Annotated in this window: 163 protein-coding genes, 3 tRNA genes, 2 rRNA genes, 1 other RNA gene and 4 pseudogenes; 105 read left to right on the top strand and 68 right to left on the bottom strand. The window is 55.7% G+C overall.

The window, feature by feature from the left end; translation table 11 throughout:
• The 4 genes from FFS28_RS08260 to dkgB all read left to right on the top strand — a co-directional run.
• Positions 1 to 101, top strand: a 23S ribosomal RNA gene (locus FFS28_RS08260); the annotation flags it as partial.
• A 71-nt stretch (positions 102 to 172) separates the two neighbouring features.
• Positions 173 to 288 (top strand): 5S ribosomal RNA (gene rrf, locus FFS28_RS08255).
• 55 nt (positions 289 to 343) lie between these two features.
• Positions 344 to 420: transfer RNA gene (locus FFS28_RS08250), tRNA-Asp, on the top strand.
• Positions 421 to 582: 162 nt separating this feature from the next.
• The gene (gene dkgB, locus FFS28_RS08245) at positions 583 to 1,386 is read left to right on the top strand and encodes a 2,5-didehydrogluconate reductase DkgB (protein WP_137849257.1); all 804 of its coding nucleotides are present in this window, start codon (positions 583 to 585) and stop codon (positions 1,384 to 1,386) included.
• Between the two features lie 30 nt (positions 1,387 to 1,416).
• On the opposite strand, the gene yafC is transcribed toward dkgB, so the two are convergent.
• Positions 1,417 to 2,322: a DNA-binding transcriptional regulator YafC gene (gene yafC / locus FFS28_RS08240; protein WP_058609363.1), complete on the bottom strand. Its 906-nt coding sequence runs from the start codon at positions 2,320 to 2,322 to the stop codon at positions 1,417 to 1,419.
• Between the two features lie 104 nt (positions 2,323 to 2,426).
• Here yafC and FFS28_RS08235 point away from each other — a divergent pair, with 104 nt between their 5' ends.
• The 3 genes from FFS28_RS08235 to FFS28_RS08225 all read left to right on the top strand — a co-directional run bounded on the left by FFS28_RS08235 (position 2,427) and on the right by FFS28_RS08225 (position 5,391).
• Positions 2,427 to 3,602 carry an MFS transporter gene (locus FFS28_RS08235; protein ID WP_058609362.1) on the top strand — a complete coding sequence of 392 codons (1,176 nt, stop codon included), beginning with the start codon at positions 2,427 to 2,429 and terminating at the stop codon, positions 3,600 to 3,602.
• Positions 3,603 to 3,739: 137 nt separating this feature from the next.
• Positions 3,740 to 4,540 carry an endonuclease/exonuclease/phosphatase family protein gene (locus tag FFS28_RS08230; protein ID WP_042320745.1) on the top strand — a complete coding sequence of 267 codons (801 nt, stop codon included), beginning with the start codon at positions 3,740 to 3,742 and terminating at the stop codon, positions 4,538 to 4,540.
• 77 nt (positions 4,541 to 4,617) lie between these two features.
• Positions 4,618 to 5,391, top strand: a complete 774-nt coding sequence (locus tag FFS28_RS08225; protein WP_137849256.1) for a class I SAM-dependent methyltransferase — start codon at positions 4,618 to 4,620, stop codon at positions 5,389 to 5,391.
• Between the two features lie 52 nt (positions 5,392 to 5,443).
• Here FFS28_RS08225 and mltD read toward each other — a convergent pair whose 3' ends face one another.
• Both mltD and gloB read right to left on the bottom strand, forming a co-directional pair.
• Complete coding sequence (mltD, locus tag FFS28_RS08220; protein ID WP_137849255.1) at positions 5,444 to 6,808, bottom strand: murein transglycosylase D; 1,365 nt, start codon at positions 6,806 to 6,808, stop codon at positions 5,444 to 5,446.
• A gap of 68 nt (positions 6,809 to 6,876) precedes the next feature.
• Positions 6,877 to 7,635 (bottom strand): hydroxyacylglutathione hydrolase, encoded by a 759-nt coding sequence (gloB, locus tag FFS28_RS08215; protein WP_137849254.1) that lies wholly within the window; start codon positions 7,633 to 7,635, stop codon positions 6,877 to 6,879.
• Between the two features lie 32 nt (positions 7,636 to 7,667).
• Here gloB and FFS28_RS08210 point away from each other — a divergent pair, with 32 nt between their 5' ends.
• The gene (locus FFS28_RS08210; RefSeq protein ID WP_102891392.1) at positions 7,668 to 8,384 is read left to right on the top strand and encodes a class I SAM-dependent methyltransferase; all 717 of its coding nucleotides are present in this window, start codon (positions 7,668 to 7,670) and stop codon (positions 8,382 to 8,384) included.
• On the opposite strand, the gene rnhA is transcribed toward FFS28_RS08210, so the two are convergent.
• Entirely contained in the window at positions 8,385 to 8,852 is a 468-nt protein-coding gene (gene rnhA / locus FFS28_RS08205) for a ribonuclease HI (protein ID WP_101738193.1), read from the bottom strand.
• A gap of 64 nt (positions 8,853 to 8,916) precedes the next feature.
• Here rnhA and dnaQ point away from each other — a divergent pair, with 64 nt between their 5' ends.
• The 9 genes from dnaQ to FFS28_RS08160 all read left to right on the top strand — a co-directional run bounded on the left by dnaQ (position 8,917) and on the right by FFS28_RS08160 (position 18,023).
• Positions 8,917 to 9,648 carry a DNA polymerase III subunit epsilon gene (dnaQ, locus tag FFS28_RS08200; protein WP_072208784.1) on the top strand — a complete coding sequence of 244 codons (732 nt, stop codon included), beginning with the start codon at positions 8,917 to 8,919 and terminating at the stop codon, positions 9,646 to 9,648.
• Positions 9,649 to 9,777: 129 nt separating this feature from the next.
• A tRNA-Asp gene (locus tag FFS28_RS08195) sits at positions 9,778 to 9,854 on the top strand.
• Positions 9,855 to 10,248: 394 nt separating this feature from the next.
• The gene (locus FFS28_RS08190) at positions 10,249 to 10,968 is read left to right on the top strand and encodes a FadR/GntR family transcriptional regulator (protein WP_088207889.1); all 720 of its coding nucleotides are present in this window, start codon (positions 10,249 to 10,251) and stop codon (positions 10,966 to 10,968) included.
• Entirely contained in the window at positions 10,965 to 11,978 is a 1,014-nt protein-coding gene (locus FFS28_RS08185; protein WP_102891391.1) for an ABC transporter ATP-binding protein, read from the top strand. Before FFS28_RS08190 ends, FFS28_RS08185 begins: the two co-directional genes overlap by 4 nt.
• On the top strand, positions 11,975 to 13,057 hold the full coding sequence (locus tag FFS28_RS08180; RefSeq protein WP_137849253.1) for an ABC transporter ATP-binding protein: 1,083 nt from the start codon (positions 11,975 to 11,977) through the stop codon (positions 13,055 to 13,057). Before FFS28_RS08185 ends, FFS28_RS08180 begins: the two co-directional genes overlap by 4 nt.
• Before the next feature lie 2 nt (positions 13,058 to 13,059).
• On the top strand, positions 13,060 to 14,574 hold the full coding sequence (locus tag FFS28_RS08175) for an ABC transporter substrate-binding protein (protein WP_171007394.1): 1,515 nt from the start codon (positions 13,060 to 13,062) through the stop codon (positions 14,572 to 14,574).
• An 18-nt stretch (positions 14,575 to 14,592) separates the two neighbouring features.
• Positions 14,593 to 15,534 carry an ABC transporter permease gene (locus tag FFS28_RS08170; protein WP_137849252.1) on the top strand — a complete coding sequence of 314 codons (942 nt, stop codon included), beginning with the start codon at positions 14,593 to 14,595 and terminating at the stop codon, positions 15,532 to 15,534.
• Positions 15,535 to 15,536: 2 nt separating this feature from the next.
• The gene (locus FFS28_RS08165) at positions 15,537 to 16,412 is read left to right on the top strand and encodes an ABC transporter permease (RefSeq protein WP_137849251.1); all 876 of its coding nucleotides are present in this window, start codon (positions 15,537 to 15,539) and stop codon (positions 16,410 to 16,412) included.
• A gap of 9 nt (positions 16,413 to 16,421) precedes the next feature.
• The gene (locus tag FFS28_RS08160) at positions 16,422 to 18,023 is read left to right on the top strand and encodes a gamma-glutamyltransferase family protein (RefSeq protein ID WP_137849250.1); all 1,602 of its coding nucleotides are present in this window, start codon (positions 16,422 to 16,424) and stop codon (positions 18,021 to 18,023) included.
• Positions 18,024 to 18,078: 55 nt separating this feature from the next.
• Here FFS28_RS08160 and FFS28_RS08155 read toward each other — a convergent pair whose 3' ends face one another.
• Together FFS28_RS08155 and fadE are read right to left on the bottom strand one after the other, a co-directional pair.
• Positions 18,079 to 18,849 carry an amidohydrolase gene (locus tag FFS28_RS08155; RefSeq protein ID WP_042320757.1) on the bottom strand — a complete coding sequence of 257 codons (771 nt, stop codon included), beginning with the start codon at positions 18,847 to 18,849 and terminating at the stop codon, positions 18,079 to 18,081.
• A 108-nt stretch (positions 18,850 to 18,957) separates the two neighbouring features.
• Positions 18,958 to 21,402, bottom strand: a complete 2,445-nt coding sequence (gene fadE / locus FFS28_RS08150; protein WP_137271641.1) for an acyl-CoA dehydrogenase FadE — start codon at positions 21,400 to 21,402, stop codon at positions 18,958 to 18,960.
• Positions 21,403 to 21,641: 239 nt separating this feature from the next.
• On the opposite strand from fadE, the gene lpcA reads away from it, so the two are divergent.
• A complete protein-coding gene (lpcA, locus tag FFS28_RS08145; RefSeq protein WP_003863232.1) occupies positions 21,642 to 22,220 on the top strand; it encodes a D-sedoheptulose 7-phosphate isomerase in 579 nt (192 codons plus the stop codon).
• A 57-nt stretch (positions 22,221 to 22,277) separates the two neighbouring features.
• Positions 22,278 to 23,045 (top strand): class II glutamine amidotransferase, encoded by a 768-nt coding sequence (locus FFS28_RS08140; protein WP_006176791.1) that lies wholly within the window; start codon positions 22,278 to 22,280, stop codon positions 23,043 to 23,045.
• On the opposite strand, the gene dpaA is transcribed toward FFS28_RS08140, so the two are convergent.
• Entirely contained in the window at positions 23,016 to 23,756 is a 741-nt protein-coding gene (gene dpaA / locus FFS28_RS08135) for a peptidoglycan meso-diaminopimelic acid protein amidase (RefSeq protein WP_006176792.1), read from the bottom strand. The two genes, FFS28_RS08140 and dpaA, sit on opposite strands and share 30 nt — an antisense overlap.
• A 241-nt stretch (positions 23,757 to 23,997) precedes the next feature.
• Here dpaA and dinB point away from each other — a divergent pair, with 241 nt between their 5' ends.
• On the top strand, positions 23,998 to 25,056 hold the full coding sequence (gene dinB / locus FFS28_RS08130; RefSeq protein ID WP_006176793.1) for a DNA polymerase IV: 1,059 nt from the start codon (positions 23,998 to 24,000) through the stop codon (positions 25,054 to 25,056).
• Positions 25,057 to 25,111: 55 nt separating this feature from the next.
• On the opposite strand, the gene pepD is transcribed toward dinB, so the two are convergent.
• Positions 25,112 to 26,569, bottom strand: coding sequence for a cytosol nonspecific dipeptidase (gene pepD, locus FFS28_RS08125; protein ID WP_042320762.1), 1,458 nt, complete (start codon positions 26,567 to 26,569; stop codon positions 25,112 to 25,114).
• 260 nt (positions 26,570 to 26,829) lie between these two features.
• Here pepD and gpt point away from each other — a divergent pair, with 260 nt between their 5' ends.
• The 3 genes from gpt to crl all read left to right on the top strand — a co-directional run bounded on the left by gpt (position 26,830) and on the right by crl (position 29,096).
• The gene (gpt, locus tag FFS28_RS08120; RefSeq protein ID WP_137849249.1) at positions 26,830 to 27,288 is read left to right on the top strand and encodes a xanthine phosphoribosyltransferase; all 459 of its coding nucleotides are present in this window, start codon (positions 26,830 to 26,832) and stop codon (positions 27,286 to 27,288) included.
• A gap of 104 nt (positions 27,289 to 27,392) precedes the next feature.
• Positions 27,393 to 28,637: an esterase FrsA gene (gene frsA, locus FFS28_RS08115; protein ID WP_137849248.1), complete on the top strand. Its 1,245-nt coding sequence runs from the start codon at positions 27,393 to 27,395 to the stop codon at positions 28,635 to 28,637.
• Positions 28,638 to 28,694: 57 nt separating this feature from the next.
• Complete coding sequence (gene crl / locus FFS28_RS08110) at positions 28,695 to 29,096, top strand: sigma factor-binding protein Crl (RefSeq protein ID WP_006176796.1); 402 nt, start codon at positions 28,695 to 28,697, stop codon at positions 29,094 to 29,096.
• A gap of 83 nt (positions 29,097 to 29,179) precedes the next feature.
• Here crl and phoE read toward each other — a convergent pair whose 3' ends face one another.
• Positions 29,180 to 30,232, bottom strand: coding sequence for a phosphoporin PhoE (gene phoE, locus FFS28_RS08105; protein ID WP_006176797.1), 1,053 nt, complete (start codon positions 30,230 to 30,232; stop codon positions 29,180 to 29,182).
• A 304-nt stretch (positions 30,233 to 30,536) separates the two neighbouring features.
• Here phoE and proB point away from each other — a divergent pair, with 304 nt between their 5' ends.
• Together proB and proA are read left to right on the top strand one after the other, a co-directional pair.
• A complete protein-coding gene (gene proB, locus FFS28_RS08100; protein WP_006176799.1) occupies positions 30,537 to 31,640 on the top strand; it encodes a glutamate 5-kinase in 1,104 nt (367 codons plus the stop codon).
• Between the two features lie 11 nt (positions 31,641 to 31,651).
• Positions 31,652 to 32,905 (top strand): glutamate-5-semialdehyde dehydrogenase, encoded by a 1,254-nt coding sequence (gene proA, locus FFS28_RS08095; RefSeq protein WP_137849247.1) that lies wholly within the window; start codon positions 31,652 to 31,654, stop codon positions 32,903 to 32,905.
• A gap of 236 nt (positions 32,906 to 33,141) precedes the next feature.
• Here proA and FFS28_RS08090 read toward each other — a convergent pair whose 3' ends face one another.
• Positions 33,142 to 34,101, bottom strand: coding sequence for a hypothetical protein (locus FFS28_RS08090; RefSeq protein ID WP_137849246.1), 960 nt, complete (start codon positions 34,099 to 34,101; stop codon positions 33,142 to 33,144).
• A gap of 722 nt (positions 34,102 to 34,823) precedes the next feature.
• Between FFS28_RS08090 and FFS28_RS08085 the strand changes: the two genes are divergently transcribed.
• The 4 genes and pseudogenes from FFS28_RS08085 to FFS28_RS21955 form a co-directional block, all read left to right on the top strand.
• Positions 34,824 to 34,899: transfer RNA gene (locus FFS28_RS08085), tRNA-Thr, on the top strand.
• A gap of 162 nt (positions 34,900 to 35,061) precedes the next feature.
• Positions 35,062 to 36,112, top strand: a pseudogene (locus FFS28_RS08080) (tyrosine-type recombinase/integrase).
• Entirely contained in the window at positions 36,109 to 38,835 is a 2,727-nt protein-coding gene (locus FFS28_RS08075) for an SIR2 family protein (protein ID WP_171007393.1), read from the top strand. The pseudogene FFS28_RS08080 and the gene FFS28_RS08075 overlap by 4 nt, the downstream one beginning before the upstream one ends.
• Before the next feature lie 86 nt (positions 38,836 to 38,921).
• Positions 38,922 to 39,053 (top strand): annotated as a pseudogene (locus tag FFS28_RS21955) (acetyl xylan esterase); the annotation flags it as partial.
• Positions 39,054 to 39,063: 10 nt separating this feature from the next.
• On the opposite strand, the pseudogene FFS28_RS08065 reads toward FFS28_RS21955, so the two are convergent.
• Both FFS28_RS08065 and FFS28_RS08060 read right to left on the bottom strand, forming a co-directional pair.
• Positions 39,064 to 39,627 (bottom strand): annotated as a pseudogene (locus FFS28_RS08065) (phage polarity suppression protein).
• A 28-nt stretch (positions 39,628 to 39,655) separates the two neighbouring features.
• Positions 39,656 to 39,853 (bottom strand): ogr/Delta-like zinc finger family protein, encoded by a 198-nt coding sequence (locus tag FFS28_RS08060; protein WP_137849244.1) that lies wholly within the window; start codon positions 39,851 to 39,853, stop codon positions 39,656 to 39,658.
• Between the two features lie 436 nt (positions 39,854 to 40,289).
• Here FFS28_RS08060 and FFS28_RS08055 point away from each other — a divergent pair, with 436 nt between their 5' ends.
• On the top strand, positions 40,290 to 40,586 hold the full coding sequence (locus tag FFS28_RS08055; protein WP_137849243.1) for a hypothetical protein: 297 nt from the start codon (positions 40,290 to 40,292) through the stop codon (positions 40,584 to 40,586).
• On the opposite strand, the gene FFS28_RS08050 is transcribed toward FFS28_RS08055, so the two are convergent.
• From FFS28_RS08050 to FFS28_RS08035, 4 genes are all read right to left on the bottom strand, one after another.
• Positions 40,583 to 42,367 carry a sensor domain-containing diguanylate cyclase gene (locus FFS28_RS08050; RefSeq protein WP_137849242.1) on the bottom strand — a complete coding sequence of 595 codons (1,785 nt, stop codon included), beginning with the start codon at positions 42,365 to 42,367 and terminating at the stop codon, positions 40,583 to 40,585. The genes FFS28_RS08055 and FFS28_RS08050 overlap by 4 nt on opposite strands.
• Before the next feature lie 112 nt (positions 42,368 to 42,479).
• Entirely contained in the window at positions 42,480 to 43,589 is a 1,110-nt protein-coding gene (locus FFS28_RS08045; protein WP_006176809.1) for an AI-2E family transporter, read from the bottom strand.
• 140 nt (positions 43,590 to 43,729) lie between these two features.
• Positions 43,730 to 44,911, bottom strand: a complete 1,182-nt coding sequence (locus tag FFS28_RS08040) for an amidohydrolase (RefSeq protein WP_137849241.1) — start codon at positions 44,909 to 44,911, stop codon at positions 43,730 to 43,732.
• 11 nt (positions 44,912 to 44,922) lie between these two features.
• Positions 44,923 to 46,110: an MFS transporter gene (locus tag FFS28_RS08035; RefSeq protein WP_137849240.1), complete on the bottom strand. Its 1,188-nt coding sequence runs from the start codon at positions 46,108 to 46,110 to the stop codon at positions 44,923 to 44,925.
• Between the two features lie 127 nt (positions 46,111 to 46,237).
• On the opposite strand from FFS28_RS08035, the gene FFS28_RS08030 reads away from it, so the two are divergent.
• The 7 genes from FFS28_RS08030 (at position 46,238) to tauD (ending at position 53,286) form a co-directional block, all read left to right on the top strand.
• Positions 46,238 to 47,146 carry a LysR substrate-binding domain-containing protein gene (locus FFS28_RS08030; RefSeq protein WP_137849239.1) on the top strand — a complete coding sequence of 303 codons (909 nt, stop codon included), beginning with the start codon at positions 46,238 to 46,240 and terminating at the stop codon, positions 47,144 to 47,146.
• Positions 47,147 to 47,383: 237 nt separating this feature from the next.
• The gene (gene mmuP / locus FFS28_RS08025; RefSeq protein WP_006176816.1) at positions 47,384 to 48,781 is read left to right on the top strand and encodes an S-methylmethionine permease; all 1,398 of its coding nucleotides are present in this window, start codon (positions 47,384 to 47,386) and stop codon (positions 48,779 to 48,781) included.
• Entirely contained in the window at positions 48,768 to 49,700 is a 933-nt protein-coding gene (gene mmuM, locus FFS28_RS08020; RefSeq protein WP_137849238.1) for a homocysteine S-methyltransferase, read from the top strand. The genes mmuP and mmuM overlap by 14 nt, the downstream gene beginning before the upstream one ends.
• A 176-nt stretch (positions 49,701 to 49,876) precedes the next feature.
• Positions 49,877 to 50,839 carry a taurine ABC transporter substrate-binding protein gene (tauA, locus tag FFS28_RS08015; protein WP_058609327.1) on the top strand — a complete coding sequence of 321 codons (963 nt, stop codon included), beginning with the start codon at positions 49,877 to 49,879 and terminating at the stop codon, positions 50,837 to 50,839.
• Between the two features lie 10 nt (positions 50,840 to 50,849).
• Positions 50,850 to 51,617, top strand: a complete 768-nt coding sequence (gene tauB / locus FFS28_RS08010) for a taurine ABC transporter ATP-binding subunit (protein ID WP_137849237.1) — start codon at positions 50,850 to 50,852, stop codon at positions 51,615 to 51,617.
• The gene (tauC, locus tag FFS28_RS08005; protein WP_137849236.1) at positions 51,614 to 52,441 is read left to right on the top strand and encodes a taurine ABC transporter permease TauC; all 828 of its coding nucleotides are present in this window, start codon (positions 51,614 to 51,616) and stop codon (positions 52,439 to 52,441) included. Before tauB ends, tauC begins: the two co-directional genes overlap by 4 nt.
• Positions 52,438 to 53,286: a taurine dioxygenase gene (tauD, locus tag FFS28_RS08000; protein ID WP_137849235.1), complete on the top strand. Its 849-nt coding sequence runs from the start codon at positions 52,438 to 52,440 to the stop codon at positions 53,284 to 53,286. Before tauC ends, tauD begins: the two co-directional genes overlap by 4 nt.
• 101 nt (positions 53,287 to 53,387) lie before the next feature.
• Here the strand turns inward: tauD and olsF are convergent, their stop codons facing one another.
• Positions 53,388 to 55,088, bottom strand: coding sequence for a bifunctional ornithine lipid synthase OlsF (olsF, locus tag FFS28_RS07995; RefSeq protein ID WP_137849234.1), 1,701 nt, complete (start codon positions 55,086 to 55,088; stop codon positions 53,388 to 53,390).
• A 115-nt stretch (positions 55,089 to 55,203) separates the two neighbouring features.
• Positions 55,204 to 56,178 (bottom strand): porphobilinogen synthase, encoded by a 975-nt coding sequence (gene hemB / locus FFS28_RS07990; RefSeq protein WP_042320773.1) that lies wholly within the window; start codon positions 56,176 to 56,178, stop codon positions 55,204 to 55,206.
• A gap of 431 nt (positions 56,179 to 56,609) precedes the next feature.
• Here hemB and FFS28_RS07985 point away from each other — a divergent pair, with 431 nt between their 5' ends.
• Positions 56,610 to 59,384, top strand: a complete 2,775-nt coding sequence (locus FFS28_RS07985; protein ID WP_137849233.1) for an autotransporter YaiT-related protein — start codon at positions 56,610 to 56,612, stop codon at positions 59,382 to 59,384.
• Positions 59,385 to 59,468: 84 nt separating this feature from the next.
• Entirely contained in the window at positions 59,469 to 60,095 is a 627-nt protein-coding gene (locus FFS28_RS07980; protein ID WP_006176829.1) for a helix-turn-helix domain-containing protein, read from the top strand.
• A gap of 1 nt (position 60,096) precedes the next feature.
• On the opposite strand, the gene ampH is transcribed toward FFS28_RS07980, so the two are convergent.
• Positions 60,097 to 61,263 (bottom strand): D-alanyl-D-alanine-carboxypeptidase/endopeptidase AmpH, encoded by a 1,167-nt coding sequence (gene ampH / locus FFS28_RS07975; RefSeq protein WP_137849232.1) that lies wholly within the window; start codon positions 61,261 to 61,263, stop codon positions 60,097 to 60,099.
• A gap of 353 nt (positions 61,264 to 61,616) precedes the next feature.
• Between ampH and sbmA the strand changes: the two genes are divergently transcribed.
• Complete coding sequence (gene sbmA, locus FFS28_RS07970) at positions 61,617 to 62,837, top strand: peptide antibiotic transporter SbmA (RefSeq protein ID WP_137849231.1); 1,221 nt, start codon at positions 61,617 to 61,619, stop codon at positions 62,835 to 62,837.
• Between the two features lie 14 nt (positions 62,838 to 62,851).
• On the top strand, positions 62,852 to 63,949 hold the full coding sequence (locus FFS28_RS07965; protein ID WP_137849230.1) for a DUF1615 domain-containing protein: 1,098 nt from the start codon (positions 62,852 to 62,854) through the stop codon (positions 63,947 to 63,949).
• Here FFS28_RS07965 and FFS28_RS07960 read toward each other — a convergent pair whose 3' ends face one another.
• Positions 63,950 to 64,252, bottom strand: a complete 303-nt coding sequence (locus FFS28_RS07960; protein WP_006176833.1) for a YaiY family protein — start codon at positions 64,250 to 64,252, stop codon at positions 63,950 to 63,952.
• Between the two features lie 248 nt (positions 64,253 to 64,500).
• Between FFS28_RS07960 and FFS28_RS07955 the strand changes: the two genes are divergently transcribed.
• Entirely contained in the window at positions 64,501 to 64,737 is a 237-nt protein-coding gene (locus tag FFS28_RS07955; RefSeq protein ID WP_006176835.1) for a DUF2754 family protein, read from the top strand.
• Here FFS28_RS07955 and ddlA read toward each other — a convergent pair.
• Positions 64,734 to 65,834, bottom strand: coding sequence for a D-alanine--D-alanine ligase (gene ddlA, locus FFS28_RS07950; protein ID WP_137849229.1), 1,101 nt, complete (start codon positions 65,832 to 65,834; stop codon positions 64,734 to 64,736). The genes FFS28_RS07955 and ddlA overlap by 4 nt on opposite strands.
• Positions 65,835 to 65,966: 132 nt before the next feature.
• Here ddlA and FFS28_RS07945 point away from each other — a divergent pair, with 132 nt between their 5' ends.
• From FFS28_RS07945 to adrA, 6 genes are all read left to right on the top strand, one after another.
• Positions 65,967 to 66,620, top strand: coding sequence for an extensin-like domain-containing protein (locus FFS28_RS07945; RefSeq protein WP_137849272.1), 654 nt, complete (start codon positions 65,967 to 65,969; stop codon positions 66,618 to 66,620).
• Positions 66,621 to 66,789: 169 nt separating this feature from the next.
• The gene (locus FFS28_RS07940; RefSeq protein ID WP_042320776.1) at positions 66,790 to 68,016 is read left to right on the top strand and encodes a multidrug efflux MFS transporter; all 1,227 of its coding nucleotides are present in this window, start codon (positions 66,790 to 66,792) and stop codon (positions 68,014 to 68,016) included.
• 199 nt (positions 68,017 to 68,215) lie between these two features.
• A complete protein-coding gene (gene iraP, locus FFS28_RS07935) occupies positions 68,216 to 68,476 on the top strand; it encodes an anti-adapter protein IraP (protein WP_006176840.1) in 261 nt (86 codons plus the stop codon).
• A 99-nt stretch (positions 68,477 to 68,575) separates the two neighbouring features.
• On the top strand, positions 68,576 to 69,991 hold the full coding sequence (gene phoA / locus FFS28_RS07930) for an alkaline phosphatase (RefSeq protein ID WP_137849228.1): 1,416 nt from the start codon (positions 68,576 to 68,578) through the stop codon (positions 69,989 to 69,991).
• A 91-nt stretch (positions 69,992 to 70,082) separates the two neighbouring features.
• On the top strand, positions 70,083 to 70,403 hold the full coding sequence (gene psiF, locus FFS28_RS07925; protein WP_006176842.1) for a phosphate starvation-inducible protein PsiF: 321 nt from the start codon (positions 70,083 to 70,085) through the stop codon (positions 70,401 to 70,403).
• A gap of 102 nt (positions 70,404 to 70,505) precedes the next feature.
• Entirely contained in the window at positions 70,506 to 71,609 is a 1,104-nt protein-coding gene (adrA, locus tag FFS28_RS07920; protein WP_137849227.1) for a diguanylate cyclase AdrA, read from the top strand.
• A 16-nt stretch (positions 71,610 to 71,625) separates the two neighbouring features.
• Here adrA and proC read toward each other — a convergent pair whose 3' ends face one another.
• Entirely contained in the window at positions 71,626 to 72,435 is an 810-nt protein-coding gene (gene proC, locus FFS28_RS07915) for a pyrroline-5-carboxylate reductase (RefSeq protein WP_088207864.1), read from the bottom strand.
• A 95-nt stretch (positions 72,436 to 72,530) separates the two neighbouring features.
• Here proC and FFS28_RS07910 point away from each other — a divergent pair, with 95 nt between their 5' ends.
• The 5 genes from FFS28_RS07910 to ppnP all read left to right on the top strand — a co-directional run bounded on the left by FFS28_RS07910 (position 72,531) and on the right by ppnP (position 75,167).
• Positions 72,531 to 72,992 (top strand): YaiI/YqxD family protein, encoded by a 462-nt coding sequence (locus FFS28_RS07910; protein ID WP_058609316.1) that lies wholly within the window; start codon positions 72,531 to 72,533, stop codon positions 72,990 to 72,992.
• A gap of 141 nt (positions 72,993 to 73,133) precedes the next feature.
• Entirely contained in the window at positions 73,134 to 73,658 is a 525-nt protein-coding gene (aroL, locus tag FFS28_RS07905; RefSeq protein WP_088207863.1) for a shikimate kinase AroL, read from the top strand.
• A 44-nt stretch (positions 73,659 to 73,702) separates the two neighbouring features.
• Complete coding sequence (yaiA, locus tag FFS28_RS07900) at positions 73,703 to 73,894, top strand: protein YaiA (RefSeq protein WP_137849226.1); 192 nt, start codon at positions 73,703 to 73,705, stop codon at positions 73,892 to 73,894.
• 236 nt (positions 73,895 to 74,130) lie between these two features.
• The gene (locus FFS28_RS07895) at positions 74,131 to 74,808 is read left to right on the top strand and encodes an AroM family protein (protein WP_042320780.1); all 678 of its coding nucleotides are present in this window, start codon (positions 74,131 to 74,133) and stop codon (positions 74,806 to 74,808) included.
• A 71-nt stretch (positions 74,809 to 74,879) separates the two neighbouring features.
• Entirely contained in the window at positions 74,880 to 75,167 is a 288-nt protein-coding gene (gene ppnP, locus FFS28_RS07890; RefSeq protein ID WP_006176849.1) for a pyrimidine/purine nucleoside phosphorylase, read from the top strand.
• A gap of 45 nt (positions 75,168 to 75,212) precedes the next feature.
• Here the strand turns inward: ppnP and rdgC are convergent, their stop codons facing one another.
• Complete coding sequence (gene rdgC, locus FFS28_RS07885) at positions 75,213 to 76,127, bottom strand: recombination-associated protein RdgC (protein ID WP_006176850.1); 915 nt, start codon at positions 76,125 to 76,127, stop codon at positions 75,213 to 75,215.
• Between the two features lie 123 nt (positions 76,128 to 76,250).
• On the opposite strand from rdgC, the gene mak reads away from it, so the two are divergent.
• Positions 76,251 to 77,156: a fructokinase gene (mak, locus tag FFS28_RS07880; protein ID WP_137849225.1), complete on the top strand. Its 906-nt coding sequence runs from the start codon at positions 76,251 to 76,253 to the stop codon at positions 77,154 to 77,156.
• A 72-nt stretch (positions 77,157 to 77,228) separates the two neighbouring features.
• Here the strand turns inward: mak and sbcC are convergent, their stop codons facing one another.
• Together sbcC and sbcD are read right to left on the bottom strand one after the other, a co-directional pair.
• Positions 77,229 to 80,360, bottom strand: a complete 3,132-nt coding sequence (sbcC, locus tag FFS28_RS07875; RefSeq protein ID WP_137849224.1) for an exonuclease subunit SbcC — start codon at positions 80,358 to 80,360, stop codon at positions 77,229 to 77,231.
• A complete protein-coding gene (sbcD, locus tag FFS28_RS07870; RefSeq protein ID WP_137849223.1) occupies positions 80,357 to 81,562 on the bottom strand; it encodes an exonuclease subunit SbcD in 1,206 nt (401 codons plus the stop codon). The genes sbcC and sbcD overlap by 4 nt, the downstream gene beginning before the upstream one ends.
• A 186-nt stretch (positions 81,563 to 81,748) precedes the next feature.
• Between sbcD and phoB the strand changes: the two genes are divergently transcribed.
• The 8 genes from phoB to FFS28_RS07830 all read left to right on the top strand — a co-directional run bounded on the left by phoB (position 81,749) and on the right by FFS28_RS07830 (position 92,220).
• Complete coding sequence (gene phoB, locus FFS28_RS07865) at positions 81,749 to 82,438, top strand: phosphate response regulator transcription factor PhoB (RefSeq protein ID WP_006176854.1); 690 nt, start codon at positions 81,749 to 81,751, stop codon at positions 82,436 to 82,438.
• A 21-nt stretch (positions 82,439 to 82,459) separates the two neighbouring features.
• Positions 82,460 to 83,755: a phosphate regulon sensor histidine kinase PhoR gene (phoR, locus tag FFS28_RS07860; protein WP_058609312.1), complete on the top strand. Its 1,296-nt coding sequence runs from the start codon at positions 82,460 to 82,462 to the stop codon at positions 83,753 to 83,755.
• A gap of 409 nt (positions 83,756 to 84,164) precedes the next feature.
• Positions 84,165 to 85,484, top strand: coding sequence for a branched-chain amino acid transporter carrier protein BrnQ (gene brnQ, locus FFS28_RS07855; RefSeq protein ID WP_006176856.1), 1,320 nt, complete (start codon positions 84,165 to 84,167; stop codon positions 85,482 to 85,484).
• An 80-nt stretch (positions 85,485 to 85,564) separates the two neighbouring features.
• The gene (gene proY / locus FFS28_RS07850; RefSeq protein ID WP_137849222.1) at positions 85,565 to 86,938 is read left to right on the top strand and encodes a proline-specific permease ProY; all 1,374 of its coding nucleotides are present in this window, start codon (positions 85,565 to 85,567) and stop codon (positions 86,936 to 86,938) included.
• Between the two features lie 139 nt (positions 86,939 to 87,077).
• On the top strand, positions 87,078 to 88,895 hold the full coding sequence (gene malZ, locus FFS28_RS07845) for a maltodextrin glucosidase (protein ID WP_137849221.1): 1,818 nt from the start codon (positions 87,078 to 87,080) through the stop codon (positions 88,893 to 88,895).
• Positions 88,896 to 89,095: 200 nt separating this feature from the next.
• Positions 89,096 to 89,737 (top strand): hydrolase, encoded by a 642-nt coding sequence (locus FFS28_RS07840; protein ID WP_006176859.1) that lies wholly within the window; start codon positions 89,096 to 89,098, stop codon positions 89,735 to 89,737.
• Positions 89,738 to 89,784: 47 nt separating this feature from the next.
• Positions 89,785 to 90,330: an antibiotic biosynthesis monooxygenase gene (locus FFS28_RS07835; protein ID WP_006176860.1), complete on the top strand. Its 546-nt coding sequence runs from the start codon at positions 89,785 to 89,787 to the stop codon at positions 90,328 to 90,330.
• A 21-nt stretch (positions 90,331 to 90,351) separates the two neighbouring features.
• On the top strand, positions 90,352 to 92,220 hold the full coding sequence (locus tag FFS28_RS07830; RefSeq protein WP_137849220.1) for an amidohydrolase: 1,869 nt from the start codon (positions 90,352 to 90,354) through the stop codon (positions 92,218 to 92,220).
• Between the two features lie 65 nt (positions 92,221 to 92,285).
• On the opposite strand, the gene FFS28_RS07825 is transcribed toward FFS28_RS07830, so the two are convergent.
• On the bottom strand, positions 92,286 to 92,888 hold the full coding sequence (locus tag FFS28_RS07825) for a peroxiredoxin (protein ID WP_006176862.1): 603 nt from the start codon (positions 92,886 to 92,888) through the stop codon (positions 92,286 to 92,288).
• Between the two features lie 127 nt (positions 92,889 to 93,015).
• Entirely contained in the window at positions 93,016 to 93,597 is a 582-nt protein-coding gene (acpH, locus tag FFS28_RS07820) for an ACP phosphodiesterase (protein ID WP_137849219.1), read from the bottom strand.
• 92 nt (positions 93,598 to 93,689) lie between these two features.
• On the opposite strand from acpH, the gene queA reads away from it, so the two are divergent.
• From queA to secF, 5 genes are read left to right on the top strand one after another with little or no spacing between them, the layout of a single operon-like run.
• Positions 93,690 to 94,760 (top strand): tRNA preQ1(34) S-adenosylmethionine ribosyltransferase-isomerase QueA, encoded by a 1,071-nt coding sequence (queA, locus tag FFS28_RS07815; protein WP_101738171.1) that lies wholly within the window; start codon positions 93,690 to 93,692, stop codon positions 94,758 to 94,760.
• Between the two features lie 53 nt (positions 94,761 to 94,813).
• Complete coding sequence (tgt, locus tag FFS28_RS07810; protein ID WP_006176865.1) at positions 94,814 to 95,941, top strand: tRNA guanosine(34) transglycosylase Tgt; 1,128 nt, start codon at positions 94,814 to 94,816, stop codon at positions 95,939 to 95,941.
• A 22-nt stretch (positions 95,942 to 95,963) separates the two neighbouring features.
• On the top strand, positions 95,964 to 96,296 hold the full coding sequence (yajC, locus tag FFS28_RS07805; protein WP_137849218.1) for a preprotein translocase subunit YajC: 333 nt from the start codon (positions 95,964 to 95,966) through the stop codon (positions 96,294 to 96,296).
• A gap of 27 nt (positions 96,297 to 96,323) precedes the next feature.
• Positions 96,324 to 98,171, top strand: coding sequence for a protein translocase subunit SecD (gene secD / locus FFS28_RS07800; protein WP_042320791.1), 1,848 nt, complete (start codon positions 96,324 to 96,326; stop codon positions 98,169 to 98,171).
• 10 nt (positions 98,172 to 98,181) lie between these two features.
• The gene (gene secF / locus FFS28_RS07795) at positions 98,182 to 99,153 is read left to right on the top strand and encodes a protein translocase subunit SecF (RefSeq protein ID WP_006176868.1); all 972 of its coding nucleotides are present in this window, start codon (positions 98,182 to 98,184) and stop codon (positions 99,151 to 99,153) included.
• A 161-nt stretch (positions 99,154 to 99,314) separates the two neighbouring features.
• Here secF and FFS28_RS07790 read toward each other — a convergent pair whose 3' ends face one another.
• Together FFS28_RS07790 and FFS28_RS07785 are read right to left on the bottom strand one after the other, a co-directional pair.
• A complete protein-coding gene (locus FFS28_RS07790; protein WP_042321399.1) occupies positions 99,315 to 100,199 on the bottom strand; it encodes a nucleoside-specific channel-forming protein Tsx in 885 nt (294 codons plus the stop codon).
• 268 nt (positions 100,200 to 100,467) lie between these two features.
• Complete coding sequence (locus tag FFS28_RS07785; RefSeq protein ID WP_006176871.1) at positions 100,468 to 101,007, bottom strand: SadB/YajI family lipoprotein; 540 nt, start codon at positions 101,005 to 101,007, stop codon at positions 100,468 to 100,470.
• 153 nt (positions 101,008 to 101,160) lie between these two features.
• Here FFS28_RS07785 and nrdR point away from each other — a divergent pair, with 153 nt between their 5' ends.
• From nrdR to thiL, 5 genes are all read left to right on the top strand, one after another.
• Positions 101,161 to 101,610 (top strand): transcriptional regulator NrdR, encoded by a 450-nt coding sequence (gene nrdR, locus FFS28_RS07780; RefSeq protein ID WP_006176872.1) that lies wholly within the window; start codon positions 101,161 to 101,163, stop codon positions 101,608 to 101,610.
• Between the two features lie 4 nt (positions 101,611 to 101,614).
• A complete protein-coding gene (ribD, locus tag FFS28_RS07775; protein WP_006176873.1) occupies positions 101,615 to 102,718 on the top strand; it encodes a bifunctional diaminohydroxyphosphoribosylaminopyrimidine deaminase/5-amino-6-(5-phosphoribosylamino)uracil reductase RibD in 1,104 nt (367 codons plus the stop codon).
• Positions 102,719 to 102,805: 87 nt separating this feature from the next.
• Positions 102,806 to 103,276 carry a 6,7-dimethyl-8-ribityllumazine synthase gene (ribH, locus tag FFS28_RS07770; protein ID WP_006176874.1) on the top strand — a complete coding sequence of 157 codons (471 nt, stop codon included), beginning with the start codon at positions 102,806 to 102,808 and terminating at the stop codon, positions 103,274 to 103,276.
• Between the two features lie 21 nt (positions 103,277 to 103,297).
• Positions 103,298 to 103,717, top strand: a complete 420-nt coding sequence (nusB, locus tag FFS28_RS07765; RefSeq protein ID WP_014882759.1) for a transcription antitermination factor NusB — start codon at positions 103,298 to 103,300, stop codon at positions 103,715 to 103,717.
• A gap of 77 nt (positions 103,718 to 103,794) precedes the next feature.
• Positions 103,795 to 104,766 (top strand): thiamine-phosphate kinase, encoded by a 972-nt coding sequence (gene thiL / locus FFS28_RS07760; protein WP_006176876.1) that lies wholly within the window; start codon positions 103,795 to 103,797, stop codon positions 104,764 to 104,766.
• Positions 104,767 to 104,870: 104 nt separating this feature from the next.
• Here the strand turns inward: thiL and FFS28_RS07755 are convergent, their stop codons facing one another.
• The 4 genes from FFS28_RS07755 to xseB all read right to left on the bottom strand — a co-directional run bounded on the left by FFS28_RS07755 (position 104,871) and on the right by xseB (position 108,939).
• Entirely contained in the window at positions 104,871 to 105,845 is a 975-nt protein-coding gene (locus FFS28_RS07755) for an aldo/keto reductase (protein ID WP_042320800.1), read from the bottom strand.
• A gap of 64 nt (positions 105,846 to 105,909) precedes the next feature.
• A complete protein-coding gene (dxs, locus tag FFS28_RS07750) occupies positions 105,910 to 107,772 on the bottom strand; it encodes a 1-deoxy-D-xylulose-5-phosphate synthase (RefSeq protein WP_137849217.1) in 1,863 nt (620 codons plus the stop codon).
• Positions 107,773 to 107,796: 24 nt separating this feature from the next.
• A complete protein-coding gene (gene ispA, locus FFS28_RS07745) occupies positions 107,797 to 108,696 on the bottom strand; it encodes a (2E,6E)-farnesyl diphosphate synthase (RefSeq protein WP_137849216.1) in 900 nt (299 codons plus the stop codon).
• Positions 108,697 to 108,939 (bottom strand): exodeoxyribonuclease VII small subunit, encoded by a 243-nt coding sequence (gene xseB, locus FFS28_RS07740; protein WP_137849215.1) that lies wholly within the window; start codon positions 108,937 to 108,939, stop codon positions 108,697 to 108,699. It abuts the gene before it with no gap.
• 190 nt (positions 108,940 to 109,129) lie between these two features.
• On the opposite strand from xseB, the gene thiI reads away from it, so the two are divergent.
• Complete coding sequence (gene thiI, locus FFS28_RS07735; protein ID WP_137849214.1) at positions 109,130 to 110,578, top strand: tRNA uracil 4-sulfurtransferase ThiI; 1,449 nt, start codon at positions 109,130 to 109,132, stop codon at positions 110,576 to 110,578.
• Positions 110,579 to 110,648: 70 nt separating this feature from the next.
• Positions 110,649 to 111,383 carry a GntR family transcriptional regulator gene (locus FFS28_RS07730; protein ID WP_101738166.1) on the top strand — a complete coding sequence of 245 codons (735 nt, stop codon included), beginning with the start codon at positions 110,649 to 110,651 and terminating at the stop codon, positions 111,381 to 111,383.
• Positions 111,384 to 111,409: 26 nt separating this feature from the next.
• On the opposite strand, the gene FFS28_RS07725 is transcribed toward FFS28_RS07730, so the two are convergent.
• From FFS28_RS07725 to panE, 5 genes are all read right to left on the bottom strand, one after another.
• The gene (locus FFS28_RS07725) at positions 111,410 to 112,132 is read right to left on the bottom strand and encodes a glucosamine-6-phosphate deaminase (RefSeq protein WP_137849213.1); all 723 of its coding nucleotides are present in this window, start codon (positions 112,130 to 112,132) and stop codon (positions 111,410 to 111,412) included.
• A complete protein-coding gene (locus FFS28_RS07720) occupies positions 112,129 to 113,454 on the bottom strand; it encodes a 6-phospho-beta-glucosidase (RefSeq protein ID WP_101738164.1) in 1,326 nt (441 codons plus the stop codon). The genes FFS28_RS07725 and FFS28_RS07720 overlap by 4 nt, the downstream gene beginning before the upstream one ends.
• 12 nt (positions 113,455 to 113,466) lie before the next feature.
• Positions 113,467 to 114,735, bottom strand: coding sequence for a PTS sugar transporter subunit IIC (locus FFS28_RS07715; RefSeq protein ID WP_137849212.1), 1,269 nt, complete (start codon positions 114,733 to 114,735; stop codon positions 113,467 to 113,469).
• Between the two features lie 300 nt (positions 114,736 to 115,035).
• Entirely contained in the window at positions 115,036 to 115,629 is a 594-nt protein-coding gene (gene yajL / locus FFS28_RS07710) for a protein deglycase YajL (protein ID WP_101738162.1), read from the bottom strand.
• Positions 115,592 to 116,503 (bottom strand): 2-dehydropantoate 2-reductase, encoded by a 912-nt coding sequence (panE, locus tag FFS28_RS07705; RefSeq protein WP_006176883.1) that lies wholly within the window; start codon positions 116,501 to 116,503, stop codon positions 115,592 to 115,594. The genes yajL and panE overlap by 38 nt, the downstream gene beginning before the upstream one ends.
• Positions 116,504 to 116,627: 124 nt before the next feature.
• Here panE and FFS28_RS07700 point away from each other — a divergent pair, with 124 nt between their 5' ends.
• Complete coding sequence (locus tag FFS28_RS07700; RefSeq protein ID WP_042320808.1) at positions 116,628 to 117,119, top strand: YajQ family cyclic di-GMP-binding protein; 492 nt, start codon at positions 116,628 to 116,630, stop codon at positions 117,117 to 117,119.
• A 32-nt stretch (positions 117,120 to 117,151) separates the two neighbouring features.
• Here the strand turns inward: FFS28_RS07700 and FFS28_RS07695 are convergent, their stop codons facing one another.
• The 7 genes from FFS28_RS07695 to FFS28_RS07665 form a co-directional block, all read right to left on the bottom strand.
• Positions 117,152 to 118,513: an MFS transporter gene (locus FFS28_RS07695; protein WP_042320811.1), complete on the bottom strand. Its 1,362-nt coding sequence runs from the start codon at positions 118,511 to 118,513 to the stop codon at positions 117,152 to 117,154.
• Positions 118,514 to 118,628: 115 nt separating this feature from the next.
• On the bottom strand, positions 118,629 to 119,276 hold the full coding sequence (gene fucA, locus FFS28_RS07690) for an L-fuculose-phosphate aldolase (RefSeq protein ID WP_006176888.1): 648 nt from the start codon (positions 119,274 to 119,276) through the stop codon (positions 118,629 to 118,631).
• 27 nt (positions 119,277 to 119,303) lie between these two features.
• Positions 119,304 to 120,299, bottom strand: a complete 996-nt coding sequence (locus FFS28_RS07685; protein ID WP_137849211.1) for a LacI family DNA-binding transcriptional regulator — start codon at positions 120,297 to 120,299, stop codon at positions 119,304 to 119,306.
• A gap of 61 nt (positions 120,300 to 120,360) precedes the next feature.
• A complete protein-coding gene (locus FFS28_RS07680) occupies positions 120,361 to 121,950 on the bottom strand; it encodes an FGGY-family carbohydrate kinase (RefSeq protein ID WP_137849210.1) in 1,590 nt (529 codons plus the stop codon).
• 11 nt (positions 121,951 to 121,961) lie between these two features.
• Positions 121,962 to 122,912: an ABC transporter substrate-binding protein gene (locus tag FFS28_RS07675; protein ID WP_137849209.1), complete on the bottom strand. Its 951-nt coding sequence runs from the start codon at positions 122,910 to 122,912 to the stop codon at positions 121,962 to 121,964.
• 47 nt (positions 122,913 to 122,959) lie between these two features.
• The gene (locus FFS28_RS07670; protein ID WP_137849208.1) at positions 122,960 to 123,943 is read right to left on the bottom strand and encodes an ABC transporter permease; all 984 of its coding nucleotides are present in this window, start codon (positions 123,941 to 123,943) and stop codon (positions 122,960 to 122,962) included.
• Between the two features lie 2 nt (positions 123,944 to 123,945).
• The gene (locus tag FFS28_RS07665) at positions 123,946 to 125,445 is read right to left on the bottom strand and encodes a sugar ABC transporter ATP-binding protein (RefSeq protein WP_137849207.1); all 1,500 of its coding nucleotides are present in this window, start codon (positions 125,443 to 125,445) and stop codon (positions 123,946 to 123,948) included.
• A gap of 408 nt (positions 125,446 to 125,853) precedes the next feature.
• Between FFS28_RS07665 and FFS28_RS07660 the strand changes: the two genes are divergently transcribed.
• Genes FFS28_RS07660 through fucU form a run of 3 tightly spaced genes read left to right on the top strand, consistent with a single transcriptional unit; the run spans position 125,854 to position 129,502 of the window.
• Complete coding sequence (locus FFS28_RS07660) at positions 125,854 to 127,632, top strand: L-fucose isomerase (RefSeq protein WP_102891347.1); 1,779 nt, start codon at positions 125,854 to 125,856, stop codon at positions 127,630 to 127,632.
• A 42-nt stretch (positions 127,633 to 127,674) separates the two neighbouring features.
• Entirely contained in the window at positions 127,675 to 129,081 is a 1,407-nt protein-coding gene (gene fucK / locus FFS28_RS07655; RefSeq protein ID WP_474210113.1) for an L-fuculokinase, read from the top strand.
• On the top strand, positions 129,074 to 129,502 hold the full coding sequence (gene fucU / locus FFS28_RS07650; protein WP_137849205.1) for an L-fucose mutarotase: 429 nt from the start codon (positions 129,074 to 129,076) through the stop codon (positions 129,500 to 129,502). The genes fucK and fucU overlap by 8 nt, the downstream gene beginning before the upstream one ends.
• Before the next feature lie 40 nt (positions 129,503 to 129,542).
• Here the strand turns inward: fucU and cyoE are convergent, their stop codons facing one another.
• The 7 genes from cyoE to FFS28_RS07615 all read right to left on the bottom strand — a co-directional run bounded on the left by cyoE (position 129,543) and on the right by FFS28_RS07615 (position 136,907).
• Positions 129,543 to 130,430: a heme o synthase gene (gene cyoE, locus FFS28_RS07645; RefSeq protein WP_006176898.1), complete on the bottom strand. Its 888-nt coding sequence runs from the start codon at positions 130,428 to 130,430 to the stop codon at positions 129,543 to 129,545.
• 11 nt (positions 130,431 to 130,441) lie between these two features.
• Positions 130,442 to 130,768 (bottom strand): cytochrome o ubiquinol oxidase subunit IV, encoded by a 327-nt coding sequence (locus FFS28_RS07640; RefSeq protein ID WP_006176899.1) that lies wholly within the window; start codon positions 130,766 to 130,768, stop codon positions 130,442 to 130,444.
• Entirely contained in the window at positions 130,768 to 131,382 is a 615-nt protein-coding gene (locus tag FFS28_RS07635; protein ID WP_006176900.1) for a cytochrome o ubiquinol oxidase subunit III, read from the bottom strand. The genes FFS28_RS07640 and FFS28_RS07635 overlap by 1 nt, the downstream gene beginning before the upstream one ends.
• A complete protein-coding gene (cyoB, locus tag FFS28_RS07630) occupies positions 131,372 to 133,363 on the bottom strand; it encodes a cytochrome o ubiquinol oxidase subunit I (protein ID WP_137849204.1) in 1,992 nt (663 codons plus the stop codon). Before cyoB ends, FFS28_RS07635 begins: the two co-directional genes overlap by 11 nt.
• A 16-nt stretch (positions 133,364 to 133,379) precedes the next feature.
• Positions 133,380 to 134,327, bottom strand: a complete 948-nt coding sequence (cyoA, locus tag FFS28_RS07625) for a cytochrome o ubiquinol oxidase subunit II (RefSeq protein WP_006176902.1) — start codon at positions 134,325 to 134,327, stop codon at positions 133,380 to 133,382.
• A 479-nt stretch (positions 134,328 to 134,806) separates the two neighbouring features.
• On the bottom strand, positions 134,807 to 136,282 hold the full coding sequence (ampG, locus tag FFS28_RS07620; protein WP_137849203.1) for a muropeptide MFS transporter AmpG: 1,476 nt from the start codon (positions 136,280 to 136,282) through the stop codon (positions 134,807 to 134,809).
• Positions 136,283 to 136,328: 46 nt separating this feature from the next.
• Positions 136,329 to 136,907 (bottom strand): lipoprotein, encoded by a 579-nt coding sequence (locus tag FFS28_RS07615; protein ID WP_137849202.1) that lies wholly within the window; start codon positions 136,905 to 136,907, stop codon positions 136,329 to 136,331.
• 305 nt (positions 136,908 to 137,212) lie between these two features.
• Between FFS28_RS07615 and bolA the strand changes: the two genes are divergently transcribed.
• From bolA to FFS28_RS07570, 9 genes are all read left to right on the top strand, one after another.
• On the top strand, positions 137,213 to 137,530 hold the full coding sequence (gene bolA, locus FFS28_RS07610) for a transcriptional regulator BolA (RefSeq protein ID WP_047051135.1): 318 nt from the start codon (positions 137,213 to 137,215) through the stop codon (positions 137,528 to 137,530).
• Between the two features lie 332 nt (positions 137,531 to 137,862).
• Positions 137,863 to 139,161 carry a trigger factor gene (gene tig / locus FFS28_RS07605; protein ID WP_006176906.1) on the top strand — a complete coding sequence of 433 codons (1,299 nt, stop codon included), beginning with the start codon at positions 137,863 to 137,865 and terminating at the stop codon, positions 139,159 to 139,161.
• Positions 139,162 to 139,420: 259 nt separating this feature from the next.
• Positions 139,421 to 140,044 carry an ATP-dependent Clp endopeptidase proteolytic subunit ClpP gene (gene clpP, locus FFS28_RS07600; protein ID WP_014069126.1) on the top strand — a complete coding sequence of 208 codons (624 nt, stop codon included), beginning with the start codon at positions 139,421 to 139,423 and terminating at the stop codon, positions 140,042 to 140,044.
• A 126-nt stretch (positions 140,045 to 140,170) separates the two neighbouring features.
• Positions 140,171 to 141,445, top strand: coding sequence for an ATP-dependent protease ATP-binding subunit ClpX (gene clpX, locus FFS28_RS07595; protein WP_006176908.1), 1,275 nt, complete (start codon positions 140,171 to 140,173; stop codon positions 141,443 to 141,445).
• A gap of 184 nt (positions 141,446 to 141,629) precedes the next feature.
• Positions 141,630 to 143,984 (top strand): endopeptidase La, encoded by a 2,355-nt coding sequence (lon, locus tag FFS28_RS07590; protein ID WP_006176909.1) that lies wholly within the window; start codon positions 141,630 to 141,632, stop codon positions 143,982 to 143,984.
• A 210-nt stretch (positions 143,985 to 144,194) separates the two neighbouring features.
• Complete coding sequence (gene hupB, locus FFS28_RS07585; RefSeq protein ID WP_002444653.1) at positions 144,195 to 144,467, top strand: nucleoid-associated protein HU-beta; 273 nt, start codon at positions 144,195 to 144,197, stop codon at positions 144,465 to 144,467.
• Positions 144,468 to 144,679: 212 nt separating this feature from the next.
• Entirely contained in the window at positions 144,680 to 146,554 is a 1,875-nt protein-coding gene (gene ppiD, locus FFS28_RS07580) for a peptidylprolyl isomerase (RefSeq protein ID WP_137849201.1), read from the top strand.
• A 148-nt stretch (positions 146,555 to 146,702) separates the two neighbouring features.
• Complete coding sequence (locus tag FFS28_RS07575; RefSeq protein ID WP_137849200.1) at positions 146,703 to 147,083, top strand: helix-hairpin-helix domain-containing protein; 381 nt, start codon at positions 146,703 to 146,705, stop codon at positions 147,081 to 147,083.
• Between the two features lie 99 nt (positions 147,084 to 147,182).
• A complete protein-coding gene (locus tag FFS28_RS07570; protein ID WP_006176913.1) occupies positions 147,183 to 147,581 on the top strand; it encodes a YbgC/FadM family acyl-CoA thioesterase in 399 nt (132 codons plus the stop codon).
• Between the two features lie 62 nt (positions 147,582 to 147,643).
• Here FFS28_RS07570 and queC read toward each other — a convergent pair whose 3' ends face one another.
• Together queC and FFS28_RS07560 are read right to left on the bottom strand one after the other, a co-directional pair.
• On the bottom strand, positions 147,644 to 148,339 hold the full coding sequence (gene queC, locus FFS28_RS07565; RefSeq protein ID WP_058609290.1) for a 7-cyano-7-deazaguanine synthase QueC: 696 nt from the start codon (positions 148,337 to 148,339) through the stop codon (positions 147,644 to 147,646).
• 66 nt (positions 148,340 to 148,405) lie between these two features.
• Complete coding sequence (locus FFS28_RS07560; RefSeq protein ID WP_137849199.1) at positions 148,406 to 150,106, bottom strand: SgrR family transcriptional regulator; 1,701 nt, start codon at positions 150,104 to 150,106, stop codon at positions 148,406 to 148,408.
• A gap of 101 nt (positions 150,107 to 150,207) precedes the next feature.
• On the opposite strand from FFS28_RS07560, the gene cof reads away from it, so the two are divergent.
• Complete coding sequence (gene cof, locus FFS28_RS07555; protein WP_137849198.1) at positions 150,208 to 151,026, top strand: HMP-PP phosphatase; 819 nt, start codon at positions 150,208 to 150,210, stop codon at positions 151,024 to 151,026.
• Positions 151,027 to 151,067: 41 nt separating this feature from the next.
• Here the strand turns inward: cof and FFS28_RS07550 are convergent, their stop codons facing one another.
• Entirely contained in the window at positions 151,068 to 152,114 is a 1,047-nt protein-coding gene (locus FFS28_RS07550; RefSeq protein ID WP_137849197.1) for a PLP-dependent cysteine synthase family protein, read from the bottom strand.
• Positions 152,115 to 152,229: 115 nt separating this feature from the next.
• Here FFS28_RS07550 and FFS28_RS07545 point away from each other — a divergent pair, with 115 nt between their 5' ends.
• The 5 genes from FFS28_RS07545 to amtB all read left to right on the top strand — a co-directional run bounded on the left by FFS28_RS07545 (position 152,230) and on the right by amtB (position 158,146).
• On the top strand, positions 152,230 to 152,688 hold the full coding sequence (locus FFS28_RS07545; RefSeq protein WP_006176918.1) for an Lrp/AsnC family transcriptional regulator: 459 nt from the start codon (positions 152,230 to 152,232) through the stop codon (positions 152,686 to 152,688).
• 30 nt (positions 152,689 to 152,718) lie between these two features.
• Complete coding sequence (locus FFS28_RS07540) at positions 152,719 to 154,491, top strand: SmdA family multidrug ABC transporter permease/ATP-binding protein (protein WP_137849196.1); 1,773 nt, start codon at positions 152,719 to 152,721, stop codon at positions 154,489 to 154,491.
• A complete protein-coding gene (locus tag FFS28_RS07535) occupies positions 154,484 to 156,265 on the top strand; it encodes a SmdB family multidrug efflux ABC transporter permease/ATP-binding protein (protein WP_137849195.1) in 1,782 nt (593 codons plus the stop codon). The genes FFS28_RS07540 and FFS28_RS07535 overlap by 8 nt, the downstream gene beginning before the upstream one ends.
• 221 nt (positions 156,266 to 156,486) lie before the next feature.
• Positions 156,487 to 156,825 (top strand): P-II family nitrogen regulator, encoded by a 339-nt coding sequence (glnK, locus tag FFS28_RS07530; RefSeq protein ID WP_006176921.1) that lies wholly within the window; start codon positions 156,487 to 156,489, stop codon positions 156,823 to 156,825.
• A gap of 34 nt (positions 156,826 to 156,859) precedes the next feature.
• Entirely contained in the window at positions 156,860 to 158,146 is a 1,287-nt protein-coding gene (amtB, locus tag FFS28_RS07525) for an ammonium transporter AmtB (protein WP_058609285.1), read from the top strand.
• A 95-nt stretch (positions 158,147 to 158,241) separates the two neighbouring features.
• Here amtB and tesB read toward each other — a convergent pair whose 3' ends face one another.
• Positions 158,242 to 159,102 carry an acyl-CoA thioesterase II gene (tesB, locus tag FFS28_RS07520; protein WP_006176923.1) on the bottom strand — a complete coding sequence of 287 codons (861 nt, stop codon included), beginning with the start codon at positions 159,100 to 159,102 and terminating at the stop codon, positions 158,242 to 158,244.
• Positions 159,103 to 159,307: 205 nt separating this feature from the next.
• On the opposite strand from tesB, the gene FFS28_RS07515 reads away from it, so the two are divergent.
• Positions 159,308 to 159,838 carry a YbaY family lipoprotein gene (locus FFS28_RS07515; RefSeq protein WP_137849194.1) on the top strand — a complete coding sequence of 177 codons (531 nt, stop codon included), beginning with the start codon at positions 159,308 to 159,310 and terminating at the stop codon, positions 159,836 to 159,838.
• 33 nt (positions 159,839 to 159,871) lie between these two features.
• On the opposite strand, the gene FFS28_RS07510 is transcribed toward FFS28_RS07515, so the two are convergent.
• Complete coding sequence (locus tag FFS28_RS07510) at positions 159,872 to 160,183, bottom strand: MGMT family protein (protein WP_137849193.1); 312 nt, start codon at positions 160,181 to 160,183, stop codon at positions 159,872 to 159,874.
• A 179-nt stretch (positions 160,184 to 160,362) separates the two neighbouring features.
• On the opposite strand from FFS28_RS07510, the gene ffs reads away from it, so the two are divergent.
• The 3 genes from ffs to FFS28_RS07495 all read left to right on the top strand — a co-directional run bounded on the left by ffs (position 160,363) and on the right by FFS28_RS07495 (position 161,200).
• Positions 160,363 to 160,459: signal recognition particle sRNA small type (gene ffs / locus FFS28_RS07505), an RNA gene on the top strand.
• Positions 160,460 to 160,736: 277 nt separating this feature from the next.
• Positions 160,737 to 160,988 (top strand): hypothetical protein, encoded by a 252-nt coding sequence (locus FFS28_RS07500; protein WP_006176926.1) that lies wholly within the window; start codon positions 160,737 to 160,739, stop codon positions 160,986 to 160,988.
• Entirely contained in the window at positions 160,985 to 161,200 is a 216-nt protein-coding gene (locus FFS28_RS07495; RefSeq protein ID WP_006176927.1) for a hypothetical protein, read from the top strand. The genes FFS28_RS07500 and FFS28_RS07495 overlap by 4 nt, the downstream gene beginning before the upstream one ends.
• Positions 161,201 to 161,272: 72 nt before the next feature.
• Here FFS28_RS07495 and yczR read toward each other — a convergent pair whose 3' ends face one another.
• Positions 161,273 to 162,694 (bottom strand): MocR-like transcription factor YczR, encoded by a 1,422-nt coding sequence (gene yczR, locus FFS28_RS07490; RefSeq protein ID WP_102892085.1) that lies wholly within the window; start codon positions 162,692 to 162,694, stop codon positions 161,273 to 161,275.
• Between the two features lie 87 nt (positions 162,695 to 162,781).
• On the opposite strand from yczR, the gene yczE reads away from it, so the two are divergent.
• From yczE to FFS28_RS07475, 3 genes are all read left to right on the top strand, one after another.
• A complete protein-coding gene (gene yczE / locus FFS28_RS07485) occupies positions 162,782 to 163,384 on the top strand; it encodes a membrane protein YczE (RefSeq protein ID WP_137849192.1) in 603 nt (200 codons plus the stop codon).
• Positions 163,385 to 163,461: 77 nt separating this feature from the next.
• Positions 163,462 to 164,532 carry a LacI family DNA-binding transcriptional regulator gene (locus tag FFS28_RS07480; protein ID WP_137849191.1) on the top strand — a complete coding sequence of 357 codons (1,071 nt, stop codon included), beginning with the start codon at positions 163,462 to 163,464 and terminating at the stop codon, positions 164,530 to 164,532.
• A 103-nt stretch (positions 164,533 to 164,635) separates the two neighbouring features.
• Positions 164,636 to 167,728 (top strand): beta-galactosidase, encoded by a 3,093-nt coding sequence (locus FFS28_RS07475; protein WP_137849190.1) that lies wholly within the window; start codon positions 164,636 to 164,638, stop codon positions 167,726 to 167,728.
• A gap of 33 nt (positions 167,729 to 167,761) precedes the next feature.
• Here FFS28_RS07475 and pdeB read toward each other — a convergent pair whose 3' ends face one another.
• Complete coding sequence (gene pdeB, locus FFS28_RS07470; RefSeq protein ID WP_137849189.1) at positions 167,762 to 169,330, bottom strand: cyclic di-3',5'-guanosine monophosphate phosphodiesterase PdeB; 1,569 nt, start codon at positions 169,328 to 169,330, stop codon at positions 167,762 to 167,764.
• 231 nt (positions 169,331 to 169,561) lie between these two features.
• Here pdeB and FFS28_RS07465 point away from each other — a divergent pair, with 231 nt between their 5' ends.
• Positions 169,562 to 169,822, top strand: a complete 261-nt coding sequence (locus tag FFS28_RS07465; RefSeq protein WP_006176933.1) for a type B 50S ribosomal protein L31 — start codon at positions 169,562 to 169,564, stop codon at positions 169,820 to 169,822.
• A gap of 2 nt (positions 169,823 to 169,824) precedes the next feature.
• Entirely contained in the window at positions 169,825 to 169,965 is a 141-nt protein-coding gene (gene ykgO, locus FFS28_RS07460; protein WP_003859006.1) for a type B 50S ribosomal protein L36, read from the top strand.
• On the opposite strand, the gene FFS28_RS07455 is transcribed toward ykgO, so the two are convergent.
• Positions 169,962 to 170,672, bottom strand: a complete 711-nt coding sequence (locus tag FFS28_RS07455) for a GNAT family N-acetyltransferase (RefSeq protein ID WP_058609365.1) — start codon at positions 170,670 to 170,672, stop codon at positions 169,962 to 169,964. The genes ykgO and FFS28_RS07455 overlap by 4 nt on opposite strands.
• Before the next feature lie 101 nt (positions 170,673 to 170,773).
• Between FFS28_RS07455 and pdxR the strand changes: the two genes are divergently transcribed.
• Complete coding sequence (gene pdxR / locus FFS28_RS07450; protein WP_137849188.1) at positions 170,774 to 172,234, top strand: MocR-like pyridoxine biosynthesis transcription factor PdxR; 1,461 nt, start codon at positions 170,774 to 170,776, stop codon at positions 172,232 to 172,234.
• Here the strand turns inward: pdxR and FFS28_RS07445 are convergent.
• The 6 genes from FFS28_RS07445 to acrA all read right to left on the bottom strand — a co-directional run bounded on the left by FFS28_RS07445 (position 172,185) and on the right by acrA (position 179,040).
• Positions 172,185 to 172,673 carry a YlaC family protein gene (locus FFS28_RS07445; RefSeq protein WP_042320836.1) on the bottom strand — a complete coding sequence of 163 codons (489 nt, stop codon included), beginning with the start codon at positions 172,671 to 172,673 and terminating at the stop codon, positions 172,185 to 172,187. The two genes, pdxR and FFS28_RS07445, sit on opposite strands and share 50 nt — an antisense overlap.
• 116 nt (positions 172,674 to 172,789) lie before the next feature.
• On the bottom strand, positions 172,790 to 173,341 hold the full coding sequence (gene maa / locus FFS28_RS07440; protein WP_102891332.1) for a maltose O-acetyltransferase: 552 nt from the start codon (positions 173,339 to 173,341) through the stop codon (positions 172,790 to 172,792).
• 205 nt (positions 173,342 to 173,546) lie between these two features.
• Complete coding sequence (gene hha / locus FFS28_RS07435) at positions 173,547 to 173,765, bottom strand: hemolysin expression-modulating protein Hha (RefSeq protein ID WP_006176938.1); 219 nt, start codon at positions 173,763 to 173,765, stop codon at positions 173,547 to 173,549.
• A 27-nt stretch (positions 173,766 to 173,792) separates the two neighbouring features.
• The gene (gene tomB / locus FFS28_RS07430; protein ID WP_006176939.1) at positions 173,793 to 174,167 is read right to left on the bottom strand and encodes an Hha toxicity modulator TomB; all 375 of its coding nucleotides are present in this window, start codon (positions 174,165 to 174,167) and stop codon (positions 173,793 to 173,795) included.
• A gap of 510 nt (positions 174,168 to 174,677) precedes the next feature.
• Entirely contained in the window at positions 174,678 to 177,824 is a 3,147-nt protein-coding gene (acrB, locus tag FFS28_RS07425; RefSeq protein ID WP_137849187.1) for a multidrug efflux RND transporter permease subunit AcrB, read from the bottom strand.
• Positions 177,825 to 177,846: 22 nt separating this feature from the next.
• Positions 177,847 to 179,040, bottom strand: coding sequence for a multidrug efflux RND transporter periplasmic adaptor subunit AcrA (acrA, locus tag FFS28_RS07420; RefSeq protein WP_006176941.1), 1,194 nt, complete (start codon positions 179,038 to 179,040; stop codon positions 177,847 to 177,849).
• A 141-nt stretch (positions 179,041 to 179,181) separates the two neighbouring features.
• On the opposite strand from acrA, the gene acrR reads away from it, so the two are divergent.
• Positions 179,182 to 179,835, top strand: a complete 654-nt coding sequence (gene acrR, locus FFS28_RS07415) for a multidrug efflux transporter transcriptional repressor AcrR (protein ID WP_006176942.1) — start codon at positions 179,182 to 179,184, stop codon at positions 179,833 to 179,835.
• Positions 179,836 to 179,953: 118 nt separating this feature from the next.
• Complete coding sequence (mscK, locus tag FFS28_RS07410) at positions 179,954 to 183,301, top strand: mechanosensitive channel MscK (protein ID WP_137849271.1); 3,348 nt, start codon at positions 179,954 to 179,956, stop codon at positions 183,299 to 183,301.
• On the opposite strand, the pseudogene rsmS reads toward mscK, so the two are convergent.
• Both rsmS and priC read right to left on the bottom strand, forming a co-directional pair.
• Positions 183,298 to 183,487, bottom strand: a pseudogene (rsmS, locus tag FFS28_RS07405) (pleiotropic regulatory protein RsmS). The gene mscK and the pseudogene rsmS overlap by 4 nt on opposite strands.
• Positions 183,488 to 183,499: 12 nt before the next feature.
• Complete coding sequence (gene priC, locus FFS28_RS07400; protein WP_006176945.1) at positions 183,500 to 184,027, bottom strand: primosomal replication protein N''; 528 nt, start codon at positions 184,025 to 184,027, stop codon at positions 183,500 to 183,502.
• Positions 184,028 to 184,034 lie beyond the last annotated feature (7 nt).

The raw sequence follows: 184,034 nt of genomic DNA, 5'->3' as shown, positions 1-184,034 counted from the left end.
TCCTGAAGGAACGTTGAAGACTACGACGTTGATAGGTCGGGTGTGTAAGCGCAGCGATGCGTTGAGCTAACCGATACTAATGAACCGTGAGGCTTAACCTTACAACGCCGAAGCTGTTTCGGCGAAGAGACAGACAATCAAATTTCAGCCTGATACAGATTAACAGAATTTGCCTGGCGGCTTTAGCGCGGTGGTCCCACCTGACCCCATGCCGAACTCAGAAGTGAAACGCCGTAGCGCCGATGGTAGTGTGGGGTCTCCCCATGTGAGAGTAGGGAACTGCCAGGCATCAAATTAAGTAGTAAGCCGGTGCATAAATCCGGTGGTTACAGAAGTCTTCGGTGGAGCGGTAGTTCAGTCGGTTAGAATACCTGCCTGTCACGCAGGGGGTCGCGGGTTCGAGTCCCGTCCGTTCCGCCACTTATTAAAAGCCCTGAGCATTTGCTCAGGGCTTTTTTCTTGTCCGCGTTATAATTATTGCTTAAACAGCAAAAATCCTCTGCGTTTCACGATCTTTTTCTGCATAACGGCAACAGCGATAATCTTCCTCACTTAATAACATAATGATTTTTGAGGAATGACATGACTATCCCTGCACTTGGTCTCGGCACTTTCCGCCTGAAAGACGACGTTGTTATCGCATCGGTAAAAACTGCACTTGAACTGGGCTATCGCACCATTGATACGGCACAGATTTATGAAAATGAAGCAGCAGTTGGTCAGGCCATTGAAGAGAGCGGCGTACCGCGTGACGCACTTTTCATCACTACCAAAATCTGGATCGAGAATCTCAGCAAAGATAAGCTCATCCCAAGCCTCAAAGAGAGCCTGAAAAAACTGCGTACGGAATATATTGATCTGACGTTGATCCACTGGCCGTCACCGAACGATGCTGTTTCTGTAGAAGAGTTCATGCAGGCACTGCTGGAAGCGAAAGAGCAGGGCTTAACCCGGGAGATCGGTATTTCTAACTTCACGATCCCGCTGATGGAAAAAGCTATTGCGGCGGTAGGTGCCGCGAACATCGCCACCAACCAGATTGAACTCTCTCCCTACCTGCAAAACCGTAAAGTCGTGGCATGGGCGAAACAGCACGGGATCCATATCACCTCTTACATGACGCTGGCTTACGGTAAGGCGCTGAAAGACGAAACGATCGGACGTATCGCGCAGAAGCATAACGCCACTGCCGCGCAGGTGATTCTGGCATGGGCGACAGGCGAAGGTTATGCCGTGATCCCGTCATCAACCAAACGTGAAAACCTGGCCAGCAACCTTTTGGCGTTGGATCTCAAGCTGGATGAGGACGATAAAAAAGCGATCGCCGCCCTGGATTGCAACGATCGCCTGGTCAGCCCGGAAGGGTTAGCCCCGGACTGGGACTGAGATTAACCCCTCACCCGATGCCTTAAACCCTCACACAGCTCCTCCTGGAGCTGTTTTTACATGCTCACTCAGGAAGTCAATAAAGGCGCGTATACGCGTACTTACCGCCCTGTCGCTGTAATATACCGCACTGAAAGGCATCTCAACGGGCAAACGCTTATCTGCCATCAGTTCTACGAGTTCGCCGCGCGCAATTTCCTTATCAATCATATAGTCAGACAAACAGGCGATGCCGTTTCCCTCCAGACAAAGCTGTTTCAGCGTCTCACCGCTATTAGACGATAAACCGCAGCTGACTTCGTAAAGTTGCCCGTCATGACAGGCTACAGGCCAGGTATTGAGCGATAAAGGTTCTGTAAATCCCAGGCAGGTATGCTGCTTTAAGTCTTCGACCGTCTCAGGCTTGCCAAACTGCGCGATATACTGTGGCGAAGCGATAATTTTACGATAGCTGGTAAACAGGGGACGGGCGCGCAGACTCGAGTCCGTTAAGTTTCCCGCTCGGATCGCCACGTCGACCTTACGTTCAATCAGGTTGATAAACGTCTCTGACGACACCAGTGAAAGCGTCATCTCCGGATAACGCTCGCGGAAGGGTTTAATCAGCGGCATAAGGAAATGCAGGACGACAGGGGTCGCGGCATCAATACGCAACAGTCCGCGCGGCGTATTACGTGATTCAATGATTTCCGTCTCTGCCGCCGCCATCTCCTGTAAAACAGACTGGACGCGACGGAAGTAGCGTTCACCTTCTTCCGTCAGGCTGAGCTGCCGCGTCGTTCGGTTGAGCAGGCTCACCCCGAGCTTCATCTCTAACTTCTTCACCGAGCGGCTGATGGCCGAGTTAGCCTGACCCAGTTGTTCCGCAGCACGGCTAAAGCTGCCGCTCTCTACCACGGCGACAAAGATTGTAAGCTCTTCCGACGTTGCTTTCATTGTTGCACCATCCGCAAAATTCAATTGATATTTTGACCATTTTTGTTATTTAAACACTGGCGCATACTTCGTGTCATCTTAATCCTGAAGAGACGGAGTATTTTATGCCACTGGCGCTACTTGCCCTGACGATCAGTGCTTTTGCAATTGGCACGACCGAATTCGTGATTGTTGGACTGGTTCCAACGATTGCTGACCAACTTTCTATTTCGCTGCCCTCAGCTGGGCTGCTGGTTTCTATATACGCTCTCGGTGTTGCCATCGGTGCACCCGTGCTGACGGCGCTCACCGGACGGTTTCCACGTAAGCAGCTGCTTATGGCCCTGATGGTGCTGTTCACTGCCGGAAATATCCTGGCCTGGCAGGCACCTGATTACACCACGCTGGTGATAGCCCGCCTGCTGACCGGCCTTGCGCATGGGGTGTTTTTCTCCATCGGCTCGACCATCGCAACCAGCCTGGTCCCGAAAGAGAAAGCCGCATCCGCCATTGCGATTATGTTTGGCGGCCTGACCGTCGCGCTGGTAACCGGCGTGCCGTTAGGGACCTTTATCGGCCAGCATTTCGGCTGGCGCGAAACGTTCCTTGCGGTATCCCTGCTGGGCGTCATTGCCCTGGTGGCTAGCCTGTTATTAGTCCCGTCGACGATCCCCGGTCGTGCCAGCGCCAGCCTGAGCGAGCAGCTCAAGGTGCTCACTCACCCACGATTACTGCTCATCTATGCGGTAACGGCTCTGGGTTATGGCGGCGTCTTCACCGCTTTCACCTTCCTTGCGCCAATGATGCAGGATCTCGCGGGCTTTACACCGGGTGCAGTGAGCTGGATCCTGCTGGGGTACGGTATCTCCGTGGCGATTGGCAATATCTGGGGTGGCAAACTGGCCGATAAGCACGGCGCGGTCCCGGCACTGAAGTTCATCTTTGCTGCGCTGGTCGTTCTGCTGCTGGTTTTCCAGTTCACCGCATCGATGCAGTACGCCGCGCTGGTCACGGTTCTGGTGATGGGGATCTTTGCTTTCGGTAATGTGCCGGGCTTGCAGGTATACGTGGTTCAGAAGGCTGAGCTTTATACCCCTAACGCGGTGGACGTGGCATCCGGCCTGAACATTGCGGCGTTTAATATCGGCATCGCGCTCGGCTCGATTATTGGCGGGCAGACCGTGGAGCATTTTGGCCTGGCGCAAACGCCGTGGATTGGTGCGGCGATTGTACTCGTGGCATTCCTGCTGATTGGCCTGAGCGGACGCTTGGATAAACCCGCGCGCGTGGTGATGGGTTGAACCTGTGTAAGTGCTTGCTTACAAAACTGGAAAGCGGTTTCTCAGAAATTGCGTTGAAAGTGTAACCTAAAGTCCCTATAACAGTAGAACCAGTCCGTTTTCCGGGCTGGTTCACGTTACAGAGGTCGTTTCCAAAAGTGCGAAAAAATACCTATGCCATGCGTTATGTTGCCGGAATGCCCGCGGAGAGAATCTTACCTCCGGGGTCGTTTGCGAGCCTTAGCCAGGCATTGCCCGCTGGCACCCCGTTAAGCAGCGATGAAAAAATCCGGGTACTGGTGTGGAATATTTTTAAGCAGCAGCGCGCGGAGTGGTTATCCGTGCTCAAAAATTTCGGAAAGGACGCGCATCTGGTTCTGCTGCAGGAGGCGCAAACCACGCCTGAGCTGGTGAGGTTTGCTACCACTAACTATCTCGCCGCCGATCAGGTGCCTGCGTTTGTCCTGCCGCAACATCCCTCGGGCGTCATGACTCTGTCGGCCGCGCATCCGGTGTACTGCTGCCCGTTACGCGAACGCGAGCCCATCCTGCGCCTGGCAAAATCAGCGCTGGTAACGGTCTATCCGCTGCCGGACACCCGCTTGCTGATGGTGGTGAATATCCATGCAGTCAACTTCAGCCTGGGCGTGGATGTCTATAGTAAGCAGTTACTTCCAATCGGCGATCAGATTGCTCACCACAGTGGACCGATCATCATGGCCGGTGATTTCAACGCCTGGAGTCGCCCGCGCATGAACGCGCTGTACCGCTTCGCGCGTGAAATGTCGCTCCGGGAAGTTCGTTTCAGCGATGACCAGCGCAAAAAAGCGTTTGGTCGTCCACTCGATTTTGTCTTCTATCGTGGTTTAAGCGTGCATGACGCCTCTGTTCTGGTGACGCGCGCCTCCGATCATAATCCTCTACTCGTTGAATTCAGTCCCGGCAAACCTGATAAATAATGGTGTGTCAGGTCTGCCATGGGGCAGGCCTGTACGGGTACTGCCCTTTATTTTGTAACCAACCAAAGGACAGTAAGATGACAACAACGCAATCCCATCATGACAACGTAGAAAAACAGTTTGGTTCACAGGCGAGCGCTTATCTGAGTAGCGCCGTACACGCTTCCGGGCGGGATTTGGTCCGGCTGGGGGAACGTCTGGCTGCTTTCCCACAGGCTCACGTGCTTGATTTAGGCTGTGGAGCAGGGCACGCCAGCTTTACCGCCGCGCAGAAGGTGGCACAGGTGGTGGCGTACGATTTATCCAGCCAGATGCTGGAGGTGGTCGCGGAAGCCGCAAAGGCGAAAGGGCTGAACAACGTTGCTACGCGCCAGGGGTATGCCGAATCCTTACCCTTCGAGGATGAAACATTTGATGTTGTCATCAGCCGTTACTCAGCTCACCACTGGCATGATGTCGGCCAGGCATTACGGGAAGTCAAGCGCGTCCTGAAACCCGGCGGCGTTTTCATCATCATGGATGTGATGTCGCCCGGCCATCCTGTGCGCAATATCTGGCTGCAAACGGTCGAGGCGCTGCGCGATACGTCGCATGTACAGAACTACTCCAGCGGCGAGTGGTTATCGTTAATCACCGACGCCGGCTTAATTTCACGCTCGTTGATAACCGATCGGTTACCGCTGGAGTTCAGCTCCTGGATCGCACGCATGCGCACGCCGGACGCGTTAAGCCAGGCTATTCGTTTATATCAGGAGAGTGCGTCCGCTGATGTGAAGAGGTACTTTGAACTGCAGGAAGATGGCTCGTTTACCAGCGACACCATTATGGCTGAAGCGCAAAAAGCGGGATAAAACAAAAAAGGCACCGGGGGAATCGGTGCCTTTTTTACGTTTCGTCGTGTAATCAGGAGTCTGGTGTGGCGCTGTTTTTCACAAACAACGTCAGCTGGTCACCTGGCTGCAGATTGTCAGTATCATTATTCCAGCGCATCACATCTTTGATGTTCACGCCGTGACGTTTTGCGATACTAGACAGCGAATCACCCTTACGCACGCGATAGGTAATGCTATCGCTGTTTCTGGCAAGACGCTGTGCGCTGCTACCCGCACCAACCGTCAGAGTCTGACCCACTTTCAGGCCTGAACTGCGCAGGTTATTCCACTGCTGCAGATCTTTCGTATTCACGCCAAGACGTGATGCAATGCCTGAAAGCGTATCGCCTGAACGAACCTTATAGCTACGGCTGCTTACCGGCGAGGTATCCGCAATCAGCGTTGACTGAACGGCTGCAATCTCACCCGAAGCTAAAGACTCGCGAAGTTGTTCAGCATGCTTCTGCGGAACCATCACATACTGCGGGCCACTTGCCCCCAGCGTTGAGCCTTTAACGCCTGCATTAAAGGTTTTCAATTTACTTACCGACATGCCCGTCATATCGGCAACCTGTTGAATATCAACCGGGCTGCTGAGACGGACACGCGCCAGTGCACGACTTTCGTCTGGTGTTGGCAGTGATACACCGTAACGCTTGCTGTTCTTGAGAATATCGCTCAGAGCCAGCATTTTCGGTACGTAAATCTTCGTTTCCTGAGGCAGTGAAAGCGACCAGAAGTCAGTGGCTTTACCACGCGCTCTGTTCGATTTCATCGCCTTAAGTACACGACCTTCGCCGCTATTATACGCTGCGACCGTTAATAACCAGTCGCCGTCAAACATCTTGTTCAGACGTTGCATCATGTCGAGAGCGGCTGTCGTGGAAGCGACAACATCGCGACGCGCATCGTAGTTGCGGGTCTGTTTCAAACCATAATTGCGCCCGGTGCTCGGAATGATCTGCCAAATACCTGCGGCATTGGCGCCAGACGTTGCGTGTGGGTCAAAAGCGCTCTCCACTATGGGTAGGAGTACCAGCTCCATAGGCATGTTACGTTTCTTAACCTGCCCGGCTATCCAGTACATATACGGCTCTGCCCGTAACGTTACATCGTGGAGATAGCTCTTATTTCTCAAATACTTCTGTTTCTGTTCGCGAATCCGGCTGTTTTCCGGAATTCCCATCTTTAGCTCGTCGCCAATAGAGGCCCACAAGTTCTGTTCCTGCGCAAATGATGTCCCATCGTCCATCCAACGCGCCGAACTTGTAAACTTCCCTGCTTCCCCTTGACCAGCTGCAGAAAGGCTCTGTGCGTGCTGTTGTACGTTATTGCCAGTCTGCGACTGGCAACCGACAAGCAGGACAGAGGCGAGTAATATCGCTTTTGCCTTCATGTGTGTGTCAATAGTTGCTTAAAAGACGAGCGATGATAACGGCGAAATTTTGAAAAGGCAACCCGCATTTATCTGAAGTTATCTTTCTTTGACCTTAACCATGCAAATCGCGCTTCTGGGTGTTGCAAATTTGTTTCTTTAGAAATTTCATCAATTAAATCAACATCATTTGTGCGTAAAAATAAATTTATTTCTCGCTCTTTTTTCAGAATTACGGGTAGTGTTTTTTGGTTTTTTGCACGTAACTCCTTCACTTTCTGGTAATAATCCTGAATAGCACGATCGTACGGTAGAATGCTGGCCGCAAACTTCATATTCCCTAATGTATACTCATGTGCACAACATATTACGGTGTCGTCCGGGAGGGCGTTAATCTTCTGTAAGGACTGGTACATCTGCGCTGGCGTTCCTTCGAACAACCTTCCACAGCCGCCGGAAAACAGCGTATCCCCGCAAAACAGATAAGGGGCGCTGTAGAAACAAATATGTCCTGAAGTGTGACCTGGCGTAGCAAATACGGAAAACTTCAACCCGAGTATGATCACCTTTTCGCCCTCATCGACTACCTGCGTGACGCCTTTATCGCGCGTCTCCGCCGGGCCGTACACCGCCAGGTGCGGGTACTGCGCCAGCAGAGCCGGTACGCCGCCCACATGGTCGTTATGGTGATGGGTAAGCAGTATGGCTTCTGGCTGCCAGTTATTGTCGTTGATGGCCTGCAAAATCGGCGTAGCCTCACCCGGATCGACAATGATGCACCGACGAGCGTCGTCAACGATTACCCAGATGTAATTGTCCTGAAAGGCGGGAATACTGATAAGATTCATACATTACCTCTTACGGCGTGGCGGATGTGTTGATGAAACAGGCAAGGATACCTCGAACTGTCGCAGCACCTGAACGTTGGGCGGAATTGCCCTGGGGTGACTATTATCGCGAGGCGTTAGAACGCCAGCTTAAGCCCTGGCTCGCGAAAATGTACGGTTTTCACCTGCTTAAGATTGGCAATCTCAGTGCTGAAATCAATACCGAAAGTTGCGCTATCTCTCATCAGGTGAATGTTTCTCTTAACGGCTCTCCCGTGCAGGTGAAGGCAGACCCGCTGCATTTACCGTTTGCTGAAAAGTCCGTTGATGCCTGTATGCTGGCACACACGTTGCCCTGGTGCAGTGACCCGCACCGTCTGCTGCGTGAAGCGGATCGCGTGCTTATAGATGACGGCTGGCTGGTCATCAGTGGCTTTAACCCGCTTAGCCTGATGGGGCTGCGTAAGCTGGTTCCCGTACTGCGCCGCACGCCGCCGTATAACAGCCGCATGTTCACAATGACGCGCCAGTTGGACTGGCTTTCACTGCTGAATTTTGAAGTGCTCTGCTATGGCGGTTTTCAGGTACTGCCCTGGACGCGCAAAGGGGGCGTGGTGTTAAGTACCCATCTGCCAGCGTTAGGCTGTATGCAGTTTATCGTGGCGCGTAAGCGGACCATCCCCCTTACGCTTAACCCGATGAAGCAGAGTAAATCGAAAGCCCGGATCCGCCAGACCGTCGGCGCAACACGACAGTACAAAAAGCCCTGATCAGGCTTCGGCCTGATAGCCAACATCCTCATGCGCGGGGTTGGATGCGGCCGCGCGGGCGAGCTCGTCGCAGCGTTCGTTTTCGGGATGCCCGGCATGCCCTTTGACCCACTCCCACTTAATGACGTGCTGCCCCAGGGCGGCATCAAGACGCTTCCAGAGATCCACGTTTTTGACTGGCTTCTTCTCTGCGGTTTTCCAGCCGCGTTTTTTCCAGTTATGGATCCACTGGGTAATGCCCTGACGCACGTACTGGCTGTCGGTGCTCAGCGTCACGTCGCAATGCTCCTTCAGCGCTTCCAGCGCCACGATGGCAGCCATCAACTCCATGCGGTTGTTGGTTGTCAGAAAATAGCCTTCGCTAAAAGTTTTTTCATGTTCGCGATAGCGCATAATGGCGCCATAGCCACCTGGCCCTGGGTTGCCCAGACACGATCCATCGGTGAAAATTTCTACCTGTTTACGCATCTCTGGTAGACTTCCTGTATTTGAAACGTTCAGTTAAACGATAAGTCTGACATAAATGACCGCTATGAGCACTGCAATTACTCGCCAGATTGTCCTCGATACCGAAACCACCGGTATGAACCAGATTGGTGCCCACTACGAAGGGCACAAAATCATCGAGATCGGTGCCGTTGAGGTGGTAAACCGTCGCCTCACGGGGAACAACTTCCACGTCTATCTTAAGCCCGACAGGCTGGTCGATCCCGAAGCGTTTGGCGTTCACGGCATTGCCGATGAGTTCTTGCTGGATAAGCCAACCTTTGCGGACGTGGCGGACGAGTTCCTGGAATACATCAAAGGCGCTGAGCTGGTCATCCATAACGCGTCGTTTGATATCGGCTTTATGGATTATGAATTCAGCAAGCTGAACCGCGATATACCGAAAACCAACACGTTCTGTAAAGTCACCGACAGCCTGGCGCTGGCAAGGAGAATGTTTCCGGGCAAGCGTAACAGCCTCGATGCGCTCTGCTCACGCTACGAGATAGACAACACCAAGCGAACGCTGCACGGCGCACTGCTCGATGCCCAGATCCTGGCCGACGTTTATCTGACCATGACCGGCGGGCAGACGTCGATGAAATTCAGTATGGAAAACGAATCCCAGCAGTCGCAGGGCGAGGCGGGAATTCAGCGCCTTGTTCGCCAGGCCAGCCGGTTGCGGGTTGTCCACGCCAGCGATGAAGAGCTGCTTAACCATGAATCCCGCCTGGACCTGGTCCAGAAGAAGGGCGGAAGCTGTATGTGGCGGGGTTAATCACCAATAAATGCGCGTAAAATCGCCGCCCGGGTGATTTTTGCAGCAAACGATTCAAAACGTGAGAAAAAGCGTTGACGAGTTCAGAGGCAAACCGTAATATGCGCCTCGTTCCCCAACGGGAACAGTGGAGCGGTAGTTCAGTCGGTTAGAATACCTGCCTGTCACGCAGGGGGTCGCGGGTTCGAGTCCCGTCCGTTCCGCCACTATTCAGAAGGCCTGAATCAGAAATGATTCAGGCCTTCGTCGTTTTTATCTTCCCTCACGCTATTTACGTCTTACTCCCCCCTCCTGGCTTGGTTAACAAAAAGTTAATATATGCAGTGCAATTTATTAACAATTGCACGATTTTAGTGCATTAATTGCACTTTTATTGTGCGATATCCTCTCATCCGTTCGTAAGTCATACTTTCGAATGTAATAATTATGTAAAAATAATTCATAAGAAATCATTCGGTTACCTTTTGTTTTCCAAAAACTTCCTGAACCAATGCGCTATTGGTTCGCTAATTGCTTAATCATTAGCACAATAAGTAGCACGTCATATCAATAACTTATCGTTAATAAAAACAGAGCAATGATGACAGCGAGCGAACCAATATGGAAAAAGCGTCACGGTTTCTGGCAAATTCCAGCACCGCGCTTGAGCAGTTGCGCGGGCTAATCCACCAGCATGAGTCAACACCAGGCATTCCGCTGCCCACCGAACGTGAGCTGTCGGACACTCTCGGCGTAGGACGGCGTGAAGTCCGTCGTGCGCTGGACGTGCTGGAAGAAGAAGGGCGGATCTGGCGTAAACAGGGGAAAGGCACCTTTATCGGTCCGGCTGCCCCCGTTGAACCCCTGGCCCTTCAGGGATTGGTTCAGCAAACCAACCTACTGGAAGTCATGGAAGCTCGTCTGCAGCTCGAACCCGGCTTAGCCCGTCTTGCGGCACTGCGTGCCACCAGGGAAAACCTCGCGCTGATGCAGCGCATGCTGGAGCGCATCGATAAGGTCAGCCCGGATGACCGCGATCTGAATGAGCTGTGGGACAGCGCATTTCACCGTGCGATTGCAGAGGCTGCCGGCAACCGCCTGATGCTCGGCCTGTTCGATGCGATTGATGCCGTCCGGCGCGAACCCGGCTGGCAGCATCTGCGCGAGCTTGCCCGCACCCCTGAACGTGTCGATAGCTACAACGACCACCATCATAGAATCATGTCAGCGATTATCCATCGCCAGCCGAACGAGGCTGCCGGCGCGATGCGCGAACATCTGCTCAGCCTGCAAACCGCGCTGATTCAGGCCATTCACAATGAGGACGACGCCACGCTATGACGACAATCCCTTTTAAGGAAACCGCCCCCGTACTGCGGCTGGAAAACCTCAACGTCAGGTTTGCTGGCTCTCCGGTTAGCGTGCTGGACGGCATCTCGCTCTGTGTGAAGGCGGGTGAAACGCTGGCGCTGGTGGGGGAATCCGGCTGCGGAAAAAGCATCACCTCGCTGGCGTTGATGGGGCTGTTGCCCGCCAGCGCGCAAATCGTCAGCGGTGAGATGCACTTCCGCCGCCACGATCTGCGTAAGCTCTCACCGCGGGAATATGCTGACCTGCGCGGCAGCGAGCTGGCGATGATTTTCCAGGAACCCATGACCTCACTAAACCCGGCCTTTACCCTGGGCGACCAGCTCAGCGAGGCGGTCATGCGCCATCAGAATGTCTCACGCGCAGAGGCGATGAACGTGGCGCTGCGCATCCTCGAAAAAGTCCAGATACCGGCCGCTGAGATGCGTCTGAAAGCCTATCCCCACCAGCTCTCTGGCGGGATGCGCCAGCGCGTGATGATCGCCATGGCGCTGATTAACCATCCCCGTTTACTGATTGCCGATGAACCCACCACCGCGCTGGACGTCACCATTCAGGCGCAAATTCTTACGCTGCTCAACACCCTAAAAGAAGAAACGGGCACGGCGGTTCTGATGATTACCCACGATCTGGGCGTGGTGGCCGAGGTGGCTCAGCAGGTCGCGGTGATGTATGCCGGGCAGGTGGTAGAGCAGGGGAGCGTGGAGGCTATCTTTGCCGACCCGCAGCACCCATACACCATCGGTCTGATGGGGTCGATTCCCTCTCTTGGCGCACGCAAAGGCCAGCTCTCCACTATCCCGGGGTCTGTCCCTCTGCCGGGAGCCATGCCGAAAGGCTGCCGTTTTGCCACCCGTTGCCCGTTTGCGCAGACACGCTGCCACGATGAAAAACCGCCGCTCAGCGCACTCGGCGCGGGCCACGAGGTTGCCTGTTTCCGCGTACCGCTGGAACATCACATTGCGCTGGGAGAAATTGCATGACTACACCCATTCTGGAAGCGCGTGACCTGAGCAAGCGCTTTCCCGGTCCTAAAAAACTGTTCGCCCCGGCACGGTTCGTTACGGCGGTCGATCGCGTCTCCCTCGCGGTGATGCCCGGTGAAACGCTGGCGATTGTTGGCGAATCCGGTTCCGGTAAATCTACCCTTGGTCGCCTGCTTCTGCGGTTACTGGGTGCCAGCGAAGGACGCGTGTTTTATCAGGGAGAGGAGATCACCGATGCATCCGGTGCCCGTCTGAACCAGCTCCGTCGGGAACTGCAAATCATCTTTCAGGATCCCTTCGCCTCGCTGAACCCGCGCATGACCGTCGAGCAAATCGTCGGCGAGCCGCTGTGGCTGCACCAGAAGATGAACAAAAACGATCGCCAGTACCGTGTGGCTGAGTTGCTCAACACCGTGGGGCTGCCCGCCGCCTGGGCCGGGCGTTATCCGCATGAGTTTTCCGGCGGACAGCGTCAGCGTATCGGCATTGCGCGCGCCCTGGCGTCCGGTCCAAAACTGTTGCTGGGCGATGAGCCGGTTTCGGCGCTGGACGTGTCCGTCCAGGCACAGGTGGTGAATTTGCTGGAAAGCCTGAAGCATCAGTTGGGCCTGACGATGGTGATTGTCGCCCACGGTCTGGCGGTCATTCGCCATATGAGCGACCGCGTGGCGGTGATGTATCTCGGGCAAATTGTCGAGCTTGCCACGGTAGATGAAATCTTTGACGCACCGCTGCACCCCTATACCCAGGCGTTAATGGCGTCTGCGCCGCAATTGCAGCCGGGCGTTGAGCGAGACGCTCCGCTGCTGCAGGGGGATTTACCGAACCCGGCCAACCCGCCGTCCGGCTGTCGGTTCCACACCCGCTGCCCGTACGTTACCGACGAATGCCGCCAGGTCGAGCCGATCAATCAGCTACTCGACGGCGGCCGTCAGGTGGCCTGTCACCGCTGGCAGGACATTAATCGCGATCGCAGCGTTATCCAGATAGCACCGCCATCCGCAGCCTTTCTGCGCCGCCGCGCGCTGTTTGAACACGCGGCCACTCACTCCTCCCTTTCTTCAAGGAACTCATGATAATGACAATGCGTAACTCTTTTTTGACCGTACTGGGAAGTGTCATGTTGTTAGGCGCGGCGTTGCCCGCCCAGTCTGAAAGCGTGCTGCGAATTGGTCTGGGTGCCGATCCGGACATGCTCGATCCGCATCTGGCGCGCACCTATTACGGTCGTTTTGTTTTTGCCTCCCTGTGCGACAGGCTGGTGGACGTCGATGAGCATCTGAAAGTGGTACCGGGGCTGGCGAAAGACTGGGCCTGGAGCGATGACGGTAAAACCTTGACCCTGAATCTGCGTGAAGGGGTGACTTTCCACGACGGGGAAAAATTCGACGCGGCAGCCGCTAAATACAACCTCGACCGCGCCCTGACGTTAAAAGGCTCGCTGCGTAAAAGTGAAATCTCCTCCGTGGAGTCGGTTGAGGTGACGGGTCCAATGCAGATTGCCCTGCACCTGAAAACCCCTGATGCCGCTTTGCTGATGCAGTTGACCGATCGCGCCGGAGCGATGATGGCGCCAGACGCGGCGAAAAAACCGGATTTTGCCGCGCATCCCGTCTGCTCGGGGCCGTATAAATTCGACAGCCGCGTGTCCCAGGATCGTATTGTTCTGACGCGTTTCGACAACTACTGGAATAAAGACGCCTACCACTTCGACAAAATCATCTATTTGCCGATCCCGGATGCCTCCGTGCGCCTGGCCAACCTGCGCGCGGGCGATCTTGACCTGACCGAAGGGATTGCCGCAAGCGACGTTAAAACCGTTGAGGCCGACAGCAAGCTGGCGCTGGCGAAGGTGACCGGTCTGGGTTATCAGGGCATTACCTTCAACATTAACAATGGCAAGGTGCCGGCCAACGATCCGTTCAAGGATGCGCGCGTGCGCGAAGCCTTCTCTCAGGCCATTGACCGCGATGCGTTAAACCAGGTGGTCTTTGAAGGTCTTTACACCCCGTCCAACCAGGCGTTTTCGCCGGTAAGCCCGTATCACGTCAACCTGCCGGTGCCGCCGCGCGACGTCGATAAAGCCAAAGCGTTACTGAAAGCCGCAGGCGTTACCACGCCGCTGACCGTCAATCTGCTGGTGCCAAATAACCCGATTTCCCAGCAGGTCGGCCAGGTTTTACAGGCGATGGTGGCGGAGGCGGGCTTTACCCTCAATTTGCAAATGACCGAGTTCGCCACGCTGCTCGACCGTCAGCAGAGCGGTGATTATCAACTGAGCTTCTCCGGCTGGTCGGGACGTCCGGATCCGGATGGCAGCATCTACGGCTTTGTTCACAGCAAAGGCACGCTTAACGACGGGCGTTACAGCAATGCACAAGTGGATGAATGGCTGACCCAGGCGCGCCAGAGCACCGATCAGGCAGCGCGCCAGCCGCTGTACAACAACGTGGTCAAGCAGCTTCAGACCGACATGCCGATCGCTTACCTCTACTTCGAACCGCGCATTTTTGGTCTGAACAAGCGCGTGCAGGGCTTTAAACCTTACCCGGACGGCATCGTGCGTCTGGCCGGTTTGACGCTGGCAAAATAAACGCCCTGAGGAGAACCCATGCTGGAACTGATTTGCAAACGTCTGCTGCTGGCCATCCCCACTCTGCTGCTGGTGAGCATGATGGTGTTCGGGCTGCAAAAGCTGCTGCCCGGCGACCCGCTGATCGCCATGGCCGGGGAGGAGCGCGACCCGGCGGTGATCGCCCAGCTGCGCGCCGAGCTTAACCTGGATGCGCCGATCCCCGTGCAGTACTTCAACTGGCTGACGCGTGCGCTGCAGGGCGACCTTGGCGTCTCCCTGCGCACCCACGAGCCGGTGACGCAGCTGATCGCCAGCAAGCTGCCTGTGACGCTGGAGCTGTCGCTGCTGGCGATGATCATCGCGCTGGTGTTTGGCATCAGCATGGGGATCCTCGCGGCGGTAAACAAAAACAGCTGGGTCGATCACGGGGCGAATTTCGTGGCGATCTCGGGGATCTCGATCCCGCACTTCTGGCTGGGGATCCTGCTGATTCTGGTTTTCTCGGTCAACCTGCAGTGGCTGCCTGCGTCCGGCTATGTACCGTTCAGTGAAGATCCGATCCAGAACCTGCGCACGTTGCTGCTGCCTGCCTCCGTGCTCGGTACGGGGCTGGCCGCCACGCTGATGCGTCATTCCCGCGCCTCCATGATCGCGGTATTAAAAGCGGATTATATCCGCACCGCACGGGCAAAGGGGCTATTGCCAAACGCCGTGATCTTAAAGCATGCCTTTCGCAATGCGCTGGTGCCGGTGATCACCCTGACCACGCTACTGTTTGGTGAATTGCTGGGCGGTGCGGTGTTGACCGAGCAGGTCTTCACCATTCCGGGCTTTGGCAAGATGATCGTCGACTCGGTATTCAACCGCGACTATGCGGTGGTGCAGGGCGTGGTGCTGATCGTGGCGATCGGCTTCTTGATGCTCAATCTTCTGGCCGACGTGCTCTACGTGCTTATCAACCCGAAAATGCGAGGTTAACGATGGCGGAACTGACAACTCAAACCGTTGCGCCTGCGCTGCCACGCGCGAAGAGCAGGGTGTTAACAAAATTCCTTGCCAATAAAAGCGCGGTGATCGGCGCGGTCGTGGTGGGCTTCTTCGTGCTGGTGGCGCTGCTGGCGCCGTGGATCGCCCCGTTCGACCCGGTGAAAGCCAACTTCCTGGCGGTGCGCAAAGCGCCGTCGGCGATGTACTGGTTTGGCACCGACGAGCTGGGGCGCGACATCTTATCGCGCATTATCTGGGGAGCGCAAACCTCGCTGATGGCCGGCTGTATGTCGGTGGTCATCGCTGTGGTTATCGGCGTGCCGCTGGGGCTGGTGGCAGGCTACTTCCAGAAGATGTGGGATGGCGTGATCTCACGCTTTATTGAAGCGCTGCTGGCCTGTCCGTTCCTGATCATGGCGATCGCGCTCGGGGCATTTTTAGGCCCGAGCCTGACCAACGCGATGATCGCTATTGGCCTCTCGGCGATGCCGATCTTCGCCCGCCTGACGCGCGGCCAGGTGATCGCCATTCGCAACGAAGAGTACATCGACGGTGCACGGGCGATTGGTCTGCCGGATCGCTGGATCATCATCAAATACGTACTGCCCAACGTCATGTCGCCGATTCTGGTGCAGGCCACGCTGGCGATTGCCTCGGCGATCATCGCCGAAGCCAGCCTGTCGTTTCTGGGGCTGGGACAGCAGCCGCCGAACCCGTCCTGGGGCTCGATGCTCAACACCGCCAAAGGTTTCCTTGAGCAAGCGCCGTGGATGTCTATTTTCCCCGGCGTGGCGATTTTCCTTGCCGTGCAGGGCTTTAATTTACTCGGCGACGGACTGCGCGATGCGCTCGATCCGCGCCACGACTAAGGAGTCATAATGACCAAAGCGCTTGATTTTACGTCCGGTTACGCTTCACGCCGCCCGCCGATGCTGGGCCACAACGCCGTTGCAACCTCGCAGCCGCTGGCGGCGCAGGCGGGTATGCGTATGCTCCAGCTGGGCGGTAACGCCGTGGATGCAGCGGTGGCAATGGCCATGGCGTTAACCGTTGTCGAGCCAACCGGCAACGGCATCGGCAGCGATGCGTTTGCCATCGTCTGGGACGGAGAAAAGCTTCACGGTTTGAATGCGTCGGGCCGCTCGCCTGCCAGCTGGCATGCCGATCTGTTTGCCGGGAAAACTGCCGTGCCGGAAATTGGCTGGGACGCCGTTACGGTGCCGGGCGCGGTATCGGGCTGGGTTGCCCTGGCGGAACGTTTTGGTACATTGCCGCTCACCACGCTGGCGCAGCCGGCAATTGAGTATGCACGCAACGGTTTTCCCGTCTCCCCGCTGATTGGTCATCTCTGGCAGCGTGGCTACAACAAGCTGAAAGACCAGCCGGGCTTTAGCGCCTGTTTTGCGCCGCAAGGCCGCGCGCCGCGCGTGGGGGAAATCTTCCGTAATCCGGCCCAGGCGAACTCGCTGGAACTGATTGCTAAAACCAACGGCGAAGCGTTTTACCATGGCGAACTGGCACAAAAAATCGCCGCTTTCGCCAAAGAACACGGCGCACACCTGACAACCGAAGATCTGGCAAACCATCGCGTGGACTGGGTGGACCTGCTGTCGCGCGATTTTGCCGGCGGCTCGGTACAGGAGCTGCCGCCGAACGGCCAGGGGATCGCCACGCTGATTGCGCTCGGCATTCTGGAGCAGTGCGGTATTGAGCAGCATCACCCGGATTCTGTGCAGGGGCTGCACCTCGCCATTGAGGCGATGAAGCTGGCGCTGGCGGATCTCGATCGCTACGTTGCCGATGAAGACCATATGGAGTTCGCGGCGAAAGAGCTGCTGAGCGACCATTATCTCAAGGCGCGCGCGGCGCTTATCGATCAGGATAAGGCCTCTGATTTTGTCTACGGTTCACCGACCCAGAGCGGCACGGTGTACCTGAGTACGGCTGATGCCAGCGGCATGATGGTCTCATTTATTCAGTCAAACTTTATGGGCTTTGGCTCGGGGATCGTCGTGCCGGACACGGGGATCAGCCTGCAAAACCGGGGCTGTGGGTTTGTACTGGATCCAAAACATCCCAATGCGCTGGCCGGCAGCAAGCGTCCGTTCCATACCATCATTCCCGGTTTTGCGATGGACGGAAACGGCAAGCCGCTGATGTCATTCGGCGTCATGGGTGGGCCGATGCAGGCGCAGGGACACATGCAGATGGCGCTGCGCATCATGCTGCACGGCCAAAACCCGCAGGCGGCAATTGATGCCCCGCGCTGGCGCGTGGTGCAGGGCAGGGAAGTGATCGTCGAGTCGACGTTCGACCGCAATACCATTGCCGCCCTGCGCGAGCGGGGGCATCAGATTGTGGTGGAAGATCCGCTGCAGGATTATAACTTTGGCGGTGCGCAGGTGATTTACCGGTTGCCGGAGGGGCACTACGTGGCGGCAACGGAGAGCCGTAAAGACGGACAGGCGTTGGTGAGTTAAACGCGCGAGCAACATTTGTAGGCCGGGTAAGGCGTAGCCGCCACCCGGCTTTTTTTTACCCAATACTAAACGGATCCGCATCCTGCCACGCAGGAAACTTCTCCCGATACTCCTTCAGCGCCGTCAGCGACAACTCCGCATCAATGCGCGTCGCCTGATGCGGCTCGGCGGTCGCAATAATCTCACCCTGCGGATTAACCACCCGGCTGTCGCCGCGATAGTGATGCCCGTTGCCATCGGTACCCACACGGTTACAGCCCGCCACATAGGCCTGGTTCTCAATGGCGCGCGCCGTCAGCAGCGCCTGCCAGTGCAGTGAACGCGGGGCAGGCCAGTTAGCGACGTACAGCGCCAGATCGTAATCGTCGCGGTTGCGCGACCAGACCGGGAAGCGCAGGTCGTAGCAGACCAGCGGCAGGATGCGCCACCCGCGCCACTCGAACACCACGCGCTCGTTACCCGCCTCGTAATGATGGTGCTCATCCGCCATACGGAACAGATGACGCTTATCGTAGAAATGCACGTTCCCCTCTGGCTCAACCAGCAGGAAGCGGTTAACCGCCCCACGCTCGGTTTGCAGTGCGGCGCTACCGGCAATCAGGGCGTTGGTCTGACGGGCTTTGGCGTGCATCCAGGCCACGACGTCATCCTGCGGCATCGACTGTTTCGCCGCTTCCATCGCAAAGCCTGTGGTGAACATCTCTGGCAGGACAATCACATCGCGTCCGGTAATCTCTTCCAGTTGACGATCGAAGTGGCGCAGGTTGGCAGGGCCATCCATCCACACTAAAGGTTGCTGCAAAATAGAAAGCTTTAAACCCGGCACGATTCAGACTCCTCACAAGACCGCTTTTTGACACTGTAGCACGTCATTACGGGAAAATGTGGCAATAAAAAACCCCGCGCGAGGCGGGGTTTAGGGAAGCGAAACGCGTTAAGCGGCTTCAGGTTTGCGGACCTTCTCCGGCAGCTTTACCGGCTGCGTCGCCAGCTCGTCCGGCTCGAAATCATCCACGTTGATGCTGCGCAGACGGCTCTCTTCGGCTTTCACCAGCAGGGCGGCTTCATTGTTATCAATAATGCCGCCGGCCAGGGCCTGTTTCGCCAGCTCATCCAGACGCGTGAACGGCAGATTTTTGCCCAGCTGTTTGCAGATCTTCTGGTGAATCGGGTCGGCGGCCATCACGTCGAGCAGCGCTTCTTCAAGCAGACCGACCGGGTTATGCGGCGTGGGTGCCAGATACTGACCGCGCCCAATACGGGAGCGGGTCGCGCTCGGTATTTGCAGGATCTTCGCCACTTTGTGGTCCAGCAGGTCGGATGGCGCAAGATGATGGCGACCAGTCGGGAAGATAGCCACCCGCAGCGCGCCCGCCACGAAGCGGTTCGGGAAGTTTGCCAGCAGATCGTCAATCGCCTGTTCAGCCTGATAAAGCGCATCCTGTACACCCCAGTGTACCAGCGGCAGATCCGCTTCATGACGACCTTCATCGTCGTAACGTTTCAGGACCGCAGAGGCCAGGAATACCTGACTCAGCACATCACCCAGACGGGCAGAAATGCGCTCGCGACGTTTCAGGCTACCGCCCAGCACCGCCATCGACACATCCGACAGCAGGGCGAGGTTCGCGCTCAGGCGGTTCAGATGCTGATAGTAGCGTTTTGTTGCGTCACCGGTTGGCGTGGCGCTGGTGAGGCCGCGCGTCAGGCCCAGCCAGAAGCTGCGAACCTCGTTACTGCCCACATGGCCGATATGTTTGAACAGCAGCTTATCGAAGGCATCCACGTCGTTATTCTGCGCAGCAGCCATCTCTTCCAGCACGTAAGGATGGCAGCGGATCGCCCCCTGACCGAAGATCATCATGCTGCGGGTCAGGATGTTTGCCCCTTCCACGGTAATCGCAATCGGTGAGCCCTGATAGCCGCGCGCCAGGAAGTTGCCTTCGCCGAGCATAATGCCTTTACCGCCCGCAATATCCATCGCGTCGATGATTGACTGCTGCGCGCGGTGGGTACAGTGGTACTTCACAATCGCCGATAGCACGGCCGGTTTTTCGCCGAGCATAATGCCGTAGGTAATCAACGATGCGGCGGCGTCCATCACGTAGGCATTGCCTGCGATACGCGCCAGCGGCTCTTCGATACCTTCCATCTTGCCGATGGAAATTTTGAACTGACGGCGGATATGCGCGTAAGCACCAATCCCCATCGCCACGGATTTCAGGCCACCGGTTGAGTTTGACGGCAGGGTAATACCGCGACCGACGGACAGACACTCCACCAGCATACGCCAGCCCTGACCGGCCATTTTCGGGCCACCGATGATGTAATCAATCGGCACAAAGATATCCTGTCCACGGGTTGGACCGTTCTGGAACGGTACGTTCAACGGGAAGTGGCGACGGCCAATTTCAACGCCCGGGGTAGAGGTCGGGATCAGCGCGCAGGTAATGCCCAGATCTTCCTCGCCGCCCAGCAGTTTTTCCGGGTCGGAGAGCTTAAACGCCAGGCCCAGCACGGTAGCGATAGGGGCCAGGGTGATGTAACGCTTGTTCCAGGTGAGGCGCATGCCCAGCACCTGCTCGCCCTGCCACTCGCCCATACACACCACGCCGGTATCCGGGATCGCACCGGCGTCGGAACCCGCTTCCGGGCTGGTCAGGGCGAAGCACGGGATCTCCTGACCGCGTGCCAGACGCGGCAGATAGTGATCTTTCTGTTCTTCAGTACCGTAATGCTGCAGCAGTTCGCCCGGGCCGAGAGAGTTTGGTACACCCACGGTGATCGCCAGGATCCCGGAGACGCCCGCCAGCTTCTGCAGCACGCGCGCCTGAGCGTAAGCGGAGAATTCCAGACCGCCGTACTCTTTCTTGATGATCATCGCGAAGAAGCGATGCTCTTTCAGGTAAGCCCACAGTTCAGGAGGCAGGTCGGCCATCTCATGGGTGATAGCGAAGTCGTTCGCCATACGGCACGCTTCTTCCACCGGGCCATCGATAAAGGCCTGCTCCTCTGCGGTCAGGCGCGGCTGCGGATAGTTGTGCAGCTTTTTCCAGTCTGGATTGCCCTGGAACAGATCGCCTTCCCACCAGGTGGTGCCCGCGTCGATCGCCTCTTTCTCTGTACGCGACATCGGTGGCATCACCTTGCGGAAGCCTTTGAATACCGGCGCGGAGATCATCGACTTACGCATCGGCACCAGGTTAAGCGGCAGAAGGATGAGGGCCAGCGGAACTAAAAGCCAGATATTCCAAAGCCCTGCTACGGCAAGCGCTGCCGTCCAGGCCAGCAGGATCAGGCTGCTGAGGAAGAGACTGACGCGGTGATAGAACAACACACCGAGCAGAACAACGGTTGCGATAATGCTCAAAATCATCATAACGAAAAGCTCCCTTGCTTGTAGGAGGTCTGACCACTTGTGATGATATGGTTGTAGTTGATGTGAATTCCTTTATCAATGTGTTTACAAAATAATTACAACCTGGTTCACATTGTTCGCTGTTAAGCCGGCACGAAAAAGCAAAACGCCGGACGTTTCGCAAGGCTTTAGCTTCTCGCTTTTAGTGGTATCCGGTACACTCCATCCTGTTATCTCATCAATACTGAAGGATTATCCTCATGTACCAGGATCTTATTCGTAACGAACTGAACGAAGCGGCGGAAACGCTGGCTAATTTTCTGAAAGATGATGCCAATATTCACGCGATTCAGCGCGCTGCGGTCCTGCTGGCCGACAGCTTCAAAGCCGGTGGTAAAGTGCTCTCCTGCGGTAACGGTGGTTCCCACTGTGATGCCATGCACTTCGCAGAAGAGCTGACCGGGCGCTATCGTGAAAACCGTCCGGGTTACCCGGCGATTGCGATTTCCGACGTGAGCCACATCTCCTGCGTAGGCAATGACTTCGGTTACGACCACATCTTTTCCCGCTACGTGGAAGCGGTAGGCCGTGAAGGCGACGTGCTGCTGGGGATTTCGACCTCCGGTAACTCCGCAAACGTGATCAAAGCGATCGCCGCCGCGCGTGAAAAAGGGATGAAAGTCATCACCCTGACCGGTAAAGATGGCGGTAAGATGGACGGTACGGCCGATATCGAAATTCGTGTTCCGCACTTCGGCTATGCAGATCGCGTTCAGGAAATTCACATCAAAGTGATCCACATCCTGATCCAGCTGATTGAAAAAGAGATGGTTAAGTAAGACTTCGCGGGGGGCATATCCATTGGGGCGTTGCCCCCGCTGTTGTGGAGGTGATGTATGTGCGAACTGCTCGGGATGAGCGCCAATGTGCCAACCGATATCTGCTTTAGCTTCACCGGGCTGGTACAGCGCGGTGGGGGAACCGGGCCGCATAAAGACGGCTGGGGCATTACCTTCTACGAAGGCAAAGGCTGTCGCACGTTTAAAGATCCACAACCCAGCTTCAACTCGCCCATTGCCAAACTGGTGCAGGATTACCCGATAAAATCCCACTCGGTTATCGCCCACATTCGTCAGGCAAATCGCGGCGAAGTGGCGCTGGAAAACACGCATCCCTTTACCCGCGAGCTGTGGGGCCGCAACTGGACCTACGCGCACAACGGCCAACTGACGGGCTATAAATCGCTTGAAACGGGCAATTTCCGCCCGGTCGGAGAAACCGACAGCGAAAAAGCGTTTTGCTGGCTGCTGCACAAGCTGACGGAACGCTATCCCCGCACGCCGGGCAACATGGCCGCGGTGTTCAAATACATTGCGTTACTGGCGACAGAATTGCGCGAGAAAGGGGTATTCAACATGCTGTTGTCTGACGGGCGCTACGTGATGGCGTACTGTTCGACGAACCTGTTCTGGATCACCCGCCGTGCGCCGTTTGGTGTGGCCACGCTGCTCGATCAGGATGTGGAGATAGATTTTCAGAAGGAGACCACGCCGAACGATGTGGTCACCGTGATCGCGACGCAGCCGCTGACGGGCAACGAAGCCTGGCAAAAGATTATGCCAGGCGAGTGGGCGTTATTTTGCCTCGGGGACCGTGTAGTTTGACGCCAGTTGTGGGTGGACGACTTCGTGGCTCAGCGGTTTGCTGACCAGATAACGCCCATCCACAACCGAAACAACCGGCGGCTTATGGGTCTGTTCAAAGTAGTCGTAACCCGGCTTAAGCTGTTTCCAGAAATCCGCGTAGTAAGAGTATTTGTGACGCGCCATGTTGGCATCGGTCATGCGGAACGGATAAATGCTCACCTGCACGTTCGGCTGACCAAAGACCAGTGCGCCGGTCACGAACTGGAAAATCTCATCAATGCCCGTATCGGTCATCGCGTAACAGCCGACAGACACGCAGGCACCGTGGATCATCAGGTATTTACCCTCATAACCGTGGGCACGGTCGAAGGCATTCGGGAAACCGATGTTAATCGCTTTATAGAAACGGCTGTCAGGTTTTAGCTGGCTACGCTGAACGTTGTAAAACCCTTCCGGACTCTTGAAGTCGCCCTGACGTTGTTTTGGACCAAGGCCGCCTGAATAGTTACAAATCTTATAACTATCAAGCAGCTGATACGTCTCGCCCATTTTGACATACAGGTCGAGAGTGCGCTCTTCCTTGAAGATTTGAATATAAACCGGGGATCCCATTAACTGCTGTTTATATTCTTTGCTGATGGGTGTGGTTGAACTGTTGCTGCTGAGCAGCCCGGCAAACGACACACACGGAATCAGAAGCATCGCAATGAATAATGCGATTTTACGCATACTACTTGTTCCTTGATAAAACCATGACCAACTTGCCAGGACGGCAAAAGAGACCCGAAATCAGATTATTCTGGACAGGAGCGCTCACATTATCATCGCTATAGATTTTCGCAATAGCGAAGCTGTTAGTTTACACATTAGTTTTCCTTTATAAAGTGTGCAGACGCCGCTCGCGTCATGGACGCTTCTCAATTTGCTTATGTTTACTGTATACTTATCCAGTGATGAGTGAGGGTTTACTATGCGCAAAATAATCCATGTCGATATGGACTGCTTTTTCGCTGCGGTAGAGATGCGTGATAATCCGGCGCTACGGGATATCCCTATCGCGATAGGCGGAAGCCGCGTCCAGCGTGGCGTCATCAGTACCGCCAACTATCCTGCGCGCAAATTTGGCGTACGCAGCGCAATGCCTACGGCAATGGCGCTGAAGCTGTGCCCTCATCTCACCCTTTTACCGGGGCGTTTCGACGCCTATAAAGAAGCCTCCGCCCACATACGGGAAATTTTCTCCCGCTATACCTCGCTGATTGAGCCGCTTTCGCTGGACGAAGCCTATCTTGATGTCACTGACAGCCTGCATTGCCACGGCTCAGCCACGCTGATGGCGCAGGAGATCCGCCAGACCATCTCAGACGAGCTAAACCTGACCGCATCGGCAGGCATCGCGCCGGTGAAGTTCCTGGCGAAAATCGCGTCCGATCTCAATAAGCCTAACGGTCAGTACGTCATCACCCCTGAAGAGGTCCCCGCGTTTTTGAAAACCCTGCCGCTCGGTAAAATTCCCGGCGTGGGGAAAGTCTCCGCCGCCAAGCTTGAAAGCATGGGATTACGGACCTGTGAAGACGTGCAGCGCAGCGATCTGGCGATGCTGCTCAAGCGTTTTGGCAAATTTGGCCGCGTGCTGTGGGAGCGCAGCCAGGGGATTGACGATCGCGACGTGAACAGTGAGCGGCTGCGTAAATCCGTCGGGGTCGAGCGCACGCTGATAGAAGATATTCACGACTGGTCAGATTGCGAAGCCATTATTACCGATCAGCTCTATCCCGAGCTGGAACGACGTCTGGCGAAGGTGAAACCGGACCTGCTGATTGCCCGTCAGGGCATCAAGCTCAAGTTCAACGATTTCCAGCAGACCACCCAGGAACACGTCTGGCCCCGGCTGAATAAAGACGATCTTATCGCTACGGCGAAAAAAGCGTGGGAAGAGCGGCGGGCAGGGCGAGGGGTTCGGCTGGTGGGGGTGCACGTTACGCTGCTGGATCCGCAGCTGGAGCGGCAGTTGGTATTAGGGTTGTAGCGTGTATCAATCGTAGGCCCGGCAAGCGAAGCGCCACCGGGCATCAAACGGCTAATTACTTCGCAGGGATCGCCTTCAGCAGTTCCGTCAGCAGCGTCCAGTAGTGGCCCACGCTTTCGATATGAACCTGCTCATCCGGGGAGTGTGGCCCGGTGATGGTTGGCCCAATGGAAACCATGTCCATGTTCGGGTACGGTTTTTTGAACAGACCGCACTCCAGACCCGCGTGGATCACCTGGATATTCGGCGTGCTGTTGAACAGACGCTGATAGGTTTCACGTACCAGCGCCATCACCGGAGAGGTAGCGTCCGGCTGCCAGCCCGGGTAGCTGCCTTTCGCGGAGGTGTTCGCGCCCGCCAGTTTACCCAGAGATTCCAGCATGCTCACCACATATTCTTTACCGCTGTCGATCAGTGAGCGGATCAGGCAGATGATCTCTGCGCTCTCGTCGCTCATGGTGACCACGCCCACGTTCAGAGAGGTTTCTACCACGCCTTTCGCGACGTCGGAGTTGCGGATCACGCCGTTTGGCGTGGCGTTCAGCAGTTGAACGAAGCTGTCGCGTGACTGTGCGGTCAGCGCGGCTTTATCTGTAGAGACAGATTCCAGCACCACGTTCAGGTTTTTCTCTTTCTCAGACAGTTCGTTTTTCAGGATATCCAGATAAACGCTGGCGAGCTTTTTCAGCTCGTCTGCTTTTGCCGCAGGCACGGCCACGGTGGCGAAGGCTTCACGCGGGATAGCGTTACGCAGCGTACCGCCGTTGAAATCCACCAGACGCAGATCCAGGTCAGCCGCATGGCCTGCCAGGAAGCGCGCCAGCAGTTTGTTGGCGTTGCCGAGACCTAAATGAATATCGCCGCCGGAGTGGCCGCCTTTGAGCCCCTTCAGCGTCAGCTTGAAGGTCTCGAAGCCCGCAGGAACGGCTTCGCGGGAGAGCGGCAGGGTAGAGATGAAATCAATCCCGCCCGCACAGCCCATGTAGATCTCACCTTCTTCTTCTGAGTCGGTGTTGATCAGAATGTCAGCCTGCAGCCAGTTCGCCTGTAAGCCAAACGCACCGTCCATGCCCGCTTCTTCGGTCATGGTCAGCAGCACTTCCAGCGGGCCGTGTTCAACGCTGTCGTCTGCCAGCACGGCCAGCGCAGAGGCCATGCCAATACCGTTGTCCGCGCCAAGAGTGGTGCCGCGCGCTTTCACCCAGTCGCCATCGATGTACGGCTGAATAGGATCTTTGGTGAAGTCGTGAACGGTGTCGTTGTTTTTCTGTGGAACCATATCCAGGTGCGCCTGCAGCACAACCGGTTTACGGTTTTCCATCCCTGCGGTTGCAGGTTTACGGATCAGGATGTTGCCCACCTGGTCACGCTCGGCGTGCAGGCCTTTTTCCTTCGCCCAGCCCATAATGTGTTCGGCTAATTGTTCTTCATGATAGGACGGGTGCGGAATGGAGCAGATTTTGGCAAAAATATCCCACAGCGGCTGTGGCGATAATTGAGACAGTTCAGACACGATAAGTCTCCTTGTCGGTGCGCTGCAAACAATGATGCAGGACACAGGGTTAGCAGGTTAATAGTTACCACAAGTCGGGCTTGCGAGATGAAACTGAGAATACCACTTTCTCTGGTTGCTGGTAGCATTAAGCATGTAAAAACTCAGGCTCAGGGCGCTAAACACTGGTTTTTAGTGCGTCAGATCTCTATAATCTCGCGCAACCTATTTCCCCCTTGAACACTTTTTAAGCCGTAGATAAACAGGCTGGGACACTTCACATGAGCGAAAAATACGTCGTCACCTGGGACATGTTGCAGATTCACGCACGCAAGCTGGCTGCGCGTCTGATGCCTTCCGAACAGTGGAAAGGCATTATTGCCGTCAGCCGTGGCGGTCTGGTACCGGGGGCGCTGCTGGCACGTGAGCTGGGTATTCGTCATGTCGATACCGTTTGCATCTCCAGCTATGACCACGACAACCAGCGCGAGCTGAAAGTGCTGAAACGCGCAGAAGGCGACGGTGAAGGCTTCATCGTTATTGATGACCTGGTGGATACCGGTGGTACCGCGGTAGCTATCCGCGAAATGTATCCGAAAGCTCACTTCGTGACCATCTTCGCGAAGCCGGCTGGTCGCCCGCTGGTGAATGACTACGTGATTGATATCCCGCAGGATACCTGGATTGAACAGCCATGGGATATGGGTGTGGTCTTTGTACCGCCTATTTCAGGCCGCTAATTCCAGTACGTAACTTTACACGCCCGGCCATGCCGGGCGTTGTTCTTTTTAGCCTCTGCCGCGTTACAATGGTCTCTTAATGACGTATCCATGGAGGCAACGCAATGACGCAGGCGAATCTCACTGAGACTCTTTTCAAACCCCGTTTCAAACATCCTGAGACGTCGACGCTGGTGCGCCGGTTTAACCCTGGCACCATGCCTTCAGTGCAGTCTGCGTTAGACGGCAAAAATGTCCCCCACTGGTATCGCATGATCAACCGCCTGATGTGGATTTGGCGCGGTATCGATCCCCGTGAAATCCTCGAAGTGCAGGCGCGCATCGTGATGAGCGAGGCCGAACGCACCGACAGCGAACTGTACGATACGGTCGTTGGCTATCGCGGCGGCAACTGGATCTATGAGTGGTCTAAACAGGCGATGCTCTGGCAGCAAAAAGCCAGCCAGGAAGAGGATACCACGCTCAGCGGCCAGCATTGGCTGCACGCCTCAAACCTCTACAGCATTGCCGCCTATCCCCATCTTAAGGGGGATGAGCTGGCCGAGCAGGCTCAGGCACTAGCCAATCGCGCCTACGAAGAAGCGGCTCAGCGGCTGTCGTGCCGCATGCGCGAGCTTGAATTTACCATCCCCGGCGGAGCGTCCGTAACCGGCTTCCTGCATATGCCGGAAGGCGAGGGACCATTCCCGACGGTGCTGATGTGCGGCGGCCTCGATTCGCTTCAGATTGATTACTTCAGCCTGTTTGAGCGCTACTTTGCACCAAAAGGGATCGCCATGCTGACGCTGGATATGCCCTCAATTGGCTTCTCAACCAAGTGGAAACTGACGCAGGACTCGAGCCTGCTGCACCAGCATGCGCTGAAAGCGCTGGAAAATATTCCATGGGTTGATCATACCCGCGTGGCAGCCTTTGGTTTCCGCTTCGGGGCCAACGTCGCGGTGCGTCTGGCCTACCTTGAATCCTCCCGCCTGAAAGCGGTCGCCTGTCTTGGCCCGGTCGTTCATGCTCTGCTCAGCGATCCCGTGCGGCAGGGCAGCGTGCCTGAAATGTATCTGGACGTGCTGGCGAGCCGTCTTGGCATGCATGATGCATCAGACGAAGCGTTGCGCGTGGAGCTTAATCGTTACTCCCTTAAAACGCAGGGCTTACTGGGGCGGCGGTGTCCTACGCCGATGCTTTCCGGATTCTGGAAAAACGATCCGTTCAGCCCGGAGGAAGAGTCGCGTTTAATCACCTCGTCATCTTCCGATGGCAAACTGCTTGAGGTGCCATTCAGCCCGGTGTATCAGAATTTTGACAAAGCGTTGAAAGAGATCACGCGCTGGATCGCTCAGAGAGTGTGTTAATAGATTGCTAAATTTTGACGGTTTGGTAAAACAGTGGCTTCACAAAAGGAGATCGTAATGACGTTACCGAGTGGACACCCGAAAAGTAGACTGATTAAGAAGTTCATGGCTCTTGGCCCGTACATTCGAGAAGAGCAGTGTGAAGAGAATCGCTTTTTTTTCGACTGCCTGGCCGTATGCGTCAACGTGAAGCCTGCACCTGAAAGCCGTGAATTCTGGGGCTGGTGGATGGAAATGGAAGCAGAGGAAAAACGTTTCACCTACAGCTACCAGTTTGGTCTGTTTAATAAAGAAGGGAACTGGCAGCCTGCGCCTATCAAAGATCAGGAAGTGATCGATCGTCTGGAGCACACGCTGAAAGAGTACCTTGCCAAAGCAACGGCGCTGCTGGCAACGCTGGACCTGAAGCTGGAACCCGCCGATGATTTCTCAAGCGAAGCGGTTAAGCTGACGGCATAAGGTCAGGTTGGTCATCCGGATAAGGCGAAGCCGCCACCGGACAAAAAAAACCGGCATTACGCCGGTTTTTTATTACTGCAAAATCAGAACTGGTACGTCATCCCCAGGGCAACGATATCATCGCTGCTCACGCCCAGTTTATTATCGTCGTCAATCTGGTTGATTTTATAATCAACGAAGGCGGACATATTTTTGTTGAAATAATAGGTCGCGCCCACGTCGATATATTTTACGATATCTTCGTCACCGATCCCTTCGATATCTTTGCCTTTAGACTGAACATAACCAATGGATGGACGCAGACCAAAATCAAACTGGTATTGCGCCACGGCTTCGAAGTTTTGCGCTTTATTGGCAAAGCCGCCTGAAATCGGGGCCATATTACGCGTTTCAGAATAGATGGTCGCCAGGTAAATATCGTTACCGTCGTACTTCAGGCCTGTTGCCCAGCCTTCCGCTTTTTTACCTTCGCCGCGCGCCTGCAGGTTTTGCTCGTTGGTACGATCAGAGCTAGCGTAAGCGCCGATGATGGAGAAATCGCTGCCGCCGAAGTCATAGCCCAGAGAGGTGCCGAAGCCGTCGCCGTTCTGTTTTTTCACGTCGCGGTTTTCGTTTTTACCCTGGTACTGCAGGGTCATATCAAGACCATCGACCAGACCGAAAAAGTCGGTATTACGGTATGTTGCCAGGCCGCTGGAGCGTTTAGTCATGAAGTTATCAGTCTGCGCCAGGCCGTCACCGCCGAACTCCGGGAACATATCGGTCAGGGCTGCGACGTCGTACAGCGCGCCCAGGTTACGACCGTAGTCGAAAGAACCGAAGTCTTTAATTTTAATCCCCGCGAAAGCAAGACGGGTTTTCTGAGAAGAATCGCTTTCTGCTTTGTTGCCAGCAAATTCTGCTTCCCAGCGGCCATAGCCGGTCAGCTGGTCGTTAATCTGCGTTTCGCCTTTAAAACCGAAACGGACGTAGGTCTGGTCGCCGTCTTTTGCATCATCATCGCTGAGGTAATGCATTGCTTTTACTTTGCCGTACACATCCAGTTTATTTCCGTTCTTATTATAAACTTCTGCTGCGTGAACCGATGCGGAAGCAACAACGCCCATTACCACTAATGCCAGAGTACTCTTGTTCATTTTCAATCCTGAGTGTTATATACGCGCTAAAATTCGCTGGACGATAAGCGCTTGCTTAAGTCCCGTGAAAAAACAGGAAGGGTTTTATCGTTCTCGAATGAACGTTTTATGACAAAGTAAGAATATGTTTAAAAAAGTCAGTTTTATTTTTTCTGTCATATAAGCGTCAAAATCTGCCGTTAGGCTTCCTGATCCCGCGCAACAAAGTGTTCTGCTTTATGCTAAGGCGGTTGGCAACGGCCCTGAGTCCTGTTAAAACGTTCGTTTGACTCCATTTCCCCTTATTGTTGAACGGCAGATAATCATGAGTGACAGCCAGACGCTGGTGGTAAAACTCGGTACCAGTGTTTTAACAGGCGGATCGCGCCGCCTTAATCGCGCCCACATTGTTGAGCTTGTACGTCAGTGCGCTCAGCTGCATGCCGCAGGGCATCGTATTGTTATTGTGACTTCCGGGGCGATTGCCGCCGGGCGTGAACACCTGGGCTACCCCGAACTCCCCGCGACGATCGCCTCTAAACAGCTGCTGGCCGCCGTGGGACAAAGCCGACTCATTCAACTCTGGGAACAGCTGTTCTCCATCTACGGTATTCACGTCGGGCAGATGCTGCTGACGCGTGCCGACATGGAAGACAGAGAACGCTTTCTGAACGCGCGCGACACGCTGCGCGCGCTGCTGGACAACAATATTGTTCCGGTTATTAACGAAAACGACGCCGTGGCGACGGCTGAAATCAAAGTGGGCGATAACGATAACCTTTCCGCGCTGGCCGCAATCCTGGCGGGTGCCGATAAGCTCCTGCTTCTGACTGACCAGCAGGGCCTGTTTACTGCCGATCCGCGTTCCAACCCGGAAGCGGAGCTGATTAAAGACGTTCACGGCATCGACGATGCTTTACGCGCCATCGCCGGTGATAGCGTTTCCGGCCTCGGAACCGGCGGAATGGGCACCAAACTTCAGGCGGCTGACGTTGCCTGTCGCGCGGGTATCGACACTATCATCGCTGCGGGCAGCCGCCCGGGCGTTATTGGCGACGTCATGGAAGGGATCTCCGTTGGGACGCGCTTCCATGCGCAGGCGTCACCGCTGGAAAACCGTAAACGCTGGATTTTCGGCGCGCCGCCAGCAGGTGAGCTGACCGTTGATGAAGGGGCCACTGCCGCTATTCTGGAAAGGGGGAGTTCATTACTTCCAAAAGGAATTAAAAGCGTGACAGGCAACTTCTCGCGTGGTGAAGTGATCCGCATCCGTAACCTCGAGGGTCGCGACATCGCCCACGGCGTAAGCCGCTACAACAGCGACGCATTGCGCCGTATTGCGGGCCACCATTCGCAGCAGATCGACGCTATTCTGGGCTATGAATATGGCCCGGTAGCCGTGCATCGCGATGACATGATCATTCGTTAAGGAGCCAGAACATGTTGGAACAAATGGGTGCCGCCGCGAAGGCCGCCTCTTATAAACTGGCGCTCCTTTCCAGCCGTGAGAAAAACCGCGTGCTGGAAAAAATCGCTGATTATCTGGAATCCCAGGCATCCGAGATCCTGCTCGCTAACGAACAGGATTTGCTGGAAGCGCGTCGCAATGGCCTGAGCGAGGCGATGCTCGACCGCCTGGCGCTCAATCCTGCGCGCCTGAAAAGCATTGCCGACGATGTTCGTCAGGTCTGTAATCTGGCCGATCCGGTCGGGCAGGTGATTGACGGCGGGCTGCTCGACAGCGGTTTGCGTCTTGAACGCCGCCGCGTGCCGCTCGGCGTTATCGGCGTGATTTACGAAGCCCGTCCGAACGTCACCGTTGACGTGGCTTCTTTGTGTCTTAAAACCGGTAACGCCGCCATTCTGCGCGGCGGGAAAGAGACCTGGCGCACCAACGCGGCAACGGTGAAGGTCATCCAGCAGGCGCTGGAGGAGTGCGGCTTACCGGCGGGGGCCGTGCAGGCCATTGAAAGCCCGGACCGCGCGCTGGTGAACGAGATGCTGCGCATGGATAAATACATCGACATGCTGATCCCGCGTGGTGGCGCAGGGCTGCACAAGCTGTGCCGCGAGCAGTCAACCATCCCGGTGATCACCGGCGGTATCGGCGTGTGTCATATTCTGGTGGATGACACCGCAGAAATTGACCCTGCGCTGAAAATTATCGTTAATGCTAAAACTCAGCGTCCGAGCACCTGCAATACCGTAGAGACGCTGCTGGTGCACCAGAGCATTGCACGCACCTTCCTGCCTGCGCTGAGCCAGCAGATGGCGCAAAGCGGTGTGACGCTGCACGCCGATGCCAGTGCGCTGGCGCTGCTGAGGGACGGCCCGGCGAACGTGGTTCCCGTGAAAGCAGAGCAGTACGATGATGAGTTTCTGTCGCTGGATCTGAACGTGAAGGTGGTCGCCGATCTCGACGACGCCATTGCGCACATCCGTGAACACGGGACGCAACACTCGGATGCGATCCTGACCCGCACGCTGCGCAACGCGAATCGCTTTGTGAACGAAGTGGATTCTTCAGCCGTGTATGTGAACGCCTCTACGCGTTTCACCGACGGCGGCCAGTTTGGTCTGGGCGCGGAAGTGGCCGTGAGCACTCAGAAACTGCATGCGCGCGGTCCGATGGGGCTGGAAGCACTGACCACGTATAAGTGGATTGGCTTCGGCGATGATACCATCCGTGCGTAAATAACGGGCGGGTGATGCAAGTAGCCAATGGATTCCAAAGGCCTTAATGCATCACCCGCGCCATCTCCTTTCCTTCTCGTCGCGGCTACGCCTGCAAACGATCCTTCACTCTTTTTTATCCCGTCAAAAGCCGGGTATCAGTGCATGAACAAGGCAATCAGAATAATGATTGGAATAGGAACGCCTAAAAAGAACAGCAATATCGAACGCATGTGAACCTCCCAAATTATCAATAATTATAAGTCACGCTGACGACCACCGAAGGTCGCACACAGGCTGGCGACGAAAGCACCAATCAGCAGTGAGATGAATGTCCAGAGAGTAATGTAGCTGGTGGTTTTCCGCGCTTCGTCAGCGGCCTGCTGGGCCTTGGTTTTGGCCTCTTTCAGCGCGTTCTGCGCTTTTTCGTAAGTAGCAGTTACTCGCTGTTCAGCTTCACTCTGGCTAATACCCGTTTTCTGAGAAATCAGCTGGGCAACATATTGCTGGTCTTCTTTTGGCAGAGAACCTGTCGTAATACTGTGGGCAAAAATACCGGTGACTTCACCTAACTCCGAAGGGGACACTTCTTGTTGCGGTGCCGGTCCAGGTGTCTGGGTATTTGTCGATACTGCCGACGTATTCGCGGTGTCAGTATTCATTGTTCTGAATAAAGACTGGATAAAATATTGCGTAGAAGGATCCGAGCCAGAGGTCGCATTTGCAACGCCACCCATCGTGGCCGTGGCTGCGCCACCTGCTACCGCACCAATTGCTTTGGCACTCCCGCCGATAATAGAGCCAGCGGTGGTCGTTAATAATATTGCCGAGATAAGTGAAGCCACGGCCCACGTCAAAAAGCCATGTGCTGTATCGCGGAAATAAACTTCGTTTGAGTGAGTCGCCACCCATTTAGTGCGTAAACGCCCGGCAAGATAGCCACCCATTCCCGATGCTGCTATTTGGGTGAAGGCAAGCCACACGATGGCAGCGATACCTACCGTAGAGGCATCCAGACCATCATTTTCCCAGGGAGAAATAGACGTCAGGCCTAATCCTGCGCCCAGCATAAGTAGAATCATGGAAAGCGAGGCCGCAGCGGCTGCACCTGCAAATATGGCCCCCCATGATACCGCGCTGTTGCTGGCGGCGGGCAGGGATGAATATGTCTCGGGATCCCGACGGAGGGTTGTGGGTTGGTCGTAAATTTGAGTCATATCTGTTGTCCTTTAAATTAACGCTAATCCTGACGCTTCGCGCTGAGAGGGGGAATTAATTGAGCGAAAACAAACGCCTTTGCACCATGAATTAACATAGCGTGATAATAATGGCCAAACCTGATAAATATAAAACCGTGGAGTAAACGTCCATATCCAGTAAAAGATATAATTCCTACTGTCTATATGATACTAGTCGTAATTTGCCAGTTAGCTATAAATGCGCATAAAAAATATCACATAGAATTGTAAATATTTGTAATCAATCATCCTGAGCGAAAAGATATACTCAGCAATAAAATAGAAACACCAATAAAATCAGAAACAACGCATTTGCATAATCCGCGACCCCAGCTATTATTGATATTTGGATCTAAGAAAACGCAACATAGGGATTAATATTATTTATTCTCTCTCACCCTCGGCTGGATATTCACCTTGTAGATAAGAGGCATCTGCAAAAGGGTAACCAGCAATTGATCCCTTTTTACGTACGCGTCCCAAAACATACTTATGTTGGCTGTGGTCTGGTGAAGTTGTTCCTGATCCTGACGCACAGATGTGCCACCGGGTAGGTGAAGCCGAAGGCAAATGTACTTTTTGTGCGTAACGAAAACCCGTGTGATGCAAAAATAGACGTTCGATTCAAAAGGGCATTGACGCATCCCCCGGTTAGATCTACTCTCTTGCCCCGTGGTTACGCTCGTAACCGGCCTCTCAGGGCCGATATAGCTCAGTTGGTAGAGCAGCGCATTCGTAATGCGAAGGTCGTAGGTTCGACTCCTATTATCGGCACCATTCAATTTCACTACACGTCCGTACTCGTCTATAAATACTTTGATTTATAAAAATTTTATTGCCTTTTAGTCCGTAGCTTTCCGTAACCATCCAGTAGAATCCGATACGAAATGTCTATAGGATTGTGTATATATTCCTGTTCGGTCTTGGATTTCTATACACATGCCCTTAAACGATATGCAGATTCGCCGCGCTAAGCCTGGAGATAGAGCCTCTACAATTGGAGATGGGCAAGGGCTGTCATTGCTTATAGAACCCAATGGAAGCAAGAGCTGGCGGTTCCGTTAGCGTTTTAGCGGTAAACCCAAAATGATTACGGTTGGCGTTTATCCGATGATAACACTTGCCGATGCTCACTCAAGTCGTGACGATGCCCGAAAACTAGTCGCTGAAGGAAAGAACCCGAGTGAGGTTCGAAAAGAGCTGAAAATTGCTTTGCAAACGGAATCCGAGAGCGCGTTAGAAAAGATAGCTCCAGAATGGCATCAGATGAAGTCCGCAAAATGGTCGGCAGGCTATGCATAAGACATCATGGAAGCGGCAGCGTTGCTCCGAAGTATTCCGCTACGCAATTGCTACCTACAGGAAGGGCAGAGTACAGCCCTGCGGCTGATATCTCCAGCGCTCTCGTAGTACATCAATCCAATCATTTCCCGTTCCTAAAAGCAGATGAGATACCCGATTTTCTGCGTGTCTTAGACCGTTACACAGGAAGTCGGCTTGTTCAGATTGCTACGAATTACTCATGAGTACGGGTGTCAGAACCATCGAACTACGTGCTGCATTATGTTTGGAATTTGATCTAGATAACGCTATTTGGGAAATTCCTGCTGAAAGAATGGAAATGCGTAAGGCACACCTTGTACCTTTGTCGACTCAAGCGTTAGATTTACTCAGTGAAATCAAGATTATTTCAGAGAACTATCGTTATGTTTTTCCGGGACGGAACTATCCGAACAAACTTATGAGTGAAGCAAGCATTAACCAAACTATCAATCGCTTAGGATATGATGGAAAGCTAACAGGACATGGATTTAGACATATGATGTCCACGTTGGTACATGAAAATGGTTTTGATTCAATATGGATTGAAACCCAACTTGCGCACATTGATAAGAATAGTAAACGTGGAACATACAACCACGCTTTATATATTAAGAGGCGTGCAAATATGTTGCAATGGTACTCCGATTATTTATGGAATGTAAAATGAGTATAAATAATAAACACATTGATACTATCTTAAATGCTGTTGATGAAGATTCACTTGCAATATTTGTTGGTGCTGGCGTTTCTAAATCGTCTGAAAATGAAACAATTAAGTTACCTAGCTGGAGCGATCTAATCGAAGAATTAAAAACAGAGTTAAATATTGATTACGAAGTTGACTACTTAAAAGTTGCGCAGTTATATTTTTTAGAGTTCGGGGAGCACTTATATTATAAAAAAATAAAATCATTTTTCCCTTCGGATATACCTCCTTCAAAAATACATAAGCTGATTTTTGAAGTTAACCCTCATGTCGTCATAACCACAAATTGGGATTGTATACTTGAAAGTGTTACTCGTGATAATGCCTATATTTATGGTTTGGTCGCAAGCGATAAAGATTTAATGAAATCTAGTTTAGATAAAAAATTAATTAAAATGCACGGAGACTTCTCTAATCACAACATTGTGTTCAAAGAAGATGACTATATAAACTATGAGTTCAACTTCCCATTAGTTTCAAATTATATTAAGAGCATTTTATCAACACACACCGTTTTGTTTCTTGGGTACTCTTATAATGATTTTGATATTAAGCAAATTATTAAATGGACTCAGAATCATTCAAATATTAGGCCGCCAATGTTCTTAGTGGTTTTCAAAGCAGATCCTGCGCAATCTAAATATTTGCTAAGTCATGGAATCACAACCATTGTACTAGATGATAAATCTACGATAGATCACTTCAATAACTACTATACTAGCCAGTTATATAATTTTTTGCTTTTGATTAAAAATAAAAATATCTCCAATGTTTCGCCTAACAATATAATCAAACAAGTTCATAATAGATTGTTGCCTCTAAATACTCTTGACGGAATACTTGCAGAGCAGGTGATTAAAAGTTTGACTAATTGTGGTTTGATTTATACCAACACGGATGGTAAACCTCGCGCATTTTTGTATTTTTATAATAAAGAAGTAACGATTGATTTTAATGAAAGCTTGAGAAGTATTTACTCACAATTTGTAATGGTTGTAAAAAACAATGACGAAAAAGAAAATAAATCCATTACTAATAAGTTAGAACCTATTTTTAATATATTAAAAAAGGCTGATATAAGTGGTATAATTATAGATGAAAAGAAAGAAAATGCTGTAGTTTTTAGTGAGAGCAATGATAGTGTATTGAATGATATCCATTTTGATTTTAATTATGAAAAGGAATTTGATTATACTAGAAAAGGCAGGTCATCAATTAACCTCACGTATGACCGCATTGATCCATATGTTTTTTATCAAAATGGACATAATGAATTAGCATATATGGCATCAGAAGATCTTATATCTTATGATCTAAAACTTAAAAATTATGCATCACTTTTGCTCACTCTGTTTAATCAAAATGTTATCCTGCATCAGTTGAAGTTTGGTTTTTCTACGAATGACAAATATAATGAAATAGAGTCTAATAATATTCTTGAGATTTTTGAAGGGTTTCCTAGAAAAATAAGGCGTTCAGTATCGATGGTTTTAGAGTTAGTTAATTTCAACTATCTCTTCAATTTTAATTATACTATTGATTCACTTCTGGTAAAAGCTAAGGACAGGAAAAATAGCAATAGCTTGTTCTCTTGGGATTTGGAGGAATTTAAACCGGAATTTTTGCATATGAATTTAGTAAATTTTGTAATGAAGAATGGATTCTTGATTGATGTATATAAAGAGTTTCGATATGCCATTAATAAATTCATTCAGATAATTATCACTAAGCAAAAGAAAGAAGATAGTATAACTTTGAAAAAGGAAGAGTTATTTTCTTGCATAAAGTACATTGAAATAAAAAAACTCCGTGAATACTTTAAAAATATCAGAAGTAAGACCTATTTGTCATTAGATGTATGTGATGAAGATGCTCGATGGTTAGTAGACCGTGTATTTATGAATTTAACAGAGTCATATATTACTGACAATAAATTTTACAGTAAAAGTGATGATTATATTGTTAAGTTGTTGTTTTTGATTTCTAATTCGAAAGAGATTGAAAACCATAAAAGCATTGTTTACGACATGGTGATTAAACTGCTAAGCCACAATGCTAACTCTATCCAGCTAATTGAGGCTATAGACGATTTCATTACTTTAGGATTTAATAGACTTCTATTAGATTATAATAAGGATTTCGTAGAGAAAGCAGTTGTCTTGATAGTTAATAAATTAGCTGAGGGGAGAATAAATGGCTCTGAAAGAATAGCGTTTATAACAAAAGGCGTTCAAAATATTTTCTTGGTTGCTAAAGAATTAAAAATAACTTATAAAGATAATGATATGGCAAAAGCATTAGTGATGCAATTATCAAACATGAAAGATGATGATAAAGCTCGTTCTGTAGAAACTATTATATATGAGTTACATTTGATTGCTAATACCCCAGTAAAAAACATACTTGTTGAATATGTTAAATCAATTCCATTATCAAAACTGAATCCTAATAAAAAATTACGGCTTGGGTTGTTTTTAATGGCATCTGGGATCACACCGACTGATTCATCACTTTCTAAAGATGCTGAAAATGCAATGGGACAATTTAGTAAGTTTAAATATTCAACGGAAGCTCTTGCATATGAGGATGTTTTGAGATTCTTGGTCGAGAAAAAAGGCATGGAAGATTATTTACCTGCTCTTAGTAAAATAGAGAGTATTACAAAGAAATTTGAGATCTCATAACAACCATTAAAAAGAGAAAATTAAATTCTTTGTTAGTGCTAGCTCGCAATGCTCTCCCCGCCTGCCCGCTCGTGAGAGCGCTTTTAATGCAGATGCATGATCGGTCTCAGGGCGCGCCAGTGCTGGCGCTGGCGGGGGATTCAGTGTCGGCAAAACGCATGCAAAACCATGCACCTTATGCATGCATGGCTTTTTTTTTCAAGAAAAATGGCAGAATTTTGGAGCGGTCTACTGTGCGGCAAGTTCTGCACGACGGCGGGTGTAATTCAGGTTCTGTGCGGGCGTCAATTTTTCACGATTATCATCGCGCGAAGCCGCGTCAGGCCTGAATCCGATGGCCTTTAAAATGTCATTATCCTGCGCCGAATAATTTATTTTTTCACCGGCGGCCAGCCAGAGCTGTAGCGCCTCGCTCAGATAGTTGATTGAGTGCTGCATGGCACAGCGCTGAACGGCGGGATGTTGCCCGGAATAATTCATCAGCTTAGGGGCAAGGGCGGCGGCCAGCTCCGCGCCGTGCGCCTGCATAAAATCATTTAATCGGTCGCGGATACTGATGCGCTGCACCTCCTCATGCGAGCGGATGTAGCGACCGGCAGCCTGATTAATTTCCCATTTTTTTACGTCAATAATCTCGAGCAGTGTTTGCAGGTTCCGGCCGCTGTGACCGCTACCGGCAAGCTGTTCGTGGTATGCCTGTTCGGCCTGCGTCAGTTCATTCCCGCGTTGTAGTCAGGCGGATTTGTTTGCCTGACAGGCCTCAAAGGCTTCCTGTAGCGTCAGTGTAGTCACGTATGTTTCTCTTGATGACTGGCCGTGATTACGCACCGGCATGGTTAAGGGTGGGCGTCTGTGCGGATAGGGGTGAATGAATAACCTCGTCGATGGATTCAAGCGTGCGGAACGTGGCCGAGCATTCGATGTTCATGCACTGGTGATAGCGCTGTTTGACGTTATCGGACAGATACCGACTGGTGCGGGAATGCGCGCTGGTTTTGCCGAACGGGCAGTGAAACATACTTATACCTCCGACTTGGAGCCGCGGGTATTATGGAGAGCATAATTATTTTCGCCGAACGGTGTAACGGTTGCGTATCTACACTGGTAATTTGCGGCTGAGGCATTCTGATAACGGATAACACCGGCCCCTACTCTCTGGCACACTCAACGAAAAACTTATGACGTAAATCTCCAGTTAAAAAAGTTGACTGACTATTTATCCTTATTTTAAAAGAGACATAAATGGATTAACACGCGAGTATATTTCCCTCTCCATCCCCAAATAACCCCAAAACCATATTCCAAGTGAATAATACCAACTGATAGTTTTCACACCACGAATACCCCGCCAACTTCCCATGCCCCTCCCATAATAACCTTGTTCTATATCAGTACATTCCGCGTTTTCAATACTTATTCTGGACCTCTCCCTTCTGTTAAAACGAGTCATTAAAATGAACGGTAAATCATCATGGATGGTGCTTTTGGCTGCGTGCGGCCTTTTTCTGGCGGGGAACGCCACGGCAAAAGGCCATTCAGTATCCGATGAGCAGGTAAAAGAGAACGTTATTGCCGAATCGATCGCCTCGTATCCGAGCGTTTGCGCCTGTCCTTTTAACCGTGCGAGAAACGGCAGTGCCTGTGGAAGACGCAGTGCCTGGAGCAAAGCGGGCGGCTATGCCCCCATTTGCTATAAAAACGAAGTCACCGACGAGATGGTCAAGGAGTGGCGCGCGCAAAATAATGGTTAGCCCGCCTCCAGCATTCCGAAGCTCACAATCCGCGAGCGGCCCAGTTCTTTTGCCCGGTACAGGGCGACATCCGCGGCGCGCAGCAGGTTATCGCTCTGGGCGTGCTGCGGATAGCTGGCGATCCCGATAGAGACATCAACCGGACCAATTTCTGTCAGCCCGTAATGGGGGGAGAGGGCCTGCACGCCGTCGTAAATCTTCGTTGCGCAGGCATGCGCTGCCTCTTCGTCCGCACCGGTGAGAAGCGCCAGGAACTCTTCACCGCCGTAGCGGAAGGCCAGGCCGGTATCGTGTACCGCGCGCTGAATAATGGTTGCCACGCTTTTGATCACCTGGTCACCGGCTTCATGACCAAAGCGATCGTTAATGCTTTTGAAGTGATCGATATCGATCATCAGGCAGCTTATCGGCTCCTTATTGCGCATGGCCTGGGTCATCTGCGTGCGTAAGGTATCTTCCAGATGATGGCGATTGCGTAATCCGGTGAGGGGATCAAACAACGCTTTTTCCAGCAGAGCATCGCGCAACCGCTGGTTGGCCAGCGCCAGCCCGAGCGCCTCCGCCATCAGTTCCAGATACGCGCGGGAGGGCGCAGTGTCCGGGGTGATGTTCTGGAAAGAGAGCAGGCCGATGGCTTCGCCCTGCGCAATAAGCGGCACGCACAACGACTGATGCATTTGCGAGGCTGGCAGATGCGAGCAGGCGACATCTGGCTCGCCGTTTACCGGTGGATGGCTCTGCCCGCGCCGAATGGCCCAGCACGCATCCGGGTGGAACGGTTTTTTCTCTCCTTCAGGCGACAGCCATTCGGCCGCGCAGCGCATCTCCCACGACGCGCGATCAACGATATACAAGCGTCCCGACACCCCGGGCGCAATATTGGGGGCGAACAGCTCCGCCACGTTAATCACGTCCGCAAAGCTCTCGCAGCCTTGAAATCGTTGGGTCATGCGCGCCAGCAGCTCGCGGATCGCCCAGTCGGCGTCGCGCTCTTTCTCCAGCCGCTGCCGCGCCAGGCCATTTTCCCGGAAAATACGGATAGCCTGCGCCATATCGCCAATCTCATCGATTTGGGTGAAGTTCGGCGTCTCGACCGCATAGTCCTGCGACGCCAGGCGGTGTACCACGTCGCTCAGCCGCACGACCGGGTGCAGGACGCGGCGTTTGAGAATAAAGCCCATCACGAACAAAAAGAGCAGGGCAGTCAGCCCAACCATCACCTCGGAGGCGGTACGCAGCGTTTTCGATGTTTTTGTGGCCGCCTGCACGTCGGCAATGATGCGTTTATCCAGAAGCTGGCGAAAATGGTCAATCTGGCTCTGCGCGCGCTCCAGCTCCTGCTCATAGGTATTGCCATACAGCAGCGCAACGGCCTGCTGCTCGTTACCTTGCGCCATGCTGGCGAGCGCCACCTGCTGTTCATCCTGCAGCTCGTCGATGATTTTCAGCCCTTCCTGCAGCAGCGCCAGCTCTTCGACCGAGGCTCCCGTGTCTTTTAACGCTTCGAGCCGATGCTCAATACCCTTCAGGCTACCTTCTTTCATCCGATACTCGTTGAGGATGGCCGGCTCTTTTTTGATGACGAACAGGCGCGCCAGGTCGGAGAGCATCCAGGCATCGGTCTCCACATTTTCGGTCAGCTGATCGAACTGCTGCCGCTGCTTAACGGCCTCGCGCTCAACGCTGTCGGCATGGGACGCCATCAGCATGACGACGCCGGAGGCGAGGGTCAGACACACCGTGGCGCCGTAGGCCCAGTTTGTGATTGTGGCGATTCGCACCTGTTAATCCTTCTGCGACAAGAGTGGGATGGCGTTCTTTCAAATTATAGAAAACGTTTGATTTATGGCGAAAAAAAAGGCGGCACGGGGCCGCCTCGTTTTAACGATAGGGTTATAAATCCGGCGGGTTTCGCCCTTCTTCGATAAACTCGGCATCCAGCTCTTCGGCGTTGCCTTCATGGTCGCGACCGGAGAACAGGTTCCAGCAGGCGATAAACAGCGCGGCAATCAACGGGCCAATGACGAAGCCGTTAATGCCGTAAAGCTCCATGCCGCCCAGCGTGGAGATCAGGATCAGGTAGTCCGGCATTTTGGTGTCTTTGCCCACCAGCAGCGGGCGCAGGATGTTGTCCACCAGGCCGACAATGATGACAAAGAAACCGACGATGAACAGCCCTTGCCAGATTTGATGGGTGGCGAACAGGTAAATTGCCGCCGGAACCCAGACAATCGCCGAGCCGACGGCGGGCACCAGTGACAGGAACGCCATCAGCGCGCCCCAAAGGATACTGCCGTCGATGCCCACAATCGCAAACGCGATCCCGCCGAGCGTACCCTGAACCACGGCCACAACGGCCGTCCCTTTTACCGTCGCGCGGGAGACCCCAACGAACTTGGCAAACAGGTGCTGTTTGGCAAAATCAGACAGCGGCAGAGAGTCGAGGATCTGGCGCACCAGATACGGCCCATCTTTCAGCAGGAAGAACAGCAGATAGAGCATGATGCCGAAGCTGATGGCGAACCCGAACGTTCCCTTACCGATCAGGAACGCGCTGCCTGCGAGGTATTGCCCGCCTTTAAGCGCCGCGTCCGAGAGTTTTTTCTGGATCTCGGCGGCGTTGGTCAGGTCGTGATCCGCCAGGAATCCGCTTGCCCAGTCCGGCAGACGGTTAAAGACCCCGGCAACCACCTCCGGGAACTGGGTATTGTTTTGCTGCAGCTTGGTGTAAACCACGTTCAGCTCAATGGCGAGCGAGGAGAGGATCACCGTTAACGGAATAAAGACGATCAGGCAGATAATGCACAGGGTCAGGAACGACGCCAGCCCGTTGCGTTCACCAAGCGCAGTGCGCAGCTTGTTTTTTACCGGGTTGAAGATGATGGTCAGGATCGCGGCCCACAGTATCGCGGAGAAGTAGGGCGAGAGCACATCGAAAAAAGCCCAGGTAACGAGGGCGAGAATGAGAATGAAGAAACCTTTGGTCAGTCCATTAAAGCGCATAGTAAGTCCTGGTAACGAAGAAACTGTGTCGACTATAGAACTGATTTAAGGATTTACCAATAATTGTGCGGCGGCGGCCTGCCAGTTGCGTGTCACCGGCAGGCCGCATGCGTTATCGCTCCCTCAGTGTAAAGAGAGCCTCACATCTCCTCAAACAGCGCGCTCACTAACGCAATATGCGTCTTCACGCCCACGGCCAGCGCGGCTTCGTCGATGCGGAAGTGCGGGTTATGGACGTTCCATACCGCGCCTTTTTCCTCGTTACCGCAGCCAATGAACAGGAAAGTGCCGGGGATTTTCTCCTGATAGGAGGAGAAGTCTTCGCTGCCGAACAGCGCGCGATCGGCCAACTGTAGCGTTCCTTCAGCAAAGTGTTCGGCGATGGCGGCTTTGGCGATGGCGTTGGTATCGGCATGGTTGTTCCCGACGGCATAACCCTGCTGCCAGCGGATCTCACAGCGCGCACCGTGGGCGCTGACAACTCCCTCGACAATCCGCTGCATCAGCTGCGGCACCTGCTCACGTACCTGCTGATTATGCGTGCGTACCGTGCCTGCCAGACGTGCGCTGTCCGGAATGACGTTATAGCTGTCGCCTGCCTGGAAGGTGGCGATGGTCAGCACTGGGGCGTTAATCGGGTCGAGATTCCGCGCCACCACGTTTTGCAGGGCGGTAACCACTTCCGCGCCAATCACGACCGGATCGATACAGAACTGCGGCATAGAGCCGTGACCGCCCTGGCCGTAAAGGGTGATGTCGAAGTTGTCGCTGGAGGCGACGTACACTCCCTCTTTCAGGGTGATTTTGCCGGTCGGGCTGGTGGGGAAAACGTGCAGACCGAAGATCTTCTCGACGTCGTCAACCACCCCTTTTTCCACCAGTTCACGCGCGCCGCCCGGCGGCACCTCCTCTGCCGGCTGAAAGATAAACTTAATGCTGCCATGCAGTTGATGGCGCAGGCGGCAGAGCACTTTGGCGGCACCCATCAGCATCGCGGTGTGGGCATCGTGTCCGCAGGCGTGCATTACCCCGGCTTTGGTGGAGCTGAACGTTTCACCGCTCTCTTCCTGTAGCGGTAGGGCGTCAATGTCCGCACGCAGCGCCCACATCGGGCCGGGCTTCTCGCCCTGTAATATCGCGATGACGCTGTTCTCTACCGGGCGGCTCAGTACCAGCTCGGGCAGGGCTGCCAGTTCCCGCGCGATAAAATCAGCGGTCGGCTTCTCCTGAAACGACAGGTCCGGGTTGGCGTGAATATGCCTGCGCCAGCGGATCACATCGTCGTGTACGTCGCGGATAAGGTTTTCAAGGGTACTTTTCATGACACTCTCCTTCAGTCAGTGACCGGCAACGGTGCAGCAGGTTTTTTTATCAGTGGCGCAATCGCCACGCCTGCGCACACCATTGCCAGTGACAGGAAAATAAATGCGCTCTCATAGCTGTGGCTTTGCCCAACCAGATAACCAATGACAACAGGCGAAACGAAGCCGCCCAGGGTCCCGCCGGTGTTAATCAGTCCGATGGCCGAGCCCATGATGTTTTCCGGCAGGCGCTTCATCGGCAGGGTAAAGGCGGTGACAAAGGTCGCCATCAGGAAGATCTCCCCGACGAACAGCAGGGCGCTGGCGGTCAGCGCCGTGGACGTGTGGAAGATGCCAAAAATGGCGGCGGCACTCACCAGCGCGCAGGTCAGGATCACCTGCGGCTCGCGGTTATGAAAATATTTCCCGACCAGCCAGCCGGTCCCTAATGAGGATAGCCAAATCCCCGCGCCACCGGCCGCCACGATATAACCGGAAATCTCCAGCGGCATGCCCATGCTCTGGACGAAAAATTTTGGCAGCCACGCCAGCAGGCCGTAGCTGGGAATATTGACGCAGAAAACGGAGATAAACAGCAGCACGACCGTTGGGTTGCGCCACAATGCGCCGCTCTGGCCCTGCGCGTACTGGCGGGCGGCGGGTTTCTGGTACGGCACGCGCACGGCGATCAGCACTGCAATCGCGCAGGCAACGATCCCCAGCGAGACAAACGACGCGTGCCAGCCGAGGTGTTCCAGCGCCCAGACGGCGACAATCGGCCCTACGGTCATCGCCAGTCCGGCGGAAGAGAGCAGAACGGATTGGGCAAAGGTACGCTTTTCCAGCGCGAAGTTACTGACCACCGCTTTGGCGCAGGAGCAGGGATAGCCCGAATGCCCCACGCCGGAGAGAAAGCGAAACACCAGCAGCAGGCCAAAGCTCATGCCCAGCGCGCCAAAGCAGAGGGCGAAGATCCCCAGCGCGCACAGGGAGAGGATCAGCATGGTTTTGTAGCCGATTTTATCGTTCAGCCAGCCCGCCGGTATCTGAAACAGGGAGTAGGCCAGGAAGAAGATCCCGGTGATATACCCCAACTGCGCGGTGCTCAATCCAAACTCTTTTTCGATGGGCAGCAGCGCAAAGCCCATCACGGTTTTATCGATATAGACCACGACATACCCGATAAAGAGCAAAAAAATCATCTGTGACTGGCTTTTCATATTTTTTTCCGCCTGGCGTCAGAGTGCGATGAAAGGTGTTGTGTGCATCCTGAATCTAGGGGTTTACCGGAGGGGCGGGAAGATATAATTTTTCTATAGGTGATGCTTTTTTGTTATAGGGTGAGGGATGAACTATCTGCCAAAACTCGGCCATCTTCTGGCCTTTCGTCAGGTCGCGCGCAGTGGCAGTATTCGTTCGGCGGCGCGGGGGCTGGGCGTCTCTCAGCCCGGATTGAGCCGAACATTGCGTGAGCTTGAGCAAACTTTAGGCACACAACTTTTATTGCGCAGCAAAGAGGGCATCACGCTTACCGAGGCGGGAATGGCGTTTTCCCGGCGTGCGGAGTGGGTGCTGGAAGAGTTGCGCCGCGCGGCCGATGAGGTGGAACAGATTAACCATTTCACACACGGGCGGCTGACCGTGGGATTCTCGTCACTCATTGCTCTGACGGTGTTTCCGGGCGTGGCCGATGCTTTTAAGGAGACGCTGCCCCAGGTGTTACTGACGGCCAAAGAGGGGCAGCTGTCCTCGCTGCTGCCCGGCGTGCGCAGCGGTGAAATTGATATCGCTATTGGCTCAGTCGATCCGATGGCACCGCCGGAAGGCGTAATGATCGAGCCGCTGTTTACCTCACCGTTTTGCATCGTCGCGCGCAAGGGTCATCCGCTGGCGGAGGCTCGCGAGTTGATGGCGCTACGTCAGGCCAAATGGCTGCTGCCGGAGTCGACCATGGGCTACTATCAGCAGCTACAAAATGAACTTAGCTATTTTTATCGTCAGGTCGATGTTACCCCGCTGCGCACGGATTCCGTCATCACCGGGTTAAATATGGTCATCAACGCAGACTATCTGACGGTCGTGGCCCGGGCGATGTGTCAGCCGCTGCAGCTTGAAGATAAGCTGGTGGCGCTGCCGATCACCCAGCTGCCGTCGGCGCAGTATTGCGCGGTGTGGTCGCAGAAATCGGCGATGACCACCAACGCCCGACAGTTTTTGATCCGCTTGCGCGAGGCGTGCAGGGGGTTTAGCTGGTAAAGACGCTCTCGCACTTTCGTCTGACCGCAGCTGCCAGCCAGCCGCGCCATACTGTCAGTAACTGCCTGCGGAGGTGCTTATGGCCTGGCGTCCCATCCTTTACGTGATCCTCACCACCCATCCCCGACTCAGCGCCCGACGCGCCCGGTTGCGGCGTGTCGTCTAGCTTTTTGTTAACAATCGCGGTATAACACACCTTCTTTGGATGTTTAGATGTCCATACGTTTAGAAGGTAATATGCAAACAGAACAAAACGGACAGCTTAAGCGCACCATGAAAACGCGCCACCTGATTATGCTCTCGCTGGGTGGCGTGATTGGTACAGGGTTATTTTTCAATACGGGCTACATCATTTCTACAACCGGGGCAGCGGGCACGCTGCTGGCGTACCTGATCGGCGCGCTGGTGGTCTGGCTGGTGATGCAGTGCCTCGGCGAACTCTCGGTGGCGATGCCGGAAACCGGCGCGTTTCACGTCTATGCCGCCCGCTATCTTGGCCCGGCGACGGGGTATACCGTGGCGTGGCTCTACTGGCTCACCTGGACGGTGGCGCTCGGATCGAGCTTTACCGCCGCCGGATTCTGCATGCAGTACTGGTTCCCGCAGGTTCCCGTCTGGGCGTGGTGCGTGGTGTTCTGCGCGGTGATTTTCGGCCTCAACGTTATTTCGACGCGCTTCTTTGCCGAAGGGGAGTTCTGGTTCTCACTGGTTAAAGTCATCACCATCATCGCCTTTATTATCCTCGGCGGCGCAGCCATCTTCGGGTTTATTCCGATGCAGGACGGCTCACCCGCGCCGGGCCTGAGCAACATCACCGCTGAAGGCTGGTTCCCGCACGGTGGTCTGCCGATCCTGATGACCATGGTGGCGGTGAATTTCGCCTTCTCAGGAACGGAGCTGATCGGCATTGCGGCAGGGGAGACCGAGGATCCGCACCGGGTCATTCCGGTGGCGATCCGTACCACCATCGCCCGGCTGATCATTTTCTTTATCGGCACCGTATTTGTACTGGCAGCGCTGATCCCAATGCAGCAGGCCGGCGTGGAAAAAAGCCCGTTTGTGCTGGTGTTTGAAAAAGTCGGTATCCCGTATGCTGCGGATATCTTTAACTTTGTGATCCTGACGGCGATCCTCTCGGCGGCCAACTCGGGGCTGTATGCATCCGGGCGCATGCTGTGGTCGCTGTCCAACGAGAAAACCCTGCCGCGCTGCTTTGCCCGCGTTAATAAAAACGGCGTGCCGCTGACGGCGCTCTCCGTGTCGATGCTCGGCGGCGTGCTGGCGCTCTTTTCAAGCGTGGTGGCCCCGGACACGGTGTTTGTCGCACTCTCGGCGATTTCCGGGTTTGCGGTGGTGGCGGTGTGGATCAGCATCTGCGCCTCGCACTTCGTCTTTCGTCGTCGTCACCTGCAGTCCGGCCAGCCGCTCTCGGCGTTGCAGTACCGCGCGCCGTGGTATCCGCTGGTGCCGGTGCTGGGCTTTATTCTGTGCGTGGTGGCCTGTATCGGCCTGGCGTTTGACGCGAGCCAGAGAATTGCCCTTTACTGCGGGCTGCCGTTCGTCGCCCTGTGTTATGGTGCGTACTATCTGACCCAAAAAACGACGACGCAGGAGCCTGAACATGTCGCAGAATAATCCGCTCACCGCCCTCCTTGAAACGCAGCCTTACGTGGTGCTCGATGGCGCGATGGCAACGGAGCTGGAAGCGCGCGGTTGTAACCTGGCTGACAGCCTCTGGTCTGCCAAAGTCCTGGTGGAAAACCCGGAGCTTATCCGTGAGGTGCATCTGGATTACTACCGTGCCGGTGCCCAGGTGGCGATCACCGCCAGCTACCAGGCCACGCCAGCGGGCTTTGCCGCGCGCGGGCTGGACGAGGCGCAATCGCGGGCGCTGATCGGCAAAAGCGTGGAGCTGGCGCGTAAGGCGCGGGAAGCGTATCTCGCCGAAAATGCAAACGCGGGCACGCTGCTGGTGGCGGGGTCCGTGGGGCCGTACGGCGCATATCTCGCGGATGGTTCTGAGTATCGCGGTGACTACGTGCGTAGCGCTGAGGAATTTACCCGGTTCCACCGTCCGCGCGTGGAAGCCTTGCTGGATGCGGGTGCCGATTTGCTGGCCTGCGAAACGCTGCCATCCTTTGCTGAGGTTAAAGCGCTGGCATCACTGTTGGCAGAGTATCCCCGCGCCCGGGCGTGGTTCTCGTTTACGCTGCGTGACAGCGAGCATCTGAGCGACGGCACGGCGCTACGCGAAGTGGTCTCTGCACTGAGTCATTACCCGCAGATTGTGGCGCTGGGGATTAACTGTATCGCCCTGGAAAACACCACGGCGGCCCTGAAGCACCTGAACAGCCTGACGGCGCTGCCGCTGGTGGTCTACCCGAACTCGGGGGAGCATTATGATGCGGTGACGAAAACCTGGCATCACCACGGTGAAGCCTGCGAGACGCTGGCGGGGTATTTGCCGCAGTGGCTGGAAGCTGGCGCGAAGCTGATTGGCGGCTGCTGCCGCACCACGCCGAAAGACATTGCTGAGCTGAACGCGCAGCGCTGAGTGCTTTGCCGGGTAAGGCGTAGCCGCCACCCGGCACAAAACAACCGCACAAAACCAACTATCCTTTCCCGCTTTTTATCTAAAAACGAATCGTCATTAGCGATTCTTTTTTATTCCTTTATCAAAATTCCCGCGCCGGAAATACTGCCTCCATAACAACAAGGGGAGCAGGCACTATGGCAATTTCATCGCGGATCACACTACTCGGCGCGCTGGCGCTGTGGGCATTTCAGGCGCAGGCGGTGGAGGTCACCGTTGCGTATCAAACCTCTGCCGAGCCGGCGAAAGTCGCGCAGGCCGATAACACCTTTGCCAAAGAGAGCGGGGCGAAAGTCGACTGGCGTAAGTTCGACAGCGGAGCGGCCATCGTCCGGGCGTTAGCCTCCGGCGACGTGCAGATTGGCAATCTCGGCTCCAGCCCGCTGGCCGTGGCCGCCAGCCAGCAGGTGCCGATTGAGGTCTTCCTGCTGGCGTCACAGCTCGGGAACTCCGAAGCGCTGGTGGTGAAGAAAACCATCACCAAACCCGAGGATCTGATTGGCAAGCGCATCGCCGTGCCGTTTATCTCCACCACCCACTACAGCCTGCTGGCGGCGCTAAAACACTGGGGCATTAAGCCGGGCCAGGTGCAAATTCTCAACCTTCAGCCGCCGGCCATTATTGCAGCCTGGCAGCGCGGTGATATTGACGGAGCCTACGTCTGGGCGCCCGCCGTGAACGAGCTGGAAAAAGACGGCACCGTTCTGACGGACTCCGCAAAAGTCGGTGAGTGGGGCGCGCCCACGCTCGACGTGTGGGTGGTGCGTAAGGATTTCGCCGAAAAACACCCGGAGGTGGTGAAAGCCTTTGCTAAAAGCGCCCTCGACGCGCAGCAGCCCTATATCAGTAATCCCGATGCGTGGCTGAGCCAGCCTGCTAACCTGGAAAAACTGTCGCGCCTGAGCGGCGTGCCGGAGGCTGACGTGCCGGGGCTGGTGAAGGGCAATACTTATCTCACGCCCGCCCAGCAGGTACAGCAGTTAACCGGGCCGGTGAACAAAGCCATCGTCGACACGGCAACGTTCCTGAAAGAGCAGGGCAAAGTGCCTGCGGTGGCCGCGGATTACAGCCAGTACGTGACCGATCGCTTTGTGAAATAAGGGGGCTGCCATGCTGACGATAACGAACCTGTCTGCGGATTACGGCGGCAAACCGGCGCTGGAAGAGATTAACCTGACGCTGGATGGCGGTGAGCTGCTGGTGGTACTCGGCCCCTCCGGCTGCGGGAAAACCACGCTGCTCAACCTGATCGCCGGATTTGTCCCTTATCAGCGCGGCAGCATTCACCTGGAAGGGAAAAAGGTTGACGGGCCGGGCGCCGAGCGCGGCGTGGTCTTTCAGAATGAAGGCCTGCTTCCCTGGCGCAACGTTCAGGAAAACGTGGCGTTCGGTTTACAGCTGGCGGGAGTCGGGCGCGAACAGCGCCTTGCCACCGCGCGGGAGATGCTGAAAAAAGTCGGGCTTGAGGGCGCTGAAAAACGCTTTATCTGGCAGCTGTCTGGCGGTCAGCGTCAGCGCGTCGGCATTGCCAGAGCCTTAGCCGCCAGCCCACAACTGCTCCTGCTCGACGAGCCGTTCGGGGCGCTAGATGCCTTTACCCGCGAGCAGATGCAGACCCTGCTTTTACGCCTGTGGCATGAAACCGGTAAGCAGGTCCTGCTGATCACCCACGATATCGAAGAAGCAGTATTTATGGCGACCCACCTCGTGCTGCTGTCGCCGGAGCCGGGGCGAGTGGTGGAGCGCCTGTCGCTCGACTTTGCCCGCCGCTTCGTGGCGGGGGAGTCGGTGCGCAGCATCAAGTCCGATCCGCGGTTTATCGAAAAACGTGAATACGTGCTGAGCCGCGTGTTTGAACAGCGGGAGGCGTTCTCATGAGCATCGTTTTCAGTGAAAAAGCGCGCCGCACGCGCCTCGCGTTGCGCTGGCCGTTTTCACGTCAGCTCACCCTGAGCGTCGGCACGCTGCTGGTGCTGCTGGCGGCGTGGTGGGCCGTGGCGGCGCAGCAGTGGATCAGCCCGCTGTTCCTGCCGCCGCCGGGACAGGTGCTGGAAAAACTGATCACCATCGCCGGGCCGCAGGGGTTTATGGATGCGACGCTCTGGCAACACTTAGGGGCCAGCCTGGCACGCATTCTGGTCGCGCTGCTGGCGGCGGTGCTGATCGGCGTGCCGGTGGGTATCGCCATGGGGCTAAGCCCGACGGTGCGCGGCATTCTCGACCCGCTGATTGAGCTTTATCGCCCGGTTCCGCCCCTGGCCTATTTGCCGCTGATGGTGATTTGGTTTGGCATTGGTGAAACGTCCAAAATCCTGCTGATTTATCTCGCCATCTTCGCGCCGGTTGCCCTGTCGGCGCTGGCGGGGGTGAAGAGTGCCCAGCAGGTGCGGATCCGCGCGGCGCAATCGCTCGGGGCCAGCCGCGTCCAGGTGCTGCTGTTCGTGATTTTACCCGGCGCGCTGCCGGAGATATTAACCGGGCTACGCATTGGTCTTGGCGTTGGCTGGTCCACGCTGGTGGCGGCAGAGCTTATCGCGGCCACGCGCGGGCTTGGGTTTATGGTGCAGTCAGCGGGTGAGTTTCTGGCGACTGACGTCGTACTGGCGGGGATTGCGGTCATCGCCGCGATCGCCTTTGGATTAGAACTGGGGCTGCGTGCGTTACAGCGCCGCCTGACGCCCTGGCATGGAGAAATACAATGAGTGAACGTTTGATCATTACCCCGCTGGGGCCGAACATCGGCGCGCAGGTCGCTGGCCTGGACGTGACCCGTCCGCTGAGCGATAACCAGTTTGAACAGCTCTACCACGCGGTGCTGCGCCATCAGGTGGTGTTCCTGCGCGAGCAGGCGATCTCGCCCCAGCAGCAGCGGGCGCTGGCTCAGCGCTTCGGCGATCTGCATATCCACCCGGTTTACCCGCATGCGGAAGGCGTCGAGGAAATTATTGTCCTGGACACCCACAACGATAATCCGCCGGATAATGATAACTGGCATACCGACGTCACCTTTATTGAGACGCCGCCCGCCGGGGCGATTCTGGCGGCGAAGCAGCTGCCCGAAACGGGGGGCGATACGCTGTGGGCCAGCGGGATTGCCGCCTTTGAAGCGCTTTCAGCACCGTTCAGGGCGCTACTGAGCGGGCTGCGGGCGGAACATGACTTTAAAAAATCCTTCCAGGAGTACAAGTACCGGAACAGCGACGAGGAGCATCAGCGCTGGCAGGAGGCGGTGGCGAAGCATCCGCCGCTGCTGCATCCGGTGGTGCGCACGCATCCGGTAACGGGCAAACAGGCGCTGTTCGTGAACGAAGGGTTTACCACCCGCATCGTTGACGTGAGCGAAAAGGAGAGTGAGGCGCTGCTGGGCTTCCTGTTCGCGCACATCACCAAACCGGAGTTTCAGGTGCGCTGGCGCTGGCAGGAGAACGACCTCGCTATCTGGGATAACCGCGTCACCCAGCACTATGCGAATGCGGATTATCTGCCACAGCGGCGGATTATGCACCGGGCGACGATTCTGGGGGATAAGCCGTTTTATCGTCCTTGACCCCGCCGCTTGTACACCGTTCTTGCCGGGGGGCGGCGTTGCCTTACCCGGTCTGGGTTACCTTACAGGCCCGGTATGCGTAGCGCTACCGGGCAACGGGGCTAAAGGTGCACCGCGATATAGCGCTGGTAACGGTTCGCCTTCAGATAGCACAAATCCACCAGCACCAGCCCGTCAACGCAGTGACTGAACGCCGGATCGCTGCCGAAATCGATAAACTGCACGCCGCCTGGCTCGCACAGCTCTGAATACTGTTTGTAGAGCGGGGGAATGCCGCACCCGAGGTTACCCAGCAGGGATTTCAGCCTGGTCAGATCCTCGGCGTAATCCACGCCGCCAAACTGGGCGAGCACGTCCGGGAGCGATGCCGGATAAGGCTGGCGCGAGGCGGCGAGCGGGTGGCTTGCCGGAAACCAGAGCCGGTAAAACGCCACCAGCAGATCCCGCGCGTCGGGCGGCAGCCCGCCAGAAATAGAGACCGGCCCGAAAAGATAGCGGTAGTGCGGATAACGTGCCAGATAGGCACCAATGCCCGACCACAGGTAATCCAGGCCACGCCGTCCCCAGTAGCGCGGCTGGATAAAGCTGCGCCCCAGTTCGATGCCGTGCTCCAGCACCTCTTCCATCTGCTGGTCATAGTGGAACAGGCTGTGGCTGTAGAGTCCCTCCACGCCGCGCTGAGCGATTTGCATCGCCGTGGGCATAAAGCGGTACGCCCCGACAATCTCAAGATCGTCGTCATCCCAGAGGATTAGGTGCAGATAGTCATCGTCGTAGCGGTCAGTGTCGCGGCGTTTACCGCTGCCTTCGTCGACCGCGCGAAACGCAATCTCCCGCAAACGACCCAGCTCACGCAATACTGGCGCCTCCTCCTGGCCGTTGCGCTGCCACAGGTAGACGGTTTTGCCATCGCTGGTTTTCCCCAGACATTCGGCCTGCGCCAGCGCGCGCTTCAGGGTGGCCCGGTCTTCCGCTCGGGCGATGGCGCACTGGGTTTTGAAGATGCCCGGCACTCCCTTGCCAAGACGCATCACGTGCTGACGGCATCGTTCGGCCATCTCACGCGATGAAAGACCGGCGCTAAACCACTGGCTCCAGGCAATCTGCTGACCGATTGTGATCGGCAGCGTGCTGTGGCGGCGGCGGAACATCTGCTGCATCAGCAAAAGCATCGACAGAGTGGGCGAGACCAGCGTGCTGGCATAGAAGAAAAGGCCGTTGCGCGCCTGAATATGCATCGGCAACAGCGGGGCGCGCAACTTACCGGCCAGTTTGATGAAGCCCGAATGCCATTTTTTATCGCGGATGCCTTTGCGCGTTGGCCGCGACACTTCGCCTGCCGGGAAGAAAATCAGTACGCCGCCGTTGTGCAGATGCTGCTCCATCTGCATCAGCGAGGACTTTGACGTTCTGCCGTTGATGTTATCGACCGGGATGAACAGTGAGCCGAGCGGCTCAAGGTGGGTAAGCAGCCGGTTGGTTACCACTTTCACATCACGGCGCACACGGGAGACGGCGTACATGAGCGCCAGCCCGTCGAGGGTGCCTGTAGGGTGATTTGCAATAATGACGAGCGGACCGTGGTCGGGGATCTGTTCGAGGTCGCGGGCAGAAACGGTGCAGTGGATATCGAGATGCTCCAGAACCTGCTCCACCATATCCAGCCCTTTCAGGTGGTGGTGGGCGGCGGCAAATTGCTGGAATTCTTCTTCGTAGAGCAGCTTTTTTAAGAGATTTTTTTGCCAGGGTGTGGGCCTCGCCTGAGGCCAAAGGTCATCGAGAACGCTATCGAGACTAAACATGGTCACTCCTCCTGCCGTCTTGCGAAGACAGTAGAAGGGGAAGATGTCGGTGGTATTGCAGTTTGGTGACGTTATGACGAGCATCCCCTCCCCCCGAAGGGAGAGGGGATGAGGATTAACGCAGAATGTTCTTCTCGGCCAGATCCAGCGCGAAGTAGCTGAAGATCAGATCCGCGCCCGCGCGTTTGATCGCGCCGAGGCTTTCCAGGATCACTTTTTCTTCATCTATGGCACCCGCCTGAGCAGCAAACTTGATCATCGCGTATTCGCCGCTGACCTGGTAGGCACCCAGCGGCAGCTCGGTGCGCTCGCGGATATCGCGCAGGATATCGAGGTACGCGCCAGCAGGCTTGACCATCAGGCAGTCCGCGCCCTGCGCTTCGTCGAGCAGCGATTCACGGATCGCTTCGCGGCGGTTGAGCGGGTTCATCTGGTAGGTTTTACGATCGCCTTTCAGGGCGGTACCGGCTGCTTCACGGAACGGGCCATAGAAAGACGAGGCAAATTTAGTGGAGTAGGACATGATGGCGGTGTCGGTGAAGCCCGCGGCATCAAGCGCCTGGCGGATAGCCTGCACCTGGCCGTCCATCGCAGCGGAAGGCGCGATGAAGTCTGCACCCGCAGCAGCAGCCACAACCGCCTGTTTACCGAGGTTCAACAGGGTTGCATCGTTATCCACGCCGTGGTCGCACAGCACGCCGCAGTGGCCGTGAGAGGTGTATTCGCAGAAACAGGTGTCGGACATGACGATCATCTCCGGCACGGCGTCCTTACAGATGCGGGACATACGGGCAACCAGGCCATCTTCTTTCCAGGCATCGCTGCCGGTGGCATCGGTGTGGTGGGAGATCCCAAAGGTCATTACCGAGCGGATCCCCGCCCGGGCAATGCGTTCGATCTCGCGTGCCAGATGTTTTTCGGGAATGCGCATCACGCCCGGCATTGCGTCGATGGCTTTATAGTCATCGATCTCTTCTTCAACAAAAATCGGCAACACCAGATCGTTTAAGGTCAGTGTTGTCTCTTCAAACATAGCGCGCAGTGCAGGTGACTTGCGCAGGCGACGGGGACGAGCAATTAAATCGGTCATGATATGCCTGACGTTTGTGGAACAAAGAGGGTAAGTTTACCTGAAAGTGAGAAGGGGCGTTTTACTAAAGTGGGCTTTTTGTTTTTAGCGCCCGGCTGCGCGATAGGTAACATGGGCAGGGGATAAAAGAAACTCTGAATAATTTGTATTATATCTATATTAGATAAATTATATAATTAATAATGATCTATTTTAATTTTTTATATTTTCAATGTTTATGGGATTAATCTCTAACGCGCTGTTTTCATAATATTTATCTAGAATATCTGGCCTCTCAAGGTTACTCTCTTCGTTATTTGTCTGTATACGGACTTAATGGAATCATTCATTGAACCTTTTCGAAGTGCAATTGCATAATTCCCTCCGCAATAAAATATTGCCAAATGATTTGATGGAAAAACTTGCTTACGTCCCTGAGGAGGGATGACCCAATGCAAACATGGAAAAAGAAACTGGTTGTATCTCAACTGGCATTAGCCTGCACCGTGGCGATCGCTTCTCAGGCAAATGCGAAAGATATTTCCGGCACAACGTTTAATACGTTTGGATATGATAATACGGCCACGACGCCATGGTATTATGGCTATGCCGACTGGGATTACTCCGGGGCGGCACACGATGGCGACATCTATCCTGTTATCAAAAAATCGACGGTCAACGGCGTTATTTCAACCTATTATCTGGATGATGGCGCAAATGGCCGTGCGAATGCGCTGAGCATTTCTAACAGTACCATTAATGGTATGGTCACCTCGAAGTGCATGACCTCCACCTGCGCTGACGGTGTGGATACAGACGGCACGGCGCATGCGCAATATGACCGTTTCAGCCTGACCGTCGATAATTCCACGATCAATGATACCTTCGAACACTACGCTTATGATGTGGTGAACGGGGAGACCAGCGAAACGCATTATCAGGATACTTACGATCTGGGTAATGCAATTACCCTTGACGTCGAATCAGATATTGTTATCCAGAATAATTCTCACGTTGCAGGTATTACCCTGACGCAGGGTTACCAAAACCTGGATAATACGCCTTACGACGATGCAACGGGCGTGGCGAACAACAGCAATGTGTTCACCGATACGCTGGTGGTGAAAGACTCTGTTCTGACCTCCGGCGCCTACAGCGACCTGGGCACCAGCGGCTTCTACGGTCAGACTGCGAAGCCGAGCGATTACGGCGAAACTAACGCGACCGGTGCTGATGATGCAGCGCTGATTGTGGCCGCTGGCGCGTCTGACAACGCCATGCAGACCACGGCGACGTTCGATCGCTCCACCATTACTGGCGATATCCTCTTCTCCAGTACCTTTGATAACAACTTCTATGACAACGGCGATCCGGCAACCGATACCACCGAAGACGGTGTGTATAACCCAACCACCAACGGCTGGGATGGTACCGATAAACTGGACGTCACGCTGACGAACGGCAGCAAGTGGGTAGGTGCAGCGCAATCCAGCGTTGAGGCTATCGGCACGTCTGAGATGTACGGTCAGGGTTATAACAACGTTGACTGGAAAGCGCTTTCCCCGAACAGTATCTGGCCTGACTCTACCTTCGACAGCAACGGCCACGTTGCGGGTGAAGAGGTGTATCAGAGCGGTCTGTTCAACGTGACGCTGGACAACGGTTCCGAGTGGGATACCCGCAAGGTCTCTAACATCGACAAGCTGGCGGTGAATAATCACTCTCAGGTTAACGTTGAAAACTCCGGCCTGCTGGCCGACTCCATCACCCTGACTAACGCGTCTACCCTGAACGTGGGCGATAGCGGTGCGGTGGCAACCGATAGCCTGTATCTGGACAGCGATAGCCGTGCAGCGCTGACGGAAGAAACGGCAGAACTCTACGCCAACACCATCACCGTGGATAACGGCGCTGAGCTGGCGCTGGGTCTGGGCCAGGTTGATACCCATAATATGGTGCTGACCGATGGCGGTGTGCTGAACGTGGCCAGCCGTGATTACGTGCTGAATTCCGATCTGAACAACGCTCGCTATATCACTAACGATAAGAGCAAAGCGGAATACGACCACGGCGTCGTGGCGATGAACTCTGACGGCCACTTAGCCGTGAACGGAGATGTCGCGGGTAACTACAGCGTGCGTATCGACGATGCGACCGGTGCAGGTTCTGTTGCGGACTACAAAAACAAAGAAATTATTCGCGTTTACGACAATAACGCGGGGACAAGCGCAAGCTTCACGGCGGCAAACAAAGCCGATCTGGGTGCTTATACTTACCAGGCACAGCAGAAAGGCGACACCGTGGTTCTGCAGCAGAAAGAGCTGACCGACTCCGCTAACATGGCGCTGAGCATTCCTTCTGCGAACACCAATATCTGGAACCTGCAGCAGGACACCGTAGGCACGCGTCTGACCAACAGCCGTCATGGCCTGGCCGATAACGGCGGTGCCTGGGTGAGCTACTTCGGCGGGAACTTTGACGGGGATAATGGCGACATCAGCTACGATCAGGACGTCAGCGGCATTATGGTCGGTCTGGATACCCAGATTGATGGCAATAATGCGAAGTGGATTGTCGGCGGCGCGGCTGGCTTCGCGAAGGGTGACATCAGCGATCGTACCGGTCAGGTTGATCAGGATAGCCAGACTGCGATGATCTACGCATCGGCGAAATTTGCTAACGATGTGTTCCTCGACAGCTCCCTGAACTATACCCGCTTCAATAGCGACCTCTCTGCCAACATGAGCAATGGTCAGTACGTTGACGGGAATACCACGACCGATGCCGTAGGCTTTGGCCTGAAGCTGGGTTATGACTGGAAACCAAACCTGTCTGGTTACGTCACGCCGTATGCGGCCGTGTCTGGCCTGTTCCAGTCTGGCGATGATTACCAGCTGAGCAACGATATGCGTATCGATGGTCAATCCTACGATAGCCTGCGCTACGAAGCGGGTATTGATGCGGGTTACACCTTCAATTACGGTGGTGAGCAGGCGCTGACGCCTTACTTCAAACTGGCGTACGTCTACGACGATGCCAACAACAGTGCCGATGTTAATAACGACAACATCGACAATGGCGTGAAGGGCTCTGCCGTCCGCGTTGGTTTAGGCACGCAGTTCAGCTTCACCAAAAACTTCAGTACCTATACTGATGCAACCTATCTGGGCGGCGGCGACGTTGACCAGAACTGGGGCGCTAACCTGGGTGTGAAATATACCTGGTAACATCTGAAAAGCGGGGATTTCTTTCCCCGCTTTTTCTTTAGACAAAATCACAGAACCGACATATACAGATGACTTGAGGTCTGCATGAACGTTGATGCTAAACCACTTTCTGAATTAAGCCGGCTCGAACAGTGCCTGAAAGTCGATGGAACGCCTTTTAAAACTGCGAAGCAGCAACGCATTTCACAGAATGTCTCTGGCGAAGAACCCTACACCTTCGTAATACAAAGCGGCATTATAGAAATTTACCGCCAGTCAGATGAATTACTGATTGGCATTGCAAGGGCACCGTTTATTTTTGGTTTGACCGCTGGGATGAATGATAACCTAAAAGAATATATTATGGTCACGCAGACGCCGTGTTCAGGATTTTATTTACCCGCCGTCACGGCCCGCCAACGTATTCAGCAAGAATATCTTTGGCGTGAAGCATTCGGCTGGTTATCCTGGGTGAATTATATTCTTGCAAAACGCGATATGCAGCTGGTGGGTAATAATTCGTATAGCCAGATCCGCGCCATGCTCATGGAAATGGCCGAATGGGATGAAACCCTGCGTTCAAAAATAGGCGTAATGAATCATATTCAGCGAAGTACCCGAATTTCCCGTTCCGTTGTTGCGGAAATACTCGCCGCGCTACGCCGGGGAAATTATATTAATATGAGCCGGGGCAAACTGGTTAGCGTCAACCGTTTGCCCACGGAATATTAAATCAGTTAGACGCAGTAAGTACCTGCGCTTTGTTGGCGCTCAATTCAGCCACTAAATTATTGATACCATCACTCATATTGACGAACCGCGTGTTCGGAGAGCGGGTGACCACCACAAAAGCGCCAACGTTGGACTGCGGGATCATCGCCATATAGGTAATGAACCCGCCACCGCCGCCCGTTTTTTGAATAATACCGGGACGACCGTCTTTCGGCGCCATATAGACCCAACCCATTCCAAGCGCATCGGCTTTACCCGGCACGTCCATACCGATCACGCGGTGCAGCTGTGCACGCTTATACATCAGCGTCTGCATACGGTCAGCCTGGCTGGTGCGCGAGTAGAAATCAGAAGAGAGGAACTGCTGCATCCAGCGCATCATATCCCCCGGCGTGGAATAAACCCCGCCGCTACCGATTGCCGCCAGCGTGTTATTACATGGACTGGCACCTTTCTCGGCGACCATCAGGCGACCGCACTGGTCAGGAGAGGGGGTAAAGGTGGTGTCCTTCATGCCCAACGGACGCGTTATCTGCTCTTCAAACAGCTGCGTATACGGTTTGCCCGAGGCCGTGGATAACGCATCGGCAAGAAGATCAAACGCAAGGTTAGAATAAGACGCCTGTGACCCCGGCGCGGCTTTCAGCGTCGCGGTGCTCAGGTAATTCCAGCGCTGTTCGCGGGTAGGCCAGACGAATACAGGACGATGGGGGGCACCACCCGGCTGTTCACGCGGTAGCGCACTGGTATGGGTAGCCAGGTTGACCAGCGTAATCGGCGCACCCTGATACGTCGGCACGCGCGCGCCGGGGGGCGCATATTTGCTGAGAGGATCGTCGAGCTTCACCACGCCCTGATCGAGCAGTTTCACCAGCAATTCGCTGGTCATCAGCTTGGTCAGGGACGCAATGCGGATCACGGAATCGAGCTGCGGGTGGACGTTATTGCCCGGACGCGTTTCACCAAAGCTGCGAAACACGCGCTGGTTACCGTCGATAACCACCATCGCCATACCCGTTGCACCGCTGCCGTAGTAGATCAGATTCGCATAGCGATCGGCAATATCAGAGGCCAGAACAGGCGCCGTCAGCGGCTGGACTGCCTGAGCGTGAGCGGTGGACAGCGTTAGCGCACACAGCGCGGCAAGAGTAAGCAGACAACGTTTCAACGAAAAGCATCCATGAAGTGAATTAATACGGTAATGGGTATTTATACTACTAAACGACACGGCGCAATGACCCGAATAGCATAACCATAGCGAGAAAAACGTAACCATGGGTAAATAAGCGCAATTTTACTGCGGCGCGTCTCCCATTTTGTGACGTCAGGCTTATGATAGTGGCCGGTCAGAGGGGCGGGGTTTGAAACGCACCGAAACAATTCTCGTCAACGCCGATGCGAACTAATATTCACCCGTTGGGTCTGACCATTTTGCCTCCGCTATGAGATGGGCGCAGGCAAGGTTTTCGTGTGGTGATTTACTGAACGTAGCAACAGCCATAACAACAAGAAGGAAGCATCATGTTTAAGTCTTTTTTCCCAAAGCCGGGGCCGTTTTTTTTGTCGGCATTTATTTGGGCAATTCTTGCCGTCATTTTTTGGCAGGCAGGCGGCGGCGCATGGCTGTCGCATCTGATCGGCGCAACGAAGGACGTGCCGATTAGCGCCGCGCGATTCTGGTCGCTGAGCTATCTGCTTTTTTATGCCTATTACGCGCTCTGCGTCGGCATTTTCGCGCTGTTCTGGTTTATCTATTCGCCGCACCGCTGGCAGTACTGGTCGATTCTCGGCACCGCGCTCATCATCTTTGTGACCTGGTTTCTGGTTGAGGTGGGCGTGGCGGTTAACGCCTGGTATGCCCCGTTCTACGATCTCATCCAGACCGCGCTCAGCTCGCCGCACAAGGTCTCGATTAACCAGTTCTATCACGAGGTGGGGATCTTCCTCGGCATTGCCCTGATTGCGGTCATTATTGGCGTCATGAACAACTTCTTCGTCAGCCACTACGTTTTCCGCTGGCGTACCGCGATGAACGAACACTATATGGCGCACTGGCAGCACCTGCGCCATATCGAAGGTGCCGCGCAGCGTGTGCAGGAAGACACCATGCGTTTTGCCTCTACGCTGGAAGATATGGGCGTGAGCTTTATCAACGCCATTATGACCCTGATTGCCTTCCTGCCGGTGCTGGTCACCCTCTCGGCGCACGTTCCGGACCTGCCGATTGTCGGCCATCTGCCGTACGGGCTGGTGATTGCGGCGATCGTCTGGTCGCTGATGGGAACGGGCCTGCTGGCGGTCGTCGGGATCAAGCTGCCGGGCCTGGAGTTTAAAAACCAGCGCGTAGAAGCGGCCTACCGTAAAGAGCTGGTGTATGGCGAAGATGATGCCAATCGCGCGTCGCCGCCTACCGTGCGCGAGCTTTTTGGTGCGGTGCGCAGAAACTACTTCCGCCTCTATTTCCACTATATGTATTTCAATATCGCCCGTATTCTTTACCTGCAGGTCGATAATGTTTTCGGTTTGTTCCTGCTGTTCCCGTCAATCGTAGCGGGTACGATAACGCTGGGTCTGATGACGCAGATCACCAACGTTTTCGGTCAGGTACGCGGTTCGTTCCAGTATTTGATCAGCTCATGGAATACGCTGGTGGAGCTGATGTCCATTTATAAACGTTTACGCAGCTTCGAACGCGAGCTGGACGATAAAGAACTGCAGGACGTTACCCATACTTTAGGTTAATACAGGAAGTTGCTATGCCATTTGCCGTACCGCGTGCGTTACCGCTGTCCTTACTCGCTGCCTTCGTGCTGGCGGGTTGTGCTGAGAAAGGGGCCGAGCCGCTCAAGAAAGGCGAGAAGCCCGTGGATGTGGCGAGCGTGGTGCGGCAAAAAATGCCTGCCAGCGTGAAGGATCGCAATCAGTGGGCCGATGCGCTGGCAAAAACCTTTGAGAGCCAGAAGATCGCCCCCTCCGAGGCGAATATCTGCTCGGTGCTGGCGGTTGCGCAGCAGGAGTCGATGTACCAGTCAGACCCGGCAGTGCCCGGGCTGAACAAAATTGCCTGGAAAGAGATCGACAGGCGCGCCGAATCGATGCATATCCCGGTGTTCCTGGTCCATACCGCCCTCAAAATCACCTCGCCGAACGGCAAAAGCTACAGCGAGCGGCTGGATACGGTCAAAACCGAGAAGCAGCTGAGCGCTATTTTTGATGATTTCATCAATATGGTGCCGATGGGCCAGACGCTGTTTGGCTCGCTTAACCCGGTGCATACCGGCGGGCCGATGCAGGTCAGCATTGCGTTTGCGGAAAAACATACCGATGGATACCCGTGGAAAATCGACGGTACGGTGCGTCAGGAAGTGTTCTCCCTGCGGGGCGGGCTGTGGTTTGGCACCTATCATCTGCTGAACTATCCCGCGAACTATGACGAACCGCTCTATCGCTTCGCGGACTTCAACGCGGGATGGTACGCCAGCCGCAACGCGGCTTTCCAGAATGCGGTGAGCCGTGCGAGCGGCGTTAAGCTGGCGCTGGACGGCGACCTTATCGCCTACGGCAGCAGCGAAGCCGGAACCACGGAGCGGGCGGTGCGCAAGCTCTCCGCCAAGTTGGGCATGAGCGACAGCGACATTCGTCGTCAGCTGGAAAAGGGTGACAGCCTGGCGTTTGAGAAAACCGAACTCTATCAGCAGGTCTTTGCACTGGCCGAGCGGAAAAGTGGGAAAGCATTACCAAGAGCTATGCTGCCGGGCATTCAGCTTGAAAGCCCGAAGATCACGCGTAACCTCACGACGGCCTGGTTTGCCAAACGTGTGGACGATCGACGGGCGCGCTGTATGGGGCTGTAATCAGTGACGATGACGCCAGCGGATGACGAGTGCGATTGCGCCCAACACCATGCAACCCGTGAGGAAGGGGATAAGCCCAAAAACGGTGCTTACGCCAAAGCCGATCTCTACGCGCGGGCGTCCACTGTCCTGAACCTGCATCAGATGTTCATACACGCCTGGCGCATGGACCAGCATATTCAATAGCTGCGATCCGGCCCAGAAGCAGAACAGCACGAAGAGCGCGTAAGCGATATTACCCGGCGTTGAGGTTTTTGGTTGTTTACCGCCAAAAATCGGTTTCGACAATGTAAAATCAGCCATAACGACCTCCCACAATATCACCCAGTTCAGAAATAGGTCTTACAAGGTGAGTTTGACAGGTCATAACATTTGTCAATATCAGAATCGTGGTAATTTACGCCAGGGAATCCTCCTGGATTGATGAATTCTGCAGCGCATCACAGATTTATGACTTAGGTGAAATTTGCGCTCGTTTCAGAATTTCCGCATCCGCCACAGACCTGGCCGCAAAACTGTGAGAGGATGATATTTTTCCTGCCGGAGCTGCCATGAAACTCACTTCTAAACTACGCCGTGACTGGCACTACTATGCCTTTGCGATTGGGCTGATCTTTATTCTTAACGGTGTGGTGGGCCTGCTCGGGTTCGAGGCGAAAGGCTGGCAAACCTATGCGGTCGGGCTGGTGACGTGGGTGATCGGTTTCTGGCTGGCGGGGTTGATTATCCGCCGCCGTCCGGAAGAGACGACAGCGGAAGAGGCGGAAACGGCAAAGCGGATCGATTAACCGTTTACCGAGCTTTTAAGGGCGCTGTCGGCCGCGTGACGCTCCAGCGCCAGTTCCAGCAGACGAGTAATCAGGTCCGGATAGCTAAGCCCGCTGGCCTGCCATAACTTCGGATACATGCTGATGTTGGTAAAGCCCGGTAGCGTGTTGATTTCGTTAATCACCACGTCATTGTCTGGGGTGAGAAATACGTCGACGCGCGCCATACCGCTGCAACCCAGCGCCTGATAGGCTTCAACGGCGATCGCGCGGATCTTATCGTTGATAGCCGGATCGAGATCCGCCGGGACCACCACCTGCGCGCCTTGGTCATCAATGTATTTGGTGTCGTAAGAGTAAAAGTCACTGTTTAACACCACTTCGCCGCAGGTGCTGGCCTGCGGGAAATCATTGCCCAGCACGGCGCATTCGATTTCACGGCCTTTAATTCCCTGCTCAACCACCACCTTATGGTCAAATTCAAATGCCAGGCGAACCGCCTCGGTATACTGGGTTTCGCTGGACACTTTACTTACGCCAACGGAAGAGCCCTGATTTGCCGGCTTAACGAACAGCGGCAGGCCCAGTTGGGCCGAGAGTTGGGCAAAGGTATAGCTTTCGCGATTAGCGCGCGTCAGGGTGACAAACGGTGCAATATTCAGTCCGGCGTCGCGCAGCAGCCGCTTGGTCATATCTTTATCCATGCAGGCGGCGGAGCCGAGTACGTCAGAGCCGACAAACGGCAGATTAGCCATGCGCAGCATGCCCTGTAGCGAACCATCTTCGCCCAGCGTGCCGTGCACAATCGGGAATACCACGTCAATCTGGGCCAGCGCCTGCGCGTTTCCGGCATTGATAAATTGTCCCTGAACGACGCCAGGTACGGTAGCGACGCTGATTTCAGAAGGGTTTAAGGCGATGTGCGCCGGATCGTCAGCATTTAACAGGTACTGACTGGCATCGTTAACGTGCCACTGGCCCTGTTTATCAATGCCCAGCAGCACCACGTCGAAGCGGTTTTTATCAATTGCGTCGACGATATTTTTGGCCGATTGCAATGAAACCTCGTGCTCTGCTGATTTTCCCCCAAAGACAATACCTACGCGCTGCTTTGCCATTTCACTCTCTTCCAGTCTGACGAAAAGCCCATAACATACCACGATGCCCGGCGGGTTTCGCGGCCTTCTGCCATAATGTTTTAACCCGCGTCAGGAGGATATGTGAAAGGAATAAAATGGCTGATTTGTATCATGATTGTGGCTGCTGTGACGGTGAGCTACCGCTGGTTGCCGTCATGGTACAACCCGTTTGCGCCTCTTACTCTTGACGATCCGCCGGGCAAGATAACCCAGTTTAAACTGCGCCGTTTAACGCCCGAGGCCTGTGAGAATTTGTTATCGGAGGCCAACGACAGAAAGCTCATCCGCTCGCAGCCGGTTGCCGACAGTGCGGGAGAGTGCCCTCTCAGCAACGTCGTGCGCGTGCGCAGCTTTGGCCCGGTCAGCCTGAGCGGCAGCTTTTTGGCCAGCTGCCCGCTGGCGCTCAGCTCCGCGTTATTCGTTAGTCAGCAGGCTCGCCCGCTCACGAAACAGTTTATGGGCGCAGAGCTGACACGCATCGATCATCTGGGGAGCTTCGCCTGCCGCAATATCTATCATCGTGCGGACGCGCGACGCAGCGAGCACGCCACGGCCGACGCGCTGGATATCAGCGCGTTTCGTCTGGCAGATGGCCAGCGGGTGACCATCCTCAGCGGGTGGCGTTCAGCCCGTACCCAGCCCTGGCTTAAGGCGCTGCTGGCGGCAAGTTGCGGCTACTATGGCAATGGCCTCGGCCCGGAGTATAACGCCGCCCACGCCAACCATTTTCATCTTGGAATGCGTGGGTACGGACTCTGCCGTTGAAGCATAATCCTCCGCCAAAAACGGTATGATTTGTGACTTGTTTCACAAATATGATGACTGGGAAGATAAAACACCAAAGTCGATCGGGCCGCATCTCTCGCGCTACGTGACCTGGCGTAACTTGCTAATCTACAGGCGAATTCGCCTAAAAATGAAGACTGCCTCTGTTATGGAATCGTGGAAAGTTAACCTTATATCGGTCTGGTTCGGCTGCTTTTTTACCGGGCTTGCCATTAGCCAGATCCTGCCGTTCCTGCCGCTGTATGTTGCCCAACTCGGGGTTTCATCCCATGAAGCCCTGTCGATGTGGTCAGGCCTGACGTTCAGCGTCACCTTTCTGGTCTCCGCGATTGTCTCGCCCATGTGGGGCAGCCTGGCGGATCGCAAAGGGCGTAAGCTCATGCTGCTGCGCGCCTCGCTGGGGATGGCAATCGCTATTCTGCTGCAGGCCTTTGCCACCAACGTCTGGCAGCTGTTTATTCTGCGCGCGATTATGGGGCTCACCTCCGGCTATATCCCTAACGCGATGGCGCTGGTGGCCTCGCAGGTCCCGCGCGAACGCAGCGGGTGGGCACTGAGCACGCTGTCTACCGCACAGATAAGCGGCGTGATTGGCGGGCCGCTGATGGGCGGCTTTCTGGCGGACCACGTTGGCCTGCGCGCGGTCTTCTTTATTACCGCCATTTTGCTGGTGGTCAGTTTTCTGGTTACGCTGTTTCTCATCAAAGAGGGCGGGCGTCCGGTTGTCAGTAAAGCTGAGCGCCTGAGCGGCAAGGCGGTCTTTGCGTCGCTTCCCTATCCGGGGCTGATGATTAGCCTCTTCGTCACCACCATGGTGATCCAGCTGTGTAACGGCTCCGTCGGGCCGATCCTGGCGCTGTTTATCAAATCGATGGCACCAGACAGTAACAACATCGCTTTTCTCAGTGGGATGATTGCGGCCGTACCGGGCGTCTCTGCGCTGATCTCCGCGCCGCGCCTCGGGAAACTGGGAGACAGGATCGGCACGGCGCGCATTTTGATGGCGACGCTCATCTTTGCGGTCGTGCTGTTTTTTGCCATGTCGTTCGTCACCTCGCCGTTCCAGCTCGGCGTGCTGCGTTTCCTGCTCGGGTTTGCTGATGGGGCTATGCTCCCGGCGGTGCAGACGCTGCTGGTGAAATATTCCAGTGACCAGGTCACCGGGCGTATTTTTGGATACAACCAGTCGTTTATGTATCTGGGCAACGTGGCCGGCCCGCTTATCGGGGCGTCAGTTTCCGCGATGGCCGGGTTCCGGTGGGTTTTCGCCGCCACGGCTGTCGTGGTGCTGCTGAATATTATTCAGCTCGCTATTGCCTTGCGCCGCCGCAGACAAATAGCCGAGGCAAAATCAGCACGATTATCAAAAGGCTGATGTATTATATATTCTTATGTGCGCTGCGTTTATTTATAACTAAATGCAGCATCTTTTTTATAGAAAAACGTTTCGCTGCGCGTTCCCTCACTCTATTTTGGCAGCGACATCACTTTTGCATAAGATAATACTTTTCTCCTCTTTGCATTATTCAATGACAGTGCTAATTTCAGGGAAAATCCCATAAGGAAATAGCACGATGAAAAATCTCATTGCTGAGTTGTTGGTGAAGCTTGCCGAAAAGGAAGAAGAGTCAAAAGAGCTGGTCGCTCAGGTCGAGGCGCTGGAAATTGTGGTCACGGCGCTGCTACGGCATATGGCGAAACAGGAGCAACAGGCCCTGATAGACAGCATTGAGGGGGCGCTTGAGAAGGCTAAGCCAGACCTGCAGGTTCCGGCCCAGGATGCCGAAATGCTCCAGCAATACGTAAAGAAGCTTTTAAGGCATCCTCGCAGCTAAACGATTTCAGGGCCTGAGCCAGTGTCATTGAATTGTCATGCAGGATGCCTATAGTCGCTCTGTTTTTATTTTTATGTATTTTTACATGGAGAAAATAAATTGAAACAGAGCGCACTTTTCATCGCATTACTTCCCCTGTTAATTACCCCCGCTATTCATGCCGATACCCTCAATACTCAGGTGCTGGATAATCGTGCGGCTCAGGGCGATATCACCCAACCCGGCGGAGCACGCCGCCTCTCAGAAGATCAGACCGCCGCTATTCGCGCATCGCTCAATGACAAGCCCGCCAAAAATATTATTCTGCTGATTGGCGACGGCATGGGCGATTCTGAAATTACTGCCGCGCGTAATTATGCCGAAGGGGCAGGTGGATTTTTTAAAGGCATCGATGCCTTACCCTTGACCGGGCAATATACCCATTACGCGCTGGATAAAAAAACCGGTAAACCCGATTACGTGACAGATTCTGCGGCCTCCGCAACGGCATGGTCAACCGGTGTGAAAACTTACAATGGCGCGCTGGGCGTGGATATCCACGAAAAAGATCATCAAACCATTCTTGAGATGGCTAAAGCGGCAGGTCTGGCAACGGGCAACGTTTCAACCGCAGAGCTGCAGGATGCGACCCCGGCGGCGCTGGTTTCCCATGTCACCTCGCGGAAATGCTATGGCCCGTCCGTGACCAGCGAGAAATGCCCGGGTAACGCGCTGGAAAAAGGCGGGAAAGGCTCGATTACCGAACAACTGCTGAACGCGCGTCCAGACGTGACGCTGGGCGGCGGTGCGAAAACCTTCGCAGAAACCGCGACGGCAGGCGAGTGGCAGGGTAAAACCCTGCGCGAGCAGGCGCAGGCGCGCGGCTACCAGATAGTCAGCGATGCGGCCTCTCTGGATGCGATCGCCGAGGCGAACCAGGATAAACCGCTGCTGGGCCTCTTCTCTGAAGGGAATATGCCGGTGCGCTGGGAAGGGCCGAAAGCCTCTTACCACGGCAACATCGACAAACCTGCCGTGACCTGCACGCCCAACCCAAAACGCAATGACAGCGTGCCGACCTTGGCGGCAATGACGGACAAAGCCATCTCGCTGCTGAGCAAAAATGAAAAAGGCTTCTTCCTTCAGGTAGAAGGTGCGTCAATTGATAAACAGGATCACGCGGCCAACCCGTGCGGCCAGATTGGCGAAACGGTCGATCTCGACGAGGCGGTGCAGAAGGCGCTGGCGTTCGCGAAGAAAGACGGTAACACCCTGGTGGTGGTCACCGCTGACCACGCTCATGCCAGCCAGATAATCCCGCCAGACGCTAAAGCACCGGGTCTGACCCAGGCGCTGAACACCAAAGACGGCGCGGTGATGGTGATGAGCTACGGCAACGCTGAAGAAGAGTCAATGGAGCATACCGGCACCCAGCTGCGCATTGCGGCCTACGGCCCGCATGCGGCCAACGTGGTAGGGCTGACTGACCAGACGGATCTCTTCTACACCATGAAAGCGGCGCTTGGCTTGAAATAACGGTTTTTCCCGGCGGAAATGCGATCCGCCGGGTGGTTTTTTCTGCACCACGAACCAGACTTACAGGGTGATTTCACAAAAGGATGGTGCAATGAAAACAACAATACTGATTACGCTACTCTCCGGCGTGTTCCTGATGGCTTCAGCGAACGCGGCAGAAAAAACCTTAACGCCTCAGCAGCAGCGCATGACCACCTGCAACCAGCAGGCGACAGCGCAAACCCTCAAAGGGGATGCGCGTAAAACCTACATGAGCGACTGCCTTAAAAACGGCGCTTCAAAGCCGGGCGAGAAAAGCCTGACGCCGCAGCAGCAAAAGATGCGTGAATGCAGCGCCCAGGCAACGCAGCAAATGCTTAAGGGCGAGGATCGCAGTAAATTCATGAGTGCCTGCCTGAAGAAACAGGTGTAGTGCAAACGGGTGAGCCAGTGCCGTGGCTCACCCGAAATTTCATACTTCCCCCGTACACCCCCTCTCTATAATTTGGGAAATTGTTTCAGACTATTCCCAAAAATGATCAATGATGAAATTTTTTACACTAAAGAGAGCGTTCAGGAAGAGTGGCATCAGGATCTTTTTCAGGATGACTCACACCGTTCCGGCATCCTGTTTGCCCGGCGGGTACGGCTGGCGCGAACCGTGGGGCTGGCGGCGATGTTTTTCCCGATCGCGGGCGTGCTGGTCAGCCATTTTCTGCCCGGCGGCTGGTGGCTTCTGCTGGTCGGCTGGGCGTTTATCTGGCCGCACCTGGCCTGGCAGCTTGCCTTCCGCTCTGCCGCGCCTTACCGCCGGGAAGTCTACAACCTGAAGGTGGACGCCATCATCGCCGGGGTCTGGATTGGCCTGATGGGGATCGGTGCGTTGCCGTCTGCCGCGCTGTTCATGATGATCGGCATGAATATGATGGGGGCGGGCGGCTGTCGCCTGTTCTTAACCGGCACGATCCTGGCCGTGCTCTCAGCGCTGATCACCTTACACCTGACCGGCAACATCGTAACCTTCGCGCCCGGCGGGCTGGAGTGGGGGCTGACGCTGCCGGTGCTGATCCTCTATCCCATGCTCTTCGCCTGGGTCAGCCACCAGACGGCAATTCGCCTCGCTGAACATAAGCGGCGGCTGGAACTCATGAGCAGTCGTGACGGCATGACCGGCGTTTACAATCGGCGCCACTGGGAAAATCTCCTGCGCAATGAGTACGAGCAGTGCCGCCGCAGCCATCGGGAAGCGACCATTCTGCTGATCGATATCGATCACTTTAAGAGCATTAACGACACCTGGGGGCATGACGTGGGCGACGAGGCCATTATTGCTATCACCCGCCAGCTTCAGATGTCGTTGCGCGCGGGCGATTTTATTGGCCGCTTCGGTGGGGATGAGTTTGCGGTGATTATGTCCGGCACGCCTGCGGAGAGTGCGATTGCGGCGATGTCGCGCGTTCATGAGCGTCTGAATCACATGACGTTACCCCGGGCACCCGGCGTGCTGTTACGGATAAGCGTCGGCGTTGCGCCGTGGAGGACGCAGTTTGGGCACTATCGCGAATGGCTGAAAGCCGCTGATGTTGCCCTTTATAAGGCGAAAAACGCCGGGCGCGGCCGCACTGAAGTCGCCGCCTGACGCCCGGCACTGCGGATCAGGATTTACTGAGCGCCTCTGATTTTTCCATGCATTTTTCCATCGCCTCGATGACAGCCGAGCGGAACCCACGATCCTCGAGCACGCGTACGGCTTCAATGGTCGTACCGCCCGGTGAACAGACCATATCTTTCAGCTCACCCGGATGTTTGCCGGTCTCCAGCACCATTTTGGCAGACCCCATCACCGCCTGTGCGGCAAATTTATAGGCCTGCGCGCGCGGCATTCCGCCCAGCACGGCAGCATCCGCCATCGCTTCGATAAACATAAACACGTAGGCGGGTGCAGAGCCACTTACGCCCACCACCGGGTGGATCATGGCCTCATTAATGACCTCCGCCTCACCGAAGCAGCGGAAAATATTGAGCACATCGGCAATGTCTTCAGAAGTGACCAGCGCGTTCGGGGTCACGGACGTCATACCAGCATTGACCAGCGAAGGGGTGTTCGGCATGGCGCGGACAATTTTGCGGTCATGTCCCAGCGCACGCGCCAGCTGGTCGAGCGTCACGCCCGCGGCAATCGAGACCACCAGCGTCTCTTTATTCAGGCTGGAGGTGACGTCGCTCAGGACCTTAATCATGATGTTGGGTTTGACAGCACCGAAGACGATATCCGCCACCTGGGCCACTTCCTGAGCGCTTTCCGCCGCATTAACGCCATACTCATCGCGCAGCGCCGCGACTTTATCCGGTGATGGGGTATAGACCCAAATCTGCCCCGGCAGGACTTGTCCACTGGCGATAAGACCGCCCAGAATCGCTTTGCCCATATTACCGCAGCCGATAAACCCGATTTTCTTATCCATCACGTTTCTCCGTTATTATGCGTTGTCGTCTCTGATGGATAGCTTAACAACGAAATGCAGGCGACAATAGTCACAGATCAACAAGGGGAGACAATATGGCGATTTGGGTTGATGCGGACGCGTGTCCGAATGTGATTAAAGAGATTTTATTCCGCGCGGCCGACCGCGTGCAGATGCAGCTGACGCTGGTGGCGAACCAGAATATCCGCGTACCGCCGTCGAAGTTTATCCGTTCCCTGCGTGTGCCGGCGGGGTTTGACGTGGCAGACAACGAAATTGTGCGCCTGTGCAGCGCCGAGGATTTAGTGATCACGGCGGATATTCCGCTGGCAGCAGAAGTGCTGGAGAAAGGCGCGGCGGCGCTGAATCCGCGCGGCGAACGCTACTCGCCCGCGACCATCCGCGAAAAACTCACCATGCGTGATTTTATGGATACGATGCGCGCCAGCGGTGTGCAAACCGGTGGGCCAGACAGCTTATCGCAACGCGACCGCCAGCAGTTTGCCGCAGAGCTGGATAAATGGCTGCTCGAGGTGAAGCGCCGCACGGCGAAATAAGAACCCTTCTTAAATTGTGGTACAGTGTGGCCTCCACAGGGTTGTCATTCCGTACCGCTTTGCAGTAAAGTAAACGCAACATCTTCTGCAATAATTTCTTTACAGTCTTCAGCCATCCGGCTTCAAGGGGAACACCTGGTCATGAACCCACCCATCTTTTTAGTTGGCCCCCGCGGCTGTGGGAAAACCACCGTTGGTCTTGAACTGGCGCGGATCAATCACAGTCAGTTTGTCGACACCGATCACTGGCTACAGAAGCAGGCCGGGAAAACCATCGCGGAGATTGTCGACGAAGAGGGCTGGGAGAGTTTTCGCGCACGCGAAACGGCAACCCTCGAAGCGGTAACGGCACCTTCCACCGTTGTGGCTACCGGCGGCGGGATCATTCTGGCACCTTATAATCGTCAGTTTATGCACGAGAACGGGATCGTAATCTATCTGTGCGCCCCGGTATCCACGCTGGTGGCCAGACTGGAAGCCTTTCCGGAAGAGGGGCAACGCCCGACGCTTACCGGCAAGCCGATCAGCGAAGAGGTAAGCGAGGTGCTGGCGGAGCGTGATGCGCTCTATCGCGAAGCGGCACACCACGTGGTTGACGCCGCTGCTGCCCCTGAAGAGGTGGTAATTCAGATTATTACCGCCCTGCGTTTGGCTTGCGCCAGCTAGCCGCCGTCTATACTCATAGTTCAGACAGTCAAAAAGGATGAACTATGCCAACCAGACCCCCTTATCCGCGTGAAGCCCGTATTGTTACCGTCGAAAAAGGTAACGGCGATCAAACCATTACCTGGTACCAGCTGCGTGCTGACCACCCGAAACCAGACTCGCTGATCAGCGAACATGAAACTGAACAGGAAGCGCGGGACGCCAAACGGCGTTACGAAGATCCTGAAAAGACCTGACAAATTCCTAAATTCGCTACAACTGTGTTGATATCACACTTTTAACTCGGCGTTGTTGTTAAGCAGGAGTTAATATTTAGTTATTACAGGCGCTTTCGGAAAGGCCATGGGATCTTTACACTTCGGTCTGAAGATCAGCTGCTACGCTTTTGTGCTGGTAAAGTGCAACAGAAGGCGCGCAGCGTAGTGAGCCTGTGCCTGTGTCAACGCAGTGGTAGTGAATGAAGGCGAAAAAAATGAAGGCAACATTGGCGATCCTCACTATTGGGGTGGTTCCCGTAAGCGAAGTATTACCGCTCTTAACCGAGCATATCTCTGAACAACAGATTGTCCATCTGAGCCTGTTGGGTAAGATCAGTCGGGAAGAGGTCATGGAAGACTACGCTATTGAACCGGGGGAGGATGCCCTGCCGACATTGTTAAGTGACGGTGAAATAGCGCACGTCTCGCGACAAAAAATTGAGCGAGCCCTGCAGGGCGTCATTGAAGTCCTTGATAATCAAAATTATGACGTCATCCTGCTGATGAGCACGGCCCCCATTACTGGCCTGGTGGCGCGTAATGCAATCCTCCTTGAACCGATGCGTATCATCCCGCCGCTGGTTGCCTCTATTGTCGACGGTCATCAGGTAGGCGTTATCGTCCCTATCGAAGAGCTGCTCGATAACCAGGCCAATAAATGGAAGGTACTGGCGAAAACCCCGCACTACGCGCTGGCCAATCCGTTCTGGGATAGCGAGACGAAACTGATTGCCGCGGGCCGGGAGCTGATTGAAAAGGGGGCTGACGTTCTGATGCTGGATTGTCTGGGTTTCCACCAGCGGCATCGCGATTTACTGCAAAAAGCACTGGATGTGCCGGTGCTCCTGTCCAACGTGCTGGTGGCCCGTCTGGCCTCTGAACTGCTGGTCTGATGATTTTGCGTGACAGGCGATGAGCCTGGCCCCTATAGTGAATTTTTATCAATAAATATAAGGGCCAGCCCATGCTTCAAAGTAATGAATACTTTTCCGGTAAAGTGAAATCCATTGGTTTTACCAGCAGCAGTACTGGCCGTGCCAGTGTCGGCGTGATGGCTGAAGGGGAATACACCTTTGGTACCGCAGAAGCGGAAGAGATGACGGTTGTCAGCGGCGCGCTGAACGTCTTGCTGCCGGGCGAGACAGAGTGGAAAGTGTTTGCAGCGGGCCAGGTTTTCAACGTGCCGGGCCACAGCGAGTTTCATTTGCAGGTGGCTGAACCAACCTCTTATCTGTGCCGCTACCTGAAATAACGTTAAGCCGGGTAGCGCTCACGCGTGCCCGGCCTGCGTTTTACCTTAGCGTTGCGCTTCTCCGCCAAGGCCTTCCACCAGACTCTGAATCAGCGCCGCCAGCTCGCCTGTCATCAGGATAAAGTCTGCGTCAAAGCGCTGGGCGAAATCTTCCCTGTCGATATCTTCATTCTGATCGCGTAGCTCATCGCAGAACTTCAGACGCTTCACGGAGCCGTCGTCGCACATCACAAACTGAATGCGCTGCTGCCAGTCGAGCGCCAGTTTCGTGACCACTTTGCCTGCTTCAATGTGCACCGCAATCTCGTCGCTCACCAGATCCTGCTTTTTGGCACGGATCACGCCGCCATCTTCCAGCAGCGCTTTCAGCTCGGCTTCATCCAGGATCTGGAAGCCCTGCGCGGCACTGCCGCTACGCACCCATTCGGTCAGGGTCAGCTCAATCGGCGTTTCCAGCGCCAGCGGCACCACCGGCAGCGAGCCGAGGCTTTTACGCAGCAGAGCCAGCGTATCTTCAGCTTTTTTGGCGCTGGCGCAGTCCACCATGATCAGCCCGTTGACGGTGTCGATCCACATCATGGTCTGGCTAAAGCGGCTGAAGGCGCGCGGCAGCAGCGAGTGCAGCACCTCATCCTTCAGGGAATCTTTTTCGGTCTTTTTCAGCTTACGGCCCTGTTCGGCTTCCAGCTTGAAAATCTTCGCTTCGAGCGCCTGCTTCACCACCGGCGTCGGCAGGATTTTTTCCTCTTTACGGGCGCAGACGATGATTTGGCCCGTGCTGCTGGCGTGGGTCAAGGCATCGCTTTGTGAACCCATTGGCGGAACCCAGCCGGTTTTCGCCATATCCTGGCTACCGCAAGGGGAAAAGGTATAAGCGGCTAACTGTTTTTCCATCTCTTCTGCACGCAGCGAAACGTCGCGGCTGAGACGGTAAACCATCAAATTTTTGAACCACAGCATGATAATTTCCACGGCCTTGTCGTTAAATCAGCGGGCATGATAGCGAATTGTCGCATCGCTTGCATTGCTAATCGGGTAGACCGCTTCTACTCTGTTGATAATCAAAATAAAGAGGAGTGTCCTGTGCGTATTGGGATCGATTTGGGCGGCACCAAAACAGAAGTTATCGCGCTGAGCGAGCGGGGGGAGCAGCTGTTTCGCCACCGTCTGCCAACGCCGCGTGATGACTATCATCAAACCATCGAGACAATCGCAAGCCTGATTGAGATGGCCGAGCAGGCCACGGGGCTGCGCGGCACCGTGGGGATGGGCATCCCGGGATCGCTTTCGCCCTATAGCGGGGTGGTGAAAAACGCCAATTCCACCTGGCTCAACGGACAGCCTTTCGATAAAGACTTAAGTCAACGCCTGAACCGCGACGTGCGTCTGGCAAACGATGCCAACTGTCTGGCGGTGTCGGAGGCGATTGATGGCGCGGCAGCGGGCGCGCAGACCGTCTTTGCGGTCATTATTGGCACCGGCTGCGGCGCAGGCGTGGCGTTTGGCGGCCGTGCGCACATTGGCGGTAACGGCACGGCGGGCGAGTGGGGCCATAATCCGCTGCCCTGGATGGATGAAGACGAGCTGAAATACCGTGCTGAGGTTCCGTGCTACTGCGGCAAGCAGGGGTGCATTGAGACGTTTATCTCCGGGACCGGTTTTGCCACGGATTACCATCGCCTGAGCGGGCAGTCGCTCAAGGGCAATGCGATCATGCGACTGGTTGAGGAGCAGGATCCGGTAGCGGAACTGGCGCTCAGTCGCTACGAAATGCGTCTGGCAAAATCGCTGGCGCACGTGGTGAATATCCTTGATCCTGACGTTATCGTCCTCGGCGGCGGCATGAGCAACGTTGATCGGCTGTACGCCACGGTGCCAAACCTGGTGAAGCAGTGGGTCTTCGGCGGAGAGTGCGAAACCCCCATCCGCAAAGCGGTGCACGGGGATTCCAGCGGCGTGCGCGGCGCAGCGTGGCTGTGGCCACAGTGAGAGGGAACTGATCCCCCTCTCCCTTGAGGGAGAGGGCCGGGGTGAGGGGGAACAGGCCGCACCAGTGTACCCTCACCCCACCGCAAACACCTTATCCAGCCTGCTATAACCCAGTCCGTTAATTTTCTTCACTTTGATCTGCACCGGAATGCGCTCTTTCATCGCCTCGACATGGCTGATCACGCCAATGGTTTTCCCGGTGGCGTTCAGCGCGTCGAGCGCGTCCAGCGCGGTATCCAGCGTTTCGCTGTCGAGGGTGCCGAAGCCCTCGTCAAGGAACAGGGAATCAATGCGGGTTTTGTGGCTCACCAGGTCAGAAAGCGCCAGGGCTAGCGCCAGGCTGACCAGGAAGCTCTCTCCCCCGGAAAGGGTTCGCGTATCACGCACGGCATCGGCCTGCCAGGTATCGACCACTTCCAGCTCCAGGGCGTCGCTGGCCTTGCGCTGAAGCAGGTAGCGCCCGTGCAGCCGGTTAAGCTGCTGGTTGGCGAGCCACACCAGATTATCCAGCGTAAGGCCTTGCGCGAACTTACGGAATTTGTCGCCCGTACTGGAACCAATCAGCGCATTCAGGTATCCCCAGTCGTCGGCCAGGCGGGCGCTCTCTTCAATTTGCTGCATCAGCACCTGCTGATGCAGCCGGTTGTCGCTGTCCTGCTTAAGCTGCTGGCGGATTTCACCCTGGCGCGTCGTGTTTTCACGCAGTTTTTGCGCCAGCTGCGTCAGCGTCGCCTGCAGCGCAGGTGCATCGGCTTCCAGCCCCTGCGGGCGAAGCGTCTGATGTTCGGCAAGCTGCTGATTGGCCTTCCCGGCCAGCGCTGTGGCCTGCTGAAGCTGATTTTCACGCGTCTGCTTAAGCTGTTCAAGACGACGGAGGGTATCCTCATCCAGCAGTGTGGCAAGGAACGCGTCGCGATCGGTGAAGCAGCTTGCGTCCAGCGCGGCGCTGAACTGGGCCTGAGAGTGCTGGAGCCGTTCGCGCTCCAGTGTCTCTTGCTGCTGAAGCGTGCTGAGCTGACTTTGCAGCGACACGCATTCGTCGTGGATCGCGCGCCAGTGTTCAGGAATCACCGCTTCGGCTTGTGCGTCGTCGCCGACCGGCAGCGTATCCAGAATGGGCATCAACGCGTTTATACGTTCCTGAATCGCGGCGTGCTGGGTCTGTTTTTCCTGCCATTGAGCATATTCGGTTTCGCGTGCGCTGAGCCAGACGCTTTCAGTCCCGTCATCGGGCACGTTAAGCGACAGCGACTGGAGCGAGGATGACAGTGCCTGACGCGTCGACGTCAGCTGCTGCTGGTACTGGCGCGCCTGTGCGTCCAGTTCATTGAGCTGGTTTTGCAGGGTCAGGCGCTGGCTGAGCTGATACAGCTGGCGTTCGTACTGCTCCTGCTCGCTCATCCAGGGGGCGATATCATCCTGAATGTTCAGCGCTATGTTCAGGGAGGTGCAGACCTCCAGCCACTCTTTAGTGAGTGCTTGCTCTTCCTGAGAGAGCGCCTGAGCTTCTTCTGTCTCGCGCTGGATCTGTTGGGTCAGGGCATTCACCTGCCCGAGCACCAGCAACCCTTCGTCTTTTAGCGTGGCAACCTCTTTGGCTAACGCGTCACGACGCAGCTGGTTGGCGCTCAGCTCCAGCGCCCGGTATTCCGTGACGGCCGGATGAGTGGTTGAACCGCAGAGCGGGCAAGGTTTGCCTGCCTGCAAATCTGCCCGCTCCGCCTCCAGTTTCTTGATGGTTTTTTCTTGTTCGCAAAGCGTAACAACATCCTGATAGTGCTGGTTTTTTTCTTTGTACTGCTGACGACGCAGGCTCAGGGTTTCGTTAAGTTTTACCTGCTCAGCCTGCGCTTTCTGCACGCTTTGCGCATTCTGGCGCAGCCGTTTTTGCAGTGGCTGATAGCGCGCGTGTAGCGCGGTCAGACGCTGACGGAGCGCCCGTGACTGCGCCTGCTGCTCCATTGCCGTGGTGATAGCCTCAGCCGTCAGCGTCAGCGCGCTCTCCGGCATTTCAGCCAGCTTCTGGCGCAGTTCAGCAATGCGCGCCGATTGTGCCGCAAGCTGGCTGTTATCGCGATTCAGCTGCGCGAACTGCGCCCGCCAGCCAGCAATCTCTTGTCCCCACTGGCGAAAACGATCCTGTTCGCTCAGCCATTGCGCCAGAGCCGTATGCTCTGCCTGCAGCTGCTCCCGATGGCGAAGCGCGCCGTTGCGGATACGCGAGCGCAGCGCTGCTCTGTCGAGTAAGCGAGTGTTTACTTCAGCAATGACCTGGGTCGTCTGCGCCAGGCGGGTGGTTTGCTCCTGCTGGCGCTCCCACAGCGGGCGTAGCTGGGCGGCGGGGTGAGCCAGCTGGAGCTTTGCCAGCTCAGGCGCGGCATCGGTCAGCGCCTGCTGCGCCTGCTGCTGCGAAGCGGCGGCGCGCTGCTGTTCACGAATCAGCTCGTCGCTGCGCGTCAGCCACTGGAACGCTTTCTGGTGGCTTTGCTGCTCTGCCAGCAGGGTTTTCTCTTCGTCAGCAAGCACCTGCAAACTTTGCTGCAACTGTTGCTGTTGCTCTTCGCTTAACAGCACGACGCCCGCAGCCTGCGCTTCACACTTTTCCAGCGCACTGCGGGCGGCTTTGTGCTTCTCAAACACCATGGCCGAAATCTGCCCGTAGATCTCGGTGCCGGTCAGCTCCTCCAGCAGCTCGGCGCGATCGCTCGGCTTAGCATTAAGAAACGCGGCGAATTGCCCCTGAGAGAGCAGCATTGAGCGGGTAAAGCGGCCATAGTCCAGCCCGGTGAGCGCGGCGGTTTGTTCCAGCTTATCCGTCACTTTATCGGCGAGAATTTTGCCGTCTTCGCAGCGCGCCAGCTCCACGCGCGGAGCCTGTAAGTTCCCGTCCGGCTGATTGCGCGCGCGGTTCTGGCTCCAGAACGCGCGGTAGGCGATGCCTTTGACCTCGAATTCCACCTCTGCCAGGCACTCGGCGGTGTCGCGCGTCATCAGGTCGTTTTGCGCCTGAGACACTTTTTGCAGGCGCGGCGTTTCGTGGTACAGCGCCAGACAAATGGCGTCGAGAAGGGTGGTTTTGCCTGCACCAGTGGCACCGGTAATGGCAAACAGCCCGTTGCTGGCGAAAGGCTCAGCGGTAAAATCGATTTTCCACTCGCCCTTGAGCGAGTTGAGGTTTTTCAGACGCAGGCTGAGAATTTTCATGCGCTTTCTTCCTCGTCATGCAGGGTGTGCAGAGTCTGAACAAACAGCTCGTTGAGCCTTGTGCGTTTGTCATCGTCCAGCTCTTCATGCGCAAGCCGCCGCTCGAAGACCTCTTCCACCCGGAGTTCGCTAAGCGTTTCGCGCCGGGCACCTGAGAGAAGTTTCTCGCGCTGCTCGCGGTTGCGGCGTACCAGCAACACTTCGACGGGAAGATCTTCCGTCAGCGCCTGAATTTTACGCTGCATATCGTGCAGGTAGTCGTCGGTGGTGATTTCGATATCCAGCCAGACGGGCGGGTTAAGCTCTGCGCCGCGCCACTGCTCAAGCTGGGCGGTAATGGCGGCCAGATCGCCCTTCAGTACCGCCAGCGGCTGGGTGACAGGGACTTCCAGCGGCTCAACGGCGCTGAGTTTGCCGTCGGTGAAGCTTACCAGATGCACGCATTTCGCCTTGCCCGTTTCGTCAAAACTGAGCGGAATGGGCGAGCCACAGTAGCGGATGTGTTCGCAGCCGCCAATCACCTGCGCGCGGTGAATGTGCCCAAGGGCGATGTAGTCGGCAGGCGGGAAGTTTTGCGCCGGGAAGGCGTCCAGGGTGCCGATATAGATCTCGCGAACCGCGTCACTTTTACTGGCTCCGACGGTGGTCAAATGGCCGGTGGCAATAACGGGAAGAGGTTGTTCACCGCGCAGGGTGCAGGCCTGTGCGTGCTGCTGGTGATAATAGTCGGTGATGGCCTGCAATAAATGCTTCTGCTTTTCGCTGCCGGAAAGGCCGGCCTGGCTTTGAACAATATCCCGCGGGCGTAAAAATGGGATCGGGCACAGCACTGCCCCCGGCGTGCCGTCGCGTTTGTTCAGGATCTGCGGCGCGTGCCCGGCACTCGCCACCACGGTTGTGTTGAGGAACGCCAGAATATCGCGGGATTCATTCAGCGTGGCGACGGAGTCATGGTTGCCCGCGACAATCACCAGATGACAGCCGGTTTGCTGCAGGTTGACCACAAAGCGGTTATACAACTCGCGCGCATAGCTCGGCGGCTGTCCGGTATCAAAAATATCGCCTGCCACGATAATTGCGTCGACCTCCTGCAACCGGGCCGTCTCCAGCAGCCAGTTCAGAAACGCTTCATGTTCAGCGGCGCGGCTTTTGCTGTAAAAATTTTGACCCAGATGCCAGTCCGAGGTGTGAAGTATGCGCATATCAGATCCGTGGCGAAAAAAGATGGGGGGGATTATAAACTTTCAGGGAACGGAAAATAACCGCTGTAATAAAACAACAGTTTGCCATTGATGATGGTAATGTTTTTCATAAATCTGTCATAAATCTGACGCATAATGGCGCCGAATTACAACATGTAACTTAAATAAGACAAAACAGGGCAAAGTATGGCGAGACGTATTCTGGTCGTAGAAGATGAAGCTCCGATTCGTGAAATGGTGTGCTTCGTGCTCGAACAAAACGGTTTCCAGCCGATTGAAGCGGAAGATTATGACAGCGCGGTGAATCAGCTGAATGAACCCTGGCCCGACTTGATCCTGCTGGACTGGATGCTGCCCGGCGGCTCCGGACTGCAGTTTATCAAACACATTAAACGTGAAGCGATGACCCGCGATATTCCGGTGGTCATGCTGACGGCACGCGGTGAAGAAGAGGATCGCGTTCGCGGTCTGGAAACCGGCGCGGATGATTACATTACCAAGCCGTTCTCCCCGAAGGAGCTGGTTGCCCGCATCAAAGCCGTGATGCGCCGTATTTCGCCGATGGCGGTGGAAGAGGTGATTGAGATGCAGGGCCTGAGCCTTGACCCGACCTCGCACCGCGTCATGACCGGCGAAAATCCTCTCGACATGGGGCCGACCGAATTTAAGCTCCTGCACTTCTTTATGACCCACCCGGAGCGCGTCTACAGCCGCGAGCAGTTGCTGAATAACGTCTGGGGAACTAACGTCTATGTCGAAGACCGAACGGTTGACGTCCATATTCGCCGCCTGCGTAAAGCGCTGGAACTGAGCGGCCACGATCGCATGGTGCAGACGGTCCGCGGCACGGGTTATCGTTTTTCGACCCGTTTCTGAACAATGACAGGAGTGTGACGCGTGCTGGAACGTCTGTCATGGAAAAGGCTCGTCTTTGAACTGATCTTATGCTGTATTCCGGCCTTCATTCTGGGGGCTATTTTTGGCTATCTGCCGTGGTTTTTACTGGCAGCGGTGACCGGACTGCTGATCTGGCATTTCTGGAATCTGCTGCGCCTCTCCTGGTGGCTGTGGGTGGACAGAAGTATGACCCCTCCGCCGGGAAGCGGAAGCTGGGAGCCGCTGCTGTATGGCCTGCACCAGATGCAGATGCGTAATAAAAAGCGCCGCCGCGAGCTGGGCAGCCTGATAAAACGCTTTCGCAGCGGCGCAGAATCGCTGCCGGACGCGGTTATTTTAACCACCGAAGAGGGGACCATCTTCTGGTGTAACGGCCTGGCGCAACAGCTGCTCGGCCTGCGCTGGCCGGATGACAATGGTCAGAATATCCTTAACCTTCTGCGTTATCCCGAGTTCACGCTGTACCTCAAAAAGCGTGATTTTACCCGCCCGCACGATCTGAAGCTCAACAATGGCCGTCATCTTGAGATCCGCGTGATGCCCTACAGCGATCGGCAGTGGCTGATGGTGGCGCGCGACGTGACCCAGATGCACCAGCTGGAAGGGGCGCGCCGCAACTTCTTCGCCAACGTTAGCCACGAACTGCGCACGCCGCTGACGGTGCTGCAGGGCTATCTGGAGATGATGCAGGAGCAAACGCTGGAAGGAGCACCGCGCGAGAAAGCCCTGCACACCATGCGCGAGCAGACGCACCGGATGGAAGGGCTGGTGAAGCAGCTGCTGACGCTCTCGAAAATTGAAGCGGCTCCGTCGCTGGCGCTCACTGACACCATTGACGTGCCGATGATGCTGCGCGTGGTGGAGCGTGAAGCACAGACGTTAAGCCATAAGAAACACACCTTCAGCTTTGAGGTGGATAACAGCCTCAAAGTGCTCGGCAGCGAGGATGAACTGCGCAGCGCCATCTCCAACCTGGTCTATAACGCGGTTAACCACACGCCGGAGGGAACGCATATCGTAGTGCGCTGGCAGCCTACCCCTGCGGGGGCTGAGTTCAGCGTCGAGGATAACGGGCCGGGCATTGCGCCGGAGCACCTTCCGCGCCTGACCGAGCGTTTTTACCGCGTGGATAAAGCGCGCTCACGCCAGACCGGGGGCAGCGGTCTTGGGCTGGCGATTGTGAAACATGCGGTGAATCACCACGAAAGCCGTCTTGATATTCAGAGTACGCCGGGCAAAGGAACCCGTTTCAGTTTCGTCATGCCGGAACGATTGATTGCCAAAAAGATCGCCTGACGGCGGGTGTGTCATTTTACCTTTCCACGGGTCAGCGTATGCTGGCCCGTTTGCTTTGCAGTCAAGCGAAACGCGGGTGAATATTATACGGCTGTTGTTTTTTTGTTCGCATGATTAGCCATGGGTTTTTCCTGAATATGGCGTATCGTGCTGCCTTGAATTTCTATGCTGGTATATTGTTCTGGTTTTACGATCCCTCCTTGCCTTTAAACGTTATAAGCGTTTAAATTGCCCCCCATATACTGTCAGACCGACTGTATTTGCGTGGTAAATCGAAAAACTATTCTTCGCCACGCCAGGACGGGAGCATATCCCGCTGAAATTGAGCAAATTTTCCGCTGTATCGTCCCGCGAGGGATGGCGAAAATCTCAACGTTTTCAACACCACATCCACAGGCAGTAAGGTTCTATGACCCATCACTTAAAATCGCGTGACATCATCGCGCTGGGCTTTATGACATTTGCGCTGTTCGTTGGCGCAGGCAACATCATTTTCCCTCCTATGGTTGGTTTACAGGCGGGTGAACACGTCTGGACCGCCGCGTTTGGCTTCCTGATTACTGCCGTGGGGCTGCCGGTGCTTACCGTGGTCGCGCTGGCGAAAGTGGGTGGCGGCGTCGATAGCCTCAGCACGCCAATTGGCAAAGTGGCGGGCGTCCTGCTGGCGACCGTCTGCTATCTGGCCGTTGGCCCGCTGTTTGCGACCCCGCGTACCGCGACCGTCTCCTTCGAAGTGGGGATTGCCCCGCTGACCGGTGACGGCGCGATGCCGCTGTTTATCTACAGCCTGGTTTATTTTGCCATCGTGATTCTGGTTTCCCTCTATCCGGGCAAACTGCTGGATACCGTGGGTAATTTCCTGGCTCCGCTGAAAATCATTGCGCTGATCGTGCTGGCCGTTGCCGCCATCATCTGGCCGGCGGGGCCTATCAGCCACGCGATGGATGCCTACCAGAACGCAGCCTTCTCTAACGGCTTTGTAAACGGCTATCTGACGATGGATACGCTGGGTGCGATGGTCTTCGGTATTGTTATCGTGAATGCCGCCCGTTCTCGCGGCGTGACCGAAGCGCGTCTGTTGACCCGCTACACCATCTGGGCTGGCCTGATGGCCGGTGTGGGTCTGACGCTGCTGTATCTGGCGCTGTTCCGCCTGGGGTCCGATAGCGCAACGCTGGTTGATCAGAATGCCAACGGTGCGGCGATCCTGCATGCTTACGTTCAGCACACCTTTGGTGGTGCGGGCAGCATGCTGCTGGCGGTACTGATCTTCCTGGCGTGTCTGGTGACCGCGGTTGGCCTGACCTGCGCCTGTGCGGAGTTCTTTGCCCAGTATCTGCCGCTCTCTTACCGCACGCTGGTCTTTATCCTTGGCATCTTCTCCATGGCGGTATCCAACCTGGGGCTGAGCCACCTGATTCAAATCTCTATTCCGGTGCTGACGGCCATCTATCCGCCGTGCATCGTGCTGGTGGTGTTGAGCTTTACCCGTCCATGGTGGAACAACTCCTCGCGAATTATTGCGCCGGCCATGTTTATCAGCCTGATTTTTGGTATCCTTGACGGGATTAAAGCATCGGCATTCAGTGAAGTGCTGCCTGGCTGGACACAGCGTCTGCCGCTGTCCGAGCAAGGTCTGGCCTGGCTGTTGCCCACCGTTGTCGCGCTGGTTCTGGCCATTGTCTGGGACCGTGCAGCAGGGCGTCAGGTAACATCGAACGCCCATTAATCAACGGCAACAAAGTGTTTAACCACGGGGCTTAAGGCCCCGTGGTTTTTTGTTTTTTCGTGTTGAATGGCAAGACTTAAATGGAAAGCACTAACAAACTTAAACGTGGACTGAGCACTCGCCACATCCGCTTTATGGCGCTGGGCTCTGCTATCGGTACCGGTCTTTTTTATGGCTCGGCAGATGCCATCAAAATGGCCGGTCCCAGCGTGCTGCTGGCCTATATCATCGGCGGCGTGGCGGCCTACATCATTATGCGCGCGCTCGGGGAGATGTCGGTTCATAATCCGTCCGCCAGCTCCTTCTCGCGTTATGCTCAGGAAAACCTCGGCCCACTGGCGGGCTTCATTACCGGGTGGACTTACTGCTTTGAAATCCTGATAGTGGCAATTGCCGACGTCACGGCGTTTGGTATCTATATGGGCGTCTGGTTCCCCGCCGTCCCGCACTGGATATGGGTGCTGAGCGTCGTGCTGATCATCTGCGCCGTGAATCTGATGAGCGTAAAGGTGTTTGGCGAACTGGAGTTCTGGTTCTCCTTCTTCAAAGTCGCGACCATCATCATCATGATCCTCGCCGGTTTCGGCATCATCATCTGGGGTATTGGTAACGGCGGGCAGCCGACCGGGATCCATAACCTGTGGACCAACGGTGGCTTCTTCAGCAACGGCTGGCTTGGAATGGTGATGTCGCTGCAAATGGTGATGTTTGCCTACGGTGGGATTGAGATTATCGGTATTACCGCGGGCGAAGCGAAAGACCCGGAGAAATCCATTCCGCGCGCCATCAACTCCGTGCCGATGCGTATTCTGGTGTTCTACGTGGGTACGCTGTTCGTGATCATGTCCATTTATCCGTGGAACCAGGTGGGCACCAACGGCAGTCCGTTCGTGTTGACCTTCCAGCACATGGGCATTGCCTTTGCGGCCAGCATTCTGAACTTCGTGGTGCTCACCGCGTCGCTTTCCGCGATCAACAGTGACGTGTTTGGCGTAGGCCGTATGCTGCACGGCATGGCGGAGCAGGGCAGCGCGCCGAAGGTGTTTGCCAAAACGTCGCGCCGCGGTACGCCGTGGGTGACGGTGGTGGTCATGACCGTTGCGCTGCTGTTCTCGGTTTACCTGAACTACATCATGCCGGAAAACGTCTTCCTGGTGATTGCCTCGCTGGCCACGTTCGCTACCGTGTGGGTGTGGATCATGATTTTGCTGTCGCAGATTGCATTCCGCCGTCGGCTGCCGCCGGACGAGGTTAAGGCGCTGAAGTTTAAAGTGCCGGGCGGGGTAGCAACCACCGTGGCCGGGCTGATCTTCCTGGTGTTTATCATCGGTCTGATTGGCTATCACCCGGATACCCGCATTTCGCTGTACGTCGGCCTGGCGTGGATCGTCCTGCTGCTGGTGGGCTGGGTGTTTAAACGCCGCCATGACCGTCAGCTGGCGCAAGCGCAGTAATCCTCTTTCCCCTCTCCCTGTGGGAGAGGGGCCTGATGCCTCCTCCCCCGTCCTCCTCCCCCAATAAATCCCCTCATGGTGAGCTAACCTTAACTACCCTGTGGCAAGGTGACGTCAATTTCATCAAAGGGGATTCGTGATGTTAAATGCCTGGCACCTTCCGGTTGCCCCATTTGTTAAGCAAAACAAAGACAATCTGGTGATTACGCTCTGGCTGGCGGGAGAAAATCAGCCTGAACGCGTGACGCTTCGCGCTGAAGTGGATAACGAAGAAACGACGCTGAAAATGCACAAACAGCGCAGCCAGCCGCAGCCTGGGGTGACGGCGTGGCGGGCGAATATTGATTTGGGCAGCGGCCAGCCGCGTCGGCGCTATAGCTTTAAACTGCTGTGGAATAACCGCCAGCTGTGGTTCACTCCGCAGGGGTTCAGCCGTTTCCCGCCCGCGCGCCTGGAGCAGTTCGCGGTGGATTATCCCGATCACGGCCCGCAGTGGGTTAATGACCAGGTCTTTTACCAGATTTTCCCGGACCGCTTTGCCCGAAGCGAAAAGCGGACCGCGGATCAGGATAAGGTCTATTACCACCATGCGGCAGGGCACGACATTATCCTGAAAGCATGGGATGAACCGCTTACCGCGCAGGCGGGCGGCTCGACCTTTTACGGCGGCGATCTCGACGGGATCAGCGCAAAACTTCCGTACCTGAAATCCCTCGGCGTCACCGCGTTGTACCTGAATCCGGTGTTTAAAGCCCCGAGCGTGCACAAATACGATACCCAGGATTATCGTCACGTTGACGAGCAGTTTGGCGGCGATGAAGCGCTCCTGCGCTTACGGGAAAATACGCAGCGCGAAGGTATGCGTCTGGTTCTGGACGGCGTATTCAACCACAGCGGCGATTCGCACGCCTGGTTTGACCGCCATAACCAGTCGATGGGCGGCGCGTGCCACAATCCGGATTCGCCTCAGCGCGACTGGTACAGCTTCGATGAGGAAGGGCGCGCGCTCGACTGGCTGGGTTATCCCAGCCTGCCGAAGCTGGATTTTCAGTCGCCCACGCTGGTGAATGAGATTTACGGTGGCGATGAGAGCATTGTGCGCCACTGGCTGAAGGCGCCGTGGAGCATGGACGGCTGGCGGCTGGACGTGGTGCATATGCTGGGCGAAGCGGGTGGGGCGCGAAACAACCTGACCCACGTTGCCGCAATCACCCACTCGGCGAAAGTCGCCAATCCCGACGCGTTCGTCTTTGGTGAACATTTTGGCGACGCCCGCCAGTGGCTGCAGGCCGATGCGGAAGATGCGTCGATGAACTATCGCGGCTTTACCTTCCCGCTGTGGGGATTCCTTGCCAACACGGATATCTCTTACGATCCGCAGCATATCGACGCTGAAACCTGCATGGCGTGGATGGATAACTACCGCGCTGGCCTGTCGCATCAGCAGCAGCTCAGGATGTTCAACCAGCTGGACAGCCACGATACCGCCCGCTTTAAATCGCTACTGGGTAAGGACGTGGCGCGCCTGCCGCTGGCCGTTACCTGGCTCTTTACCTGGCCGGGCATACCCTGCATTTACTACGGCGATGAGGTGGGGCTGGATGGCAATAACGATCCGTTCTGCCGCAAAACCTTCCCATGGGAGCCAGAAAAACAGGACAAGGTGCTGTTTAGCCTCTATCAACGCCTGGCGAAAGTGCGTAAACAGAGTCTCGCCCTGCGCTACGGCGGCTGTCAGGTGGTCTACGCCCACGATAACGTGGTGGTGTTTGTCCGCGTCTATAACCAGCAGCGCGTGCTGGTGGCGATAAACCGCGGTGAAGCCTGTGAGGTGGTGCTCGACCACTCTCCGCTGCTAAACGTAAAAACGTGGCTGCTTAAAGAGGGAAAAGGCACCATTCAGAAAAATATCCTGTCGCTACCTGCCGTTTCCGCCAGTATCTGGTTCGGCAATTAATCCTTAATCGCGGCAGGTGTTTATTTCCTGCCGCAGAATATATTCGATCTTGTTCTGTTTAATTCACCAGAGGAGACAAATTTCTTTAATATCCTCTTAATCAATTCTCGCTATACTCAATTTGCTTAATCAGTCAGGGCCCTTTCTCATTTAGCACACACAAACGTTGGCTTTTAACATATTGATTAAAAGGTACTTTTATGTCTATTCGTGAACTGATTGACCCACAAAACTCCGCATTGATTTTTATCGATCACCAGCCACAAATGTCCTTTGGTGTCGCTAATATTGACCGACAATTATTAAAGAATAATACGGTTGCCCTGGCGAAAGCCGGCAAAATATTTGATGTACCGGTTATCTATACCTCAGTCGAAACAAAAAGTTTTAGTGGTTATATCTGGCCAGAATTGCTGGCAGTTCATCCTGACGTCAAACCGATTGAACGTACCTCAATGAACTCCTGGGAAGATGACGCGTTTGTTGCGGCGGTAAAAGCGACGGGCCGCAAAAAACTCATCATCTCTGCCCTGTGGACCGAAGTCTGCCTGACCTTCCCGGCGCTGATGGCGCTTGATGAGGGCTTTGAAGTCTACGTGGTAACCGACACCTCCGGCGGCACTTCAGTGGATGCCCATGAACGCGCTATCGACCGTATGGTACAGGCCGGTGCGGTGCCGGTGACCTGGCAGCAGGTTCTGCTTGAGTACCAGCGCGACTGGTCACGTAAAGGCACCTACGATGCGGTGATGGACCTGGTGCGCGAGCACAGCGGCGCGTACGGCATGGGTGTCGATTATGCCTATACCCTCGTACATGGCGCGCCTGAGCGTAAAGCTTAAGCCTTTCAGGGCGGGTCTTTCCCGCCCGATTTTGACCAGGAATTTATATGGCGCAAACATCTCATGTGACGCTGGTGATTGCTCACACGCTTCTTCCGGGACAGGCTGAGCGGTACGAACAGTGGCTTGGCAAAATTATGCCCATTGCGGCGGACTTTCCCGGACACCTTGGCGCGAACGTGATCCGCCCCCAGGAAGGACAGCAGTTGTGGACGATCATTATTCGTTTCGACACCCCCGAACACCTCTATGCGTGGACGCAGTCTGAAACCCGTAACGCGCTGGTGAAAGAGATTGAGCCGTTACTGGCGGAAGGAGACAAAACCGAAGTGCGCACCGACGCGGCATTCTGGTTTACCCCGCCCGAACCGCACATCCGCAAGCCGAAGCAGTGGAAGCAGTTTCTTATCACGCTACTGGTGATTTTCCCCAGCACCAACGTGGTGCCGCAGGTAACCGGGGCGCTACTTCCTGGCCTGAAAGGCTCTTTATTGCTGCATTTGATTAACGATGCCTGTGTCGTCGCGCTGGTGGTCTGGCTATGGATGCCCATCGTGACCCGTCTGTTTGCCGGATGGCTGAAAAAAGCCTGATTCGGCCCAAAGGAGGACCTTATGTCCCACACTGCCACACTGATCTTAACCCACGGTAAGATCCACACCCTCGATCGCGACAATCCGCTCGCGGAAGCGGCCGCCATCGCCAACGGCAAGATCCTTGCCACGGGGAATCACGATCGCATCATGAGCTTTGCGACCCAGGGAACCCAGATTGTTGACCTGAAGGGGAGTACGGTCATTCCCGGCCTGAACGATTCGCACCTGCACCTGATCCGCGGCGGGCTGAACTACAACCTGGAGCTGCGCTGGGAAGGCGTGCCGTCTCTGGTGGACGCGCTGCGGATGCTGAAAGATCAGGCTGACCGTACGCCCTCCCCGCAGTGGGTGCGCGTGGTAGGCGGCTGGAGCGAGTTCCAGTTTGCCGAGCGCCGGATGCCAACCATCGAGGAGCTTAATGAAGCGGCGCCGGATACCCCGGTGTTTGTCCTGCACCTCTACGATCGCGCCCTGCTTAACCGGGCGGCGCTTAAAGCCGTCGGCTATACCAAAGAGACGCCAAACCCGCCGGGCGGTGAGATCGTGCGCGATAACCACGGCAATCCGACCGGGATGCTGATCGCCAAACCGAATGCCATGATCCTGTACGCCACGCTGGCGAAAGGGCCGAAACTGCCGATTGAGCAGCAGGTGAACTCCACGCGCCAGTTTATGCGCGAGCTGAACCGCCTTGGGCTGACCAGCGCCATCGACGCGGGCGGCGGCTTCCAGAACTACCCGGAAGATTACGAGGTGATCGCCGAGCTGCACGCCAAAGAGCAGATGACGGTACGTATTGCCTACAACCTCTTTACCCAGCGTCCGAAACAGGAGCTGGAAGATTTTGAGCGCTGGACCGACATGCTCAAGCCGGGACAGGGAACGGACTTTTACCGTGCCAACGGCGCGGGCGAGATGCTGGTCTTCTCAGCGGCGGATTTTGAAGACTTCCTCCAGCCGCGTCCGGACCTGCCGGAAGGGATGGAAGACGAGCTGGAGCGCGTGGTGCGCCATCTGGTAGAGCACCGTTGGCCGTTCCGCCTGCACGCTACCTATGACGAATCCATCAGCCGTATGCTGGACGTGTTCGAGAAGGTCAACCGCGATATTCCGTTTAACGGCCTGCACTGGTTCTTTGACCATGCGGAGACCATCACCGAGCGCAACATCGAGCGCGTAAAGGCCCTGGGCGGCGGGATCGCGGTGCAGCATCGTATGGCCTTCCAGGGAGAGTACTTTGTCGATCGCTACGGCAAAGAGGCGGTGAAACACACGCCGCCAGTGGCCAAAATGCTGGAGCTGGAGGTGCCGGTTGGGTTAGGTACCGACGCAACCCGGGTGGCAAGCTACAACCCGTGGACGGCGCTCTACTGGCTGGTTTCCGGGCGCACCGTGGGTGGGCTGGCAATGTATGACGATAACAACCGCCTGCCGCGCGACGTGGCGCTGGAGCTGTGGACGGCGGGCAGCGCGTGGTTCTCGAGCGAGCAGGGCAAGAAGGGCCGCCTGGTCGAAGGGCAGCTTGCAGATCTGGTGGTGTTGTCGAATGACTACTTCAGCGTGCCGGAGGAGGAGATTAAGGGCATTGAATCGGTGCTGACGGTGGTCGATGGCAAGGTGGTGTATGCCGCCGGGCAGTTCAGCCCGCTGTCGCCGCCGCCTGTTCCGGTAGTGCCGGAGTGGTCACCGGTGGTGAAAGTGCCAGGACATTACCGCTCTGCGCCGCCTGCAGCCGGTCACGTTGGCGCCGTGGTTCAGATGCATCAGTGTATCGGCAGCTGCGGAGTGCATGGGCACGCGCACGGTATCGCGCGCCAGTCATCGATTCCGGTATCGGACGAGCAGGCGTTCTGGGGCGTGCTTGGCTGTTCATGCTTCGCGTTTTAACGCGAGGGGAAAACGCACAAACAAAAAGGCCCGCATAAGCGGGCCTTCTTCGTAAACCGTGCCGATTACAGGCTGGATACGTTCTCAGACAGGTACTTAGCCACGCCGTCCGGAGACGCGTTCATGCCTTCTTTCCCTTTTTCCCACTGAGCCGGGCACACTTCGCCGTGCTCTTCGTGGAACTGCAGCGCGTCAACCATGCGCAGCATTTCGTCGATGTTACGACCCAGCGGCAGATCGTTCACAACCTGGTGACGAACGATACCGTTCGCGTCGATCAGGAAAGAACCGCGCAGCGCAACGCCTGCGTCCGGATGCTCAATACCGTAAGCCTTCTGGATTTCGCGTTTGATGTCCGCAACCATCGCGTATTTCACCGCACCGATGCCGCCGTTGTCGACAGGGGTGTTACGCCATGCGTTGTGTACAAATTCAGAGTCGAAGGAGACGCCAACGACTTCTACGCCACGCTTCTGGAATTCTTCATAACGTTTGTCGAACGCGATCAGCTCAGACGGGCAAACGAAAGTGAAGTCCATTGGCCAGAAGAACAGAACGGTCGCTTTACCGTTGGTGTGCTGTTTGAAGTTGAAGTTTTCAACGATTTCACCGTTGCCCAGAACTGCTGCAGCCGTAAAATCCGGAGCCGGACGAGTTACCAGAACCATATGATTCTCCTGTAGATACTAAGGTTATTTGGAACGCAACGCGGGCCAGTATAGAGAGTGTGCAGCCATAAGACAAAGAGGTGCTGACAATCGTTCAGCCAGCTTTTACCTATCAATGCAGATCCTGTTACAGCTGTTTGTTTTTCGCCTGCGCCATCATGCGCGGGTAGAACTGCCAGAAACGGTTCTCCAGCGCGTCGTAGTGCGTGTCCAGGTCGTACCAGGAATCGCGTAGCGCATCGAGACGCGGGCGGCGGCTGGCCATGCCGTTCAGGACGTTCTGGATAAAATCCATCTCGCGATACCGCTCCAGCCAGCGTTCAGACCACAGATAGTTGTTGAGATTGACAAAACGCGGCGGGGAGTCCGGTAAAATTATCGCCACCTGCTGACGGGCATAGCGTACAAATTCCGGCAGCGGCAGGTTCGGCGACAGCTGTTCCCAGTGGCGCGACAGGAAGTGATCCCACATGACGTCGAGCGTAATTGGCGCGACGCGGCGTGTTTCGGGACGGAACCATGCTTTCGCTTCGGTCACTTCCGGCAGGTTATCGGTCAGGACGTCGATCCGGCGATGCATAAAGATCCCTTCGACAACCTCTGCAGAATACGCCTCGGCGGGGTTGCCGCGCACGAAATCGGCCAGCAGGTTGCCGGATAAAGAGCTTTCAGCGAGATGAGCAAGATGCAGGTGAGCGAGAAAATTCATGCGTTTTATTTGTCCGGGGGCGGCTAGTTGTTGCAGCAAAAGGGTGTGAGCACTAGACTATGCCGCCTGTTTTTAAGTCACGAGTATACGTCATGCGCGTCGCCGATTTCTCCTTTGAATTACCTGAATCCCTGATTGCTCACTATCCCATGCCTGAGCGCAGTAGCTGCCGTTTACTGTCACTGGACGGGCCGACGGGCGAGCTGACGCACGGTACTTTCACCGATTTGCTCGACAAGCTCAACCCTGGCGATCTGCTGGTATTTAACAATACCCGCGTGATCCCGGCGCGCCTGTTTGGCCGTAAAGCCAGCGGCGGCAAGATTGAGGTGCTGGTTGAACGTATGCTCGATGATAAACGTATTCTGGCACATATTCGCGCCTCGAAAGCGCCGAAGCCGGGTGCAGAGCTGCTGCTGGGCGATGACGAGAGCATTAAGGCGACCATGACCGCGCGCCACGATGCGCTGTTTGAGGTGGAGTTTAACGACGAACGCACGGTGCTGGATATCCTCAACGCCATCGGCCATATGCCGCTGCCGCCGTACATTGAGCGCCCGGATGAAGAGTCTGACCGTGAGCTGTACCAGACCGTCTACAGCCAGAAGCCTGGCGCGGTGGCTGCCCCCACGGCGGGCCTGCACTTTGATGAACCGCTGCTGGAAAAGCTGCGCGCAAAAGGCATTGAGATGGCATTCGTCACGCTGCACGTTGGCGCCGGGACGTTCCAGCCGGTACGCGTAGACAGCATTGAAGATCACATCATGCACTCCGAGTATGCCGAAGTGCCGCAGGAGGTGGTTGACGCGGTGCTGGCGGCGAAAGCGCGCGGAAGCCGCGTTGTGGCGGTCGGGACAACCTCCGTGCGTTCCCTTGAGAGCGCGGCGCAGGCGGCAAAAACCGATCTTATCGAGCCGTTCTTTGGCGATACCCAAATCTTTATCTACCCAGGCTATCAGTACAAAGTGATTGATGCGCTGGTAACCAATTTCCATCTGCCTGAATCAACATTAATTATGCTGGTGTCGGCCTTCGCGGGTTATCAGCACACGATGACGGCCTACAAGTCTGCGGTAGAACAAAAATATCGCTTTTTTAGCTACGGGGACGCGATGTTTATCACGTACAATCCGCAGGCTTTGAATGAGCGTGTCGGGGAATAAGTCCGCGGCACCGTTTTACAACGTTGGACTGTTTTTCTGACGTCGGAGAAAAAATGAAATTTGAACTTGATACCACCGACGGTCGCGCACGCCGCGGTCGCCTGGTGTTTGATCGCGGCGTGGTGGAAACCCCTGCGTTTATGCCTGTGGGCACGTACGGCACCGTAAAAGGGATGACGCCGGAAGAAGTTGAAGCCACTGGCGCACAAATTATCCTCGGCAACACCTTCCACCTGTGGCTGCGCCCGGGCCAGGAAATCATGAAGCTGCACGGCGACCTGCACGACTTCATGCAGTGGAAAGGCCCTATTCTTACCGACTCCGGCGGTTTCCAGGTCTTCAGCCTGGGCGATATCCGCAAGATCACCGAAAAAGGCGTGCACTTCCGTAACCCGATCAACGGCGATCCGATCTTCCTCGATCCGGAAAAATCCATGGAGATTCAGTACGATCTCGGTTCCGATATCGTGATGATCTTCGATGAGTGTACGCCATACCCGGCAGACTGGGATTACGCCAAGCGTTCAATGGAAATGTCCCTGCGCTGGGCGCAGCGCAGCCGTGACCGTTTTGACGCCCTGCAGAACAAAAATGCGCTGTTCGGCATTATTCAGGGCAGCGTTTACGAAGATTTACGTGATATCTCCGTTAAAGGTCTGGTAGAGATAGGCTTTGATGGCTACGCTGTCGGCGGTTTGGCTGTGGGTGAGCCGAAGGAAGACATGCACCGCATTCTGGAGCACGTCTGCCCGCAAATCCCGGCCGATAAACCGCGATACCTGATGGGTGTGGGTAAACCAGAAGATCTGGTGGAAGGCGTTCGTCGCGGCATTGATATGTTCGACTGCGTCATGCCAACCCGTAACGCGCGTAACGGGCATCTGTTTGTGACCGATGGCGTGGTGAAAATCCGTAACGCGAAGCATAAGAGTGACACCAGCCCGCTCGATTCCGAGTGCGATTGCTATACCTGTCGCAATTATTCTCGTGCGTACCTGCATCATCTCGATCGTTGCAACGAGATTTTAGGTGCGCGTCTCAATACCATTCATAATCTTCGTTATTATCAGCGCTTAATGGCTGGTTTACGTAAGGCTATCGAAGAGGGTAAATTAGAGAGCTTCGTGACCGATTTCTACCAACGTCAGGGTCGGGATGTTCCGCCGTTGAACGTTGATTAATTTTAATAATGAGGGAATTTGAATGAGCTTTTTTATTTCTGATGCGGTAGCAGCAATTGGCGCGCCATCACAGGGCAGCCCAATGTCTCTGATTCTGATGCTGGTTGTGTTCGGTCTGATCTTCTACTTCATGATCCTGCGTCCACAGCAGAAACGCACCAAAGAGCACAAAAACCTGATGAACTCCATCGCGAAAGGCGATGAAGTGCTGACCAACGGTGGCCTGGTCGGTCGCGTAACCAAAGTAGCTGAAAGCGGCTATATTGCTATCGCCCTGAACGACACCACTGAAGTGGTTATCAAACGTGACTTCGTAGCTGCCGTTCTGCCGAAAGGCACCATGAAGGCGCTGTAATCCCAACTTTTCCCAAAGGGAACTGCCGTGTTAAACCGTTATCCTTTGTGGAAGTACATCATGCTGGTCGTCGTGATTATCGTCGGCCTGCTGTACGCGCTTCCCAACCTGTATGGTGAGGATCCGGCCGTTCAAATCACTGGCGCGCGCGGTGTCGCCGCCAGTGAGCAAACGCTGATCCAGGTCCAGAAAACGTTACAAGAAGAAAAAATTACCGCTAAGTCTGTGGCACTGGAAGAGGGCGCAATTCTTGCTCGCTTCGACACCACCGACACGCAGCTCCGCGCCCGTGAAGCGCTGATGGGCGTGCTGGGTGATAAATATGTCGTGGCGCTTAACCTTGCTCCTGCAACCCCACGTTGGCTGGCTGCGCTGAACGCAGAGCCAATGAAACTCGGTCTTGACCTGCGTGGTGGCGTTCACTTCCTGATGGAAGTGGATATGGACACTGCCCTTGGCAAGCTGCAGGAACAGAATATTGACAGCCTGCGCAGCGATCTGCGTGAAAAAGGCATCGCCTACACGACCGTGCGTAAAGAAGATAACTACGGCTTGAGCATCACGTTCCGCGACGGCGCGGCACGCGATCAGGCTGTGACTTACTTGACCCAACGCCACCGCGATCTGGTGATCACCTCTCAGGGCAGCAACCAGCTGCGTGCGGTTATGACCGATGCGCGTCTGAGTGAAGCCCGTGAATACGCTGTTCAGCAGAACATCAACATTCTGCGTAACCGTGTAAACCAGCTGGGCGTGGCCGAGCCGCTGGTACAGCGTCAGGGTGCTGACCGTATCGTGGTAGAACTGCCGGGTATCCAGGATACCGCGCGTGCGAAAGAGATTCTGGGTGCAACCGCAACCCTGGAATTCCGCCTGGTGAATACCAACGTCGATCAGTCGGCTGCCGCTTCTGGCCGTGTGCCGGGCGACTCCGAAGTGAAACAGACTCGCGAAGGCCAGCCCGTTGTGCTGTACAAACGCGTGATCCTGACCGGTGACCATATCACCGACTCCACTTCCAGCCAGGACGAATACAACCAGCCGCAGGTTAACATCTCGCTTGATAGCGCGGGTGGTAACATCATGTCTAACTTCACCAAGGACAACATCGGCAAACCGATGGCAACCCTGTTCGTGGAGTACAAAGACAGCGGTAAGAAAGACGCTAACGGTCGCTCTGTGCTGGTGAAAGAGGAAGAGGTGATTAACATCGCCAACATCCAGTCTCGTCTGGGTAACAGCTTCCGTATTACCGGTATCAACAACCCGAACGAAGCGCGTCAGCTCTCTCTGCTGCTGCGTGCCGGTGCGCTGATTGCGCCAATCCAGATTGTTGAAGAACGTACCATTGGTCCAACCCTGGGTATGCAGAACATCAAACAGGGTCTGGAAGCCTGTCTGGCCGGTCTGGTGGTCTCTATTCTCTTCATGATCTTCTTCTACAAGAAGTTTGGTCTGATTGCGACCTCCGCGCTTGTGGCAAACCTGGTGCTGATCATCGGTATCATGTCTCTGCTGCCGGGGGCAACGCTGACCATGCCGGGGATTGCGGGTATCGTCTTAACCCTTGCGGTGGCGGTCGATGCGAACGTACTGATAAACGAACGTATCAAAGAAGAGCTGAGCAACGGTCGTTCTGTGCAGCAGGCGATTGAAGAAGGCTATAAAGGGGCGTTCAGCTCCATCTTCGATGCGAACGTAACAACACTGATTAAGGTTCTTATCCTGTATGCAGTGGGGACTGGCGCTATCAAAGGCTTTGCAATTACGACCGGTATCGGTGTTGCAACGTCAATGTTTACCGCTATTGTCGGCACCCGTGCCATCGTGAACCTGCTGTATGGCGGCAAGCGCGTCAAAAAGCTGTCTATCTGAGGAGTGCGTTGTGGCACAGGAATATACTGTTGAACAATTGAACCATGGCCGTAAAGTCTGGGACTTTATGCGCTGGGACTACTGGGCCTTCGGGATTTCAGGTTTTCTCCTGATTCTCTCCATCGCCATTATGGGTGTGAAAGGCTTTAACTGGGGTCTCGATTTCACCGGTGGTACGGTGATTGAAATCACCCTGGAAAAACCGGTCGATATGGACCAGATGCGCGAATCGCTGCAGAAAGCGGGCTTCGAAGAGCCGCTGCTGCAGAACTTCGGCAGCAGCCGCGACATCATGGTGCGTATGCCGCCGGTGCACGATGCCAACGGCAGCCAGGAGCTGGGTAGCAAGGTCGTTCACGTCATTAACGAAACGACCAGCCAGAATGCGACGGTTAAGCGTATTGAGTTCGTCGGCCCAAGCGTGGGTGCGGACCTGGCGCAAACCGGTGCGATGGCACTGATGGTGGCGCTGATCTCCATCCTGATTTACGTTGGTTTCCGCTTTGAGTGGCGACTGGCGGCAGGCGTGGTTATCGCCCTGGCGCACGACGTGGTGATCACCATGGGCGTATTGTCACTGTTCCATATTGAGATTGACCTGACGATTGTGGCATCCCTGATGTCCGTTATCGGTTACTCACTGAACGACAGTATCGTGGTATCTGACCGTATCCGTGAAAACTTCCGTAAGATCCGTCGCGGTACGCCGTACGAAATCTTTAACGTGTCGTTGACCCAGACGCTGCACCGTACCTTGATCACATCCGGTACCACCTTGATGGTTATCCTGATGCTGTATCTCTTCGGTGGCCCGGTACTGGAAGGCTTCTCGCTGACCATGCTGATTGGTGTCTCTATCGGTACGGCGTCGTCCATCTATGTAGCGTCCGCGCTGGCACTGAAACTCGGCATGAAGCGTGAGCATCTGCTCCAGCAGAAGGTCGAAAAAGAAGGGGCGGATCAGCCGTCAATTCTGCCGTAAGACAGCGTCTTTCGCATAAAAAAATCCCGGTCTGTTGACCGGGATTTTTTTTGTCTTTGCACCCTCTCCCGTGGGAGAGGGTAGGGATGAGGGCATCAGCCCGCACAATTTCGGATCCCAGGCCCGGTAAGCGCAGCGCCACCGGGCGAATCCCGCAAAGATTAGAAGTTGTAACCCACCACCAGGTAACCACCCCAGCCGGTAGAACGCACGCTGAAGTCGCCGTTGCCGAAGTTCAGGCTGGCGTCATCGTTCCACTGACCACCGTTGTGCCAGTAACGCGCCACAACAGAGTAGTGCCAGTGATCGTAGTTCAGCGCCAGAATGTGGCTGGAGGCGATGGAGTCGTTGGTGCGCGCTTTACGGCCATTCAGGTCGCGGAAGTCGTTATCGCCCAGGTCTGAACCCCAGTCAAAGTTGGTGAAGCCGATGTAGCTCAGGTTACCGCCCCACAGCTGGGTCAGTGGCACAAAGTATTTCACTTTGAAACGGTAGCCGTCCCACTCGTTCTCGTTCGCTGCACCGTAGTTCTGCCACTGGTATTTCGCGTAGACGTTCATGGACAGGCTCATTGGCAGGCCGGTTTCAATGTCCGTACCCAGACCCATGTACCAGGTGCTCTGACGACCGGAGGCGTTGCGGCCCATGTCGTAGATGTAGTTGTTTGCGAAGTACCACTCTTTAAACGGACCAAACGCCAGGCTGGTGCCGGTCAGCTTATCAATGGAGAAGCGTGGTTCGATTTCCATGAACAGCGGAGAACCGTGGTTCCAGATACCTTTCGCGTCGGTGTTACCGCCGAAGAAGACCGGCGCATCCATATAGCCGTAGAAATCAAACCAGTCTTTTTTAGCGAACGCTTCGTATTCCAGGTAGGTATCGTTGCGGATCTGCGGTCCAAAACGGGTGTGATAGCTGCCCACCACGTTAACGCTCTGATGCCACCAGTCGGAAACATATTCTGGTTTGTTATTTTCCGCTGCGTTAACAGTGAAAGAGGAGGACAATGCCAGCGCTGCACCGGCTGCGAGTAATGTTTTTTTCATAATCATGCCACTGATTGAAATTCCCTTCCGGGAGTGAAAAATGCGCGAATTGCGTTTCTAAATATTTCGTGTTTCTGCGGAGCCTATTATAGGAATCCCTGCTCACAAAAATACGTGTTGTTTCACAGTTCTCTCACATACGTAATCGATTGCGTTCACGTTTGCGTACTTTAAACGGCGGGGATTGTATCGACAACCATTTATGTTGCCAATGTTTTCAGCGTGTAAATGTTAGCGGAGTAACAGCGTACTCCGCTAAAGGGGAGGATTATTGCGCGGCGGGCTGGATGTCGTGGATGCGAACAAAGCCTAACTGGTCCGGCGTGAGGCCGTTCAGCTGAACCGGGATATCAACATCGCTCGGCGCGAGCGTGCTGGCAGGGGCCGTGATCAGCTGATTCTTCACGTTCACCTCCTGGAAACTTTCCGTGGTGCCCTGGATCTGGCCCCACTCTACGGTGCCGCTAAACGCCGGCAGCGGATCGTTGGATTCGCCCTGAATACGCAGCGTGGCGCGCGTGCCTTCGGCGTTCGGCGCGAGGTTAACCAGCGACATTTTCAGCATGCCGATCTGGCTGTTCAGGCGCGCAGGCGTATTGGCGCCGGGCAGAAGATACACACCGCTGGCGGATTTTGCATTCAGCGCGTTTTGCTGCGTGATTTTCACGGTTTCTTTATTCAGTTTGTCCATCGCCGTGTTAAGCGTATTCACGCTTTGTTTCATCTCGCGGACTTCAGTTTGCTGTGCGCATGCGCTAAGGGTGAACAGGCTTCCCACCAGGAGAATTCTTAGGTAACGTCTTGTCATTGCGTTTATTTCCCTTGAAATAACGGATGCGTGTAATGGTAGCCAGCATCCTGTCGTCAGGCATAGATCCTTTGTCTCAAAAAGCTCTTCCTTTGTTGTCGGGCCAGATCAGGGTAAAATGAAACTCAGTTAACCAGATAACAGGGATACCGTATGCATTGCCCATTCTGCTCCGCTGTGGATACCAAAGTCATCGACTCTCGCCTGGTGGGCGAAGGGTCCTCCGTACGCCGCCGTCGGCAGTGTCTGGTGTGCAACGAGCGTTTCACCACCTTTGAGGTGGCCGAACTGGTGATGCCGCGCGTGGTCAAAAGCAACGATGTCCGCGAGCCGTTCAATGAAGAGAAGCTGCGCAGCGGGATGCTAAAAGCGCTGGAAAAACGGCCCGTCAGTGCAGATGACGTCGAAATGGCGTTAAACCACATTAAATCGCATCTTCGTGGGTTAGGGGAGCGCGAGGTGCCAAGCAAAATGATTGGCAACCTGGTGATGGAGCAGCTTAAAAAGCTCGATAAAGTTGCCTATATCCGCTTTGCCTCGGTCTACCGCAGTTTCGAAGATATCAAAGAGTTTGGCGAAGAGATCGCCCGCTTACAGGATTAAACGCATGCAGGATGAGATTTACATGGCGCGAGCCATGAAGCTGGCGCAGCGCGGGCGTTTTACCACCCATCCTAATCCGAACGTCGGGTGCGTTATCGTGAAAGACGGCGAGATCGTCGGCGAAGGGTTCCACTACCGCGCGGGTGAGCCGCATGCCGAGGTCCACGCGCTGCGGATGGCCGGCGAAAAGGCGCGGGGGGCAACCGCCTACGTGACGCTGGAGCCGTGCAGCCACCACGGGCGCACGCCGCCGTGCTGTGAAGCGCTGATAGCGGCAGGTGTCTCGCGCGTTGTCGCGTCTATGCAGGATCCGAATCCGCAGGTGGCCGGGCGCGGGCTGTACCGCTTGCAGCAGGAAGGGATCGACGTTAGCCACGGCCTGATGATGCAGGATGCGGAAGCCCTCAACAAAGGCTTCCTGAAGCGTATGCGAACCGGGTTTCCCTATATTCAGCTTAAGCTGGGCGCGTCTCTGGACGGCCGCACGGCGATGGCCAACGGTGAAAGTCAGTGGATCACCTCGCCGCAGGCAAGGCGCGATGTGCAACGTCTGCGCGCGCAAAGCCATGCTATCCTCACCAGCAGTGAAACGGTGCTGGCCGACGATCCGGCGATGACCGTGCGCTGGGACGAACTGAACGCCGATACCCAGGCGCTTTACCCGCAGGAAAACCTGCGCCAGCCTCTGCGCATTGTGATTGATAGCCAGAACCGCGTTACGCCTGAACACCGTATCGTGCACCAGCCCGGTGAAACGCTGTTTGCCCGCACCAAAGACGATTCGCGTCAATGGCCGGAAGGCGTGCGCAGCATTATGGTGCCGGAACACAACGGCCATCTTGATTTAGTGGTGCTGATGATGCTGCTGGGCAAGCAGCAGGTGAATAGCATCTGGGTTGAAGCAGGACCGACGCTGGCCGGTGCGCTGTTGCAGGCGGGGCTGGTGGACGAGCTGATTGTTTACGTGGCCCCTGTGCTGTTGGGCAACGACGCGCGCGGCCTGTTTGTGCTGCCTGGCCTTGAAAAACTGGCCGATGCACCGCAACTCAAATTCAGCGAGATCCGTCCGGTAGGCCCGGATGTTTGCCTGCACTTAACGACAGCATAATTGCTCCCGAAATAGGGAAGCAGTATGCAAAGTATTATGATAAAATCCGCCCCCCTGCGGGGCCAAATGAACCCGTAAAGGAAGAGTATGAACATTATTGAAGCTGCTGTAGCTACCCCGGACGCTCGCGTCGCCATCACCATTGCGCGTTTCAACAACTTCATCAACGACAGCCTGCTGGAAGGTGCAATTGACGCCCTGAAACGTATCGGCCAGGTAAAAGATGACAACATTACCGTTGTTTGGGTTCCAGGTGCTTACGAACTGCCACTGGCAGCGGGCGCGTTGGCGAAAACCGGTAAATACGACGCGGTGATTGCCCTGGGTACAGTTATTCGTGGCGGCACTGCGCACTTCGAATACGTAGCGGGCGGTGCAAGCAATGGTCTGGCACACGTCGCCCAGGACGCTGAAATTCCTGTCGCGTTTGGCGTGCTGACCACCGAAAGTATTGAACAAGCCATCGAACGCGCTGGCACCAAGGCCGGTAACAAAGGTGCAGAAGCTGCACTGACCGCGCTTGAAATGATCAACGTATTGAAAGCCATTAAGGCCTGATTTTTTTGTAAGGGGAATTCCGTGAAACCTGCTGCTCGTCGCCGCGCCCGTGAATGTGCCGTTCAGGCACTTTACTCCTGGCAGTTGTCCCACAACGACATCGCCGATGTTGAGTACCAGTTCCTGTCAGAACAGGACGTGAAAGACGTCGATGTTCTGTACTTCCGTGAACTGCTGTCGGGAGTGGCGACTAATAGCGCGTATCTCGATGGCCTGATGAAGCCATACCTGTCCCGTCTTCTTGAAGAGCTGGGTCAGGTTGAAAAAGCAGTGTTGCGTATCGCGCTGTTCGAGCTGTCCAAACGTGATGATGTGCCGTACAAAGTGGCCATCAACGAAGCGATCGAACTGGCGAAAACCTTCGGCGCTGAAGACAGCCACAAGTTTGTTAACGGCGTGCTGGATAAAGCCGCACCTGCGATCCGTCCCCACAAAAAGTGATCCGCAAACCGGAGTCTTGCACTGCCTCACCGGCAGTGCGGCTCCGGTTTTTTCTTTTATTTGCTGAGGCATAACGTATGGCATGCGGCGAATTCTCCCTGATTGCCCGTTATTTCGACCGTGTCAGAACCTCTCGTCTTGATGTTGAAACTGGCATTGGCGATGACTGTGCACTTCTCAATATTCCTGAAAAACAGACGCTGGCTATCAGCACCGACACCTTAGTCTGCGGACGTCATTTCCTTCCCGATATCGATCCTGCTGACCTGGCGTATAAAGCGCTGGCGGTTAACGTCAGCGATCTGGCGGCGATGGGGGCCGATCCCGCGTGGCTGACGCTGGCCTTAACCCTGCCGAATGTCGATGAAGCCTGGCTTGAAGCCTTTAGCGATGCGCTGTTTGATCAGCTCAACTATTACGATATGCAGTTGATCGGGGGAGACACCACGGCCGGGCCGCTGTCGATGACCCTGGCGATCCACGGCTATGTTCCCGCTGGGCGGGCCCTGAAGCGTTCCGGGGCCAAACCGGGCGACTGGATTTACGTTACCGGTACGCCGGGAGATAGCGCCGCAGGGCTGGCTATCCTTCAGGACCGTTTAACCGTTGAAGATAAAGACGATGCGGCGTATCTGGTCAAACGCCATCTGCGCCCAACGCCGCGTATTCTGCACGGCCAGGCGCTGCGCGATCGCGCCAGTTCGGCTATCGATCTGTCTGATGGCCTGATCTCCGATCTCGGTCATGTCCTCAAGGCCAGCGGCGTGGGTGCGCGTGTCGATCTCGACCTTTTCCCGCTGTCAGAACAGCTCCTGCGTCACACAGAGCCTGAGCAGGCGTTGCGCTGGGCGCTGTCCGGTGGTGAAGATTACGAGCTGTGCTTTACCGTTCCGGAACTGAACCGCGGGACGCTGGACGTTGCGTTAGGGCACCTGGGCGCGCGGTTTACCTGCATCGGGCAGATTATGCCGGAAAGCGAAGGACTGCAATTTGTCCGGGATGGCGCGCCGGTCACGCTCGACTGGAAAGGGTACGATCACTTCGGGTGATTTTGTACGCTCCGTGTTGCCGGGTGGCGGCTACGCCTTACCCGGCCTACGCGAGCATATGATTTTGTAGGCCGGGTAAGGCGTAGCCGCCACCCGGCTTTTGTTTATTTAAACCCTACCACCGGATGCTGCTCGTACGGCGTCTCAAGCTCGGCAATCTGTTCTGGCGTCAGCGTGATGTCTACCGCGTTCAGCAGTTCGTCCAGCTGCTCCTCGCGCGAGGTGCCGATAATCGGTGCCGCAACGCCACGTTTGCTCAGCAGCCATGCCAGCGCCACCTGCGCGCGCGTTGCGCCGGTGTCATCTGCAATGCCCGCCAGGCGCTCCGCAATCACGGCGTCGCTGCTTTCCGTATTTTCATACAGCGTTTTACCGAACGCATCCGATACCGAGCGGGCTGTCGTTTCCCCCCACGGGCGGGTTAAGCGTCCCCGCGCCAGCGGGCTCCACGGGATCACCGCCACCCCTTCCTGATAGCACAGGGGCAGCATCTCGCGCTCTTCTTCGCGATAGATCAGGTTGTAATGGTCCTGCATTGAGACAAATCGCGCCCAGCCGTGCTGCGCCTGCAGATCCAGCGCCTGGGCAAACTGCGACGCATGCATCGACGACGCGCCGATGTAACGCGCTTTGCCCGCGTTGACCACATCATTCAGGGCCTCCAGCGTCTCTTCGATGGGCGTGTTGTAATCCCAGCGGTGGATCTGCAGCAGGTCGACGTGATCCATGTTCAGGCGGCGCAGGCTGTCATCGATGGAGCGCAGGATCTGCGCCCGGGACAACCCTTCGGCGAGATCGCCGACCTGATGGTAAACCTTCGTCGCAACGACGACCTCATCACGACGGGCAAAATCGCGCAGGGCGCGGCCCACGATCTCCTCGCTGCTGCCGTCGGAGTAGCTGTTGGCGGTGTCAAAGAAGTTAATGCCGCCCTCAAGGGCGCGTTTGATGATGGGGCGGCTGCTCTCTTCTGGCAGCGTCCAGGCGTGATTCCCGCGGTCAGGCTCGCCAAACGTCATGCAGCCCAGGCAAAGTCGGGAAACCTTGAGGTCTGTTTTTCCTAATGTTGTGTATTGCATGGTTCCACTCCCGCTGTTTTTAAACCTGATGTTTAAGCATAGCAGGAGCGGAAAAGGGGAGGGATTACGCCAGCCAGGCGCGGATTTTGGCTTCGATACCGGCGGCATCCAGGCCAATCGCTGCGCGGGCTTCGTCCTGGGTGCCCTGCGGAATAAAGTGATCCGGCAGGCCGAGGTTCAGTACCGGCACCCCTTTACGGTTTGCCATCAATACTTCGTTCACGCCGCTGCCCGCGCCGCCCATAATGGCGTTTTCTTCCAGCGTGACCAGCATCTCGTGGCTGGCGGCCATCTCAAGAATAAGCGCCTCGTCGAGCGGTTTCACAAAGCGCATATCGACGAGCGTCGCGTTCAGCGTGTCGGCGACCTGAGCGGCTTCCGGCATCAGCGTACCGAAGTTGAGGATGGCGACTTTCTCACCGCGACGCTTGACCAGGCCTTTGCCGATCGCCAGTTTTTCCAGCGGCTTAAGTTCGACACCCACGGCGTTGCCGCGCGGGTAGCGAACCGCACTTGGGCCATCCTGATAGTGGTAGCCGGTAAACAGCATCTGACGACATTCGTTTTCATCTGACGGGGTCATGATCACCATGTCAGGAATGCAGCGCAGGAAGGACAGGTCGAACGCCCCCTGGTGCGTCTGACCGTCGGCACCGACGATGCCCGCACGGTCGATAGCAAACAGCACCGGCAGCTTCTGGATAGCCACGTCGTGGATCACCTGGTCGTAGGCGCGCTGCAGGAAGGTGGAATAGATCGCCACAATCGGCTTGTAACCGCCAATCGCCAGCCCGGCGGCGAAGGTCACCGCGTGCTGCTCGGCAATCGCCACGTCGAAATACTGGTCAGGGTATTTTTTGGAGAACTCCACCATACCCGAGCCTTCACGCATCGCAGGCGTTACGGCCATCAGCTTGTTGTCTTTCGCGGCGGTTTCGCACAGCCAGTCGCCAAAGATTTTGGAGTAGCTCGGCATGCCGCCGCTGCTTTTTGGCAGACAGCCGCTGGTCGGGTCAAATTTCGGTACCGCGTGGAAGGTGATCGGATCTTTTTCCGCCGGTTCGTATCCGCGTCCCTTTTTGGTCATGATATGCAGGAACTGCGGGCCTTTGAGGTCACGCATGTTCTTGAGCGTGGTCACAAGTCCCAGCACGTCGTGGCCGTCGACCGGGCCGATATAGTTAAAGCCCAGCTCTTCAAACAGCGTGCCCGGCACAACCATGCCTTTGATATGTTCTTCCGTACGCTTGAGCAGCTCTTTGATTGGCGGCACGCCGGAGAAGACCTTTTTGCCGCCTTCCCGCAGGGTGGAGTAGAGCTTGCCGGAGAGCAGCTGCGCCAGATGGTTATTCAGCGCGCCGACGTTCTCGGAGATCGACATTTCGTTATCATTAAGGATAACCAGCATGTCTGGCTTGATATCACCCGCGTGGTTCATCGCCTCAAAGGCCATGCCCGCGGTGATCGCGCCGTCGCCAATAACGCAGACGGTGCGACGCTGTTTGTTCTCTTTTTCGGCAGCAACGGCAATCCCGATTCCGGCAGAAATCGACGTGGACGAGTGGCCGACACTCAGCACGTCATACTCGCTCTCACCGCGCCACGGGAACGGGTGCAGGCCGCCTTTCTGACGAATGGTGCCAATTTTATCGCGACGTCCGGTCAGAATTTTGTGCGGATATGCCTGGTGTCCCACGTCCCAGATCAGCTGATCGAACGGCGTGTTATAGACGTAGTGCAGCGCCACGGTCAGTTCAACCGTGCCAAGCCCGGAGGCGAAATGGCCGCTGGAGCGGCTGACGCTGTCGAGCAGGTAGCGACGCAGTTCGTCGCACAGCTTCGGCAGGTTCTCTTTCGGCAGCAGACGCAGCTCCTGGGTGGAGTCCACTAACGCCAGTGTCGGGTATTTGGCAATATCAAAACTCATCAAAGGCTCATCGAGATAGGTAGTTTATTTATTACGCTGGATTATGTAGTCCGCTAGCGCTTCCAGTGCCGAGGTATCCAGGGATTGCGCGGCCAGCTGACTCAGCGACTGACGGGCATCCTCTATCAGATCTCGGGCTTTACGCTGGGCTTGCTCAAGTCCCAGCAGGGCGGGGTAGGTACTTTTGCCAAGCTGCTGGTCCGCACCCTGACGTTTACCCAATGTTGCAGTATCGCCCACCACATCCAGAATGTCATCCTGAACCTGGAACGCCAGACCGATGCTTTCTGCGTATCTGTCCAGAATCGGCAGGGCTTTCCGCCCTTTCTCCCCGGCGCTCAATGCCCCCAGTCGAACGGCGGCACGTATTAATGCCCCCGTTTTATGGCGATGAATACGCTCCAGCTGTTCAAGATTCACCTGACGGCCTTCGGCTTCCAGATCCAGCGCCTGTCCGCCGCACATGCCGGCCACGCCGCTGGCCATCGCCAGTTCGGACACCATGGCCAGACGATCGCGGTCGCTCACTTCGACCATCGGCGCATCGCTCAGAATCGAGAACGCCAGCGTTTGCAGGGCGTCTCCGGCCAGAATGGCATTTGCCTCGCCAAACTTAATGTGGCACGTTGGCTGGCCGCGACGCAGATCGTCATCGTCCATGGCCGGTAAATCATCGTGGATCAGCGAATAGGCGTGGATGCACTCAACGGCAGCGGCCGGGGCGTCCAGCGTGGCGTCGCTGATACCGAACATGTTGCCCGTGGCATACACCAGGAACGGCCGCAGGCGCTTTCCACCCAAGAGTGCGCCATAGTGCATGGCTTCAACCAGTGGAGTGTTCTGAAAAGGCTGTGGCGCGATAAAACGGCGCAGGGCGTCGTTGGCGCGCACAACGCGCGCCTGAAGCTCGGTGGCAAAATCCATTTACTCGGCGTCCGGTATGAAGGGCGCAGGTTTGGCATCTTCGGCATCAGAGAGCAAGATCTGCACGCGCTGCTCGGCCTGCTGCAGTTTGACCTGCCCCTGGCGCGCCAGCTGCACGCCGCGTTCGAATTCGTTCAGCGCCTCTTCCAGCGGTAAATCGCCGCTTTCAAGACGGGTTACGATGTGCTCCAGTTCATTCAGCGCAGTTTCGAAACTGGCCGGTGCATCGTTCTTCTTCGGCATAGTGAATTGACTCTTATATTCTCAGCCCCGACATGGTAACGGACTCGGGGCAATTATCAAATAACGCGCAATGTGCACAGGAGCCGCGCGATGGTGGTATACTTGCGCGCCTGGAAGCAGCCTTCGGTTATAGGGGCTGCTGTACTTTTCCATTACAAGCCTTATCGCTTGCCTAAGAAACATTGCCGCCATGAAGTTTATCATTAAATTGTTCCCTGAAATCACCATCAAAAGCCAATCTGTGCGTTTGCGCTTTATTAAAATTCTCACCGGGAACATCCGTAACGTATTAAAGCACTACGATGACACCCTTGCCGTGGTGCGTCACTGGGACCACGTAGAAGTTCGCGCGAAAGACGAAAACAAGCGTCTGGATATTCGCGACGCGCTGACCCGCATTCCGGGTATCCACCACATTCTGGAAGTGGAAGATGTACCCTTCACTTCCCTGCATGACATCTTTGAGAAGGCGCTGGCGCAGTATCGCGATCAGATCGAAGGCAAAACCTTCTGCGTGCGCGTGAAGCGTCGCGGCAAGCATGAGTTCAGCTCAATTGAAGTAGAACGCTACGTTGGCGGCGGTCTGAACCAGCACGTTGAAACGGCGCGCGTGCGTCTGACTCACCCTGACGTGACCGTGAATCTCGAAATTGAAAACGATCGCCTGCTGCTGGTGAAAGGCCGCTACGAAGGTATCGGCGGCTTCCCGATCGGCACGCAGGAAGATGTGCTGTCGCTGATCTCCGGCGGTTTTGACTCCGGTGTTTCCAGCTATATGCTGATGCGTCGTGGCTGCCGCGTTCACTACTGCTTCTTCAACCTGGGCGGTGCGGCGCATGAAATTGGCGTACGTCAGGTGGCGCATTACCTGTGGAACCGCTTCGGCAGCTCCCACCGTGTACGCTTTGTGGCGATCAACTTTGAACCGGTTGTCGGTGAAATCCTGGAGAAGGTCGACGACGGTCAGATGGGCGTGGTGCTCAAGCGCATGATGGTGCGCGCAGCGTCGAAAGTGGCTGAGCGCTACGGCGTGCAGGCGCTGGTCACCGGCGAAGCGCTGGGCCAGGTGTCGAGCCAGACCCTGACCAACCTGCGCCTGATCGATAACGTCTCCGACACGCTGATCCTGCGCCCGCTCATCTCCCATGACAAAGAGCACATCATCGATCTGGCGCGTGAAATCGGCACTGAAGATTTCGCCCGTACCATGCCGGAATATTGCGGCGTGATCTCGAAAAGCCCAACCGTGAAGGCGGTGAAGGCGAAAATCGAAGCGGAAGAAGAAAACTTTGATTTCGCCATCCTGGATAAGGTGGTGGCGGAAGCGTCGAACATCGATATCCGCGAGATCGCTCAGCAGACTCAGCAGGACGTCGTAGAAGTTGAAACCGTCAGCGGTTTCGGCGCTAACGATGCGATCCTCGATATTCGCTCCGTTGACGAGCAGGACGACAAACCATTGCAGGTTGAAGGCGTTGAGGTCGTGTCTCTGCCGTTCTACAAGCTGAGCACCAAATTTGGCGATCTGGATAAGAGCAAAACCTACCTGCTGTGGTGTGAGCGTGGCGTGATGAGCCGTCTGCAGGCGCTCTATCTGCGCGAGCAGGGCTTTGCCAATGTGAAGGTGTATCGCCCGTAGCGTTCTTGCCCGGTAGCGCGAGCGCTACCGGGCCTGCGATTCTATGCTCTTTTTGGCCGGGTAATCGACAATGGAAAAAAAACATAAGTACTGGGAAATCAAAGAGAGAATCAAAAAAGATATTCTCAATGAAGTCTACAAAAAGGGCGAGAGCATTCCGTCGGAGCGCGATCTTGCCGGTATTTATGACGTTACGCGCGTAACGGTTCAGAAAGCCATGGCGATGCTGGTACAGGAAGGGTATATCGAGCGTATCCACGGCAAGGGCATGTTTGTTTTAAAAAATACTGCCAGCAATATTTACATTCTGAATAATGAAAAGAGTGACAGTATTCTTGGGTTTTCCCGTGAATTTCAGGGGCGGGTCAACGTAACCAGCCGCTTGCTGACGTTGACGACCCTTCACGCCGACGCGGCGCTGGCACAGCACCTCGAAATTGCGCAGGGTGATGATGTCTGGTTTATTCGCCGTATCCGTTTACTGGACGGACAGCCGGTGTTAATTGAAGACAGCAATATTCCTCACAAGGTGGTTGCCACTGTTCCGCAGGCTATTCTCGAAGCGGGATCGCTGTATGGCTATATCGAAGACTTTACTGGTAAGAAAATCAGCGACGCCGATTCACTGATTGAAGCGGATCTGTTTGATGAGGCGCTGGCGGCCCATCTCAATATTCTGCCGGGCCAGCCGATGTTGAAAATTACCGAAGTCACGCGCCTCGATGACGGTAGAGCGTTTAACTTCTCCATCAGCTACAACCGGGCAGATATTTTCCGCGTCAAGAATATGCACATCAAACGATAACAGGCGCATCAGCGCCTGTTTCTCTTTTACAGCTTAGCGGCTGCCGCTTTATCAACAATGATCCTTAACCGTGGGTGCGGCTTTAGCAGCGTCGCGGGAACCGCCGGGTCCGGTGCGGAATTGACGGTTGTTGCGATGATGTCGGCTTTTTTCTCGCCGCTTGCCATCAAAATAATGGCCCGTGAGGCCAGGATAGTCTTCATCCCCAGCGAAATGCCCTGACGGATATGACGCTGCTGGCCGAAGTATTTAACCGAAACGGCCTGCGTCACCGCATCCAGATCCACGACGTGGCAGCCGGTATCAACGGCGGCGCCCGGTTCATTGAAGCCGATATGGCCGTTCATACCGATCCCCAGCACAATGATGTCTGGCCCGCCGTGGGCCGCAATAAAGTTATCCACACGCTGGCACTCTTCCTCGGGGGAGTTCGTCAGGCCGTCAAAAAAACAGATCTGATCGTCGCGCAGGGCCAGGTGGCTAAAGAAATGGCCCCATACCATCTCCCGGCAGCTGCCTTTATCGGCCTGGCCCAGACCCAGCCACTCATCCAGGCCAACAAATGCCGCACGGGTAAAATCGACCTTACCCTGTTTGCTGGCGCGCACCAGCGCGGCAAAAACGCCCAGCGGCGTATCTCCACCCGCGATGCAAATCAGCGCGTCGGGTTTTTGCGTAACCGTTTCAAAGACCGCTTTCGCCACGGCGTCACTCAGCGCCGCATAATCTTCTGTCTGTTCTACGTTCATTGTGCGTCCTTACGTTTGGCGTACTGGGGTAAATAACGGTGGTTGACCTCAAGGTATTCGTTAAGGATCTGCTCTGCCGCGGCGGCAGATGGCACCAGGGGATTGACGCTCAGCGCCAGCAGCGCCGTGTCGTAATGTCCGGTGACAGCGGCTTCAACGGTCAGCTCTTCGTAGGCCTTCACGCTCTGGATCAGGCCGCGGATCTTCACGGGCAGCCTGCCATAGGCGAGGGGATGCGCGCCGTTTCGGTCGATCATGGCGTTGGTTTCCAGCGTGACGTGATCCGGCAGATCGGGCGTTGTACCCCTGTTAGGAACATTTACAACGTGGATCTCTTTTTTATCGTTATAAATAGCGCTGATGATCGAGCATGCGGTATCGGAGTACCAGGCGCCTCCGCGCTGCTCCAGCTCTTTCGGCTTGTGCGCGAGATGAGGGTCCTGATAAAGCGTAAAAAGCCGTTGCTCAATTTCGCGCGTCTGCTCGCCGCGAGTTCCCTTTGTATTCGCATCGCGCAGCGCGGCGTCGGTCATCTCGCGGGTCAGGAAATAGTATTTCAGGTAGGAGATAGGGTACATGTGGAGCGCCCTGGCAAAGCGGGCGCTGAACCCAATATCCGGTATATTTTTCAGAGAGTTATTTGCGCTGCCCTCGGCCAGTTTCTCAATAAAGTCGTCGGTATAATCCTCTCCCTTGAGGAAAATTTGATCGGCAAAAATAAGATGGTTCAGACCAATAATGCGTGCGTAAACGTCCGATTTCTGCACACCGTAGGCTTTGGCGATGTCCATCATCATGCTGTTTGCGCCACTGCAAATGCCTATGGTCCGAATGGCCGAGTGGCGGGTGATCGCCTCGGTGACAATCCCGGCCGGGTTGGTGAAGTTAATCAACCAGCCGTTCGGGCACCATCTTTCCATGTCCTTACAGATATCCAGCAGGACCGGGATCGTGCGTTGGGCTTTCATAAACCCGCCGGGACCTGTCGTCTCTTGCCCCAGAACGCCGTATTTTAGCGGAATTTTTTCATCGTTGATGCGGGCATCAAGGAAGCCGACGCGCAGCTGCGTGGTGACAAAATCGGCATCTTTCAGCGCCTCTTCCCGATCGAGCGTCAGGTGGATATTCATCGGGAGCCCGGCTTCAGCTACCATGCGCTGGGCCAGCTTTCCGACAATCTCCAGCTTCTCTTTTCCCTCTTCAATATCGAGCAAATAATAATCGGTGACCGGCAGCTCTGCGTAGCGTTTGATAAAACCGTCGATCAGTTCTGGCGTATAGCTGGAGCCGCCGCCAATAGTGACAACCTTGAGCTTTTTCATCGTGGTTCCTTTTTACAAGATGGGGTCGGAAAGCGTGTCCGCATTGCGGCGGGCATTCTCTTCGGCCGCTTCGGTTTCAAGCTGTTTGCGCTCGGCCAGTTTGAAAAACGGCAGCCAGACCAGGGCGGAAATAACCAGCGTGCAGACGGACCAGATCACGGCAGGGATATTGCCGCCGGTCACGAACCATGCGGCGAAGATCGGCGGCATGGTCCAGGGGATCTGTAAGACGGGGCGACCGATGATGTCGAAGTACATCAGCGACCAGGTTGAGATGCACAGGATCATCGGCGTCAGGGTAAACGGGATCATCAGCAGTGGATTGAAGACAATCGGGCAACCGAAAATGACGGGTTCATTAATACAAAATATCGCGGAGGGCAGGGAGAGCTTGCCCACTGATTTGTACAGCCGACTGCGGGAACGCAGCATGGCAATGACAAGCCCCATGGTCGCGCCCGTTCCGCCCAGGCACATAAAGACGATATAAAACCCGTCGGCGGTAATATGGGGAATGGGCTGATGATGCAGATAGGCCTGGGTATTTTCAGCGATGTATTTCAGGAAAATGGGGCTGGTGATGCCGGAAAGCACATTGTCGCCATGTATGCCGCAGCACCACAGCAGCGAAATCAGAAAAATAAGCACCAGCATGCCCGGCAGCGAACCGAGGCCGGAGACAAGCGGGCTGAGCAGCAGGGTGAAGAAGTGGTTGATATCAAAATTCAGGATGACCCGAATCAGCCAGATCAGAGTGATTGCCACCGCGGCGGGGATCAGGCTCGCAAAAGATTGCGCCACGGCAGGAGGCACGCCCTCCGGCAGGGTGATCACGACGTTGTGCCGGATAAAAAATCGCACAATTTGCACCGTCAAAATCGCCAGGATGATGGCAGAAAACAGCCCCGCGGCACCAAGATTGTCAACGTTGAGCTGATAGTTGTCGTTGAGTTGTGCCAGTAAGAAAACCACCAGCGTGACTATGCTGCAGGTGATGGCGTTGAGGTTGTACTCCTTCGCGAGGTTGTAGCTGATACCCACCGCAGAAATCAGCCCTATCGCACCAAAGGTAACAGCCACCGGGGCGCTGAGCTTTTCGGCAAACGGGCCAAGCCATTCACTCCAGCCGGGTAACGGTAGATTGGCGAGAATGAGAAACAGGCTGCCGGTGATGGTGAAGGGTAAGGTCAGCGCAATACCGTTGCGCACGGCGACCAGTATTTTATTTTCGCCTACGCGAATCAGTACAGGAATGACTCTGCGCTCAAGAAATGTAATCACATTGCTTACTCCAGAAGAGATTTCTGCTCTCCCGCCGCTGTTGATGTTATCAGGCTTTGCTGGCGGATTTTTAAACTGGTATATACCAGTTGGGTGCAGTTTTTCACGGTTCTTTTAGCCTGTCAAACAGGCGTGCAACGTGGTAGAAATATGATTATTTCTATGAAAATAAAGGTTTTTTTTAGGTGTAAAACGGTGGGGTGAAGCTTCAGGGCAGGGAAATGAATCGCAGAATTGTGACGCTGGCTGCACTATTTCTCCAGGGCAGACGGGCCAGCGCGTTGCCAGCCCGGAAGGACATCAGGCTTCGTAGAAATTATAAATTCCCGCCGCCATCACCAGCGACGAAGCCACTTCGTAGGCCTTCTCGCGCCCGACCAGCAGGTCGATAATCTTCAGCCCGAAATCAATCGCCGTACCCGGTCCCTGGCTGGTGAGCAGGTTGACGCGCGGGTCCCAGACAACGCGCTTGTCCACCCACTGATCTTCCGGGATGGTCTCTTTGAGCGCAGGGAAGCCGGTCATGTTGCCAATCGGGAAGAGATCGTGCGGCACCAGAACTGTGCCGGCTGAGGCGCAGATAGTGGCGACGATGCGCCCTGAAAGGTGAAACTGACGAACGGTCTCAACCAGCAACGGGCTGTCGCGAAAACACTCCGCGCCTTTCAGACCGCCAGGCAGCACGATGATGTCGTAATCGCCATCCGCCACCTGCACCAGCGGCGCATCGGCGAGGATCTTCACGCCGCGTGAGCAGGTGACAGCCAGGTTGCCGTCGCTGGCCACGCTGGCCGTTGTGACGGCGATACCGCCGCGTACCATCACATCGATGGTGGTCACGGCTTCCATTTCTTCGCTACCAGGGGCGAGGCAGACCAGTGCCGACACGCTCATATTCACTCTCCTTACGTTTAACCAGGTCATACAGGCGGGCGTTTTCCGGCACTGCAACACCGTGCGCGCGAGCGCGTTTTAACAGATAGCCGGTGATATAGTCGATTTCGGTATGGCGTAGCGCCCGAACGTCCTGCAGCATCGACGAGATATTTTCTGCCGTACTATCAATTACCTGGTCGACATAATAGCGTAAATCCTCCGCCGACGTGTGCAGGCCTTCACGCTCAATCACTGCCGCCACCTCGGCACACAGCACGGCAACCTCCTGCGGATGATTTTGCAGCTCGCCGTTGGGGCAATCCCACAGCGCGGTCAGCGGATTTATCACGCAGTTCACCGCCAGCTTACGCCACAGCTGCGGGCGAATAGTGTTGTGCCAGGCCACGTCCGGCAGCACGCTTTGCAGAACGTCAGCCAGATAGCTGTAGTCGCCATCCTGTTCGCGGGCAGGGCCGATGTGTGTTACGCCGCTGGCAACGTGGACGATGATGTTGCCATCCCGACGCGCGGCATGGGTGGTAATGCCCATCAGCAGCGGCTGCGCGATGCTTTTCAGCTCATCAAGGGTTCCCATGCCGTTGTGCAGCAGCAGAATAGGCGATGTCGGGGGGAGTTGGGCCGCCAGGGCTTTTACCGCATCTGAAACCTGCCACGCTTTCAGCGTGACCAGCAGCAGATCGCTTTGCGCCAGAAAATCCGGATCGTTGGCGGTGAGTGATTCGTTAAAGATGCTTCCGTCTTCATCAATCAGGTTTACACTGCAATAGGGCTGTGGCACACGCAGCCAGCCCTGTACCTCGTGTCCGTGCTTGCACAGCGCCGTCAGCCACAGCTGACCAAGCGCCCCGCATCCGAGCACTGTTATTTTCATTGTTCCTCCTCACCTGCAACTGCGCCAGGTGTTACGGCCTAAGTATAGCGCCGTCAGCTAAGCTTCTCGTTATGCCTCGTTACGGGTATTATGCAACGCAACAAAAATGAAGGGAGAAGAAAAGATGCCATCTTTCGATATTGTTTCCGAAGTTGATATCCAGGAAGTCCGCAACGGCGTGGATAACGCAAGCCGTGAAGTTGAGTCACGTTTCGATTTTCGTGGCGTTGAGGCGACGTTTGAGCTGAACGACGCAAATAAGACCATTAAAGTGCTGAGCGAGTCTGATTTCCAGGTCAATCAGCTGCTCGATATTCTGCGCGCCAAGCTGTTAAAACGCGGCATTGAAGGCACCTCGCTGGACGTGCCGGAAGAGTTTGTCCACAGCGGGAAAACCTGGTTTGTTGAAGCCAAACTCAAGCAGGGTATTGAGAGCGCGGTGCAGAAGAAAATCGTTAAGCTCATCAAGGACAGCAAGCTGAAGGTCCAGGCGCAGATCCAGGGCGAAGAGATCCGCGTTACCGGTAAATCCCGTGATGATTTGCAGGGCGTAATGGCGCTGATCCGCGGCGGCGATCTGGGACAGCCGTTCCAGTTTAAAAACTTCCGCGATTAAGACGAAAATGCCCGGTCAGACCGGGCATTTTTTCAGGCGTTTAGCGCCTGCTCCACTTCAAACCGGTTGGTGACTTTGCTGTCAATTTTGACATAGGCGCTGCGCTCTTCCGGGACGATAAGCACTTCATTCACCCCTTCCGTGGCCTCAAGCCGCTGTTTCAGCGTTTCGCTAATCTCTATGCCCTCAGGGATTTCAACGCGCAGGCTGCTCACGTAGCGTGGCTCTTTCATGGTGCTGGAGACAAACAGCCAGACCATCGCCAGCAGCGCCCCCATCAGGAATACGGTTTGCGAGTCAAACAGGCCGTCCACCCAGCCGCCGAGCGAGCCGCCGATAGCCACGCCGAGGAACTGGCTGGTGGAGTAAATGCCCATCGCCGTGCCTTTATAGCCCGCAGGAGACTCTTTGCTGATCAGCGACGGCAGCAGTGCTTCCATCAGGTTAAACGCCAGGAAGAACAGCTGCACGCCGGCAACCAGCTCCCAGAAGTGCGGGCCGGAGCCCCACAGCACGATCTCCGCAATCAGCAGCAGCGCCACGCAGCCCACGAAAACGCGCTTCATCTTGCGCTTCACTTCGGCATAGATAATAAACGGCACCACCGAGAGGAAGGAGATGAGCATCGTCACCAGATAAATTTTCCAGTGTTCTTCCGCCGGGAAGCCTGCTGCCGCCAGCTGGCCCGGCAGGGCGACAAAGGTCGACATCAGCAGAATATGCAGACACATAATGCCGAAGTTCAGCTTCAGCAGGCGCGGTTCAACCAACACTTTGCTGAAGCAGCCTTTCACCATGCCGGATTCACGGTTGAGGACGTGGTTTTTGCTGTCCGGCACCACCCACAGGGTTAAGGCGATACCTACGCTTGCCAGCACGGCGATCATCCAGAACAGGGCGTGCAGGCCGAGGTGATGGGTAATGATCGGGCCGAGAACCATCGCGATGGCAAAGGTGACGCCAAAGCTGACGCCGATAAACGCCATCGCCTTGGTGCGGTTTTGCTCGCGGGTTAAATCCGACAGGAGCGCCATGACGGCAGCGGCAATCGCGCCGGAGCCTTGCAGGGCGCGGCCAAGAATAATCCCCCAGATGGAGTCGGAGAGGGCGGCAATCACGCTGCCGAGCACAAAGACGAGCAGCCCACCGACGATCAGCGGTTTACGGCCCACGCGGTCTGACAGCAGGCCAAAGGGGATCTGGAAAATGGCCTGGGCTAAACCATAGATACCAATGGCCAGGCCAATCAACGCTTCGCTGGCACCCTGAAGCGCCATGCCGTACGTGGTCAGAACAGGCAGGACCATAAACATGCCAAGCATACGTAGCGAGAAAACAGTCCCTAAACCCCAGGTCGCGCGCAACTCGCCCGGCGTCATTTTATAATCGTTCATTACCACCTCTACCAAAAAGCAGGCCATAGTTTAGGCGGGGTGATAAGTGTGGTAAATAGGTGTTTGTTTAAGAGATATTACGAGGGTGTAATAAAAGCACCCCCGGGTAAAAAAATTACGCTTCCACGCGCAGGCCGTAGCTTTTGAATTTCTCCAGCACGACGGCAATTTCGTCGTCATCCAGCACCGGAACCGGGTCTACAATCGCCAGCGTTGTCAGATACAGTTTTGCCAGCACTTCCACCTCCTGTGCCAGCCACAGCGCTTTTTCGAGACTCTCTTCGCAGGTGATTAACCCATGATGCTGCAGCAGCGTGGCGTTGCGATCGCGCAGGGCAACGGCAACGTGTTCGGATAACGCCCGCGTGCCGAAGGTGGCGTAGGGCGCGCAGGGGATTGAGTTGCCGCCCGCGGCCGCGATCATGTAGTGAATGGCCGGGATCGGACGATTGAGTATCGAAACCGCCGTGCAGTGGACGGCATGGTTATGCACCACCGCGTTGGCTTCCGGGCGGGTTTGATACACCACCTGATGAAAACGCCATTCGCTGGACGGCAGCTTCCCCTCCTCGTGGCGACCCCCGGCATCAACGTAGACGATGCTCTCTTCGGTCAGGCGCTCGTAGGGAATGCCGGTCGGCGTGATCAGCATGCCGTCGCGGTAGCGCACGCTGATATTGCCTGCGGTGCCCTGATTTAATCCCAGATGGGTCATCTCAAGGCAGGTGTCGATGATGTCTCTGGCTAATCTGGCTCGTTCCATTTTTATTCTCCGGGTACAGTTTTATTTTTACTGGCGGGAACGTTTGACCAGCTTCATATCCACCTTCGCCGTCTCGTTGACCGCTTCGCCGTCGATGGCTCGTTGCATCAGCTCAAACGCTTTTTCCGCCCAGGTATCTTCATCCTGCTGCATCGACCAGACGCTGTTCGGCAGGAATCCCAGCATGGGGTGTTCATCGAACGTACCGATATTGATGTGCTGCGGCACGGTGCCGGCGCGCGCGCGCAGCGCCTCGATTGCCCCTTCCAGCACCGGGAGCGACGAGGCGATAAAAGCCTGGGGTACGCCATGGCTGTCGATCAGTTTGTCCATCAGGGCATATCCTCCCTGCGGCGTATTGTCCGGGCCTTCAATCACCCAGTCGCGGTGATCAATGCCCGCCATGTTCAGGGCATGCAAATAGCCGTTAAGTCGGTCGGTGATGCTCGGCAGGGCGGTATCGCCTACCAGGAACCAGAGCGGGGTATCGCTGACGCCCAACATGCTGCGCGCCAGTTCATCGCCACCGGCTTCGTTATGACTCTCCACCAGCGCGTTGTCGGTGAAGCCAAAATCCCGGTCGAGAAGCACCAGCGGCTTTTGGATCTGCCGCAGATGATGCTGCTGGTTTTCCAGCGTCGAGGGGACGATAAACAGGCCGTCGACGTTTCGCGCCATCAGGGCTCTGACCAGCTTGTTCTCATAGTCCACGTCGTTGTAGGTACAGCTGATCATCAGCTGATAGCCCGAACGGCGGCAGCGCAGCTCCAGCTTTTCTGCAAGCGTGGCGAAGAACACGTTCGAGATATTGGGGACGATCAGCCCCAGCGTCTCGGTTTTGTTCAGCTTCAGGCTGCGCGCTGAATGATTCAGGGTGTAGCCGTAGCGCTCGACGTGTTCATTGATTCTGGCCTGCGTTTTCATGCTGATCCGGTACTGCCCGGCTTTGCCGCCCAGCACCAGGCGCACGGTGGTAACGGATAAATTCAGGTCCTTCGCTATCTGTTCAACTGTTTTGGCCATCGCTACGCCTCAATCCTTTTCGTGTGTGAAAAACCGCAGATAAAGCATACGCATCCTGCCATTACATTTCCTGTTGCATCAGTTGATTAAGCGCCTGCTGCTGGGTCCATAGCGCCAGGTAGGTGGCATATTTTTGCTGGTGGAAGGTGGCGGTTTCCGGGCGAGGGGCGATGACGTCGCCGGTGTTGACCATCGCCCGGGTCGCGTCGGACAGCGTTGCCCACGCGCCGCTGGCAACCGCGCCACAGAGTGCAGCCCCCAGCGTAACGGCATCTTCTTCAGCCAGAAGGTGAATGTGACAGCCGGTGGCATCGGCATACTCCCGCAGCCACAGCCGGTTATGGGTCGCCCCGCCGCAGATAACAATGCGCGACAGCCTGTGACCGTGATTGTGCAGGGTGTCGATGATATGCCGCGTGCCGTAGGCGATAGCCTGCAACGTCGCAAGGTAGAGCCTCGCCAGCGCGCGCTCGCCGGTCTCTAACGTCAGCCCCACTACGCTCCCCCGGGCGTCCGGGCGCGAGCGCGGGGAACGATTGCCGTGGTGATCCGCCAGAACATGCAGGTTACGGGTCGGGTATTTCTCTTCCTGCTCCAGCGCGGCCACCCAGTCGTTAATTACCGCGACCGGATGGCGTTGCGCCGCCTCGGCTTTGGCAAACAGCGCCGCGCTGGCGTGATGCTCGCGCAGCGTCCAGTCAACCAGCGCGCCCGCGGCGCTTTGCCCGCCTTCCGTCAGCCAGTAGCCGGGAAGCATCGCCCCCCAGTATGGGCCCCAGACGCCGGGAGTAAAGATCGCCGTCTGGCTGGCAAGCATATGGCAGTTTGATGTGCCGCTAATCAGCGCCAGCGTACCTTCAGGCTGTGCGCCGGTCAGCGCCACGCCGCCCGCGTGGGCGTCAATCATCCCGCCGGCGACAATAACGTGTTCGGGTAATCCCAGCTCTTGTGCCGCCTGCGGGCTTAGCGTGCCGGCGCGGTCGGCCACGTCGAGGATCGTCTCAGGGATTTTGGTCAGCAGGCTCTCCAGCCCCACGGCCTGAAGCAGCGTATCGCTGAAGCGCGCCTCGTGCGCCAGATAGTTCCACTTGCAGGTGAGGGTGCACAGGCTGGCGACGTCCTGACCGGTCGCTTTCCACACCAGAAAATCAGCCAGATCGAAAAAGCGCCAGGCGTTGTTCCAGGTTTCGGGATGGCGTTCTTTAAGCCACAGCAGCTTTGGCAGCTCCATCTCAATGCTCACCTCGCCGCCCACGTAGCCAAGTGCCGGGTCGCGGGTGGCATTGATGCGGGCAGTCTCCTCCTGCGCCCGGTGATCCATCCACATAATAATGTCCTGCGCCGCCGGGCTGTCCGGCGACGCGCTCAGGCCATGGCCCTGGGCGTCCAGCGCCACCAGCGAGCAGGTGGCGTCGAACCCTATGGAGCGGATCGCGTCGCGGGCGATCCCGGATGCATTGACGGCTTCCCGTACCGCGGCGCAAACCTGTTGCCAGATTTCCGCAGAGGATTGTTCTACGCGCGCGTTGTCGGCGCGAAACTGCGAAATCGGGCGGGTCGCGAAGCGCAAACGCTCGCCCTGTGCGGAGTACAGCCCGGCGCGCACGCTGGCCGACCCGACATCAACCCCGAGGAAATAGCCGTCACTCATCCTGAACTCCCTTATTTTTTACCAAACGGATGCAGCAGTTTATCAATTTCAGGGGTGTTGATATTCTGCGCGTTGACATATTTGACTGGAATATCAATTTCTTTCGCCACGGTCTGCCCGGCGATTGCCGCATTAAGCGCCTTAATCCCCTGATAGCCAATCTGGTATGCGTCCTGCACCACAAACCCCTGGATCACACCGTTCTTGAGGAAGTTGATGATCGCTTCGGTACTGTCGAAGCCAATGACTTTGACTTTGCCTTTCAGGTTTTGGCTGTCGATGGCGTTCGCCACGCCCAGCGTTGAACCTTCGTTGGTGGCATAAATGCCCGCGATATCCGGGTTGGCCTGAACCATATCGATGGTTTTATCCATCGCTTTTTGCGGATCGCCGTCGCTGTACTGCACCGGCAGCACCTGAATGTCCGGGTACTTCGCCTTCATCTCTTCGCTGAAACCTTCGGAACGTTCGATAGCCGATGTTGTTCCGGCAACGTGCGCAATAATGCCCACCTTGCCTTTTTTGCCGACCTGTTCGGCCAGCGCATCGGCCGCCTGCGCGCCCGCCTTACGGTTGTTGGTGGCGACAAAACTGGCCGGAATATCGGAGTTTACGCCGGAGTCAAAGGTCACGACCTTGATCCCGCGGCTGTTGGCGGTTTCCACCAGCGGGGCAAGGGCGTTGGCGTCCAGCGCAGCCAGCAGCAGGCCGTCCGGTTTTTGCGCCATGGTGTTTTCCACCAGCTGGATCTGCTCGGCGATTTGCGTTTCATCCGCCGGGCCTACGTAGCTGGTCTTATCCCCCAGCTCTTTTGCAGCGGCTTCGGTCCCCATTTTGACCGTCTGCCAGAATTCGTGCTGGTAGCCTTTACTGACCACCGGCAGGTTTAACTCTTTCGCCAGCGTGCTGCTGGTCATGATTGCGGCGAGCGACAGGGCGCTCAGGATATGGCTGGTTTTCATTATTTTGCTCCGTAGTAGGGTTTGCAGGGCTTTTTTATGTCGGGAACCTAACGCATTCTTTTACGCAACGTATCCAGATAGACGGCAGCAACGACCACGACTCCCATCGCCACCATCTGCCAGAACTGGGAGACCCCCATCAAATTGAGGCCGTTTTTCAGCACGCTCATAATGAACGCGCCGATGATGGTGCCGCCGATGGTACCCACGCCGCCCATCAGGCTGGTGCCGCCGATAACCACGGCAGCGATAGCTTCCAGCTCGTAACCCACTCCCACGGTGGGCTGGCCGGAGTTGAGGCGCGAGGCGAGGATCACCCCGGCCACGCCGGTTAACAGGCCGCAGAAGGCATAGACGAAAATCTTCACCCGCTGCACGTTGATCCCGGAAAGGTGCGCTGCGGTTTCATTGCTGCCGACGGCGTAGATATAGCGCCCCATCACCGTTTTTTTCAGGATCCACATGGCAATCAGCGCCACAATCACCAGGTAAAACACCGGATAGGGCAGGACATCGAACAGACGGCCCTGCGCCAGCATTCGGAACTGCGGGTAGTCAGAGAAGTAAATCGCGCGTCCGTCGGTCATCACCATGTTGATGCCGCGAACCGACATCATCAGCCCGAGGGTGGCGATAAACGGCGGGATGGTCATCTTCGTCACCAGAAATGCGTTCACATAACCGCACACGCCGCCCGCCAGCACGCCCGCCAGAATACACACCGGCAGCGGCAGCCCAAACCCGGCGGCGCTCCCCACTGCAACGCCTGAAAAGGCCACCACCGAGCCAAGCGACAGGTCGATCCCGGCGGTGATAATCACAAAGGTGACGCCAATAGCCATGATGCCAATCACCGCCGTTTGCAGGGCGATGGTCATGATATTTTCGGTATTAAAGAAGAACGGTGAGCTGAAGCTGAAAAACAGCACCAGCAGCACCAGGCTAAACAGGGGGGCGAGGCGCATCAGCAGCGCTTTATTTATCTTCACAGAAGCATTCCCGCGTTGCGGCGAAGGGACGGTAACGGACATGATTAATCCTCCAGCGTGGCGTATTGCATGATTTTTTCCTGAGTGGCGTGCTCAGCCTCTATTTCGCCGGCAATACGACCGCTGCGCATCACCAGGATGCGGTCGCACATGCCCAACACTTCCGGCAGTTCGGATGAAATCATGATGATCGATTTACCTTTAGCGACAAGGCGGTTCATTAATTCATAAATTTCCAGCTTGGCGCCGACGTCTATTCCCCGGGTTGGCTCATCAAAAATTAAAATGTCGGTGTCTTTACAGACCCAGCGGGCGATGATGATCTTTTGCTGATTGCCGCCGCTGAGGTTGAGGGCCGCCTGTTCCAGATGCGGCGTTTTAATTCGCAATGCATCCACCAGTTTTTGGCTGGACGCCCGGCAGCGTTTTTCATCAACGTTGCCCGCCACGCCGGAATAGTCCGGGTAATTGCCGAGCATGATGTTCATTTCAACGGAGAGGCCGAGGGCAAGCCCCTCTTTTTTGCGGTCTTCGGTTAAATAGCTGATGCCTTTGCCAATGGCGTCCGCCACGTCTTTGATGCGGGTTGGCGTGCCGTTCAGCGTCAGGGTGCCGCCGTCGATCGGATCGGCCCCAAACAGCGCTCTGCCAAGCTCCGTCCGGCCCGCACCCATCAGACCGGCCAGGCCGAGGATCTCCCCGCGCCAGAGGGTAAAATCGATATCCTTCAGTACGCCGTTGCGCGTCAGGCCAGTTACCTCAAGCACTTTCTCAGTGCGCTGATGCGGTGGGCGTTTGGGATAGATATTGTCGAGATTGCGGCCCACCATCATGGCGATCAGCTCGCTAATCTGCACCCTGTCGTAATCGACGGTGGCGATGTACTGCCCGTCGCGCATTACCGTGGCGCGGTCGGCAATCAGCGCCAGCTCCTCCAGGCGGTGCGAGATGTAGACGATGCCCGTTCCCTGGGCCTTGAGCATATGCGTCACCTCGAACAGGCTCTCTATTTCGCTCTCGGTCAGCGCGGCGGTGGGCTCATCCATAATCAGCACTTTTGCGTTAACGGAAATGGCTTTGGCAATTTCCACCATCTGTTGCTGAGCCACGGTTAAATCACTGACCCGGGCATCCGGAGCAATCTTTAAATTCAGGGTTTGCAGTATTTTCTCAACCGCCTGGCGCTGCGCACGTTTATCGAGCTGCCAGCGGCTGTTTTTGCAAAACTCGCGGCCAATAAAGATATTCTCTTCGACGGTTAAATCGGGAAAGAGATTGAATTCCTGATGGATGATGGTAATACCCGCCAACTGGGCGCTGAGCGGATCGCTGAATGAAACCGGCTGGCCTTCAAACAGGATCTCTCCCGCATCAGGTTGATACACGCCGGACAGAATTTTCATCAGCGTCGATTTACCGGCGCCGTTTTCGCCCAGCAGGGCATGCACCTCGCCGCGACGTAAATCAAAATCAACCTGGCTCAGCGCAAGAACGCCGGGAAAGCGTTTCGTTATCCGCTTCATCTGTATAAGAGTTTCTGACATTGCAAGATTCCTGTGTTGGAAAGGCAATGAATCACTGGCATAACGGTTTTATAAGTAAGCTAACTCGACTTAGCTTGCGTCCTTAAAAGCTATTTTAGGGTCAGAATTTAGCCAAATCATTTGTATTCAAATTGTGACGCTGTGCAAAGGTAATTTATTAACCTATTGATAAATATCCAATAATGCTATTTTTGCTGAATCGTAATACCTGACGTCGATCGAATTTTGACCGCTCATCGTGAAACTGCTCACAGATCCTGCACAATTCTCTTGTCTCGTTTTCAGTGCAAAACCTAAGCTAATTCGAGTTAGCAAATTTCACATCTCTCGGTCAACGGTGCTGTCGATGCGCATTTTGTACGGCTACGCCCCATGAAACGGAGAGGTTAACCAACGTGAGGAAGGGCTATGAAAACAAAAACAGCGTTACCCCGTATTGGCATCCGACCCGTTATCGATGGCCGTCGGCTGGGTGTACGCGAATCTCTGGAAGCGCAGACCATGAACATGGCGAAGGCAACGGCGGCGCTGTTGAGCGAAAAACTCCGCCATCCCTGCGGAACGCCTGTGGAATGCGTGATTGCCGATACCTGCATCGCCGGTATGGCCGAGTCGGCGGCCTGTGAGGAGAAGTTCAGCACTTCGCACGTTGGCCTGACGATAACCGTGACGCCCTGCTGGTGTTATGGCAGCGAAACCATTGATATGGATCCCCTGCGTCCGAAAGCCATCTGGGGCTTTAACGGCACCGAGCGCCCCGGCGCGGTGTATCTGGCGGCGGCGCTGGCGGCGCACAACCAGAAGGGCATCCCGGCGTTTTCGATCTATGGTCACAACGTGCAGGACGCAGGGGACGAGAGTATCCCCGCTGACGTAGAAGAAAAACTGCTGCGCTTCGCCCGGGCGGGCCTGGCGGTTGCCAGCATGAAGGGGAAAAGCTATCTCTCCATCGGCGGCGTCTCGATGGGGATTGCCGGCTCGATTGTCGATCATAACTTCTTTGAATCCTGGCTTGGCATGAAGGTCCAGGCCGTGGACATGACTGAACTGCGTCGCCGCATCGATCATAAGATCTACGATGAGCAGGAGCTTGAGCTGGCGCTGGGCTGGGCGAACGCGCATTTCCGCTTTGGCGAGGACAAAAATGCGCAACAGTATCGGCGCGATGAGCAGCAAAACGCAGCGATCCTGCGCGAAAGCCTGCTGATGGCGATGTGTATCCGCGACATGATGCAGGGCAACGCGAAGCTGGCCGATGCTGGACGCGTGGAGGAGTCGCTGGGCTATAACGCCATCGTCTCCGGCTTCCAGGGGCAGCGCCACTGGACGGATCACTACCCGAACGGCGATACCGCAGAAGCGCTGCTCAACAGCTCCTTCGACTGGAACGGCATTCGCCAGCCCTGCCTGGTGGCAACCGAAAACGACAGCCTGAACGGCGTGGCGATGCTGTTTGGCCATTTGATGACGGGGACGGCACAAATTTTTGCCGACGTGCGCACCTTCTGGTCCCCGGAGTCGGTGGCGCGTGTGACCGGCCAGAAGCTTACCGGGCTTGCGGAGCACGGCATTATCCACCTGATTAACTCCGGTTCGGCTGCGCTCGACGGTACGGCCGAGCAGAAAGATGCTAACGGGAAACCGACCCTCAAGCCGCACTGGGAGATGACCCAGCAGGAGGCCGATGCCTGCCTCGCGGCGACCCGCTGGTGTCCGGCGGTGCATGAATATTTCCGCGGCGGTGGCTTCTCGTCTCATTTCCTCACCCGCGGTGGCGTGCCGTTTACCATGACCCGGGTGAATATCATTAAGGGCATTGGCCCGGTACTGCAAATCGCAGAAGGCTGGAGCGTCGATCTGCCCGACGCGGTGCACGACGTATTGAACAAGCGTACGGACTCCACCTGGCCGACGACCTGGTTTGCGCCGCGTCTTACCGGGAAAGGCCCGTTCAGCGATGTCTATTCGGTGATGGCAAACTGGGGGGCGAACCACGGGGTGTTGACCGTGGGACACGTCGGGGCCGACTTCATCACCCTGGCATCCATGCTGCGTATTCCGGTGTGCATGCATAACGTGCCGGACGCGCAGATTTACCGCCCGACGGCCTGGGGTGCGCACGGAATGGACGTCGAAGGGCAGGACTACCGCGCCTGCGAAAACTACGGACCGCTGTACAAACGTTAACCCTGACTGCCCGCCTGTCCGGGCGGGCAACCTGTGGGGGCCATAATGAAAAAATGCTTTCTGGTTCTCGACTGTGGCGCGACCAACGTGCGCGCCATTGCGCTCGATCCTGACGGGAAGATTGTGGCGCGTGCGGCTGTCGCAAACGCCAGCGAAAGCGCGGCTGAAAATCCGGCATGGCATCAGTGGTCGCTGGACGCCATCATGCAGCGATTTGCCCAATGCTGTCAGGCGATCGGCGCGGTCCTGAGTACGTACCGGCTGTGCGGCATAAGCGTCACCACCTTCGGGGTGGATGGCGCGCTGGTGGATGAGACGGGAGAGCTGCTTTACCCGGTGATCAGCTGGAAATGCCCGCGCACGGTCGCGGTGATGGAAAATGCGTCCCGACGCTTCTCCCCGGCAGAGCTGCAGCGAATAACCGGGGTAGGGCAGTTTAGTTTTAACACGTTATACAAAGTGCTGTGGCTGCGGGAAAACCGTCCCGACCTGCTGCAGCGCGCCCATGCCTGGCTCTTTATCTCCTCGCTGATCAACCATCGCCTGACGGGCAAAATGACCACCGATTTCACCATGGCGGGCACCAGCCAGATGTTCGATCTCGCTCAGCAGCGGTTCAGCGAAGCGATTCTCGCGAAGGCGGGGATCGCGCCTTCGCTTTTCCCGGCGCTGGTCTACCCCGGTGACGTAATCGGCGAGCTGCAGCCCGTCGCGGCGGCTCGGCTCGGGTTGCCTCCCGGCGTGCCGGTGATCTCCGCCGGGCATGACACGCAGTTTGCGCTGTTTGGCGCGGGGGCGGGGATTGATGAAGCGGTTCTTTCTTCGGGGACCTGGGAGATCCTGATGGCGCGCACGTCGCGCGTAAACACCGCGTCGCTCATTCACTATCCCGGGGCGACCTGTGAGCTGGACAGCCAGCCGGGGCTGTTTAATCCGGGCACGCAATACATGGCATCCGGCGTGCTGGAGTGGATCCGCAGCCTGTTCTGGTCTCCTGATACGAGCTGGGACACCATCCTTTCTCAGGTGGCGCAGCTGCCGAGGGGTGCGGACGGGGTGACGATGAATACGCAACTGCTCGATTCCCCGCTCGCCGGCTGGCAGGGCGTGACGCTCAACACCACGCCTGCCCACTTTTACCGCGCGGCGCTGGAGGGGCTGACGGCGCGACTGAAAGATAACCTGGGCGCGCTGGAGGACATCGCGCAGTTTACGGCGCGCGAGCTTCTGCTGGTGGGCGGCGGCAGCCGTAATGCGCTGTGGAATCAGCTTAAAGCCGATGCCCTCGGGATCCCGGTTAAAGTGCTTGATGAGGGTGAAACGACGGTGCTTGGTGCGGCCTTGTACGGCTGGTGGGGCACCGGAGAGGCCGCCAGTGCCGTTGCGGCTCGGGCCTGCGTGGAGTATCGCTACCGCTATTTTTATCCAGAGGGAAAAAACCATGCTTAAAACGATATCACCGCTGATCTCACCCGCGCTGCTTAAAACCCTGGCGGAAATGGGGCACGGAGATGAGATTATTTTTGCGGACGCCCATTTTCCCGCGCATAGTCTCGGGCCAGAGGTTATTCGCGCCGACGGCCTGCGGGTGAGCGATTTACTGGCTGCCGTCATCCCGCTTTTTGAACTCGACAGCTATGCCCCGCCGCTGGTGATGATGGCACCCGTGGAAGGGGATACGCTTGATGCTGCGGTCGAGGCGCGGTACCGCCAGGCATTATTCGGCAACGAAGAAGGGGAGGGGATCGTGCGCATCGACCGTTACGCGTTTTACCAACGGGCGCAGCAGGCATTTGCCATCGTCGTGACGGGCGAGACGGCGAAGTACGGCAATATTTTACTGAAGAAAGGCGTGACGCCGCAGGCATAAAAAAAGCCGGGTTCAACCCGGCTTTTTCAATTCAGCACACTTACCAGACGTATGTCAGCAGGCTGTGTGAATCCGGTACCATGAAGTCCACGGACATCATCACGCTGAGTGCGGTAATGGCGATGATGGAGAAGCCGAACAGCTTGCGCGCCCAGACCTTATCATCTTCCACTTTGTAGCCACGCAGCGCCATGCCGAGCCACCAGACGCTCACCGCAGCCGCCACCACCAGATATTTGTATCCAGCGTAACCGCCCAGAGAGAGCATCAGCGTTGCCACGGCAAAAGCGATGATGTAGAGCGTGATGTGGTTCTTGGCCACTGAAATGCCTTTCACAACCGGCAGAACCGGGATGTTCGCTGCCTGATAATCCTTAAAGCGGAAAATCGCGATGGCATAGGAGTGCGGCATCTGCCACAGGCTAAAGATAGCCAGCAGGATGAGCGCACCGCTGTCGAACTCGTTCGTGACGGCGCAGTAGCCAATCACCGGCGGCGCAGCGCCGGAGAGTGAACCAATCAGCGTGCCGTAGACGGAGTGACGTTTCATATACAGGCTATAAACGCCCACATATACCACGAACCCCATCACCCCCAGCCAGCAGGCCAGCGGGTTAGCACCAAACCACAGCAGCATAAAGCCAGCAATACCCAGCAAGGTGGCGTACACCAGCGAGACGGAAGGGGCGATCAGGCCTTTCACCAGCACCCGATTTTTGGTCCTCTCCATCTTCTTGTCGATATCCATGTCGATGTAATTGTTAAATACACAACCGGACGCAACAACCAGTGACACACCCACCAGCGTGGAAGCAAAGAGGGTGTAATCGATGCTGCCTTTGGAGGCCAGCAGGAACCCTCCGATCACGGAGATCAGGTTGCCAAAGATGATGCCTGGTTTCGTTACTTGCAGGTATTGCTTAAACATACTCGCCGCTCTTAGTGAACCATCATGTTGTAGTTGAGGTTCCACATAATCCAGATGGAACCGACTACCAGGATAGCGATGATAATCACGGTAAAGATAAAGGCGGTCATATTCCAGCCTTCATCGGACTTGGTGTTCATGTGCAGGAAGCAAACCAGATGCACCAGAATCTGAATCACCGCGGTCACCAGGATTGCACCCAGAATAACCGGCTTAGACGCAGAACCGCTCATCACCATCCAGAACGGGATCACCGTGAGGATGATCGACAGGATGAAACCTGTCATGTAGGTTTTTACGCTACCGTGGGAAGCGCCATGATCGTTTGAATGACTCATTACATCGCCCCCATCAGATACACTACAGAGAACACACAGATCCACACCACGTCCAGGAAGTGCCAGAACAGACTCAGGCACATGATACGCGTGCGGTTTGTGCTGGTCAGGCCGCGACGGGATACCTGGAACATCAGTACAGCCATCCAGATAAGACCCGAGGTGACGTGCAGACCGTGGGTACCCACCAGCGCGAAGAACGCTGACAGGAAGCCGCTACGATCCGGACCGAAACCTTCCATGATCAGGTGATGGAATTCATAGATTTCCATCCCGATGAACCCAGCACCAAACAACCAGGTCAACGCCAGCCAGGAGACAACCTGGCTCTTGTTGTTTTTGTACATGGCGATCGCCGCCATGCCGTAGGTGATGGAGCTGAATAACAGCAGTGCGGTTTCTACCAGCACGAACGGCAGTTCAAAAATGTCCTTGCCGGTCGGGCCGCCCGCCGTGCCGTTCACCAGAACGGCATAGGTCGCGAACAGACAGCAGAACAGAATGCAGTCGCTCATCAGGTAGATCCAGAAACCGAAGACTTTCATCGGTCCTGTATCGTGGTGCGCATGTTCATGCGCGTGGGCAGTTGAGTGCGCCAGAGTATCAGTTGCCATGTTTCAGCCCCGCTTTAGAAATCTCGTCGAAATGCTGTTTTTCCAGCGTTTCAACTTCACGGACTGGTACGTAGTAGTCCACGTCCTCGTCAAAGCTCTTCACAATCCAGCTGATGACGATGCCAGCAAAGCCAACAATCGCAAGCCACCAGATGTGCCAGATCATTGCGAAACCAAATACCGTTGCGAAGGCGGCAATCACAATGCCCGCACCGCTGTTTTTCGGCATGTGGATCTCTTCGTAATGAGCAGGTTGCTTGTACGCTTCACCTTTTTCTTTCATTTCCCAGAATGCGTCGCGCTCGTGGATCTGCGGCACAATGGCGAAGTTATAGAAAGGAGGTGGGGAAGAGGTTGCCCACTCCAGCGTACGGCCACCCCATGGGTCACCGGTCAGGTCACGGTTCTGCTCGCGGTCGCGAATAGAGACGTAGAACTGAATCAGCTGGGACGCAATACCACAGGCAATCAGCACCGCACCGCCTGCTGCAATCATCAGCATTGGGTGGAACTGCGGATCGATCTGCTGGCTCAGGCGACGGGTCATACCCATGAAGCCCAGCACGTACAGCGGCATAAAGGCAACGAAGAAGCCGATGATCCAGAACCAGAACGCGCGTTTACCCCATTTTTCGTTCAGGGTGAAACCGAACGCTTTTGGCCACCAGTAGGTTACGCCAGCGAAGCAGCCGAAGACCACGCCACCGATGATAACGTTATGGAAGTGCGCAATCAGGAACAGGCTGTTGTGCAGTACGAAGTCCGCACCTGGTACCGCCAGCAGTACACCGGTCATACCCCCTACAGAGAAGGTGACGATGAAGCCGATGGTCCACAGCATCGCTGAGTGGAACACGATACGACCCTGGTACATGGTGAACAGCCAGTTGAAGATCTTAACCCCGGTAGGGATTGCGATAATCATCGTGGTGATACCGAAGAAGGCGTTTACGTTCGCGCCCGCACCCATGGTGAAGAAGTGGTGCAGCCAAACGATGAACGACAGTACGGTAATACACACGGTTGCCCACACCAGCGAGGTGTAGCCAAACAGGCGTTTACGCGAGAAGGTTGCTGCGATTTCGGAGAAGACACCGAACACTGGCAGAACCAGAATGTACACTTCCGGGTGACCCCATGCCCAAATCAGGTTGATGTACATCATCATGTTGCCACCCATGTCATTCGTGAAGAAATGGGTGCCCAGATAGCGATCCAGGGTCAGCAGCGCGACGGTGACGGTCAGAATTGGGAATGATGCAATAATCAGGATGTTGGCGCACAGAGATGCCCAGGTAAATACCGGCATCTTGAACATGGTCATGCCAGGGGCACGCATCTTGATAATGGTCACGAAGAAGTTGATACCGGTCAGGGTTGTACCAACACCGGAGAGCTGAAGCGCCCAAATCCAGTAGTCGACACCTACGCCAGGACTGTACTCAATTCCCGAAAGCGGCGGGTAGGCCAGCCAGCCGGTCTGTGCGAATTCGCCCACACCCAGTGACAGGTTTACCAGAATAACGCCGACAACCGTGAACCAGAAGCTCAGGTTGTTCAGGAACGGGAACGCTACGTCGCGCGCGCCGATTTGCAGCGGAATGACCACGTTCATCAGACCGATAACCAGCGGCATCGCTACGAAGAAGATCATGATAACGCCGTGGGCGGTAAAGATCTGGTCGTAGTGGTGCGGCGGCAGGAAGCCAGCTTCACCCGCAGAAGCAAGTGCCTGCTGGCTACGCATCATGATTGCATCCGCAAAGCCACGAATTAACATGACGATACCGACGATGCAGTACATGATACCGAGTTTTTTGTGGTCAACCGAAGTCAGCCACTCTTTCCACAGGTAGCTCCACTTACCGAAGTAAGTGATCAGGCCAACTAAGGCCGCACCACCGATGATAATGGCAGCCACCGTAACCATGATAATGGGTTCATGGTAGGGCACTGCATCCAGTGTCAATTTTCCGAACATTTTCTTCCTCGGCCCCTTAGTGAGCGGTTTCCGCGTGGCTCATGTCCATGCCTTCCATCCCCTGGTGTGCGTTATGCTCACCTTCAGGCTGGGTCACGTCCATGCTCTTACCGTGGTCCATAAATTTGCCAATAACGTCTTTGAACAAATCAGGCTTCACGTTAGAGAAGTACTCCACCTTGTTGTATTCGCTTGGAATAGCCACTTTTTCGAACGCCGCCATGTCAGACATGGTGTTTGGCGACTGCTTCGCTTTTTCAACCCACTGGTCGAACGCGGCGCGGTCTGGCGTAGCGATAGCTTTAAACTTCATACCCGAGAAGCCCGGGCCACTATAGCTGGCGGAGATACCGTCGTAGGTGCCTGCTTCATTAGCGATCAGGTGCAGGTTGGTCTGCATACCGGCCATCGCATAGATCTGGCTACCCAGACGCGGGATGAAGAAGGAGTTCATTACGGAGTTGGAGGTCACTTTGAACTGAACCGGAGTGTTCGCCGGGAAGGCGATTTCATTCACGGTAGCAATGCCTTGTTCCGGATAGATGAAGAACCATTTCCAGTCCATGGAGACCACTTCAATGGTAATAGGTTTCTCATCGTGAACAAGCGGTTTGCTTGGCTCAAGCGCGTGAGTGGTTTTCCAGGTCAGTACGGCAAGGAACAGGATGATCAGAATAGGCACCGTCCAGACCACAGCTTCCACTTTATTGGAGTGTGACCAGTTAGGGCTATACTTCGCATCTTTATTGCTCGCACGGTACTTCCAGGCGAAACCAACAGCCATCAAGATGGCCGGGATAACCACAATCATCATCAGGCCAAATGCCGTCAGAATCAGTGAACGTTGTTCCAGTCCAATCTGTCCTTTGGGGTCTAGTAGTGCAGAATCGCAGCCGCTGAGTAATACAGTGCCTGCAAATAATGACAACCATCCCAAACTTTTATTGTATTTCCTGAGTCTCATTTAACGACCTCAATTCCACGGGAGTCTGGTGGCGTTTAAAGTGTGGGGGCATTTTACGGGAAGGTTACATTACTGTAAACATCATTAGGCCTGTGTCAGGAAGGTGTTACCGGGTTCTGCCGTGCATGTCACAAGTGTTGCAGATTGTGTCGCTTTTTAAGACAGAAGCCGCGTGCCACGGGCTTTATTACGAAAGGATCCCCAAGCATAGCTCAAAAGGGACAATTGGTATAACCATTGTCAAAAATATACAAAAAATTAACAATTAATTATCAATATAAAGACAATTAAAAAACGAAAAATCAATCTTTCAAATGCTGAATCGGTTAACGGAAAATAGCGTTTTGGATTTGGCTCCAATAATTTCCAAAAACTATCCCGCACAAAACAACAAATATTTTTTTTAGCCGCCGTCGGTTATTTCGCCGTTATAATTTCGTCTCGTGATTACAACGGGAAATAACCTTTCGCTTTTTTCTTCAGGTCATCTGCGTTTTACGCAATGCCAGAAAATCAAGCATGCCGCCGAGAAGGATCCCGGCAACGGCCAGCAGCGCACCCACGTCCAGCAGAAGGGTATCAAACGGAAGTGACAACGCGGTTGTGGCGTTGATAATCAGTACTGCAAGCCACAGCACCAGCGCAAGGCAGCCCACCATTAACAGACGCAATGCAAAACGGTAGACGCGATGGTATTCGGTGCGCGGCATAAAGTGGTCTGTCCGCTGGGTATATTCCAGCGTCCGGCGACACACCAGCAGCAGTAATATTCCAGGTACGGCAGCAATCACGGAGAAGAGATAAAACGTCGGCCAGCCGTGCGCTTCAACAAACCAGCCCGCAATCGGCCCGACATAAACGCGGCCCACGGCGGAGAGCGCCGAGAGCAGGGCGAACTGCGTGGCGGAAAACGACTTGTTGCACAGGGTCATGAGCAGAGCGACGAAGGCCGCGGTTCCCATTCCGCCGCAGAGGTTTTCAAAGAACACCGCGGTCGCCATGCTGATCATATGTTTGTCAGTGATGGAAAGCAGCCAGTAACCCGCGTTCGATGCCCCTTGCAGGATGCCGAAGATCAGCAGGGCGCGGAACAGGCTCAGGCGCTGCATCAGGACGCCGCCATACAGCGCGCCGAGGATGGTCGCAAACAGCCCCAACGTTTTATTCACCACGCCAACTTCACCGGCATCAAAACCAACGCCGCGGATCAGGAAGGTGGTCGTCAGGCTCATGGCAAACGCATCGCCCAGCTTATAAAGGACAATCAGCAGAAGGATGAGCCAGGCATTGTTACGGCCAAAGAAATCACGCAGCGGTTCGGCAACGGCCTGTTCCAGCGAGCGTGGAACCGGGATCACATCGCTCGGTTCGGGCGCAAGCAGGGTCGCGATGATGCAGGGGATCAGCAGGGCGGCCATCAGCCAGTACATGCCCTGCCAGCCAAGGTAACGGTCGGCCAGCCAGAGCGCCAGCCCACCGGACACGAGCATCCCCAGCCGATAACCCAACACGCTGATGGCGGCTCCCGCCCCACGCTCTTCGGCAGGTAAGACGTCCGTTTTCCAGGCATCAAAAACGATATCCTGCGACGCGGAGCAGAAGGCGATAACCACCGCCAGCGCGGCCATCCAGCGCAGCTGCGTTGTCGGCTCCAGGAAGCCCATACCGGCGATGGCCAGCAGCAGCAGAATCTGAGTGATGACCAACCAGCCGCGACGACGCCCCAGGAACGGCGGTGTATAGCGGTCCATGACAGGCGACCACAGGAATTTAAACACGTAGGCCTGGCCCACGAGCGAGAAGAAACCAATGGTTTTAAGATCGATGTTCTCAACGGTCATCCAGGCTTGCAGCGTGCCTGACGTGAGCGCGAGCGGTAAACCTGAGGCGAAACCGAGGATCAGCAAGATAGCTGATTTAGGCTGCTGGAAAATGCGTAAGTAGTGACTCGACATGTTCTTCTAAGTCTGACCCGGCTAACCGCCGGGTCAGTGAGCAGGATTAACGGGCGTTCTGCTTGATAAACTCGTGGATGCTGGTGTCCTGAGCCATATCGGCAATGGTGTCAGTCAGCACGCTATTAACCGCGTCAGCAATGTTTTTGTTAGAGGCCTGGAAAGCGCCTTCAACGGAGTAGCTGGCACGGTAGTTTTTGTTCATCTTGTTGCCATTCTTCGCCGTTGCGATGATCGCGATGTCAGCTTTGGTGGCAATGTTGTAACGCACGTTACCCTGGGAAACGTCAGCGTACAGGTTGTTCACGATGATCTGCAGATCTACCGCGCCGCTTGGGCCAACCATGTAACCGCGAGCGGTCATCTGCTTCTCAAGCACTTCCTGCAGCAGGAAACGCAGGTCGCGGGAAGCGGTCAGCGTAACCTGCTGGTTATCACGGGTCACTTTCGCCAGGGCTTGATCCTGACGCTGGTCGGCACCGTTAATGCTGATCGTCACGCCCATCAGGCTCGGGTCTTGCTGAGGAAGAGTAATTTTTGGCGTCACATCAATGGTGGTTGGCGGGGTTGCGCAGCCTGCCAGCATGAAAAGTGCTACCAACGGAAAGAAGATTTTTTTTAACATTTTGAGGTTCTCAACGAATCGTAAGCATTTAGCGAGAAAATTTGTCGTCATCATAACATCGCCAACGACGAGGGGAAGTGGTCAACGCATGTAAATTCATCGCCTTGTCCGAAAACTGACCGGCCCACCGCTTTTCTCCGCCCGTTATGGGCAAATCGCATGAGTCTCATCGTTAACTTCATTCGTTTGACTGAGAAAATCGGATGAAAGCTAAATATTTGTTGTCAAGGTGTAATGGAAACGGTAAAAGCGGCTAATATTTAAAGGGATGGGTGACATCTTAGCGTTGTCGGAGGAGTAATTTCATGATGATACGTGAACAGATAGAAGAAAAACTAAGGGCAGCGTTTAACCCTGTGTTCCTCGAAGTCGTCGACGAAAGCTATCGTCATAACGTACCGGCAGGTTCTGAAAGCCACTTCAAAGTGGTGTTGGTGAGCGATCGTTTCACGGGAGAGCGCTTCCTGAATCGTCATCGCTTAATCTACAGTACCCTGACGGAAGAACTCTCCACAACCGTACATGCGCTGGCATTGCACACCTATACCATTAAGGAATGGGAAGGCCTGCAGGATACGGTCTTTGCCTCACCACCCTGTCGCGGTGCGGGCAGCATAGCCTGATAAATCGGATTTGCAACCGCTGGAGTTTTTCCAGTATGTTGCTTAAAGATTTCGTCAAAACGGCCTCCGGGCCGTTTTGTTTTGTCTGAGTTTTGAGCGCATGGCGCATTTTTAAGGCTAAAAATAGCCTTAAAGTGTGAAAAAAGCCGCAGCAACATGCCCCAACCGTTCTCGACTCACCTAAGTGATGCCGCTATAATGCCGCGTCTTATTGAATGTCTTCGGGATGATTCTGGCGACAGGGAATGTAAATCTGCACATTGAGAGAGCATCCCGGTAAAACAGACAGATTCAGAGTTGACCGAGCACTGTGATTTTTTTGAGGTAACAAGATGCAAGTTTCAGTTGAAACCACTCAAGGCCTTGGCCGCCGTGTAACGATTACTATCGCTGCTGACAGCATCGAAACTGCTGTGAAAAGCGAGCTGGTCAACGTAGCAAAAAAAGTACGTATTGACGGCTTCCGTAAGGGCAAAGTACCAATGAATGTTGTTGCTCAGCGTTATGGCGCTTCCGTGCGTCAGGATGTGCTGGGTGAACTGATGAGCCGCAACTTTATTGATGCCATCATCAAAGAAAAAATTAATCCAGCCGGTGCGCCAAACTACGTGCCAGGCGAATACAAAATGGGCGAAGACTTCACCTACTCCGTAGAGTTCGAAGTGTACCCGGAAGTTGAGCTGAAAGGTCTGGAATCCATCGAAGTTGAAAAACCGATCGTTTCCGTGACTGACGAAGACGTTGACGGCATGCTGGATACCCTGCGCAAGCAGCAGGCGAACTGGAAAGACAAAGAAGGCGCAGTTGACGCTGAAGACCGCGTAACCATCGACTTCACCGGTTCCGTAGATGGCGAAGAGTTTGAAGGCGGCAAAGCGTCTGACTTCGTACTGGCAATGGGCCAGGGTCGTATGATCCCAGGCTTCGAAGACGGTATCAAAGGCCACAAAGCGGGCGAAGAGTTCACCATCGACGTGACCTTCCCGGAAGAATACCACGCTGAAAACCTGAAAGGGAAAGCAGCGAAGTTCGTGATCAACCTGAAGAAAGTTGAAGAACGCGAGCTGCCAGAACTGACTGAAGAATTCATCAAACGTTTCGGCGTGGAAGATGGTTCTATCGCGGGTCTGCGTGCCGAAGTGCGTAAAAACATGGAACGCGAGCTGAACGGTGCTGTACGTAACCGTGTGAAATCTCAGGCTATCGAAGGCCTGGTGAAAGCGAACGAAATCGACGTTCCTGCTGCCCTGATCGACGGCGAAATCGACGTTCTGCGCCGTCAGGCTGCACAGCGCTTCGGTGGCAACCAGCAGCAAGCGATGGAACTGCCTCGCGAACTGTTCGAAGAGCAAGCGAAACGCCGCGTTGTTGTTGGCCTGCTGCTGGGCGAAGTGATTCGTACCCACGAGCTGAAAGCTGACGAAGAGCGTGTGAAAGGCCTGATCGAAGAGATGGCTTCCGCGTACGAAGATCCATCAGAAGTTGTTGAGTTCTACGGTAAGAACAAAGAGCTGATGGACAACATGCGCAACGTCGCACTGGAAGAGCAGGCTGTTGAAGCGGTACTGGCGAAAGCGAAAGTAACCGAAAAAGAGACCTCCTTCACCGAACTGATGAACCAGCAGGCGTAATTTCGCCTCAACGTTTAAAGTTTGAACAAAAAACCCGTTGCCTCACGGCGGCGGGTTTTTTTTATCGCAGCGATAGGCCAGGAAGAGTGCGAAAACGCCCTTTCAGTGATAGCGTATCAACAAAAGGTTGTTATGCTTGAAATAGAGCACTGCGAACCCCATAAGTATGTAATCACGATCAATGAGACTGGCTGATAATCCGTCCATGAGGTTACAATCAGTACAGCAGGTGTTTTCAATTTAGATCCAGGAGACGGACATGTCATACAGTGGCGAACGAGATAACTTTGCACCCCATATGGCTCTGGTGCCAATGGTTATTGAACAGACCTCACGTGGTGAGCGTTCTTTTGATATCTATTCCCGTCTGCTCAAGGAACGCGTTATCTTTCTGACCGGCCAGGTCGAAGACCATATGGCTAACCTGATCGTGGCGCAGATGCTGTTTCTGGAAGCGGAAAACCCGGAAAAAGACATCTACCTGTACATTAACTCGCCTGGCGGGGTTATTACGGCGGGGATGTCCATTTATGACACCATGCAATTTATCAAGCCGGATGTAAGCACCATTTGTATGGGTCAGGCGGCATCCATGGGGGCATTCCTGCTCACCGCGGGTGCCAAAGGTAAGCGTTTCTGCCTGCCAAATTCCCGCGTGATGATCCACCAGCCGCTGGGCGGCTACCAGGGTCAGGCAACGGATATTGAAATCCACGCCCGCGAAATTCTGAAAGTAAAAGCGCGCATGAATGAACTTATGGCGCAGCATACGGGTCAATCTCTTGAGCAGATCGAGCGCGATACCGAGCGCGATCGCTTCCTCTCTGCACCAGAGGCAGTTGAGTACGGCTTAGTCGACTCCGTTTTGACCCATCGTAATTGATGCCTGCGACGCGAGTGTGCCGCTATACTAAGGTAGGGCGGCACGCTGCTGTAAACAGCTTGCGTCTGAGAATGGCATTTGCGTCGTCATGTGCGGCACAAAGAACTTAAAAAGAGGTTTGGACTCATGACAGATAAACGCAAAGATGGTTCGGGCAAACTGCTGTACTGCTCTTTTTGCGGCAAAAGCCAGCATGAAGTGCGTAAACTGATTGCCGGGCCGTCCGTGTATATCTGCGACGAATGTGTCGACTTATGTAACGACATCATTCGCGAAGAGATTAAAGAAGTAGCGCCTCACCGTGAACGCAGCGCACTGCCAACACCGCATGAGATTCGTCATCATCTTGACGACTATGTCATCGGTCAGGAGCAGGCTAAGAAAGTGCTGGCCGTTGCGGTGTACAACCACTATAAACGTCTGCGTAACGGCGACACCAGTAATGGTGTTGAACTGGGTAAAAGTAACATTTTGCTGATCGGGCCGACGGGTTCCGGTAAAACACTGCTGGCTGAAACGCTGGCACGCCTGCTGGATGTTCCTTTCACCATGGCCGATGCTACCACGCTGACCGAAGCCGGTTACGTGGGTGAAGACGTTGAAAATATCATTCAGAAACTGCTGCAGAAGTGCGATTACGACGTTCAGAAAGCACAGCGCGGGATTGTCTACATCGATGAGATCGACAAGATCTCCCGTAAGTCAGATAACCCGTCTATCACCCGTGACGTATCGGGTGAAGGCGTACAGCAGGCTCTGCTGAAGCTGATCGAAGGCACCGTTGCCGCGGTTCCACCGCAGGGTGGACGTAAACATCCGCAGCAGGAGTTCCTGCAGGTTGATACCTCCAAGATCCTGTTCATCTGTGGTGGTGCGTTCGCCGGTCTGGATAAAGTGATCTCTCACCGTGTTGAAACCGGCTCCGGCATTGGTTTTGGCGCGACGGTGAAATCCACGTCCGAAAAACCGAACGAAGGCGAGCTGCTTTCACAGGTTGAACCAGAAGATTTGATCAAATTTGGTCTGATCCCTGAGTTTATTGGTCGTCTGCCGGTTGTCGCCACGCTGAACGAGCTGAGCGAAGACGCGCTGATCCAGATCCTGAAAGAGCCGAAAAACGCCCTGACCAAGCAGTATCAGGCGCTGTTTAACCTGGAAGGCGTTGAGCTGGAGTTCCGTGACGAAGCGCTGGACGCGATTGCGAAGAAAGCCATGATCCGTAAAACCGGTGCCCGTGGTCTTCGCTCTATCGTCGAAGCGGCGCTGCTCGACACCATGTACGATTTACCGTCCATGGAAGATGTCGAGAAAGTGGTGATTGATGAGTCAGTTATCGGCGGTCAAAGCAAACCGTTGCTGATTTACGGTAAGCCGGAAGCGCAGCAGGCATCTGGCGAATAATTCGCCAATTCATACAAGCAGTTAATCAAAAAGGGGGGATTTTATCTCCCCTTTATTTTTTCCTTATTCATGGCGTTGAATGTATGGAATACATCCCCATATACTGGATTACATGTTAATGGTTGTGTGAAGCACAGTTACATGACCAGTTTACCTGGCGGACACTAAACTAAGAGAGAGCTCTATGAATCCTGAGCGTTCTGAACGCATTGAAATCCCCGTATTGCCGTTGCGCGATGTGGTGGTTTATCCGCACATGGTCATACCCTTATTTGTAGGGCGGGAAAAATCTATCCGTTGCCTCGAAGCCGCCATGGATCATGATAAAAAAATCATGTTGGTTGCCCAGAAAGAAGCATCAACGGATGAGCCGGGTGTAAACGATCTTTTCACCGTCGGGACCGTGGCCTCTATTTTGCAGATGCTGAAGCTGCCTGACGGCACCGTTAAGGTGCTGGTAGAAGGGCTGCAGCGTGCGCGTATTACCACTCTGTCTGACAATGGCGAGCATTTCTCTGCGAAGGCAGAGTACCTTGATTCGCCACAGCTTGATGAGCGCGAGCAGGAAGTGCTGGTGCGCACCGCGATTAGCCAGTTTGAAGGCTATATCAAGCTGAACAAGAAAATCCCACCAGAAGTGCTGACGTCGCTGAACAGCATTGACGATCCTGCACGTCTGGCTGACACCATCGCAGCGCATATGCCGCTGAAGCTGACGGACAAGCAGTCCGTGCTGGAGATGTCCGACGTTAATGAACGTCTGGAATATCTGATGGCGATGATGGAGTCTGAAATCGATCTGCTGCAGGTTGAGAAGCGCATTCGCAACCGCGTGAAAAAGCAGATGGAGAAATCTCAGCGTGAGTACTATCTGAATGAGCAAATGAAAGCCATTCAGAAAGAACTGGGCGAGATGGACGACGCGCCAGACGAAAACGAAGCGCTGAAGCGTAAAATCGACGCGGCGAAGATGCCGAAAGAGGCGAAAGAGAAAGCCGAAGCAGAACTGCAGAAGCTGAAAATGATGTCTCCAATGTCGGCTGAAGCGACCGTTGTGCGTGGCTACATTGAGTGGATGGTACAGGTTCCGTGGAACGCCCGCAGCAAGGTCAAAAAAGACCTGCGTCAGGCGCAGGAAATCCTGGATACCGACCACTACGGCCTGGAACGCGTGAAAGACCGCATTCTTGAGTACCTCGCGGTACAGAGCCGTGTAAACAAAATCAAAGGGCCAATCCTGTGTCTGGTTGGGCCGCCAGGGGTAGGTAAAACCTCTCTGGGCCAGTCCATCGCGAAAGCGACCGGACGTAAGTACATCCGCATGGCGTTGGGCGGCGTACGTGATGAAGCGGAAATCCGCGGTCACCGTCGGACCTATATCGGCTCCATGCCGGGTAAACTGATCCAGAAGATGGCGAAAGTGGGGGTTAAAAACCCGCTGTTCCTGCTCGATGAGATCGACAAAATGTCCTCGGACATGCGTGGCGATCCGGCATCTGCACTGCTTGAAGTGCTTGATCCAGAACAGAACGTGGCGTTCAGCGATCACTATCTGGAAGTGGACTACGACCTGAGCGATGTGATGTTCGTGGCGACCTCCAACTCCATGAATATTCCGGCTCCGCTGCTGGATCGTATGGAAGTGATCCGTCTGTCCGGTTATACCGAAGACGAAAAGCTGAACATCGCTAAGCAGCACCTGCTGCCGAAGCAGATTGAGCGTAACGCCCTGAAAGCCAACGAGCTGACCGTTGATGACAGCGCGATTATTGGCATCATTCGCTATTACACCCGTGAAGCGGGCGTGCGTAGCCTTGAGCGTGAAATCTCTAAGCTGTGCCGTAAAGCGGTGAAACAGCTGCTGCTGGATAAGAGCCTGAAGCACATTGAGATTAACGGCGACAACCTGCATGCGTACCTTGGCGTTCAGCGCTTCGACTACGGTCGTGCCGACAACGAGAACCGCGTGGGCCAGGTTACTGGTCTGGCATGGACGGAAGTGGGCGGCGATCTGCTGACCATCGAAACCGCCTGTGTACCGGGCAAAGGCAAGCTGACCTACACCGGCTCGCTGGGTGAAGTGATGCAGGAATCCATTCAGGCAGCGCTGACCGTGGTGCGTGCGCGTGCGGAGAAACTGGGTATCAATCCTGATTTCTACGAAAAACGCGACATCCACGTTCACGTTCCTGAAGGGGCAACGCCGAAAGACGGCCCAAGCGCCGGTATCGCGATGTGTACCGCGCTGGTCTCTTGCCTGACGGGTAACCCGGTGCGTGCCGATGTGGCGATGACCGGTGAAATCACCCTGCGCGGCCAGGTTCTGCCAATTGGTGGATTGAAAGAAAAACTGCTGGCGGCGCACCGTGGTGGGATCAAAACCGTATTAATTCCGGACGAAAATAAACGTGACCTGGAAGAGATTCCGGATAACGTTATTGCCGATCTTCAGATCCATCCGGTGAAACGCATTGAGGAAGTTCTGACTCTCGCACTGCAGAATGAACCCTCCGGAATGCAGGTTGTAACCGCAAAATAGTGACCTCGCGCAAAGAGCGTCAATAAAAACAAGGCTGGTAAGTCATTTCGTACTTGCCAGCCTTTTTTTGTATAGCTAATTTAGATTGCTGATCGGGCCAGCCATCAACAACGGGTGTTGTAAGGTCATGGCAGGCCTGATATAACTGCTGCGCGGTCGCGTTGTGAAGGATTCAGGCGCGATATAAATTATAAAGAGAGGAAGAGAACAGTGAATAAATCTCAACTGATTGACAAAATTGCTGCTGGTGCTGATATTTCTAAAGCTGCAGCTGGACGTGCGTTAGATGCTTTAATTGCTTCTGTTACTGAATCTCTGCAGGCTGGGGACGACGTTGCACTGGTTGGTTTCGGTACTTTTGCTGTTAAAGAGCGTGCTGCCCGTACTGGCCGTAACCCTCAAACCGGTAAAGAGATCACTATTGCTGCCGCTAAAGTGCCGGGCTTCCGTGCAGGTAAAGCGCTGAAAGACGCAGTAAACTGATTGCTTTCCCGCTTAAGGGAAGCCGAAAAGTATAAGGGCGCATCATTCGATGTGCCTTTTTTGTTTGTCCAGGCCTGATTTATGCGAGTTTATGCGAGTTGTGGGCTGACAATCGCACTGGTTTCTTGTCACAATACGCCTTTACGCGCAGCGGTCAGGATTTTCCGTTAGCGTCAGGTAACCAGTCACATACAGCGGAGTGTTGTTACACCATGATGGACAGCTTACGCACGGCTGCTAACAGTCTCGTGCTCAAGATTATATTCGGTATCATTATCGTGTCGTTCATATTGACCGGCGTGAGTAGCTACCTCATCGGCGGTGGCGCCAACTATGCCGCAAAAGTGAATGGCCAGGAAATTAGCCGTGGGCAGTTTGAGAATGCTTTCGCCGGTGAACGTAACCGTATGCAGCAACAGCTGGGCGATCAATTCTCTGAACTGGCTGCAAACGAAGGCTACATGAATAACCTGCGCCAGCAGACGCTGAACCGTCTTATCGATGAAGCGCTGCTTGACCAGTATGCCAAAAATCTGGGACTGGGGATCAGCGACGAGCAGGTCAAAAAAGCGATCTTCTCGACGCAGGCATTCCAGTCTAACGGGAAATTCGATAACGCTCGTTATAACAGCATCGTTAATCAGATGGGGATGACGGCAGACCAGTATGCGCAGGCGCTGCGTAACCAACTGACCACCCAGCAGCTCATCAATGCCGTTGTAGGCACGGATTTCATGCTCAAAGGTGAAACGGACGAACTGGCTGCGCTGGTGGCGCAACAGCGCGTTGTGCGTGAAGCGACTATCGACGTCAACGCCCTGGCTGCGAAGCAGCAGGTGAGCGACGCCGAAGTAAATGCCTGGTACGAGCAGAACAAGAATACTTTCGTTGCGCCTGAGCAGTTCCGCGTAAGCTACATCAAGCTGGATGCCGCCGCTCTGCAGGGGAATGCCTCAGATGCGGACATTCAGTCTTACTACGACCAGCACCAGGATCAGTTCACCCAGCCGCAGCGTAACCGCTACAGCGTGATCCAGACCAAAACCGAAGCCGATGCCAAAGCCGTTCTCGACGAGCTGAACAAAGGTGCCGATTTCGCGACGCTGGCGAAAGCAAAATCCACCGACATCATCTCTGCCAAAAATGGCGGCGATATGGGCTGGCTGGAAGCGGCAACGACCCCGGACGAGCTGAAAAACGCCGGTCTGAAAGACAAAGGCCAGCTCTCTGGCGTGATTAAATCCTCCGTTGGTTTCCTCGTGGCGCGTCTGGACGATGTTCAGGCCGCGAAAACCAAGCCGCTGGCTGAGGTGCGCGATGAGATCGCGGCCAAAGTGAAGCAGGAAAAAGCGCTGGATGCCTTCTACGCCCTGCAGCAGAAAGTGAGCGATGCCGCGAGCAACGATAACGAATCTCTGGCGGGTGCAGAGCAGGCCGCGGGTGTGAAAGCCGTTGAGACGGGCTGGTTCGGCCATGACAACCTGCCGGAAGAGCTGAACTTCAAGCCGGTTTCTGATGCCATCTTCAACGGTGGTCTGGTGGGCGAAAACGGTGCGCCGGGTAGCAACTCAGACATCATTACCGTCGACGGTGACCGTGCCTTCGTGCTGCGCGTGACCGATCATAAAGCTGAAGCGGTGAAACCGCTGGCTGAGGTGAAAGACCAGGTGATTGCCCAGGTTAAACACAGCAAAGCCGAGCAGCAGGCGAAGCTGGACGCTGAAAAACTGCTGGCCGCTCTGAAAGCGGGCAAAGGTGATGAGGCGCTGAAAGCGGCGGGTCTGAGCTTCGGTGAAGCGAAAACGCTGAGCCGTACCGGTCAGGATCCTGTCAGCCAGGCGGCGTTCAGCCTGAGCCAGCCAGCGAAAGGCAAGCCAGGCTACGGCACTGCAACCGATATGCAGGGTAACGTGGTTCTGCTGGCGCTGGATGAAGTGAAAGCGGGAACGCTGCCGGACGCACAGAAAAAAGCGATGGTTCAGGGTATCACCCAGAACAACGCTCAGATCACGTTTGAAGCGATGATGAGCAACCTGCGTAAAGAAGCCAAAATTAAGCTCGGCGACGTCATCACGCAGCAGCAATAATTACGTCGCTGCTCGCAGATTTTCGTAACGCTTTGCAAAACCTAAAGGCCGCTTTCGCGGCCTTTTCCATTTCTGTTATCTGCCGTTTGTGCCTGTTTTCCCTTGTCGCTATCGTGATGTGGCTGTCAACAAACAAGGAGAAAACAGCATGAAACGTGGAATCAAAGCACTGCTTATTACCCTGGCTATTGCCACCACCGGGATGAGCGCAGGCGCGCTGGCGTCAACGCCCGCAGCTAAAACGCAGGCCGCCCAGAGCAAATCTGATTCAACCGCACAGGCGCAGGGGCAAATGAAAGCCACTGACGCGGGTAAAAGCGCGGAGGATGACGGCACGCGAGTGAGCATCAATTCGGCATCGGCAGAGGATCTTGCCCGCGCGATGAACGGCGTCGGCCTGAAAAAAGCCCAGGCGATCGTCAGCTACCGGGAAGAGTACGGTCCATTTAAAACGGTCGACGATCTGAAACAGGTCCCGGGCATGGGGAGCTCGCTGGTTGAGCGCAACCTCTCACACCTGACGTTGTAATCGCACAATAACTTGCACGGCGGCAAAAATTTGCCAGGATAAAGAGGTCATACCAGTTATGACCTCTGAACCTATAACTACAGTAAAGGCTTTTGCGCTATGCAGACAAAAATCAAAGTACGCGGTTTCCATCTAGATGTGTACCAGCACGTCAATAACGCTCGCTATCTCGAATTTCTGGAAGAGGCTCGCTGGGATGGCCTGGAAAACAGCGACAGTTTTCAGTGGCTGACCGCACACAACATCGCGTTTGTGGTCGTCAATATTAATATCAACTACCGGCGTCCTGCCGTGCTGGGCGATGTCCTGACCGTGACCAGCCAGGTCCAGCAGCTAAACGGAAAAAGCGGTGTACTAAGCCAGGTGGTGACGCTGGATCCAGAAGGGCAGGTGGTGGCCGATGCCCTGATCACCTTTGTGTGCATCGATCTCAAAACGCAAAAAGCGCTGCCGCTGGAAGGGGAGTTACGTGAAAAGCTGGAGTTGATGATCGTGTAAGGTGAGATAGATATCACCGTGCTGTCGGCGTTAACGTGGCGGCAGCACGGTGTAATGCCCGGTTATTTCAGGCCGGTCTTTTGCTTCATGGCGGCCATCACGCCGGGTTTATCGGCCAGGTAGTGGTTCAGGCCATTAGCACGCAGGTTACAGGCCGCACACTGGCCGCACCCGTCGCCTTTGATGCCGTTGTAGCAGGTCAGGGTTTCACTGCGCACCAGGTCCAGTTTGCCCCAGTAGTCTGCCAGCGCCCAGGTTTCGGCTTTGTCGAGCCACATCAGCGGCGTTTCGAAGCGCGTCTCTTTCGCCATGCCAAGGTTTACCGCGTGGTTCAATGCTTTGACGAACTCATCGCGGCAATCCGGATAGCCCGAAAAGTCGGTTTCACACACGCCGGTGATCACCGCTTCGGCTTTAACCTGGTATGCATAGATCGCGGTTAAGGTCAGAAAGAGGATATTACGGCCCGGCACAAAGGTGTTCGGGATGCCGCTGGCGTCGGGTTCGTAATCAGGTACCGGAATACTGTCGCGGGTGAGGCTGCTTACGGCCAGTTCGTTTAACAGGTTAACGTCCAGCACCTTGTGCGCACGTGCGCCCAGTTTCAGGGCCAGTTCGCGCGCAACGTCGATTTCCGCGCGATGGCGTTGACCATAATCGAAAGTGACACAGTGAACTTCATCGTACTGATGAAGGGCCTGAATCAGGCAGGTAGTGGAATCTTGTCCTCCGCTGAACACGACGACGGCACGTTTCATAAATCATCTCGACAGTTACGGTAAAAACGTTATGTTACCGCCTGGCCATGGCGGCGACCAGCCCCTTCACGATTTGGGGGCCGGAAGCCAGGCTTCGGTGAAGTCAAACCAGCCCCGGGTATTCAACCGTATCCCGTTGACGCCCGGCGGGGCGCTGATCCGGTACTGATAGTTAAACAGCGGCGTCAGCACCGCATTTTCCATCAGCTGGCTGAATATCGCTTTAAGCCCGGCGTGCCTTGCCTGCTCATCCACCTGCGTTTGCACCGCGTCCAGCGTCGCCTGCAGGTGCGAATACTGCGGCGCGCTTAACAGATGCGGCCACAGCGGGTCGCAGCGTAACCACTGTTCGAGCGTATATTCTGGCGCTTCGCCAATCAAACGATCGCCCATCATGATGTCGGCCTGCGCCAGGGCCGGGCATCCATCCCAGTTTTTAGCGTCATGAAAAATCAGGGTCAGCTCACAGCCTTGCCGGGAAAGATACGCTTTCAACTGGTTCGCCATGGTGTGTAGCTCAACGGGAAGATGGTAAACCAGCGTCAGCGTTTGCGGCAGCGGCACGTCGGTGAGGTCCGGCCACTCGGGAATGCGCCACCCGGGAAGCAACTCCTCTGTAGGGGTGATTAACCCCTCGTCCAGCGGAAGGGTGTGCAGGAGCGTGGAAAGGTGGATGATATTGACCAGCCGTTTCGCCTGGCGTTCGCTGAGGCGGCCGCCCTGTTTAAGCGTGAGATAGCAAAAGCCGAGGCTGGTGCTGTTACTCACCAGCCGCAGACTGGCCAGCTCGTCCGGTTCGCCAATGGCGATTTGAACCGGGTGGCGACAGCTTGTTCCCAGCCCGGAATCGAAAAGCTGTGGGGTGATCCAGAACTCGATCGCTTTCAGCAGCGGGTGGTTCAAGTGGTACTGCTCATGGCTTTCAAGACGGACCAGCTCCGCATCATACAGGGTAAGCCTGAACGGACCGCAGCCCGTCATCGGCTGGTCAGGGTGCGCAAGCCGGCTGCAGTAGGTTGCCAGCCGGTGCGCCAGCCAGTAATCCGGGCGATGCAGCATAAACGTCAGGCACTGAGGATGCGTCACTTCAATGCGCAAAACGCTCTGAAACAGCTTTTGCAGGGCGGGCATGGCCAGCAGCCCCAGCAGGCTTTGTTGCAACTGGGCGGTGTCGACTTTATCGCCGTTGTGCCAGTGTAGCGTGGAGCGGATATAAAAATGCCAGCGCAGCCCGTCGGGAGAGACCTCCCAGTGGTGCGCCAGATCGCCCGCCGGTTCATTGCTGCTGTCGTGAAAGCGGGTTAATCCGCAAAAAACCTGGCTTGCCAGATGCTGCTCCGCCCGGCCGGGCAAAAAGCCGGGCGTTAGCGGGTCCAGTGAGCGGTAATAGGGGATGCGCAATACGGGCGTATCGTTCTGCCAAAGGCCACCCATAAACGGATGCAGCAGGGCGCGCAAATCCTCAGGGGCAAGCTGCGCCAGCTCGAGCGCATTATGCTGCTGCCCGCTTTTCAGCGCCTCTTCCATCATCGTATTACGCAGGGACTCCGGGGTGACGTGGAACGTCAGTTCACCGCGCTTGCCGCGGCCGGACTGCGCACGCCAGCTTAGCCAGCCCGCCTCCTGCGCCTGGCGCAGCAGCGTACGCACGTGCCGCTCGCTGCAAAAACAGCGGCCAGCAAGTTCGTTGACGGTGACCTGCTGTGGTGCACCACCGGAGGGCTGCCACAGGCGTTGATACTGATTGAGACGGTTAAGCAGGCGCATAAGAAACCCGGAACAATAATTATCATCTATTCACTATTACTTCCGTATATCTCACGCAATACTGATGCACAAGTTAATTGCATCTTTTTTCAGGAGTACTCATGGCTCGGCTCGCAGCATTCGATATGGACGGCACCTTGTTAATGCCGGATCACCGTTTAGGGGAAATCACCCTGAACACGCTGAAGCGTCTGCACGAGCGTGATATCACTCTGACATTTGCCACCGGTCGTCATGTGCTGGAGATGCGCCATCTGATGGGCGCGTTTTCCCTGGACGCGTTTTTGATAACCGGTAACGGGACGCGGATCCACTCCGTCGAAGGTGATGTGCTGCACCGTCAGGATCTCAACCCGGAAGTGGCGGACATTGTGCTGCACAGTACCTGGGATACCCAGGCCAGCGTACATGTCTTCAATGATAACGGCTGGTTTACCGGACAGGCGATCCCCGATCTGCTGCACGCTCACGTTTATAGCGGGTTCAGCTATCAAATCGTCGATCTGCGCCGCCTCCCCGCGCATGCGGTGACCAAGATCTGTTTCTGCGGCGATCACGACGATCTCCGCCGCCTGCGCGTACAGCTTAACGAAGCGTTAGGGGACCGCGCGCATTTGACCTTCTCGGCGGTGGACTGTCTGGAAGTGCTGCCGGTGGGCTGTAACAAAGGTTCGGCCCTGGCGGTGCTGAGCGATCACCTGGGCTTAACGATGCAGGATTGTATGGCGTTCGGCGACGCCATGAACGACCGCGAGATGCTGGGCAGCGTCGGTCGCGGTGTGATTATGGGGAACGCGATGCCGCAGCTGATTACTGAGCTACCTCATCTGCCGGTTATCGGACACTGCCGTAACGAAGCCGTGTCCCATTTTTTGACTCATTGGCTGGACAACAACAACCTCCCGTATTCCCCCGAATAGTGAGACCCTTCCAGCAAGCCAGACTTCGGTCTGGCTTTTTTTTATTTCAGCATCCCGGCAATTTGCGTTTTCCATGGCGCAATGTCACCTATATTGGCCTGCACCCACCCGGCGTTGTAATAGGTATCCAGATAGCGCTCACCGCTGTCGCACAGCAGCGTCACGATAGAGCCGGTTTTTCCGGCCTCGCGCATGCGCACCGCCAGCTGTAGCGCGCCCCACATGTTGGTCCCGGTGGAAGCACCGACCTTACGGCCAAGCTGTGTCTCCAGCCAGTGGGCCGTCGCCACGCTGGCCGCATCCGGTACGCGGAGCATCTCGTCCACCACGTCAGGAATAAACGACGGCTCTACGCGCGGGCGACCAATCCCCTCAATTTTGCTCCCCACCGGGCTGCGCAGCCCGGCATCACGGCTCTGCCAGTAGTCGAGGAACACCGAGTTTTGCGGGTCAACCACCATCAGCTGCGTATCGTAGCCCTGACAGCGGATGTAGCGTCCGATTGTCGCCGATGTGCCGCCGGTGCCTGCGCTCATCACAACCCAGGAGGGTACCGGATGAGGCTCGTGGGCCATCTGGCGGAAAATACTGTCGGCAATGTTGTTATTGCCCCGCCAGTCGGTCGCACGCTCGGCAAAGGTGAACTGATCCATGTAATGGCCGTTCAGCTCGCGGGCCAGCATCTCCGATGCGGCGTAGATTTCGCAGGCGCTTTCCACAAAGTGGCAGCGACCGCCGTAAAATTCGATCTGCTCGATTTTGCGTTTGGCGGTGCAGGAGGGCATCACGGCGATAAACGGCAGGCCAAGCAGGCGGGCAAAATAGGCCTCTGAGACCGCCGTTGAACCGGATGAGGATTCAATGATGGTGGTGCCTTCTTTAATCCAGCCGTTACATAACCCGTATAAAAATAGCGAACGCGCCAGGCGGTGCTTCAGGCTACCGGTAGGATGGGTGCTTTCATCTTTCAGATAGAGCTGAATGCCCGCAAAGCCGGGCAGCGAAAGGCGGATCAGATGGGTATCAGCCGAACGCTGGTAGTCGGCATTGATTTCGCTGATGGCATGTTTAACCCAGTTGCTATTCATCGTATTTATCCGTTTGTCATTTTGTGCCCAGCATAGCGAAAAGCACAGAAAAAATTGTTGCTATCTGGCCTTTAAAATAGAATGTAAGGAGAAAATTTTTCTCTGTGAGGTGGGTATGCTAGATAAAATTGACCGCAAGCTGCTTTGCCTGCTGCAAAACGACTGCACCCTCTCTTTGCAGGCGCTGGCAGATGCCGTTAATCTGACCACCACACCCTGCTGGAAGCGCCTGAAAAAGCTGGAAGATGACGGCGTCCTGCTGGGACGCGTGGCGCTACTGGATCCCGAAAAACTGGGGCTGGGGCTGACCGCCTTTGTCCTGATAAAAACGCAGCATCACAGCAGTGAATGGTATTGCCGTTTCGTTAACCAGGTTTCAGATATGCCTGAGGTGCTCGGTTTCTGGCGCATGGCCGGTGAGTACGATTACCTTATGCGCGTTCAGGTGGCCGACATGAAACGTTATGACGACTTCTACAAGCGGCTGGTCAACAGCGTGCCGGGCTTGTCGGACGTCACCTCCAGCTTCGCGATGGAACAGATTAAATACACCACTGCGTTACCTATTGAATAACTTCATACAATACCTTCAGGAACAAACCGCGTGCGATTATTTGCCCAATTGAGCTGGTACTTTCGTCGGGAGTGGCAACGCTACCTCGGTGCAGTCTGCCTGCTTATTATTATTGCCATTCTGCAACTGCTCCCGCCGAAAGTGGTGGGATACGTCGTGGACGGCGTGACCGAGCAGCATTACACCGCCGCACGGGTGATGATGTGGGTGGGGACGCTGGTGCTGACCGCGATAATTGTCTACCTGCTGCGCTACGTGTGGCGCGTGCTGCTGTTCGGGGCGTCCTATCAGCTGGCCGTTGAGCTACGCGAAGATTTTTACCGTCAGCTGAGCCGCCAGCATCCTGAATTTTACCTGCGCCATCGCACCGGGGATCTGATTGCCCGCGCGACCAATGACGTCGACCGCGTGGTCTTCGCCGCCGGGGAAGGGGTGTTGACCCTGGTCGATTCCCTGGTGATGGGCTGCGCGGTTCTGATCGTCATGTCGACCCAGATCAGCTGGCAGCTCACCCTGCTCGCGCTACTGCCGATGCCGCTGATGGCGCTCGCCATCAACCGCTACGGCGAAAAGCTGCATGAGCGCTTCAAGCTGGCGCAGGCGGCGTTTTCCTCCCTGAACGACCGCACGCAGGAGAGCATGACCAGCATCAGGATGATCAAAGCCTTTGGTCTGGAAGACCGTCAGTCAGCCCTGTTTGCCGCCGATGCCGCCGATACCGGGGCGAAAAACATGCGCGTGGCGCGGATTGACGCCCGGTTTGATCCCACAATTTATATCGCGATCGGTATGGCGAACCTGCTGGCCATTGGCGGCGGCAGCTGGATGGTGGTGCAGGGAACGATGACCCTCGGGCAACTCACCAGCTTTGCCATGTATCTGGGGCTGATGATCTGGCCGATGCTGGCTCTGGCATGGATGTTTAACATCGTGGAGCGCGGTAGCGCGGCCTATAGCCGTATCCGCGCCATGCTGGCTGAAGCGCCGGTCGTCAATGACGGCAGCGAAGCGGTTCCGCAGGGGCGTGGCATCGTGCAGGCGGACATCCGCGAGTTCCGCTATCCGCAGACGGAACATCCGGTGCTTGAGAACGTTACCTTTACGCTTGAGCCGGGTCAGATGCTGGGGATTTGCGGCCCCACCGGGTCCGGCAAAAGCACGCTTCTGTCGCTGCTCCAGCGCCATTTCGATGTGACAAAGGGGGACATTCGTTTCCACTCTCTTCCGCTGAGTAACCTGCTGCTGGACGAGTGGCGCAGTCGCCTGGCGGTGGTCAGCCAGACGCCGTTTTTATTCTCCGACACCATCGCCAATAACATCGCCCTCGGCTGCCCTTCGGCGACGCAGGAAGACATTGAGCATGTGGCGCGCTTAGCCAGCGTTCACGAGGATATTCTGCGCCTGCCGCAGGGTTACGAAACGGAAGTGGGCGAGCGTGGCGTAATGCTGTCTGGCGGGCAAAAACAACGTATCTCCATTGCCCGCGCGCTGCTGCTGAACGCGGAAATTCTGATCCTTGATGACGCGCTCTCCGCCGTTGATGGCCGAACGGAACATCAGATCCTGCACAACCTGCGCGAGTGGGGGGAAGGACGCACGGTGATCATCAGCGCGCACCGTCTGTCGGCGCTGACGGAGGCCAGTGAAATTCTGGTGCTGCAGCACGGGCACATTGCCCAGCGCGGGCAGCATGAGCATCTGGCTGAATCGCCCGGCTGGTATCGCGATATGTACCGCTATCAGCAGCTTGAGGCGGCGCTGGACGATGCGCCGGAACCGGAAAAGGAGGCGTCTGATGCGTAAATTTACCGCCCAGTGGCCGACGCTAAAGCGCCTGCTGGCCTACGGTTCGCCGTGGCGAAAACCGCTGTCCATTGCCGTGGGGCTGTTGTGGATTGCGGCCATTGCCGAAGTGAGCGGTCCGCTACTCATCAGCTACTTCATCGATAATATGGTGGCGAAACGCGACCTGCCGCTGGGGCTGGTGGCGGGACTGGGCGTGGCCTATATCGGGCTTCAGTTAACGGCGGCTGGCCTGCACTATGCCCAGTCGCTGCTGTTTAACCGCGCGGCCGTTGGCGTCGTGCAGCAGCTGCGTACGGATGTTATGGACGCGGCGCTGCGCCAGCCGCTAAGCGAATTTGATACCCAGCCGGTCGGGCAGGTGATCTCGCGCGTGACTAACGATACCGAAGTGATCCGCGATCTTTACGTCACCGTGGTCGCAACCGTCTTGCGAAGCGCGGCGCTGATTGGCGCGATGCTGGTGGCGATGTTTAGCCTCGACTGGCGGATGGCGCTGGTGGCGATAACCATCTTCCCGGCCGTCCTGACGGTGATGGTTATCTACCAGCGTTACAGCACGCCTATTGTTCGCCGGGTGCGCGCCTATCTGGCGGACATCAACGATGGCTTTAACGAAGTGATCAACGGCATGAGCGTTATTCAGCAGTTCCGCCAGCAGGCGCGCTTTGGCGAGCGGATGGGGGAAGCCAGCCGTTCGCACTATATGGCGAGAATGCAGACGCTGCGCCTCGACGGTTTTCTGTTACGCCCGCTGCTGAGCCTATTCTCGACGCTGGTGCTGTGTGGCCTGCTGATGCTGTTTGGCCTGACAACCCAGGGAACCATTGAGGTTGGGGTGCTGTACGCCTTTATCAGCTACCTTGGCCGCCTCAACGAGCCGCTGATTGAGCTGACGACGCAGCAGTCGATGCTCCAGCAGGCGGTCGTCGCCGGGGAACGCGTTTTTGAACTGATGGACAGACCGCGTCAGACCTACGGTGATGATGACCGCCCGCTGCAAAGCGGCAGCATTGCCTTTGATAACGTCTCCTTTGCCTATCGCGATGACCGGCTGGTGCTGCAGGACATCACCCTGGATATCCCCTCGCGCGGCTTTGTGGCCTTAGTGGGGCATACCGGCAGCGGCAAAAGCACGCTTGCCAGCCTGCTGATGGGCTACTACCCCTTAACGCAGGGAGAAATTCGTCTCGACGGGCGTCCTCTCGCATCATTAAGTCACAACACGCTGCGTAAGGGCGTCGCAATGGTGCAGCAGGATCCGGTCGTGCTGGCCGATACCTTCTTCGCCAACGTGACGCTCGGCCGACCCTTTACTCAGGAACAGGTCTGGGACGTGCTGGAAAAGGTGCAGCTGGCGGACCTGGCGCGGGGATTTAGCGACGGGATCAACACCAAACTGGGCGAGCAGGGCAACAATCTGTCCGTTGGGCAAAAGCAGCTTCTGGCGCTGGCGCGGGTGTTAATCGACACGCCGCAGGTGCTGATTCTGGATGAAGCCACGGCGAGCATTGATTCCGGCACCGAACAGGCGATCCAGCAGGCGCTGGCGGCCGTACGCGATCGTACGACGCTGGTGGCGATCGCCCACCGTCTTTCAACGATCGTGGATGCTGACATTATTCTGGTGCTGCACCGTGGACAGGTCGTGGAGCGCGGCACGCACAGAGCGCTACTCGAAGCGAAAGGGCGCTACTGGCAGATGTATCAGCTGCAGCTGGCCGGTGAAGAGCTGGCCGCCAGCACCCGTGAGGAAGCGTCCCTGAACGCCTGATGCACCATAATCAGGCATTGCGCCGACGGGCATATCCGTTGGTGCAAAAATGAAACGCACCGTGCACTGCCATGGTGCGTTTTTTTTCACCTGTTAAATGACAATCCCCGTCCTGCGTTCACCGCGCCGCTTTTTCCTCGCTTTTTCAATTCTGGCATACCGCTTGCAATAGCCTCTTCGTGCAGCTACGGCCAATACCGAATTCTGACTGGAGGGGATTTATGAAGCTCGTTACGGTGATTATTAAACCATTCAAACTTGAGGACGTGCGTGAAGCCCTGTCTTCCATGGGTATTCAGGGGCTGACGGTCACCGAAGTGAAAGGCTTTGGGCGTCAGAAAGGGCATGCCGAGCTTTATCGCGGCGCAGAGTACAGCGTTAACTTCCTGCCAAAAGTGAAGATTGATGTCGCAATCGCAGACGATCAGCTTGATGAAGTGATTGATATTATTAGCAAAGCTGCCTATACCGGCAAAATTGGCGACGGCAAAATTTTTGTTGCTGAACTGGAGCGCGTCATTCGCATCCGTACCGGCGAAAACGACGAAGCGGCTCTTTAATTAACGCCTGCATACAGTGATAGGGATCGAGAAAATGAAGATAGCAACGATTAAAACAGGTCTGGGGTCGCTGGCGCTGCTGCCGGGCCTCGCCATGGCTGCCCCTGCTGTGGCAGACAAAGCGGATAACGCTTTTATGATGATCTGCACCGCGCTGGTGCTGTTCATGACTATCCCGGGCATTGCGCTGTTTTACGGCGGCCTGATCCGCGGCAAAAACGTCCTCTCTATGCTGACGCAGGTGGCCGTGACGTTCGCGCTGGTCTGCGTGTTGTGGGTAGTGTACGGCTACTCGCTGGCCTTCGGGGAAGGCAACGCCTTCTTTGGTAACTTCAACTGGGCGATGCTGAAAAATATCGAGCTGACCGCCTTAATGGGCAGCTTCTACCAGTATATTCACGTCGCTTTCCAGGGGTCGTTCGCCTGTATTACCGTCGGGCTGATTGTCGGCGCGCTGGCCGAGCGCATTCGTTTCTCGGCGGTGCTGATTTTTGTGGTGGTCTGGCTGACGCTCTCCTACGTGCCAATTGCGCACATGGTCTGGGGCGGCGGTCTGCTGGCCTCCCACGGCGCGCTGGACTTTGCGGGCGGCACCGTTGTGCATATTAACGCTGCGGTGGCGGGCCTGGTCGGCGCATACCTGATCGGCAAGCGCGTGGGCTTTGGCAAAGAAGCATTCAAGCCGCACAACCTGCCGATGGTGTTTACCGGTACGGCAATTCTCTATTTTGGCTGGTTCGGCTTCAACGCCGGTTCAGCAAGTGCGGCTAACGAAATCGCGGCGCTGGCCTTTGTGAACACCGTGGTGGCTACCGCGGGCGCAATCCTCTCCTGGGTGTTTGGTGAGTGGGCCGTGCGCGGTAAACCCTCCCTTCTGGGCGCCTGTTCAGGTGCGATTGCCGGTCTGGTCGGCATTACCCCGGCCTGTGGGTTCGTGGGCGTTGGCGGCGCGCTGCTGATCGGCATCGTGGCAGGTCTGGCCGGTCTGTGGGGCGTCACGGCCCTGAAGCGCGTACTGCGCGTGGACGATCCTTGCGATGTGTTTGGTGTGCACGGCGTCTGCGGCATTATCGGCTGTATCATGACGGGTATCTTCGCCTCAACGTCGCTCGGTGGCGTGGGCTACGCGGAAGGCGTGACCATGATGCATCAGGTGCTGGTTCAGCTGGAAAGTATTGCCATCACCGTGGTGTGGTCTGGCGTAGTGGCCTTTATCGGCTACAAGCTGGCGGACATGACCGTGGGCCTGCGCGTACCGGAAGAGCAGGAGCGCGAAGGGCTGGACGTCAACAGCCACGGCGAGAACGCCTATAACGCGTAACCAGAGTCCATTGCCCGGTGGCGCTGCGCTTACCGGGCCTGTGATTTTGCTTTTGTAGGCCGGGTCAGGCGAAGCCGCCACCCGGCTTTTTTACGTCAACCGCGATTACGCATTACTCCTTCCTGCACCGTCGAGGCTACCAGGACGCCATCCTGGGTATAGAACTCGCCGCGCACAAACCCGCGGGCGCTGGATGCCGACGTACTCTCCACGCTGTAAAGCAGCCAGTCGTTCATGTCGAACGGACGATGGAACCACATGGAGTGGTCAATGGTTGCTACCTGCATCCCTTTTTCCAGGAAGCCAACACCGTGCGGCTGCAACGCGACTGGCAGGAAATTAAAATCAGAGGCATAGCCCAGCAGATACTGATGCACGCGGAAATCTTCCGGCACGCTGCCGTTGGCGCGGATCCACACCTGGCGTTTTGGCTCGGCGACATGGCCCTTCATCGGGTTATGGAATTCGACGGGGCGGATCTCGAGCGGCTTATCGCAGAGAAACTTCTCTTTCGCCTGAGGCGGCAGCAGGTGCGCCAGCGAGCGGGCGATGTCCGTCTCAGATTTCAAATCATCCGGTGCAGGCGCTGGCGGCATGGTCTTCTGATGCTCGTAGCCCGGTTCGGGTGCCTGGAACGAGGCGGTCATGTAGAAGATCGGCTTGCCGTGCTGGATCGCCGCCACGCGGCGGGCGCTAAAACTGTTGCCATCACGCAGGACTTCAACATCATAAACAATGGGTTTTGCGCTATCGCCCGGGCGCAGAAAGTAGCTGTGAAAGGAGTGCACCAGACGGTCCGTCGGGACGGTTTCCTTTGCGGCGTACAGCGCCTGGCCAACCACTTGCCCCCCGAAGACCTGGCGTAAACCTAAATCTTCGCTCTGACCGCGATAGAGTCCTTCCTCAATTTTTTCCAGGTTCAGTAACGTCAGCAAGTTGTTCAGTGCTTGACTCATAATTGTCCTCAATATAACGCCGTGGCGAAAGATACGCTGAGTATAACGCAGAAATCTAAGTGGTCCGATGGGTAGATTAGTCTGAATATCCGGTCAAAATTAGGCATTAATCAGTGATTTGTGCCACACTTAAAAACGTTATGTGAATGTAAACGACATCGGATGGGATCGATCCCGCTGGTGCATTGATGATAAGGAGACTTCAATGAAACTCGTGCCTATGATAAGTGGTCTTGCGATGGCGGTTGCGCTGTCAGCCTGTGCCGATAAGAGCGCCGATGTAGCCGTTCCAACCGCTACCCCGGGTGGAGTAAGTACACTTTCGCAGCAAACCATTAAGCAGCCGAATGTTTCTGGTACGGTATGGATCCGTCAGAAAGTGGCTTTACCGCCTGATGCAGTCCTGACGGTTACGCTTTCCGACGCGTCTATGGCCGATGCCCCGTCTAAGGTGCTGGCGCAGCGTGCGGTACGTACCGAGGGTAAACAGGCGCCGTTCAGCTTCGTGCTGCCGTTTAACCCGTCAGAGGTTCAGCCTAACGCGCGTATCCTGCTGAGTGCCGCGGTGACCATCAACGATAAGCTGGTCTTTATCACCGATACGGTTCAGGAAGTGATCAACAAAGGCGGCACCAAAGCCGACCTGACGCTGGTGCCTGTCCAGCAGACCGCCGTGCCGGTCGCGCCGCAGGCAAATCAGCCTGCGATGCCAACAAACCCTCCTACCCAGCTTTAATCGGCCTTTCGCCCTCTCTTTCGGGAGAGGGCGCTAATAGCGCCAGCGATACTTCTGTATATCAATCTGCCCTTTTCCTGACACCTGTACCCCTTCTGCGAGCAGCGCCTGACGCTGACGCTGTAAATCTGGCCCCGTGAGCGAGATGGCGCCGTGGCGGTTCACCACCCGATGCCACGGAAGCGTGCTGCCTTCCGGCAGGCGTTTAAGCACGCTGCCCACCTGTCGCGCCGCACGCGGTGATCCCGCCAGCCTGGCGACATCGCCATAGGTGGTGACAAACCCCTCCGGGATGGAGGCCACAATCTGCCACACGCGCTGCGGGAAAGAGTCGTGTTCGTCCATTACTGCTCCTGTCGGAATTGCGATTCTGGCGTTCAGAGGCCTGAAAAGGAGATAATACCTGATATTAAAGGGAAGTTTGCGCAATAAACCACCATCCAGTTGCGGGCGGCTTGCAATTAGGGTGCTGCATGGGGATAATGCGCCAGCGCGTTGGTTATCAACGCTCTCAATGGGGGCTCTGTTGGTTCTCCCGCAACGCTACTCTGTTCACCAGGTCAGGTCCGGAAGGAAGCAGCCAGGGCAGACGACGTGTGTGCCGGGATGTAGCTGGCAGGGCCCCCACCCATTTCTGCTCTCCAGACATTCTCACTCTTTCCTCCCTGTCGCGTTGACCCTGGAAACGGAATTAATCCACACAATTATTAGGATTATATTCCGCCGTGTAATATTTCTTTCATTCTCCTGAAATAATATTGTCATAAACCTGTAATAATAGACTGGCATTTTATTATTGGGCGTCTTTTTTCTGTCATAAGCAAAAAATATATATCTGGATAAGACTTACAACTTCGTGTATTAAATAAATAACTTATTGCGAAGGGATGTAACCATTATGGCTACTGCGGTATTAAACGTTAAAATTGATGAAGCGCTAAAAGAAAGACTTCGCCACTATGCCGAAGTGAATAATGAGAACCTGAGCGTGACCACAGAGAAACTGCTACTGCTGGCATTCGAAGCGGTAGAAGAGGCGGGAGTATCGGAAGAGGATATTGATAATCAGCATACGGAAGAAGAGAGCGTTTCTCCTTTTACTCCTAAAGAAATCAAAGCTCTACGAAAACTTCTGAAGAAGAGAAAATGAAACAACAACCCTCGACTGCCAGTGACTACAAAGAGGCCTGCGATCTGTTGCGTTCAGGCTATGTAAAACATGTTCGTCTTGGCTGGAATGTGGAAAGTGATGAGTTCTTTCGTATTGCGTCTGACTGGTGCGACACCGGCGCAAAAATAAAGAAAGAAGGTGAAAGTTTCGTTATTTCACTGAAGGGTTTCCCTATTCCTCCTCAGCACTAAATCCTGACCTGTGAAAACTGCTGACTGTTGCATGACAGTCAGCAGTTTTTATTATCCGCTTCGCTTAACCAATTATACCGGGCTTTGCTTCACGGGCGGCGTGGTGCCGTTTAGCGCCAGCCATAGCGGCTTAATTCTCAGCAGCGCCTGCTCAAGCTCCGCCGAATCGAGTGAAAAGGGCATACGGAGATAGCGGTCGAAGGCCCCTGAAAGCCCGAATCGCGTACCTGTTCCCAGATTAATTCCCAGCGCCTCCGCCCGGGCGGCAAGCTGTGTTGCCAGCATGCCGGGCAACTCAACCCAGTAGGAAAGCCCGCCCTCCGCTTCATTGAAGGTCCACTGCGGAAAATGCTCACGCAACAGCTCGCCGCAGCGGTCGCGGCGTTTCGCCAGCATGGCCCGGCGTGCGGGCAGAAAAGTCTCGCTGTTTTCGATAAGCCACTCCGTGGCCAGCTGTTCCAGCAGGGGAGAGCCCAAATCCAGCGTGTCGCGGGTCTGAACGAGGGTGGCAATCGTTCGCGACGACGCGCGGATCCACCCGAGCCGCAATCCTCCCCAGAAACTTTTTCCTGCCGAACCGAGCGTAATGACCGTGGCCTCGGGGTTGAACGCGGCCAGCGGCGGTGGCGGCGGGGCATCGAACCACAGATCGACCATGGTTTCGTCCACCACCAGCGGAGTGCGGGTTTTGGCGGCAATATCGGCTATCGCCTGGCGCGTTACGTTATCCATGCAGCGTCCGGTCGGATTATGGAAGTCCGGCATCAGGTACGCCAGACGCGGCGCGGTTTGCGCAAGCGTGGCGGCAAAACCGTCGGTGTCCCAGCCGGTTTCAGGCAGCGAGACGCCGACCGGCCTGCACAGCGCGCCCTGAATGGCGGCTATCGCCAGCGGGTACGTCGGATGATCCACCACCACGCGGTCGCCGGGGCCGGTCATCATGCGCAATACCAGGGCAAAACCGCTGACCGCACCGTTGACCACCATCACCTCATCCGCACGGGTGGGTAGCCCCCGCGCGGTGTAACGTGCCGCGATAGCTTCGCGCAGGGCAGGTAACCCCAGCTGATCATATCCGGTTAGGGTCAGGTGCTGGGCGATGGCCGTCAGCGCATGGGTGTAGGCCTGGTGAAGTTCAGGCCCGGCGCTGAGGGCGGCCGTTGACAGATCGAGCGCGACGCTTGCGGTGGAAAGCGTCGGGACGGCGCGGGTGTCCGGCAGGATCGCGCGCGAGCCGCTGCCGTGGCGGCTTTCCAGGTATCCTTCTTCCCGCAGATGCGCCAGCGCGCTGCTGATGGTTGTCCGGCTGACGTTAAGCGAGGTCGCCAGTTCTCGCTCCCCCGGCAGGCGCGTATTGAGCGCCAGCCTGCCGTCAAGAATGAGCAGACGTAACGCATCAGCCAGCTGTCGCCAGAGCGGGGTGCGGGAGGAGGGTTGCTGCCAGTGGCCTAACAGGCGCACTAAAGACTGGCTGCCGAAGCGGCGTGATGACATATGCAGTCCACTATTTGAAAACTGGACATTAATCATAGTGCCATTTTCCGCCATGATGAATGCCTGATTCATTGTAGAGAGCAAATAATGGTACGTCGTCTGGTTCAACTTTATATCGGGCTGGGGCTGTATGGCCTGTCGACCGCGATGTTTATCCGTTCGGATCTGGGTGTCGATCCGTGGGATGTGTTTCACCTCGGGGTCGCGCTTCAGCTGGGAATGACCATCGGTACGGTGATCATCCTGACCGGGGCGGCGGTCCTGCTGCTGTGGATCCCGCTTCGCCAGCTTCCCGGGCTTGGGACGATCAGCAACGTGATCTGTATTGGCCTGGCGGCGGATGCTTCAATGGCGCTGATCCCTGAGCTGACCTCGCTGCCGATCCGTATCGCCCTGCTGGTGTCTGGCATCGTGGTGAATGCCCTTGCAACCGGGATGTATATCGGCGCGGGCTTTGGCGCAGGCCCGCGTGACGGGCTGATGACCGGTATGCATGCGCGGTTTGGCTGGTCAATCCGGGTGGTGCGCACGGTGATTGAAGTCTCGGTGCTGGTGATTGGCATCGCGCTGGGCGGAACCTTTGGTGTCGGCACGGTGCTGTACGCATTATCCATTGGCCCGCTCATTCAGCTCTGTATGCCGTGGTTTCGCCAGAAGCCGCGAGTGGGTAAGCCCGCGCGGGTGATGTAATAATGCGAAGCGCTCACAGGTATTCATAAGGCCGATGTGCCAGAATAGCGGCATCTATTTTAACGGTGTCAGAGTGCATGAAAGCGATCACCCTTTATGACGTAGCCCGCCTTGCGGGGGTTTCTTATCAGACGGTGTCCCGCGTCATTAACGAGGCAGAGCATGTCTCTGCCCGGACGCGGGAAAAGGTCCGGCGGGCCATGGCGGAGCTGCATTACGTCCCGAACCGCGGGGCGCAGCAGCTGGCCGGAAAGCGCACCCGCACGCTGGGGCTGATAACCACCGACCTTGCCCTCCATGCCCCGTCACAAATTGCCTCGGCGGTAAAATCCCGCGCGGGCGAGCAGGGGGCGAGCGTACTGATTTCGATGGTTGAACGCCCTGAGCAGTGTCAGGCCGCCCTGCAGGAGTTGCTGGCGCAGCGCGTGGATGCGCTGCTGGTCAACGTTCCGCTCGACGATCCGTACGCGGAACGGTTGCAGTCGATGGCCTCGCCCGTGCCGATATTGTTTCTTGATGTGGCCCCTTCCGCAGAGGTTAACAGTCTGGTCTTTGATGCCGGGCAGGGGGCGCGACTCGGGGCTGAGCATCTTCTCGCCCTCGGACACCGGCGGATTGCGCTGCTCAGCGGGCCCCAGGATGCCGTCTCGGCGAAGGCGCGTCTCGCGGGCTGGCGCGACGTGCTGGCGCAGGCGGGTCTTCAGCCTGCTGGCGAAGCCTGCGGCGACTGGAGTGCCGCCTCGGGATACGAAAAAGGCCATCAGCTGTTATCGGGCGCGGAATTGCCCGAGGCCATCCTTGTGGCAAACGATCAGATGGCGTTGGGCGTGATACGCGCCTGTGCAGAAAAGGGGGTTGCCGTCCCCGGACAGATCGCGATCGTGGGGTTTGATGACACGGCCGACAGCGCCTGGTTCACGCCCCCGCTGACCACCATACGCCAGGCCTTCCGCGAGGCGGGCGAGCAAAGCGTGGAGTGGCTGCTGGCCCCGACGCAGGGCGAAACGCGCTGGCAGAAGCAGCTTCCCGTCACCCTGATCACCCGACAGTCCAGCGCCCCGCGCGCGCCTTTGCAGGCCGAACGTGAAGATCTGGCCCGGCAGCTAAGAAGCCTGGCCGTGCTGGCCGAGAAAATCGCGCGCGGGTAGATCTTTTGTGATCTGGCCCGCTTCCTTGCCGTCAGGTGCTTTACCCCCGCATGTTGCCAGGGCATGTTGACTAAAATTGTGAGCGCTTCGCAACGAGGTTATTATGTCCAATATACAGCCGCTGACCCTCAGCGCACTTCTGGCGCGTCGGGACTGGGAAAATCCCGGCGTTACGCAGTGGAATCGTCTGGCGGCCCATGCGCCGCTTCATAGCTGGCGCGATGAGCGGTGCGCCAGAGAGGAAGAACATTCGCCGGGCAGGCGGTCACTGAACGGCGAATGGCGGTTTGCACTGTTCCCGGCCCCTGAGCAGGTTCCCGAGGCGTGGGTGACGGACGAACTGCCTGACGCCGTCGCGATGCCCGTGCCGTCTAACTGGCAGATGCAGGGGTTCGATACGCCCATCTACACCAACGTCACCTACCCCATCGCCGTCAATCCGCCGTTCGTTCCGGCTGAAAACCCCACGGGTTGTTACTCGCTCACATTTACTCCGGATGACGCCTGGCTGGAAACCGGTCAAACCCGCATCATCTTCGATGGCGTGAATTCGGCGTTTCATCTGTGGTGCAACGGGGAGTGGATCGGCTATTCACAGGACAGCCGCCTGCCGGCCGAGTTTGATCTCTCCACCGCGCTGCGTCCCGGGGAAAACCGCCTGGCGGTGATGGTGTTACGCTGGTGCGACGGGAGCTATCTCGAAGACCAGGATATGTGGCGCATGAGCGGTATCTTCCGCGACGTGACGCTGCTGCACAAGCCCGGGACGCAGATTGCCGATTATACCGTGGCGACCGATCTGAACGCCGAGTGTGACCGCGCGGTGCTGAAGGTTGACGTCGCCTTGGCCGGTGCCCGCTATGCGGATTGCAGCGTGGCGTTAACGCTGTGGCGCAACGGCGAACCGTGCGCCAGCGCCTGCCAGCGTCCTGGCTCCGCTATCGTGGATGAACGTGGCCGCTGGGATGAGCGGCTGACGGTGTCGATGCCTGTCGATGCTCCCGCCCTCTGGAGCGCGGAAACCCCCGAGCTGTATCGTCTGACGCTTGCGCTCCAGGATAGTGAGGGCAAGGTGCTGGAGGTGGAGGCCTGCGATGTCGGCTTTCGTCGGGTTGAAATCAGCAACGGTCTGCTGAAGCTAAACGGCAAACCGCTGTTGATCCGCGGCGTGAACCGCCATGAACACCACCCTGAGCGAGGGCAGGTGATGGATGAAGCCACAATGCGCCGCGACATTGAATTGATGAAGCAGCACAATTTTAATGCCGTGCGCTGCTCGCACTATCCGAACCATCCGCTGTGGTACTCCCTGTGCGATCGCTATGGGCTGTACGTGGTCGACGAGGCCAATATTGAAACGCACGGCATGGTGCCGATGAGCCGCCTCGCTGACGATCCGCGCTGGCTTCCCGCCATGAGCGAGCGCGTGACCCGCATGGTGCAGCGCGATCGCAACCATCCGTCGATCATCATCTGGTCATTGGGCAATGAGTCCGGGCACGGGGCCAACCACGATGCGCTGTATCGCTGGATCAAAACCACCGATCCGACGCGTCCGGTGCAGTATGAAGGCGGCGGGGCAAACACGGCGGCGACGGATATTGTGTGCCCGATGTACGCCCGCGTTGATTGCGATCAGCCGTTCCCGGCGGTTCCTAAGTGGTCGATCAAGAAATGGATCGGTATGCCGGATGAAACGCGTCCGCTGATCCTCTGCGAATACGCCCATGCGATGGGCAACAGCTTCGGTGGCTTCGCCAAATACTGGCAGGCGTTTCGCGACCATCCGCGCCTACAGGGCGGGTTTGTCTGGGACTGGGTTGACCAGGCGCTGACCAAAAAAGACGAAAACGGTAACAAGTTCTGGGCCTACGGCGGCGATTTCGGCGATAAGCCAAACGACCGGCAGTTTTGCCTGAACGGGCTGGTTTTTCCGGATCGTACTCCGCATCCGGCGCTGTATGAGGCCCAGCGCGCCCAGCAATTCTTCACGTTCAGGCTGGCGAGCACCTCCCCGCTGGTGGTTGAAGTGCAAAGCGATTATCTGTTCCGCAACACCGATAATGAGCGACTGAATTGGTCCATTGCGCGTGACGGCGAGGTGCTGGCCTCCGGCGAGATAGCGCTGTGCATTGCGCCGCAGCGCACGCAGCGTCTGGCGATCGACCAGCCTGCGCTAGCCGCGTCGCCGGGCGAGGTCTGGCTTAACGTTGAGGTCGTCCAGCCGCGGGCGACGCCATGGTCACGGGAAAACCATCGCTGCGCCTGGGATCAGTGGCCGCTTGCGGCTCCGCTGTACATCCCGCCGTCAAAACCCAAAGGCAGTGCGCCGGTTCTGGTGACGCGCGATGATCGACTTGAAATTACGCACCGGCATCAGCAGTGGCTGTTTGATCGCGTCTCAGGACACCTTTCCGGGTGGCGGAACCGTGGCGCGGAAACGCTGCTTACGCCGCTGACGGATAACTTTACGCGTGCCCCGCTGGATAACGATATCGGCGTCAGCGAAGCCACGCGCATCGATCCCAATGCCTGGGTCGAGCGCTGGAAGGCGGCAGGAATGTACGATGTTACCCCGCGCCTGCTGCACTGCGAGGCGGAACAACGGGCTGGCGAGGCGGTCGTGACCACGCGTCATGTCTGGGAGCATCGCGGCAAGGCGTTATTCCTGAGTCACAAGATCTGGCGGATTGATGATGAAGGCATCCTTCACGGGGAGGTCCAGGTGCAGGTTGCGGCGGATATTCCCGAGCCGGCGCGGATTGGCCTGAGCGTTCAGCTTGCGCAGACGCCTGAAACCATACAGTGGCTGGGGTCAGGACCGCTGGAAAACTACCCGGACCGTAAGCTGGCGGCACAGCAGGGGCGCTGGACGTTACCGCTGCACGCCATGCAGACGCCGTACATCTTCCCGACGGAAAACGGCCTGCGCTGCGACACGCGCGAACTGGATTTCGGCGCGCACGCGCTGCGGGGGCGTTTCCACTTCTCCGTCAGCCGTCATAGCCAGAGGCAGCTTCGTGAGACAACGCACCAGCATTTGCTGCGCGATGAGCCGGGCTGCTGGCTGAGCCTGGATGCTTTCCATATGGGCGTGGGGGGCGATGATTCGTGGAGCCCGAGCGTGTCACCGGAATTTATCCTGCAACACCGTCAGTTGCGCTATAGCTTTAGCTGGCAACAACGCGACCGTTAATCTGCACGACGCGGCCACCCAGCGTGGCCGCACTTACTCAGGCTGATGCGGGTCGAGATTGCGTTCGGCCCACAGAATAAACTCCATCTTTGGCAGCGCCTTGCTGTAGTACCAGCCTTGTCCATACTGCACGCCGTGACGATGCAGCCACGCAAGCTGGCCTTCTGTCTCAATCCCTTCCGCAACCATCGCCAGCTTCAGCGATTTTGCCATTTCGATGATGTGCGGCGTGACGTTTTTGTACTCCAGCGCATCGACAAAGGATTTGTCGATCTTGAGCGTATCGACGTCCAGATCCTGCAAATAGCTCAGGCTGGAGTAGCCGGTACCAAAATCATCGATATAGATAGCATGCCCTGAACGGCGGAATGCGGCGATGGCCGGGGCGCTGACGGTGGGATCGGCAAAGCCGCGCTCGGTCAGCTCCAGGGCTATCTGCCGGGGATGAACTTCCCATTTGTTCAGCAGGCTGTGCAGCAGCGGGGGGATCTTGCCTGAGGTCAAATCCGCAGGCGCTAGGTTAATCGAAATATGCTGGTCAGGATGCAGATGAAGCCAGTGCCCCATATCCTCGAACACCTTTTCGATAACCAGTTGGGTCAGCTGTGAAATAAGGCCCGTCTGCTCGGCCAGCGGCACAAAGATATCCGGTGACAGGCTGCTGCCGTCAGGCTGGGGCCAGCGGCTCAGCGCTTCGGCACCGACGACTTTGCCGCTCTCCAGGTTCACAATAGGCTGGTAGTGAACCACAAAATCGCGGCTGTTAAGGGCATCCTGCAGACGGTTCTTCGGAGACTGAAGACGGCGCAGGATCCGCAGAACAAACAGCGCCGCGAGCAGGCTGACCAGTATCCCGAAGGGAAGCCAGACAAGAAGCTGCCGGTGCCAGGACGCTTCCAGCGGTTTTAACGCCGCCCACGTCACCACCGTAAAGCCCAGATCGGGAACCGATTTCGCAACGTACATCGAACCGTTGAACTGCAAACGTGCAGGCGTCAGCGTTTCCAGCTGATGGCGAATCTGCGGCTCGAGCGTGTCACTGCTGGCAAAGACAATGTGATTATCGTGACCAATCAGAGCCGCATCCATACGCACGGCGCCAAAGGGGATCACATCGACCAGCGATTCAGGATCGATCATCACCAGATAATTTCCCTTTCCCATCACCGCCATGTAGTGATTAAAGCCCAGATCGTTTTGCGTGGTCAGCCAGGCGTCATAGCCATCATGCGTGGTGCGTATTGGCGGTGGAAAGGGGGCGGCGGCGCTGGTCTGTTCCAGAGAGGAGCAGCGTGGCTTCAGATTCTCAGCGTAAATCACTTCCTGGATATAACGTAAGGAGAAGGCAACCCGCCGCATTTCACGCAGATGCAGACGGCTGCACGGGGGATAGGGCAGGGCCTGAAGCTGTGAAAGCGCGTCTTTCGCCTGCTCAACCACTTTATCCGTGCGCAGCAGCACGCGCGATGCATAACCGTCGAGCGCGTCCACAAATTTCTCTTCCGCCTGACGGTGTGCCAGCCAGATGCTGAGGCAAATGGGGACCAGCACCGAAAAAATCAGTATACCTGTTACCAGACTGACCAGATGTCGGGTTCTCATGCGGTTGTATCCTTCCTCATATGCCCGCCCCGGGGCGCTGAGTAAGCCCTTCAGAAGAGAAAGACGTTATCGTCAAATAATACCGTATAGCGCGTCAAAGCGATTGATTTTAGCTCAGAAAAGGGGATGCAGGACAGATCGCTGTCAACGCGATGCGTGATTGAGGGTTGTTTTTACGCCAGCGCTCGGATATCATTTTGTTATGTTATAACAATACATGAAGAGTCCACGATGAAACCAAATATCCATCCTGCCTATCGCACCGTTGTGTTTCATGACACCAGTGCCAACGAATACTTTAAGGTCGGTTCGACCATCAAAACGGACCGCGAAATTGAACTCGACGGTGAAACCTATCCGTATATCACCATCGAGGTCTCTTCAAAATCGCATCCATTTTATACCGGTAAGCAAAAAACGTTCTCGACGGACGGCAGCGCAGCACGCTTCCGCAAGCGTTTTGGCGGCTTTCTTAATGCGAAGCGAGGTTAACCATGCAGGTACTTAACTCGCTGCGCAGCGCCAAACAGCGCCATCCCGACTGCCAGATCGTCAAACGCAAGGGACGTCTGTACGTCATTTGCAAATCTAACCCGCGCTTTAAAGCGGTACAGGGACGCAAAAAAAGGCGTTAGAGGCGCGCATCTCGCCACTTCTCCAGGGATCTTACCTGCTTGCCATCGGCGCTGAAATTGTCGGTGGCAAGCCATTTCTCAAAGGCGACCGCCAGCCCGGGCCACTCTTTATCAATGATTGAAAACCAGTCCGTATCCCGGTTATGACCTTTCGTGACCAGCGCCTGACGAAAGCGTCCTTCATACTGAAAGCCCAGACGCAGCGCCGCTTTGCGGGATGGCTCGTTAAGGCTGTTGCACTTCCATTCGTAGCGTCGATAGCCCAGCGTATCAAAGACATAACGCATCAGCAGAGCGTGCGCTTCGGTGGACATTACCGTGCGGCTGAGCAGCGGTGAAAAATGCACATGACCCACTTCGACAACCCCGTTGGCGGGATCGATACGCATCAGCGCCAGCGTGCCGACCGGAGACTGCGTCTGATTATCAATCACCGTGAAATGCATGGGATCAGAGAGTTCACAGACGCTTTCGACCCAACCGGCAAACGCGTCGGCGGTGGCATCGGGTTCGCGCAGCAGCCACGTCCAGCTGCGCGTGTCTTCCGCCAGCTGATAGGCGGAAAACAGCGCCTGTGCGTGCCCGACGCATAAAGGTTCAAGTCGACAATAGCGGCCCGTCAGTACCACTCGCTCAGGATGGGGGCGTGGCTGCCAGTCTTCCAGTGCATCGCCCATCGGTTGTCCAAACGCATTGATTGTATTCATTGTTTTCCCCGTCATCGTCAGTAGACCCTCAGAGTAGATAAGTTCTGGTTCCTTAAAAAGCACCACTGAGTTATGTTTTGGTGGTACCACGGGAGAGAAAAATGAATATACCTGGCGATGAATTTCATGCCCTGTTAAGGGATGCGCTCGACGCGCGTGAAGACGAGACGCTGCAGCGCACCCTGTATCTGACGCTGCGGGAGGCGATTTTGGGCGGCAGGCTCCGCGCCGATAGCCGCCTGCCAGGCTCACGCACCGTTGCGCAGCAGCTTAACCTCTCGCGCAACACTGTCAATGCGGCCCTGGAGCAGCTCACGCTCGAAGGGTATTTGCTGCGTAACCGTCAGGGAACGCGCGTGGCGCAGCTGGCTCCGCGCGCTATCGCCAGGGATTTACCCGAGCCTGCGGTCACGCTTGCAAAACGTGTGACCCTGCTGCCGACACCCACGCCCCGCGACACGCCAGTTATGGCATTGACCCCCGGCACGCCTGCTATCAATTATTTCCCGCTGCCTTTGTGGCGACGCCTGTACGATCGCGTTTTGCGGGAGGAGGGCAGCGCCCTGCTGGGCTATGGCGACCCGGCGGGTGAACCGGCGTTGCGCGAGGCCATCGCCCGTCACCTGGCCCTTTCCCGGGGGATTAACTGCGAGGCCAGCCAGATAGTCATCACCGAGGGGGCGCTGGAGGGCGTTAACCTCTGCACTCAACTGCTCAGCGAGCCAGGCGACGTCGCCTGGGTGGAGAACCCCGGCTATGCCGGAGCAAAAAGCGCGTTTGCCAAATCCGGCGTAAGGATGGTGGGTATGCCGGTGGACGACGCGGGAATGCGCTGGGAAGCACAGCCCGCGCCTGCCCCGTCGCTGATTTTTACCTCGCCTTCCCATCAGTTTCCCTATGGGAGCGTACTCAGCGCGCGCCGACGCCTGGCGCTGCTTGAGCTGGCGCAGCACCACAAGGCGTGGATCATCGAGGATGACTACGATAGCGAGTTTCGTTACGCCGGTGAGCCGGTTCCGGCGATGCTCGGGATGATAAAAAACGCGCCGGTGGTTTATCTCGGGACGTTCAGTAAAACGCTTTTTCCGTCGCTGCGGATTGGTTTTATGGTTCTCCCGCCTGCGCTGGCAAAGGCCACGGGACATGCTATCGGCTCGCTGCTGCGCGGCGGTCATCGCGCCGAGCAGCGCACGCTGGCGCTGTTTATTGAGGAGGGGCATTATGCGCGGCATCTTGCGGCGATGCGCAGACTCTACCGTAAACGCTACCGACAGCTTCGCGAGACGCTAAGCGCGGAACTGCACGCTGAACATCGCGTACTGGCGGGAGAGGGGGGCATGCATCTTACCGTGGCGATTGAGGGCATCGACGACAGCGAAATAGCACAGCAGGCGAGAGCCTTCCAGCTGGCACCGGCGGCTCTGAGCGGATATTACCTTGAGACGAAGCAGGGGCAAACCGGCCTGGTGCTGGGGTACGGTAATACCTCTGCCTCGCAGTTCACACCCGCTGTCAGGCGTTTACAGCAGCTGATTGTGCAGCAGCGGGGCGGGAAAGGGTGAAGACGTCATAGAAAGAGAGTTGCCCCTTGGTCGAGACCATTTTTTGCAGCTGCTCTTTTTGCCTGATATCGACCGACGGCGAATGAAGAATGTTGTCGATCAGCTCCGACGGCACATAGCGCGTGTTATACCATTCGCCGTTATAACAGACCCGGAAATCAAGCACGTCGATATCTTCATAGCGATAGCGCGGATTAACGTCAAAAAAGAAGAACGCGTTAAACACCACAAAGAGCACCACCAGAAGCCAGACCGAGTCAGCAAGCGTTGCGGAGGTCATCATGACAACCAGCGTGGCCAGCCAGGCGGCGTACATGGCAACAAACAGTCCCGGATGTTTGCGGATAAAGCTGATGCTAAAGCGCGGGCGATTGTCGCGCTTTTCACGGGTGTTGAGATCGTCGATGGTGGCGGTGAGCAGGCGCTGTATCTCTGTCATTTTTTGCCTTCATGAATCGTGAAAATACAGGGGATCTGCTCATTTTAGGGGAGCGGCCGGGGGGAGGAAAGTAACAGTTATGGGGTGAAAAGCCATAACAGTTACGTCTGGCAGGCTTACAGCATCTTAATGATCTTCGCCGGGTTACCGCCCACCACGGCATTCGCCGGAACGTCTTTGACCACGACTGCGCCGGAGGCGATCACCGCGTTATCGCCGATCGTCACGCCAGGGTTGATTACCGCGCGTCCGCCAATCCAGACGTTGTTGCCGATGGTCACCGGTTTGCCATATTCAGCCCCGCTATTGCGCTCTGTCGGATCCAGCGGGTGGGTGGCCGTATAGATATGCACGCCCGGTGCAAGCATACAGTTATCGCCAATATGGACAGGGCAGACGTCTAACATCACGCAGTCAAAGTTGGCGTAAAAATCGTTGCCCAGAAAAATGTTGTAGCCATAGTCACACCGAAAGCTCGGCTCTATATATGCGCCTTCGCTTTGCCCCAGCAGTTCCTTCAGCAAGGCCGTGCGTTCTGCTTTCTCATCAGGTGCGGTGTGGTTATAACGATGCAGCAGATGACGCGCGCGCAACCGATCGGCCCGTAGCGTTTCATCGCCAGGGCGATACAGCTCGCCCGCAATCATCTTTCGTTTTTCTTCACTCATGGGAACCTCTCAGCATTTGTTGATGACCTAAAGGTAAAAGGAATTCAACATAAAGGGAACGTTCCCAAAAGGCAGGTGTGACGATAGTCACAACATTGTTGTGAGTGATTCTTCACTCGGGGACCTGTGTGTCACACAGGGGGGCGTAACGCGAAAGGGAATCCCACTAACATTGACGTAGACACTCTACAGCCAGGTACAAAAATTAACGGACAAATTTCCATACGGAAGACGGTATTTTGTCATAAAGCTTATTCATGGTTAACTCGGCCAGGCGATGATCCGCTGCTGAGTAAAATACAGCCAGTTCGTTATCAGAAAGCTCATATTTATTTTTTTCGATAACACGTTCAAGCGTGTCCAGTGACTGACAACGTCGCAAGCGCATCAAATAATCGATCTTGGTTAATGGTTTTTCAGACATAAATTCACCTTAGTCATTGTAATAATTTTAACAGGAAAGGCTAACAGGATTAGCTCGACTTGCATTGATGAAACAACGGAATAGCCGATTTCCTGATTTACGCCATTTCTGCAAATCCTGTGCGTTAATGCCGTAACTGCTGAACAACATAAAGGTGTCATCCAGATATTCATCAATTTGCTCAATCAGCTTATTATCTTCATTGTACTTAATTTTATAATTAAGTGCGAAGGTGGCGATATGCTCTATCAGCTCATTAAGCTGCAAATTGATGGCCGAGGTGGGGTCGTTAACCCACCCATGGTTACTTTCATCAAGATTGGCAAGACAGTCATGGTACAAGGATTCGCAGAGAAATTTCAACTGCGCAATATCATGCCTTTTTGGCGAGTACTCGTCCATAGCGCATCCCCTTTTGAGTGATTTCTTACTCACCGAACAACATTGTCGGGATGGATACAACTCACTTAGCCACGCGGGTGCTGTGTTCCTGATATCTCTAACTATAAGCCACTCTGATCAAGATTTCACCGCGCTATTACGAAAAATTACAATTAAAAGCGGCCTCTGCGATCTTCTACGCAAATGTGCGTTCGGGCCGGCATTTTTTTATCCCGATAACCTTATTTTTTCAGGGCTTCCTTATGTTTCATTGAGTTAGCTTAACGCCATTAGATGTCCAGATTCAGACTTCTCTCTCTGTTGCACAAAAAACCAGGAATGTTCCTAATAATGTATGCGAAGAAATAGAAATAAAAAAATTCTAAATTCGCCTGTTAAATTTTCAGTTAATTATGATATGCCTTTTCACGATGGCGGAAAATATACAGAACCGCAATAAGCGTAATTTATGATTTTAATCAGAAAGAAAAAAGGCCGCAAATGCGGCCTTTTTATCAGGTGAAACCGGTATCAGTGACGTTCTACCGGGTGACTATGCTCAACATCTTCATTCTTGCGGCTGAAGCGGCGGCGTACCACCACGAAGAACACCGGCACGAAGAAGATTGCCAGAACGGTCGCGGTCACCATCCCGCCCATTACGCCCGTACCTACGGCGTTCTGCGCGCCGGAACCGGCACCGGAACTGATAACCAGCGGCAGCACCCCGAGGATGAACGCCAGCGAGGTCATCAGGATGGGACGCAGACGCATACGTACGGCGTCAAGCGTGGCTTCAATCAGGCCTTTACCCTCTTTCTCCATCAGATCCTTGGCGAATTCCACGATAAGTATCGCGTTCTTCGCCGACAGCCCAATGGTTGTTAGCAGGCCCACCTGGAAGTAAACGTCGTTGGTTAACCCGCGGAACGTAGCGGCCAGCAGCGCACCGATAACCCCCAGCGGAACCACCAGCATAACCGAGAACGGAATCGACCAGCTCTCATACAGCGCCGCCAGACAGAGGAAGACCACGATCAGCGAGATGGCGTACAGGGCAGGGGCCTGGTTGCCGGACAGACGTTCCTGATAGGACATGCCGGTCCAGTCATAGCCGATACCCGCTGGCAGTTTGCTGGCAAGCTGCTCCATCATCGCCATCGCTTCACCGGTACTCTTACCTTCTGCAGCCTGACCGAGGATTTCCATCGATGGCAGGCCGTTATAGCGTTCCAGACGCGGTGAACCGTATTCCCAGTGCGAGGTAGAGAAGGCGGAGAACGGCACCATCTGACCATTGCTACCGCGAACGTACCAGTTGTTGATATCGTTCGGCAGCATACGGTATTTCGCTTCCGACATGACGTACACTTTCTTCACGCGACCGCGGTCGATGAAGTCGTTGACGTAGCTACCGCCCCAGGCTGCACCCAGCGTGGTATTAATGTCGCTGATGGACACACCCAGCGCCTGCGCTTTTTCCTGATCGACGTCGATCTTGTACTGCGGCGTATCTTCCAGACCGTTAGGACGCACGCCGGTCAGCAGGTCAGGGTGTTTCGCAACTTCCCCAAACAGCTGGTTACGCGCCTGAGTCAGTTTCTCATGGCCTAAACCGCCCTGGTCAATCAGCTGGAAGTCGAAGCCGGTTGCCGTACCCAGCTCAACGATTGCCGGCAGGTTGAACGCGAACACCATCGCATCTTTGATCTGCGAGAAGGTGCCCATCGCACGGCCGGTAATTGCTTCTACCTTGTTCTCTTTACCCGGACGCTCGGACCAGTCTTTCAGAGAGACGAAGGCGATACCGGTGTTCTGACCGCGACCCGCAAAGCCAAAGCCGTTAACCGCAAACACGGATTCAACGTTGTCTTTTTCCTTGGTCAGGAAGTAATCGGTCATCTCATCCAGCACCTTCTGGGTACGCTCTTGCGAGGCACCTGCAGGAAGCTGAGCCATACTCAGGAATACGCCCTGGTCTTCGTCTGGCAGGAACGAGCTTGGCAGACGAACGAACAGGAAGGCCATGCCCACCACGATGATGATATAGAGCAGCAGGTAACGACCGGTGCTGCGCAGGATGCTGCCCACGCTGTCGGTGTAGTGGTTCGTGCTCTTGTCAAACATGCGGTTGAACCAGCCAAAGAAGCCTTTATGCTCGCCGTGGCCACCTTTCTGAATTGGCTTCAGCATGGTGGCACACAGAGCTGGCGTCAGGATCAACGCCACCAGCACCGACAGGGCCATCGCGGAAACGATGGTGATCGAGAACTGGCGGTAAATCGCCCCGGTGGAGCCACCGAAGAAGGCCATCGGGATAAATACCGCAGACAGTACCATCGCGATACCGACCAGCGCGCCCTGGATCTGGCCCATCGACTTACGGGTTGCTTCCTTCGGCGGCAGGCCTTCTTCCGCCATCACACGCTCGACGTTCTCGACCACCACGATGGCGTCATCCACCAACAGGCCGATGGCGAGCACCATCCCGAACATCGTCAGGGTGTTTATCGAGTAGCCAAATATCGCCAGGATCGCGAAGGTCCCGAGCAGTACAACCGGCACGGCGATGGTTGGGATCAGCGTTGCACGGAAGTTCTGCAGGAACAGATACATGACCAGGAACACAAGGATGATCGCTTCAACCAGCGTTTTCACCACTTCGTGAATGGAGATTTGCACGAACGGCGTGGTGTCATACGGGTAAACGATTTTCAGACCTGACGGGAAGAAAGGTTCCATCTTCTTCAGCTCTGCACGGATCGCTGCCGCGGTGTCCAGGGCGTTAGCGCCGGTCGCCAGTTTGATACCCAGACCGGAAGCCGGTTTGCCGTTGAACTTGGCGATAACGTCGTAGTTTTCACCGCCCAGTTCCACTTTCGCCACGTCGCGCAGGCGAACCTGAGAACCGTCCGGATTCACTTTCAGCAGAATTTTGCCGAACTCATCCGCAGAGGTCAGACGCGTTTGTGCAATGATCGAGGCGTTAAGCTGCTGGCCTTTCACCGGCGGCGTACCGCCTAACTGACCGGCTGCAACCTGGGCGTTCTGCGCTTTAATGGCGCTGATCACGTCAACTGGCGTCAGCTGGAAGTTGTTCAGTTTGTTCGGATCCATCCAGATACGCATCGCGTACTGGGAACCGAACAGCTGAACGTCACCCACACCGGACGTACGGCTGATCACGTCCTTCATGTTGGCGCCTACGTAGTCGGAAATATCCTCCTGCGTCATGGTGCCGTTGGTGTTGATAACGCCAACAACCATCAGGAAGCTACTGGACGATTTCTCGACGCTCACACCCTGCTGTTGTACTTCCTGCGGCAGCAGCGGCATCGCCAGCTGCAGTTTGTTCTGCACCTGAACCTGCGCGATATCGGCATCAGTGCCTGACTCGAAGGTCAGGGTGATCTGAACCGTACCGGTTGAGTCACTGTTTGAGGACATGTACATCAGGTTATCGATACCGTTCATGTTCTGTTCGATAACCTGTGTCACGGTGTCCTGCACCGTTTTGGCATCAGCCCCTGGGTAGGTTGCGGAGATCGTCACCGCCGGTGGCGCAATCGTTGGATATTGCGCGACAGGCAGCTTCAGGATCGCAAGTCCCCCGGCTAGCATGATGATAATGGCGATCACCCATGCAAATATGGGGCGATCGATAAAGAAATTAGGCATGTCTTAACGGCTCCTGTTTAAGTTAAGACTTGGTTTGTTCTGACTGGCCACCGGCTGCGGCTTGCTGTTTATCGTCAGATTTGACTTCCTGCGCTTTCACCTGCGCGCCAGGACGTACTTTTTGCAAACCAGTAATAATCACGCGATCACCCGCTTTCAGGCCATCCGTTACCAGCCACTTGTCGCCAATCGCCTGCGTGGCGGTGATGTTGCGTGTTTCTACTTTGTCATCAGCACCGACAACCAGCGCGCTCGCATCGCCACGCGGCGTACGGGTCACACCCTGCTGTGGTACCAGCAGCGCATTAGGATTGGTCCCTTCTTCCAGACGGGCGCGCACGAACATACCTGGCAGCAGATTTTTGTCAGGGTTCGGGAAAATCGCACGTAAGGTGATGGACCCGGTGGTCTGGTCGACGGTCACATCAGAAAATTCCAGTGTGCCTGCCTGCGGGAACTTGATACCGTCATTGGACACCAGCTCCACTTTGGCTTTGCCGTTTTCCTGTTTCAGCGTGCCGTTAGCCAGCTCTTGCTTCAGGCGCAGGAAATCGTTGCTGGACTGCGTGACGTCAACGTAGATCGGATCAAGCTGCTGCACCGTAGCCAGCGCATTGGTTTGACCGTTCTGCACCAGCGCCCCTTCCGTGACGGAAGATTTACCAATGCGACCGCTGATAGGGGAGGTCACTTTGGTATAGGCGAGGTTGATACGTGCCGTCTCAACGGCCGCTTTGGCCGCTACAACGGCCGCGTTCGTCTGCTGCGCATCGGCCAGGGCTGTGTCGTAATCCTGTTGGCTGATGTACTGCGTGCCGAGCAGCTTTTTGTAGCGGTTCAACGTCAGCTGAGAGATCTTGGCTGCTGCTTCTGCTTTCGCCAGATCGCCTTTTGCGCTCTCATAAGACGCCTGATAGGTTGCTGGATCAATCTGATACAGAGACTCACCTGCTTTCACGTCACCGCCTTCGGTGAAGTTACGTTTCAGGATGATGCCGCTTACCTGTGGACGCACTTCCGCAATACGGTAAGCGCTGGTTCGGCCCGGTAATTCGGTGGTCATCTGCAGAGGTTCGGATTTGAGCGTCACGACACCCACTTCTGGCATCTGCTGAGCTCCTTGTTCTGCCTGTTTGTCGTCACATCCTGTAAGCGCTAAGCTGCCTGAGAGCATCAGAACGACCGCCAGAGGCGTTAACCCTCTGTTTTTGTTCATATGTAAACCTCGAGTGTCCGATTTCAAATTGATCAAGGGTCCTGAGTCTAAAAACCCATTGCTGCGTTTATATTATCGTCATGCTATGGTACATACATTCACAAATGTATGTAAATCTGACTCCTGTAAATTCACTGACGTATGGCACGAAAAACCAAACAACAAGCGCTGGAAACCCGACAACACATTCTTGATGTGGCAATGCGTTTGTTTTCACAGCAGGGTGTTTCGTCAACCTCGCTGGCGCAGATTGCTCAGGCCGCGGGCGTCACGCGGGGAGCGATTTACTGGCATTTTAAAGACAAGTCAGATCTGTTCGGTGAAATCTGGGAGCTATCAGAGTCCAGCATTAGCGATCTTGAGACTGAGTATCGGGCAAAATTCCCCGACGATCCACTCTCAGTATTAAGAGAGATATTAGTTTATATCCTTGAAGCAACGGTAGTTGAAGAACGCCGTCGCCTGATGATGGAGATCATTTTTCACAAATGTGAGTTTGTTGGCGAAATGGCCGTTGTCCAGCAGGCGCAGCGCAGCCTGTGTCTGGAGAGCTATGACCGCATAGAATACACGTTAAATCAATGCATGCAGGCAAAATTGTTGCCCGCCAATTTACTGACCCGCCGCGCGGCGATCCTGATGCGCAGCTATATTTCCGGGCTGATGGAAAACTGGCTTTTCGCGCCCCAGTCGTTTGACCTGAAAGCGGAAGCGCGCAGTTACGTCGCCATCCTGCTTGAAATGTGCCAGTACTGCCCAACGCTTCGCGACGATTCCGTACCGCTGTCTGCCTGAACCCTTCAGCCGTATTCTGCGCGGGAGTGAGAATGTTCGCGCTATTCTGCGTCTGACGGGCGTGATATCCTTCACGCCGGACTATTTTCGGTCATCCTCAGACATCATATTCATGACTATGCTGCACACCTATCGCTCGCAAAACGCTGTTATTGCTTTACTTTTTGCCATCCTGATTTTTTTCACGGTTGCGCCTTTCGCGCATGCTCGTGCAGACAATTCCAGTGATATTCCGACGCGTGCCGACATTCAGTCGCAGCTGGAAACCCTCAACAAACAAAAAGAGTTATCGCCTCAGGAGAAGCTCGTTCAGGGCGATCTGACGGAGACGCTGGAAACGCTGGACAAAATCGAGCGCGTCAAGGCCGAAACGACCCAGCTGCGTCAGAAAGTGGCGCAGGCACCGGACAACATGCGCAAAGCGATGGATGCCCTGAGTGCGCTGAGCGACGTGGATAACGATGACGAAACCCGCAAAACGCTCGCCTCGCTCTCACTGCGTCAGCTTGAATCGCGCGTGGCGCAGCTGTTGGACGACCTGCAAACGGCGCAGTCCGATCTCTCGACCTATAACAGCCAGCTTGTCTCGCTGCAAACCCAGCCTGAGCGCGTGCAAAATGCGATGTATTCCGCCTCGCAACAGTTGCAGGAGATCCGCAACCGTCTGAACGGCACCACCGTGGGCGAAGGGGCGCTGCGTCCCACTCAGCAAACGCTGCTGCTGATCCAGCAGAATTTGCTTAACGCGGAGATTGAACAGCAGCGTAAAAGCCTGGAAGGGAACACGGTGCTGCAGGACACCCTGCAAAAACAGCGGGATTACGTCACGGCCAACATCAACCGCCTTGAACACCAGCTCCAGCTGCTGCAGGAAGCGGTGAACAGCAAGCGCCTGACGCTGACGGAAAAAACGGCGCAGGAGGCGGTATCGCCAGACGAAACGGCCCGCATTCAGGAAAATCCTCTGGTGAAGCAAGAGCTGGAGATTAACCATCAGCTCAGCCAGCGTCTGATTGTGGCAACCGAGAGCGGCAACACGCTGGTGCAGCAAAATATCCGAGTCAAAAACTGGCTCGATCGCGCCCTGCAGGCCGAACGTAACATCAAAGAGCAGATCGCGGTGCTGAAAGGCAGCCTTCTGCTCTCGCGTATTCTCTACCAGCAACAGCAGACGCTGCCCTCCGCCGACGAGCTGGAGGACATGACCAACCGCATCGCCGATTTACGTCTGGAGCAGTTTGACGTGAACCAGCAGCGCGACGCGCTTTTCCAGAGCGACGCGTTCGTCGCCAAAGTGGAGGAAGGGCACTCCGCAGAAGTTAACGGCGAAGTACACGATGCGCTGTTGCAGGTGGTGGATATGCGCCGCGAGCTGCTCGACCAGCTCAACAAACAGCTTGGCAACCAGTTGATGATGGCCATCAACCTGCAAATTAACCAGCAGCAGCTGGTGAGCGTTTCGAAAAACCTGCAGGAGATTTTGACCCAGCAGATTTTCTGGGTGAACAGCAACAAACCGATGGACTGGGAGTGGGTTAAATCCTTCCCGGAAAGCCTGAAGACCCAGATCAAGAGCATGAAAATTACCGTTAACTGGGAGAAAGCCTGGCCCGCGGTGATGATTGCTTTCCTGGCGGGGTTGCCGCTGCTGCTGATTGCCGGATTAATTCGCTGGCGTCTGGGCTGGCTGAAAAAATACCAGGCGAAGCTCGCATCCGAAGTGGGGCAACTGCGCAACGACAGCCAGCTGCACACCCCGAAAGCGATCCTGATTGACCTTATCCGCGCGCTGCCGGTCTGCCTGTTGATTCTGGCGGCCGGGCTGATCCTGCTCACCATGCAGCTCAATATCAGCGACCTGCTGTGGGCATTCAGCAAAAAGCTGGCGCTGTTCTGGCTGGTGTTTGGCCTGTGCTGGAAGGTGCTGGAAAAAGACGGCGTGGCGGTGCGTCACTTCAACATGCCGGAGGCGCTCACCAGCCACTGGCGTCGCCAGATTGTGCGCATCAGCCTTGCGCTGCTGCCGCTGCACTTCTGGTCGGTCCTGGCCGAGCTTTCCCCGCTTCATCTGATGGATGATGTGCTGGGGCAGCTGGTCATTATGCTTAACCTGCTGCTGATTGCCGTTCTGATGTGGCCGATGTGCCGCGACAGCTGGCGCGATAAAGAGTCGCACAATCTGCGTCTGGTCACCGTCACGGTGCTGGCGATTATTCCGCTGGCGCTGATGGTGCTGACCGCAACGGGCTACTTCTACACCACGCTGCGCCTGTCGGGCCGCTGGATTGAAACGGTCTATCTGGTGATTCTCTGGAACCTGCTGTTCCAGACCGTGCTGCGTGGCCTGAGCGTGGCGGCGCGGCGTATCGCCTACCGTCGTGCTATCGCCCGTCGCCAGCATCAGGTGAAGGAGGGGGCGGAAGGCGCTGAACCGCAGGAAGAACCGACCATCGCCCTAGAGCAGGTTAACCAGCAGACCATGCGTATTACCATGCTGGTGATGGTGGCGCTGTTTGCAGTGATGTTCTGGGCCATCTGGTCTGATTTGATCACCGTGTTTGCCTATCTCGACAGCATCACGCTCTGGCAGTACAACGCGACCGAGGCCGGCGCCACGGTGATGAAGAGTGTGACCATGGGCAGCCTGCTCTTTGCGCTGGTCTCGCTGGTTATCGCCTGGGCCTTGATTCGCAACTTGCCGGGGTTGCTGGAGGTGCTGGTCCTGTCGCGGCTCAACCTGCGCCAGGGGGCATCGTATGCCATCACTACCATCCTCAACTACGTGATTATCATCGTGGGGGCCATGACCGTCTTCGGCTCCCTGGGGGTGGCGTGGGATAAACTGCAGTGGCTGGCAGCGGCACTCTCGGTCGGTCTGGGCTTTGGTTTGCAGGAGATCTTCGGTAACTTCGTCTCCGGCCTGATTATCCTGTTTGAACGTCCGGTGCGCATTGGCGATACCGTCACCATCGGCACCTTCTCCGGTACCGTCAGCAAGATCCGTATCCGTGCGACCACCATCACCGACTTCGATCGCAAAGAGGTGATCATCCCGAACAAAGCGTTCGTCACCGAGCGACTGATCAACTGGTCACTCTCCGATACCACCACCCGCGTGGTGATCCGCCTCGGCGTGGCCTACGGATCCGATCTGGATAAAGTGAAAGAGGTGCTGTTGAAAGCGGCGGCCGATCATCCGAAAGTGATGCACGATCCTGCTCCGGCGGTGTTCTTCACCACCTTCGGGCCGAGCACCCTGGATCACGAGCTGCGCCTGTACGTGCGCGAACTGCGCGATCGCAGCTACACCGTGGACGAACTGAACCGCGCCATCGATCGCCTGTGCCGTGAAAACGACATTAATATCGCCTTCAACCAGCTTGAGGTTCACCTGCGCAATGAAAAAGGTGAGGAATATACGGAAGTGAAGCGCGAGATGAAGGGTGACGACCCCACTCCCGCTTAACATCTGCTGATGTTTTCCCCCTCTCCCTCAGGGAGAGGGCCGGGGTGAGGGTAATTTTCCCTCAAAATCCCGCTTAACAATCTCCAGCGCCTTCAGCACCGTCTCTGCCGGAATAGCGTGATCCTCCAGCAGCATAATCAAATCCACGGCCAGCTTGACCTCATCGGGTGCATTTTCGAGTGACATGTCCTGCTCCTGTTAGCGGGTCAACCGTTCAATGACGCGTTCAATCTCGTCCAGCGCCTGACGACAGCGGACGATACGCCCTTCCAGCGCGGTAATTTCGCGCATCAATAACTGCTGTTCTTCAAGCGTTTCGGCAGCGTTAAGCCGCGTCTCGCGCTCGCGTTTCATCTCAAACAGACGCCGCTCGAACTCCTGGTTCTCCAGCCGCTTGCGCTGCCATTTTCCGAGGCCCGGGGAGGCGGTGTCCCAGACGCGCAGCGGCCAGGCGGCAATTTCACGGTGCAGGGCGGTGATCTGCTCGGTAAGATGCGCCGCAAGCCAGGCCACCTGTTCCTGCTGCCCGCTCTCTACAGCATGGCGCAGCTCGTCGAGATGGGTCTGGGATTCCGCGAGATAATCCTGAATTAAGGTGCTGCGGGTACGAAAGAGCTGCCTGTCAAAGCGCGGCTTCAGCGTGGCATGGCCCATCAGCGGCGTGGCCTGAGCCCGCAGGGCCGTCAGCTGATTTTGCAGCGTCTCCAGAAGCAAGGCTGTTTTCAATACGCTC

It is taken from the genome of Enterobacter sp. 2VL (assembly GCF_005503595.1).
In the GTDB taxonomy this organism is placed as follows: domain Bacteria; phylum Pseudomonadota; class Gammaproteobacteria; order Enterobacterales; family Enterobacteriaceae; genus Enterobacter; species Enterobacter cancerogenus.
Note: the sequence above shows the minus strand (reverse complement) of the source record. Positions and strands in the feature narration are given on the sequence as shown.

Excerpts from the sequence above, each read along its gene's own strand:
- dkgB (WP_137849257.1), top strand. The coding sequence starts at position 583 with ATGACTATCCCTGCACTTGGTCTCGGCACTTTCCGCCTGAAAGACGAC.
- yafC (WP_058609363.1), bottom strand. The coding sequence starts at position 2,322 with ATGAAAGCAACGTCGGAAGAGCTTACAATCTTTGTCGCCGTGGTAGAG.
- FFS28_RS08235 (WP_058609362.1), top strand. The coding sequence starts at position 2,427 with ATGCCACTGGCGCTACTTGCCCTGACGATCAGTGCTTTTGCAATTGGC.
- FFS28_RS08225 (WP_137849256.1), top strand. The coding sequence starts at position 4,618 with ATGACAACAACGCAATCCCATCATGACAACGTAGAAAAACAGTTTGGT.
- mltD (WP_137849255.1), bottom strand. The coding sequence starts at position 6,808 with ATGAAGGCAAAAGCGATATTACTCGCCTCTGTCCTGCTTGTCGGTTGC.
- gloB (WP_137849254.1), bottom strand. The coding sequence starts at position 7,635 with ATGAATCTTATCAGTATTCCCGCCTTTCAGGACAATTACATCTGGGTA.
- FFS28_RS08210 (WP_102891392.1), top strand. The coding sequence starts at position 7,668 with ATGAAACAGGCAAGGATACCTCGAACTGTCGCAGCACCTGAACGTTGG.
- rnhA (WP_101738193.1), bottom strand. The coding sequence starts at position 8,852 with ATGCGTAAACAGGTAGAAATTTTCACCGATGGATCGTGTCTGGGCAAC.
- dnaQ (WP_072208784.1), top strand. The coding sequence starts at position 8,917 with ATGAGCACTGCAATTACTCGCCAGATTGTCCTCGATACCGAAACCACC.
- FFS28_RS08190 (WP_088207889.1), top strand. The coding sequence starts at position 10,249 with ATGGAAAAAGCGTCACGGTTTCTGGCAAATTCCAGCACCGCGCTTGAG.
- FFS28_RS08185 (WP_102891391.1), top strand. The coding sequence starts at position 10,965 with ATGACGACAATCCCTTTTAAGGAAACCGCCCCCGTACTGCGGCTGGAA.
- FFS28_RS08180 (WP_137849253.1), top strand. The coding sequence starts at position 11,975 with ATGACTACACCCATTCTGGAAGCGCGTGACCTGAGCAAGCGCTTTCCC.
- FFS28_RS08175 (WP_171007394.1), top strand. The coding sequence starts at position 13,060 with ATGACAATGCGTAACTCTTTTTTGACCGTACTGGGAAGTGTCATGTTG.
- FFS28_RS08170 (WP_137849252.1), top strand. The coding sequence starts at position 14,593 with ATGCTGGAACTGATTTGCAAACGTCTGCTGCTGGCCATCCCCACTCTG.
- FFS28_RS08165 (WP_137849251.1), top strand. The coding sequence starts at position 15,537 with ATGGCGGAACTGACAACTCAAACCGTTGCGCCTGCGCTGCCACGCGCG.
- FFS28_RS08160 (WP_137849250.1), top strand. The coding sequence starts at position 16,422 with ATGACCAAAGCGCTTGATTTTACGTCCGGTTACGCTTCACGCCGCCCG.
- fadE (WP_137271641.1), bottom strand. The coding sequence starts at position 21,402 with ATGATGATTTTGAGCATTATCGCAACCGTTGTTCTGCTCGGTGTGTTG.
- lpcA (WP_003863232.1), top strand. The coding sequence starts at position 21,642 with ATGTACCAGGATCTTATTCGTAACGAACTGAACGAAGCGGCGGAAACG.
- FFS28_RS08140 (WP_006176791.1), top strand. The coding sequence starts at position 22,278 with ATGTGCGAACTGCTCGGGATGAGCGCCAATGTGCCAACCGATATCTGC.
- dpaA (WP_006176792.1), bottom strand. The coding sequence starts at position 23,756 with ATGCGTAAAATCGCATTATTCATTGCGATGCTTCTGATTCCGTGTGTG.
- dinB (WP_006176793.1), top strand. The coding sequence starts at position 23,998 with ATGCGCAAAATAATCCATGTCGATATGGACTGCTTTTTCGCTGCGGTA.
- gpt (WP_137849249.1), top strand. The coding sequence starts at position 26,830 with ATGAGCGAAAAATACGTCGTCACCTGGGACATGTTGCAGATTCACGCA.
- frsA (WP_137849248.1), top strand. The coding sequence starts at position 27,393 with ATGACGCAGGCGAATCTCACTGAGACTCTTTTCAAACCCCGTTTCAAA.
- crl (WP_006176796.1), top strand. The coding sequence starts at position 28,695 with ATGACGTTACCGAGTGGACACCCGAAAAGTAGACTGATTAAGAAGTTC.
- phoE (WP_006176797.1), bottom strand. The coding sequence starts at position 30,232 with ATGAACAAGAGTACTCTGGCATTAGTGGTAATGGGCGTTGTTGCTTCC.
- proB (WP_006176799.1), top strand. The coding sequence starts at position 30,537 with ATGAGTGACAGCCAGACGCTGGTGGTAAAACTCGGTACCAGTGTTTTA.
- proA (WP_137849247.1), top strand. The coding sequence starts at position 31,652 with ATGTTGGAACAAATGGGTGCCGCCGCGAAGGCCGCCTCTTATAAACTG.
- FFS28_RS08090 (WP_137849246.1), bottom strand. The coding sequence starts at position 34,101 with ATGACTCAAATTTACGACCAACCCACAACCCTCCGTCGGGATCCCGAG.
- FFS28_RS08075 (WP_171007393.1), top strand. The coding sequence starts at position 36,109 with ATGAGTATAAATAATAAACACATTGATACTATCTTAAATGCTGTTGAT.
- FFS28_RS08060 (WP_137849244.1), bottom strand. The coding sequence starts at position 39,853 with ATGTTTCACTGCCCGTTCGGCAAAACCAGCGCGCATTCCCGCACCAGT.
- FFS28_RS08055 (WP_137849243.1), top strand. The coding sequence starts at position 40,290 with ATGAACGGTAAATCATCATGGATGGTGCTTTTGGCTGCGTGCGGCCTT.
- FFS28_RS08045 (WP_006176809.1), bottom strand. The coding sequence starts at position 43,589 with ATGCGCTTTAATGGACTGACCAAAGGTTTCTTCATTCTCATTCTCGCC.
- FFS28_RS08040 (WP_137849241.1), bottom strand. The coding sequence starts at position 44,911 with ATGAAAAGTACCCTTGAAAACCTTATCCGCGACGTACACGACGATGTG.
- FFS28_RS08035 (WP_137849240.1), bottom strand. The coding sequence starts at position 46,110 with ATGAAAAGCCAGTCACAGATGATTTTTTTGCTCTTTATCGGGTATGTC.
- FFS28_RS08030 (WP_137849239.1), top strand. The coding sequence starts at position 46,238 with ATGAACTATCTGCCAAAACTCGGCCATCTTCTGGCCTTTCGTCAGGTC.
- mmuP (WP_006176816.1), top strand. The coding sequence starts at position 47,384 with ATGCAAACAGAACAAAACGGACAGCTTAAGCGCACCATGAAAACGCGC.
- mmuM (WP_137849238.1), top strand. The coding sequence starts at position 48,768 with ATGTCGCAGAATAATCCGCTCACCGCCCTCCTTGAAACGCAGCCTTAC.
- tauA (WP_058609327.1), top strand. The coding sequence starts at position 49,877 with ATGGCAATTTCATCGCGGATCACACTACTCGGCGCGCTGGCGCTGTGG.
- tauB (WP_137849237.1), top strand. The coding sequence starts at position 50,850 with ATGCTGACGATAACGAACCTGTCTGCGGATTACGGCGGCAAACCGGCG.
- tauC (WP_137849236.1), top strand. The coding sequence starts at position 51,614 with ATGAGCATCGTTTTCAGTGAAAAAGCGCGCCGCACGCGCCTCGCGTTG.
- tauD (WP_137849235.1), top strand. The coding sequence starts at position 52,438 with ATGAGTGAACGTTTGATCATTACCCCGCTGGGGCCGAACATCGGCGCG.
- olsF (WP_137849234.1), bottom strand. The coding sequence starts at position 55,088 with ATGTTTAGTCTCGATAGCGTTCTCGATGACCTTTGGCCTCAGGCGAGG.
- hemB (WP_042320773.1), bottom strand. The coding sequence starts at position 56,178 with ATGACCGATTTAATTGCTCGTCCCCGTCGCCTGCGCAAGTCACCTGCA.
- FFS28_RS07985 (WP_137849233.1), top strand. The coding sequence starts at position 56,610 with ATGCAAACATGGAAAAAGAAACTGGTTGTATCTCAACTGGCATTAGCC.
- FFS28_RS07980 (WP_006176829.1), top strand. The coding sequence starts at position 59,469 with ATGAACGTTGATGCTAAACCACTTTCTGAATTAAGCCGGCTCGAACAG.
- sbmA (WP_137849231.1), top strand. The coding sequence starts at position 61,617 with ATGTTTAAGTCTTTTTTCCCAAAGCCGGGGCCGTTTTTTTTGTCGGCA.
- FFS28_RS07965 (WP_137849230.1), top strand. The coding sequence starts at position 62,852 with ATGCCATTTGCCGTACCGCGTGCGTTACCGCTGTCCTTACTCGCTGCC.
- FFS28_RS07960 (WP_006176833.1), bottom strand. The coding sequence starts at position 64,252 with ATGGCTGATTTTACATTGTCGAAACCGATTTTTGGCGGTAAACAACCA.
- FFS28_RS07955 (WP_006176835.1), top strand. The coding sequence starts at position 64,501 with ATGAAACTCACTTCTAAACTACGCCGTGACTGGCACTACTATGCCTTT.
- ddlA (WP_137849229.1), bottom strand. The coding sequence starts at position 65,834 with ATGGCAAAGCAGCGCGTAGGTATTGTCTTTGGGGGAAAATCAGCAGAG.
- FFS28_RS07945 (WP_137849272.1), top strand. The coding sequence starts at position 65,967 with ATGATTGTGGCTGCTGTGACGGTGAGCTACCGCTGGTTGCCGTCATGG.
- FFS28_RS07940 (WP_042320776.1), top strand. The coding sequence starts at position 66,790 with ATGGAATCGTGGAAAGTTAACCTTATATCGGTCTGGTTCGGCTGCTTT.
- iraP (WP_006176840.1), top strand. The coding sequence starts at position 68,216 with ATGAAAAATCTCATTGCTGAGTTGTTGGTGAAGCTTGCCGAAAAGGAA.
- psiF (WP_006176842.1), top strand. The coding sequence starts at position 70,083 with ATGAAAACAACAATACTGATTACGCTACTCTCCGGCGTGTTCCTGATG.
- adrA (WP_137849227.1), top strand. The coding sequence starts at position 70,506 with ATGATCAATGATGAAATTTTTTACACTAAAGAGAGCGTTCAGGAAGAG.
- proC (WP_088207864.1), bottom strand. The coding sequence starts at position 72,435 with ATGGATAAGAAAATCGGGTTTATCGGCTGCGGTAATATGGGCAAAGCG.
- FFS28_RS07910 (WP_058609316.1), top strand. The coding sequence starts at position 72,531 with ATGGCGATTTGGGTTGATGCGGACGCGTGTCCGAATGTGATTAAAGAG.
- aroL (WP_088207863.1), top strand. The coding sequence starts at position 73,134 with ATGAACCCACCCATCTTTTTAGTTGGCCCCCGCGGCTGTGGGAAAACC.
- yaiA (WP_137849226.1), top strand. The coding sequence starts at position 73,703 with ATGCCAACCAGACCCCCTTATCCGCGTGAAGCCCGTATTGTTACCGTC.
- FFS28_RS07895 (WP_042320780.1), top strand. The coding sequence starts at position 74,131 with ATGAAGGCAACATTGGCGATCCTCACTATTGGGGTGGTTCCCGTAAGC.
- ppnP (WP_006176849.1), top strand. The coding sequence starts at position 74,880 with ATGCTTCAAAGTAATGAATACTTTTCCGGTAAAGTGAAATCCATTGGT.
- rdgC (WP_006176850.1), bottom strand. The coding sequence starts at position 76,127 with ATGCTGTGGTTCAAAAATTTGATGGTTTACCGTCTCAGCCGCGACGTT.
- sbcC (WP_137849224.1), bottom strand. The coding sequence starts at position 80,360 with ATGAAAATTCTCAGCCTGCGTCTGAAAAACCTCAACTCGCTCAAGGGC.
- sbcD (WP_137849223.1), bottom strand. The coding sequence starts at position 81,562 with ATGCGCATACTTCACACCTCGGACTGGCATCTGGGTCAAAATTTTTAC.
- phoB (WP_006176854.1), top strand. The coding sequence starts at position 81,749 with ATGGCGAGACGTATTCTGGTCGTAGAAGATGAAGCTCCGATTCGTGAA.
- brnQ (WP_006176856.1), top strand. The coding sequence starts at position 84,165 with ATGACCCATCACTTAAAATCGCGTGACATCATCGCGCTGGGCTTTATG.
- proY (WP_137849222.1), top strand. The coding sequence starts at position 85,565 with ATGGAAAGCACTAACAAACTTAAACGTGGACTGAGCACTCGCCACATC.
- malZ (WP_137849221.1), top strand. The coding sequence starts at position 87,078 with ATGTTAAATGCCTGGCACCTTCCGGTTGCCCCATTTGTTAAGCAAAAC.
- FFS28_RS07840 (WP_006176859.1), top strand. The coding sequence starts at position 89,096 with ATGTCTATTCGTGAACTGATTGACCCACAAAACTCCGCATTGATTTTT.
- FFS28_RS07835 (WP_006176860.1), top strand. The coding sequence starts at position 89,785 with ATGGCGCAAACATCTCATGTGACGCTGGTGATTGCTCACACGCTTCTT.
- FFS28_RS07830 (WP_137849220.1), top strand. The coding sequence starts at position 90,352 with ATGTCCCACACTGCCACACTGATCTTAACCCACGGTAAGATCCACACC.
- FFS28_RS07825 (WP_006176862.1), bottom strand. The coding sequence starts at position 92,888 with ATGGTTCTGGTAACTCGTCCGGCTCCGGATTTTACGGCTGCAGCAGTT.
- acpH (WP_137849219.1), bottom strand. The coding sequence starts at position 93,597 with ATGAATTTTCTCGCTCACCTGCATCTTGCTCATCTCGCTGAAAGCTCT.
- queA (WP_101738171.1), top strand. The coding sequence starts at position 93,690 with ATGCGCGTCGCCGATTTCTCCTTTGAATTACCTGAATCCCTGATTGCT.
- tgt (WP_006176865.1), top strand. The coding sequence starts at position 94,814 with ATGAAATTTGAACTTGATACCACCGACGGTCGCGCACGCCGCGGTCGC.
- yajC (WP_137849218.1), top strand. The coding sequence starts at position 95,964 with ATGAGCTTTTTTATTTCTGATGCGGTAGCAGCAATTGGCGCGCCATCA.
- FFS28_RS07790 (WP_042321399.1), bottom strand. The coding sequence starts at position 100,199 with ATGAAAAAAACATTACTCGCAGCCGGTGCAGCGCTGGCATTGTCCTCC.
- FFS28_RS07785 (WP_006176871.1), bottom strand. The coding sequence starts at position 101,007 with ATGACAAGACGTTACCTAAGAATTCTCCTGGTGGGAAGCCTGTTCACC.
- nrdR (WP_006176872.1), top strand. The coding sequence starts at position 101,161 with ATGCATTGCCCATTCTGCTCCGCTGTGGATACCAAAGTCATCGACTCT.
- ribD (WP_006176873.1), top strand. The coding sequence starts at position 101,615 with ATGCAGGATGAGATTTACATGGCGCGAGCCATGAAGCTGGCGCAGCGC.
- ribH (WP_006176874.1), top strand. The coding sequence starts at position 102,806 with ATGAACATTATTGAAGCTGCTGTAGCTACCCCGGACGCTCGCGTCGCC.
- thiL (WP_006176876.1), top strand. The coding sequence starts at position 103,795 with ATGGCATGCGGCGAATTCTCCCTGATTGCCCGTTATTTCGACCGTGTC.
- FFS28_RS07755 (WP_042320800.1), bottom strand. The coding sequence starts at position 105,845 with ATGCAATACACAACATTAGGAAAAACAGACCTCAAGGTTTCCCGACTT.
- dxs (WP_137849217.1), bottom strand. The coding sequence starts at position 107,772 with ATGAGTTTTGATATTGCCAAATACCCGACACTGGCGTTAGTGGACTCC.
- ispA (WP_137849216.1), bottom strand. The coding sequence starts at position 108,696 with ATGGATTTTGCCACCGAGCTTCAGGCGCGCGTTGTGCGCGCCAACGAC.
- xseB (WP_137849215.1), bottom strand. The coding sequence starts at position 108,939 with ATGCCGAAGAAGAACGATGCACCGGCCAGTTTCGAAACTGCGCTGAAT.
- thiI (WP_137849214.1), top strand. The coding sequence starts at position 109,130 with ATGAAGTTTATCATTAAATTGTTCCCTGAAATCACCATCAAAAGCCAA.
- FFS28_RS07730 (WP_101738166.1), top strand. The coding sequence starts at position 110,649 with ATGGAAAAAAAACATAAGTACTGGGAAATCAAAGAGAGAATCAAAAAA.
- FFS28_RS07725 (WP_137849213.1), bottom strand. The coding sequence starts at position 112,132 with ATGAACGTAGAACAGACAGAAGATTATGCGGCGCTGAGTGACGCCGTG.
- FFS28_RS07720 (WP_101738164.1), bottom strand. The coding sequence starts at position 113,454 with ATGAAAAAGCTCAAGGTTGTCACTATTGGCGGCGGCTCCAGCTATACG.
- yajL (WP_101738162.1), bottom strand. The coding sequence starts at position 115,629 with ATGAGCGTGTCGGCACTGGTCTGCCTCGCCCCTGGTAGCGAAGAAATG.
- panE (WP_006176883.1), bottom strand. The coding sequence starts at position 116,503 with ATGAAAATAACAGTGCTCGGATGCGGGGCGCTTGGTCAGCTGTGGCTG.
- FFS28_RS07700 (WP_042320808.1), top strand. The coding sequence starts at position 116,628 with ATGCCATCTTTCGATATTGTTTCCGAAGTTGATATCCAGGAAGTCCGC.
- FFS28_RS07695 (WP_042320811.1), bottom strand. The coding sequence starts at position 118,513 with ATGAACGATTATAAAATGACGCCGGGCGAGTTGCGCGCGACCTGGGGT.
- fucA (WP_006176888.1), bottom strand. The coding sequence starts at position 119,276 with ATGGAACGAGCCAGATTAGCCAGAGACATCATCGACACCTGCCTTGAG.
- FFS28_RS07685 (WP_137849211.1), bottom strand. The coding sequence starts at position 120,299 with ATGGCCAAAACAGTTGAACAGATAGCGAAGGACCTGAATTTATCCGTT.
- FFS28_RS07680 (WP_137849210.1), bottom strand. The coding sequence starts at position 121,950 with ATGAGTGACGGCTATTTCCTCGGGGTTGATGTCGGGTCGGCCAGCGTG.
- FFS28_RS07675 (WP_137849209.1), bottom strand. The coding sequence starts at position 122,912 with ATGAAAACCAGCCATATCCTGAGCGCCCTGTCGCTCGCCGCAATCATG.
- FFS28_RS07670 (WP_137849208.1), bottom strand. The coding sequence starts at position 123,943 with ATGTCCGTTACCGTCCCTTCGCCGCAACGCGGGAATGCTTCTGTGAAG.
- FFS28_RS07665 (WP_137849207.1), bottom strand. The coding sequence starts at position 125,445 with ATGTCAGAAACTCTTATACAGATGAAGCGGATAACGAAACGCTTTCCC.
- FFS28_RS07660 (WP_102891347.1), top strand. The coding sequence starts at position 125,854 with ATGAAAACAAAAACAGCGTTACCCCGTATTGGCATCCGACCCGTTATC.
- fucU (WP_137849205.1), top strand. The coding sequence starts at position 129,074 with ATGCTTAAAACGATATCACCGCTGATCTCACCCGCGCTGCTTAAAACC.
- cyoE (WP_006176898.1), bottom strand. The coding sequence starts at position 130,430 with ATGTTTAAGCAATACCTGCAAGTAACGAAACCAGGCATCATCTTTGGC.
- FFS28_RS07640 (WP_006176899.1), bottom strand. The coding sequence starts at position 130,768 with ATGAGTCATTCAAACGATCATGGCGCTTCCCACGGTAGCGTAAAAACC.
- FFS28_RS07635 (WP_006176900.1), bottom strand. The coding sequence starts at position 131,382 with ATGGCAACTGATACTCTGGCGCACTCAACTGCCCACGCGCATGAACAT.
- cyoB (WP_137849204.1), bottom strand. The coding sequence starts at position 133,363 with ATGTTCGGAAAATTGACACTGGATGCAGTGCCCTACCATGAACCCATT.
- cyoA (WP_006176902.1), bottom strand. The coding sequence starts at position 134,327 with ATGAGACTCAGGAAATACAATAAAAGTTTGGGATGGTTGTCATTATTT.
- ampG (WP_137849203.1), bottom strand. The coding sequence starts at position 136,282 with ATGTCGAGTCACTACTTACGCATTTTCCAGCAGCCTAAATCAGCTATC.
- FFS28_RS07615 (WP_137849202.1), bottom strand. The coding sequence starts at position 136,907 with ATGTTAAAAAAAATCTTCTTTCCGTTGGTAGCACTTTTCATGCTGGCA.
- bolA (WP_047051135.1), top strand. The coding sequence starts at position 137,213 with ATGATGATACGTGAACAGATAGAAGAAAAACTAAGGGCAGCGTTTAAC.
- tig (WP_006176906.1), top strand. The coding sequence starts at position 137,863 with ATGCAAGTTTCAGTTGAAACCACTCAAGGCCTTGGCCGCCGTGTAACG.
- clpP (WP_014069126.1), top strand. The coding sequence starts at position 139,421 with ATGTCATACAGTGGCGAACGAGATAACTTTGCACCCCATATGGCTCTG.
- clpX (WP_006176908.1), top strand. The coding sequence starts at position 140,171 with ATGACAGATAAACGCAAAGATGGTTCGGGCAAACTGCTGTACTGCTCT.
- lon (WP_006176909.1), top strand. The coding sequence starts at position 141,630 with ATGAATCCTGAGCGTTCTGAACGCATTGAAATCCCCGTATTGCCGTTG.
- ppiD (WP_137849201.1), top strand. The coding sequence starts at position 144,680 with ATGATGGACAGCTTACGCACGGCTGCTAACAGTCTCGTGCTCAAGATT.
- FFS28_RS07575 (WP_137849200.1), top strand. The coding sequence starts at position 146,703 with ATGAAACGTGGAATCAAAGCACTGCTTATTACCCTGGCTATTGCCACC.
- FFS28_RS07570 (WP_006176913.1), top strand. The coding sequence starts at position 147,183 with ATGCAGACAAAAATCAAAGTACGCGGTTTCCATCTAGATGTGTACCAG.
- queC (WP_058609290.1), bottom strand. The coding sequence starts at position 148,339 with ATGAAACGTGCCGTCGTCGTGTTCAGCGGAGGACAAGATTCCACTACC.
- FFS28_RS07560 (WP_137849199.1), bottom strand. The coding sequence starts at position 150,106 with ATGCGCCTGCTTAACCGTCTCAATCAGTATCAACGCCTGTGGCAGCCC.
- cof (WP_137849198.1), top strand. The coding sequence starts at position 150,208 with ATGGCTCGGCTCGCAGCATTCGATATGGACGGCACCTTGTTAATGCCG.
- FFS28_RS07550 (WP_137849197.1), bottom strand. The coding sequence starts at position 152,114 with ATGAATAGCAACTGGGTTAAACATGCCATCAGCGAAATCAATGCCGAC.
- FFS28_RS07545 (WP_006176918.1), top strand. The coding sequence starts at position 152,230 with ATGCTAGATAAAATTGACCGCAAGCTGCTTTGCCTGCTGCAAAACGAC.
- FFS28_RS07535 (WP_137849195.1), top strand. The coding sequence starts at position 154,484 with ATGCGTAAATTTACCGCCCAGTGGCCGACGCTAAAGCGCCTGCTGGCC.
- glnK (WP_006176921.1), top strand. The coding sequence starts at position 156,487 with ATGAAGCTCGTTACGGTGATTATTAAACCATTCAAACTTGAGGACGTG.
- amtB (WP_058609285.1), top strand. The coding sequence starts at position 156,860 with ATGAAGATAGCAACGATTAAAACAGGTCTGGGGTCGCTGGCGCTGCTG.
- tesB (WP_006176923.1), bottom strand. The coding sequence starts at position 159,102 with ATGAGTCAAGCACTGAACAACTTGCTGACGTTACTGAACCTGGAAAAA.
- FFS28_RS07515 (WP_137849194.1), top strand. The coding sequence starts at position 159,308 with ATGAAACTCGTGCCTATGATAAGTGGTCTTGCGATGGCGGTTGCGCTG.
- FFS28_RS07510 (WP_137849193.1), bottom strand. The coding sequence starts at position 160,183 with ATGGACGAACACGACTCTTTCCCGCAGCGCGTGTGGCAGATTGTGGCC.
- FFS28_RS07500 (WP_006176926.1), top strand. The coding sequence starts at position 160,737 with ATGGCTACTGCGGTATTAAACGTTAAAATTGATGAAGCGCTAAAAGAA.
- FFS28_RS07495 (WP_006176927.1), top strand. The coding sequence starts at position 160,985 with ATGAAACAACAACCCTCGACTGCCAGTGACTACAAAGAGGCCTGCGAT.
- yczR (WP_102892085.1), bottom strand. The coding sequence starts at position 162,694 with ATGTCATCACGCCGCTTCGGCAGCCAGTCTTTAGTGCGCCTGTTAGGC.
- yczE (WP_137849192.1), top strand. The coding sequence starts at position 162,782 with ATGGTACGTCGTCTGGTTCAACTTTATATCGGGCTGGGGCTGTATGGC.
- FFS28_RS07480 (WP_137849191.1), top strand. The coding sequence starts at position 163,462 with ATGAAAGCGATCACCCTTTATGACGTAGCCCGCCTTGCGGGGGTTTCT.
- FFS28_RS07475 (WP_137849190.1), top strand. The coding sequence starts at position 164,636 with ATGTCCAATATACAGCCGCTGACCCTCAGCGCACTTCTGGCGCGTCGG.
- pdeB (WP_137849189.1), bottom strand. The coding sequence starts at position 169,330 with ATGAGAACCCGACATCTGGTCAGTCTGGTAACAGGTATACTGATTTTT.
- FFS28_RS07465 (WP_006176933.1), top strand. The coding sequence starts at position 169,562 with ATGAAACCAAATATCCATCCTGCCTATCGCACCGTTGTGTTTCATGAC.
- ykgO (WP_003859006.1), top strand. The coding sequence starts at position 169,825 with ATGCAGGTACTTAACTCGCTGCGCAGCGCCAAACAGCGCCATCCCGAC.
- FFS28_RS07455 (WP_058609365.1), bottom strand. The coding sequence starts at position 170,672 with ATGAATACAATCAATGCGTTTGGACAACCGATGGGCGATGCACTGGAA.
- pdxR (WP_137849188.1), top strand. The coding sequence starts at position 170,774 with ATGAATATACCTGGCGATGAATTTCATGCCCTGTTAAGGGATGCGCTC.
- FFS28_RS07445 (WP_042320836.1), bottom strand. The coding sequence starts at position 172,673 with ATGACAGAGATACAGCGCCTGCTCACCGCCACCATCGACGATCTCAAC.
- maa (WP_102891332.1), bottom strand. The coding sequence starts at position 173,341 with ATGAGTGAAGAAAAACGAAAGATGATTGCGGGCGAGCTGTATCGCCCT.
- hha (WP_006176938.1), bottom strand. The coding sequence starts at position 173,765 with ATGTCTGAAAAACCATTAACCAAGATCGATTATTTGATGCGCTTGCGA.
- tomB (WP_006176939.1), bottom strand. The coding sequence starts at position 174,167 with ATGGACGAGTACTCGCCAAAAAGGCATGATATTGCGCAGTTGAAATTT.
- acrB (WP_137849187.1), bottom strand. The coding sequence starts at position 177,824 with ATGCCTAATTTCTTTATCGATCGCCCCATATTTGCATGGGTGATCGCC.
- acrA (WP_006176941.1), bottom strand. The coding sequence starts at position 179,040 with ATGAACAAAAACAGAGGGTTAACGCCTCTGGCGGTCGTTCTGATGCTC.
- acrR (WP_006176942.1), top strand. The coding sequence starts at position 179,182 with ATGGCACGAAAAACCAAACAACAAGCGCTGGAAACCCGACAACACATT.
- mscK (WP_137849271.1), top strand. The coding sequence starts at position 179,954 with ATGCTGCACACCTATCGCTCGCAAAACGCTGTTATTGCTTTACTTTTT.